Below are 230686 nucleotides of genomic sequence, written 5' to 3' on the forward strand. Positions count from 1 at the left end.
CCAGGCGGCCGAGACGGTAGGCGCGGCGGCCGAGGCGGCGGCCACCGCCGCCGAACTGCTGGCCGCGTACGAGCCGGCGTTGCGCCGGGCCGCACCGATGGCCACCCACTTCATCGAGCAGCTCAGCCACGAGGAGGTGGCTGCGGCGGTACGGCTGGTCGACGAGTTGCCGAAGCTGCGCCAGCACCTCACCGCCGACGTGATGCCGATCCTGGCCACCCTGGACCGGGTCGGCCCCGACCTGCACGACCTGCTCGACGTCACCCGGGACCTCAAGCTCGCCGTGGCGGGCATCCCTGGCCTGGCGATGCTGCGCCGACGCGGCGAGAAGCTCAACGACGACGTGGGCTGACCGCGGGCGGAGCCGTTGGTCAGCAGTCGCAGCCGACGGCCACGCGGGGCGCGGTCAGGTCGTCCACCGGTCGACGGATCGACCCGGTCGCGGTGACCACCGGCAGGCCCTCGCGGACCCAGTACTCGTAGCCGCCGCGCATCCGCTTGACCGGGTAGCCGAGCCGGGCGAAGGCCAACGCGGCCCGGGTGGCGCCGTCGCAGCCGGGACCCCAGCAGTAGGTGACCACCCGGGTGCCGGCCGGCACCACCCGTGCGGCCTGCTCGGCGATCCGGGCGGTGGGCAGGTGCACCGCGTCGGGCAGGTGACCCTGGGCCCAGGCGGCCTCGCCCCGGGAATCCACCACGACCAGGTCGGGCACCCCGGCGGTGAGGTCGGCGTGCACGTCGGCGACGTCGGTGGTGACGCTCAACTCGGCCAGGAAGTGGGCGATGGCGGTGGCGGGCTCGGCGGCCGGTACGGCGAAAGCGCGGGTCATGGGAACGATCCTGGCCGCCGCCCGGGCACGCGGACGAGTGGCAGGGACGACGTACTGCGCTAACATCCCGCCATGGCTCCGGTCGCCCGCACCGTCGCCGTGCTCGCGTACCCGGGAATGTCGGTCTTCGAGACCGGCATCGTCACCGAGGTCTTCGGACTCCCCCGCCCCGAACTCGGCGTGCCCTGGTACGACCTGCGGCTGTGCGCCGAGCGGCCCGGCCCGGTGCCGGTGATCGGTGGCGCCACCCTGCACAGCCCGTACGGCCTGGACGTGCTGGCCGAGGCCGCAACGGTGATCGTGCCCGGGGTCTGCGACGTGCACACGACACCGTCTGCGCAACTGGTGGCGGCGCTGCGTCACGCGCACCGGGCCGGCGCCCGGCTCATGTCCATCTGCTCGGGCGCGTTCGCGCTGGCCGCCGCCGGTCTGCTCGACGGCCGCCGGGCCACCACCCACTGGCGGTACGCCGATCTGCTGGCCCGCCGTTACCCGGCGGTGACGGTGGATCCCGACGTGCTCTACGTGGACGACGGTGACGTGCTGACCAGCGCCGGCAGCGCGGCCGGTCTGGACCTGTGCGTGCACGTGGTGCGGCGCGACCACGGCGCGGCCGTGGCCAACGCGGTGGCCCGCCGGTTGGTGACCGCACCGCACCGCGACGGCGGGCAGGCACAGTTCATCGAGGCGCCGGTGCCGGCGGGGGCGGACGACGACCGGGTCGCCGGCAGCATCGCCTGGGCGCTGGCGCACCTCGCCGAACCGGTGACGGTGGCCCGGCTGGCCCGGCAGGCGCACATGTCACCGCGCACCTACCTGCGGCACTTCGCCCGGGCCACCGGCACCAGCCCGATCCGTTGGCTGGTCGACCAGCGGATCCGGGCCAGCCTGGCGCTGCTGGAGACGACGGATGCGCCGGTCGCGCAGATCGCCGCGGCGGTCGGGTTCGAGACCGCGGTGACGTACCGCCACCACTTCACCCGGGCGATGCGGACCTCACCCTCGGCGTACCGGCGGGCCTTCCGCGCCCACGACCAGGCGGCGACGGCCTCCGTCGACCGGTGAACCTCGGGTCAGGTGGCGGGGAGGTAGAGCTGGTCGATCTCGGCGCGCTGGGGCAGTGACACGCTCGCGCCGAGCCGGCGTACGCAGGCCGCGCCGGCCGCCGCCGCCCAGCGGACCGCGTCGACCAGGTCGCGGCCCTCACCCCAGGCCACCGCGACCGCGCCGGTGAACGCGTCCCCGGCGGCGGTCGAGTCGACGGTGTCCACCGTGGTCGCGGGCACGTGCACGGCGGTGCCGTCCCGGTCGCCGTACCAGGCGCCCTGCGCGCCGAGGGTCAGCACCGCCCGGGGCACCAGGTCGAGCAGGGCCTGCGGCGCCTCCCGACCCCGACCGGTGTACGCCTGCGCCTCGTTCTCGTTGACCACCAGCAGGTCCACCACGGCCAGCAGCTCGGGCGGGAGCGGCAGCGCCGGTGCGGCGTTGAGCACCACCCGGGTCCCGGCGGCCCGGGCGGCGACCGCCGCCTCGGTCACCGTCTCGACCGGAATCTCCAGCTGCGCGACAAGCACGTCGGCATCGCGTACGGCGGCGAGTTCGCCCTCGGTGAGCGCCCTCAGCGAGTCGTTGGCTCCCGGCGTGACCAGGATGGCGTTCTCACCCTCGGCGTTGACCATGACCAGGGCCACCCCGGAGGCGCCGTACGTGGTGCGCAGCTGGCTGGTGTCCACCCCGGCGGCGGTGATCCGGGCCCGCAGGGTCACCCCGAACGAGTCGGAGCCGATCGCGCCGAGGAAGGTGCAGGCGGCACCGGCGCGGGCGGCGGCGATGGCCTGGTTGGCGCCCTTGCCGCCGGGCACGGTGACGAAGTCGGTGCCGAGGATGGTCTCCCCCGGGCGGGGCAGGGTCGGCGCGGTGGCGACCAGGTCCATGTTCGCGCTGCCCACCACGACGACTCGGGTCTGTCGCACGGGAGCCTCCTGCGTTGTTAACAAGGGGCCCCTGCTCTACCGGAGACGTTAAGCGGGGGCCCTTCCTTGCACCTCAGGCGGCGCGGGCGGTGAAGCGGTCGCTGATGCGCTCGACGAGCAGCGGCAGACCGAAGGTCTTGGTGAGGTTGTCGGCGGTGAGGGTCGTGTCCAGCGGGCCCTGCGCCATCACCGCGCCGTCGCGCAGCAGCATCGCGTGGGTGAAGCCGGGCGGGATCTCCTCGACGTGGTGGGTGACCAGCACCAGCGCGGGGGCGTCCGGATCCTGCGCCAGCGTGGCCAGGCGGGCCACCAGGTCCTCCCGGCCGCCCAGGTCGAGCCCGGCCGCCGGTTCGTCGAGCAGCAGCAGCTCCGGGTCGGTCATCAGGGCCCGGGCGATCTGCACCCGCTTGCGCTCCCCGTCGGACAGGGTGCCGTAGTCGCGGTCGGCCAGCGCGCCGGCACCGAGTTGGTCGAGCAGGGCCAGGGCGCGGGCCTCGTCGGCCGGGTCGTACTCCTCCCGCCAGCGGCCGACCACCGACCAGGCGGCGGTCATCACCACGTCGCGGACCTTCTCGTCGGCGGGCAGCCGCTCGGCCAGCGCCGCCGTGGTCAACCCGATGCGGGTACGCAGCTCGTTGAGGTCGGTACGGCCGATTCTCTCGCCCAGCACGTGCGCGACGCCGGTGGTCGGGTGCAGCCGGCCGGCGGCGAGGTTGAGCAGGGTGGTCTTGCCGGCGCCGTTGGGGCCAAGCACCACCCAGCGTTCGTCCGCTTCCACCCGCCAGTCGACGTCGTGCAGCAGGGCGGTGCCGGACCGGCGTACGCCGACGCCGTCGAGGCTGACCACCAGATCCGCGTCCATGGATGCAGGGGCGGGCGTGGCGCCACCGGCGCCAGCGATCAGGTCACCAGTCACCCGCCCATCCAACCACGCATCGCGTGCCGCCCCCACGGGCGGGCGCTGTCGCCGTAGGGTGAGCGCCGTGTCGTTGCTCACCTGATCCGGAGGGGCCGTTCATGCCCAGTCGTCGTCGGGGCCCCTCCGCGTGAGCGGGGTCATCGAGATCGAGGGTCTGCGGAAGACTTTCCGCAGCGTACGCAAGGGCCACCGGGTCGCCGTCGCCGGCTTCGACCTGCTGGTCGAGGCCGGTCAGGTGCACGGCTTCCTGGGCCCCAACGGGTCGGGCAAGACGACCACCCTGCGGGCGTTGCTCGGGCTGGTCCGCGCCGATGCGGGACAGATGCGGGTGTTCGGTGCCGACGCACCGGAGTCGCTGCCCCAGGTGGCCCACCGGGTGGGCGCGATCGTGGAGAGCCCGCAGTTCTTCGGCAACTTCACCGGCCACCGCACCCTGCGGCTGCTCGCCGTGGCGGGTGGCGTACCGGTCAGCCGGGTCGACGAGGTGCTGGAGCAGGTCGGCCTGCGCGATCGTGGCCACGACCGGGTCAAGGGTTACTCGCTGGGCATGAAGCAGCGGCTGGCGGTGGCCTCGGCCCTGCTCAAAGGGCCCGAGCTGCTGATTCTCGACGAGCCGGCCAACGGGCTGGACCCGGCGGGCATCCGGGAGATGCGGGACCTAATGCGGACGCTGGCCGGCAACGGGGTGACCGTGCTGGTCTCCAGCCACATCCTGGCCGAGATCCAACTGATCTGCGACCACGTCACGATCATTTCGCGGGGGCGGCGGGTGACGGCCGGCCCGGTGACCGAGGTGCTGGCCGGGTTCGACCGCAACGAGTGTCTGGTCCGCGCCGACGACCTGATCCGGGCCGAGCAGCTGTTGCAGGCCGCCGGGCTGACCGTCACCGCCCACGCCGACCACCTGGTGGTCGGTGGGGTACCGGACCCGACGCTGATCAGCCGGACGTTGGGCGAGCAGGACGTCTGGGTACGCGAGCTGACCCCGGTACGGCCGGATCTGGAGAGCGTCTTCCTGGAGTTGACCGGTGCCGGGCAGCAGCCGACGCTCCCCCGGCAGACCGACGGTGGTTCCGCACCGGGACCGTCCGGCGCACCGTCGATCGACCTCGACGAGTTCCGGGGAGTGCAGGCGTGAACCTGATCCGCGCCGAGGCGGAGCGGCTGGCCGCCCGCCGATCCGTGCAGCTGATGGTGCTTCTGCTGCTGTTGGCGTTCGTGGTGACGGCGGGGACCACCCTGGCGAGTACCCGCACACCCACCAGCGCCGAAGTGGCCTCGGCCGAGCAGCAGGCCGCCGTCGAGCGCAGCGTGATGGAGCGGGAGCACGCCCGCTGCCTGGCCCGGGACCGCGGTGAGGCGTGGGCCCACGACGGCAACCACTACCTGCCCGCCGACTGCCGCGAGATCGATCCGGTAATGCAGGGTTGGTCGCCGACGGCTGCCTACTACCTCACCGACGTGTTCACCTTCACCCAGCAGGCCGAGGCGCTGCTGTACTTCCTGGTGGCCTTCCTGGTTCTGTTCGGCTTCCTGGTCGGCGCCTCCTACATCGGCGCCGACCTGAACTCCGGCGGGGTGGTCAACCTGCTGCTGTGGCGACCGCAGCGGATGACCGTGCTCGGCACCAAACTGGGCACCCTGCTCGGCGCGGTCCTGGTGTTGTCGGTGCTCGCCTCAGTGGCGTACCTGGTCACCTTCTGGGTCATCGCCCAGGTCGCCGGCTACCCGGGGCCCACCGACGCGACCTTCTGGGCCGACCTGGCCGCGCGATGGGGCCGGGGCATCGGGTTGGTGGTGTTCGCCACGGCGATCGGCTTCGCCCTCGCCACCCTGGGTCGGCACACCGCGGCGGCGGTCGGCGCGGTGCTGGCCTACCTGGTGGTGTGGGAGATGGGCGGGCGGATCGTGATGCAGATCCTGGACGTCGCCCGGCCGGACCAGCTGCTGCTCAGCAACTACGTCGGCGCGTGGCTGGCCGGCGAGCTGCGGTTCTACGACGCCCGACCCTGCGCTGACGCCTTCACCGGGTACTGCACCGGCACGTACCCGCTGACCTGGCAACTGGCGCTGGTGGTCCTGCTGCTGTGCACCGCCGGGCTCACCGCCACCGCGTTCGCCGTGTTCCGCCGTCGCGACCTGATCTGACGTCCTGCGCAGGCGCTCAGCCGACCGTGGAGCCGAAGACCTCGTCGCGGACGGCGTCGAGGGCGGTGCGCAGGGCACCGCGCAGGATCGGCTCCTCGGTCAGGCCGGTGGGCACCACCCGGGGTCGGACCAGCGTGATGGCGGCGACCTCGTGCTGCACCCGCTCGGCCAGCGCGGCCCCGCCGGCCTGGCCGACCTCTCCGGCAAGCACGACCAGCGGCGGGTCCAGCACCACGCAGGTGCTCGCCACGCCGAGGGCGAGTCGGCGGGCCACCTCGTCGAGCATCGGTCCGCCGGCCGTACCGGCGGCGATGGCGGCCTTCACCGCTTCGGCGGCGCCACCGTCGGGGTAGCCGTGCTCGCGGGCCAGGTCCCGGATCGCGTCCGCCCCGGCCACCTGCTGGAAGGCCGGCTTGGCGCGGCGGGACACGTCGCGTGGGATCGGTGCGCCGGGCACCGGCAGGTAGCCGATCTCGCCGGCCGCGCCGCTGCTGCCGTGGTGCAGCCGCCCGCCCAGCATGATCGCCAGACCGACGCCGGCACCGATCCAGACCAGCACGAAGTCGGACATGCCCTGGGCCGCGCCGGACTGCGCCTCGGCCACCGCGGCGAGGTTGACGTCGTTCTCGAAGACGACCGGGGTGTCCAGGTCGTCGCGGAGCGCGGCGAGCAGGCCGCGGTGCCAGCGGGGCAGGTTGAACGCGAAGGTGATGTCGCCGGTGCCCGGATCGACCAGGCCGGGGGTGCCGAGCACGATCCGCCGTACGCTCGACAGTTGAGCGCCGGCGCTGCTGGCCGCCTGGACCACGGCGTTGTGCACCACGCCCACCGGGTCGTCGGTGTCCTTCGTGGACTGTTCGACCCGGCCGGCGACGGTGCCGGTGATGTCGGCGCAGGCGGCCACCACCCGCTCCGGACCGACGTCCACCCCGACCACGTACGCGCTGCCCGGTCGCACGGCGTAGAGCTGGGCGTTCGGCCCGCGCCCGCCGGCCTGTTCACCGACCCGGGTGACCAGACCGCGTTCCTCCAACCGTTCCACCAGTTGGGACGCGGTGACCTTGGACAGGCCGGTCAGCTCACCGATCCGGGCCCGGGTCAGTGGCCCCTGCTCCAGCAGCAGTTCCAGCGCCGCACGGTCGTTGAGAGCCCGCAACAGCCGTGGGGTGCCGGGGAGCCGGGTCGCACTCATGCCATGTCCTCGAATTTAGTGAGCTTTGCAAACTATAACTTTGCTACGAACGGGTAGCCGTAGCGTATCGGCAGGGTGGAAACGGATCGCTCAGCCGATCCGGCACCACGACCAGCGCCGCCGGCACCGGAAGGAGAAACCGTGCGGCTGGATCCCGGACTGCGCCGGCTCGCCCTGGGCACCCTGCTGGCCGCGTACCCGGGGCCGACCCCACCCGACTGGGCGGTCGAGTTGGTCGCCGACGGACTGGCCGGGCACACCCTGTTCGGCCGCAACATCGACGAACCGGCACAGGTGGCGGCGAGCACGGCCGCGTTGCGCACCGCTCGGGCCGACGTCCTCGTGGCCATCGACGAGGAGGGCGGCGACGTCACCCGGTTGGCGCACGCCACCGGCAGCCCGTATCCGGGCAACGCGGCGCTCGGCGCGATCGACGACGAGGCGTTGACCCGGGACATCCACCAGGCCATCGGCGGGGAGTTGGCGGCGCTCGGCATCACCGTGAACCTGGCGCCCACCGTCGACGTCAACAGCACCGACGACAACCCGGTGATCGGCACCCGGTCGTTCGGCGCCGATCCGGCACGGGTCGCCGCACACTCCGCCGCTGCGGTCGCCGGACTGCAGGCCGCCGGGGTGGCCGCCTGCGCCAAGCACTTCCCCGGGCACGGCGCGACGGTGACCGACTCCCACCACGAACTACCCACCGTGGACGTGCCGCCGGAGGTGCTGCGTCGCCGAGACCTGCCGCCGTTCGCCGCGGTGATCGCGGCCGGAACCAGGGCGGTGATGACCGCCCACATCCGGGTACCGGCCCTGACCGGCGCGGCGCCGGCCACGTTCAGCCGGGCCGTCCTGGTCGACCTGCTCCGCCAGGGGTACGGCTTCACCGGGGCGGTGATCACCGACGCGTTGGAGATGAAGGGTGCCGCGCTCGCGGCCGGCGGGATCGCCCCCGGCGCGGTACGCGCCCTGGCCGCCGGCGCGGACCTGCTCTGCATCGGCGCCAAGGTGGACGCCGGCCTGGTCGAACGGGTGGCCGCCGAGATCGTCACGGCGTTGGGCGACGGCCGGCTGGGGCGGGAGCGGGTCGAGCAGGCCGCCGGACGTGCCGCGGAACTGGCCGCGTGGACCCGCGACACCGGCCCGACCACCCTCGCCGCCGCCGGCCTGGGGTACGCGGCGGCCCGCCGTGCCGTCCGGGTGGAGGGCTCACTGGCCGGGTTGGACCATCCGCTGGTGGTGCAGGTGCACGCGCGGTCGACCGTCGTGCAGGGGCGGGTGCCGTGGGGTCTCGGCCCGCACCTGCACGGCGCCGAGCTGGTCGAGGTGGTGGCCACCGAGGCCGACCCGGAGGAGCTTCGGCGGCGGGCCGGCAACCGGCCGATCGTGCTGGTCGGCCGGCGGCTGCACCAGTTGCCCGGTGGGGCGGAGCTGGTCGCCGCGCTGGCCGGTACGCATCCGGTGGTGGTGGTCGAGATGGGCTGGCCGGCCAGGTGGCGGCCGGCCGGCACGCGGGCCTTCGTCATCACCTACGGCGCCAGCCACGCCAACGGTCGAGCCGCCGCCGAAGTGCTGGGTCTGGCCGGCTGAGGCGTACGCCACTCTCGACCGTCACTCTTGAACATGTTCAAGTTCGGTCCTACGCTGGCTCGTGTCGATACTTGAACACGTTCAAATTGGAGCGCGGTGGGATGGACATCAAAGTCTGGATGTACCTGGTCTACCTGGCGGTCAGCATCGGTCTGACCGTCTGGGTGGCCCGGACGCTGGCCCGCAACGGGCTGGTCTTCCTGGAGGAGGTGTTCTCCGACGAGCGGCTCGCCCGCGCCGTGAACAACCTCTTGGTGGTCGGGTTCTACCTGCTCAACCTCGGCTACGTGACGGTGGCGATGCGCCACTCCGAACCGATCGGGTCGACGAGCGAGGCCATGGAGGAACTCTCCTGGAAGATCGGCCTGGTGCTGCTGGTGCTCGGCGCTCTGCACTTCTTCAACGTCTTCACCCTCAACCGCTACCGGAAGAGCCGGCTACGTCAACTGGCCACCGCACCGCCGCTGCCGCCGGCCGGCTTCCTGCCGATGCAGCAGCCCCACCCGGCCGCCGCGCCCGGCCAGCGCCCGGCACACCCGGCCGCATACCCACCGGCGAACCCGGCCGCACGTCCGCCGGCGAACCCACCAGCGAACCCTCCGGCGAACCCGCCCACGAACCCGCCGGCGCCGCCCCGATGAGCACCCACGGCCCGGACCGGGCTGGTGGGATGCCGGATGCCACCACGCACGGGGGTGGTGGCATCCGGTACTTCACCGTCCTCTACGACGCGCACTGCCCGATGTGCCGGGCGGCGCGTGGCTGGCTGGCGTCGCGGGCGCAACTCGTACCCCTGGAGTTCGTGCCGGCCGGCTCGGCCGAGGCCCGGCAGCGCTTCCCCGGCCTGGACCATGCCGCGACCCTGCGCGACATCACGGTGGTGGCCGACACCGGGGCGGTGTACGTCGGCGACGGCGCCTGGTTCGCCTGCCTGTGGGCGCTCGCCGAGTACCGGGCGACGGCCGAGCGCCTGGCCGCACCGCACCTGCTGCCGTTGGCGCGACGGATGGTCGCCGCCGCCTCGGCGATTCGCGAGCGTGTCCGTGAACCGGGGCCGCCGTCGCTCGACGGTCCGGCGGGATACCGTGGCCCGGATGACCGACCAGTCTGTGCCGACGACCGCTGCGGGTGAGGCGACGACCGCCCGGGGCGAGCAGACCCGGCAGTTGATCCTGGAAACCGCGATGCGGCTGTTCCGCGAGCGCGGGTACGCCCGCACCACCATGCGCGCCATCGCCCAGGAGGCCGGGGTGGCGGTCGGCAACGCCTACTACTACTTCGACTCCAAGGAACGCCTGATCCAGGAGTTCTACACCCGGACCGAGGAGGAGCACCGGGCCGCGGCACGACCGGTGTTGGAGCGGGAGACGACCTTCGCCGCCCGGCTGGCCGGGGTGCTGCACGCGGCCATCGACGTGTCGACCCCCTCGCACGACTTCGCTGCCAGCGTCTTCAAGGTCGCTGCGGAGCCCACGTCACCACTGAGCCCTTTCTCGCCCGAGTCGAGCGGCCCGCGCCAGGCTTCCATCGCACTGTTCGACGAGGTGCTGAGCGGCTCCACCACAAAGGTCGACCCGGAACTGCGTCCCCACCTGCCCGAACTGCTCTGGCTGGCGTACATGGGGATAGTGCTCTACTGGGTCTACGACCGCTCGCCGGGGCAGGCCCGTACCCGGGCGCTGATCGACGGCGCGGTGCCGTTGATCGACCGGCTGGTCTCGCTCTCCCGGCTGCGGGTGCTGCGGCCGGTCACCCGGCAGATCGTCGAACTGCTTCGCATCCTGCGCCACTGACCCGTTTGTGCTGGTCAAGTCCACTATTGGACAGCAGTGATCGACGCTGGATGCTTGCCGCGCAAGCAATCGGATACGTAGCGTGATCGGCATCGAGCCGCACGCGGACCTGGGGGGAGGCTGCGGACCGTGGATCCGGCCCGGGATCCACGGTCCGCGCCCTGCCGTCGCAGGTCAGCTGGGGTAGACCCCGTACGATCGCCAGCCCCGGTCCGGGAAGCCGGCCGCCTCGGCGACCCGCGCCGAGGCGACGTTGGCCCGGTCGTGCAGATAGGTCGGCACGGCACCCTCGTCGAGCACCCGCCGGGCCGCCTGGGCGACCAGCCGCCGTGCCAGTCCGCGCCCCCGGGCCGAGGGCACCGTGCCCACCGCCAGTTCGTGCCCGAACTGGTCGTGCCGCTTGATCCCGACACCGGCCAGGTAGCGGCCCTGGTCGTCGCGGACCACCAGCACCGGCCGGTCGAACAGCCGCAGCCAGGACGGCAGGCCGAGGGTGGTGGGGGCGACCCACTCGCCGACCTCGGGCAGCGGCGCGGGTGCCATGGTCCAGCGGAACACGTCGTCGTGCACCGCCCAGCCCGGCTCGCCGACCGCCGCCGGCAGGGCGGGCAGCAGCGCGTCGGGCCGGCGGGCCAGGTCGCGTACCACGGCGACCCGGTCGGTCGGTACGGACAGCACGGTGCTGGTGCCGGCGGTGACCGCGATCGCCGGTCGCAGCCGACCGTCCCAGGCCGGCTGACGGCGTCGCCAGGAACCGACCACGTGCAGCCCCGCAGGCGCCGGCCACCGCCCCAGCCAGGTGGCCAGGTGCAACTGGAGCCGCCGGTCACGCACCGTCCACCTCCTGCGCCGTCGCTGCCGCCCGCCCACCGTACGACGGATGAGGGCTGCGACGCCGACCGTCCGGCCGGAAGACGCGTCGGCGCGAGACCTCGGGCACGAGTGACCTCGGCGTGATCTTCGCCGGGCATCGGAACCCCGGTCAGCGGTCTACCGTCATACCCAATTCCATACATGTACAACTTTCTCTGGAACGGTGGGCTCATGCCGATGCAACCGCACGACCGTCACCAGCAGGACCTCACCCGGATCTGGCCGGACGGCCGCACCGCGCGACGCTTTCCCGACCAGCCGCCACACCGCAGTCGCCGTACCGGCCCGCTGTCCTGGGAGGCGCTGAACCGACTTCCGGTGGGCAGTTCGGCCCGCCATCTCAACACGCACTGACCCGGCGGCGACCGCCGTTTTGTCCCGCCGCAGCCCGAGTGGCCGCGCCGACTCCGACGGCGAGCCAGCACCGCCGTTCGCACACCTGTCGGGTAACGTCTGCTGGTCCTCCGACCGGGTTACGACAGGAGCTAGCGCACCCATGGGCAAGAAGACGATCCGCGTCTCCGACTTCAGCGGCACGGTGCTGGGCCCCGACGACGAGGCGGTCCGCGTCGTCGTCCTCGAGCACCCTGACCTGGTGGCCGGGCCCGTGCAGCTGGACGCGACACCGGTGGAGGTGGAGAGCCTCGACGACGCCGCGCTGGACGTGGCGGTGGTCGAGATCCATGACCGGCACGGCCACGGCGAGCCGCGCCGGGTGGTGCTGACCGCGAGCGAGTTCGACGCGATGGCCACCGACATGCCGATGGCCCAGCTGCTCAAGACCGCCGAGCGGGTACGCCCGCCCAAGGCGCGGCGGGCCACCGAGAAGATCGACTACGGCACCATCGAGCACGCGGGCAAGCCGCACCGGGGACGGGTCACCGAGGAGGAGGCCCGGCTGGTGCGCGAGCACCTCGACGAGGTGAACAAGCGCCTCGCCGACACCGGCCTGCGCCAGATCGACCCGGCCGACCCGGAGCACGCCGCCCGGTACGGCTTCCCCACCGCCGACTGATCGCCTATTCGAACACCCGGAGCTTGTCCAGGGCCGCCACGATGTTCGCCTCCGTGGCGGCCTTGGTCACCCCGAGCCCGGTCAGCACTCCGTCGCCGTCCTCCTGCTCCAGCAGCGCCAGCAGGATGTGCTCGGTGCCGATGTAGTTGTGCCCGAGCCGCAGCGCCTCCCGGAAGGTCAGCTCCAGCGCCTTCTTGCCCGCTGCGTCGTACGGGATCAGGTCGGGCGCCTCGTCGGCCGCCGGTGGCAGCGCGGCGGTGGCGGCCTCCCGTACCGCCTCGGCCGACACACCGGCGGCGGCCAGCGCCTTCGCCGCCAGGGCCTCCGGCTCGGCGAGCAGCCCGAGCACCAGGTGCGCCGGGGTGGTGTGGGCGCTGCCGGCGGCCTTCGCCTCGTTGTGCGCGGCAGCCACCACGTTGCGGGCGCGCGGGGTGAACCGCTGGAAGCCCTCCTGCGGGTCCATCGTCCCGGCGACGAAGCGCTTCTGCGCGGCCTGCTTGCTCACCCCCATGCTGCGGCCGATCTCGGTCCACGACGCGCCGGAGCGTCGGGCCTGGTCGACGAAGTGGCCGATCAGATGGTCGGCCACGTCGCCGATGTGATCGGCGACCAGGACCGCGCCGGCGAGTTGGTCGAGGGCATCGGTGTGGGTCTGCTTGATGGTCTGGATCAGGTCGTCGAGCCGGACCGTGCTGGTCATCTGGACAGGATTCGTCATGCGTCAACCGTAGGTTGACGCATCGTTCCCGTCAACCCCAGGTTGACGCTGCAAGCCCGGGCAAGATCGCTGTTAACAACCTTGACTAAATTCGTTCATATCGACAGACTGCGATAAGGAGAGCGCTCTCCCCCCCTCGCCGGGCGCCCGCTCAGTCCGTCCACCTCAAGGAGATCAGCCATGTCCGTCATCTCCCGCAGGCTCCGACGGCCGGCCGCCGTCCTGGTCGCGGCCCTCGTCGCCAGCACACTCGTCGTACCCGTGAACGCCGCACCGGCCGCCGCCGCCATCGGCGGGCTCACCTGGCAGGACGAGTTCAACGCCCCGGCCGGCACCCCGGTCGACCAGTCCAAGTGGCGCTTCGACATCGGCGGCCACGGCTGGGGCAACAACGAACGGCAGTACTACACCAACAGCACCAGCAACGCCGTGCACGACGGGCAGGGCAACCTGGTCATCACCGCCCGGCGGGAGAACCCGGCCAACTACCAGTGCCACTACGGCCGGTGCGAGTACACCTCGGCGCGGCTGCTGACCGCGGCCACCTTCAACCAGGCGTACGGCCGGTTCGAGGCCCGCATCAAGATCCCCCGGGGGCAGGGCATCTGGCCCGCGTTCTGGATGCTCGGCAGCGACTTCGGCACCGTCGGCTGGCCGGCCTCGGGCGAGATCGACATCATGGAGAACGTCGGCCGGGAGCCCAACACCGTGCACGGCACCATCCACGGGCCGGGCTACTCCGGCGGCGGCGGGATCACCGGCAGCCGCACCATCGGGCAGCCGCTGGCCGACGCCTTCCACACCTACCGGGTCGACTGGGAACCGAACATCATCCGCTGGTACCTCGACGGCCAGGAGTTCTTCCGGGTCGACCCGAGCCGCCTCGGCGGCAACCGCTGGGTCTACGACCACCCCTTCTTCATGATCCTCAACGTGGCGGTGGGCGGTAACTGGCCCGGCTACCCGGACGGCAGCACCCAGTTCCCGCAGCAGATGCTCGTCGACTACGTCCGCGTCCACGGCTACGTCCCGGACGGCAACACCGGCACCACCCGCATCCGCGGCCAGCAGAGCGGTCGCTGCATCGACATCCCCAGCGCCAACCCGTACGACGGCGCGCCGCTGCAGATCTGGGACTGCAACACCACCGCCGCCCAGGCGTGGACCTTCGCCGCCGACGGCACCATCCGCGCGATGGGCAAGTGCATGGACCCGGCCTGGGCCGGCACCGCCAACGGCACCGAGGTCAACCTGGTCACCTGCAACGGCAACCCGGCCCAACGCTTCACCCTCAACGCCGCCGGAGACCTGGTCAACCTCAACGCGAACCGCTGCGTCGACGTCCGGGACAACAACCCCGCCAACAGCGGCCGACTGCAACTGTGGGACTGCACCGGCGCCGCCAACCAGAAATGGTCGCGGGCCTGAGCAGGCACCCTCGCCGGGGGCGCATCGTCGTCGAACGATGGTGCGCCCCGGTACGTAAGCGTCGGTGACGGGCGCGGTGGGTAGTAGCCCGCAACAGTCACCGAGGTGCGGGAGGCGAGATGGACGACGCGCAGACGAGCGGCGGGCGACAGCTCTGGTGGTGGCTCGGTGGTGTGCTGGTGCTCGTGGTGGTGGTGCTGGTCGCCAGTTGGACCTGGGTGACGGTACGCGGCGACGGGCGAGCCGGGCACGTCGTCACCGGCGCCGCCGACGATCTCCAGGAGGCCACCTTCGTCCTGCTCGACGGCGCCGACGTGATCCGGGTGCGCACCGCCGACCTGGGCGAGGACGCCTACCGGGTGTCCACCCCGCGCGACGCCAGCGTCCGGCCGGCCGTCTCGCGCACCGACGACACCCTGATGACCAGCCTGCGCGGCACCGGCAAGGACGGTCCGGCGATCGTCGAGGTGGTGCTGCGCGAGTCGGTACGCTGGCACATCCGGCTCGACGGCGGGGCCAAGGAGCAGCACCTCGATCTGAGCGACGGCCGGGTGAACGGGGTCGAGTTCACCGCGGGCGCGAACCGGATCGAGTTGACGTTGCCCGCGCCCACCGGCACCCAACGCGTCGTGCTGGGCGGCGGCGCCAGCCAGGTCGTCGTACGCCTCGGCACCGATGCGCCGGTCCAGGTGCGCGCGGGCGGTGGCGCCGGCTCGGTCACCATCGACGGCACCACCCACTCCGGGGTGGCCGGCGGCAGCACGTTCACCGCCCCGCAGTGGGAGGCGGCGACCGACCGCTACGACATCGACGCAACCTCCGGGGTGTCCCACCTCTCCGTCGAACGCGCCGACGCCGGCCGCTGAGCTCGTGAGCCGGCGCATCCTCGACTTCGTCGCCTCGGTGGGTAGGCTCGCCGGCGAGTGAGGGGAGGTCGCCCGGATGCGGCTGCACGTCGGCTGTGCCATGTGGACACACAAGGCGTGGCAGGGCCGGCTGCTGGCGCATCCGCTGCCGGCCGAGGAACGGCTGCGGCACTACGCCGGCTGGTGCGACGCCGTCGAGGGCAACACCACCTTCTACGCGACCCCGGCACGGGACACCGTGGCCTCCTGGGCGCGGCAGACCGACGCGAGCTTCCGATTCGTGCCGAAGCTGCCGAAGGTGGTGACCCACGACCGTCGACTCACCGACGTCACCGAGCCGATGCGCGCCTTCCTGGACGCGATCGAGCCGCTGGGCCCCCGCGCCCACGCGCTCTGGGTGCAACTCCCCCAGTCGTTCGCGCCGACGGACGTGCCAACTCTGGCCCGCTTCCTGCGCCGGATGCCGAGCAGCCACCGGTGCGCCGTCGAGGTACGCCATCCCGAGTTCTTCACCGACGCCCGGGCGGCGCGAGGGCTGGCGGAGGTGCTCGCCCGGGCCGGTGCCGAGTGGGTGCCGTTCGACACCACCGCGTTCTTCGCCAGCCCGCCGACCAGCGACGCCGAGCGGGACGCCTGGGTGAAGAAGCCCCGCACCCCGCTGCGTACGGAGGCGCTGACCGACCGGCCGATCGTGCGCTATCTCGGCCGTGACGACCCGGACCGTACGGTCGACGGGTGGCAGCGCTGGGTCGACATCACCGTCGGCTGGCTGCGCGAGGGACGTTCACCGACCGTCTTCATCCACACCCCGGACAACGCGCAGGCGCCGACGCTCGCCCGCCGCTTCCACGACGAGGTACGCGCCCGCCTACCCGACCTGGCGCCCCTACCGAGGCCGATCCCGGTCGAGCCCACAACCCTCTTCTGAACGCTCCGTGCGCCCGCTGACCGCCGGTGGCGGCACCGGCAGCGACCGGCCACCCGGCGAAGCGTCGCCGGACCGCCCCGGACCGCCACCGGAGCGGCGGGTCACCCGGTAGGCGCGGGCGAGCTGGCCCGGCCAGCCCAGGAAGCGGTCGAACATGTCGACGGCGCTGCCGGTGACGCTGGGGCTGAGCCGGTGCAGATCGTCGATGGCGTCGCACAGGCAGCCGGCCAGGTAGAGGCGCAGGCTGACCGGGTTGCCGGCGTAGTCGGCGAGCAGGGCGAGCTTGGCCTGCGTGCACGGCCATGGTTGACCGCACCGGCGACACAACCACAGCGGGCGCATCGGTGGATGTTCCGCGGGTTCGGTGGCCGGCAGCGGCGGGGGCGGCTGCTCGATGTGCTCAGCCACGACCGCCCCACCCCCGGAGTTCGTTTCCCGGGGGACGGAACTGACACGTCCACTCCGGGACGTCCACGCGTGACCGACGACACCTCACACAGTGGGAGACTGCGTGACCGACCCGTGGATAACGGAAATCGGGTCAGGCCCAGGGATCGCGTACGACGAACGAACCGTCGGCCGCGAAGGCCGAGCTGCCGTCGGTAACGTCCAGCCAGAAACCCCCGTCGCGGTGGTGCACCACGTGCGACGGGTAGTTGTACGACCGCAGGGTCACCGATCCGCTGCCTGCTCCCGGTTCGGGGCAGAAGGTCGCGTCCTCGCGGAAAATCGTCGAGTTCTCCTCGGGGCTGAGCTGCACCTGCATCCCCCAGTGCCGCAGGTAGCGTCCGTCGGTGGCGAGCAGGGTGACGCAGTTCGGGTCGGCCAGCCCGCGTTGGACGGCGAAGGTGGCTCGCTGCCGGGCCGATTTCGGGCTGGACCCGTCGACCGTGCCGAGGGTGGCGTACTTGCCGTCGTGGCTGAGGTATCGGCCGGCCTTCCTTGCCGACTCCAGTGACCAGACGCCCACACCGATGGTGCCCGGTGCGATGGCCGGCCGGCTCGACGGCGGCGCGGCCGACGACGGCGGTGGCGCGGGTGGCGCCGGTGGTGGTGCGACCGGCGCCGACGGGACCGGGGACCGCCGGGCCAGGGACGGCTGGGCCGGGGAAGTCGTGGGCGACGGCGCGATGCTCCCCGCTGCGGGCGCCACCGGGGTGGGTGCCGCGATGGCCGGTGGGGTCGGCGTCGCCCCGGACTGCACCACGACCGCCACCGCACCGGCGAGCAGGACCGCGCCGGCGGCCAGGCCCGCCATCGGGTGGGCACCGACCACCTGGGAGATCTTGCCGAACAGCAGAGCGGGCGTACCGCCGTTGGTGGTCGTCGCGGTGGAGGCCGCCACCAGCGTCGGCGTGGCCACGGTGGTCGTGGCGGTCGTGGTCAGCAGTCCCTTGGCGGCGAGCGCGGCGACGAGCCCGGCCGGCACCGCCAGCGGCGCGATGCCCAGCAGCAACCGCTCGGTCGGCACCTGGTCCCCGGTGCACGTCGAGCAGGTCGGGCAGGCGCGGGTGTGCCGGGCGATCCGCTTGCGCCACACCGGCGTGGGCGCGCCGTCCCAGCCGTCGACGGCGCTGGCCAGCCCGGCGCAGCGCGGCTGCGCGGCGAGTGCCGCGACGATGCCACGGCTCAGTTCGAGTTGTTCGCGCATCCGTTGCAGGCGTACGCCGACGTGCGCGACCCGGGTGTCACAGGCGGCTGCCACCTCCTGGCGGGTCAACTGGCCGGCGCACTCCTGCCACCACAGGGCCAGCATCGGGCGGTGCGCGGGGTCGAGCCAGCGGCTCGCCTCGACGACCTGACGGCGCTGGTCGGTCAGGTGCAGCCGCAGAATCGCCTCGTCCGCGACGTCGCCACCGGCGGCCAGCAGGTCGGCAGGGTCGACGGCGCTGGCCCGGTGGGTGGCGGTGCGCACCCGCTGGCGGTGGCTGGCGATCTGCCGTACCGCGATCGCGACCAGCCAGGACCGGAAGCTCTCCGGGGCGCGCAACGCGGGCAGGTCACGGATCACCCGGACCAGGGTCTCCTGCACCACGTCGTCGATGTCGGCGTGACCGTGCAGGGCCCGACCGACGATGTTGTAGAGCAGCGGCAGATGCGCGGCGATGAGCTGCTCACGCGCCGATCTGTCGCCCGACCGCGCCGCGGTGACGAGTGCCACGTCATTCGCAGTGATCGTCATCCAGCACCCGCCCCAATGTGGAGTCTTCCGCCGAGCACGACGTCACACCCTAACCAGAACCGCCCCGATGATCGAGTCATCCTCGGCTTTCATTCAGTGAAAGCTGTGGTCCCGATCACGCGTGGGTCACGGGATGATCCGGCTGGTTCGTCTCAGGAGGAGGTCCCCATGGCGTTCGCACGTGACCAGTGGTACGTGGCGGCCTACGGCAGCGAGGTCGGGCGGGAGTTGCTGGCCCGTACGGTGCTGGGTGAGCCGTTGGTGCTGTACCGCACGGGTGCCGGGGAGGCGGTGGCACTGGCCGACCGGTGTGTGCACCGGCGCTACCCGTTGTCGGAGAGCCGGCTCGACGGCGACACCATCGTCTGTGGATACCACGGCTTCACCTACGACCAGACCGGCTCCTGCGTCTTCGTGCCGGGTCAGCAGCGCATTCCGCGTACCGCCCGGGTGGCGGCGTACCCGGTGGTGGAGCAGGACTCCTTCATCTGGGTGTTCATCGGCGACCGGGACCGGGCCGATCCGACCACCATCCCCCGCGCTCCCTGGCTGACCGACCCGCGCTACGCGGTGGTCCGCGGGATGGCGCCGCTGAACGCGCGGTACGGCCTGCTGGTGGACAACCTGATGGACCTGTCCCACGAGACCTACCTGCACGGCGGCTACATCGGCACGCCCGAGGTGGCGAACACCCCGATCACCACGGAGGTGGACGACGAGCGCGGCATCGTCTACGTCAGCCGGCACATGGACGACGCCGAGTGCCCGCCCTTCTACGCGCGTTCCACAGGCATCCAGGGCCGGATCACCCGCTGGCAGGACATCGAGTACCACCCGCCGTGCCTCTACCTGCTGCACAGCCGGATCGCCCCGCAGGGCGTCTACCCACCGGCGCAGGGCGAGGACACCGAGGCGTTCCACGCCGAGATCGTGTACGCCATCACCCCGTCGACCGAGCACACCACGTACGACTTCTGGGCGGTGGCGCGGGACTTCGCCATCGACGACGAGTCGGTGAGTGAGTACCTGCACCAGAGCAACCACACGGTGGTCATGCAGGACGTGACCGCGCTCAACATCCTGGAGCAGGTGATCGCCGCCGAGCCGGAGAAGTACCAGGAGCTGAGCATCAACATCGACACCGGCGGCCTGGCCGCCCGGCGGCTGCTGGCCCGCCTGGTCGATGCGGGGAGGGTGGAGGCGACCCGGTGAGCGGGTCGGTCGGCATGCTCACCGGTGACCGGGTCTACCGGATCCACTGGATGCCGGGCACCGACATCCTGCGCGGAGTCTGCCACTGCGGGGCCGAGCGGGTCGCCGAGGAACCGGTGGAGCTGTGGGAGTGGCTGCTCGCCCACCCGCAGGGCCACCGCTCCCCCGCCCCGCCCGCGCCCGAGGTGCCGACCCGGACGGCGGTGCCGGCGTGACCGAGTTCGACCTGGTGGTGACCGCCCGGGAGCAGGTGGCCCGCGACGTCGTCGCGCTCACCCTGGGCCGCCCCGACGGCGGTGACGTTCCGCAGTGGACTCCGGGCGCACACCTGGATCTGCTGCTCGGCCCGGACCTGGTCCGCCAGTACTCGCTCTGCGGCGACCCGGCGGACCGGTCCGGGCTGCGGATCGCGGTGCAGCGCGAGCCGGACGGGCGCGGCGGCTCGCGGCAGGTGCACGACCGGCTGACGCCCGGCGCCACCGTCACGGTGCGCGGTCCCCGGAACAACTTCGCGCTGGTCGCGGCAGCGCGGTACCTCTTCATCGCCGGGGGCGTCGGCATCACCCCGATCAGCCCGATGGTCGCCGCCGCCGACGCCGCCGGCACCGACTGGCGACTGGTGTACGGCGGACGCAGCCGCGCCACCATGGCCTTCGCCGACGCGCTGCGGGAGAAGTACGGCGACCGGGTGACCCTGTGCCCGCAGGACGAGACCGGCCTGCTCGACCTGCCGGGACTGCTCGGCCGCCCGGAGGCCGGGATGCTGGTCTACTGCTGTGGCCCGGAGGCGCTGATCGCGGCGGTGGAGCAGCACTGTCACGGCTGGCCGCCCGGCTGCCTGCACGTCGAGCGGTTCACCCCGGTATCCGCCGACGGCGGCGTCGACACGACCGTCGAGGTGGAACTCTCCATCTCCGGCCGGACGCTGACGGTGCCGCCCGGTACGCCGATCCTCCAGGCGGTCGAGGAGGCCGGCGTGCAGGTGCTCTCGTCCTGCCGGGAGGGCACCTGCGGCACCTGCGAGACCACCGTGCTGGCCGGGGTGCCGGACCACCGGGACAGTCTGCTCACCGAGGAGGAACGGGCCGCCGGGGACACCATGATGATCTGCGTGTCCCGGGCCCGTACGCCCCGGCTCGTGCTGGAGCTGTGACGCGCCCGGCGCAGGCGGGATGATGGCGGGGTGGACGCGCAGCCCGGCCGGTCGGTCACCAGCAAGGTGCTGGCGCTGCTGGACGCGTTCACCCCCGCCACCCCGGCGTTGACCCTGACCGAGCTGGCCCGCCGCGCCGGGCTGCCGCTGCCCACCGCGCACCGCCGCGCGGCGGAGCTGGTCGCCTGGGGCGCGCTGGAGCGCGGCGACGACGGGCGGTACCGCATCGGCCTGCGGCTGTGGGAGGTGGGTTCCCTCGCGCCTCGGGGTCTGGGGTTGCGGGAGCTGGCCCTGCCGATCATGGAGGACCTCTACGAGGTGACCCACGAGAACGTCCAGCTCGCCGTCCGGCAGGGCCTGGAACTCGTCTTCATCGAGCGGATCGCCGGGCGGCACGCGGTGCCCGTGCTCACCCGGGTCGGCGGCCGGTTCGCGCTGCACGCCACCGGGGTCGGGCTGGTCCTGCTCGCCTACGCGCCGGCCGAGGTCCAGGAGCAGGTGCTGGCCGCACCGCTGGAGCGCTACACCGAGCTGACCATCACCGACCCGAGACGGTTGCGCCGGTGCCTGGCCGAGGTGCGTCGGGTCGGGTACGCGGTCAGCGACCGCCAGGTCACCATGGACGCGCTCTCGGTCGCCGCGCCCATCCGGGGATCCGACGGTGTGGTGGCCGCCATCTCGCTGGTGGTGGCCCACGACCGCGCAGACCCGCTGGCGCTGGCGCCGCTGGTGCAGGCCGCCGGCCGGGTGCTGTCCCGGGCGCTGGGCACCTCGTACCGTCGGTCACCCGGTCGGGTGCCGTCGCCGTCGCGCCCCGAGACGCAGTAATTTATCCGGATGTCCGACCTTCATCATGCGCTGGAGCCGCCCACGGACGGCGCGGCGGCGGTCGGGCGGGCGCGGGCGCAACGGCTGCTGGTGACGTTGCTCGGGGACTACTGGCGCGCCGGGCACGCGCCGCTGCCCTCCGGTGGCCTGGTCGCGGTGCTTGCCGAATTCGACATCGCGCCGGCCAACGCCCGCGCGACGCTCAGCCGGCTGACCCAGCGCGGGGTACTGGAGCGGACCAAGGAGGGCCGACGGACCAGCTACCGGTTGACCGAGTCGGCGGCCCAGATCCTGCGGCGCGGGGGCCGACGCATCTTCGCCAGCACCGACGAGAGCAGCTGGGACGGCAGGTGGACCCTGATCGCGTTCACCCTGCCGCTGGACGACGCGAACCAACGTCGGCTGCTGCGGGCCCGGCTGCGCTGGTTGACCTTCTCGCCGTTGTACGACGGCACCTGGGTCACCCCGCACGACCGCTTCGACGAGGTACGCGAGCAGTTGAGCGAACTCGACGTCAGTGATGCGGTGGTGTTGCGCGCCACCGACCTGGACCTGCTGCCCGGTGGCCGGACCCGGCTCGAGGCGGCGTGGCGGATCGACGAGCTGGCCGCCGGCTACCAGTCCTTTCTGGAGCGTCACCGGGATCTGGTCTGGCCGGCCGCCGCGGGCGAGGTGTCGCCCGCGCAGGCGCTCGTGCGGCGTACCGAGATGGTCAACGACTGGCGGGCGCTGGTGGGTGAGGACCCCGACCTGCCGGCCAGGTTCTTGCCCGCCTCCTTCCCCCGCGCCCGGGCGCGGGCGATGTTCCTGGAGATCTCCGCGGCGTTGGCCCGACCGGCGCAGCAGCGTTTCGAGGAACTCGTGCAGACTCCCGAGCACGCGGCAGACAGCGCGAAGTCGCGTCTGAAGTAGATACATTGCAGATTCGTTGACGCGCGATCAGAATTCGCATTAGGTTCCCCGTGCACATGTGACCAGGAGGTCCAGCCGCCCGTTCCCGGCTGAAAGGGGCCCTGCTATGCACTCACATCGATCCCGGGAGAAATCACCGCAACGACCCTGGAAACTCGCCCTGACCGCGATCGTCGCCAGCACACTGGTCGGCGGCCCCGCGGTGCCCGCCCTGGCCGCACCGCCGCCCCAGGCGGGCGTCGACCGCACCTTCGACGTGGAGGTCGTCTCCACCCGCGCCGACCTGGTCAGCGGCGGGGACGCCCTGGTCCGCATCGACGTGCCCCGCAACATTCCACCGCACCAGGTGAGGGTTCACCTCGACGGCCGCAACCTGACCAGCCAGTTCCGCCCGATCGGCGACGGCCGTACGCTGCTCGGCCTCGTCGACGACCTGGCGCTGGGCGACAACACCCTCCAGATCCGGTCCAACGGCAACGGGCAGGGCCGTCCCACGGCCGACGTGACGCTCGTCAACCACCCGGCGCAGGGCCCGGTCTTCTCCGGCCCACACATCCCGCTGTTCTGCACCGCCTCCGGCAGCCCCTGGAACCTCGGGCCGGTCGACGAGAACTGTCACGTGGCGGCACCCCGGGTGACGTACCAGTACCGCACCACCGCCGGCAGCTTCGCCGCCCTGCCCGACGGCCCGCTGCCCGGCAACGTGGCCACGACCACCACCATCGACGGCCGCACCGTGCCGTACGTCGTACGCATCGAGCGGGGCACCATCAACCGGGCGGTCTACGAGATCGCGCTGCTGCACCAGCCGGGCACCGCCCTGCCCGACCCGTGGACGGCCACCGACGGCTGGAACGAGCGACTGGTCTACACCTTCGGCGGCGCCTGCGGCATCGGCTACACCCAGGCCACCAGCACCGGCGGGGTGCTGGACCACGGCCTGCTCAGCCGGGGCTACGCGGTGGCCAGCTCCACGTTCAACGTGTTCGCCAACAACTGCAACGACGTGACCTCCGCCGAGACCGCGATGATGGTCAAGGAACACTTCATCGAGACGTACGGGGTGCCCGCCTTCACCATGGGCTGGGGCGGCTCGGCCGGCACCATGCAGCAGTTGCTGATCTCCAACGCGTACCCCGGCATCATCGACGGCGTGATCGGCCAGATCGGCTACCCGGACGAGCGCTCCACGACCGTCAGCGGTCACGAGTGCCGCTTCATCAGCCAGGCCGCCTCCGCCGCCGGGCTGTCCACCGCGCAGCACACCGCGGTGACCGGCTTCGCCAGCCCGAACACCTGCTTCGGCTACCAGTTCTTCGACGGTGTCGACTGGCCCGCCAACTGCCCGAGCCACGTCCCGGCGGCGCAGCGGTACCACCCGGTCACCAACCCGACCGGCCTGCGGTGCGCGATGGCCGACTTCATCTCCAACGTGTACGGCGTCGACCCGGCCACCGGCTTCGGTCGCCCGATCATCCCGGACACCGTCGGCGTGCAGTACGGCCTCCAGACGCTCCAGGCGGGCACGATCACCCCGGAGCAGTTCGTCCGGCTCAACGAGGGCATCGGCGGTCTCGACGTCCAGGGCAACCGCACCCCGCAGCGCACCTCGGCGGACGTCGACGCGATCAAGGTGGCGTACGAGACCGGCCGGGTCAACCAGTTCGACGGTGGTCTGCGCTGGACGCCGATCATCGAGACCCGGGGCTACACCGACCCGTCCGGCGACTTCCACGACCGGTTCCGGTCCTGGACGATGCGGGAGCGGATCGTCGCGGCCAACGGCAACGCCGACAACCACATCAGCATCACCGCCGCACCGGGCGCTGCCGCCAACACCGCCTCGACCCTCGCCCTGGAGGGTATGGAGACCTGGCTGACCGCCCGGACCGCGCTGGCCGCGGCGCAGCCGGAGCTGGACGACGTGACGTTGACCCGGCTGTCCCGGCCCGAGGGCCTGGCCGACGGCTGCATCGCGGCCAACGGTGACCGGATCACCGAGGCGCTGACCCTGGACCCGGCGGCCCAGTGCAACCAGCTGTTCCCGTTGCACCGCAACCCGCGTGTGGTCGCCGGTGGGCCGACCACCTCCGCCGTGCTCAAGTGTCAGCTCACGCCCCTGAACCGGGAGTCGTACGGGGTGAGCTTCACCGACGAGCAGTGGCAGCGCCTCCAGGCGGTCTTCCCCGGCGGCGTCTGTGACTGGTCGAAGCCCGGCGTGGGTCAGGTGCCGCTGGCCGACACCTGGATCCGCTGGTCCCCCGAGCCCCAGGTGCGACCGGTGCTGCCGGTGACGGTGACCGTGCAGGCCCGGTGCATCGCCGGCCGGGCGTACGTGGCGGTGCAGGCGCGCAACGACCACGTCGCGCCGGTGGACATCGCGCTGGAGACCGCGTACGGCGAGCGTTCGTTCGCGGGCGTGGCGCCGGGCGGCAACGCCTTCCAGCAGTTCGCCACGCGGGTGGTGGCCCTGCCGACGGGCACGGCGACGGTCCGCGTCACCGGGTCGCTCGACGGCGAGGCGGTGACGACCGCGGTGATCCGCGGACACGCGGCCGTCGACTGCGCCGTCTAGCGGCCGCACGGCTGAGGACCGGGACCGGGCGGTGCCATCGCAGGTGCCGCCCGGTCGCGGCGTCAGTCGGGGAAGGCCAGCAGCCGCAGCAGTTGGGCCAGCCGCTCATGGTCCTGCGGCGTGACGGCGGCCAGCAGACCCAGTTCCACGGCCCGCGCGGATTCCTGGGCCTGAGCGAACAGGGCCCGACCGGCGTCGGTGGCGACGAGGACGTTCGCGCGGCGGTCGGCGGGGTCGGTCTGCCGCTCGACGAGCTGCCGTTTCTCCAGCCCGTCGACGAGCGCCACGACCTGACTCGGATCCAGCCGCAGGAACTCGGCAAGTTCCCGCTGGGTGGGACGGACGTCGTCGGCAGCGAGCGCCAGCACGGAGTAGGAGCGGGCCTTGAGCCCGTGTTCGGCCAGCGCCGCGTTGGCCGCGGCGAGGGTGAGGGCGTTGGCGCGGGCCAGCAGGAAGCTCAGGTCCCCGGCGAGCACGCTGTCCCGCAGCCGGTCGCGTCCGGTCGGCCGGGTCTTTCCGATAGGGGACATGACGACGATGGTAGCAAGCTTCACAAATAATTGACTTTTTCAACGATTCGTGCTCAGATCGGCCTGGACGCAAAGGAGCACCTCTATGTCACCACTGGACGGCAAAGTCGCGATCGTCACCGGATCCGGTCGGGGTCTCGGTCTCGCCTACGCCAAGGAGCTGGCCCACCGGGGGGCGTCCGTCGTGGTCAACGACGTCGACGCCGCCGTCACGGCCGACGCGGTCGCGGCGATCCAGGCCTCCGGCGGGCGGGCCGTCGCGGTGACCGCACCGGTCGGCCCCACCGAGACGGCGAAGCAACTGGTCACCGCCGCGGTCGAGGAGTTCGGGCGACTCGACATCCTGGTCACCAACGCGGGCGTGCTGCGCGACACCGTGCTGTGGAAGATGAGCGACGACGACTTCGACACGGTGATCAACGTGCACCTGCGCGGCACCTTCACCACGGTGCGCGAGGCGGTGCTGCACATGCGGCAGGCCGGCGAGGGCGGCCGGATCATCTGCATCGGCTCGCCCACCGGGCAGCGGGGCACCTTCGGCCAGACCAACTACGCGGCCGCCAAGGCGGGCATCGTGGGCATGGTCCGCACCTGGGCGCTGGAGCTCAAGCGGGCCGGCATCACCGCCAACACCGTCGTACCGGTGGCGGCGACCGCGATGACCGCGACAGTGCCCTACTTCGCCGCCGCCGTGCAGGCCGAGGCGAACGGCGAGCCGATGCCCGCGTTCTTCCGCCACGACCTCGGCTTCGGCACCGCCGACGACGTGGCCGGGCTGATCGCCTTCCTCGGCTCCGACGCGGCGGCCGGGGTGACCGGCCAGGTGATCGGCGTCGGCGGCGACCGCCTGCAGATCTGGACCCACCCGGAGGCGGCGCTGACCGCCTACCACGAGGGCGGCTGGAGCTACGAGGCGCTGGTGCAGGCCTGGCCGACCGAGTTCGCCACCGCTCTGCAGAGCGTCGGCGAACGCTTCCCCGAACTCCCCGAGGAGTTCAAGCCCGCGGCCTCCTGACCTGCCTGACGCCACCCCGCCCGACGAAGGTGCCCCTCATGTACCAGCCCGCGATCGACCTCGACGCCGTCACGGCAATCGACATGCACGTCCACATCGAGGTCGACGACCACGGTCACGCCTCGCTGCCCGAGCCACTGGTGGCGGCGGTGTCGAAGTACTTCCGCACCGACGGGCCGCGACCGGCCGTCGACGCGGTGGCGCAGTACTACCGCGAGCGCAACATGGCCGCCGTCGTCTTCACCGTCGACGCCCGTACGCAGCTCAAGCACCCGCCGTTGTCCAGCGCCGACATCGCCCGCGCCGCGGCCGAGCACGCCGACGTGCTGATCCCCTTCGGCTCGGTAGATCCGCGTACCGGCGAAGCGGCCCTCGAACTCGCCGCCCGACTGATCTCCGACGAGGGCGTACGCGGTTTCAAGTTCCACCCCACGGTGCAGGGTTTCGACCCGAGCCACGAGACGTACGCGCCGCTGTGGGCGCTGATCGAGCGCGCCGGTCTGCCCGCCATCTTCCACACCGGACAGACAGGCATCGGCGCGGGCACGCCGGGCGGCTACGGTCTGCGGCTGGGGCTGTCCAACCCGATGCTGCTCGACCCGATCGCCGCCGACTTCCCGGACCTGCAGATCATCATGGCCCACCCGTCGGTGCCGTGGCAGGACGAAGCGCTGTCGGTTGCCACCCACAAGCACAACACCTGGATCGACCTGTCCGGCTGGAGCCCGAAGTACTTCCCGGCCGAGTTGGTGCGCTACGCCAACTCGATGCTCAAGCACCGGGTGCTCTTCGGCACCGACTATCCACTGATCACCCCCGACCGCTGGCTGCGCGATGTGGCGGCCACCGACCTCAAGCCCGACGTGCTTCCGGGCATCCTCAAGGACAACGCGGCCCGACTGCTGCGCCTTGCCCGGTGACGACGAGAGGAACCGCCATGACGACCACCATCGCCTACGACCAGCTCGCCGACCTCGCCGGCACCGACCTCGGATACACCGAGTACCGGACGGTCACCCAGGACCAGGTGAACCTCTTCGCCGACGCCACCGACGACCACCAGTGGATCCACGTCGACCCGGAGCGGGCGAAGAGCGGTCCGTTCGGCGCGCCGATCGCGCACGGCTTCCTCACCCTCTCGCTGGCCGTTCCCTTCTGGACCGAGCTGCTGGAGGTCAAGGGGGTGACCACGAAGGTGAATTACGGCCTGGACAAGGTGCGCTTCCCGGCACCGGTCACGGTCGGTTCGCGGGTGCGCATGCGGGCCACCATCGCCGAGGTCACCGAGGTCCGGGGCGGCTACCAGATCGCCGTCGACCAGACCATCGAGATCGACGGCGGCACCAAGCCGGCGGTCGTCGCCCGGGGGCTGTACCGCTTCTACGCCTGAGCCGGCGCTGACCGGCTTCACGCCCGAGCGGGGGGTCAGCCGGGCCGGGTGAGCACACCACCTCCACCACCAGGAGACTGATGATGCACCAGCACGGAATCGGCGTCTGGATGGCCAAGCGTCGACTCAAGTCCCCCGACAAGGTCGCCCTCGTCCACGGCGAGGGCTCGACGTTGACGTACGCCCAGCTTGCCGACGCCACCGACCGGGTCGCCGCCGTGCTGCGCGACCAGGGCGTCGGCAAGGGAGACGCGGTCGCGTACCTGGGTGAGAACAGCCCCGAGTTCCTCCAGGTGATGTTCGGCGCGGCGCAGCTGGGGGCCGTCTTCGTCCCGGTCAACACCCGGCTCGCGGCGCCGGAGATCGCCCACGTCCTGGACGACTCCGGTGCCCGGGTGCTCATCCACGACCCCGAGTTCGCGTCGCGGGTGGCCGCGGCCGTGCCGGCCGCGCGAACGCCGCGCGTGGTGGTCACCGGCGACGGCGACACGGACCGGCCGGGGCTGGCGCGACTGGCCCGCACCGCAACCGCCGAGGCCGCCGGTCCCGTCGCCACCGATCACGGGGACCCGGCGGCGATCGTCTACACCTCCGGCACCACCGGCCGGGCCAAGGGCGCGGTGCTGACGCACGGCAACCTGACCTGGGTCGCCATCAACTGCGTGGTCGACTACGACGTCGTCTCGACCGACGTAGCACTGATGATCTCGCCGCTGTTCCACGTCGCCTCGCTGGGCATGGGCGCCCTGCCGGTCATCCTCAAGGGCGCCACGATGGTGCTGGAGAAGGGCTTCGAGCCGGGGCGTGCGCTGGCCCAGATCGAACGGCACGGCGTCACCATGCTCAGCGGGGTGCCCACCACGTATCAGCTGATGGCCGACCATCCGAACTGGGGCTCGACCGACCTGTCCACGCTGGCGAAGCTGACCTGCGGGGGTTCGGCGGTGCCGCCGCGCATCCTCAACGCGTACGAGGCGCGGGGGTTGTCGTTCTCCCAGGGTTACGGGATGACCGAGGCGTCACCGGGCGCCACCTCGCTGCCGCCGCACATGACCCGCGCCAAGCAGGGCAGCGTCGGGCTGCCGCACTTCTTCACCGAGGTACGGATCACCGACGTGAGCGGGGAGCCGGCGCCCACCGGCAGCGTCGGCGAGATCGAGATCGCCGGGCCGAACGTCTTCCCCGGCTACCACGGGCTGCCTGAGGCGACCGCCGACGCGTTCACCCCGGACGGATGGTTCCGCTCCGGTGACCTCGGCTACCTGGACTCCGACGGCTACCTGCACATCTCCGGCCGCCTCAAAGACATGATCATCTCCGGTGGGGAGAACATCTACCCCGCCGAGATCGAGCAACTGCTCGGCGAGTTGGAGGGGGTGACCGCGGCGGCGGTCATCGGTGTGCCCGACGAACGGTGGGGCGAGGTGCCGTGGGCGATCGTGACGGTACGCGACGGCGCGGCGGTGGACGTCGAGGCCGTACGGGCGTACCTCGACGGTCGCCTCGCGCGCTACAAGCTGCCGAAGAACGTCATCATCGTGGACGAGTTGCCGCGGACGGCGTCGGGGAAGGTGCGGAAGGCGGACCTGCGCGCCCGTTTCGGCGTCTGACCGGGGTGCGGGCGGCGACGAGTTCGGCGAACTCCGCGGCGGACGCCTCGGCCAACTTCTCGTGCATCCGACGGTAGGTCTCCGCCGACCGGGTGGCCGGCCACTGCTCGTCCATGAACTCGGCCGGCAGCCGGGGATCGGCGCGCAGCAACGCCAGCCAGTCCGCCACCAGCATCGTGCGTACGGTCAGCGCGCTCGGTGCCAGCGCCACCGCGGCGGGGTCGTCCCACACCTCGATGAAGCCCAGATGTTCACGCCGGATCGCCTCGATGTCCCAGGCGGCGCGCACGCTCTCAGCGATCGGGAAGCCGTCCAGCTCCCGGGCATGGAACGCCATGACGGTGTGCGGTGGCAGATCCTGCCGTAACGGCTCCAACGACCCGGCGAGGTCGACCTCCCCGGGCGCGAGCCACAGCCCGTCCCGGATCGGCGCGAACCCCTCCCAGGTCAGGGTCGAGCGCAGCCGGTGCCGCAGCATCCGCTGGCCCTCGGGGATGGAGAAGGTGACAAGGGTCCACCCGTTGCCCTGCGGGTCGAACGGCCGAGGGCCACGGACCCGGTCCGTCGCCTCGCGCAGCACCGCCGCGCCGTGCTCGGTCAGCGAGAACAGCGTCTCCCGACCGTTCCTGGTGCGGGCGAGGATGCCGCTGCCGACCAGGCGGTCGAGGGTCGCGCGGGTGGCCGGCGCGGCGACGCCGGCCGGCTCCAGCACGCTGATCAGGGCACTGGCCCGGATCGGCCCGGTGGCGGCGTCGACCACATGCTCACCGAAGAAGGCGAGCAGCAGTTGCTTCGGCTGACGGCTACGCACAGCCCTCCCTTTCGGCGAATCCGTCGTGGCGGCCGCAGCGGTCACCGCGCCGGTTGCGCGTCGACAGTCTTGCCACGCTTGGCCCGCTGGATCTGGTCGTAGACGTGGGTCCGCAGCTCGGTGAACCGGGGCAGGGCGCGGGTGGTGATCTGATCACGCGCAGGCGGCAGATCGATCGCGAGATCCTCTTGAACCCAGGTCGGCGACTTGGACAATACTAGAACCCGTTCTCCCAGGTAAACCGACTCGTCGATGTCGTGGGTGACGAAGAGGATCGACATGTTGCGGCTGGTGTGCAGCTCGCGGACGAGGTCCTCCAGGTCCGCCCGGGTCTGCGCGTCGACCGCCGCGAACGGCTCATCCATGATCATGACTTCGGGCTGGTACGCGATGGCCCGTGCGATCGCCACCCGTTGCTGCATGCCCCCGGAGAGCTGCCACGGATGGCTGCGGGCGGCATGGTCCAGCCCCACCGCGACGAGCGCGTCGGTGACCAGCTTCTCCCGCTGGGCGCGGCTGAGCTTCTTGTGCCGCAACGGCAGTTCGACGTTTCCGCGTACGGTCAGCCACGGGTAGAGGCTGCGGCCGTACTCCTGGAACACCACCGCCATGGCCGGGCTCGGCCCGGTCACCGGTGCGCCGTCCATCTCCACCACGCCGCTGGTCGGGCGCAGCAGACCGGCCAGGCACTTCAGCAGCGTGGTCTTGCCACAACCGGACGGCCCGACGATGCAGACCAGTTCGCCGGCGTTCATCGTGAAGCTGATGTCCCCGATCGCCTCGACGTTGCCGGTGGCCGATTCGTAGACCTTGCGCAGATGCTCCACCCGCAGCAGGGTGCTCCGGTCAGGCACGGTTGACCTCCCTGAGTCCGTGGTACCAGCGCAGCACGCGCCGCTCGACGATTCCGAAGACGACGGCGAGGAAGACGCCGACGAGACCGAGCAGGAGGATTCCGCTCCACATCTCGGCGATGAGGTAGTTGCGCTGGAAGTAGGCGATGCGGTAGCCGAGCCCGGCGGACGAGGCGAACATCTCCGAGATCACCATCAGGATGAGCGCGACCGACAGGCCCTGCCGGACCCCGGCCATGATGCGTGGGCTGGCCGCCGGCAGCACCAGGAACCAGAGCCGCTCCCACCAGGTGACCTGGAACGAGTCGGCGGTCTCGGTCATCACGCTGTCGGTGGCCCGTACGCCCTCGATGGTGTTCAGCAGGATCGGCCAGACCGCGCCGGAGACGATGACCACGACCTTCATGGTGTCGGTGATGCCGAGCAGCAGCATCACCACCGGGATCAGCACCGGCGGTGGGATGGCCCGGAAGAACTCCAGCAGCGGTTCGAGCAGTTCGCGCAGCCACTGCACCAGGCCGATGATGGTGCCGGCGGCGATGCCGACCACGATCGAGGCGGTGATGCCGAGGCCGAGGCGGTACAGGCTGGGCAGCACGTCCTCGATGAACGCGGGCCCGACCCAGGTGTCCACGAAGGCTTCGAAGATGGTCAGCGGGTCGGGGAAGAACCGGTTCGTCGACCTCGTGGCGAGCAGTCCCCAGACCACCAGCAGCAGCATCGGCAGCCCGAGCGAGTAGCCGAGACTCGCCGCGATCCGGGAGCCGACCCCCGGCCGACGCGCGACGTCGGGCCCGGCCGTGCGCTCGGCGACGGCGATCCGGTCAGGGCGCTTGATCACCGGGTCTGCTCCCCTCGGATCGACTCGTGCCAGGACAACGTGCGCCGCTCGACGAACCGGAAGACCAGGTTGACCGCGAGGCCGAGCAGGCCGGTGACCACCACGAAGGCGTACAGGCCGACGGAGTCCCCGGCGGAGCGGGACAGCTCGATCATCCGCCCGAGGCCGGGGTTGCCGATCACCATCTCCGCGGTGATGGCCAGGATGAGGGCGACCGCCGCGGCGAGCCGTACCCCGGTCATCAGGTACGGCAGGGCCGTCGGCAACACCAGGTGGGTCAACTGTTCGCGGCGGGTCAGCCCGAAGCTGCGGGCGGTGTCCCGGGCGACCGTGTCGACGTCGGCCACCCCGTAGATCACCTGCACGAACACCTGCCAGAACGATGCGTAGATGATGATGACCAGGGCGGCCTGCATCTGGATGCCGAACATCAGCACGGCCAGCGGGATCAACGCCACCGACGGGATCGGCCGCAGGAACTCGATCATCGTGTGCGTGGCGCGTCGGAGGAACGGCACCAGGCCGACGACCGTGCCGAGGACCACGGCGGCGAGCGTGGCCACCGTCAGTCCGATCGCCCAGGACTTCATGGTGGACCCCAGCCGCCGCCAGAACGCGAGGTCGACGGACTCCTCGGCCAGCCGCGCGAACACGTCCGTCACGTACGGCAGGTACTGCGGGTTGATCAGGCCCAGCGTCGGGATCAGCTGCCAGACGACGAGGAATCCGGCCAGGCCGGTGAGGCCCAGCAGCGCCTTGCGCAACCCGCGCAGGCGTCGGGTGGATGGGACAGCCATGTCACTCCCGTGAACAAGCGGCGGCGACGCCCTCCCCGGTCTCGGGCACCGGGGAGGGCGGACGATCGCGGCTACTTCTGCTGGATGAGCCGGTCGAGGTTCGGCTGCTTGTCGAGCACGCGGTACTTCTGGGCGAGTTCCGCGAGCGTCTGCAGGCTCGTCCGGTCGAGGTCCCAGCCGAACTCGGGCAGCTTCACCGAATCCGCCACCGGCTCCGGCAGTTGCAGGTTGTCCTTGATGGCCTGCCGGACCGCCGTCTCGTTGGCGGAGTCCTGGGCCCACTGGAGCGTCTCCTTCATCGCCGCCGCGAAGTCGTCGACGAGCTTGGCGTCTTTCTCCGTACGCTCCTTGGTGGTGATCGTGGTCAGCGTGGTCAGACCCGGCACGACCGCCTGGTACGGCGCCACGATGAAGGTGTCGCCGCGGCTGCGCAGCTGCGTGACGAACGGCTCCGGCACCCAGGCCGCGTCGATGTTGCCGGCCTCCAACTGCGCCGGGGCGTCCGGGAAGGCGACCTCGACGAACTTGATGGTGGACGGGTCCCCGCCGTCCTTCTCGACCGCCGCCATGATCGTCACGTCACCCGCCGCGCCCAGGCTGTTCACCGCGACCCGGCGACCCGCCAGCTCGGCCGGCCGGGTGATGCCGGACTTCGCCGATGCCACCACGGCGTTGATGTCGTCACCCTCGGCGTACGAGGAGGCGTAGTTACCGATCATGACCACGCCGAGGTCCTGGAGGTCGGCCCGGAACGGGCCGAAGGGCTGGCCGATCGCGAAGTCGATGTCGCCGTTGAGCAGTGCCGGAATCGCCTGCGCGCCACCCTGGGCGGGCAGCACCTCCACGCTGAGGCCGCGCTTGGCGAAGATGCCCGCCTTGATGCCGCCCCAGAGCGCGGCGGTCTCGGTGATGGGCAACGCCGCAACCCGGACCTGGCGCAGGTCGCCGTCGGCCGGGTCGGACGGGGAGGACGCATCGGAATCAGTACATGCGGTGAGGGCGATCGCGGTGGCGGCGATCAGCCCGAGTGCGATGACCTTCTTCATTGACGAGGCCCTTCCTGGGCGGGGGTGGTGGGGTGCGTCAGAAATCGGCGGATGCCACGGATCGGCAGGTGACCTACCACTGTGTGAGAGGTCACGTCGCTGTGTTGGCCATGGTCAGTCACCCAGCACCGGAAGTCAAGAAATTCTGACGCCCGTCATGAATAAGTTGAACAACGACGCAGCACCACCCGGCCGCCCCGGCACCCACACCCCCTTACCGCGAGGCTCCCCGCGCCCTCGGTCAACCACGACCGTCGACAGTGGCCTCAGCGAAGCCCGACGCAACAGAGGGCCGCGGCGGACGGGCACTCCTCCCGTCCGCCGCGGCCCCCGCTGCGTTCAGAGCGACCAGCCACAGGCCTCGCCGACCCGGCCTTGCTAGCAGTTTCGGGGAAAGTGCTGTCTCGCCGACTGGCAAGGCAGCACTTTCCCCGAAGTTGTACGGACTTCGACCGCACCCTCCTGGCGGACACTGCGTCCCGCGTCAGCGGATCTTGGAAGCGGAAGGGCTTCCACACGACCAAGATGGTCTAGGGGGTGGCGGTTGGCTGTGCCTTTTCAGGCTCGCAGGTCGCGCAGGGCCTTGAGTTCCTCCTCGGTCAGCGGGCCACGGGCCTCGGCGGCGAGGCACTCGGCCAACTCGGCGCGGTTCTTCACGCCCAGCACCACGGTCGCCACGCCGGGGACGCTGAGCGCGTACCGGTGGGCCAGGGAAGCCGGCGACTCACCGAACTCGGCGGCGAGCGCACGGAACGGCTCGGCTCGGGCGAAGTCGACCGCGACCGGCGAGTCGTCGTCCACGGCCCGGTCGATGCCCTCGGTGAGCGCCCCCGCCGCCACCGCGCGGATCGCGATCACCGAGACGCCGTCGTCGACCGCGGCCTGACGGATCTCGTCGTTGCGGGGTTCGGCCGAGGAGCCGAGCAGCCACATGTCGCCGCTGAGGTCGAGGGCGTTCACCACCGCCTGGACCGCGTCCGGGCGCGGCTGCCGGTGCATCGCCTCGATCACGGTCTGTGGGTGACCGACCCCGGTCAGCCCCCAGGCCCGGATCTTCCCTTCGGCGCGCAGTCGTTCGAAGGTCGGCACCACCTGGTCGAGGTAGAGGTCCCAGCCCAGCGTCCGGGGGGTGGGGCCGGTCCAGCCGTGCGGGTGCAGTTGAGAGTGGAGCAGGAAGAGATCCAGGTGGTCGCGGCCGATGCGGTCCAGGGTCGCGTGCAGGCTGCGGATCATCTTCTCCGGAAGGTCACCACCGTCCTGCTCGGGAAGCTCGATCTTGCTGGTGACCAGGACGTCGGCGGCCGGCATGGCGCGTAACGCGGCACCGGCGACGTTCTCGGCCGCGTAGCCGTCACCGTAGGTCGGTGCCAGGTCGAGCATCGTGACCCCACCGTCGATGGCCGCCTGGACGGTCGCCACCGCCTCGGCGTGGTCGGTCGCTCCCCAGACGTTACCGATCCCGCCCCCGCCCAGGGTGAGCGCGCTGACGCTGCCGAGACGACCGAAATCCCTGCTCTGCATGCCTACCTCCGCGGCTGATTCCCGCCACACTCCGGGCGGGACGATGAATCACATCAATGCGCTGGCCCGTGCGCCCTGAGCCCGGAACAGCGTCGCATACCGGTCCAGACAGCCCTGGACGCTGAACTCCTCGATGGCCCGCTTCGCGCCCTCACGCCGGGTTGCGGCGTCCCAGCCGAGCACGTCCAGCAGCGCCGCGCGCAGCCCGACCGGGTCGCGCGGTTGGACGATCCGGCCCATCCCGGTGGCCAGCACCGGATACCGTCCGCCGGGCAGGTCGGTGGTGACCGACGGGATGCCGCACATCATCGCCTCGGCCTGCGCGATGCCGAAGGACTCCGCGATGGAGGGCAGGGCGAACGCGTCGATCGAGGCGTAGAAGTCATTGATCTGCTGGCCGCGTAGCAGACCGAGGATCCGGATCCGGGGATCGCGTTGCGCGGCGGCCCGGATCCGGTCGATCACGCTGCCGCCGGCGACGGTCAGGTAGTCGCCGCCGAGCAGCAGCCGCGCCTGCGGGTCGGTGATCTCGGCGAACGCGGCCACCAGGTAGTCCAGGCCCTTGTCCGGCACGATCCGGCCGAGGAAGCCGATGTGCGGGCCGTCGGTCTCCCGGAAGGTCGGCTCGCCGCCACGGCGGTCCAGGCAGGGTGCCGGAATCGCCGAGCGCTGGCTGGACCGCAGGATCGGCCAGAGTTCGGAGTACTGCGCCTGGTCGTCGCTGTTGACGACGACGGCGTCCGAACGGCGCAGGGTGATCCGCGACGACACCCGTACGGCCGCCATCGCCGCCCGGGTCACCAGGGTGGGCGGCAACCAGAGATCGATGTGGTACGTGCTGACCACCGGCACCCCCAGCGGCAGGGCGGTGATCAGCGCCCCCTCCAGCATCGGCAGGTGCAGGTTGACCACCTGCGAGCGGCGGGCGATCCGGCGTACCAGGGTGGGGAAGCCGGGGCTGACCGGGCCTCGGCTGATGGAGGCGACCACCGGGCTGCGGTAGACGTCGACGCCGTTGCGGCTCTCCCGCAGCGGCAGCGCCGGGTCGTGCCGGACGGCGACCACCGCCACCCGCCAGCCCCGTTCGACGAGGCCCTCGGCGAGCACCCTGGCCACCTCGGTCAGCCCGCTGACGTACGGCGAGTAGTAGTTGACCGCGACACAGAGGTCGTATTCACGGGAGTTCTTGCTGCTCACGGGATTCTCCAGGGTGTCGTTCGGTTACCAGAGCTGCCAGATGCTGGTCAGCATCGCCTGGGCCAGCACCGCGGCCCAGAGACCGACGTTCACCAACATGGCGCGGTCCCGGAAGAGGTCCTCGACCGGATCGCCACCGGAGCCACCCATGGCGATCATCTGCAGGTAGCGGTGCACCGCGAAGGCGGCGAACGGGAAGGTCAGCCCGGCGGTGACCGGCCCGTACGGCGGCGTCTGCGCCCAGATGAACGCGACGTAGCCGACCAGCGCCGCCACCAGGTTCACCAGCACGACCTGATCCAGGAACGGGACCGAGTACGCCCGCAACGCCGGCCGGTGCTCCCCCGCTTCGCCACCGGCGGCCGACAGGGCGGCGAGTTCGTGGCGGCGCTTGCCGAGGGAGAGCGCGAGGCAGGCGCAGTAGACCCCGATCAGCAGCGCCGGTTGGACGGCGATGCCGACGGCGATCGTGCCGGCCAGCACCCGCAGGACGAAGCCGACGGAGACGACCGACACGTCGACCAGCGGCTGGTGCTTGAGCGCCAGGCAGTACCAGAGGTTGATGGCCAGATAGCCGGCGACGATGACGCCGACCAGGACGGGCAGCAGCATCAGCAGGGCGGCGGTGCCGGCGAGCAGGACGACCAGCAGCGTCACCGCGGCACTGGCGCTCACCCGCCCGCTCGCCAGGGGACGGTTGCGCTTGACCGGGTGCAGCCGGTCGCGCTCACGGTCGTGCAGGTCGTTGAAGATGTAGACGGCCGAGGAGGCGGCCAGGAAGCTCAGCAGGGTGCCGAGCAGCGGCACGACCTGGGTCACCGCGGTGGCCGGGGAGGCCACGAGCGGTGCCAGCAACACCAGGCTGCCCTTGATCCACTGGCGAGGTCGGAGCAGGATGAACAGCCCGCCGACGCGGGCCAGGGGTCTCAGCGCCTGTACCGCGACCACCGGGTCGACGGAGACCACAGGCAACTCGGGTGACGAGGGGCTCGGCGCTTCCAGGGCGTGCTTCATGGCGGACCTCTCCTTGCTCCGTGGAGTGTCAGAACAGCGCCTTCGCCAGGCTCAGGGCGCCCTGCTTCCAGGGGTCGCGGTGGGTGCGTCCGGCGCTGCGCCGCGTCCCGGCGGCGTTCGCCCGCCACCAGTCGTACGTCTTCAGCAGGGCCTGTTCGTTGCTGAACCGGGGACTGAATCCGAGCTGCTGCACGGCCCGGTCGATCGAGACGTACGAGTCGCGGGTCAGCTTGTGCACGAGTCGCTTGTAGACCGGGGACAGCCGCGTGGCCGCGAGAACACGCAGCACGGCGACGGCCGGCCCCACCGGCATGGCCAGCACCCGCTTGCCGTGGCCGGCGGCGTCGAGCACCGCCTGGAAGTCCTCCCGCAGGGTGCGGAACTCCCGTGCGCCGATGTTGAATGTGTCGTTCGCCCTGTCGTCGGGTGCCTCGCAGATCAACTGGATCGCCGCGCAGAGATCCTCGACGTCGAGCATCTGGGTGGCGACGTCGCCACCACCGATCAGCGGAAAGTGGCGGCCCTCGTCGGCCCACTCGAAGAGCATGGCGAACAGGCCGAGACGCTCCTCGCCGAGGAAGGTCTTGGGTCGCACGATCGGTGCGCAGAGCCCTTGTGCACGATGCCGGAGCACGGCGTTCTCGGCGCCGAGCTTGGCGGCCGAGTACGGGTCGACCGGCTCGCAGGGGTAGTCCTCCGGAGTGGGGCAGTCCCGGGGAAGTCCGTAGACCGCCGTGGAGGAGATGTGCACGAAGCGGTCCACACCTGCCCGTCGGGCCGCCTCCAACGCCGACACGGTGCCGTCCACGTCGACGGATCGGATGTCCGCGGAGCGGTGGCTCGGCAGGGCGGCGGCGGAGTGGATGACCACGTCGGCACGGCGGAAGGCGCGGGCCATGGCGTCGGTGTCGCGCACGTCGGCCTGGATGAAGCCGGCCCGATCCCGCACCCTCGGTGCGAGAGGTCGGATGTCCACTCCGGTCCAGGTCACACCCGGCCAGTCCCTGGCCAACAACGCGGTGCCCAACATGCCCGCGGCCCCGGTCACCACTGCGTGCACTTCCACCTCCCGTGTCGAGAAAATGCCGTTTTCTTGACGGCGACGTCACGTCACAACGACGGCCGTGTTTCCGGCATTCGTCGCTATCAACTATTTACCTGCGGATCATCCACGGCGGGCTTCCCCGACCGATCCGACCGGCTCACCGGATACCGCGCAATTCGCACACCGACCGGCCGGTAGCACGTCTTCGACGCCCCACCCAGTGAGCGCCGATAAGCTGCATGTACGCCCATCACCGCTCCTTCCAGGTCGACAGAATCCGGTATTGGCACTCGTGACGCTAGCGACCGACGATTGCCCCCTCCTTGGCATGCGGAACAAGCTTCGAACAAGGTTCCGGTCGATACCTTTTCCGAGGCCGGTACCGGCAGGAACCGGGGTGACGTAAAGGAGTTGCCATGGCGGAAGCGGCGGCAAGGACGACCACAATAATGGACGAAAAGGAACCAGCGCCGTCGCCGGAACCCCGTACCCCAACGCGTCGCCGACGGTGGGGAGTGCGCCTCGCGGCGGTGGCCTGCCTCGGCTGGCTGGCCGTCGTCGTGCTGCACCACCTGCTCAGCGCCAGGACGTACGTGTGGGGGCCGATCGACCTGCTCCCGCCGATCACCTGGGCGGCGGTCCCGGTGCTGCTGCTGCCCGTGGCCTGGCTGGCCCGCTCGATGCGTTGGCAGCTGGTCGGGGCGTCACTGCTGGCCCTGGTGCTCGGGGTCGGCTACAGCGGGATCAACTTCGCGACGATCTTCCACACTCCGCCGCCGGCGCCCGCCGACGCCGTCAAGGTGGTGACCTGGAATACCGAATACTGGGACCAGGATCGGCGTAACGGTGGTGAGCAGCGCACCACCACCGAAGAGTTCTACGACTTCCTGCGGGACATGGACGCCGACGTCTACATGCTGCACGAGTACGCCAACGTCGACGACTCGCTCGTCGACATCTTCGCGCAGGCGTACGAGATCGACCAGACGGCGGAACTTCAGGCGGCCTTCCCCGGCTACACCGTGGTCCGCGAGGGCCGGAACATGACGATCACCCGGTTGCCGGTGGTTGGGCATTCCTGGCTGGACTCGACGCCGTACCTGCCGGACGACCTGAAGCCCGTGCCGCCGGCCCTCGTCGACCGGCCGCTCTTCTACACCTCCCAGGCGCTGCGCACCGACATCCAGGTCAACGGCCAGGTCGTCTCGTTCTACAACACGCACATCTTCCAGCCGCCGGTGCGGATCCTGCTGCTGCGCAACGACGACGACCGGAACATGTTCGAGATCGACCGGTTCAACTTCGAGATCCGCCAGGCCAGCTACCAGGCTGTCGCGGAGGATCTGGCGACCAACCCGAACCGGGCGGTGATGGCCGGCGACCTCAACACCTCACCGTCGATGAACCTTCTCGACATGGTCTCCGACCGGCTGGTCGACCAGACCAAGGTGCTCTCCTCGCTCTACCCGGTCACCTGGCCGGTGGGCGACAAGCCACGGATGTGGCGAATCGACTGGCTCTTCACCACCCCGGACATCACGGTGCACAGCTACGACCTGACCATGCCCCGGGGCCTGTCCGACCACAAGGCACAGCAGTTCGTCATCTCGGCACCCTCATCGAGATGAGCGTCACATTGACACCGAGCAGGCGAACGGGACCAATCCCGGCCTTTTAACGCCCACCAGCTTGATCAACGAGTGTCTACGGATGTCGGACGTGTACTAGGGTGGTCGACGGATCTTCTCGACGATGAGAAAACCGATGAGCGGACGCGTCGTCCACCTCCCAGCGCAGCCGAAATCCTGCCCGAGGAGCATCAATGAAGCCCGAAAAAACGCCGCTGGTCTCGGTGGTTATACCCTGCCACAACAGCGCGAAGACCATCACTCTGAGCGTGCTCTCCGCATTGCATCAGACCTATCCCTCGGTCGAGGTCATAGTCGTTGACGACGCAAGCACCGACGACACCCCGGAGATTGTCAGAAAACTCGATTGCACCCTCATCGAACTGACCGAGAATGTGGGTGCCGGCCCGGCTCGCAACCGCGGCATAGCGGCAAGCCGGGGCGACATCCTCTTCTTCCTCGACTCCGACGTCGCTCTCGCACCCGAGGCGGTCGCCAACGCCGTGCAGATCTTCGAGGAGAACCCCTCCTACGGCGCCGTCTGGGGGGTGTACGGCGACCGTCCCCTGGTCGACGACGGCGTGGTGGAGTGGGTGCAGGTGCTCTACGGCCACTACCGCGCCACCCGCAAGCTGGGGGCGGCGCGTACCGGCCACTTCGCCAGCGGTGCCATCCCGCGCGCGGTCATCGACAAGATCGGAGCTTTCGACGAGCGACTGCTGGGCCAGTACGCCAACGAGGACCACGAGTTCAGTCTCCGCATCGCGGAGCACTATCCCGTCATCCGCACCCTGTCCGTGGTCGGGTACCACGACGACGACGATCAACTTTCATCGATCCTGCGTAAGCTCTACCGGCGGTCCGGTTCGCTGGTCCCGCTCGTACTCAAGCAACGTGAGTTGAAACCCGAGCGGGAGGCCACCCACCGGCCCGCAGAGGTGGCAGCCGCCGCCCTGACCACCGCCAGCCTCCCCCTGGTGTTGGTCTCGCCCTACCTGGCGGTCGTACCCGTCCTCTTCCTGGCCTGGTTCATCAGCGTCGACCTGCCGCTCTTCAACTACGTGCGACGCACTGCGGGCTGGCGGATGGTTCCGCCCAGCGTGTTTCTCAGTTTTCTGTACAGTCTCGCGATTTCCGCGGGCGCGTTGAGTGGTGGCCTGCGCTACGTGCTCGACGCGCGCTTTCGACAGAGGTACCGGACGCCGGCCGGAGTCCATTGAGGACTCCGGCCGGGTCCGACGTGATCAGGGGGAGAGCGTGTGAGGATCCGACTACTGGGGCCTGTCGAGGTGGAGTCGGCTGACGGCCCGCTGGACGTGGGACCACGTCAGCGACGGGCGGTCCTGGCGGCCCTGGCCGTGGACGCCGGTACGCCGGTGTCGATCGACACTCTGACCGAGCGAGTGTGGGGCCCGGCGGCTCCGGAGGCGCCCCGTAGCGCTCTCTACGCGCACGTCGCGCGGCTCCGCCGGGCCCTGGCGCAGGTCGACGACGACTCGGGCACGCCGATCAGCCTGAGCCGCCACGGGGACGGATACGTTCTCAACGTCGACCGTCAGCAGGTCGACCTGCATCGACTGAACCAGCTCATCGACACCGGCCGCGCCGGGACGCAGACCAGCGACGTCGAGCGGATCGCCGCCCTGCGGGAGGCGATGGAGCTGTGGCGGGGGGACCCACTGGCCACGCTCGCCGGTGACTGGGCCAACCGGGTCCGGCGCAGTGTGGCATCACAGTTGATCAGCCTGGCCGGCGCCTGGAGCAACGAGGAGCTGCGACTGGGCAACCCGGAGGCGGTGGCCGATCGGCTGGCGCGGATCCTCGGCTCGTACCCGCTCGCCGAGCCGCTGGTGGCGCTACAGATGCGGGCGCTCTGCTCGATGGGGCGTACGCCCGAGGCGTTGCAGTACTACGTCGACACCCGGGCGCAGATCGTCGAGCAGTTCGGCGCCGAGCCCGGGCCCGAGCTGCGGAACCTGCACGTGGCCATCCTCCGCGGCGAACTCGACGAGCCGTACGCGGTCAACGTCGGCCCGGTGGCCGCGCCGGTCCGGCATGTGCCGCGGCAACTGCCCGCCGACATCGCCCGGTTCTCCGGCCGACACGACGACCTCGCGCCGCTGCTGAAATTGCTGAACCCCGCCGGCACGGCGGACTCGGCCCCGGTCGTGTCGATCTACGGGGCGGCCGGGGTGGGCAAGTCGGCCCTGGCCATCCACGCCGCGCACCGGCTCGCCGGTCGGTACCCGGACGGCCAGCTGTACATCGATCTGCGCGGCACCAGCGTGGACGCCGAGCCGCTGACCCCGGTCGACGCGCTCGCCCGGCTGCTGCGCACGCTCGGGGTCAGCAGCATGAGTTCCGACCCGGAGCAGGTCGACGAGGCCGCCGCCCTGTTCCGGTCGGTCGTCGCCGGGCGACGGCTGCTGCTGGTGCTGGACAACGCCGTCGACGCCGCCCAGGTGCGACCGCTGCTGCCCAGCGGCGCGGGCTGCGGGACGCTGGTGACCAGCCGGCAGCCGCTGGCGGGGCTCGGCGATGTCAGCCAGTTGCGGGTCGGGCCGCTCACCGTCGCCGACGCCATCGCGTTGCTCAGTCACTGGGTCGGCGCGGAACGGGTGGCCGCGGAGCCGGAGGCCGCGACCGCGATCGCCGAGTGGTGCGAATGCCTGCCACTGGCGCTGCGCATCGTCGGTGCCCGGCTCGTGGCCCGTCCCGGGTGGCCGCTGGCCGAGCTGCGCGACCGGCTCGCCGACGAGCGCCGCCGGCTGGACAACCTGGAGTTCGACGGTGTCGGGCTGCGCGCCAGCATGGCCGGTTCCTACGACCGTCTCTCCGGCAGCCCGGATATCTCCGAGCGGGCCATCGCCGAGGCCTTCAAGCTGCTGGGCACGTCGCCGATGACGGAACTCAGTCGGTCCACCGCCGCCCGGCTGCTCGCCCGATCGGAGGCACACACCGAACGCATCCTGGAGCGTCTCGTCGACGTGCAACTGCTGGAAACCTCGACACCGGGCAGTTACCGGATGGGCGAACTCCTGCGACTGTACGCCCGGGAGCGCTTCGCCGGCCTTCCGGAGAAATGACCAGCAGCCGGTCGGACAAGGAAGAAGCAAGCGGTTCACCGTTAGCGTTGGTCACCCAGGTCGAATCCTTTCCATGATCGGAGAAGGTGGCCAGTGTCGACAAAAGAACTGGACGCAGAGCGGGCCTTCCCGGAAATCGCCGAAACAATCACCGCGGCACCCCGGAAGCGGTGGCGGGCGGTTGCCCGGAAGGTCGTCATGGGCCTTCTGCTGGCGGTGACCGCGATCTTCATAGTGATCACGCTGCGTGGTCAGGACTGGTCCACGGTCGCTGCCACGTTGCGCGGTCAACGGCCCGGTTTCGTCGCGACGATGGTGGTGTTGGCCGTGCTGGCCAACGCCGCCGGGCTGGTCGCGACGATGATCTCCTGGCGGGCCATGCTCGCCGGCGTCGGCGAACGGGTCGCCGCCGTGGACGCGGCCCGGATCTTCTACTTCGGCCAGTTCGTCAAGTACGTGCCCGGCAAGGTGATGGGCTTCCTGGTCAGCGTCGAGATGGGCCGACGCATCGGCGTACCGGCGGCGCGGATGGGTACGGCCTGGCTGCTGGCCCTCGTGGTCAGCCTGCTCACCGGCGCCACCGTGGGGCTGGCGGCCGGCCCGGAGGTCTTCGGCGCGTCCGCCGCCTGGCTTCTGCTGGCCGTCGCGCCGGTGGCGGTGGTCCTGGTCCGCCCCGAACTCGTCGGCCGGGCCGCGACCCTCGTCGCCCGGGTGCGCCGTCGCCCGGAACCGTCGACGGCGATGTCCGGCCCCGGCATCCGGCAGGCGGTCGTCGCGCAACTGCTGGCCTGGCTGATCGGCGGCGCCCACCTGTGGCTGCTGGCCGTGGCGATGGGCGCGCCGCCGCTGCGCGCGCTGCCGCTCTGTCTCGGCGCCTTCGGCCTCGGCGCGGTGGCGGGCGTGATCGCTGTCTTCGCCCCGGACGGCATCGGCGTACGGGAGGTGGTGGTGACCGCCGCGCTCAGCGTCATCCTGCCGGTGCCGGTGGCTTCGGTGGTGGCGTTGGTGAGTCGAGTAGTCGTCACGGTGAGTGAGCTTGCTACCGCCGGCATCGGCCTGGGTGTCACCGAGGCGATCCTGCGTCGCCGCGCCCGGACGTCGCCCGCCGCAGCGGCCGAGGCGGTGCGCGTGAATGTCGCCGCACCGGCTTCCAAGAAATCGCCAAGCTGCCTGCCACAGGCAGACCGCTAATGTGCTCAGGGATCAGGGAATTCTGCCGTAGACCTATCTCAGAGAATGCGGTACTGATGCCGGACAGGAATTACGATCTGACGATTGCGTCGCCCTTCTACGAGCCGTACGTCAGTGGCTTGACGCAGACGGCGCGCAGCATCGCCGAGGGCATGGCCAATCGGGGTTGGCGGGTCGCGGTGGTCACCGCCCAGCACGAAGCCGGGCTGCCCCTGCGCGACGCCGTCGGCGGCGTGGACGTCTACCGCTCGCCGATGCTGACACGGTCGAGCCGGACCGCCATCGTCCCCCGCTACCCGATGCTGGTCGGGCAGTTGGCGCGCCAGTCGTCGGTGCTGCACCTCAACCTGCCGATGCCGGCAGCGGCGCTGCTGATGCCGCTGGCCCCTCGCGTACCGGTGGTGAGCATGCTGCACAGTGATCCGCACCTGCCGCCGAGCTGGTTCGGCCGGGCCGTCGCGTACGCCTCGGACGCCGCCGCCCGATCGGCCATCCGCCGTTCCGCCGCCGTCGTGGCGGCCAGCCGCGACCAGGCGTACGCCTCGCGGTTCTGGCCGGTCATCCGGGACCGCACCTTCACCCCGATCGCGCCGCCCTGTCTGGACCGGCGGGGCGGCGAGCCGAGGTACCGGGAAACCCGCGGCCTGCACGTCGGATTCCTCGGCCGGATCGTCGCGGACAAGGGCATCGCCTACCTGGTACGGGCCTTCCACCGGATCGCCGACCCGGACGCCCGGCTGCTGATCGCCGGCAACTACCACACCGTCGCCGGGGGCAGCAATCTCGCCGCCGTCCAGGCGGAGATCGACCGGGACAGCCGGGTCCGGATCCTCGGCGAGCTACGCGGCCGCGAGGTCAACGACTTCTACGCCTCGGTGGACGTGTTCGCGCTACCGGCGGTCGCCGGATCGTTCGGCACCGTGCTGGCCGAGGCGATGATGAGCGGCATTCCGTCGGTGACCACCGATCTGCCCGGCAACCGGTACCCGGTCACCGCGACCGGATTCGGCCGGGTGGTGCCCCCTCGGGATCCACGAGCCCTGGAACAGGCCATCTCCGAGCTCGCGACCGTGCCGCGGGACTGGAAGGAACGCAAGGCCCGGGCGGCCCGGGCGCGCTTCTCCGTGGCCACCTCGTTGGACGCGCACGAGGTTCTCTTCAGCACCCTTCGCGGACGCACCGCGGCACGGCAACACCGATGAAACAAGGGAAAGGTTGGAGTCCGATGAACGAGCAACCGCTGGTCTCAGTGATCATTCCGAACTACAACTACGCCAGCACCATCGGCGAGTGCATCAAGGCGGCGAAGAACCAGACCTACCCGGCCGTCGAGGTCATCGTGGCCGACGACGCGAGCACGGACGACTCGGTGGCGATCGCCCGCGCGCTCGACGTCACGGTCCTTCAGGTGCCGGTCAACAGCGGCGTCTCCACCGCCCGGAACCTGGGTGCCCGGCACGCCAACGGTGAGGTGCTCTTCTTCGTCGACTCCGACGTCGCGCTCGACCCGGACGCGGTCGAGCGGGCGGTCGAATACCTGCGGACCGAGCCGGGGCTCGGCGCGATCTGCGGCATGTACCGGGCCGAGCCGATGTTCCCCGACAGCCTGGTCAAGCGCTACCGCGCGATCCAGCAGTACGTCTGGTTCTGCGAGGTCGAGGGCGCCATCCCGGGTCTGCACTCGGCGCTGTTCGCGATGAAGAAGGAGACCTTCCTGGAGGTCGGCGAGTTCAACGACCGGCTCCGGTGGACCGAGGAGCAGGACTACGGCTTCCGGCTCAACGCCCGCTACGAGGTCAAGGCCGTCCCGACCATCCGGGGGCGTCACGACCACGACGGCACCCTGCGGGTGATGCTGACCAAGGTCTTCAACCGCACCCGGCTGGGCGCACCGAACTGGCTGCGGCTGAACAAGCTGCCCGGCGGCGCCGGCACCGGCTACCGGGCGTTGGGCAGCGCCTTCATCCTCGCCGCGGTGTTCGCCCTGATCTCGGCGGTGCTGCTTGGCCCGTGGGCGCTGCTGGCCGCCGGGGTGCTGACCGCGGTCGGCATGCTCCTCGACAAGCGCACCTACGCGTACGCCTTCCGTCACCACGGAGTCACCTTTGGACTACAATTCACGGTGCTCCATCTCTTGGTGACGCTCACGTCGGCGGTGGCAGCCAGCATCGGCATCCTGCAGGGCCTGCTGTATCCGAGCATGACCCAGCGGCTCTACCGCGTCGAGACGCCCGCCTGACCCCCCTTCGCGCCAGCAACAGTGGTGCCCGACCGGAAAGTGGAAAATGACTGTTTCTGACCAGCATGACGACCTGAGCTTCGGTATCGACAGCACCGCGACAGAGGTGCTCGCCGGCATCGACCTCTCCGGCAAGGTCGCCATCGTCACCGGCGGCTATTCGGGCCTGGGTCTGGCAACCACCCGTGCGCTCACCGCCGCCGGCGCCCGGGTCATCGTCCCGGCCCGGCGTACGGACGTCGCGCGGGAGGCGGTCGCGGGGATCGACGGGGTCGAGGTCGACGAGCTCGACCTGGCCGATCTGGACAGTGTGCGGGCGTTCGCCGAGCGGTTCCTCGCCTCGGGCCGCAGCATCGACATCCTGATCAACAACGCGGGGATCATGGCCACCCCGCTGACCCGGGTCGGTCCAGGCTGGGAGGCCCAGTTCGCCACCAATCACCTGGGGCACTACGCCCTGGTCAACCGGCTCTGGCCGGCCCTGGCCGCCGACGGTGGGGCGCGGGTCGTCGTGCTCTCCTCCGGCGCCGGGGAGAACCCCCGCATCAACTGGGACGACGTGCACTTCGCCGACGGCTACGACAAGTGGGCGGCGTACAGCCAGTCGAAGTCGGCGAACATCCTCTTCGCCGCCGAGCTGGACCGGCTGGGTCGGGCCGCCGGTGTCCAGGCGTTCTCGGTGAACCCCGGCTACATCCTCACGCCGTTGCAGCGCCACCTCGCCAAGGAGGAGATGGTCGGTGCCGGCTGGATCGACGAGGAGGGCAACGCCCTGCTGCCCGAGTTCCGGGCCCCCGAGCAGGGTGCCGCGACCCAGGTCTGGGCCGCCACGTCACCGGCGCTGGCGGGTGACGGCGGCGCCTACCTGCAGGCGTGCAAGGTCGCCAAGACCTTCGACGGCCCCGAGGACCGCGAGGCGGCCGAACGGCTCTGGGCGCTCTCGGCCGAGTTGACGGGCGTCGACGCCTTCGGCAAGTCGGAGTGACCCGATCCGGTCCGGTGCGGCGCACCGGACCGGTTGGGCAAGGGCCCGGGGGCCAGGCATCCTGCCTGGCCCCCGGGTCGGTTCTCAGCTACGTCGGCTCCACTGCTGGTTCGTGCCGCCGTTGCACGACCAAAGAATGATCTTCGTGCCGTTGGCGGTGGCGGCACCGTTGGCATCGATACAGAGTCCGGACTGGACGCTGGTGATGGTGCCGTTGGCGTTGACGTTCCACTGCTGGTTGAGCCCGCCGTGGCAGTCCCAGATGATGACTGCCGTGCCGTTGGTCGTGCCGTTGCCGAAGGCGTCCAGGCACTTGTTGCCGTACACGGTCAACTGCTTGCCCGCGGTGTAGGTCCACCGTTGGTGGGTGCCGGCGCCGCAGTCCCAGAGTTGCACCTGGGTGCCGTTGGCGGTGGCCGCGCCGGGCACCTCGATGCACCGGCCCGACTGGCCGCCCACGAGCTGGACGCTCTGCCCGCTGCTGGTGCCCTGCCGCCGCGCGATCGACACGGATTCGGCCGACCGGTTGCCCTGGGCGTCGACGACGTAGAGCCGGTAATCACCCGATGTGGTGGGCACGGCGATGCTTGTGGCGTTGCCGTCCGCCCTGGTCATCGTCGGGCCGGCCGCGAAGCTGGTGGTGCCGGAGGGGGCCAGCCAGAGGGACCTGGCCGGGTCCCCGGTGCTGCGGATCGGAATCGAGGTCACGCCGCCGGCGGCGGTCGTGCCGGCCGGCAGGACGTAGTCCTGCATCGGCACCCCACGGGCCTGGACGATGTCGCGGAACGCGTCCTCCGGCCCGGAGTTCACCGCGATCTGGTACGCCGCCGCCGGCCACACGTAGTCGGAGGAGACGATGATGTCGTCGATGGTGCTGTTGGGCAGGTTCTTCTCGGAGACCTTGTTGATCGGGCCGTACGTCCGGGTGATGGTCAGGTCGTGCTTGCGCCCGAAGTTGTCCGAGTTGATCATCCAGGTGATGTTCTTGTCGACGCTCAGGACGTTGTCCCGGAAGGTCATGTACGCCGAGCCCTCGTCCGGGTGGAGCCCGTACTTGTGGCCGGCGGGAACGCCCTGGAGGTAGTTGTTGCTGACGACGGTGCCCGGCTGGCTGCCCAACGTGTAGATCGGGGCCGTGTCGCTGAGCCGCTGCACGGTGTCGATGATGTGGTTGTGGCTGATGGTGTTGTTCTTCGCCGTCGTGGTGGGCCGGTTCGGCACGATCGATCCGGATGAGCCGTCGAAGTTCCACCAGCCCCAGCCCATGGTGATGCCGGCCCAGGGTGCCTTCTCGATGCGGTTGTACTGCACGGTGAGGGCATCGACGAAGTAGGCCGCGACCGCGCCGTGCCCGTTGAACAACACCGCGCTGTCATGGATGTAGTTGTTCTTGATCTCGATGTTCCGCGGTGCCCCCTCGACCTGGGGCGAGTACTTCTCCCGGTTGCTCGACGTGTGGTCCCCGATGTAGACGTGCTGCGGATGGCCCACGCTGACCGCGGTCCCCGCGACGTCGTTCGTGTAGTTCCCGATCAACCGGGTGTTGATCACGTCGTTGACCATGTTGATCCCGTCGGCACCGGTGTGCTGGACGCGGTTGCGTTCCAACAGGATCCCGTCGGCGTTATGCAGGTGGACGATGCCGGGCGTGAGGTCGACGTTGCGGTAGTGGTAGACGTGGAAGTTGCCCCGGGCGTACGCGAAGGCGCTGAGGTTGCCCTGCTGCGCCTGCTTGAACACCGAACCGGCGACGTTCACCAGGTTCCAGTCGGAGTGCTCCACGGTGAGCCCGGAGAAGGTGATGTTCCGCGCCCGGTTGCTGGTCGACGTGCCGGCGATCCGCAGCACGGTGGCCACGTTGTTCGGCGCGAAGACCGAGGCGGTCGCCATGTTCTCGCTGCTGGCCTTGTAGTAGTAGACCGTCCGGCTGGACTTGTCGAAATAGAACTCCCCCGGCGCGTCCAGGAACTCGTAGGCGTTCATGACCTTGTGCGTGCCACCGGTCTGGGCGTTGCCGTTGAACGCGCCCTGGGCGATGGCGGCACCGGGTTGCTGGAACAACGCCACCCGGTTCCCGCCGTCGGTGATCACCTGTTGGACGCCCACGATGGCGGTGGTCCAGGTCGTCGCCGTTTCGATCTCGATGTCTTCCTGGTTCCGGGCCACCGCGGGGAAGTCCGCCTGGCTGTATCGCGCGCCCGCGCACTGCGAGCCGGATTCCCAGGCCCAGTCGGCCTGTCCCGCGGTGATGGCGTACGACCCGTGGCAGCCGGCCGAGTTGATGGTCTTGGCCGCCATGAAGGCCCGCTTGTCGTTGACGTAGAGCGACCGCAGCTTGTTGGCCCGGTCGAGCGGGGCCTTCCAGATGTTGCCGCTGTGCTGGGTCCAGCCGGAGACCTGCACACCGCCCTGGAGCACCGGCGTCTCGCCCGGGTAGGCGGCATAGCTGATCCGGTAGCCGTTGGTGCCGGAGTCGCTCGCCCCGAACTCGATCGTGCTGCTGACCGGATACGTTCCGCCCCGCAGGTAGACCTGGATGTCGCCGGTCATGTTCGCATTTATCGTCCGTACGACGTCCCGCGCCCGCTGCACGGTTCTGAACGGTGCGGCGATCGTGCCCGGGTTGTTGTCGTTGCCCCCCGGAGCGACGTAGTACGTCGCCTGGGTCGCCGCCGAAGCTGGAGCTTGATCGGCGACCACGGCAGGCAGTACCGCGGAGACGAGAACTCCCACCGCCAGCAACAGACTTCTTCCGGCCCGAACGAATGATCTCATTGCTGCCCTTCCCACCTTCGTCGACCGGCCGCCGCCTGAGCCATCAGGCGAACCGGGCCTGCTGGTCAGATGTTCACTACCTGCCACTTCTGGTTGTCGCCGCCCCAACACGTCCAGAGCTGGACCTTCAGGGTGGTGGTGTTCACGTCCAGGCAGAGGCCGGACTGTGCGCTGCGGATCGAGCCGTCGCCGCCGATCGTCCATCGTTGGTTGTCGCCGCCGTTGCACACGTACGTGCCGACGACGGTGCCGTTCGCCGTCCCCCGGTTGTACGCGTCCAGGCACCGCTGGCCGGCGAGCGCCGTGAGTTGTCCACCGCCCGTCACGGTCCATTGCTGGGCCGTGCTGTTGTTGCAGGCGTACACCTGGACCTGGATGTTGGCGGTGGTGGCGCCGGGGATGTCCAGGCACTGCCCGGTGCCGACGTTGCGTAGCCGGCTCACCCGGTCCGGGACGCCGCCGTCGGTCAGGCCCCAGGCGTACCGAAGGCGATCGAGGCCGCTGGCGTTGGGGGTGCTCAGGGTGAGGTTGGTGCCGGTGCCGTGCAGCTTCTGCATGGCGTACCAGTCGTCGCCCTGGCCGGCGGTCACCTTGCCGCCCAGGCCCGGCCAGTAGATCGAGCCGATCCGCAACTCCCGCAGCACGTCCGTGGTGGCACGGAAGTAGCGCACGAGGTTGTCGCTGCTGGCGGCGTCGTGGTAGTTGAGCCCGGTGTCCATGGGCGCGCCGAACTCGTCCATGACGGTACGCCCGGCGCAGGGACCGATCGCGTCCCGCAGGAACGCCACCCACTGGTCATAGTTCTTCGCGCCGCTGAAGAAGGTGTAGTGGTGCAGCGACACGATCGTCCCGTCGAGCCGGCGGTCGGCACACATCGACTTGATGTCGGTGTTCAGGCCGGCGCCGCTGACGAAGACGCGGTCACGGGGAATTGACGGGCGGGCGTTGAGCCAGTTGACGACCACGTTGGCCCAGTCCGCGGCGGTGTGCCCGCCCGGCTCGTTCATCGGCTCGAAGTAGACCAGGTCGTTGCTGCCGTACCTGGCGACCACGGTGTTCCACATGGTGTTGAAGGCGCTCGTGTTGACGATCCGACCGCCGCTGGCGGCCACCCCGTCGTCCCAGTAGGAGAGGACGACCTTGAAACCCTTCGCTGTCGCGGCGTCGATCGCACCGGTGTACGAGTTCCACCAGCTCGTACCGACGGTGTAGGTGTTGATCGGAAGCCGGACCGTGTTGGCACCCAGGTTGTTCTGGAATCCGGTATAGATGGCGTTGGCCTTGGCCTGGACCGTGGCATAGCTGTCGGAGCTGCTCAGCCCGTGCAGGACCAGCGGTCCGCCGTGGAAGTTGTCTCCCAGCCGGGCCCAGTTGACGCCGCGGAACGCGGTGGTGTCCGCGACGGCAGGCGAGGCGCCGGCGAGCACGGCGGTCGGCACCGCGCCGAGCGCGACCATGGCGCAGGCGAGCAGCCGGGTCAGGTAGCGACTCGAACAGGATCTGGGCATTGTCGTCCCTTCTCTACGGTGCCGACCGTCGTGCCTGCTGGTCAGCTCAGGCCCGGGACCAGCGTTGGTTGCCGCCGCCGTGGCAGCTCCACACGATCACCGCGCTGCCGTTGGCGGTGGCGGCGCCGTTGACGTCGAGACACAACCCGGTCTGCGCGTTGCTGATCGTGCCGTTGCTGTTGAGCACCCACTGCTGGTTCACCGCGCCGCTGCAGTCCCAGATCTGCACCCGGGTCCCGGTGCCGGCGTTGTTCGGCACGTCCAGGCACCTGCCCATCACCTGCAACGCCCGCCCGTTCTGGGTGAACTGCTGGTTGGCGTTGTTGTGGCAGTCCCAGATGATCATTTGTGACCCGTTGGCCGAGCTTGCCCCGTTGACGTCCAGGCATCGGCCGGAAGCCTCGTTGCGCAGCCGGTTGCCGGTCGGGTTCGGATTCGGGTTCGAGCCGCTGTTGAGGGCGTCGAGGACCGCGTTGTACGCGGCCTTCTTGTTTCCGGCGCAGTCGAAGAGCAGGGCGTTGTCGCCGCCACGCCAGGAGTCGCAGTCCCGTACGCCCCACACGGTGATGCCGGTGCAGCGCGAGATCGCCAGGCAGGCGCGGGTGACGGTGGCGTAGATGTTGGCCTGGTTGCCGCCCTGGGTGACGTCGAGTTCGGTGATCTCCACGTCCACGCCCAGATCCGCGAAGCGCTGGAGGTTGGCCTGGTAGTCACCGGGGATGGTGGTGCCCAGGTGGGACTGGAAGCCGACGCAGTCGATCGGCACGCCACGGGACTTGAAGTCGCGCACCATGTTGTAGATGCCGGTCGACTTCGCGTTGATCCCGTCGGTGTTGTAGTCGTTGTAGCAGAGCTTGGCGTTCGGGTCGGCCGCCCGGGCGGCACGGAACGCCGCCTCGATCCAGTCGTTGCCGGTGCGCTGCAGGTTCGAGTCACGTCGGGCGCCACTGCCACCGTCGGCGAACGCCTCGTTCACCACGTCCCAGGAGTAGATCTGCCCCCGGAAGTGGCTGGCCACCTGGGTGACGTGGTTGATGGCGGCGTTGCGCAGGTCGCCGCCGGACAGGCCCTGGGCCCAGCCGGGCTGCTGGGCGTGCCACAACAGGGTGTGCCCGCGTACCTTCATGCCCCGCGACCGGGCGTGGTTGACGATGCGGTCACCGGCGCTGTAGTTGAACACCCCGCGCTGCGGCTCGGTCGCGTCCCACTTCATCTCGTTCTCGGCGACCAGGCTGTTGAACTCGCGGTTCAGCACGGTCATGTACGTGTTGTCGTTGAACTTGTACGTCCCCACCGCCGCGCCGAAGTAGCGGCCGCCCTTCTCGGCTGCCGAGGCGCCCAGTGTGGAGGCCGCGCTGGCGGCCGTGACCGGCGCCAGGACCATGCCGCCCGCAAGTGCGGCGGCAGCCAGCGTGCGCAGCGTCGCGGTGATGAACCGCTTGCGTCGTGGAGAACCACTCGGTTGTACGAGATTCATGTGCCAGCACCCTCTCGGAGTCGACTACTTCCGACGGGTTAGCGCTAACATCACCAGCCGGCTGGGGCCGTCCACCGGGGCGACACAGGAGACGAGAGAACGCTAAGCGTCGATGAAGCTGAGATTGCCACAAAGTTTCGGCGCGCTCAAGAAGCCCTGCATGTTCGACTCAACTTAATCATGATCATCGACATCTGCTGAATCTTGTCGAGCCCTCTCGACACCCCACGAGCACGACCACGCCAGCCGAGGTGAGCGATAACGCAACGATTTCGATCAACGCCTCGACCAGGAACGCTGCGCATGATCTACGACACTTCCGCGTCGGCCGATGAGATCCCGACCGGACCGGTCGTCGTCCAGGGTGGAACGACGATCTCCAGGAGGAAAAGCGTGGAGAACAACCTTCAGCGGCGTACCGTGCTCGCCGCTCTGGCGGGCGGGACCGTCGGCCTCGCCGGCACCGCCGCGACGGCATCGCCGGCTTCGGCAGCCGTCACCGACCCCGAACGACTCAAGGGCTACACCCTGCCGCTCAGCGCGCGCGGAGTGGCCAACCTGGCCGGTAAACCGCCGTGGCACTACGTCGGGGACGCCGTCGGCGCGGAGTTCTGGACCAGCCCGGAGGCAGCCGCCGCGTCGCTGCCCACCGGCCTCGACCCCGACCCCGACAACCCCGGCCACGGGTACGGCGTCTTCATCGACTGGCAGTTCAACGGGGACACCGACGACTACCTGGACCCGCCCTACAGCCAGTACTCCGAGTTCCTGGTGCTGCTCGACGCGCACTGGCGGGGCACGCCGGTGGCCTGGTGCCCGTTCATCTGGGTGGACAACGACTCGTCGCTGGCCCGGGGCTGGGTCCAGGGCTTCCCGAAGAAGCTGGGGGCGATCAAGCAGACCCGGGCGTTCGCGGTCGAGAGCCTGGCCGGTCCGGTCGTCGGCAAGGGTGGACGCTTCGCTGCGGTGCTCTCCGCGGGCGGCCACCGGCTGGCGGAAACCACTGTCACCCTGGACCGGACCGCCGAGCGGCTGCCGGCCCTGACCCGGCCGATCGTCAACCTGCGGCACTTCCCGCAGCTCGCGGCCGGGCAGCACCACCGGCCACCGGTCCACGAGCTGACCATGTCGGTGCTCGACAGCCTGCGGATGGCGAACACCTGGGTCGGCACCGGCGACCTGCGGTTCCTGCCGTCACCGCGCGAGGAACTCGCCGACCTGGCACCGCAGCGGGTGGGGGTCGGCTTCCGCGGCTCGCTCTCGTACACCGTCAAGGACCTGCGGATCCTCTGACCCGCACGCCGGCCGGGGTCACGGGGCTCCGGCCGGCGTCCGGCCTCGCGGTTGAGGTGCTTTCCGGTGCTACCCGGTATCGGCCGGCGGGTCTGCGGCTGTCGACGCCGCCGCTGTGGGCTCGTTGAACTGGATCAGGAAGTCGGGCACGCCGACGAGTTCGATCACCTCGGTGCTGGGCTTGCCCTGGCCGCTGATGACCACCGTCCCGTAGTCCCCCGGCGTGAACGGCCGACGGGAGTCGAGCGCCGCCCTGACATCCTCGATCTGCTGCTCCGATACCCGCAGATAGCTGTAGACCCCCTCGCCGGCCATGTTCCGACCCAGGACCAGCAGCAGCGACGATTTCGGCATTCCGCTGCTCTCGGCCGCGGCTTTCGCCAGGCGTCCCTGACCCTGCTCGCCGGCCGCTCGCGGCGAGCCGGATCCGCGACCCGGGCCATCGGCAGCCGACGGCACCAGGGCGACCAGCGGCACCTTGGCACCGGCGGCGGCAGCGGTGACCGCACCGAGTCGCTGGGTCAGCGCGGCCGGCAGCTCGATGCTCTCGGTCTGCTGGAGATAGTCGATCTGGTAGCGGACCGGCTCGTCGATCGGCACCTCGCCGGTGAGCCGCAGCGTGACGGGCTCCCCGTTGACACCCTCGGCCGGAAGCACCACACCGGCGTGGACCGCCTCCGACTCACGCAACCGCCGGTCCGACTCGATCCAGCCGATGGCCTGCCGGCAGGCATCCGCCAAGGTGCCCAGGCTGCTGATCCGGCCGTCGCGTTCGAGCAGGACGTGCCGGGTGGCGTCCGGACGACGGATCGCGCCGGCCACCGCGGCCAACGCCGTCCGCTGCTCGTCCGGCCCGAACACACCCTGCCTCGCGAGCGCGGCGAGCATCTGCACGGCGAAGTAGGCCCGGGCGACGAACGGGTCGGCGGTGGCCCGGACGAGTTCCGCCAGGCCCTGCTCGGTGACCCGGTCCAGCCACCGGAACGACCCGAGCACCCGTTCCCCGACCGCGTCGGTGTCCCAGGCCATGTCCAGCAGCGTCCGCAGCGACGGCGCGTCACCGTCGCCGAGGATGGCCAGCAACGCGCCGGCGACACTACGGGTCGCCCACCCGGGCTCGTGCCCCAGCAACGTCAGCAGCAGGGCGGGCAGGTCACGGGGTTCACCGGCGACCGCCTCCCGCAGCGCCGCCGGTTGTTGCACGGCCACGGCGTACAGCACGGACAGGTAGTCGGCACCGGCATTCCAGCGAGGCCTGTCGGGCGCCTCGGCCTGCTCCACGAGCTGCGCGACGACCTGCTCCAGCAGCAGCGCGAGCAACGGGTTCGGGTCGGCGCCCTCCCCCACCGGGGCACCGTGCAACACGAAACGCGCGGCCCGCCGCAGATCGGCCAGCCACTGGTCACCGACCACGAACGGGTCCACCGCCCCGACAAGGCCGCGCAGGACGAGGTCCGGCGCGATGGAGACGTCGTCCTCGATGGTCACCCCGGCGCGGGCCAACGCGGTCAACGCGGCGACCGCGATCGGCTCGTGCGGATCACGGGCGAGCAGCCACAGCTCCGTGACCGCCTCCGCGGCATCCAGCTCCGGCGCCTCCCAGCGGGCCCGGTGCAACAGGAACCCGAGGCCGTCGCAGGCGGCTTCGGCCAGCCCGTCACCGGAGAGCGCCTCGCCGAGCAGCGCGTCGACGGAGAGGCCGGTCACCGGCAGGATCAGCCCGAGCAGGCGCAACGCCTGTGCCGCCGGCCCGTCGCCGCTCTCGTTGACGCACCGTCGGGCCGCGCCGGCCGCCCGACGCAGCCGGGTGGCCTCCATCCCGAAGCGGCTCGGCGTCCAGGCCACGGTCTGCAACGCCCACAGGAGCTCCATCTGCTCCTCGTCGGGCAGCCGCGGCAACTCGGCGAGCAGCATGTCCAGGACCGGCAGGCGAAGGTGATGGAGCGCGACGAGGAGCCGCCGCCGGGCAGCCGGTTCCCCGGCGAGCAGGTCCAGCGCCGACCGCAGCACGCCGGGTGCGTCGTGCACGATGTCGGCCAGCGCCCACGACAGGTCGCCGTGCAGGTGCGGGTGACGATCGCGTGCCGCGCAGACCAGCCGTACGAGTGCGACGATCGACTCCGCGCCGAGCGCGCTGGCCCGCAGCCTCGGTGGCCCCTGCCCGCCTCGGGACACCGAGGCGATGGCGGTTCGGGCGCGCAGCCGGATCCGGTCGTCTTCGCTGCGGAGCAGGTCCGCCAGGCGGGCCACGGCAGGTGGATCCAGTTCGCCGGACTCGATCGCCAGCAGCGTCGCCACCCCCGCCAGGTCCGCCCGGGGATGCTCGCGCCACCGACGCAGGCGCGACACCGCAGTGGTGGCCCGGCCGGCGGCCAACAGCTCCACGGCGTCGTCGACCTGCTCCGCGGCGAGCAGCGCGTCGATGCCGGCCACCGCCTCCTTCTCCAGTCGAAGGGCGGTCACACCGGCTGCTGCCCGCGCCCGGAGGGCGGCGAGCGCGGCGGGTCGTCGTTCGAGGTCGGACAGGGCGGACCAGGCGGCGCGTTCCGAGGTGAACCAGCCCGTCGTGTCCCGGAGCAGGTCCAGGCCGCGTCGGCACAGCATCGCCGTGGTGAGCGCGGCCCAGGCCTGCACCGTGTCCGCGTCCCGGTCGAGCCGGTCGTGGCTGAGCAGCGCACCCGCCGCGTCGCCGCGGGCGATGCTGCGTTGGCGACGGAAGGTCAGCACCGCCTCGCACCGTCGGCGCAGGGCCCGCGTCTCGTCGCTCGTCGGCGGCGGCAGGGCCGACAGCACGCGGGCAACCTCGTCGGGCGGCGCACCCCGCAGCGCGACGAGCGCCTCGCGCAACAGTCCCTCTTCGGTGTCCAGGTCGGTCCACCGGGCGGTCCGGGCCAGGGCACTGGCGCGGGCGGCGGGGTCGTCGACCTGCCGGGCCGCGGCCACCGCCCGCTCCAGAAGCTCGGGTCCCGGTGCGACCAGCCGCTCGCCCACCGCGAGTTCGATGGCCCGCAGCCGTTGATGTGCGTCGGTCAGACCGCCGAGCGCCTCGTCAAGGACCCGCACGGTCCACCGGTCGCCGAGCAACGCCGCGAGCCGGATCCGCCCGCGAAGCTCGGCGTACGCGGATCCGGACCGTCCGCTCGACCGGTCGAGGCGGGACAGCGCCACCGGGTCACCCGGCAGCCCGCTGCCGGCGAACGGTGCGTCGCCCGGCTGCGCTTCGACGTCACCGGTCTCCTCGTGCTTGTCGCTGTGCTCCGCCGTCGACCCGCCGGCGGCCGTGCCGAGGCGTTCGAGGGTGCGCCGGGCGCTGGGCGGGTCGGTGACCAGCACCTCCAAGGCCAGGCAGGCCGCCTCGGTGCGGAATCCTTCCGCGATGATCTGCTCGGCGAGCCGATCCAGACACCAGCACCGCAGGAAGCCCCAGCGGGGATGCAGACCCGCGAGCACCGTCAGCGCCTCGGCGAGATCACCGGCGGGCGGCGAGAGCGGGTCGAGCCGCCAGTCGTCGGTGCCGGCAGCGGCGACGGACTCGGTCCGCGCCACGTCGGCCAGCGCCGAGGCCAGGCCGCCCGCGACGTTGACCATGTCCCGCCCCTTGACGTCGAGGGTGACGGCGAGGGCGTACTCCTTGTCGTCGTTCGCCCCGCAGACCGCCAGCGCCAACTCCTCCGACAAGGGCCGACTCGTCGAGTCGCCGTCGGGCCGAGGAGTTCCGATCATCCACAGTGCACGGACCACGTCGCTGAACGTGTCCGGGAACAGGCCGGTGAAGGGTTCCCCGAACACGTCGCCGGAGGCGTCACCGGTGAACCCGGCACCGGCCGCCAGCGGGTTCAGACCGGCGAGCGCGTCGCTGAGCAGCATGTCCGTACGACCCAGCCGCCACCGGGCCCGCCGCCGAACCGCCTCCACGGTGGCGATGTCTTCCTCGCTCACCGGCTCGACGAACGGCGCCGTGGCGCCGACCTGAGCCTCACCGGTGTCCAGCACCAGCCAGGCGGCCAGGGCGTCCCCGCGTACCTGCGGATCTGCTCGACGATCGGTGAGGATGCCGGCGAGCAGATCCGGCAGGTCGTGACCGGGCACGCCTGCACGCAGCCAGGTCAGCAGGTGATCCGTCAGTGGGCTGTCGATCGCGATCTGTTCCGGGCGGAACGCCACCGGACGCGGGCCACGGGCTGCGATCGCCGGTCGGATGAGGGTGTCGAGCAGGACCGCCGCCCGGTAGCGTTCCGCCGGCTCGCTGGTGGGCGCGGCGAACACCGACACCGCCTCGTCCTGGCGACGCAGCCAGTGGATCATGTCAAGGAAGGGGATGCCGCCGTAGAGGCAGAGCAGCACCCGCAGCCAACCGAGGTCACTGCCGACCCGCTCGCGCAACACCGCTTCGGTCGTCAGGGCCGTCCGCATCTGGTTGCGTACGCCGATCGTGGTGGCGGCACGGATGCCGGCCCGGCGTCGGCCGCTGCCCGCGGCGATCGTCGGCGGCGCGACCCTGACCATCGTGTCGACAAGCGCTCGTTGTTCCGCATCCAGCCCGGCCCGGACGGTCTCAGGGTCACCGCCGCCGATCGCGGCCATTCGCCGATGCAGGACGGTGAGCAGTGCCCGGGTCACCTGCCAGCCGTGGTCCGCGCTGTCGCGGTACTGCGCCTCCAGCAGCGCCTGCACCACCGATCGGTTGTCGAGGCGCAACGCGTCGATCAGCCGGGCGGCGGCGGCCGCCATCGCCGGGGCCGGGTCGCGCAGGTGCTCGCAGAGAGCTTCGCAGATCAGTCGAGGTGCGGTGTCGCCCTGCACGCTGACGGTCCAGCGCAGCAGCGGCGCCAACATCCGGGCACCATCCGGGTGCAGCGTGACGACGGTGCCGGTCAGCTCGGCCTCGGTCTGCACCGCCACCTGGACCAGTGCCCGCAGGTGCTGCCGGCGCAGCCCGGCGATGTCGGACAGGCTGTGGCTGAGCATCTCGGCGGCCAGCCGTCTGCCGGGCCCAGCGAGCAGCCTGTCGACCACCGACGCGAAGACGCTCTCGGAGACCCGACTGAGCTGCCCGAGGGCGAGCCGGACCGCTTCCAGCCAACGCGGATCGCCGAGGCGGTCGCCGATGGCGGTGACGATCGCGTCCACCGTCCCGGCATCGATCAGCCACCGGCCCGCGAAGTACTCCTGCACGGTCAGGTGCCGAAACCCGTACAGCTCCTGCCCGCGGGCGGTGAGCAGGTCGATGCCGGCGATCACCGGATCCACCTGCTCGGCCGCGACCGGCGGCGCCGGTTCACCGAGCAGTTCCAACGCCCGCCGGCACAGCTGGGTGAGCCTGGCTCGGTCGATGAGCCCACTTCGCGACACGTCGTGCATCTGGTACGCGACCGCAGCCTGAAGCCGGATCAGCGTGTCGACCGGCACGTCGGGAAAACGCAGCCCGCCCCGTCGCACCGCATGCTCGACCATCGCGGTGTAGAGATCCACCCGCAACCACCGGTCGCCGCGCACACCGGGACGCCCGGAAAGCCCGGACAACACCACCGAAACCAACGACACCAGCAGGTACGGGTTGGCAGCGAGCTGCCGCACGGCGGCACCCCCGCCGGTGATCAGCTGTTCGATCTCGGTCCGACGCTGCACCTGGGTCAGCTCGGGCACCCGGGCCAGGGCGAAGTAACCGCCGAGCCAGTAGTCGACGACAGCGGCGGCCCCGTCACCGTCGAGCGGGCCGATCAGGAACTGCTCGAACCGGTCGCCGAGCGCGGCGGCGTAGTAGCCCGCGATCCGGCTGGTGATGATCGTCTGATTGCCGGGGGCCCGGGCGGGATGGTCCAGCCGGACACCCCCGGAGGCGGCGAAGACGTCCAGCGCGGCGGCGACGGACCGACGATCGGCCAGCGAGGGCACTTCGTCGAGACCGTCGACGATCAGGACCAGTCGTCGGCCACGCAACGCGACCCGGGCGAGCCTGGCCAGCTCGTCAGGCGGCAACCGGTCGCCGCTGGCCGGGTCGGTCGGGAGCGCACCGGCCCAGCCGAGCTGGATGGCGAGGGCGGCCAGTCCCTCCGCCGACTCCTCGGCACCGGCCAGCCCGACGGCGAGGTCGGCGGCCCGGCAGAGCACCGGCAACCGCCGTACCTCGTCGCGCTCACCGTCGTCGGCGAGCTGCCGGGCGGCGGTGTCGTACGCGAGCCGACGCACCATGCTGCTCTTGCCGCTGCCGGGCTCACCGAGCACGATCGCCCGCCACACGGTGCCGGCCAGTCGGCCCGGGGACAGTTCCGGCAGCCCGGAAAGGTCGAGCCGGTCGATCGACCGGGTCGGTGACAGGTACGTCGGCAGCGGCCGGTCGGCGAGCACCGAGAACTCGGCCCCGCTGTCCGGCGTCGTACCGCCGTCCCCGGCCACCTGACGGGCCCGGCTGCGCAGATGGTCGAGTTCGGTGCTCCGGGTCCGGCCCGACGAACCGTCGCGGACCAGCGGACCTGGTGGCGGACACTGCGCCAGCGGCATCGTCACCGACACCCCGGCGACGACGGTGTCGATGGCACCGTGCGTCCGGCACACCCACCGCAGGTACGCGTCGCGTACCGGCCCGAGCGCATCCTCGTCGACCACCCGGTCCCGGGTGGCGACCGGCTCGGCACGCGGCGTCAAACGGATGGCCCGGACCAGCCGGTCGTCGGCGGCGGCCCGGGACGCCGCGGTCACCTCGCCGACCGGCATCGCGACCATCGGCAGGCCGGCGAGCCGATGGTCGATCGCCTCAGGCCGACTGTCCGGCTGGCCGACCAGCACCACCCCACTGCGGTCCGGATGGTTGTCGAGCCAGTAGGCGACCTGGTCGCGCACCCGACGGTCACGCACCACCGAACTGTCCCGACCCACCACGATGAGCAGCGACGCCTTGTCCATGACGGCGTACACCATCTCCCAGTCATCGGGTTGACTCAGGTGACCGCCGGAGTAGAAGAGTTGCATCGGCAACGGATCGAGCGCCGCCAACAGCGACTGCTCCACCCAGTCCCGGTCGCTCTCCGGGTAACTGACGAAGGCGGTGGTCGATGGTTGCGGAGGCGCGGCCGACAACGCCACCGTGAGACGTTCGATGACACCACTGTTGGCGATGTTCGTACCGCCCGTGTTGGCCTGCCCGGTGGCGCCGGTGGTGCCGCCGGACAGGTGGCGAAGCACCCCGGCGAGAGCATCGGCGGGCGGCTGCTGCGGTTGACTCACGGGTGGCACATCATCCTGCGGCGGTGTCACCGCTTCAGAAAACCCGGCGCGCAGAGACCGCACAACCATACGTGGCGCGACCATTACTGACCGAACGGCTTACCGAGCCGGTGAAGTGACAGGCCACGATGGAGACATGTGGGGTAGTCGACGAGCCGCCGGATGGGTCACGGTCTATGTGCTGGCGGGTGCCATCCTGCTGGCCATCGGCGTGATCTTCCTGGTCGACGAAGGGCTCGAACGCGCGAGCTGGTGGGCCGGTCTGGGAGCGTTCGTGATCACCGTGGTCAGTGCCGCGGTCGCTGTGACGCGTACCCGACAGCAGACACCCACCGACGCGGAACCAACACCTCCCGCCGAACAGGATGGCTCGCCCCGCATCGACGAGTCCCCTGCGCCATTCCCGCAGACCGGCACGGTCGAACAGCGCAACACCGGCGGCATCAACATCGCGAACACCGGCACCATCGGCGAGGTCGACGTCCGAGCGGACGGAGAGTCAGCCCGGTGATTACCTTCGTGATCCAGTGCCAGTTCGGGACGGTACACGCGCCATTCACCTTCCACATCGGCGAGCCGGCAATCGGCACCAACCCGATTGAACAACAATCCGCCTGGCTACAGCGCGTACGCGGCGGATCGGTCCCGATAGAGGTGATGGACGCGTTCGAGACGCTGCTCACGAGCGCGTTGGAGAACAACGTCTCCTTCGAGGAGCTGTACACGTACGCGATGGAAGAGGCCACCAGCGACTCGGAAGCGGCGGACGAGAACGACGCCGCCCCGACCGAGACTGACAACAACTCCGCCGACACCTAAACCAAACGGGACCGGTGCACAGCAACATCGACCAACATCCCGGCGCGATCGAGCCCGACACCCCCGCTCTCTGCACACCGACAGCGTCGATGCGATTGACGATGATCCCGTTACCGCGAATCCTCAGGTTCCTCCGAGGCTGATTCGTCGGCCTCGACCGGGTGACGGGCGGCTCTCCGGGCCGGCCAACCGAGGAACCGCTCGAACAGATCCCTGACATCGCCGGTGGAGCGCGGGTCGAGGCGGTGCAGGTCATCGATTGCCTCGTGCAGAAGGCCGGCCAGGTAGATGAAAAGACTGAGCGAGCTGTTCCGGTAGCTGGCCAGGAGGTCGAGTTTCGCCCGTCCACAGGGCCAGGGTTGACCGCACGTCCGGCACAGCCAGAGCGGACGCAACGGCAGATGTCCCAAGGAATCGGGCCCAGACCGGCCGGCCTCGGCGGCAGGCATGCCGTCACCGCTCATCGGCGTCGTTCTGCCGCGCCTGCCGCTCGAACACGATCCGCCAAACGTGCGTCAGCAGTGGCGGGTCGTCCGGGTCCGGCCGGGTCGACGCCGAAAGTCCATCTTCGGCCTCTGACGTCAGCTCGCCGGTCGCGGCGTACCGCGATACATACACCGTCATGGCCGCCTCCCGGCCCGCGCTGGCTTCGGCCCGCGGTGGGCCTGCCGGCACGCCGACAAGCCCACCGCCACCGGCCAGCAGCAGGGAACAGACCGCCGGCCACCCGCCCCCGCAGCCCCGATGGCGGTACGCGAACGAGGAATCACCCGTACGGTCGACGGACCGCCCGGCGCGAGCACTTGCCGGTGCGTCGGGTCGAATTCCGACCTGCCGCCGTGAGGCGCGTCCATCTCGATCTCCCTGGCGTGACATTGCCGCTGGCCTGCCGACGCGCCGCTGGGGGTCGGCGCGTCGGCACATCCAGGTTGTCCTGAGCGGTGGAGGGACGGAATGTCCCGCCGGTGCACCGACGGTGCACCAGCCGTCACCCTATGTACGGCTACCATCACCTCCACCGGTGACTGTCCGTTCCGGAAGGACGTGTGATGGCTACGGTGACGACCTGGACCGGCCAGGACGCGAATGCGCTGCGGAATGCGTTGCGGATGAGCGTGACCGCCTTCGCCGAGCACCTCGGCGTGGCGCGGCGGACCGTCGCCAAATGGAGCAGCCGGGGTGACAAGGTCCTCCCCCGTGCGGACATGCAGGCCGCGCTGGACACCGTGCTGTCCCGAGCGACGCCTGAGGTCCGGGAACGTTTCGAGGCCCTGCGCGCGAAAGGCACCAGCGGTGCAGCCGCAGATGCAGCCGGGCCGCCTGCTGATATCCAGGCGGATACTGGCGCTGACGGTGATGGCGACTCGGGCTCGGATGGTGACGTGCGACGCAGGGATCTCCTACGCGGAGCGGCGATCGGCATCGCCGCCACCCCCAACGTCGCGCCGCTACTCGACGCGCTGTTCACGTTCACGACCTCGGACAGTGCGGCACTGTCTATCCCACACTTCACCCGAGCCGTCGCCGCAGCCAAGGTCGACTACCAGGCATGCCGATACGAGCGGGTGCTCGATCGGCTCGTGACGCTGCTGCCCAGCCTCGAACCGGTCAAGTTCGGCACGGAGGGCGAGCAGCGACAACGGGTCGAAGCTCTGGCTGCCGACCTGTACCACGTCGTCGGCAGTGTCCTGCTCAAGGTGGGCGATCGCGGGATGGCCCTGATAGCGGCCGAACGAAGTGCTCGGGCCGCTGCTCTGAGCGAGGACCCGGTGGCGATCGCTGCAAGCGCTCGGATCATGACCCATGCGCTCATGGGCAACAGCCACGACGCCCAAGCGGTGACCCTCGCCGGAAACGCGGCCCAGTCGCTCGACCGGGACACCCGTTTAGCGTCGAGCGATGCGGTGGCTGTCTACGGTGCCCTCGTCCTGCGCGGAGCCATCGCCGCCGCCCGCCGCGACGACCGGGACACTGCACACACGATGCTCGATGAGGCAACCCGCGCGGCATCCCGCCTCGGCTACGACGGCAACGACCGGTGGACCGGCTTCGGTGCCACCAACGTCCAACTGCACCGAGTCAACATCGCCCTGACCCTCGGCGACGCCGGGACAGCCATCGCGATCGCCCGCACAGTGGCGTTGGAGAAGGTGACCCTGGCCGAGCGCAAGGCGTCCCTGTTCGTCGACGTGGCACGCGCCTACACCCAGTGGGGACGTTACGAGCACGGCCTCAACGCGCTGCGCACCGCGTACGAGGTGGCACCCGAAGAGATCCGCTGCCGACCGACGGTCCAGCGCATCGCCAGCGACCTCGCCATGCGTGCCAACGGCTCGGCCCAGATCTCCGCTGTCGCTTTCGCCCAGAGCGCTGGGATCCGGCTGTGACCGGCGGTCACCTCCAGATCGTCGTCTGCGGTGCCGGCCCTGCTTCCGACGTGGCCCACCTCGTCAGGGCAGCGCAGCAGCAATCCTGGACAGCCGCGGTCACCGCCACTCCGAGCGCCATGGACTTCATCGACGTGCCCGGGATCGAGGAGCTGACCGGCGCTGCGGTGAGATCCAGCTACCGAGCATCCCCAAGCGAACGACGGTCCCTGCCCATCACAGATGCCCTGGTCATTGCCCCCGCGACGTACAACTCGATCAACAAGATCGCTCTCGGCCTTGCTGACAACTACGCCATGACCTCGGTCGCCGAACTGATCGGCAGGCAGGTGCCGACCGTCATCGTCCCGTTCGTCAACGCCGCCCTCGCCGCGCGGGCACCATTCCGGAGCGCCGTAGCCAGCCTCCGCGACGAAGGCATACGTGTCCTTTTCGGACCTGACGACCAATGGGAACCACACCCGCCCGGCAGCGGCAATGAACGGCAGCAAGCCTTCCCCTGGACGATGGCTTTCGAAACAGCGGGCCAACTCGCGCGCAGATCGTGACCGGCACTCGGGAACAAGCACCGCCCATAACCGGACTCTCGTACGCGGAAGACCCGGCGGGCGGGAACTGCGCCAAGCATTGCTAGGGGATGCGCCACCGCTGGACCCGAGCCCGATCCGGCGGATTAGGAGTGCTGTCACTCGATCCGGCCTGTTCAGGCTAGCCTCGCCATGTCCTACCCGGTGGACGTGCTCGCGATGCTCATCTTGCGGCCCGTTGGGATCGGGTAGCGGTCGGCGACCGGCCGCCCTTCTAAGCCGACTTCGCCCGCAGGCTTGGCTGTACTGATGGCTGCACGACCAACGTCTCTCTCTCGATGGGATCGCCTCTCTCCGGGCGCCGACGGTCGAAGGTCTCTGTCACCTATCCGTCACTGCTACACCGCTCGACGGAGCGGCAGGGGATCTGTGCAGGCGACCAACCCATACGGCTTCAAGTGGTTGCCAAGTGGATGCCGCCACGGCGCGACCCGCACCGGCCACCACCCCGTCTCCACCACGCCTCAGTGGCCGAGTGGGCGGTAACGGAGGTGAACGACGCCGTTGTGGAATCGGCGTTCGCCAAGCAGCGCGAAGTCGGTGCGCCCGCCGGTAGGCAGCCCCGACTTGCCGCCGCCGACGGCCTTGGGCCAGACGAACAACTGGCTCGTCAACCAGTCCGGCTCGGATGGCTTGCGCCGCCAGGTTGGCGCCGCCAATGGTGATGTCACGGTCGGCCGTGGCCTTCAACTGGCGTACGGCCGCGGGGTCGAAACGGCGCTCCAAGCTGGTGACGGCCGTTGACACTTCGGTGAGAGTCGTGGAGTAGACGACCTTGTTCGACGCTTGCCAGGCGGTTGCGAAGTCAGCCATGAGGTCGGACTGCGCGGCCAGAGCAGCGTCGGTTTCCCAGACGGCCATCATCTCGTGCAGACGCCGCCCGTATAGGAAGGTTCCCGCCGACCGCACGAGGCCGGTGATGAACGCGAACACCTCGTCGTCGGGCAGAAACCAAGCGGAAACTCCACTTTCATCCTCCATATAGCCGTCAAGCGACACGTTATTGACGTAGATCAGCTTTGCCATACCTCTACCTTCCGGCGCACGTAGGACCCACGGGATGTGACCTCTGGCCCGCTGGCTCAACGAAGCATCACGGGTCGGGCTGACGTCTTCACCTCTCGCCCGTTCTACGAACGACTCGGCCCGGATCCGACGCCCTGCCGCGAGGAAGTCCCAACCCGCGTACGCGAAAAGGCCCGACCGGTGGTAACCACCAGGTCAGGCCTTGCTCATTGCCCTGGTGATCAGCGATACGCGGCCGCCTGCAGGCTGAAGAACTCGGCGTACATCCCGTTGAGCGCCAGAAGCTCTTCGTGGCTGCCGGACTCTGCGATCCGCCCGTCCGACACGACCAGGATCAAGTCCGCCATCCGGACGGTCGAGAACCGGTGTGACACGAAGACGGTGACGCCGCCGGTACGGATCCCCACGTCACGCGCCGCGTCGGAGTACCGGTCGAACAAGGCGTGCTCGGTCAGCGGGTCCAAGGCGGCGGCGGGCTCGTCGAGCAACAGCAGCAGCGGATCGTCGCGCATCATCGACCGGCTCAACGCGATGCGCTGCCACTGCCCGCCCGACAGTTCAGCGCCGTTGTCGTAGGACTTGCCAAGGTAGGTCTCCAGGCCGATCGGCAGCCGGTCGATCACCTCCTCAGCGTCTGCACGCCGGATTGCCCGCTCCACCGCGCCCGGTGCATCGAGTCGCGGCAGGTCACCGAGGCCGATACTGCTTCTGGCCCGCAGTTCCAGCCGGAGGTAGTCCTGGAAGCTGGCGGAGATCCGCTGGCGCCATCCCAGCGGGTCGAGCCGCCGCAGGTCGGCGCCATCGATGGTGATCTCACCCGCGGTGGGCCGGTAGAACTGGCAGAGCAGCTTGACCAGGGTGGACTTGCCGGAGCCGTTGTCGCCGACGATGGCGACGATCGTGCCGGAAGGGATGCGCAGGCTGAGGCCTTGCAGCACGTCGGTATCGGTGCCCGGGTAGCGGAACGCGACGTCACGCAGCTCGATGCCGTCGGCGAGGACGGCGGGCGGCGCCTGGTCAGCCGGCGGACCGGGTTCCGACGGCGTGGCGTCGCGGATCCAGCTCAACCAGCCGATGGCGCGGGCGTTGCGTTGCAGCGCCTGGGCGAGCGCGACGGCTCCGGCGGCCTGCGCGTTGGTTTGCACGGCCAGCGTGATGGCGAGGACAACGTCGCCGACGGTGCGCTCGCCGCTGATGGCGGCGCGGACGACCAGGACGATGGAGCCGATGTATCCGAGCGCGAAGATCAGCTGACCGGTGAACCGCAGGGCCGCGCCAGCACATTCAGCCCGGCGCAATCGGCTGTCCACCTCGCGGCGGACCGTCCCATGGCGGCGGCGGAGCTCTCCGCCGAGCCCGAAGAGCCGAATCTCCTTGGCGGCGATCGAGCTGAGGGCCAGATCGAACAGGTGCCAGCTCATGCGGGCCGACTCGGCGGTCACGAGTTCGGCACGTTCCAGCCGCTTCTCGGCCAGCCGCCCGGCGATCAACGGGGGGACACCGAAGATCGGCAACAGGAGCAGCCACGGCTCGATGCGGGCGAGGAGCACGGCGGTCAGGGTGAACTGGGTGACCAGCACCCCGATCGTCAGGACGGTCTGCACGCTCTGACCCAGCGTCCACGACTGCTGTCGGAGCAGCTCGAAGCGATCCGCGGCGTCCCCCCGTTCGTGCAGCGCCAGTCCGACCGGCCCGTGCGCCAGGTCGCCGAGTTGGCGTTCGGTGTCCTGCTTGTGCAGATCACCGAGCTCGAAGAAGAAGATGTGGGCGAAGTGCTCCATCGTCAAGCTGAGCAGGATACTCACGGCGGCGGCCGTCGCCGTCCAGACCGCGACATCGGTCCGCCGGTCGAGGGCCGCATCGACCGCCACACCCAGAAAGAGCGCCAGCAGGGGTCCACTCACCGCGCCGAGCATCATCAACAGGGCGGCGGTGATCAGCCTTCCCGGGCTGAGCCGCCACGCCGACGCCAACGTCGCGCGGACACTGCGCAGGACTCTATGCACAGCCTTCCACCTCTTCCTCGGTGAACCGCGCGGCCTGCAGCCGAAACAGCTCCGCATAGCGGCCGTCGAGGGCGAGCAGCTCTTCGTGGGTGCCCTCCTCGACGACGCGACCGTGTTCCAACACGACGATCCGGTCGGCACGGCGCACCGTGGAGAACCGGTGCGAGATGACCACGCTGGTGACTCCTCGGGTGAGGTCGAGGAACCGCTCGAAGAACGCCACCTCCGACCGCACGTCCAGGTTGGCGGTCGGCTCGTCGAGGACGAGAATGCTCGCGCCACCCTCGACGGCGACCAGAGCACGGGCGATCGCGATGCGCTGCCACTGCCCACCGGACAGTTCGGCGCCGCCGGCGTATCGCCGTGACAGTGGAGTCTCCAGGCCGCGGGGGAGCTGGTTGACGAAATCCGCCGCGCCGGCCTTTTCCAGGGCGGCCCGGACCACCTTGTCGGCACGCTCCGGCTCGGCGAGCAACTCGATCGCGCCGAAAGCGACGTTGTCGCGCACCGGCAGCTCGAAGTGGGTGAAGTCCTGGAAGATGGCGGCAACCCGGCGCTGCCACGCCGTGGCCGGGAAGGTCCGAATGTCGACGCCGTCAGCGGTGATCGTCCCGGCCGTCGGTTCGTAGAGCCGGGCCAGCAGTTTCACCAGGGTCGTCTTGCCTGCGCCGTTAAGGCCGACGATCGCCAGCGACCGGCCCGCCTCGATGGTGAGGTCGAGGTCGTTCAGCACCGGTAGCCCGCCCGGGTAGGCGAAGGACACCTTGTCGAATCGCAACAGCGTCCTGGGCAGTCCCGCCGGATCGCCCCTGCCGTTCTCGGTGGTGCGGGCGTCGGCTTCGCTCATCCTCTCGATCCGCTCCACCGACCGGTAGGCATTGAGGCCCTGCTCGGTCGCCACATCGGACTCGGCGATGAAACCGCCGATCCTCATGGCGGCCAGGGACGCCTGGAATACGAGTATCAACCCGCCCAAGCCGAGCAGTCCGGACGCCGTTGCCTGAGCCGCTCCCGTCAGCAGCGCGCCCAGCAGCACGAAGGCGACAAGAACATAGAGTATGTAGGGGCCGTAGAACAGCCTGCGTCGGGCCCGCCAGACCGGGAGCACGGCGTCCATGGCGGCCGTCGTGTACTCCTGCTTCAACCAAGGTAGAAGGCCGAAGACCCGCAACTCCTTCGCCGCCGCGGGCTGGAGCAGCATGGTGCGGAGATATTCGCTGCGGCGCCGCAGCCGGGCGGTGCTGCGAAAGACCTCGGTGAACACCGACAGGCCGAGCCGGTAGCCGAAGCGGATCGTCAGGGCCGCGAGGAGCAGAGCCGGCCCCGCCCACCACACGAAGGCAACCGACGTGACCCCGGCAGCGAGAACGGTCTGCAGGTACCGCGAGATCAGCGCGATCTGACCGGCACCCGCGGCACCAGGCGACCACATCTCGGTCCGCAGCCGGTCCTTGGCGTCGGCGACGTGATCGAGCAGCTCCGGATCCTCCATCACGGCCACGCCGCCGCTCGCTTGGGAGGCCGCCATCAACCGGTCACGGACGAGATCGTCGAGGCGACGGCGGATCAGGTTGCCGAGCAGTTCCTGTACCGGCAGCAGCAGCTGCACTCCGAAGAACGCGGCCGCCGCGAGGATCAAGTTGGTCCGAAGATCGCTCCAGGCCGCCGACCCGAGCCCGCCGGCTACCGCGTCCGGCACTCGGGCGACCACGGCTGAGGTGGCGAGGATGAACGCGACCGGCAGGATCCCCGCGGCGATCTGGATCATCACGGCGGACGAAACCAGCGACCAGCCGGCGTTGGGTACCAGGTGCAGGATTCTCATTCGCCCGTCGAGGCGCGATCTGTGGCCGCGAACAAGTTCCGCCCACACAGACCTTTCGTGCGTCGTCACCACCAGGCGCCTCCCGTGCGGCCGTGAATGAGGTAGGGAGATATGGGCGTGCCGTCCCCCAACTCTGCCTACGCGGCAGGAACGGAAAATCCGCTTTCCTCAACCTCGGCAGGTGACCCAGGAGAGGCCGTGGGGGTGGACCTTGCGCACATTTCGAACTGCTCGTAAAGAGCGACCCAGTTGGCGCCGACCGCAGGGTTGAATATCGGCGCAAGCATGGCCTGCAGGATCACCTCGGGAGCTTCCTCGTGTAGCGCGATGAATAGGCTCAGGTTCTTCAGCCAGCCCTCGTAGACAGTCTTGTTGGGGCTCAGCGGCGGCCCTTGATGATAGGCGAAGCTATCTTCGTCGAAGACGAGCTGCGTGCCGGAGCGCTCCAGTCTGTACCCCAACTCGGAATCCTCCAGGCCCCATCCCCGGAATTCCTCGTTGAATCCACCGACGCGCATGAAGTCGACGCGTGGAACAGAGACGTTGCAGGTGAAGAACAGATGCCACGATGTCTTCAGATCACCGCCGATATCGCTCAGGCGACTCAGCAGGTCCAGCCTGATGTCGCTCTTGATCACGCCGCCGAGGAATTCCTCGCCGCCGTACTCCATGAAGCGGTCGTCGAACGCCTCCGGAGTCCGCAGATATTTTCTGAAGCCGATGACGGCCTTCTTCGCGGAAATGCCTTGGTAGCGCCGAAGATGCTGTTCGACAAAAGTGGGCGGAACCAGTTGATCACCATCGACGAAGATCAGGATGTCGCCGGTCGCTTCTTCTGCACCGCGATTTCTTGCGGCGCTTCTGGACGACGTTGCAGACCGAGGCAGATGCAGGTAGCGGAACCGGGAGTCCGCCATCACGTGACGCCGCACGGTCTCTGCTGTCGGGTCGGTCGATCCATCATCGACGACGAGCACTTCGAGAGAATCGGAGACAGCCAGATTCTGTGCACGGAACGTGCGAAGGCATCTGTCCAGCAACACGAACGAGTTGAATGTCGGCACAACCACTGATGCCTTCATCGACGGACGGTCTCCGTTCCAGAGCAGAAAGCGGGTTCCCGACGTGGGAAGCCCCGCATCACGTTCTTGCAAGTTCGATGTCGAACCGACAGCCGACGACCGACGCCCCACTGTCGGTTAATCTACGGTTCCGCCGCGGTCAGGTGGCCCGTCCGCATCGCCCTCTGAGGCGTGACGGGATTCCGCGCGCCAGGTGCATCCGTCGCCTGCCTGTTCGCACGACACCGTGACGTCCGATTCGACGTAGCGGGCGGCGATGGCCGTGTTGAGTTCCTGACAGTACGGGCATGGTGACGCGAAAGTCAGTTTGACGCCGGCACCGGCGGCCTGTTTGCGGTACCGCAGGATCCCGCACTCCGCGTTGCGCAGGACGGTGCCAGAAGGCTGGGGCTCGCTGGTCACCGCCGAGTCGTAAAGCAGCAGTTGGCGCTGCAGCCGATTCATGAAGTGCACGGTGGCTGACTCTCCGGCGGGTCGCTGCGACTGCAGCAGGTCCGCGGTGATGCGTGAGTTCGCCTGGATCCACGCGGACACGCCCTCATCGCCGTGCACGCCCTGAATGAACTCTTCGGCCGCCGCCTGGGCCTCGAAGAACCGCTGGCGCCAGAGATCGACCTTGACGGCGGGGTCGAGGGCAGCAGGGTCATTGGTCATGGTCGGCGTCCTTGCCGGTGGCGAGCTCGGCGAATACCTCCTGGGCGATGCGCAGCCCGTTGTTGGCGACCGGCCATCCCCCGTAGTAGGCGAGCTGGATGATGATTTCGACGATCTTCTCTTGTGACATCCCCAGGTGCAGGGCGGCGCCGATGTGGCCACGCAGCTCCCAGTCGGTCCGGGCCAGGGTGACCGCGGTCAGCGCGATCAATTCGCGCTCCTCGACGCTCAGGTGCGGGCGGGTCCAGATCTCACCGAACAAGTGGTCGATGGTGAGCTGGAGGAAATCGGGGTAGGAGCCTGGGCGGGGTTCGCGGCCGAAGACGTGCTTGAACATGGCCTCACCCCGCTCATGTCGGGCAAGCGGCTGGTTCATCGATCACTCCTTCGTGTTGCCAGGTGGCCTGTCGGACAGTGGTGAATTCCTACGACGCCACGAAGGCGGCGAGCAGCGGCGCGGGGCAGCCTGAACCAGACCCACCCCTGCGCCGGAGCTGTGCGGAGGGCCGTGTCTCGGTCAGACCTCAGAGGATGATGCTGAGCTTTCCGTGTTCGCGAAGACTCTCGTGGTCGAGCACCACGAGACGTCTCCGGACCCGGAACGACTCGCCCTCGACGGCGAGTTCGAGCCGATATTTTCCGACGTATGAGTCAGAGCGCCCGTGTCCGAACCGGTACACGACGACATTCGCCGCCACCTCGATGTGCGTGCCCCGATCAGCCAGGATCTCCACGTTGGTGATCATCCGATTCGTTCGCGACAGGGGATTCTCGCACCACACCTCACCGTTGAGGAGTTGCTCGATCCGCTGGCGCAGCCGGGCGGCGTTGTCGTCGATCAGCCCGAGCGCGGTGGCCGACTCGCCCCGGACGTCGGTGGCCGGCACCAGGTAGCGGATGTCGTCGGTCAGCATCTCGTCGTACCACTCGCGCAGGCGCCACTCGTCGAGCAGTCGCGCCTCACGGAAGAGGAACTGGCTCACCCGGTGCCACAACCGCAGCTGGGCCGTCTCGTCGACCGTCGGATCGGTGTCTATCGTGTCGGTGGTCATCGCCGTTGCGCCCCTTGCCTCTCGGCCCGCTGAGTGACGTCTTGAGCTTCCTCGTGGTCGTCGTCGCCGTCGTGCATCAGCCGGTCCCACTGCCGCCAGAACTCGCGGGCGGGGAGCTCGTCGGTGGTCTCGGGGACCTCTTTGGCCATTCCGCGTGACAGGTCCGAGAAGCGGAGCGTGCGATTGAGGTAGCCCCGTTGACAGGACTCGACGATCTCGATGTCGTCGGGGGTGGCGAAACCGGCGGGACCGAGGAAGGTCAGGTAGTGACTCTTACGCAGTTCCCGGATGTCCGGATCCTCGTCCTTGGGGGCCAGCGCGACCGAGGTGATGGACATCTGGCCGGCGCTGACCGGGTCGATCTTGCGGATGGTGATCCCGATCGCGTCGATGATCATCAGGTTGGGGAAGATCATCAACGCCCGATTGGCACCGGTGATCCGTTGGGCGCGTTCGGCGCCGAACCGTTCGACGAACCGTGCGGCCGTCGCCTCCATCCGTGACCTGACCTCGGGGGGGAACATCGGCGTCCAGTAGGCGAGCGGTCGGGCTGCCGCCGGTACCAGCTCGTTGGCGCCATGCCCCCGCCCAAGAGCGCGGGCGAAGCCGCCTCGTCGTCGCGGTGCCATTGTGCCGAGCGACTCGATGTAGCTGACGTAACGCTTGTGCAGGGCGCGGAAGTGGTAGATATCGACGCTGTTCTCCATCATGAGCTTCCAGTTGGCCCGGGCCCCGTGCAATTGCGCACCTTGGATCACCTCCATTCCCACTTCGGACTGGTCGGCGATCAGATCGAGGTACTCCGTCGCGCCCGCCAGATACTCGGTCAAGGTGCGTGGCTGCTCAGGATCGAAGGTCGCGAACACGAAACCCCGGTAACTGTCGCTGCGGTGCCGCGCCAGGCCGAAGTCGGATTTGCGGAAGCCTGGACCGTACCCGTCCGGGAGCGGAACTCCGACCAGGTCACCCTGGTTGGAGAATGTCCAGTCGTGGTACGGGCACCGGAACGATCTGGCCTGCCCGGCTGGCTGCGAGCAGATCAGGGCCCCCCGGTGCGGGCAGCTGTTGGCGAACACTCGAATCACCCCGTCGGAGCCGCGCGCCATGACCACCGGGCGCCCTCCGACGTCTCGTGACACGTAGGAGCCCGGCGCGGGCACCTCCGACTCGTGCCCGACGTACAGCCAGCAGCGATCGAAGATCTTGGTCATCTCCTGTGCGGCCACGTCCTCGTCGGTGTAGGCCCGGTGGTCGACCCGGAATGAGAAATTCTCAAGATCATCGAACACGATCCGGTCGCCCACCGGCCGCTGTAGTTCTATCGTCACTGCTCCCCCTTTCGCGGTAGCTTCTCGCCCATGCTGAGAACGATTTCCGCCGTGCGCGCGGCGGAATCGCCGCACTCGGGCTGCGCCGCGCGCAGCCGCGCCCGATAGTCCCGGCCGGGATCAAGCAGATCGGTGACCGCGTCAGCGACCGCCCGTTCTGTGACGTCGGCCGGCTCAATTGCCGTCCCGAAGCCCGCGGTTTCCACGAAGTACGCCTGGATAGGCTGATCCACCGCCAGCGGGATCACCAGCATCGGTGTCGCCGCCCGGATCGACTCCGCCACCGAGTTGTAGCCGCCATGGGTGATGAACACATCGGCGCGCGCAAGGACCTCACGTTGTGGCACGTACGGGGCGGTGAGCACGTCGGCGGGCAGCGCGAGTTCCTCAGCGAGATCTCCCACCGCGGCGATCACCTGTGCACCGGTCTTCACCGCCCCCATGATCACCGTGCGGAGGAGGTCGGGCCGCCGGAAGAAGATCGTGCCGAAGGAGACGAACACCAGCGGACGACCGGGGTCGATCTCCTCCAGGCCGGGAAAGGCGACCTCGTCGCCGCGCTTTCCGGCCGCTCCCGGCAACCCGACCAGTTGCACACCGTCGTCGGTGACCGCTTCATCCCCGACGAGCGAGGGAATCGTCGGCATCAGATTGAGAATCGGCGAACGCGCCGAATGAGTCCGGGTCGACCACAACACCCCGCGCCTGGTCAGATAGTCGCCAACCTGTTCGTCGTACAGCCAGCGACCTCGCCGACGTTCCTTTGGGCATACTCCGCCTAGGTTTGCCCAGATCATCCCGTACGGCACACCGGACGCCTGCGCCCCGGCCATCGCCGCCGCCAATACCGGCAGCGAATCGAGCAGCGCGAAGTCCGGCGCCGTCGCCCGCAGCGCATCAGCCACCTGGTCCGCCAGCGGTGACGATTCGAGCATCGGACCGATCTTTGCCGGATCGTCGCTCCACGGCGCCATCTGGACCTGCCCGACCATGTGGACCTCCGCCGGACCCAGGGCCTGGCGACGCTGTTCGCCGAGCACACCACCGTCCGCTGACAACAACAGCAGCACAACCTCATTGCCGGTGGCTTGGAGCGCATTGACCACCGGAATGTACGGGTTGAGGTGACCATGCTGAGTGGTGGTGAGAAAGACGATGCGCACTAGGTCTCCGATCCATGGGAAAACAAACAAGCCGACTCAGATCTGGGCCGGGATCGACCGCATTGGGCACGATTACGACACCCGGCCTTCGAAGACGAGTCGGCACCGCGACGTACGAGCGGCATAAATCCGCCCGCAGGCACGCGAGAACCCCGGCAGTGCGACGGAACCCCGACGTCCCAAAACTGTTACGAGGATCTACGCAATCCCCTCCATCATTGTGGGGACGCGGACCCGTCTACGTTTACTACTCGGAAACAAACTTGCAACAAGGGGTCCAACGCCTGCACGGAGGCGACTGCGGAAAGTTTGCCGGACAGCGTGATCAATGTCAATGCCTCAACGCTGTCGGCGCACCCGCAACACCGCCGCTTTGACCGAACTCCGCCTCGACCCGCAGCAGGCGGGGCAGGTTCCTCGGCAGCGAAGGCGGGAAGGCTGCGGGTTCACAACCCTTCCGGCCGAGTCGCCAGATTTCATGCAATGGTGTCAATGAAGTTTGAAATGTCACCCTGGGCGGAGCTGCGAGCCATGGTCACCGGCTATCCGTTCCGACTCACAGACGAGGCCCCTACCCGGGGTCCCCGTTGTTCGACAGGGGGCCTTTCCCTGCCTTATTCCCGATAAGGCGACGCGATCGGCCCGCAGAGCACACGCTCTGCGGGCCGATTTGGTGCTCCGCCGGACAAAGGAGGCTGACTATGAACACCACTGTCACGCGCGCAGCGCGCGCCGCCCACGATGTCGAGCCCCGGACGGCGTAGCGTCAGCTGTTGTACCAGCGCCGTAGTCGACGGCGGCGAGGATCAGGTCGTGTCGCAGCGGTCGGAGGTCTTCCACCCGACGATCCGCGCTGGTGGGGTCCCATCCGGGCCCCACTCATGATCAAGGCCGCATAGCCAGTTGGCTATGCGGCCTGATCAGAGGTGGTGCGCCGCCAGGGACTCGAACCCCGAACCCGCGGATTAAGAGTCCGCTGCTCTGCCAGTTGAGCTAGCGGCGCTCGTTGGCAACGGGGAGAACACTAGCATGGCCCGCGAACCGGGTTCCAATCCGATCCCCGGGTCGTCCCTTCGGACGACCTTGTGCGGACATTTGGCACCAAGCACGCACAAGGCTTGGGACGGGCTGATGCCGGATGGCTCTGGTACGGCACGATGTCCGCCAGGTGCGTGAGACAGGGGTGGGGATGGGCAGGTTCGCGCGGACCGGGACGTTGCTGGGTGCTCTGGGCCTGGTGGCGTCGCTGGCGTTGTCGGGTTGCAGCGGCGATTCGAGTGGTGCCCAGTTCGTGGAGGGTACGCAGCCGGCGACGACCGGTTCGGCGGCTCCGGGCACCCCTGAGGTGACCGCTGGGCCGCCGTTGACGGTGAGCCCGGCCGACGGTGCGAAGGACCGCCCGGTCAGCGCGGAGATCGGGGCCAAGCTGCCGGACGGAGGCAAGGTCACGTCGGTGACGTTGACCACCGACAACGGCAAGAAGGTCAAGGGCAAGTTGCGGACGGACGGCTCCTCGTGGGTGCCGTCGGCGCCGTTGAAGTGGTCGACGCGCTACACGGCCACGGTGACCGCGAGCCAGCCGGACGGCTCGGTCAGCGAGGGCACCAGCACGTTCACCACGATGGCCAAGCCCGCCTCGGTGATCAATTCCGGGTTGTACCTGTTCGACGACCGGACGTACGGGGTGGCGATGCCGGTGGTGGCGGAGTTCCACCCGGGCATCGCGAAGAAGGACCGGGCGAAGGTGCAGAAGCGGATGTTCGTGCAGACGGATCCGCCGCAGCCGGGTGCCTGGCACTGGGTGAGCAACGGCACCCAGGCGTACTACCGGGCGCCGGAGTTCTGGAAGGCGGGCACGAAGATCTCCGTACGCATCGCGCTGGCCGGCATTCCGCTGAGCAACGGTCGGTACGGCAACGTCGACCGGACCGCCACCGCCAAGATCGGCTCCGCCTTCGAGATGAAGGTGACGAACTCCGACAAGCAGATGCGGGTGTACGAGAACGGCAAGCTGATCAAGACGCTGCCGGTGAGCCTCGGCAAGACGAAGACTCCTTCCTCCAGCGGCACCCTGGTGGTGATGGAGAAGAAGGAGGCGACGGTCTTCGACACGATGGACGACCCCGACCCGGAGAACCGCTACGTCACGGACATCCAGTTCGCCCAGCGCATCACCTGGGGTGGCGAGTACATCCACGCCGCGCCCTGGTCGGAGCACGTGCAGGGGAGGCAGAATGTCTCCCACGGCTGCGTGAACGTCTCGATGGCGAACGCCAGGTGGCTCTTCGAGCGTACGAAGATCGGCGACCCGATCACCATCACCGGCACCGAGCGTAAGTTGGCAGCCGGGAACGGGTGGACGGCGTGGGATCTGAGCTGGGCGGAGTTCGTCAAGGGCAGCGCGCTGCCGGTGCCGGACGGTGGTGCCGGTCCGGCTTTGTGACCGGGCCGAATATGTCACTATCCGGACATCCGCTTTCAGGTGTTTCGGTTCACCCTGTGCAACGGGTACGTGAGCTGATGCGTCTGTGATGTGGATGGGCAGCGGACCACGACTGTGAGGACACCATGCGAGTTCGGGACCAGCGCAACCGGCGGCGGGGGGTGCTCGCCGCGGGGATGCTCGCCGTGGCGTTGGCGCTGACCTCCGCCTGCACGGGCGGCGGTAATGGCGGCGACAACGCGCCGGGCTGGCAGGGCGGAGCCGATCAGCCGGCCGCGAAGGCGTCGGTGACCATCAGCGAGCCGGCCGCGGACGCGACGAACGTGCCGGCGGCCACGGCCATCACCTTCGCCACCGAGCAGGCCGAGGAGACCTCGGTCGAGTTGACCGACTCCGCCGGCAAGAAGGTCAAGGGCACCCTGGCCAAGGACGGTAAGAGCTGGTTGCCGTCGAAGGCGCTGTCGTACGGCGAGTCGTACACCGCCACCGTCACCGCGACCGGGGACGACGGCCTTCCGGTGACCGCCACCAGCGCGTTCACCGTGATGAAGCAGCCGAGCAAGCAGGTCCGGATCACCAGCTTCCTCGGTGACGACCAGACCGTCGGGGTGGCCATGCCCCTGATCGTGAAGTTCGGTCGGGCCATTCCGGAGCAGTACCGGCCCGAGTTGCAGCGGCGGATGACGGTGACCTCGTCGCCGGCCCAGGAGGGCATCTGGCACTGGGTCAGCCCCACCGAGGTCCGCTACCGGCCGAAGGAGTTCTGGCAGGCCGGGAGCAAGGTGTCGTACCGGGTGCAGGCCGGTGGGCTGCCGCTGGGCGACGGCTGGTACGGCCGGGCGGACCTGACCGTCGACATCAAGATCGGCCCGAAGCTGGTCATGACTGTGGACAACAGCACCAAGCGGATGGTGGTCACCCGCGACGGCGAGACGATCAAGACGATTCCGGTGAGCCTGGGCAAGAAGAGCACCCCGTCGTCCAGCGGCACGATGGTGGTGATGGAGAAGCTGCGCAAGACGGTCTTCGACACGTTCGACGAGCTGGGCCCGGAGGACGGGTACCGCACGAAGATCGACTACGCCCAGCGGTTGACCTGGGGTGGCGAGTTCATCCACGCCGCGCCGTGGTCGGAGGGGCAGCAGGGCACCACGAACGTCTCGCACGGCTGCGTGAACGTCTCGATGGCCAACGGTGCCTGGCTGTTCAACAACACCCGGGTCGGTGACCCGATCGTGGTGAAGGGCACCGAGCGCAAGCTCCAGCTCGGCAACGGCTGGACGGACTGGAACGTCAGCTGGGAGCAGTACGTCAAGGGCAGCGCCCTGCCGTACGAGCCGGCCGACGACGAAACCGCCGACGACGAGGCCGCAGACGAGGAGACGACCGAGGACGAGGCGGCCGATCCGGACGTCACGGCCAGCGCCACCCCCTGAGCCTGCCGCGCAGAATCAGCTGCTGCGCCCCATCGAGCCGACGCCCGGGTACCGGTCAATCACCGGTACCCGGGCGTCGGGCCGTTGTCGGAGCAGCATGGTCACCGGCTGGGCTGCGGGTCCCCACCTCGGCTGAGCTTCAGGGTCAGCACGTCGGTGCGTACCGTGAAGTGCCCGTGGAAGAGGGCGGCGCCGTTGCTGCCGTACCCGATCTGGGTTGCGGTGATCAACGGATGCCCGAGCGCGACGCCGAGCCGGGCCGTCGACTCCTCGTCGGCGAGGACGGCGGCGAGTTCGATCTCGGCCCGGCACACCGGCATGCCGGTGGCGCTGGCCAGGAACTCGAACATGTCCAGGTCGATGCTGACCAGCCCGGACGGGTCGAGGTCACGGCCGTCGAAGCTCAACGGCAGGTGGTCACGGATCCAGGCGGCGGGGACGCCGTCCACGGCGAAGAGACGGTCGACCCGCCACACCGGTGCCTCCGGCGCCAACCCGAGGACCTTCGCGCAGTCAGGCGGGCAGGTGGCCCGGCTGACTGCGGCGTCCTGAAGGGTCGGCCGGTGGCCGGAAGCGGTGATCCGGTCCCGCAGCGCGGTGACGTCGCTGATCGACACCGGCACCCGCTCGGCGCCGTCGTGCACGAAGGTGCCGATCCCCCAGGTACGGGTCACCACTCCCTCGGCCGCGAGCTGGCCGAGCACCTCGCGTACGGTGGCCCGGCTGACCTCCAGCCGCTCGGCCAGGTCCCGCTCGTTGGGCAGCTTGTCGCCCGAGTGGAACTCACTGCCGATCAGCTCCCGGAGTCGGCCGTGCGCCGCTTGTAGCGCGGTTTCGCGCCGAGCCATCCGCCCTCACCTCATCGTTCCCGCCGTCGACGGCCTAGGGAGTTTAGTTCGTCGGTGCCCGCCCGGCCGATCGGCCGGAAGGTCACCAGACCTGCTCAAGCACCCTGATCGTGTTGCCGCCGATCACCTTGGCAATCTCGTCGTCGGAGTAGTCGTGCTTGACCAGCCAGCCGACGATGTTGCCGAACGCCTCGCCCGGGTTCTCCAGTCCGGACACGTACTCCACCCGCGGGTGCTCCGGCCGGTTGCCGGCATCGTGGGCGTAGTTGCCGGCGTAGGTGTTGTGCACCCCGACGTGGTCACCGAACATCGTGTCCGGACCGAACGTCACGTGGTCGATGCCGACCAGGTCGACGCAGTACGTGAAGTGGTCCATCACCGACTCGATCGAGTGGTGCTTGTGTGCCTCGGAGAGCGTGGTGTGCGGGGCGGCCTCGATGCCGATCACGCCACCGCGCTCGGCGCAGGCCCGGATCACCTCGTCCGGCTTCATCCGGGAGGTGTCCCACACCGCGCGGGCACCGGCGTGGGTGATGAACACGGGCACCCGGCTGGCCTCGATGACGTCCAGACAGGTCTGGTCGCCGGAGTGCGAGATGTCGATGGCGATACCGAGCTTGTTCATCCGGTCCACCGCGCGCCGCCCGAAGTGGGTCAACCCACCGTCGTGCTTCTCCGACAGACCACCGCCGAGCATGTTCGCCTGGCTGTAGGCGATGCCGAGCTGGCGGACACCGAAGCCGTACAGGATGTCGATGCGGTCCAGTTCGTTCTCGATCGGGCTGCTGCATTCCAGGCCGGCGACCAGGGCCAGCCGGCCGTCCCGCTTGGCCGCGTGGATGTCGGCCAGCGAGGTGGCCAGGAAGACGTGGTCCTGCTTGTAGAGGTCACTCATCCGCATCCCGAGGGCGTAGATGAGGTCGTTCCACTTCCAACCGTTCTCGCTTGTCACGCAGGAGGCGCCGGCCATGAAGTTGTCGAAGACGGCGGTCAGGCCGGAGCGGGCCAGGCCCTCGTAGCCGGTGCGCTGGCGCGCGGTCCGGTTGTAGGCGCGCAGCTCACGGACGTCCTCGGGCAGGATCACCGGGTGCTCGTGCAGCGAGATGGCGGTGTGCTCGGTGAGCAGCCGGGTCACCCGCGCACGCTGGGCGTCGGTCAGTCCGAGGTCGTGCTCCGGCACCCGACCGACTTCCTTGGCCAGCGCGAACACCCGGTAGTCCGAGTGCGGCTCCAGGTACGAGTACGACCTGTGGCCCTGGTACCGGGGGGCGGGATCTAGCAGCAAGACACCTTCTCCTTGTCAGGACGGGTAGCCGGCCGTCACGCGGCCAGCGGATAGTGGCAGGCGACCGGATGTGCTCCGGCGGCCAGCGGGGGTTCGGTCGTGGCGCAGGTGTCGGTGGCCTGCCAGCAGCGGGTCCGGAACCGGCAACCCGACGGCGGGTTGACCGGGCTGGGCGGGTCACCGGCCAGCAGGATCCGCTGCCGCTGTCGGCGGCCGGCCGGGTCGGGCACCGGCACCGCGGAGAGCAGCGCGCTGGTGTACGGGTGCTTGGGCGACTCGTACAGGTCGATCTCCGGCCCGGTCTCCACCAGCTTGCCGAGGTACATCACGGCGACCCGGTCGGAGATGTGCCGCACCACCGACAGGTCGTGGGCGATGAAGACGTACGCCACGCCCAGCTCGTCCTGGAGGCGTTCCAGCAGGTTGACCACCTGGGCCTGGACGGAGACGTCAAGTGCGGAGACCGGCTCGTCGCAGACGATCACGTCGGGGTTCAGGGCCAACGCCCGGGCGATGCCGATGCGTTGGCGCTGACCGCCGGAGAACTGGTGCGGGTAGCGGTCCAGGTGCAGGCTGGCGTCGAGGCCGACCAGGTCCAGCAGTTCCTTGATCCGCTCGACCCGGCGGCGGCGGTCCAGCACGTCCGGGTGGATCTCGAAGGGCTGGAGCAGGATCTCCCGGATCGTCCGGCGCGGGTTCAACGAGGTGTACGGGTCCTGGAGCACGATCTGGATCCGCCGGCGCAGCGCCCGCAGCTCCCGCCCCTTGGCCTGGTGCACCACCGACTTGCCGAAGCGCACCGCGCCGGAGGTGGGCTGCTCCAGCCCGACCAGCATCCGCGCGAGGGTGCTCTTGCCGCAGCCGGACTCCCCCACCACGCCGAGGGTCTCGCCGCGGCGCAGGTCGAAGGAGACCCCGTCGACGGCCTTGACGACCCCGCCGGAGACGAACGGGATGCGTCCCTTGACGGGGAAGTGCTTGACCAGGTTCTCGACCCGTAGCACCACGTCATCGCTGGGTGGCACCGAGCACCTCCTCGTGGTGGTGGCAGGCGCTGGCCCGGTGGGCCGGCAGCGCGTGCAGCGGCGGCAGGGTCACCAGGCATTCGTCGGTGGCCCGGGGGCAGCGCAGGTGGAAGGGGCATCCGGTGGGCAGCCGGGCCGGGTTCGGCGGGGCGCCGGGAATCGCGTAGAGCTGCTCGTCGCGCCGGTCCACCCGGGGCATCGAGGCGAGCAACCCTTCGGTGTACGGATGCGCCGGCCCGGCGAAGATCTGCTCGACCGTGCCGCGTTCGACGATCCGGCCGGCGTACATCACCGCCACCTCGTCGGCGACCTCGGCCACCACACCCAGGTCGTGGGTGATCAGCAGCAGGCCCATGCCGCTGTCCCGTTGGATCTCCGCGAGCAGCTCCATCACCTGGGCCTGCACGGTCACGTCCAGGGCGGTGGTGGGTTCGTCGGCGATCAGCAGGTCCGGTTCCAGGGAGATGGCCAGCGCGATCATGATGCGTTGGCGCATGCCGCCGGAGAACTGGTGCGGGTAGTCGCGCAGCCGGTCCTTGGCCGCCGGGATGCGTACCCGGTCGACGAGTTCGATGGCCCGGCGGCGGGCGTCGGCGCGGGACATGCCCCGGCGTACCCGCAGCACCTCCATGATCTGGTGGCCGATGGTGAAGACCGGGTTTAGGGCGGCCATGGCGTCCTGGAACACCATGCCGATCTCCTCGCCGCTGATCCGCTCCCGCTGCTTGCGGGGCAGACTGAGCAGCTCCCGGCCCTGCAACCGGACCGATCCGCTGACCGTGGCGGGCGGTACGTCGAGGATGCCCATCACCGCCTGCGCGGTGACGCTCTTGCCGGAGCCGGACTCGCCGAGGATGGCCAGGGTCCGTCCGGAGTCGACTTCGAGCGACACCCCGTTGACCGCGTTGACCGGCCCGCTGTGACCGGGGAACGCGACCCGCAGGTCGTCGATCTCCAACAGGCTCATCGCAGTACTCCGGCTCGGTGCAGGAAGTCCCGCACCACCTGCTGGAACAGCTCGGGCTCCTCCAACTGCGGGGAGTGGCCGGAGTTCTCGAAGACCACCAGCTCACCGTTGGGCACCAGGTCGGCGATGACCTGCGAGGCCTCCACCGGCGTACGCCAGTCGTGCCGGCCCACGGTGACCAGGGTCGGGCAGGTGATCGAGGGCAGCTTCGGCTTGAGGTCGTACCGGGGCATGTTCTGCCCGAAGGCGGCGTTGTGGGTGCGGTAGTGGAAGCGGGTGGCGGCGAGCCGCGCCTCGTCCTTGGCCGGGTCGTGCTGGTGGTCGTAGAGCGGCAGGATGGCCCGCCAGTACTCGCGCAGCTGCTCGTTGCTCTCGAACCGGCCGGTGCCGATCCGGTCGATGACCCACTCCGGGATCACCGACCGATCGGTGTTGCGGGCCCGCTCCACCGCCAGGTAGTCGTGCGAGGTGTCCGCTGCGGTGTCCCGCAGCACCAGCGCGGAGACCCGGTCGGGGTGCGCGATGGCGTACTCCATGGCGATGAAACCGCCGTACGAGCCGCCGGCCATGACGATCTTCTCGTAGCCGAAGTGCTCCCGGATCGCGTCCACGTCGGCCACCCACTGCTCGTGGGTGAAGGGCTCGTCGTCGCTGGACTCGCCGGAGCCCCGGGCGTCGAAGACGATGACCCGCAACCGGTCGGAGAAGGGACCGAAAGACCGCTTCGGTTCGCTGCGCGAGCCCAGACCCGGTGCGCCGTGGTGCACGATCATCGCCGGGCCGTCCTCGGGGCCGAACGCCTCGACGACCAGTTCCGCTCCGTTGATTTTCACCGGACCCCCTCGATGATGTTGGACGCCAGGTCGCGCGGGTAGCCGGTGAGCCGGCGCGGACCGTCCTGCTGCACCAGGACCGTGTCGGAAATGCGGTAACCGGCGTGCCCGGGCACGTAGACACCGGGTTCGCTGGAGAGCAGCATCCCGGGGGCGAGCACGGTGTGATCGCCGTCCTCGACCCACGGCGCCTCGTGGTTCTGCAGCCCGATGCCGTGCCCCTGCCGGTGCCGGATGTAGTCCCCCAGCCCCTGGTCACGCAGCACGTCCAGGCAGATCTTGTTGACCTCGGCGCAGGTCCGCCCGGCGACCATCGCCTGGGTGCCCACCTCCTGCGCCTGCCGGTCGGCCTCGTAGTAGCGCACCTGTTCGGCGGTGGGCTCACCGATGATGAAGGTCCGTTCGCTCTCCACGAAACGGCTGGCCACCGCCGCGCCGAGGGAGAGGATCAGGGTGTCGCCCGGCCGTACCCGTCGACGGGTCGGCAGGCCGTGCGGCAGCGCCGAGTTCGGGCCGGCGTAGACAAGTCCCCCGGCCAACTTGGTGGTGTAGACGACCAGGTCGTAGTGGGCGTACATCTGATCGGTGCCGTAACCGATCACGTGCCGGGCGATCTCGTCCTCGCGGGGCAGCGGGCCACCGGAGGCCAGCGCCTCCTCGATCAGAGCGCGCCCGGCGGCGAGCATCTCGTCGCAGATCCGGGCGGCGGCCTCGTGGAACGGGATCTCCTCGGGGAACTTGCACAGTCGCAGCTTCGCCACCGCGTCGGTGGTGACCAGTTCCGCACCGCCGATGGCCCCGGACAACGCCCGGAACGCGGCCACCGACACCCCGGCGCTCACCCCGATGCGGCGGCCCGCCCCACCGGGCCGCGACAGGGCGGCGGCCAGGGTCTCCTCAGCGCTGACCACACCCGGGTACTCGAAGTAGGTGACCATCGGCAGGGTCACCCCCTGCTGCGCGGCGTACTCCTCGTCGAGGCGGGGGATGACCAGCAGCGGCTCACCCTCGCGGGGCATCCACAGGTAGACCGGTCGCTCGGTGGCGATGTAGAAGAAGCCGCTGAGGAAGGCGACCTCCGGCGGCGAGGTGGCCAGGTAGCCGTCCAGGCCACGCTCGTCGAGCGCCTCGCTGAGTCGGGTACGGACGCTTGTGTAGAAGCTGTCGGGAAGTCGCACTGGTCAGCCTCCGTTGCGGCGGGGGTCACGGGAGTCGTTGAACCGCATTCCGGCGAGGGTCGCGGCGAGCACCAGCAGCAGGATCGCCAGGGACGGGAAGAGGGTCTGCCACCAGGCGATCGCGATCGTGCCGCTGCGCTGGGCGTTGAGCAGGATCCGCCCCCAGGACCAGGCGTCCGGGTCGCCGAGGCCGAGGAAGCTCAGGCCGGCCTCGGAGATCACCGCCCGGGAGGCGGTGAGCAGCACGCTGACGATCATCAGCGAGACGACGGCGGGCAGGATCTCGCGGGTGACGATCCGCCAGCCGGTGGCGCCGAGCACCCGGGCCCCGTCGATGTACGGCATCGCGCTGATCACCAGCCCCTGCGAGCGGATCAGCCGGGCCACCTCGGGCCAGGCGAAGAACCCGATGATCAGGGTCAGGGTCACCACGCTGGGGCTGACCACCGCGGCCAGCATGATCATCAGGGGCAGGGTGGGCAGCGCCAGCATCACATCGGTGATCACCGTGGCGACCGCGTCGATCGGCCGGAAGTACGCCGCCGCCAGCCCGATCGTGGTGCCCAGCACGATCGCGATCAGCGAGGCGGCCAGACCGATCACCAGGCTGGTCCGGGTGCCCCAGACCACCTGGGCGAAGACGTCCTGCCCGAGGTCGTCGGTGCCGAACCAGTGCGCGCCCGACGGCGACTGCAACACATCCGGGCCGGCGCCGCTGGGCTCGTCGGCGATCAACGGCGCGAAGACCGCCATCAGCACCATCGTCAGCAGCACCAGCACCGACAGCGCCACGGTGGGCTGCCGCAGGTAACCCAGCAAGGAGGACCGCTTGGAGGCCGTCGGCGCCGACGGCGGTGCCGGCTCGGTCAGCACAGGGGCACTCACGGCACCCTCCCTTCGTTCACGGTGGCGGGGACGCGCACGTCTGCGGCGCTCACAGGCGGATGCGGGGGTTGAGGACGGCGTAGAGCATGTCGGTCAGGGCGTTGGCGAACACCACCGTGACGGCGAGCATGATGAATGCGCCCTGGATCACCGGGTAGTCCTGCTGACCCACCGCCTCGTAGATCAGGCGGCCGACCCCGGGATAGGCGAAGACCGTCTCGGTCAGCACCGCGCCGCCGACCAGCGTGCCCAGTTGCAGGCCCATCAGGGTCAGCGCCGGCAGGATCGCGTTGCGCAGACCGTGCTTCCAGACCCGCCGGCGGGCCGACAGGCCCCGGGCCTGGGCAGCCCGGATGTAGTCCTCACCGAGGACCTCGATCATGTTGGTCCGCAGCGTCAGCGCGTACGGGCCGAGTTGCACCAGGACCAGGGAGAGCACCGGCAGCACCAGGTGGTGGGCCAGGCTCAGGTAGGCGCCCAGTCCCCGGGTGTCCGGGTCGATCGCCCCACCGATCGGGAACCAGCCGAGCTGGGCGCCGAAGAAGACCAGCAGCAGGATCGCGACGCTGGGCACGAAGAGCGCGTTGGCGCTGATGCCGAAGCCCTGTAACGCCCGGTCGAGCCACTTGCCCCGGTTGACCGCGGCGGTCACCCCGATCGGGATGCCCACCGCGACGGTCAGGACGAACGCGCTGCCGGCCAGCAGCAACGTCCAGGGCAGGCGGTCGACGATGATGTCGGTGACCGGTTGGATCTGCCGGAACGAGATGCCCAGGTTGCCCTGGACCAGCTCGCGCAGGTACGACACGTACTGCTCCCACAACGGCCGGTCCAGGCCGTACGTCTTGAGCAGTGCCGCCTGCATCTCCGGCGTCATGTCGCCCTCGACCATGAGGGTCGTGGGGTCCCCCGGCAGCAGCCGGAGCAGGAAGAACGTCGAGGTGATCGCGATCCACACGGTCAGGACGGCCTTCAATGCCCGGCTGAGCACGAAACGCACCACGGGGGACCCCTCCTTTCCCTCTGGTTGGGGGTTACTTGACCGGAGTGACCTGGGCCAGCGAGTACGCGGTCACCATGCCGAGCAAGTCCGACGGCGACGGGACGAAGCCGGTGAACTTGCTGGCGTTGTAGGCGAACTGGAAGTTCTCCACGTACAGCGGGGTCAGGTACGCCTGCTCGTGCACGACCTTGTCGATGTTCTTGATCTTGGCCTTGAACTCTTCGGGGTCGGTGGTGCCGGCCGCGTCGTTGATCAGGGCGTCCATCTCGGCCGACTCGAGCAGGTTGTAGTTGATGCCACCCGGGTTGCTGGACAGGTAGGTGCTGCGCAGCTGGTCCATCGGGTTGTCGAACACACCCCACTGGGAGGCGTCGATGTCGTACTCACCGTTCTTGGTGCGGGTGAGGAAGGTGTTGCGCTCGACGCACTCGTTCTCCAGCTTGATGCCGGCCTTGGCCGCGCTCTCCCGGAAGAGCTGCACCACGCGGGTGATGTTGGCGTTGGACTGGTCGCAGGCCACACCGAAGGAGAGCTCGTCGAAGAAGCCGTCGTTGTTGGCGTCCTTGTAGCCCGCCGCGCTCAGCTTGGCCTTCGCGCCCTCGGGGTCGAACGGGTACGGCTGGAGCTCGGTGTTGTCGTACTCCGAGAAGATCGGCGAGATCGGACCGGCCATCTGCTGGCCGTCACCCTGAAGCACCGCGGAGATGATCGCCTTGGTGTCCACCGCCATCGACAGCGCCTGCCGGACCTGCTGGTCGGCCAGGTACTTGTTCTTCATGTTGTAGGTCAGGTGCGCGAAGCCGAGCGCCCCGACCTTCTCCAGCTTGATCTTGTCGTCGCCCTCGAAGGTCTTCGCCGCCGAGATCGGCACCGGCGTACCCATCAGGTCGATGTCGCCGTTGCGCAGCGCCAGCATCATCGTGTTCACGTCCGGGTAGACCCGGTACTCGACCTGGCTGACCGCGGCCTTGCCACCCGGCGCGAGCGGGTAGTGCTCGTTGCGCTTCATCACGTAGCGCTGGCCCTTGGTCACGCTGTCCAGGACGAACGGTCCGGCGCCGACCCAGTTCGAGTCGTTGGCGAACTTGGAGAGGTCACCGGCCGGCTCGAAGATGTGCTTCGGCACGACGGACATCCAGAAGCCGACGCCCTCGGCGAACGGCGCGTACGGCTGGGAGAGCTTGAACTTGACAGTGGTCGCGTCCGGCGCCTCGATCGACTCGACCCAGGTCAGCTTGGCGGCGACGTTGCCGAGCTTGTACTCCATGATCTTCTCGGCGCTGAACTTCACGTCGTCGGCGACCACCGGCTTGCCGTCGGACCACTTGAAGTCGTCGCGCAGCACGAAAACGGCGGTCTTGCCGTCGTCCTCGTAGCGGTACTCCTTGGCCAGCTCCGGGGACTTCTTCGCGTTCTCGTCGATCCGCAGCAGGTGCGGGTACATCGCGTTGAGAATCCACGAGTCGGTCTTGCTGAGCGACTGGAGCGGGTTGAAGTTGCTCACGTCGGTGGTGGTGCCGATCCGCAGCACCGTGTCCGACGACGAGTTGCTGGACGACGAGTTGTTGTCCTCGTTAAGGCCGCAGCCAGACACACCCAGCGTGGCCACCACGCCGAGCGCGACAGCGAGCCGCCAACGACCCTTCACTGCCATTTTCACCAAACCTCCTGAAGAACCCGGATGATGTTGCCGCCGATGACCTTGGCGATCTCGTCGTCGGAGTAACCGTGCGTGACCAACCACCCGACGATGTTGCTGAAGCACTCCGCCGGGTTCTCCATGCCGCTCACGTACGGAACCCGCGGGTGGTCCACCACCCCGTGGGCCTTACCGATCGCCAGGTGCTGGGTAAAGCTGTCGTGCAGGCCGACGTGGTCACCGAAGTTGGTGTCCGGGCCGAACGCGACGTGGTCGATGCCGACCAGCTCCACGCAGTACGTGAAGTGGTCCATCACCGACTCGATCGAGTGGTGTGGGTGGTCCGCCGAGAGGGTGGTGTGCGGAGCGGCCTCGATGCCGATCACGCCACCGCGCTCGGCGCAGGCCCGGATCACCTCGTCCGGCTTCATCCGAGGGGTGTTCCAGACCGAGCGGGCACCGGCGTGGGTGATGAACACCGGCACCCGACTCGCCTCGATCACGTCCAGCGAGGTCTGGTCGCCGGAGTGCGAGATGTCGATGGCGATACCGAGCTTGTTCATCCGGTCCACCGCGCGCCGCCCGAAGTGGGTCAGCCCGCCGTCGCGGTCCTCGGAGAGGCCGGAACCGAGCATGTTCGCCTGGCTGTAGGCGATGCCCATCTGGCGTACGCCGAAGCCGTAGAGGATGTCGATCCGGTCCAGCTCGTTCTCGATCATCGTGGCCGCTTCCAGGCCCGCCACCAGGGCGATCTGGCCGTTGCGCTTGGCCTCGAAGATCTGTTCCAACGTGGTCGCCACCACCACGTGGTCCTGCTTGGCGATGTCGGCGAAGCGCAGACCGATGTCGTAGATGACGTCGTCCCACTTCCAGGCGTGCTCACTCGTCACGCAGCCGGTGCCGTTCATGAAGTTGTCGAACACCGCGGTCAGACCGGAGCGGGCCAGGCCCTCGAAGCCGAACGAGTTGCGGCCGGTGCGGTTGTAGTCGCGCAGCTGAGACACGTCGGCCGGCAGGATCTTCGGGTGCTCGTGCAGCGAGATGGCCATGTGCTCCTGAAGCAGCCGGGCCACCCGGGCGTACTGCTCGGCGTTGAGACCCAGATCGTGCTCCGGCACGCGGCCGAGCTGCGGAGCCAGCTCGAAGACCTTGTAGTCCACGTGCGGCGTCAAGTAGTCGAAGGACTGGTATCCGGCGTACCGGGGGGCGGGTTCCTGCACTCGTCAACTCACCTCGTCAGTTAAGAGGCACGAGGAATGAGGTCCGACCTCATGCCTTGCTGCAACCTACCGAGGAAAGTTCAGGTCAGGTAAGACTCCGTGATCAGTTCGTTATCCGAAACGAGCAAGGTTCCCGCAGGTCAGGACGGATATTCGGGCGGCCGATGCGGCGGACGCCGAACACCTGAGACCGGCCGACCGAACAGCGGATCGCGACCGACCGGATCACCGATGATTGGTAGGTGGTCAGACCATTGGCGCTGGAACTGGTGGCGGACAGGGCGGACCACACCGCCGAGATGGTCTGACCTTGGCGCGACGGCACCACTCGCCCTGGGCACCCACACAAAAAGCTCAGGCCCCCTGCGAGAGGGGGCCTGAGCTTGTGGATCTGATCCACTGACTGGGTGACTGATGGGAATTGAACCCACGACAACCGGGACCACAACCCGGTGCTCTGCCAACTGAGCTACAGCCACCATGCCGCCACGCCCGGTCTGCGCCCGAGCGGTGCGAAGAAATCATACCCCCACCACTGTCGAGCGCGTCCAGCGGGTTGCGGGGTGGTTCAGAGGCCGGCCGCGATGCCCTTGGCGGTGTCCACGTCCGGCCCGGGCAGCGGCACGAAGATGGTGCGCCGGTAGTACTCCAGCTCCCGGATGCTCTCCCGGATGTCGGCCAGGGCCCGGTGCGCCAGGCCCTTCTGCGGCTGACCGAAGTACACCCGGGGGTACCAGCGCCGGCACAGCTCCTTGATCGAGGACACGTCGATCATGCGGTAGTGCAGGTGGGCGTCGAGGCGGGGCATGTCCCGGGCGATGAACCCCCGGTCGGTGGCGATGGAGTTGCCACACAGCGGGGCGGTACGGGGATCCTTCACGTGCCGGCTGACGTAGTCGAGCACCATGTCCTCGGCCTCGGCCAGGGTGACCGTGGAGCGGCGTACCTCCTCGGTGAGCCCGGACTTGCCGTGCATCGTCCGGACGATCTCCGGCATGGCGTCCAGCGCCGCGTCGTCCGCGTGGATCACCACGTCCACGCCGTCACCGAGCACGTTGAGATCAGGATCGGTGACCAACGCGGCGACTTCGATCAGCTTGTCGCTGCCGAGGTCCAGCCCGGTCATCTCACAGTCGATCCAGACAAGAAGATCAGCCACCGGGACAGCCTACGCGCAGCCCAAGCCTCGTGGCTGCACGCCGCCGGGCCGAGCGACCGCTAGGGTTTTCCCGTGCCCGCCGATCCCGCCACACCCCGCACCGCCGATGTAGCGGACCCTGGTGCCCGCCGGGACCGCCGGATACTCAGCGTGTTGGTTGTCGCGGCGGCACTACCGGCCCTCTACCTGCCCGGCAGGGTGCACAACTTCTTCGATCTGAAGATCTACATGTCGGCGATGGACTGGTGGGCCGCCGGCAACCCGCTCTACGACTACGTGCAGCCCGATCGGGTGCAGGGCGAGTTGTACTTCACCTATCCCCCGTTCGCCGCCCTCCTGCTGCTGCCCTTCGGTCACCTCAAGCTCGGGATCACGGCCGCGATCTTCACCGGGTTGACCCTGTTGGGCGTACTGGTCACCACGAAATGGCTGCTCGATCCGGTGATCCGCCGACACCGGCTGCCGTACCTGTTCACCCTGGCGGTGGGGGCGCTGTTCGTCCTGGGGGTGGAGAGCACCCGGGAGACCATCACCTTCGGCCAGATCAACATGCTGCTGGTAGTGCTGATCCTGGCCGACCTGCTGTTCGCCGTACCCCGGGACAGCCGCTGGGCCGGCGTGGGCATCGGGTTGGCGGCGGCGCTCAAGCTGTTCCCCGGCATCTTCGTGGTCTACCTGCTGGCGACCCGGCGGTGGCGGGCCGCAGCGGTGGCGACCGCGACCGCCGCCGGAGCGACCCTGCTCGCCGCCGCCGTCGCGCCCGGAGACTCGTGGCGCTTCTGGACGCACGAGTTGTGGGCCACCGACCGCGTCGGCCGCACCGACTACACCGGCAATCAGTCGCTGTTCGGGCTGCTGAGTCGGCTCTCCGCCCCGGAAGATCCGAGCCGCCTGATCTGGCTGCCGCTGGTCGCGGCGACCGTCGGGTACGGACTGTGGCGCGCCGTACGCGCCTCGCAGGCCGGTGACGCGCTGACCGGCCTGACCCTGACCGGCCTGGTGGCGGCGCTGATCAGCCCGATCACCTGGACCCACCACATCTACTGGTTCATTCCGGCGGTGGTGATCCTGATCGACGCAACCCTGAGCACCAACCCACGCACCGCCGAGGGAGCACGCCGCCGCCGTCGACTGGCCGCCGTCGCCGTCGGCACCAGCGCCATCATCGTGTACGGGGTGGTCTCCTTCTACGACTGGGGAATCGCCCCGACACCGACCGACACCCCCTGGGAATTCGTCGGACGCAACGCATACGTGCTGCTCTGCCTACTCCTCCTCGCCGTCCTCCCCATCCGTACCCGCACCGGCACCAAGCCCACAAAATCCCCCCACCCCACCACCCACCCCAAAACCCCCATCCCCCGATAAGCACCCGTCGCGCCCGCTCCGTTGCACCCCGCCCGCCCCGCCTCGTCGATCTTGCACTTTCGGTCGCTCCTATACGGCTTATGCCCCCTTCGCCCCGACGAGAAGTGCATGATCGCGGAGGCAGGGATGGTGCCCGCCACGCCCCGCCCGACCAACCCCGTCGATCTTGCACTTTCAGTCACCGATGCGCGTCTTATACCGCCTTTGCCCCGACAGAAAGTGCAAGATCGCGGGGGCAAGGGGTGCCTGCGAGAGCTAGCTCGGGACGCTGCGGCGAGCGGGCGCGGCGTGGGGGCGTGGGTGTGGGTGTGGGTGTGGGGTGTGAAGGTGTGTCGGGTCGGGGGTGTTAGTGGGGTGGGGCTGGGGGGCGTAGGGGGTGGTGGGGGGCGGGGAGGTCGGCGAGGGTCTGGGGGCGGGGTACGGGGGCTATTGCTCGGGTGGCGGGCAGGGTGCTGCTGCCCACCGCGACGAGTTGTCGCTCGGCGAAACGGTTCGGGGGCGGGGCCCCGAGGCCGCTGAGCGAGCTGATTCCGAGGCGGCCGGCGAGGATCGGCACCTGGTCCGGCTCGACCACGATGATCACCTCGCGGGGGCGTACCGGGCGCAGCAGGAGCAGCGCGGCGACGATCACCAGCAGCATGCCGGCGGTCAGCGAGCCCCAGGTGGCCGGGGCCAGCCAGCCGGGGCGTACCTCGGCTCGCAGGTCCAGGGTCAGGTCGGCGCGACCGTCGGTGCGCATCAGTACCAGGCTGAGTCGCTGCCCGGCCAGCTCGTCGGGGGTCCATTCCAGGGTTCCGTTGCCGGCGCGGGTCCAGAAGGTCTGCGCGCCGGGTCCGGCCGGTACGGTCGGCCGCTCGCCGTCGGACGGGGTGACCGGTGTCAGGCGGACCGGCAGCGGGCCCCGGGCCAGCGCCATCCGCTCGACGACGGCGTACGGCGCGCCGGCCAGCCAGCGTCGTACCTCGTCGGCGGGGGCCAGGCCGACGAAGGCCGGGCCGTCATGGGTGCGGGCGTCCAGTCGCATCCGGGCCTCACCGACGCCGGCGAGCGGCACCTCCTGGCGTACCAGCTCGTCGAGGTCGGTCACCACCACCGCGTGCCCGGTGGTCTGCACGGTCTCGAAGCGAGCCGCGTAGGCACCACCCGGGTCGGCGTGACCGGTCAGCAGGCCGAGCGCGGCAGCGCCGACCAGCGCGGTGATGCCGACGGCCAGCAGCAACATTCCGGCCAGCGTCCACACGAAACGCATCCGCCATATCCCTCTCCGTAGCCAACTACCCGGCCGACCTTACCCACGACGAACGGCTGATCAGTGGATATCCGGCAGGCACGCGGAGAAGACCTGTCGGACCACCAGCCAGAGAGCCAGGGGAGACCGCAGGAGGCAGGACGGCAGCGGAGACGTGGAGACAGCGAGGAGAGCGGAGACAGCGGGAAACGAAGACGGCAGCAGAGACGGTGAGGACAGCGGGAACGAAGAGGGCGGCGGAGACGGCGAGACCCGCCGGAGGATGCCGGCGGGTCTCGTGGTGGGCGGGGTGGGGGTCAGGGGGCCGCCGTCGCCTCGCCGCCCTGGCCGGGACCGCCGACCCGTCGGGTACGCGCGAATGCCAGGCCGCCCAGCACCAGCCCGGCGAGCCCGGCCACCAGCCCGGCGACGCCAAGCCCGACCGCGAGCCCGTTGCCGTCCTCGTCGTCGTCCTCGGCTGCCTGGGCGGGTGCGCCGGGCGATGCGGTGGGCGCCTCGGTCGGGGCCGCCGTCGACGTCGCGGCGGTGAGGGTGAGCACCGGTGCCGGGGTGGCCGGCTCCTCGCCACCGGGCTGCGGCTCGTCGATCCAGCGCACCACGCCGCCGTCGGAGTAGGTCTGCAGCGCCTTGAAGACCATCTGGTCCACGTCGGGCAGCGGGCCCATGGAGACCGGGAACTCCTGGAAGGTGCCCGGGGCGATGGCCGCCGCGGCACCCTCGGCCGTCCAGGTAATCTTGGAAATCACCTCGGAGATCTCGGCGCCGTGCACCTGCACCGGCGGGTCGACCTTGCGCTTCTCCACCGCGACGGTCCAGCCCGGCACCGGCATGGTCGACACCGAGCCGACCGGGGCGTTCTCCGGCAGGAAGATCTCCAGCTTGGTGGTCGAGGCCTCGTCACTCTCGTTCGGCACCCGGAACGCGAAGCGACCGTAGCCGCCCTGTTTCGCCTCGCTCGGGCTGATCGACACGTGCGCCGACGCGGGCGCCGCGAAACCGAACACGGCCGTGGCGACGGTGCCGAGCGTCAGGGCGACGATGGCACCCACGGTACGCCGGTGACGGATCATCGATGGAACCCTCTCTATCGGATGGACACGGTGGCGGTCACCGTGGCCTGGTCGATCTCGGTGGTACGAGCGGTCACCCGCAGTTCCCACTCGCCTGCCGACGGCAGGTTGATCTCGCCGGTGGCGTGGTTGTCGGTCAGGGGCAGCAGCGGTACGTCGATCGCCTCGATACCGGCCGACGGCAGTGCGACGGTGGCCTTCCACTCCTTGATCGGCAACGGCTGGTTGTCGAGCGTGTAGGCGTAGAAGTGCACCGAGTTGTTGCCCCGTTGGGCGGGTGCCATCTCGATCTGCATCGAGTAGAGGCTGCTCTGCACGGTGGTGGTGAAGTAGCCGCTCTCGGCACCGGCCACGTCGGCGCCGGCGGTACGGGCCGGCGGGGTCTGCACCAGCACCGAGGTCACCGCGAGCACGACCGCGGTGACGGCCAACTCGACCCAGACGGCCCGGCGCATCGGTGCCGGTCGGCTGGCCGCGATCCGCTTGCGGACCAGGTGCCGGGAGTACGCGGCGACCGCGATCACCAGCGCGAAGAGCCCGACCTTGGCCAGCACCAGCCGGCCGTACGTGGTGTTCACCAGGGCCGCCGGGGTGGCCACCTCGATCAGGGCCTGGACGATGCCGGCGAGCAGCAGCGCCGACACCGCCAGGGCGGCCCACCGTGACCAGATCGGCAGGATCGCGCCCAGCTCCCGTTCGTCGGCGCGGGGCAGCAGGAACACCACGAGCATCACCAGGCCACCCAGCCAGACGGCCATGCTGCCCAGGTGCACCGCGTCGACGAGCACCGACACCGCCGGGGCGGGCGAGGCGGCCGGGTGCCCGGCCAGCGGCCAGGTGAGCAGCGCCGCCCCACCGAGCACCCCGAGGATGATCAGGTCGGTACGGCCCACCGAGCCGGCGAACAGCGGCCGGAGCAGGACCGCCGCAGCGGCCAGCAGCCCCAACCGGACCAGGTGGGCGGCACCGAACGTGCTGCCGAGCACCAGGCCCAGCCCGGCGCCGGTGATGTCGAACGGGCCGCCACCGTTGGTGTAGGGCACCTGCAACAGGGTCGTCGCGACGGTGGCCAGGGCGACCAGCCCGAGGCCGATCCAGGCCAGCCGGGCCGGCGCGGTCCGGGGCAGCCGACGCGGCCAGAGCAGGGCGAGCACCAGCGTCGCGCCGACCAGCAGGAGCAGTCCGGCGTACCCGACGAACTTGCTGACCTTGACCGCGTTGCTGACCACCGGGTCGGCCCGACTGTCGTTGCCGGCGTCCACCGGCGGCTCGGACGGCGCGCCCACGGAGAAGGTGAACGCCCCGGAGACCGGGTGGCTGTCGGCGGAGATGACCCGGTAGGTGACCAGGTAGGTGCCGTTGCCGGCGGAGTTGTCGACGGGGATGCTCACCACGCTGTCGGCGAAGGTGGGCTCACCCCGGTCGACCCGAGATCCGTCCGGCGCGATCACTCGGATCTTGTCCGGCACCTTGCGGACCGGCTCACTGAAGGTGAGCACCACCTCGGTCGGCGCGTTCGGCACCACGGACGAGGCGGCGGGGCTGCTACTGGAGAGCACGGCGTGCGCCGCGGCCGGGCTCGCCGGAGCGAGCAGCAGGGCCACGACGGTCACCAGCAGACCGGCGGCGGCGGTCAGCCGGGCGAATCGGCGGCGAGGGGCGGCAGTCATGCTGGCCATGCTCGCCGATTCAGGGCCGGGAGTCATGCTCGGGTAGTCGGACGCTGAGGTAAATAAGTTCCCGGCGTGGCGCATTGCATGGGAAGGGCCGAAGGACCCTGCTGCTCAACGCCCTGCCGCGTAACCTGGGTTGTCGTGATCCCCGCCCCACGCGACAGCGCCGCCGCGGCCTCCGACGCGGCCGACCGCCGCGCCCAGGAGTGCCCGGAGACGGCCGACATCGCCACCGTCGCCGCGCTGGCGGCACGCGACGGTGATCCGGCCGCCCAGGCCGACTTCGTCCGGGCCACTCAGGCCGAGGTGTGGCGCTTCGCGGCGGCCCTCGTCGATCCGGACAGCGCCGACGATCTGACCCAGGAGACGTACCTGCGGGCGTTTCGCGCCCTGCCGGCCTTCGAGGGACGTTCCACGGCCCGTACCTGGCTGCTCGGCATCGCCCGGCGGACCTGCGCCGACCACCTGCGCACGGTGGTCCGCCGACGCCGGCTGGCCCAGCGGCTCACCGCCGACGCGTACACCGATGTGCCGCACCCCGACCCGGCCGGGCAGTTCGGCGCGGCCGACCTGGTCCGGCGGCTGCCGACCGAGCGGCGGGGCGCCTTCGTGCTCACCCAACTGCTGGGTCTGTCGTACGCGGAGGCGGCCGCCGTGGAGGGGGTGCCGGTGGGCACGATCCGGTCCCGGGTCGCCCGCGCGCGCAGCGAACTGGTGAACGCCGTCGGTGAGGCGTTGGCCGGGTGAACAGGAAGCTGCTGCCCTGGCTCGGGCTGGTCGTCCGCCTCGGACTGGCCGCCGTCTGGCTGTACGCGGGCGCGACGAAGGTCGGTGACCTGGCCGCCTCCGGCCGGGCGGTGCACGCCTACCAGGTGCTGCCGTACGACGTGTCGGTGGTGGTCGGGGCGGTGCTGCCCTTCGTCGAGCTGGCGCTCGGCGTACTGCTGCTGCTCGGGCTGGCCACCCGACTGGTCGCCGGGGTCTCCGCGGCGCTGCTGGTGGTCTTCATCGCAGGCATCATCTCGGCCTGGTCGCGCGGGCTGGCGATCGACTGCGGCTGCTTCGGCACCGGCGGCGCGCTGCCGCCCGGACAGACCCCGAGCTATCTCCCGGAGATCCTCCGGGATCTGGGTTTCCTGGCATTGGCCGGGTTCCTGCTGATCTGGCCCCGCACGGCCGTCTCGGTGGACGGCGCGCTGACGGGCGAACCGGTGGAGGACGAGGATGAGTAGTCGCAAGGGGCGCAAGGACGCGGCCCGCGTGGTCCGGGAGCAGTTGGCCCGGGAACGGCGGCGCAAGCGGACGCTGTGGGTCTCGATCGGGGCGGTGGCGGTGCTGGTGGTCGCCGGCCTGATCGGCTGGAGCGTCTGGTCCAGTCAGAGTTCCGGAACCTTCGTCGCGCCACCGGGGGCGACCGAGGACGGCACCGGCATCGTGGTCGGCAGCGGGCCGGTGACCATCGACGTGTACGAGGACTACCTCTGCCCGGCCTGCAAGCAGTTCGAGCAGACCAGTGGCGCGACCATCGCGCAGCTGGTCAGCGATGGCAAGGCCCGGGTGGTGTACCACCCGGTGGCCTACCTGAACCGCTTCTCCAGCACCCAGTACTCGACCCGCGCGTCGGCCGCGTCCGGCTGCGCCGCCGAGGGCGGCAAGTTCACCGAGTTCAGCAAGGCGCTGTTCGACAAGCAGCCGCCGGAGAACGGTGCGCAGCTCAGCGACAACGAGCTGATCGACATCGGGGCCGAGGTCGGATTGAACCGCGACAGCTTCGGCAGTTGCGTGCGCGACGGCAAGTTCAAGCCGTGGACCTCGCACGTCAGCGAGGAGGCGACCAAGGCGAACGTCACCGGCACCCCGACCGTCCTGGTCAACGGTGAGCAGGTGCGGGAGTGGACGCCGGAGAACATCACCGCCGCGGTGGAGGCGGCCGGGCGGTGAGCCGTGCCCTGCTGACCCGGGCCGGGCTGCTGCTCGCCGGCATGGTCACCACGCTGATCGCCACCGCCGCCCCGGCGGTGGCGCACGGCGCCGACGCCCCGAACGGGACCGACTACCGGGTCGAGATCGGTGCCGTGGCCCCGGACCGCCCGCACCTTTCGGTACGGGTGATCGAGGCTGGTGCCCGGCTGGAGCTGACCAACACCGGTGACCGGCCGGTGGAGGTGATCGGCTACTCGGGTGAGCCGTACCTGCGGGTGGGACCGGACGGGGTGTACGAGAACACCCGCTCCCCCGCCACGTACCTGAACCGCACCATCGCCGGGGAGACCGTCCTGCCGCCGGAGGTGGATCCGGCCGCCGCACCGCAGTGGCGTCGGGTCGAGTCGGGTTCGACCGCCCGCTGGCACGACCAGCGGGCACTGTGGCGGGAGGCCGGACCGCCCGCCCAGGTCCGCGCCGCACCCGACCGGGAGCATCGGGTACGCGACTGGGTGGTGCCGCTGCGCGACCCGGACGGGCTGGCGGAGATCCGGGGCAGCCTGCACTGGGTGCCGCCGCCGGACGCGTACCCCTGGTGGGTGGTGGCGGTCGTCGGCGCGCTCGCGGTGGGTGCGCTCGGCCTGCTGCCGGCGGCTTCGGCCCCGGGTCGGCGGGCGCTGGTCGGCATTGGCGGTCTGCTGGCCGTCGGCGGGGTGGCGGCCGTGCTGCTCGCGGTCGGCCGGGTGCTGGACGCCGGGGCGACCGGGGTCGGCGCGGTGCTGCTCGGGTTGCTGACCGGGCCGGTGTGGACGCTGCTGTCCGGGCTCGGCGCGCTCGCCGCCGCCGGGTGGGCGGTACGCCGTCGGACCGGTGCCGATTTTCCGCTGGCGCTGGCCGGGGCCTGCCTGGCGTTGTTCGCCGGGCTGACAAACGCGGCCCTGCTCGCCCGGTCCGTCGTGCCGGTGCCGTGGCCACCGACGCTCGCCCGGGTACTGGTGGTCCTGGCCGTCGGGGCCGGGGCGGGGGCGCTGGCCGCCGCCGTCCTGCGGCTGCACGCCGCCGGCCGCGCGGCCACCAGGTCGGCCCCGGCACCCGTGGCGGCGGTCACTTCCGAGCGGGACTGAACGGGTACGGCAGTTCGAGGCGGTGCCGGGCGAGCAGGTCGGTGTCGCCGAGCAGGTCGGCGGTGGGCCCGTCGGCCACGATCCGGCCGCCGTCGAGGATCACCGACCGGTCGCAGAGTTCGAACGCGTACGGCAGGTCGTGGGTGACCATCAACAGGGTCACCGGCAGGGCACGCAGGATGGTGGCGAGTTCCCGCCGGGCCGCCGGGTCGAGGTTCGACGACGGCTCGTCGAGCACCAGGATTTCCGGGTGCATCGCCAGCACGGTGGCCACCGCCACCCGGCGTCGCTGACCGAAGGACAGGTGGTGCGGGGCCCGGTCACGATGCTCGGACATGCCCACCGCGGCCAGCGCCTCGTCCACCCGGGCGGCCAGTTCCGCCCCGCGCAGCCCCAGGTTGGCCGGCCCGAACGCCACGTCCTCGGCGACGGTGGGCAAGAAGAGCTGGTCGTCGGGGTCCTGGAAGACGATGCCGACCCGCCGCCGGATCTCGGCCAGCCGCGCCCGGTCGCTGGTCACCGGCAGCCCGCCGACGCTGACGCTGCCCTCGGTGGCGCTGAGGATGCCGTTGAGGTGCAGCACCAGGGTGGTCTTGCCGGCGCCGTTGGGCCCGAGCAGGGCCACCCGCTCGCCCCGGGCCACCGTCAGGTCCACGCCGTGCAGGGCGACATGCCCGTCCGGGTAGGCGTACCGGACGCCTCGGACGTCGAGGCTGGGTGCGGTCGATGCCACACCGTGAATCATGTCAGTACGGCGGCGGTGGCGGCGACGGTGCCGGCCAGCAGCGGCACGGTCGCCGCGACCAGCCACTGCCCCGTGGTGGCCGCCCCGGCGCCCTGCCACACCGCCGGCATCCGCCCGGTGTAGCCGCGCGACAGCATCGCCAGGTAGACCCGTTCCCCGCGTTCGAAGGCGCGCAGGAACAGCGCCCCGATACCGGCGGCGAAGCCGCGCAGCTGCCACAGGAAGCGCGGGTCGTCGCCCCGCGACATCCGCGCGACCCGCATCCGGCGGGCCTCGCCGACCAGTACGTCGAGGTAGCGCAGCATGAAGGTGGCGATCTGGGTGATAATCTGCGGGCAGCGCAGCCGGTCCAGCCCGACGATCAGGTCACGGGTGGTGGTGGTCGCGGCCAGCAGCAGCGACGCCCAGACCCCGAGCGTGCCCTTGGCGAGGATGTTCCACGCGCCGTAGAGGCCCTCGGCGGAGAGGCTGAGGCCGAGCACGTCGATCCGTTCGCCCGCGCCGATGATCGGCAACGCGAACGCGAACAGCACGAACGGCACCTCGATCGCAGACCGGGTGAGCAGCCATCGGGGGCTCACCCGGGCCAGCGCCGCCACCACCGCAACCAGCAGGGCGTACGCGCCGAAGGCCCAGAACGCCGCCCGGGGGGTGGCGACCACGGCGACGGTGAACGCCACCATCGCCGTGATCTTCACCTCCGGCGGCAGCCGGTGCACCGGCGAGTCGGCGTCCCGGTAGAGCACGTGCGCGTGCCCGGCACCCACCGGCGCTACCCCTGGCTCGACGCGGATGTGCTCGCGTCGAGCGGTTCCTGAGTCGGGCCGACGGGTTGCGGGGTCGGGTCGGTGCCGCGCCGGCGGACCAGCCAGAACGCGCCGCCGGCCAGTGCGAAGGTCAGCAGGACGCCCAGTACGCCGGACAGCCCGGTGGAGAGGACGTCGTTGTCGATGCCGGCGATGCCGTAGTCGGCAAGCGGCCCACCGATCTCGTGCTCCTTCTCCTGCTGGGCCGGGCAACTGCCGCCGGTGATCTCACCGTCGGCGTCGACGGTGCAGCCCTCACGCAGCGAGGAGTCCAGCCCGTCCGGGTGCGGCGAGGCGAAGTTGCTGACCACGCCGGCCAGCAGCAGGGCCACCAGCAGCCCGCCCGCGAGGAAACCCCAGAAACGCTTCACCGGACACCTCCGACGGCGGGGACGGACGCCGGCCCGACCGGCTTACCGGCGGCGCGCAGCGCGTACACCAGATCGGGTCGGACCTTCGCCACGGTGACCACCGTGGTGGCGGTGATCAGGCCCTCGCCGATGCCGATGAACAGGTGGGACACGGCCATCGTCCCGGCCAGCCCGGCCAGGTTGCCGCCGAGGTCGGCGGTGCCGCCGAGCCAGTACTGAAGGACGAAGCCCATCGCCGCGACCACCACGCTGACCAGCGCGGCGACGAAGGCGGTGACGGCCAACCCGGCAGGGGTACGCGGCAGCACCCGCAGCAGCAGCGCGATCAGCAGGTACGCCACCGCGACCGCGATCACCCCCATGTTGGTGATGCTGAGCCCGAGCATGGCCACCCCGCCGTCGCCGAAGACGAGGGCCTGCACCACAAGCACCACGGCTATGCAGAGCGCACCGACCCAGGGGCCGACCAGCATGGCGGCGAGCGCGCCACCGAGCAGGTGACCGCTGACCCCGGCGGTGAAGATCGGAAAATTGAGCATCTGCACGGCGAAGATGAAGGCGGCGACCAGGCCCGCCATCGGGGCCAACCGGTCGTCCAGGTCCTGCCGTCCACGGTGGACGGCGACCGCCATCGCGGCCAGGGCGATCACCGCGAAGAGCGCGGCGACAGGACCGTTGATGATGCCGTTCGAGATGTGCATGGCCAGGTTTTCCACGTGACCTCCCACGGGACGGCGGGCCCGCGCTCGCCGGCAGACCGAGCCTATTTCCCGCCCGAGCTTGTTGCCAATAGCTTGCAAAAACACAGTTGTGTTAATTCCGCTGGAATGGCGTGCGTCCACCTGACCCCGGTCGGCCCGGCGGTCGGCGTGGTCGGCTCGGGCCGGCGGTATGGTCGGGCCATGACCGCACCCGCTCGCCTCTCCCCCGGTGACCCGGCGCCCGAGTTCACCCTCCCCACCGACACCGGCGACCAGGTCACCCTGGCCGACCTGCGCGGCCGCAAAGTCATCCTGTACGCCTACCCGGCGGCGATGACCCCCGGCTGCACCAAGCAGGCCTGCGACTTCCGTGACTCGCTCGCCTCGCTCCAGGCCGCCGGCTACGAGGTGATCGGCATCTCGCCGGACAAGCCGGAGAAGCTCGCCAAGTTCCGCGAGCGCGACGCGATCACCTTCCCGCTGGTCGCCGACACCGACAAGGCGGTGCTGACCGCCTACGGGGCGTACGGCGAGAAGCAGTCGTACGGCCGTACCGTCACCGGCGTGATCCGCTCGACGTTCGTGATCGACGAGGACGGCAAGATCGAGCGGGCGCTGTACAACGTCAAGGCCACCGGCCACGTCGCCAAGTTGCGCCGCGACCTCGGCCTCGACTGAGCCGGCGTGACCGATTCCGGTATGGCGCGGTGACTGAGCTGGCGTGATCGACTCCGTTACGGCGTAGTGGTGGTATCGGCCCGGCCGGGAGACCGCCACTTCGCCGCAACGGTGTCGATCACACACTCGGAGGCCTCGACAGCGGGCCGGTGCGACGCCCTAGACTCTCCAGTGCCGGCGGGAGTGGCGTAACGGCAGCCGCGGTAGGTTTAGGTCCTATTGTCCGAAAGGACGTGGGGGTTCGAATCCCCCCTCCCGCACCAACACCCTCTGCCCTGTCGGGCGCATCACGATCACGGGCGTCGGGCCGGCGACTTGGCGAGGATGTGCAGGTGACCCTGCGTTTCGTCCTCGATCCCGAACTCACCCCGCAGCTGCGCGCCGACATCGTCGCGCTCTGGGTGGACGTCACCAACGCGGGCGGCGCGGTCGGCTTCGTGGCACCGGTCACCGCCGACAAGGTGCGGACGATCGCCGACCCCACCCTCGCGGGCATCGCCGACGGTCCGGACCGACTGCTGCTCGGCTACGACGACGACCGACTGGTCGCCATGGCGATCTTCACCGACCCACGGTTCCACCTGAAGCGGCACCTGCGGGTCCTCACCCGGGTGATGGTCCACCCGGACAGTCAGGGACGCGGCGTCGGCGAGGCGCTGATGCGTACGGCCGCGCAGATCGGGCGGGACCTCGGACTGGCGGCACTGCACGTGACGGTGCGCGACGGGCTGGGACTGGACCGGTTCTACCGGCGACTCGGCTACCGCGAGGTGGGCCGGTGGCCCGGCGCGATCCGGGTCGCCCCCGGCGACGACCGGGACGAGATCCTGATGTGGCTCGGTCTCAGCGAGGATCAACCCCAGCAGACCACCTCAGACTCGACCCGCTGACCTGGATATCCCACCCGGCCTGCAAAGATGGCCGCCCGGCCGAGGCATGACCCGCGAGGCGCTGCGCCGGCTGGACATCCCGCTGGGTCACCGACCGGCCGGGCCAGACCAAGCGGGGTGACCGCTCAGCCGGGTCCTGACCGGGGCGCGGGTAACCGTTCGGCGGGGTACTGGCTGCGCACGGCAGGCGGCCGACGGTACGAGCTGCGGTCAGGCGCAACCTCGGGGTCCCGCGTCGGGCCGTGTCGACGCGAGCGCCACCGCCTCCCCGTCCGGGGCAGCGATCACCGCCGGTGAGGCTGACGCGTCCACCGGGGCCAGAGTGGACGGGGACGGGCTCGGGCGTGCCGACGTGCGGGCGGTCGGCTTCGGGCTGGACGAGGGCGTTCTGGGAGCGGTCGTCGAGGCGGGCGCGGTGGTGGACCCGCCCGAGGTGCCGCCGTACATCCGGACCGTGCTGCGCTGGACCTGGCCGGGGGTCATCCGGATGCCGGCGGCGGTGACCCGGTGGCCTCGGGTGTCGGTGACCCGGATCTGGAACGGGCCGGGGCCGGCCCCGGAATCGATCAGCCAGTAGTTGTAGCTCTGCCGGCTGGCTGCCCGCCAGTTGCCCGAACTGCCTTGGCGTACCTCGACGGCACGCAGCGGATTGCCGTGCCCGGCGACCAGGACGGCGAACCACCACTGCGACGCACCTTCCTTGATCCGGAAGGTGAGCGGGCCGGTCAGCGGCGGGTCCACGACCAGGCGGTAGCTGACGTCGACGACGCCGCGGACCGGGTCGGCGATCCGGGTGAACGCCTCCCTGGACAGGTCGAGGTGTCCGGGCGCGCACTCCGGGCACTGGTCGGCGACCATGACCCGTACGGTGCCCTTGGGCCCGGTGACGTCGAGATATCCGCCGCAGGCCGCGCCGTCGGCGTACTCGTCGGGGCCGAGTGCGACGTAGAGCCGGCCCGCGGGGGCCGTCGGATAGGAGCAGTTGCCGTCCGTACCCGTCGAGTCGTAGAAGGTCGCCTTGCCCTTGTGGAGGGTGCCGGCAGCCGGCGGGGCGAGCAAAACAGCTGGCGGGGCCGGCAAGGCCGCGGGCGGGGCGAGCAGCGCGGCGGGCGGGGGGATCGGTGCGGCGCAGGCGGGTGCGGCACCGGAGCGCAGCGCCAGGGTGAGGCCGAGGAGCGTGGCGACGACGACCACGGCCCCGCCTGCCAGCCAGCGACCCGTACGGGGACGGTTGGCTGTTGTCCGTGCGGCGGGGCCGTCGGTTCCGTCGGTCACGTGCACCGATGCTGCCCGACGACGGCCATACCGGACAAGCGACCTAAGCGAAAGCTAAGACGGGGTCGCCGACGCTGATCCGGCCGGACTCCAGCGGCACGAGGTTCAGCCCGAACAGCAGCTGACGGTCGACGTTGCGGTGCCGCGCGAGGGTGCGTAACGGCTCCCGGCCGCGTACCCCGGTCTCCTGGTCGGTGGTGGTGACCAGGCAGCGGGCCGACGGGCCGGCGGCCCGGAACGCGACGCCGCCGATCCGCAGCTCGCGCCCTTCCCAGCCGTCCTCCGCCCAGGCGGGTGCCCCGTCGACGACCAGGTTGGGCCGGAACCGGGCCATCGGGACCGGGTCCGCGCCGGCCTCGGTGAGCCAGTCGCCCAGGGCGGCCAGCGACGCGGTGCTGGTCAGCAGCACCGGGTACGCGTCGGCGAAGCTGACCCGGTCGCCCGGGTCGTGCTTCTTGCGGCCCGGTTCGATGTGCCGGGCCGGCTCGGCCAGCCAGACCAGGCGGACCGGCCGGTCGAGCACCTGGCCGAGCCAGGCGTCGGCGGTCGGGCCGGCGGGCAACGCGTCGACCCGCAGCACCCGGCGGCGGAAGGTGCGCACCTGCACCGGGGGGACGCCGACCGGCTCCGGGACCAGCAGGTCCGGGTGACCGGCGGCGCTCAGCCGCAGGCCACCGGCTTCGGGGCGGGCGTGCACCCGGACCAGCGCGGTGGTGTCCCGCTGGGTCACTCCGACACCGTCGGCGTCGACGAGCATCCACCGCCGGTCGCCGTCGAGCCCCCACGGCCGCACCTCGGACCCGTCGTGGGTCAGGCCGCGACAACCCTTGACCGGGTACGTGTTGATCTCACTGAGCCGCACCCGGTCACCATGCCACGCCGATGCCGTCTCCGGGGTACCAGTGGTTCGCCGGGGTCTCCCGGTAGGCGAGGAACTTCCGGCCGGTGCGCTCGGCGTGCCGGGCCAGCACGTTGGTGTGGGTGACGTTGTCGGTGAGCAGCATCGCCCCGGGGGCCAGTTTCGGCTCGACGGCCTCGAACTCGCGCTTCTCGTACGCCCGGCTGTGGTCACTGTCGTGCAGGAACAGGTCGACCGGCTGCTCCAACGCGCCTATCGACTCGACCGAGTCACCGATGACCAGGTCGATCACCTCGGACCAGGGCGCGACCCGGGCGAGGTAGCCGGCCTCGGGGTTGATGTCGATGGAACTGACCCGGCCGGGGTGACCCTCGGCGGCGTTGCGCAGCAGGGCGGCGGCCAGGACGCAGCTGCCCAACCCCTTGTCCACACCGGTCTCCACGATGTGCGCGGGTCGGCGGGCGCGCACGATGGCGTACCACCCGATGCGCCGGGCGTACCGGACCTGCTTGTCGGCCAGGCCGCGGCGCGCGGCGCTGCCGATGGTGGAGGCGATGTGCTGGCGCAGCGCGTCGTCCGACTCGATCTCGTCCAGGTACCCGCGGACCTGTGCGACCGGCAGGTCACACACCACGCTCACGAACCAGGCCAGGTGGCTGCGGCTGAGCTTGGTCAGCTCGTACGTGTAGTTGTGGTGTTCGCGGGAGGCGAGCAGCCATCGGGCCGAGGTGCGCAGCACCTTGGCGTCGTGGCGGGCCACCGTGACCAGCCGCTTCGGAAAAGCGGCAACGGGGGCGAGACGGGTACGGGCGATAGCCCGACGCAGCTTGACGGCATCCACTTGTGGGTTGTACCAGACGGACCGAAACATCGGGGTAACACGATGACCGACGATCGGCAGTTGTTCCCGACCTGCCGGGGCAGCCCGGATACGTGAGGTTCAGTAGCATCGCGCCCATGTCGAGTGGAGAGCAGGCCGGGGCGGTCGTCCCGGAGCAGACGCTGCCGGCGGGGGACACCGACGGGTCGGAGAAAACGGCAGACCCCACGGCGCGGAAGCCGCGCCGACGGTGGCTGCGGATCACGCTGATCAGCGTGCTGGTGTTGGCATTGATCGGGGTCGGCGCAGTGGTGGCCACCGGTTTCTATCTCAAGTCGGTCGAGTCGGACATCGAGCGGCTCGACGCGTTCGACGGCATACCCGAGGAGACCCGGCCCGAGGTCGTCGAAGCGGGTGCCCTGAACATGCTGATCCTCGGTAGCGACTCGCGCGATCCGGAGAGCACCGGCGGTTCCCGCGCGGACACCATCATCCTGGCGCACGTGCCGAAGGACCGTTCCGGCGCGCAACTCGTCTCCATCCCCCGGGACACCTGGGTCTCGGTCCCGCGCACCAAGGAGGGGCGTGGCGGGCGCGACGCGAAGATCAACGCCGCGTACGCCTGGGGTGGCCTGCCGCTGATGGTGCAGACCGTGGAGCAGTACACCAAGGTTCGGATCGACCATGTGCTGATGGTGGACTTCGCCGGATTCACCGAGATCATCGACGCTCTGGGTGGCATCGAGGTCAACTCGGAGAAGAAGTTCACCTCGATCCACCCGCCCTTCCGCACCTTCGAGCAGGGCCGACAGCGGATGGACGGGGCAACCGCGCTGGACTTCTCCCGCCAACGCAAGCAGTTCGCCGACGGCGACTTCACCCGGATCAAGCATCAGCAGCAGGTCATCAAGGCAATTCTGGACAAAGCCGCATCAGGTGGGATTTTGACAAATCCCAGCAATCTCAATTCCTTCGTCCGCGCCACCTCCAGCGCCGTATCCGTCGACAAGGACATGTCCCTTGTCGACATGGCAATGGACCTGCGCGGCCTGCGCGGCAACGATCTGACCTTCATGACCAATCCGACAAAGGGCACCGGACGGGTCGGCAGCGAGAGCGTCGTCTTCGACGATTCGGACAAAGCGGCGGACTTCTATGACGCCGTTCGGCGGGACTCGGTCAAGGAGATTCTCAACCTAGGCAAATAGGGCATGAATTGTTCCGGCGGCTCTGGCGGCTGTCGCCGGAGCCGCCGTATCCTGCGTTCGCTCCGGTGGCCCTCTCAGGCGTCAACGGATGTCACTCCACGGGGGAGGATCCACACATGTCGAGGCAACCTGTCATGGGTTTGCCGGCCACCATCGCACCCGGCGAGGACGGGGCACCGCGCCTGAAGCACCGATCGGAGTCGACGGAGACGGACGACGCGGAGCCTGCGCAGCAGAGCACCGCCGCCGAAACGGGACCGACACCGGTGGAGAACGGCGACACCGCGCGCCCCGGCCTGGACGCGACGGCGGTACTCCCCTACCCCGGCTCCCGTACCTCGACCCGCACCCGGAGCCTGCGCGCCTGGATGTTGACCGCGCCGGTCGACGTCGCCGCGCTGTTGTCGCCGCTGCTGATCGACCAGCGGTACTGGCGCGGCACCCTGGTCATGACCGCCCTGACGGTGGCCATCTTCGCCGCCGGCGGGCTCTACCAGGCCCGCCGGCACGTGAGCATCCTCGATGAGATCCCCAGCCTCTGCGGCCGGCTGCTGGCCGCCGCGGCGATCGTCGTCATCATCGCCGCGCTGCGCCACGACTCCCCGGAATACCTCGTCGAGTTCATCCGCGGCATAGCGGTGGCCGCCGTCCTCGTGCTCGCCGGGCGCCTGCTCACCCGGGAGATCGCCACGCTGGCCCGGCGGCAACGGTGGGTGGAACACAACGCCATCGTCATCGGCAGCGGCCCAACCGCCGTGGAGCTGGCCCGCCTCCTGCGCCGCTATCCCCGGTACGGGCTGCGGTTCGTCGGCCACGTCGACAGCCCGTCGGCGACGGCCACGTCCACCACGCCCCTGATCGGCACGCTCGACCAACTCGAATACCTGGTCCGGCTGACCGAGTGCGACGTGCTGATCATCGCCGATCCGGAGTGCCCCGAACTGGTGCTGATGGAGATCCTCCGCCACCCGAAGGTCGCCACCTGCGACCTGTGGGCGGCACCCCGACTCTGGGGGTCCCGGTCGCACGGTGACCACATCGGCGCCATCCCGATCGTCAAGGTCGGTGACACGACGCTGTCGGGGCCGCACTGGGCACTCAAACGCACCTCGGACGTGATCTTCGCTGCGACGGCGTTGCTGCTGCTCAGCCCGATCCTGCTGCTCTGCGCGGGGCTGGCGTTCCTCGACGGTGGCCGGGGGATCTTCTTCCGCCAGGAACGCATCGGTCGGCACGGCAAGCCGTTCGACATCATCAAGTTCCGCACCATGCGGCCGCTCAACGAGCACGAATCCCAGACGAACTGGTCGATCGCGCACGACCGGCGGGTCTCGCCCATCGGTCGTTTCCTGCGGCGCACCTCCCTGGACGAGCTGCCGCAGCTGTGGAACATCCTCAAGGGCGACATGAGCGTCGTCGGGCCGCGACCCGAGCGGCCGTACTTCGTCGAGAAGTTCTCCGCCGAGTACCCGAGCTACGCCATGCGCCACCGGGTGCCGGTCGGGCTCACCGGGTTAGCCCAGGTCAGTGGCCTGCGCGGGGACACCCCGATCTCCGACCGGGCGCGGTTCGACAACTACTACATCGAGAATTGGTCACTGTGGCTGGACGCCAAGGTGCTGCTGCGGACCGTGGCCGAGGTGTTCCGCGGCGGTGGCCGCTGATCGACCGGTCAGCGCCCGGATTCGGGTGGGCGGTAGGCTCCGCTCCGATCGGCTCCGGGACATGCGCATCGACGGTCCTCGCCGTACGCGCCGCCACTCGGCATGGTGGCGCCCAGCCCAATTCTTGGAGAATCCGATGCCGGACGTTTCGGTGGTCATCCCGACGACGGGTCGCCCCAGTCTCGCGGAGGCGGTCGCCACGGCCCGTGCCCAGCAGGGTGTGTCCGTACATCTGGTGGTGGTCTGCGACCTGGCCGAGGTGCCGACCGGCGTGACAGACCTGCGCGACCAGATCGACGAGATCGTCTGCACCGGCGGTGGCCGGCGGGGCTCGTACGCGCGCAACCTCGGGGTCCAGCATGCCGCGCCCGGCAGCCACATCGCCTTCCTGGACGACGACGACGCCTGGCTGCCGAACAAGCTCGCGGCCCAGCTGCCGGTGCTGGAACGGCTGGCCGGCGAGGGCTGGCTGCCCGTGGTGTCCTCCCGCACGCTGCAACGCAAGGCGGGGAGCAGCCCGCTACCGACCGCCGTACCGACCACGCTGATCGCCGACGGCGCGCTGCCGGAGGACTATCTCTTCCGGCGCCGGCACCTCGGGGTCGGTCGCCAGTCGCTGCCCACCTCGACGCTGCTGACCACCGCCGACCTCGCCCGGCAGTGCCCGTGGGACGAGACGCTGCCCCGGCACCAGGACTGGGACTGGCTCGTCCGGGCCGCCCGGATCCCGCGAGCGAAGATCGTGCAGATCGAGGAGGCCACCGCCATCTACACGGTGGGCAGCCCGGGATCGATCTCGGCCAGCGCGGACTGGCGTACCTCCTGGGACTGGGCGCAACGCTGGGAGGGGGTGTGGGCGCCGGAGACGTTCTCCGACTTCATCGCCGCCCAGACGCTGCGCTACGCGGTGCAGGCCCGCGACCGCGAGGGCGTACGCGAGATGGTGCGCGCCATCCGCCGCAACCGTCCCCCGTCGGCCCGCAACGCCGTCCTCGCGGCGCTCGGGCTGGTGCCCCGGTCGGCGCTGGAGCGGGTGGCGATGCGCGGCTCGCGTACCACGGGTGGCGACCCACTCCAGGCCGACGGGACCCGTTGATGCGCGTGCACTTCGTGCTGGCCCAGCTGGAGCCGCTCTACGGCATGGAACGTGCCGCCGTGCTGCTCATGCGGGCCTTGCAGGACCAGGGTGTCGAGGTCTCGGCGACCGTGCTGTCCCGCTCGGTCCCGCCCGGCCTGGACGACCTGACGGTCGACACCCTCGGGCTGGGTACCCGGATCACCCGTCTGCTGGAGGCGGTGCCGCTGTTGCGGCGTCGGCTGCGGAACCTGCCGGCGGACGTCCGGATCGTGGCGAGCGGCCTGTGGGCAAGCCTGCCGGTCGGTGCCGCCCTGGCCGGTTCCGGTCGCCGCTTCGTCGGCTGGGAGCATTCGCTGCTGCCGGAGCGGCTGCGCTTCGATCGCCGGGTCCGCACGCTCGCCCGGATGGCCCGGACCAACGGGCTCCGGCCGCAGCTGGTGGTCGCCGTCTCCGACGGGGTGGCACGCACCGTACGGCAACTCGCCCCGGGGCAGTCGGTGCTGACCATTCCGAACGTGCTGCCGCCCAAGCCGTTCGTGCCGCCCAGCGAGGTCGCCGACCGCGGTCGGATCACGCTCGTCACCGCCGGTGCGTTCCGCCCGATCAAGAACCACGTCGGCGCGCTCGAAGCCCTGGCGCTGCTACCCGCGCACTACCACCTGACCCTCGCCGGCGACGGCGCGGAGCGTGAACTCCTGCACGAGCGGGCGAAGGCACTCGGGCTGGCCGGGCGCACCACCTTCCTGGGGCGGGTGCCGGAGGTACGCGATCTGCTCGCGGAGTCGGATGTGCTGGTGCACCCGTCCCGGGCCGAGACGTTCGGTTTCAGCCTCCTGGAGGCCGCCGAGGTCGGGCTGCCCGTCGCCGCCCTGCCGGTGCCCGCCGTTGACGAGATGATCCCGAACCTGGTGCCCGGCGTCCTGGCCGCGGACACCTCACCGGCGGCGCTCGCCGATGCGATCGTGCGCCTGACCGGTGACGGACGGCCCACCGTCGCGGACTCCGAGAAAGCGTGGCACGCGAGGTGCGCGGCACTGGGTCCGGCCGAGGTGGGCCGCCGGTGGGTGGAGGCACTGAGGTGACGGCAGTTCCCGGCGACGCGCAGCGGCCAGAGGCCGACGAGCGCGACCGGCCACCACCACCGCGTCGGTCGCCTTCCGGTGCCGGGCGGGGGGACGGTTTCCTGCGCAAGTCCGGCACCTTCTTCACCGGCACCCTGCTGCGTACCCTCGCCCAGGGGGCGCTGTTCGTGCTGCTGGCACGAGAGATGCCGATCAGCACCTACGGCCTGTTCGTCGGTGTCACCGCGCTCATCGCGGTGGTCTCGCCCTTCGCGTCGGCCGGCGCGCCGAGCCTGATCATGCAGAACTACGCGGACGCGCCGGGCGACTGGCTCAAGCACCTCGTCCGCGGCCTGTTCCTCTCCACGATCTTCGGCTGTGCCGCCACCGTACTGGTGGCCGCTGCCGGTGTCGTCATCTGGAACACCGACGTCGCTCTGGTCGACCTGCTCTGTCTCGCCTTCGCCGACCTGGTCGCCTGGCGGCTCATCGAGGCCGTGGCGGCGTCGATCCAGGTCCGTGGCCGGATCCTGCTCGCCGCGTTGATCCCCGCCCTACTGCACGTCTGCCGGTTGGCCGCCGCCGTCGTGCTGGCCACCGCGGCGGAACCGATCACCCTGCACGACTGGGCGGTGACGTCGGCGCTGCTGTCCACCCTCGTGTGCCTGCCCGTGATCGCGGGTGGTCTGCATGGTGGCGGCCGGGGCATGGTCGGCCTCGGTGGTGCGTTGCGGCAGGCACGCACCGGAATGCTCTTCGCCGTCGGACTCGCGGCCCAGTCGATCTACAACGACGTCGACAAGGTCATGCTGTCGCGCCTGGGGACCCCGGAGAGCGCCGCCATCTACGCGGCGGCGTACCGGGTGGTCGACCTCGCGTACACCCCGGCACGATCGATGAGCGCGATCGCCTACCCCCGGTTCTTCGAGGCAGGGCGCGGCGGGCCACGGGCGGCGCTGCGGATGGCCCGTGGCCTGCTCCCGCGCTTCCTGGCGTTCAGTGTGCCGGTGAGCCTGCTGCTGGCCGGCTTCGCCTGGTTGATGCCGCTGGTGTTCGGGGCCGACTTCGAGGCGGCCATTCCGGCGCTGCAAGGGCTCAGCGCGCTGCTGGTGCTCAAGTCGCTGCACTACCTTGCCGCCGACGCGCTCTCCGGGGCCCGGATGCAGGGGCGTCGGACGGTCTGCCAGATCGGTATCGGCGTACTCAACATCCTGCTCAACCTGTGGCTCATCCCGGCCTACGGCTGGCAGGGTGCCATCGCCTCCAGCCTGCTCTGCGACGCGCTGCTCGCCGTACTGCTCTGGGGTTGTCTCGCCGCCGCCGTCCGCCGCGACCGGGCCGGCGCACCTCCTTCGCCGCAATCCATGGAAAGGGTCTGAGGTGACCACACTCTTCGCCGTCCTGCTCAGCGCGGGTGGTCTCGTGGCGGCCGGTTGGCTGATCCACGCGCGTCGGGCCGTCGTGGCCGCCTTCGGCAGCGGTACGAACGCCGTCGCGTTCCTCGGGTTCGTGGTGCTGGCGAACGCCGCGCCCGCGATCGCCGGTGAGCACTCGTCGGCGCTCATCGGCCTGCTGGTGCTCGCGCTTGTCGGCTGGCTGGTGGCCGTGGGCCGGCGGCGGCTGTGGGCGCCGCCCGAGTTCTGGCGGCGGATCTGCCTGGGGCTGGCCGCGGCACTGCTCGTCTGGTGCCTGGGCGTGGATCTCCTCTCCGGTGACGGCGTGTACGGGTCGAGGATGCCGGCGTACGCCACCGCAGGTCTGCTCCTGGTCGCGGCCTGGCTGATGGCGGCCGGCACCGCGGTGAGCCTGCGCGCGATGGCGTACGCCGGGCTGGCCGTCCTGTCGGTGCTGACCATCCCGACCGCCGTCTACGGGCAGGCGTGGCGGGCCTGCACCGGCGGGCAGTTGGAGAAGTGCTCGGTCGCGGGGGCATTGTTCAAGAGCTTCTACAACTCCGAGAACTACGTCGCGCTGATCGCCTCGTTCACCGTGGTCGCCGCCGCCTGCGCGCTACGTGGGGCGGAGCGGGTGGCGGTGCTGGCGTTCGGTCTGCTGATCATCGTCGCCACCGGGTCCCGGACCAGCTATCTCGCGCTCGCCGCGGCGGGCGTGTGGGTGCTGGGTGCCGTGCTGCTGCAACGGCGGCGGCCGTACCCGCACATCAACCTCGCCCTCTGCACGGCGCTGGTCGTCGGGGCCGCCGCGACGGCGACCTACCTGACCTGGAGCGCGTCGCGCACCACCCTGAGCAACCGGGGCAACATCTGGGTCCACGTGCGGGAGTACATCGCCGGGTCGGAGGCCACCGGCGTCGGCGTCTCGAAGTGGTACTACCTGCGGGACATCGGCGAGGCGCCGTACCACTTCTTCCACTCCGGTTACGTACTGGCGATCTTCTCCGGTGGTTTCGTCGGCCTGGCGCTGTTGACCTTCCTGCTGGCCGCCCTGCTGCGCGCGCCGGTCGCCGACGGCCGGGCGTTCACCGCCAAGGCCCCGGTGGCGCTCTTCGTCGTCTACTCGTTCACCGAGGTGGTCTGGAACCCGCTCTCCGTCGACGGCCTGACCTGGATCTTCGTCCTGATGGTCCTGATCACGTCCACGTCAGGCCCGACGGATTCCGCTCCGGTCGCCGCCTCGGCGGCCGGCGGCGACCGGCCGGGACCGCTGGCCCGGCTGCGCCGGACAGCCGCTCGACCGCCCATCGGCCACGCCACGCCCGATGCGCGAGACTGACCGGCCCACGTCCTTGCGTACGGTGCCGGGCGAACCCTTCGTCGCCCGGCAACCCACCGCTGCACGTCCCCGGTTCCGTCCGGACATTCAGGGGTTACGGGCCTTCGCGGTCGTGGTGGTGATCCTCGAACACGTCCTCGGCTGGCCCGCCGGCGGGTTCGTCGGCGTCGACGTCTTCTTCGTGATCTCCGGCTTTCTGATCACCGGCCTCCTGCTCGACGAGCACGACCGCGCCGGTCGGATCTCCTTCGCGAACTTCTACCGTCGACGGGCACGCCGCATCCTGCCGCTGGCGATGCTGGTTCTCGGCGGCACCTTCCTCGCCTCGTCGCTGCTGTTCATCGGCGACCGGGTCAGGTCGACGGCCTGGGACACCATCTGGTCCGCCCTGTTCGCCGCCAACTGGCGGTTCGCCTCCACCGGCACGGACTACTGGCAGACCGACGGTCCGGTCTCGCCGCTGCGGCACTACTGGTCGCTGGCGGTCGAGGAGCAGTTCTACCTCGTCTGGCCGGTGCTGCTGGTGGTGGTGCTGGGCCTGGCCGCCCGCCGGGGCCGGTACGGCAGCAGTGCCCGCTGGGTGACGGGTCCGGTGCTCGGTGCGGTCGTACTGGGCTCGGTGCTGTTCGCGCTCTGGGAGGTCGAGCATCGCCCGACGGTGGCGTACTTCTCGACCTTCTCCCGGGCCTGGGAACTGGGCGTCGGCGCGCTGCTCGCGGTGCTGGCGCCGCTGTTGGCCCGGATACCGGCGCCGGCCCGTCCGGCGTACCAGTGGCTGGGGCTGACCGGTCTGGTCGTCTCGGTGCTCGCCATCACCGCCGAGTCGCCCTTCCCGGTGCCCGGTGCCCTGCTGGCGGTGATCTCGACCGGGCTGGTCATCGCCGGGGGTGTCGGTGGGCAGCGGCTGATGTTCCCGCTGACCAACCGGGTGGTCCGGTACGTCGGCGACATCTCCTACTCGCTCTACCTGTGGCACTTTCCGCTGCTCATCCTCATCGGCGCGGCGATCCCCGCAGGCCCGACGGCCGTCGCGGTCCTCACGCTCGGCGGCACGGTCCTGCTCTCGGTGCTCTCGTACCACTTCGTGGAGGATCCGGTTCGTCGGTCGGCCTGGCTGGAACGCCGGCAGCCGGGGACACCCACCCGGCGGACCAGGGCGACGGTGGTTCGTCGGTACGCCCCGCCGGTGGCGGCGCTCAGCTTGGTGGTCGCGGTCGTCGTGACGGCGACCCGCCCGCCTGCGCCGCAGCCGCCGGAGACCGTGGCGATCACCTCGCAGGACGAGTTGACGGCGCAGATCGCCACCGCGTTGGCCGCCGACGACTGGCCGGTGCTGACTCCTCCCCCGGGTGAACTGGGCAGCCTGCGCTTCACCGACGGGGACGGGCAGGGCTGCCGGCCGGCGATCCGGGACGGCAACGACTGTGCCGTCACGGGCCCCCGCCCGTCCAGGCTGGCCGTGGTCGTCGGCGACTCCATCGCCAGCGCCTGGCTGCCGCTGGTGCGTCGGTCCCTGGAGCCGGCGGGGTGGGTGGTCCAGGATCTGACGTACGCCGGTTGCCCGTTCCTCGCCGCGGACACCGTCTCGCCGATCGAGCGCATCACCCGAGCCTGTCCGGGGCATCGGCGGACGGTACGGACGTTCATCGAGGACCGGCGGCCGGATCTGGTGGTGGTGAGCAACGCCTACCACCAACGGTTCGCCGACGCCGGCGGCCGCCCGTCGCTGCCGGACTGGGAACGGGCCGCCCACCTCGCCCGGGAGCAGTGGCTCGCCAGCGCGGCGAAGGTCATCGCCCTGCAACCGCCACCGTCGGGCAAGGATCCGAAGAGCTGCATCACCCGGCTCTCCTCCCCCGAGGACTGCGTGTCGCGGCTCGACGCCGAATACCGGTCGTACGCCGAGGCCGACCGGCGGGTCTGGGGCAGGCCGGGCACCTGGCACATCGCCACCACGGACTGGTTCTGCCAGGCCGGGCGCTGCCCGATCTTCGTCGGTGGCGTCGTCGTGCGGCGCGACGGCAACCATGTCACTGCCGAGTACGCCCGCAAGTTGACACCGCTGTTCGACGAGGCACTGGCACCGATTCTCGGCAAACCCGACGACTAGAACGAGGCGATCGCCCGCGCCCGTACCGACCGCCGCGGGCCGACGGCCTACCGGTTCGGCCGTCGACGAGACCAGATCAGCACCCCGAGCCCGGCCAGGAAGGCGACGCCGGCGACGACGAGTACCGGCACCGCCCAACCGGGCCGCTCGGAGGTGTCGCCCCCGACGGCGACGGCCGCCTCGCGGTACGCCGCCGCCAACGCGTTGGTGGGGGTCTGCTCCGCGGCCTGGGCGAACTGCCGGGCCGCCTTCGCCTCGTCACCGCCGAAGTAGGTCTCCAGAGCGCTACGGTAGGTCTGGTCCGGCTCGCCGAGCTGGTTCTCCACACCGGCCGCGTCGAGAAGCCTGGTCATCCGCGACACCGGTACCACGAGACGGTTCGGCCGTTCGGGCGCCAGCAGGTCGTTGTCCAGCATCCCGACCACCCGCCCCTGCGTGTCGATCGCGATCCCGCCACGTGAGTACCCCCCGATGTCCGCGTTGATCCGGTAGACCGAGGACTCGATGTCCACCTCGGTCACCTCGACCGGGGCGGAACGCACGGTGTAGGTGGCGGAGCGGTATTCCGCGTCGGTGGTGGCGTAGCCGAGAACGTGCAGCGCCGTCCCCGCCGCGATGGTGGCGGAGGGGTTCAGCTCGGCGACCGGAAGGTCGGCCCGGTCGAGCTTGACCAGCGCGAGGTTGCCCTCCTCCAGGGTGAACGTCCGCACGACGGTGCCCGGAATCGCCGGGTCGTCCTTGAGGTCGCCCTGGGACACGTTCAGCTGTCCGTGCAGGATGACAGCCGGCTCGGTGCCCGCATCCGGGCCGGTGAAGGCGCTGCTCGCCTGGCGGCCCCGCACATATCCGCCGACCTCGCCGGCCTTCAGTTTGCCGTCGGCGACCAGGGTGTCGGCCAGCGAGCCGAGTGCGTGTTCGAGCAGGATGTCCACAGTGGGTGCCACGCACTGGCCGTTGGTGAGCAGATGCCCGTCGCGGTTGACCACGACGCCGGTGCAGCGACGGCTGAAGGTGAAGGGCTCGGGGTGCAGCAGGGCGTCGTCCTGCTTGTTCCGGACGTAGCCGGTGAAGATGGCCTCGAGGAACACCATGGCCGGCGCGGCGGTGGCGAGGGCGTGCTCGGCGGGGCTGCGGGGCGTGGCCTCCGCCCAGGGCTTGAGCCCGGGCTGAGGTGGGGTTTCGGTCGGCGCGGTGGCCACCGGCGGGGTGTCGGTGTCGCCCGCCGAGATGGCCCAGATGCCGGCGCCTCCGCCGATGGCGGCCACCAGCAGCAGTGCGGCGATGGCGATCCAGAGGCCGCCCTGGCGCTTGCGGGAGGTCGACGGTTGGATCCGGCGGGCCGGCGAGCTGAACGGGTCGTGCCGCAGCGGATCGTCGACGGTGGGGCCGAAGCCGGGCGAGGCCGGTGCGCCCGAGACCGGATCCGAGTAGACCGGCTGCGCCGACACCGGCCCGGCCGGCTGGGGCACCGCGAACACCGGCTGCGGCGGACCGGAGACCGACTGCGGCGGACCGGAGACCGACTGCGGCGGACCGGACGGGTACTGCGGCGGACCGGACGGGTACTGCGGCGGGCCGGGCGCGGGCTGCGCAGCACCGGAGACGGGCTGCGGCACACCGGATGCCGGCTGCGGAACGCCGGAGACGGGTTGCGGGACGCCGGAAACCGGGTGGGGAGCGCCGGAGACGGGCGGGGACACCGCCGGCGGGGCGGAGGGGGGCACGGGTTGGTACGCGACACCGAGCGCCTGGAACAGCTTCTCCGCCGCCGGGCCGGCCTCCGGGCCGTACGCGACCCACGGGGCGGCCGCCGAGAAGTCGGCGTACACGAAGGGGGTTCCGCCGGGTGTCTGGGCGAGGTGGTTGACGATCCCGGCGAACGCCTCCCGCCAGCCGGGGGCGGCGGCCACAGTGGCGTCCAGGACGGCGACGGTCACGAACCGGCCCTGCTGGTCGAGGGCCGCCCAGGCTTTGCCGACCGGCGATCCACCCAGCAGATGGGTGTATCGGTAGGGGCCGTCCGGCTGCATGGCAACTCCTCTGCTCAACCGCCGTGCGGATCCTACCGAGCCACCGCACGTCAGCCGCCCCGCCGGTGACCGCACGCCGGGCCATCGCCGCGAAGTCGCAGCTCAGCGACAGGCCATGAGGTCGACCACTTGCCCGGTGAAAGTTTTTATGCATACAGTCTCGGAATGAATGAAGGGACTGCCATCGCGCCGACCGAACGGGTCGTCGGCCTGTTCGACGGCGTCCGACTCACCCCGACCCAGCGACGCATCGCGCACTGCCTGGTGCAGCACGCCCCCGCCGTCGGCTACCTCTCCGCCGCCGAGGTCGCCGAGCTGGCCGGCGTCAGCCAGCCGTCGGTCACCCGCTTCGCCGTCGCGCTGGGCCACGACGGCTATCCCGCGCTGCGTCGGCGGCTGCGCGAACTCACCGCCGCCGCGCCCGGCCCGGCCACCGCCGGCAACGAACTCCAACAGGCGGTACGCGCCGAGATCGGCAACCTGGACCGGCTCGCCGAGCAGCTCACCGACCGGGAACGGCTGGCCGAGACCGGCCGACTCCTGGCCGCCAGTCGGCCCCTGCCGGTGCTGGGGCTGCGGGCCGCCGCCCCGCTGGCCGCGTACTTCGCGTACTTCGCCGCGAAGGTGCACCCGGACGTGCGGGTGCTCGACGACGGGGGCAGCCTGCTCACCGACCGCATCGAACAGGCCGCCGAGGCCGGGGCGAGCGCCCTGCTGGCCCTCGTGCTGCCCCGCTACCCCCGGGAGGCCCTGGACGCGCTGCGCGAGGCGCGCGCCGCCGGGCTCACCGTGGTCGCGATCACCGACTCGCCGGTCAGCCCGGCGTCCGAGCTCGCCGATGTGGTGCTGCCCGCCGCGGTCGGCACCCAGCTCGTGTTCGACCTGCACACCGCCCCGATGACCCTGGCCATGGTGCTGCTCCAGGCGATCTGCGACGCCGCCCCGGCCGAGACCCAGCGGCGGTTGGAGGCGTTCGAAGCCTCCGCCGCCCGTCGTCAGTTGTTCCTCGGTTAGGAGGAGACACACCATGACCCACGCAGCCCCCGGCCCCATCCGGGCCGCCCGAGGCCCGGAACGCACCGCCCGTGGTTGGCCGCAGGAGGCGGCCCTGCGGATGCTGATGAACAACCTCGACCCGCAGGTCGCCGAGCGCCCCGACGACCTGGTCGTCTACGGCGGCACCGGGAAGGCAGCGCGGGACTGGCCGTCGTACCACGCCCTGGTGCGTACGCTGACCGACCTGCGGGACGACGAGACCATGCTGGTGCAGTCGGGCCGGCCGGTCGGGGTGATGCGGACCCACGAGTGGGCGCCCCGGGTGCTGCTGGCCAACTCCAACCTGGTCGGTGACTGGGCCACCTGGCCGGAGTTCCGCCGACTGGAGCAGCTCGGGCTGACCATGTACGGCCAGATGACCGCCGGATCGTGGATCTACATCGGCACCCAGGGCATCCTCCAGGGCACCTACGAGACCTTCGCGGCGGTGGCCGCCAAGCGCTTCAACGACACCCTGGCCGGCACGCTGACCCTGACCGGCGGCTGCGGCGGGATGGGCGGCGCGCAGCCGCTGGCGGTGACCATGAACGGCGGCGTGTGCCTGATCGTCGACGTCGACCGCAGCCGGCTGGACCGCCGGGTGCACGACCGCTACCTGGACGAGGTCGCCGACGGCCTGGACGACGCGGTGCAGCGGGTGCTCGCGGCGAAACGGGACCGTCGGGCGCTCAGCGTCGGCGTGGTCGGCAACGCCGCCACCGTCTTCCCCGAACTGCTGCGTCGGGGCGTACCGATCGACATCGTCACCGACCAGACCAGCGCCCACGACCCGCTGTCGTACCTGCCGGTGGGGGTGGAGCTGGACGACGCGCGGGACTACGCGGCGGCCAAGCCGGCCGAGTTCACCGACCGGGCCCGCGAGTCGATGGCCCGGCACGTCGAGGCGATGGTGGGCTTCCTCGACGCCGGTGCGGAGGTCTTCGACTACGGCAACTCCATCCGGGGCGAGGCACAGCTCGGCGGGTACGACCGGGCCTTCGACTTCCCCGGCTTCGTGCCGGCGTACATCCGGCCGTTGTTCTGCGAGGGCAAGGGCCCGTTCCGGTGGGCGGCGCTCTCCGGCGACCCGGCCGACATCGCCGCCACCGACCGGGCCATCCTCGACCTGTTCCCGGAGAACGAGTCCCTCGCGCGGTGGATCCGGTTGGCCGGCGAGCGGGTGGCCTTCCAGGGCCTGCCGGCCCGGATCTGCTGGCTCGGCTACGGCGAACGCGACAAGGCGGGCGTACGGTTCAACGAGATGGTCGCCTCGGGTGAGCTGAGCGCACCGGTGGTGATCGGCCGGGACCACCTGGACTGCGGCAGCGTCGCCAGCCCCTACCGGGAGACCGAGGCGATGGCCGACGGCTCCGACGCGATCGCCGACTGGCCGCTGCTCAACGCGCTGGTCAACACCGCCAGCGGCGCGTCCTGGGTGTCCATCCACCACGGTGGTGGGGTGGGTATCGGCCGGTCCATCCACGCCGGTCAGGTCTGCGTCGCCGACGGCAGCGCGCTGGCCGGGCAGAAGATCGAGCGGGTGCTCACCAACGACCCGGCGATGGGCGTGATCCGGCACGTCGACGCCGGCTACCCCACCCCCCACACCGACGTGCGCATCCCGATGGCGGAGCAAGGAGGGGCCCCTTGTTAACGCATACGGTAGAGGAAGGGCCCCTTCTTAACAGGTTCCGCAGGCTGTGGGACGAGATCGCGCCGATCGGCCGTGACGCGCGCAGCGGCGGCTACCTGCGCTACGCCCTCACCGAGCCGGAACTGCGCTTGCGGGAGTGGTTCCGGACGCAGGCCGACGAGCGGGGCATGCCGGTCACCGAGGACGGCAACGGCAACCTGTTCGCCTGGTGGGGTGACCCGGACGCCGGTGACGCCGTGTTGACCGGCAGCCACTTCGACTCGGTGCCGCACGGCGGGGCGTACGACGGGCCGCTCGGCATCGTCAGCGCCTGGCTGGCCGTGGACGAACTGCGCGCGGCCGGAGTCACCCCGACCCGTCCACTTGTCGTCGCCGCGTTCGTCGAGGAGGAGGGGGCCCGCTTCGGCGTACCCTGCCTGGGGTCGCGGCTGCTCACCGGGCAGATCGACGTCGAGCGGGCGGGCGCGTTGCGCGACGCGGCCGGGGTGAGCTTCGCCGAGGCGTTGGGCGCTCTGCCGGCGGGCGGCGACCCGACGCTGCTGGGCCGCTTCGGCGCCTTCGTGGAACTGCATGTGGAGCAGGGCCGCGCGCTTGTCGAGCAGGACGCGCCGGTCGCGGTGGCCACCGCGATCTGGCCGCACGGCCGCTGGCGCTTCGACGTCACCGGCGAGGGCAACCACGCCGGTACGACCCGGATGGCCGACCGCCGCGACCCCATGCTCACGTACGCCTTCACGGTGCTCGCCGCCAACAAGGAGGCCCGGCTGCGCGACGCCCACGCCACCGTCGGCCGGGTGAGAGTCGAACCGAACGCCACGAACGCCATCCCGTCGCGGGTGACCGGCTGGCTGGACGCCCGCGCCGCCGAACCGGAGACGCTCACCGGCCTGGTCGAGGCGGTCCGCACCAAGGCCGTCGAGCGGGCCCGCCGCGACGGCACCGAGATCACCCTGACCGAGGAGTCGGTGACCCCGCTGGTGGCCTTCGACAACGGGCTGACCGACCGGCTGGCCCGGCTGCTGGACGCCCCGGTGCTGCCCACCGGCGCGGGCCACGACGCGGGGGTGCTGGCGGCGCACGTACCGACGGCGATGCTCTTCGTCCGTAACCCGACGGGGGTGTCGCACTCCCCCGCCGAGTCGGCCGACGACGTCGACTGCGCCGCCGGGGTGATCGCCCTGGCCCGGGTGCTGGAGGAGCTGGCATGTCGCTGAACACGGTGGGCGAACCGGCACCGGCGACCGTCCCGCCGGGTCATGATCGGCTGATGGCGCAGACCGTTCCGCTCGACAGGGGGCAGACCCGATGACGTCGACCCGCTGGCTCGCCGAGTACGCCTGGTTGCCCGAACGGGCCGCGCCGACCCCGGAGGTGCTGATCGAGACGGTCAACGGCCGGATCACCGCAGTCACGCCGCTGTCGCCGGGCGGCCCACCGGACGCCGGGGTCGACGTGCTGGCCGACGCGGTCCGGCTGCCGGGGCTGACCCTGCCCGGCCTGGCCAACGCCCACTCGCACGCCTTCCATCGGGCGCTGCGCGGACACACGCACGGTGGGCGCGGTGACTTCTGGAGCTGGCGCGACCAGATGTACGCGGTGACCGCCCGCCTGAACCCCGACTCCTACCTGGCGTTGGCGCGGGCGGTCTACGCCGAGATGGCCCTGGCCGGGATCACCTGCGTGGGCGAGTTCCACTACCTGCACCACGGTGCCGGCGGCACCCCGTACGACGACCCGAACGCGATGAGCGCGGCGCTGGTCGAGGCGGCGGCGCACGCCGGGATCCGGCTGACCCTGCTGGACACCTGCTATCTGACCGCCACCGTGGACGGTCAGCCGTTGACCGGTTCGCAGTTGCGCTTCGGTGACGGTGACGCGCTGCGCTGGGCCGACCGGGTCTCCGCGTTCACCCCCGACGGCAGGCACGCCCGGCTCGGCGCGGCGATCCACTCGGTGCGCGCGGTGCCCGCCGAGCAACTCGCCACGGTCGCCGGCTGGGCGCATCGGCGGGACGCGCCACTGCACGTGCACCTGTCGGAGCAGCCGGCCGAGAACGACGCCTGCCGGGCGGTGCACGGGCGTACCCCGACCGGGCTGCTGGCCGACCACGGCGTGCTCGGCCCGGCCACCACCGCGGTGCACGCCACCCATCCGACAAGCGGTGACGTCGGCCTGCTCGGGGAGAGCCGGACCGGGGTCTGCCTCTGCCCCACCACCGAACGGGACCTCGCCGACGGCATCGGCCCGGCCCGCCGGATGGCCGACGCCGGCATCCCGCTCAGCCTGGGCAGCGACAGTCACGCCGTGATCGACCCGTTCGAGGAGGCCCGCGCGGTCGAGCTGGACGAACGGCTGCGTACCCGCAAGCGCGGGCATTTCGCCCCGGCGGAGCTGTTGCACGCGGCGAGTGCGGCCGGACATGCCGCGCTGGGCTGGACCGACGCCGGGCGGATCGCCGTCGGTGGCCGCGCCGACCTGGTCACCGTGCGGCTGGACAGCGTACGAACCGCCGGGGTCGCCCCGGCCGGCGTCTGGTTCGCCGCCGGTGCCGCCGACGTCACCCAGGTGGTGGTGGACGGCCGGGTCCTGGTCCGCGACGGCCACCACCTCACCGTCGATGTCCCGCAGGAACTCGCCGACGCCATCGCGGAGGTGGCACCGTGAGCGCGAGGAGTGAGCTTGCGAGCCCCGCAGTCGCGAACAGAGGCAAGCACAGCGTCGGTAGCGTTCTGGTGCACAACATCGGTGAGTTGGTCACCAATGTGGCGGGCACGGGTGAGGGCGGGCCGCTGGGCATCCGGCGACGCGCGGCGGTGCTCGTCGAGCAGGGCGAGGTGGTCTGGGTCGGTCCGACCGGCGACGCCCCGGCCGCCGACCGGCGCATCGACGCCGAGGGCGCGGCGGTGCTGCCCGGCTTCGTGGACAGCCACGCCCACCTGGTCTTCGCCGGGGACCGGGCCGCCGAGTTCGCCGCCCGGATGGCCGGGCAGCCGTACACCGGCGGCGGCATCCGCACCACGGTCGGCGCCACCCGCGCCGCCTCCGACGACGAACTGCGCGCCACCGTGCGCCGGCTGCACGCCGAGGCGTTGCGGCAGGGCACCACCACGATCGAGATCAAGAGTGGGTACGGCCTGACTGTCGCCGACGAGGCCCGCTCGCTGCGCATCGCCGCCGAGGTCAGCGGGGAGACCACATTCCTCGGCGCGCACGTGGTCCCCGCCGAGTACGCCGACCGCCCCGACGAGTACGTCGGACTGGTGTGCGGGCCGATGCTGGCCGCCGCCGCGCCGTACGCCCGCTGGATCGACGTGTTCTGCGAACGGGGCGCCTTCGACGCCGACCACGCCCGCGCGATCCTCGCCTGTGGCCAGGCGATGGGGCTCGGCGTACGGGTGCACGCCAACCAACTCGGCCCCGGCCCGGGGGTGCAGCTCGGGGTGGAGTTGGACGCGGCCAGCGTGGACCACTGCACCCACCTGACCGACGCCGACATCGAGGCGCTGGCCTCGACGGCCGTCGACACACCGGCCGGGCCGCAGACGACGACCGTGGCCACCCTGCTGCCCGGGGCCGAGTTCTCCACCAGGTCGCCCTACCCGGACGCCCGTCGACTGCTCGACGCCGGTGTCACCGTGGCGCTGGCCACCGACTGCAACCCCGGTTCGTCGTACACCTCGTCGATGCCGTTCTGCATCGCGCTCGCCGTACGCGAGATGGGGATGACCCCGGCGGAGGCGGTGTGGGCGGCGACCGCCGGTGGCGCGCGGGCGTTGCGCCGCGACGACATCGGGGTGCTGCGGCCCGGTGCCCGGGCCGACCTGATCATCCTCGACGCCCCGTCCCACCTGCACCTGGCCTACCGGCCGGGGGTACCGCTGATCCGCCATGTCCTGCACAACGGAGTACCGCGATGACCGTGACCATCCAGCCCACCGGGATCTGTCCCGCCGACGTGCTCGCCGTGGCCCGGGGCACCGCCAAGGTCGTCCTCGATCCGGCCACCCTGGACGCCATGGCGACCAGTCGGTCCATCGTGGACCGCATCGAGGCTGCCGGCCGCCCGGTGTACGGCGTCTCCACCGGTTTCGGGGCGCTGGCCAACACCTTCGTGGCCCCCGAGCGCCGCGCCGAGTTGCAGCACGCGCTGATCCGCTCGCACGCCGCCGGGGTCGGTGCGCCGATGCCCCGCGAGGTGGTCCGGGCGATGATGCTGCTGCGGGTCCGCTCGCTGGCGCTGGGCCACTCGGGCGTCCGCCCGCTGGTCGCCTCGGCGCTGGTGGACCTGCTCAACCACGACGTCACCCCGTGGGTGCCCGAGCACGGTTCGCTGGGCGCCTCGGGTGACCTGGCGCCGCTGGCGCACTGCGCGCTGGTGCTGCTCGGCGAGGGTTGGGTGCTCGGTCCCGACGGTCAGCGGCTGCCCGCCGCCGACGTGCTGCGCCAGGCCGGGCTCGCCCCGATCGAGTTGGCCGCCAAGGAGGGGCTGGCGCTGATCAACGGCACCGACGGCATGCTCGGCATGCTGCTGCTGGCCATCGACGACGCGGCGCACCTGTTCACCATGGCCGATGTGACCGCCGCACTGGCCATCGAGGCGATGCTCGGCTCGGACCGGCCCTTCCTGCCGGAGTTGCACGCCATCCGCCCGCACCCCGGGCAGGGCCGCTCGGCGGCCAACATCCACCGGCTGCTGCAGGACTCGGCGGTGATGGACTCGCACCGCGACGACGTGGACCACGCCGTGCAGGACGCGTACTCGATGCGGTGCGCCCCGCAGGTGGCCGGCGCGGCCCGGGACACCCTGGACTTCGTGCGTACGGTGGCCGGGCGGGAACTGCTGTCGGTGGTGGACAACCCGGTGGTGCTGCCGGACGGCCGGGTCGAGTCGACAGGCAACTTCCACGGCGCCCCGCTCGGCTTCGCCGCGGACTTCCTGGCCATCGCCGCCGCCGAGGTCGGCGCGATCGCCGAGCGCCGGGTGGACCGGCTGCTCGACGTGACCCGCTCCCGTGACCTGCCGGCGTTCCTGTCCCCCGACGCCGGGGTGAACTCCGGGCTGATGATCGCCCAGTACACGGCGGCCGGGATCGTCGCGGAGAACCGTCGGCTGGCCGCGCCCGCCTCGGTGGACTCGCTGCCCACCAGCGGGATGCAGGAGGACCACGTCTCGATGGGCTGGGCGGCGGCCAAGAAGCTGCGTACCGTGCTGGACAACCTGACCAGCCTGCTCGCGGTGGAACTGCTGGCCGCCGTACGCGGACTGCAACTGCGGGCCCCGCTGACCCCGTCACCCGCCGGCCGGGCCGCCATCGCCGCCCTCGGCGGGATCGCCGGCCCGCCCGGCCCCGACGTCTTCCTCGCCCCCCTCATGGAAGCCGCCCGCGAGGTGGTCGCCACCCCCGCCCTCCGCACCGCCATCGAACGCGAGATCGGCACCCTCGACTAGCTCCCTGAATCTCGGCACCGTCGGGATCTTGGTACGAAAGCGCCCCCGGAAGGGCAGTTTCGTACCAAGATCCCGATGCTCAGCGGGACTTCGCGGGGCGGCGGGGCTGGGCGGAGCGGCGGGGCTGGGCGGCGGCGGGGCTGGCGGTTGTCAGAGGACTTTGGCGACCAGGGCGGCCAGTTCGCGTAGGGCCTTGCCGCGGTGGCTGATGGCGTCCTTCTCCTGCGGGGTCAGCTCGGCGTTGGTGCGGTCCTGACCGTCGCCGAGGAAGATCGGGTCGTAGCCGAAACCGCCGTCGCCGCGCGGCGCGCGCAGCAGCCGACCCTGCTGCCGGCCGTCCACCAGATGCTCCTTGCCACCGGGCAGCACCAGCGCCACCGTGCACACGAAGGAGGCGCCCCGGTGCTCGTCCGGCACGTCACCGATCTGGTCGAGCACCAGTTGCAGGTTGGCCTCGTCGTCACCGTGCCGACCGGCCCAGCGGGCGCTGAACACCCCCGGCATACCGTTGAGCGCGTCCACCGCCAGCCCCGAGTCGTCCGCGATCGTCGGCAGCCCGGTGCGCCGGCAGCCCTCCCGCGCCTTGATCAGCGCGTTCTCCCCGAAGGTGAGCCCGGTCTCCGGCAACTCCGGGTACGCCTCGACGTCGTCGAGCCCGACCAGGGCGATCCGATGCGCGCCGAGCGCCCCGTCGAGGATGCGCTGCAACTCGATGAGCTTCTTCCGGTTACGGGTGGCGAGCAGCACCTTGTTCATACTCAGCAACCTTTCGTTCGCGACTGCGGGGCTCGCAAGCTCACTCCTCGCGCTTCACAAGCGCTACCTTTCGTTCGCGACTGCGGGGCTCGCAAGCTCACTCCTCGCGCTTCACAGGAGAGACAGAGCCTTTCGCTGGGCTTCGGCCAGGTCCAGACAGCCGACGACGGCCAGGTCGAGCAGGGCGTCCAACTGGTCGCGGGCGAACACGCCGGCCTCACCGGTGCCCTGCACCTCGACGAAGTCACCGGCACCGGTGCAGACGACGTTCATGTCCACCTCGGCGGCCACGTCCTCGTCGTAGCACAGATCCAGGCGCGGCTCGCCTGCGACGACGCCGACGCTGATCGCGGCGACCGACCGGTGCATCACCTTCTCCGGGGTGCCGGTCAGGGCCTTGCGGGCGGCGAGCCAGCTGACCGCGTCGTGCAGCGCCACGTACGCCCCGGTGATCGCGGCGGTCCGGGTGCCGCCGTCGGCCTGGAGCACGTCGCAGTCGAGCACGATCGAGTTCTCGCCGAGCGCCTTGAGGTCGATGGCCGCGCGCAGGCTGCGCCCGATCAACCGGGAGATCTCGTGGGTACGCCCACCGACCCGGCCCTTGACGCTCTCCCGGTCCGAGCGGGTGTTGGTGGCCCGGGGCAGCATCGCGTACTCGGCGGTGACCCAGCCGAGCCCGGAGCCACGACGCCAGCGGGGCACCCCCTCGGTGACGCTCGCCGTGCAGAGCACCCGGGTCGCGCCGAACTCCACCAGCACCGATCCCTCGGGATGGGTACTCCAGCCTCGGGTGAGGGTCACCGGACGGAGTTGGTCGGGCTGCCGCCCGTCAGGTCGCGCCATGCCTGCACCCTATGCGGTGCCGTGATCGAACCGTCCCCCGGTGCCCGTCCGGCGGCTCAGATGTCGTACGTGGAGCCGGGGCGGACCACTTCCAGCGGCCCGGTGTACGCGGCGGCGGCGGCGGCGACGGTGTGCGCCTCGCTGCCCCAGGCGGCCACCAGATGGGTCAGCAGCAGCCGACCGACGCCCGCCTTGGCCGCCGCCTCGCCCGCCTCCCGGCCGGTGAGGTGCAGATCCGGTGGGTTGTCGACGCCGTCGAGGTAGCTCGCCTCGCAGAGGAACGTGTCCGCGTTCTGGGCCAGCCGGATCAACGCCTCGCAGGGCGCGGTGTCCCCGGAGTAGCAGAGCACCCGGCCGTCGTGCTCCAGCCGCACCCCGTACGTCTCGATGGGGTGCAGCACCCGGTCGACGGTGACGGTGAACGGGCCGATCGGGAAGGTGCCGGGCTCCAGTGCATAGAACTGGTAGACGTCCTCGACGCTGGCGCCCTCCTGCCCGTACGCGGTGGCGAGCCGTTCCGGGGCGCCGACCGGGGCGTAGACCGGCAACGGCGGATACGGGCCGTCCGGGGCGTACCGGCGCACCACCACGTACGACGTGGCGTCGAGGATGTGGTCGCAGTGCAGGTGGGTCAGGAGGATGGCGTCGGGGGCGTGCAGCCCGGCGTAACGCTGCAGGGTGGACAGCGAGCCAGGGCCGAAATCGATCAGAAGCCGGAAGTCCTCGGCCTCGATCAGATAGGCCGAACAGGGGGACTCGGGTCCGGGGAAGCTGCCCGCACAGCCCAGGACGGTCAATCGCATCGAGTTGTCTCGCTGTCACGGTAGGTGGTGATCTTCCGGGCCACCGCTCCGGCGGTGATCACTACCGACGCGTACGCCACGCTGCGCAGCCTACGCCCGCCGATGCGAAGGCAAGAATGATCCGCTGGAAGTTGTCACCAACGTGACACCCACCCCGGCCGTCCGATCGAGTCGACGTTGGCTGAGTGGCCAGTCAGTCCAGGCCGACGGAGGAGGGCCACCGGCGGTACGCCGGTGGCCCTCGGAGTCGTCACTTTCCGCACAGGGTCAGGCCCAGAGCTGCCCCTCCAGGGCCTCCTCCGCGTCGGCGAGGGTGCCGCCGTACGCCCCGGTGCTGAGGTACTTCCAGCCGCCGTCACTGACCACGAACGCCACGTCGGCGCGACGGCCGTCACGGACCGCCTCGTGCGCCACGGCCAACGCCGCGTGCAGGATCGCCCCGGTGGAGAAGCCGACGAACAACCCCTCGACCTCGACCAGCTGCCGGGTCCGCAACACCGCGTCCCGGGTGCCCACGGAGAACCGCCGGTTGAGCACGGTGGCGTCGTAGAGCTCCGGGACGTACCCCTCGTCGATGTTGCGCAGGCCGTAGACCAGCTCGCCGTAGCGCGGCTCGGCCGCGACGATCTGGATGCCTTCGACCTTCTCCCGCAGGTAGCGGCCGGTCCCCATCAGGGTGCCGGTGGTGCCCAGCCCGGCCACGAAGTGCGTGATCGTCGGCAGGTCGTGCAGCAACTCCGGGCCGGTCGTCTCGTAGTGCGCCCGGGCGTTCGCCTCGTTGCCGTACTGGAAGAGCATCACCCAGTCCGGATGCTCGCTGGCGATCTGCTTGGCGGTGGCGACCGCCTGGTTCGAGCCACCGGCGGCGGGCGAGAAGATGATCTCCGCGCCGTACATCCGGAGCAACTGCACCCGCTCGGTGGAGACGTTCTCCGGCATCACGCAGACCAGCCGGTAACCGCGCAGCTTGGCCACCATGGCCAGGGAGATGCCGGTGTTGCCGCTGGTCGGCTCCAGGATCGTGTCGCCCGGGCGAAGCCTGCCGGCCTCCTCGGCGGCCCGGACCATGAACAACGCCGCCCGGTCCTTGATGCTGCCGGTCGGGTTGCGGTCCTCAAGCTTGGCCCACAGCCGCACCGGCGGCGCCCCCTCGGGCACCGTCGGCGACAGTCGGGGCAGACCCACCAGAGGTGTGCCGCCGCAGGCGTCCAGCAGGCTCTCGTACCGCGCCATCGAGCTCGCCTCAGCCGGCGGTGACGGGCGTACGGCCGTGCTGCGCGATCGCCGCAGCGGCGGCGAAGCCGAACGCGCCGCCGGCCACGGCCGGCAGGATGGTGACGCTGTCGCCGTCGGAGAGCTTGGCGTCCAGCGCGCCGAGGAAGCGTACGTCCTCGTCGTTGACGTAGACGTTGACGAAGCGGTGCAGCGCGCCCGCGTCGGTGACCAGCCGCGCCCGCAGCCCGGCGTGCCGGGAGTCAAGGTCGGCGAGCAGGTCGTTCAGGGTGTCGCCACTGCCCTCGACGACCTTCGCGCCGCCGGTGTAGCTGCGCAGGATGGTGGGGATGCGAACCTCGATGGCCATGATGTCTTACTCCTTGATCAGGTGTGCTCGGTGACGTGCCGGAAAGGGTGTGCGGGGCTGGGATCAGCTGCCCGAACACTCGTAGTCGACCGTCGCCGGGCTCTGCCCGAACATGTAGGACTGCACGGCGTGCGGATCCACCCCGGCGTCGAGAATCCGCACCGGCTCCTCGGTCACCACCCCGTCCACGATCCGGAAGGAGCGAATCTCCTCGGTGTCCGGTTCCCGGGTGGAAACGAGCAGGTAGTGTGCGCCCGGCTCGCCGGCGAAGGCGATGTCCGTACGTGACGGGTACGCCTCCGTAGCGGTGTGCGAGTGGTAGATGACGACGGGCTCCTCGTCCCGGTCGTCCATCTCCCGCCAGACCCGCAACTGCTCCATCGAGTCGAACTCGTAGAACGTCATCGAGCGGGCGGCGTTCTCCATCGGGATGTGCCGGGTGGGCTTGTCGCTGCCGACCGGGCCGGCGACCACGCCACAGGCCTCGTCAGGGTGGTCCCGACGGGCGTGGGCGACGATCGCGTCAACGATCGACCGGTCGATGGTCAGCACGTCGCCAAGCCTAGCGCCCGCCGCTGGCGATCCGCGAGGCGGCGCGGGTCACACTCACTCGATCAAGGCGTTGAGCAGGGATTCCTGGAGGTAGCCCAGGTATGCGTAGACCGAAAGTTGGAACACCCGGCTGGAAGAGGGATCTTCGGCCACCGCGTCGTCGAGCTCGGCGCCCAGGTCCGTCCCGTCCTTGATCTCCAGCCGTACGCCCATCGCCAGGCGGGCGTCGTTGAGCGCCCGCAGCCACGCCTCGGCCGCCTCGGCGTCCAGGAGCACCTCGCCGCCGCCCTCGCCGGGCAGCGCCGCCAGGATCGCCCCGGCCTGGTCGATTTTCGCGGTCTTCAGGTCACCTTCGGTGTACCTGCGGAACTCCGCGGTCCCCGCCGCGTCGTCCGGATACACCTCGGGGAACAGCCGGCACACCACCGGATCGGTGTGGTCGAACCCGTCGGTGAGCAGGCCGACCACCTCGGAGGCGACCTTGCGCAGCACGCGTACCTCGTCGACGGCCAAGCTGGCGACGTACCGGTCGCCCTGACGGCGGAACATGCTCACGACCGGTCCACCGTCGCCCAGAGCCCGTACGCGTGCAGCTGCGAGGCGTCGTGTTCCATACGTTCCCGGGCGCCGCTGGAGACCACGGCCTTGCCCTTGTGGTGCACGTCCAACATCAACTGCTCGGCCTTCTCCCGGCTGTACCCGAAGAGCTTCTGGAACACCCAGGTCACATAGCTCATCAGGTTGACCGGGTCGTCCCACACGATCGTCACCCACGGCCGGTCCGACGCCGGCACCTCGTCGGTGGCCGGAGTCTCGACCGGTGCAACCTGTGGAGCCGCCATGCCCCCCATCGTGCCACCGGATCGGCGGAACCGAGGAACCGGAACGCCGGACCGCCTTCCGGGAGCACCCGCAGGCACCCCGTCGGGGCCGCCGACGGGGTGCGCCGACGGGCGGTCAGGCGAGCAGGATGCCGTGTTCGGCAGCATCGGAGAGCACCGTGCCGAGCGAAATGCGGATCGCCTCGAAACGGCGGGCAACCTCTCGGGACAGTTCCAGTTCGATCTCGCGCAGGGCGCGCTGAGCCCAGGCCCGGGCCGCGTCCGGGTCGTTGTTCGCCGGGGTACGCCAGTGCTGCCAGCAGCCACCCGACAGCGCCACCGCCACCGGCGGAAGCACCTCGTTGCGGGCCGGCCCGGGATACGTCGACAGCGCGTCGATCGCTGCGGCGCCGCTCAGCCCCGCGACACCCGCGGTACTGGTGATCAGCAGCACCCGCTCGAGCTCCGGCCCGGGACTGTGCTCGGGCATGCTCCAGGCGACGGCCTGGTAGATCCGCTGCCGGACGCCGGCCGCCAACGGCCCGCCGAAGAGCCGGCCGGCGATGTCGTCGACGAGCACCCGTACGGCGTGGTCGCACTGCGCGGTGGCCAGCAGCGACAACGCCTCCACCTCACGGTCGACCAGTTGCGGCAGGCCGGCGCAGCCGCCGCCGAAGAGGACGTCCTGCACCACGCGCAGGTGCACCCTGGCCAGCTCCAGCGCCAGACACTGACGGATCCGTTGGGCGGCCGCACGCGATTGCCGGTCGAGTTGTTCGGACCAGGCCCCCGGGTCGGCCACCACGGGCACCCGACCGTGCGTACCGGGCAGCTCGGGCGGCTCGCCGCTGGCGCGGCACAGCCCTTCGTCGGCGGCCCAGGCGACCATGGCCCGCTTCAGGTCGGCCGCGTCGCCGTTGATGATCGGGAACCAGCGGGCGTCGGCCAGTCCCGGCACGGCGGCGAGCAGCGCGGCCCGGCACGCGTCGACGGCGGCCGGATCGATCGTGGGGCTGTCGGGGTGCCCGGCCGACTCACCGGTGCCCGGCGTGACCGCGAAGAAGACCCGCACCGGGGTTCCCGCGATCTCGGCGAGCAGGTTCAACTCGGCGGAGCTGAAGGACTGGTCCGCCGCGATCACGAAGAGCAGGGCACCGGCCCGGCCGACCGCGTCCAGCAGGATCTGTCCGCCGGCCGGGCCCATCGTCGCGGTGTCCGGCGTGTCGGCCAGAGCGAAGTGCTTCAGCAACGGCTCGGGAAGGTTCAACTCGACCCGGCGCGGCGGCCGGGCCAGGGCTGGCCCCACCGTGGGCAGGTCCACCCGGTACGAGTGCGGCTGCCGGTAGCCGGGCACGAAGGCGGCCCGGGAAGGCTGTAGGGCATGGCGTACCACCAGCCAGCTACCGGCCAGGGTGGTGAGCATGCCGGCGTCGAGTTCCAGCAGTGCGGCGAGCACCTCGGTGCGGCCGGCACCGGCCGGGCCGGCGGCGATCACCGCGAGCGGCTCGCGCGGGCTGGTGGCGCTGACCCCGAGCCGTTCCGGAAACGGACCGGCGCCCGATGGGCGGGCCGTGCCGTCGGTCGTACCCAGGTGATGGAGAGGGCCCGGCTTCATCAGGCGGCGGCCTCCGTGGCAAGGCGACCGGCAGCGCCGGCCGCGTGAACATCCGGTGGCGACATCCGGATGCCGGAAGAGTACGGCCGCCGGCGTCGCGTACGAGACAAATCGAGTACTCAGCGGTAACTGTGGCACTACTCAACTTCGCCCGCTCGGGCTACCGCCCGGCGCGCAGTAACGTCGATATGCTGCGCGGATGACTCCGTGGAGGTTCGTGGGCCGCACGATGGAACTCGACCGCCTACATGCGGCGGTGACCGGCCCTCAGGGACGGGGGATGTTCTTCACCGGCAGCGCCGGCATCGGCAAGAGTCGCCTGCTGCGGGAGGGCATGGCCGCCCTGCCCGCCGAGAACTACGCGGTCTGGTGGATCGCGGCCAGCGCCACCACCGCGGCGATGCCCTTCGGCGGCCTGGTGCAGGTCCTTCCTGTCGAGCAGCCGCAAGGGCTCTCGCCCGCCGGCATCCTGCGGTGGGCGGTCGACGTGTTGCAACAGCAGGCCGCCGGTCGACGGATCGTGCTCGCGGTCGACGACGCGCATCTGTTGGATCCGCCGTCGGCGGCCCTGGTGCACCTGGTGGCCCGTTCCGAGAACGCCTGCGTGGTGGGCACGCTGCGCGACGGTGAGCAGATCCCGCTGCCGATCAGGGCACTGTGGACGGACGGGTTGGTCGAGCACGCCGAGCTGAGTCCGCTGGCGCCGACCGAGACCGCCGGACTGCTCGCCGCCATCCTCGGTGGCCCGGTCGACGGCGGCTCGTCGGACCGGCTGGGCCGGCTCAGCTCCGGCAATCCGCTGCTGTTGCGCGAGCTGGTGCACGCCGCCCAGGGCAGCGAGGAGCTCACCAGGCGGTACGGCATCTGGACCTGGACCGGTCGGCTGGAACTCGCCCCCAGCCTGACGGATCTGATCGACATCCGGATCGGGCAGCTCAGCCCCGGGGTGTGCACGGTGGTCGAGTTGGTCGCCTTCGGCGAGCCGCTCGGGCTCCAACTGCTCTACAAGGCCGCCAGTCAGACCGATGTGGAGACCGCCGAGGAACGTGGGCTGATCACGATGGTCAAGTCCGACCGGCGGCTCGACGTCCGGCTGGCCCATCCGCTCTACGGCGAGGTGGTACGCCGGCAGTGCCCGGTCAGCCGGACCCGCCGGTTGCAGGCGGACCTGGCCGAACTGCTGGAGGGGGTCGGTAAACGGCGGCGGGAGGATCTGCTGCGGGTGGCGGTCTGGCGACTGGACTCCGGCACCGCACAGGATCCGTCGATGCTCGTCGCCGCCGCCGGGCAGGCGTTCGCCCGGTACGACGTACCGCTGGCGACCCGGCTGGCGCGGGCGGCGCTCGACGCCGACGGCGGCTTCAACGCGGCGGAGCTGCTGGCCACCATCCTGATGTTCGCCGACCGGCCGGCCGAGGCGCTCGGTGTGCTCGACGCCGTCGCCCCCGACGGCGACGACGAGGATCGGCTCAGCCGGTGGCTGACCGCCCGCGGCATGGTCAGCTACTGGGGGCTCAGTCAGGAGTCGACGGTCGAGGAGATCGCCGAGCGTGGCGCCAGCCTGACCGATCTCGCCGCGCAGGCCCGGATCCGCGCCTTCGAGGGGATCATGCGTCTGCACCGGCTGGACGCGCCGGCCGCACTGCGGCTCGCGCAGGGCGTCCTGGACCGGCCGGCGGCCAGCACCGCCGCGCGTGAGCTGGCCCGGTGCACCATCGCCCACCTTCAGGCCGTGCAGGGTCAGCTGTGCCGCAGCGCCACGGCGGTGGACCTGGTGCAGGCGAAGGCGGCCAGTTGGCGGGCGGACATGCCGTACCTGCAACTCGCCGTGGAGCTGGCTCGGGGCACCCGGCTGGCGCTCTCCGGCGACCTGGCCGGCATCGACCGGCTGGTCGCGGACGAGTTCGCCGACCTGGCCGACGCGGGTGACTTCCGGCTCGGCAGCGGCTACCTGGCGATCCTGCGGGCGTACGCGGCACGGCTGCGCGGGCGCAGCGACACCGCGCTGCAGGCCGCGCTCGGCGCCTGCGCGATCCTGGCGACCAGCCGGGTGTACGCCGGACTGGCCCAGGCCGAGCGGGCGCAGGCCGCCGCCCTGCGCGGCGACGCCCGGCAGGCGGCCGAGGCGATGGCCGAGGCCGACCGGATCCACGCGCCGAACATGGCGGTGCTGTACCCGTGGCTGGAGCAGGCCCGGGCGGCGGCGCTCGCCGTCGGTGGTGACCTGCCCGCAGCCGTGGCACACCTGCACGACCTGGTCGGTCGGTTGCGTGCCGACGGTTTCACCGGGCACGAGGTGCTGGCCCTGCACGACCTGGTACGCCTCGGCGAGGCCGGGGCGGCGACCGGCCCGACCTGTTCCGACGACAACCGGCGTACCGTCGCCCAGCGGTTGGCCGAGCTGTCGGAACGGGTCGACGGGGATCTGCCCCCGCTGCTGGCCCGGCATGCGCGGGCGGCCGTCGAGGGCTCACCCGAGCAGTTGCTCTCGGTCGCCGACAACTTCATGGATCTGGGCCTGGCCCTGCCGGCCGCGGAGGCCGCCGCAGCGGCCGTGCACCTGCTGCGGCAGCGCCGCTCGCCGGACATCGCCGTGGCCAGCGAGCGGCTCGCCGTCCTGCTCGGCTGCTGCGACCTGGTGCAGACCCCGGCCCTGCGGGCGGCCACGCCGGCGCTGACCGAGCGGGAGTGGCAGGTGGCCCGGCTGGCGGCGGACGGCGAAACCAGCCGCGCCATCGCCGAACAACTCTTCCTCTCCGCCCGGACGGTGGAGAACCACCTGCAACGGGTGTACACCAAGCTCGGGCTCAACGGCCGTGCGGAGTTGAAGGCGGCATTGCGGACGATCCCGGGGCACGACGGCACGACGAGCACCTGAACTCTAGGCTGAGGGCGTGCACACCCTTCGTCCCGCGCTGTTGACCGACCACTACGAGCTGACCATGGTCAGTGCCGCCCTGCGGGACGGCACAGCGCACCGCCACTGCGTCTTCGAGGTGTTCAGTCGCCGGTTGCCCGCCGGGCGTCGCTACGGCGTGGTCGCCGGCACCGCGCGGCTGATCGAGCTGATCCGCCAGTTCCGCTTCGACCCGGCCGAGATCGACTTCCTGCGGCGTACCGGCGTGGTGGACGAGCCGGCCGCCGCGTGGCTGGCCGACTACCGGTTCACCGGCGACATCGACGGGTACGCCGAGGGTGAGTTGTTCTTCCCCGGGTCGCCCATCCTCACCGTCTCCGGCACCTTCGCCGAGTGCGTGGTGTTGGAGACGGTGGTGCTGTCGGTGCTCAACCACGACTGCGCGGTGGCCGCCGCGGCGGCCCGGATGGTGACCGCGGCCCGAGGTCGCGCCCTGATCGAGATGGGGTCCCGCCGGGCGCATGAGGAGGCAGCGGTGGCAGCGGCCCGGGCGGCGTACCTGGCCGGGTTCCAGTTCACCTCCAACCTGGCCGCCGGGCAGCGGTACGGCATCCCCACCGCCGGCACCGCCGCGCACGCGTTCACCCTGCTGCACGACGACGAGCGGACCGCGTTCGCCTCGCAGGTCGCCACGCTGGGCAGCCAGACCACGCTGCTGGTCGACACGTACGACATCAGCCAGGGCATCCGCAACGCGATCGAGGTGGCCGGCCCGGAGTTGCGGGCGGTCCGGATCGACTCCGGTGACCTGGCGGTGATCGCCCAGCAGTCCCGGGAGTTGCTGGACTCGCTCGGCGCCACCGAAACCAAGATCATCGTCTCGGGTGACCTCGACGAGTACGCCATCGCCGCGCTGGCCGCCGAGCCGGTCGACATGTACGGCGCCGGCACCTCAGTGGTGACCGGCTCCGGCGCGCCCACCGCCGGCCTGGTCTACAAGCTGGTCGAGGTCGAGGGACGTCCGGTGGTGAAGCGCTCCGAGCAGAAGGCCACCATCGGCGGGCGCAAGGTCGCCGTGCGCCGGCACAAGCCGACCGGCACCGCCACCGAGGAGGTCATCGTCCCGCAGGGCGTGCCGGACCGGCACCCGAACGACCGGCTGCTGCAACGGTCGTACCTGACCGGCGGCGAGGCGCTGGCCCTGCCGACGCTTGACGAGTCGCGGGATCACCTGCGGCAGTGCCTGATCTCCATCCCGTGGGAGGGCCTCAAGCTTTCCGCGGGTGACCCGGCCATTCCGGTCACCGTGGTACCGACCGAGTAAGAGGAGCAAGTCCATGGCCAACGCCCTGATCATCGTTGACGTGCAGAAGGACTTCTGCGAGGGCGGCTCGCTCGCCGTCGCCGGCGGCGCGGGGGTGGCCGCCGGGATCTCCCGGTTGCTGGCCAGCGAGCCGCACCGCTGGGATCACGTGGTGGCGACGAAGGATTACCACGTCGATCCCGGCGCGCACTTCGGCGATCCGCCGGACTTCGTGAGCACCTGGCCACAGCACTGCGTGGTGGGCACCCCCGGTTCGGAGTTCCACCCCGAGTTGGCCACCGACCGGGTGGAGGCCATCTTTCACAAGGGCGAGTACGCCGCCGCCTACTCCGGTTTCGAGGGCCATGCCGGAGACGGCGAGGGTCTGGCCGACTGGTTGCGCCGGCACCAGGTCGACTCGGTCGACCTGGTCGGCATCGCCACCGACCACTGCGTACGCGCCACCGCCCTGGACGCCGCGCAGGAGGGCTTCGCCACCACCGTGCTGCTCGACCTGACCGCCGCCGTCGCTCCGGACACCCTCGACGTCGCGCTGCGGGCGTTCGAGGGGGCCGGGATCACCACGCACGGCACCGCTGTGATCAGGGCCGCATGACACGCTAATTCGTTGGCGGTCGCCGCCGCGCAGGTCGAGGATGACCGGCGGAGGTACGGACCGACGTGAACATGAAGCCTTACCGGGAGGCGCTCGCCCTGCCCGGTCTGCGGTCGTTGCTGCTGGTGGCGATCCTGGCCCGGGTGCCGTTGACCGCGACCGGGATCACGCTGACGTTCTACGTCGTACAGGATCTGGGGCGCGGCTACGGCGCGGCCGGGCTGGTCGGCGCGGCGATCACGGTCGGCGCGGCGATCGGTGCTCCGCTGCTCGGCCGCCTGGTGGACCGCCGTGGCTTGCGGCCCGTCCTGGTCCTCACCGTGGTGGCCGAGGCGATCTTCTGGTCCACCGCGCCGATGCTCTCGTACGCCCTGCTGCTGCCCGCCGCGTTCCTGGCCGGCCTGCTGGCACTGCCGATCTTCTCGGTGATCCGGCAGTCCATCGCCGCGCTGGTGCCGGTGGCGAAACGACGCCCGGCGTACGCGCTGGACTCCATGTCGGTCGAACTGTCCTTCATGATCGGCCCGGCGCTCGCCACGGTCGGCGTCACCACCATCTCGGCCCGTCTCACGCTCTACCTGGTCGGTGCCGGCATCGTCGTCTCCGGTGCCGCGCTGTGGCTGCTCAACCCACCGGTACGCAGCGCAAGCGAGGCGACCAGCGGGCCGCAGCCGAGGCTGGCCCGCCGGCAGTGGCTCACCTCCCGGATGATCGCCGTCTTCGCGGTGAGCGCCGCAGCCACCCTGGTCCTCGGCGGCACCGACGTGGCGGTCATCGCCGCACTGCGGGAGAACGACGACACCGCCTTCACCGGCCTGGTGCTCGCGGTCTGGGCAATCGCCTCACTGGTGGGCGGCTTCGCCTACGGCGCCGCCCGCCGCTCCTTCTCACCGGTCGCGCTGATCGGCCTGCTGGGCCTGCTCACCATCCCGGTCGGGCTGGGCGGTGCACACTGGTGGCTGCTCGCCCTGGCACTGATCCCCGCCGGCGTACTCTGCGCACCGACCCTCGCCTCCACCTCCGACGCGGTCAGCCGACTCGCTCCGGCAAGCGTCCGCGGCGAGGCGATGGGCCTGCACGGCTCCGCGGTCACCCTCGGCATGGCCGTGGGCGCCCCACTGTCCGGCGCGGTCATCGACGCCTCCAACCCGCTGTGGGGCTTCGCCGTCATCGGCGCGATCGGCACCCTGGTGACCCTCGCCGTACTCCCCGTCGAACTACGCCACCGCCGCGCCGACGCCGCCGCGCTCACCACCGCCACCACCGACAAGAACACCCCGCAGCCCCTCACCCACACCCCCGCCTGACCACCCACCCCCGCCCCCGCCCCTCCGCCTGACCACCCGCCCGCCCAGCCGCCGGCGTCAGGCCGCCGGTGTCAGGCAGAACCCTCAGCCGCCACCCGGCTCCCAAACGATTCGGCGAACCTGGGGGTACGAGCTGAGCTGGTACGGCGTCCGGGCAGTGACGTAAGCCCACGATCGCGGCGAGAGCAACGACCAGCGACCTGGCGCCCACACATCCTCACCTTCCGTGACCACCCCCTCCCACCCCCACAACCCTGCTCGCCTCCTTTGCTCTGCTTCAACCCACGCACAACTTCGCTCTCCGTGACGACCGGCATGCCAACCACCCTGGCCACCAATCACAGAAGCCCAGGTGAGGAGCTATTGCGTGGGTTGAAGCAGAGCAAAGGGCTTGCAGGTGATGGAGGGCGGCGCAAGAAGAAAATCACGCTCTGCAACCGGACGGAACCCCTCCGCAATTACTCGCGGTGATGTTCGAAGCAGGTCTCCGCACCCAGGTGACGCGATACAGCTGCGGGATCAAACGGCCTGGAGACCTCGGCCGCTGGCGGTGCGGGCCGCGTCGGAGGGGCTGATGCGCCGGGGGCGAGGCGTGCGGAGGGCGAGGTGCCGGGAGCGAGCGTCCGGAGGGGCGAGGTGCGGGAGCCAGGTGTCCCCGGAGGGCGAGCGTCCGGAGAGGGCGAGGCGTCCGGCGAGGTGTCGGGGTGAGGGCGGGCAAACAGGAACGGGCGCCGCGCCCTGGTGGGGGCGGCGCCCGTTCTGCGGGGTACGGAGGGTCAGCGGCGGTCGATGTCGCTGGCTACGTCCTCCTGGTAGCTGGCGCCACCGTCGGACTCGCTGGTCAGGGGCTTGGAGCCGCCTTCGGGAGGGCCGGCGATGGTCTGGCCGGCCGCCAGCTCGGGGAACTTCGCGTCGAAGGCGGGGCGCTCGGAGCGGATCCGCGGCATCCGGTCGAAGTTGCGCAGCGGGGGCGGGGAGCTGGTCGCCCACTCCAGCGAGTTGCCGTGGCCCCACGGGTCGTCGACCTCGACCACCGGGCCGGCCTTGTAGGCCTTCCAGCAGTTGTAGAGGAACGGCAGCGTGGAGATACCGGTGATGAACGCGCCGATCGTGGAGACCATGTTCAGCGTCGTCCAGCCGTCGATGGCCTGGTAGTCGGCGTAGCGGCGGGGCATGCCCTCGTTGCCCAGCCAGTGTTGCACCAGGAACGTGGTATGGAAGCCGATCATGGTCAGCCAGAAGTGAATCTTGGCGAGGCGCTCGTCGAGCATCCGGCCGAACATCTTCGGGAACCAGAAGTAGATGCCGGCGAAGACCGCGAACACGATCGTGCCGAAGAGCACGTAGTGGAAGTGCGCCACCACGAAGTACGAGTCGTGCAGGTGGAAGTCCAGCGGCGGGGCGGCCAGCAGAACGCCGGTCAGACCACCGAAGAGGAACGTCACCAGGAAGCCGATGGACCAGAGCATCGGCGACTCGAAGCTGATCTGGCCCCGCCACATGGTGCCGATCCAGTTGAAGAACTTCATACCGGTCGGCACGGCGATCAGGTAGCTCAGGAAGCTGAAGAACGGCAGCAGCACCTGGCCGGTGGCGAACATGTGGTGCGCCCACACGCTCATCGACAGACCGGCGATGGCGATGGTCGCGGCGACCAGGCCCTTGTAGCCGAAGATCGGCTTGCGGGAGAAGACCGGGATGATCTCGCTGATGATGCCGAAGAACGGCAGCGCGATGATGTAGACCTCGGGGTGCCCGAAGAACCAGAACAGGTGCTGCCAGAGCATCGGCCCACCGGTGTCCGGGCTGTAGACCTGGGCACCGAGCAGACGGTCGGCGGCGAGCGCGAACAGCGCGGCGGCCAGCAGCGGGAAGACCAGGATCACCAGGAGGCTGGTGACCAGCATGTTCCAGGTGAAGATCGGCATCCGGAACATGGTCATGCCGGGGGCGCGCAGGGTCAGGATCGTGGTGATCAGGTTGACCGCGCCGAGGATGGTGCCCAGACCGGAGATGGCCAGACCCATCACCCACATGTTCCCGCCGACGCCCGGGGCGTGCTCGGTGGTGCTCAGCGGGGTGTACGCGGTCCAGCCGAAGTCGGCCGCTCCGCCCGGGGTGAGGAAGCCGGCGGTGGCCATGGTCCCGCCGAACAGGTACAGCCAGTACGCGAAGCTGTTCAGCCGCGGGAACGACACGTCCGGCGCGCCGATCTGGATCGGCACGATGTAGTTACCGAACGCGAACACGATGGGCGTCGCGAAGAACAGCAACATGATCGTGCCGTGCATGGTGAACAGCTGGTTGTACTGCTCGGGCGACAGGAACTGCAGCCCGGGCCGGGCCAACTCGGCCCGCATGATCAGGGCCATCAGACCACCGATCATGAAGAACACGAACGCGGTGACCATGTACATGATCCCGATTTGCTTCGCGTCCGTGGTCCGCAGCATCCGCGCGATGGCCGACCCCTTGACCGGCTCCCGGACCGGCCAGGGCCGGGTCACGACCGGCTTGGGTGCGACGGTGGTCACGAGTGGCCTCCGGTTCTGGGTTGTCCCGCTCGGCACGCTGTCGGGGCGGCCGTCATCCGCAAGGAGGATAGTCCCCGGCAGGTGGCAGCGCCGCGTGGGGTCACCGGGCGTGGATCACAGGGGGCCGAGTAGCAACCGATAGTGCTCGCCGAAGATGCGGTCGCCGCGTCCGCGCAGCAGCGGATCGCGCAGCGCGGGCGGTACGTCGCGGGTCCGGTTGCGGTCGCGGGTCCGGTCCCGCACCCATCGGGTACGCGGCCGACGGCGACTCTCGTACGCGGTGAGCGCGGCCTCCACGCTGTTCGCGGCGTGCAGCGACTCGGCGAGCACCACCGCGTCCTCCAACGCCATCGCCGCCCCCTGGGACAGGGTCGGTGCGGTGGCGTGGGCAGCATCACCCACCAGCAGCACCCGGCCCCGGTACCAGCGCCCGAGTTCGACCTCGTCGGTGGTCGAGACGTGCACCTGGTCGAGTGCGTCGAGCACCTCCGGCACCGGCCCGCCGTAGTCACCGAACAGCTCCACCAGCCGAGCCCGGGGGTCCGCCGGCACCTCGGTGCCGGCCTCGTCGGCGTAGCAGTGCAGTCGGCCGGCGCCGATCGGCACCACGAGGAAGCCGCTGCGCTGCCCGAGCAGCGCCGTCCACTCGTCGACCGCCGGGCCGTCGCGCACGATGCTGCGGTACACCACCTGCCCGGCGGGTCGGGGCGGGCCACCGAGGGCCGCCAGAGCGCGGATCGAGGACCGTGGCCCGTCCGCGCCGATCACCAGGTCGTATTCCGACCAGGTGCCGTCGACGAAGGTGACGCCGACGCTGGTGGGCAGCAGGTCGATGCTGCACACCTCGGCGCCGTGCCGGACCGCGCCGCCGGCTCCGCTGAGCAACACCCGGTGCAGGTCGCAGCGGGACAGTGCCCGGCACTCGCCGACCCCGGCCCAGAGGGCGTCGAGATCAACCTCACAGAGCGGCAGCCCGGCCGCGTCGAGGAAGCGTTGCCGGTGGATGACCTGACCGAAGGGGCGGACCGGACCGTCGAGATCCAGCCGCTGCAGCGCCCGGGCGGCGTTGCCGGGAAGGTAGAGACCGCCGTCGTCGAGCTCGTTCGATGGCGCCTTGTCGGTGACATCCGGGCGGAAACCGGCCAGGCGCAAGGCCCGGGCCACGGAGAGACCGGCGATGCCTGCGCCGACGACAAGGATGCGCAGGGGGGAGCCACGCATGGGGGTGTACGCCTCCCGGAGGGGGTTCGGAACGCGTCGGAGGCAAGACACTACTCGGCGCAATCGCCGCACACCAGAGGCAATCGGATTCACCCCCGGCGCTCACCGATGTACCACGCCGCCCTTCAGACCCCTCCCGGTCCGACCAAGGGACAGTGCCGACACACCACTCGGGCGACGCCTGACACACCTCACTTTCCACCTCATTCTCCCTCGTCGGTTGCGCCAATTGGTCGAGAGATGTAAATGTGACGATGAACATGGGAGCGCTCCCGGTCCCCACCACCCGTCCGCGTTCCCCCACCACTTCCGTCCGCACCTCCCGTCCCGGCGTCCCTGCGACGCCGCAGCGCAAGGAGTACTCATGAGACGTACCCTGCGAGCCCTCGCGGCCGCCGGCCTGCTCGCCGCGAGTTCGGTCGTCGCCGTGGCCCTCGGCGGCACCGCCGCCGCCGACACGGTGATCTGCGAGCAGTACGGCAGCACCGTGATCCAGAACCGCTACGTGGTGCAGAACAACAAGTGGGGCACCACCGCCCAGCAGTGCATCAACGTCACCAGCAGCGGCTTCGAGATCACCACCCAGAACGGCAGCAACCCGACCAACGGCGCCCCGACGGCGTACCCGTCGGTCTTCCTCGGCTGCCACTACACGAACTGCTCCCCCGGCACCAACCTGCCGATCCAGGTCAGCCAGATCAGCAGCGCGACCAGCAGCATCAACTACCGGTACGTGAGCAACGCCATCTACAACGCCTCGTACGACATCTGGCTGGACCCGTCGCCCAAGCGGGACGGGGTGAACCAGATGGAGATCATGATCTGGCTCAACCGGCAGGGCTCGATCCAGCCCATCGGCTCCCCGGTCGGCAACGCCAACATCGACGGGCGCAACTGGGAGGTCTGGCGGGGCAACAACGGCGGCAACAACGTCATCTCCTACGTGGCCCCGTCGGCGATCAGCAGCGCGAACCTCAACCTGCTGGCCTTCATCAACGACACCCGTAACCGCGGTGCGATCACCAACTCGTGGTACCTGACCAGCATCCAGGCCGGCTTCGAGCCGTGGCAGGGTGGCGCCGGTCTGGCGGTGACCAACTTCTCGGCCGCGGTCAACGGCGGTGGCAACAACCCGCCGCCCACCACCACGCCCCCGCCGTCGGGTTCGGGCGCCTGCGCGGTGAAGTACACGGCCAACTCGTGGAACAACGGCTTCACCGCCGACGTGCAGATCACCAACACCGGGTCGAGCACCATCAACGGCTGGACGCTGGCGTACTCGCTGCCGTCCGGTCAGCAGGTGACCAACTCCTGGAACGCCACGGTGAGCCAGAGCGGCTCGTCGGTGACCGCCCGCAACGTCGGCCACAACGGCACGATCGCGCCCGGCGGTACGGCCAGCTTCGGCTACCAGGGCACCCTGAACGGGGCGTACGCCAACCCCACCAGCTTCACCCTCAACGGCACCGCCTGCTCGCGCTCCTGACCTGTCCGGCCGGGGGTACGGCGGACGCCGCACCCCCGGCACGGCTCAGACCGCGGCGTCTCCACCCGGTGCTGACGGCACACACAGTCCGCTCTCGTAGGCCACCACCACCGCCTGTGCCCGGCTGTTCAGGCCCAGCTTCGCCATCAGCCGCTTGACGTGGGTCTTCACCGTCGCCTCGCTGAGCACCAGATGATCGGCGATCTCGGTGTTGCTCCGCCCGGTACCGACCAGCCGCAGCACCTCGGTCTCCCGGGCGGTCAACTCACGCAGACGCTTCCCGCCGATGCCGGCCGCCCGGCGTCGACTGGCGTACGCCTCGATCAGCCGACGCGTGATCTGCGGCGCGACCAGGATGTCGCCCCCGGCGATGGTGTGCACGGCCGTGATGATCCGCTGCGGCGGCATGTCCTTGAGCAGGAACCCGGACGCCCCCGCCTGCAGCGCCGTGTAGACGTACTCGTCGAGGTCGAACGTGGTGAGCACGACGATCCGCGGTCGGTGTTCCCCGACGGCGTCGAGGATCCGTCGGGTGGCGGCGATCCCGTCGAGGACCGGCATGCGGATGTCCATCAGTACGATGTCCGGCCGGGTCTGGGCGGCCAGCGCCACGGCCTCGGCCCCGTCGGCCGCCTCCCCCACGACCTCCGTTCCCGGTGTCACCTGGAGCAGCGACACGAGTCCGGCCCGGATCAGCGCCTGGTCGTCGGCGACGAGCACCCGGATCGCCCCGCTCACCGGGGCGTTCCTACGGGAAGGCGCAGCAGTACGGTGAAGCCGCCGTCCTCGGCGTGTTCGGTGGTGAGCACACCCCCGTACCGCTCGGCGCGCTCGCGCATGCCCTGGATCCCGTAGGACGTCGGCGACAGTTGACGGGGCCGGTCGCCCCGCGCGCCGTTGTCGCTTATCCGGACGGTCAGCGCACGCGCTCCGTATTCGAGGTCGACCTTCGCGACGGCCGGACCGGCGTGCTTGAGGACGTTCGTCAGCGACTCCTGCACCACCCGGTAGGCGCAGAGGTCGGGACCGGGGGGCAGCGGAAACACGCTTCCCGCCACCGAGAGGTCGACCGGCAGGCCGGCGCTGCGGGTGCTGGTGACCAGTTCCTCCAGTTGCGCGAGGCCGGGCTGGGAACGGTTCTCGGGATCGGAGTCGGCTTCGTTCCGGAGCACGTCGAGCAGGCGGCGCAGTTCGGACAGGGCCTGACGGCTCGCCTCACCGGCCGTGGTGATCGCCGTGTGCGCGGTGTCCGGGTCCGTGTGAAGAACACATTCGGCGAGTCCCGCCTGGAGTGAGACGACGGACATGTGGTGCGAGACGATGTCGTGCATCTCCCGGGCGATACGCATCCGTTCGTCGGACGCGGCCCGAGCCGCCTGCGCGGCGAGCCGCTCGGCACGTCGCGACCACATCTTCGTGCTCTCACCGAGGGCCCACGCCCCGAGCACGATGAGTGTCACCTGTGCCACCTGTGACCAGTAGACCGGCTCGGTGAAGTAAACACAGTAGACGAACGCCGTCACCGCCACCGATGCCAGGAACACCAGGCCCGCGACCCGCCGCGAACGCAGGGTGGCGACCGTGAACATCCCGATCAGGATCCCGAGCCCGCCGTTGGGGAAGTCGTCGTAGCTGAACAGACTCAACCCGGTGAGCGCGGCCAGAATCACGACCATCGTGAGCACGGGGGCGCGCTGGCGCAGCGCGATCGGCGCGACGGTGAGAGCCGCCAGCGCGACCGCCATCCAGTGCGGTGCGCCGTCGCGCTGCCCGATCATCGTCGCGACCGTCAAGCCGGTGAGCGTCACCGCCAGCAGCACGTCCACCGGGACGGAACGAAGGAGCATCCGCACGGCCAGACGATAGCGGCCGGGCGACGGGCATCGATGGGTCACTACCCCCATGGGGGTAGTCGGACGTACCACCCCGACGGGACGACGGCGATCGATCACCGCCATAGCGTCGAAGCGTCCCGAGGAAAGCAGGGGTGACCGATGGGTGATACGACGACGATCGTTGTTCCGTTCCACGGCTGTGTCGGCGGCGAGGTGGACCTGACCTGGGGTCAGGCCAACATGTGGCGTGCGGTGGAGCGCTTCGGCGGCGCGGCCGAGCGGTTCAACCTGCCACGCTGGCGGCTGTTGTCCCGCCCGGTGCCGCTGGCCCGCGCCGTGAAGGCGATCCGAGTGCTCGTCGAGCGGCGGCAGGTGTTGCGTACCCGGTTCGTCGCCGGTGCGGACGGTCCTCGCCAGCACGTCGCCACCGACGGAACGCACCGGGTCACCGTCGTCCCGGTACGCCGTTCACAGGCCCACCGCATCGCGGTACGCACGACGGCCGAGCTGTCCACCGGCCGGATCGACCTGGCCCGGGAATGGCCGGTCCGGTTCTGCCTGCTTGTCGAACGGCACGCGGTGATCGGGGTCGTGTTCGTCGCCTCGCACGTCGCGTTGGACGGCTGGGCGACCGATCGGCTCCTCGCCGACCTGCTGCACTGCCTCAACGACCGGCACCGGATGCGACCGGAGCGGTACGGGCCGATCGAGCACGCTCGGCACGAGGCCGTCGGCATCAGGTCCAGCACCCGGGCGTACCTGGAGAAGTGTCTTCGGTCGGTGCGGCCGTCGGTGTTCGTTCCCCTCGTCGGCGAGGCCGACCTGCCGCGCTTTCACGCGCACACCCTGCGGTCGACCGCGATCGTCTCCGCCGCACGGACCATCGCCACGCGGTGCGCAACCTCGACCGCGGCGGTCTTCCTCGCGGCCGCCGCCGCGGCGCTCGCCGCCTCCTGCGCCGACCGGCAGGTGCCGATGAAGATCATCACCTCCAACCGGTTCACCCCGCGCTACCGGTCGCTCGCCGCCGCGATGGCGCAGGACGCGCTCGCGGTGGTGCCGCTGGGCGACACCGATTTCGACGAGACCGTACGGCTGGCGTACCGGTCGGCGACCATCGCGTGCTGCCACTCGCGCTATCCGCCGGCCGAGTTCGACCGTCTCCGTGCCCGTATCGAGGCGGCCTCGGGCACCACCTTCGACCTCAGCGCCTACTTCAACGACGCCCGGACCATGCACCCGGACGGGCGGGCGGTCGAACCACCGTTACGCCGGGACCGGTCGACCGATGCCGGCAGCACGCTCAGTCGGCTCGACGGGTTCGACGACAACGACATGCGGTTCTACGTCCGGATCACCTCGGCCGGCAGCGCGTACGACGTGCTGCTCGTGACGGACTCACACCTGTTCTCCGCGACCGGAAGTGAACGGCTGCTGCTCGGCATCGAGAACCTGCTGCTCGCCGCCGCGACCGGGTCCGTCCCGGTCGCCCGGATACCCGCCCTGACCGGTGCCACACCGCTGTAGACCATCGCGGGACGGCTCCGCGAGACAGTCCTTGGAGGATTGCCATGACATCGGCGAACGTCACCCTGCTCTGCCAGATCTGGAGTCGCCTGCTCGCCACACCCATCGGTCCCGACGACGACTTCTTCGACAACGGTGGATACTCACTGCTGCTCATCGAGATGGTGATCCAGGCCGAGGCGGCGGGGCTGGCCTTCGGGCCCGAGCAGGTCTTCGACCACCGCACTCCGGCGGCGCTGACCGCCGCTCTCGAGGCCGAGATGGAGGCGAGCCGGTGACCGGCTCGCTCGCCCGCCGCTTCGACGACGTCGCCCGCCGGCACCCGGACAGAACGGCCGTGGTGGACAGCGCCGTGACCATGACGTACGGACAGTTGCGCCGGGCCAGTGCAGCGATCGCGGATGATCTCGGAGCCGCCGGAGCCGGGGCCGGCCAGCTGGTCGGCATCAGGGTGGGTCGCAACGCCCAGACCGTCGCGGCGATCATCGGTGTGCTGCGGACCGGGGCCGCCTACGTTGCCCTGGATCCGTCCTGTCCGGCCGACCGGTTCGAGTTCATCCGGGCGGACGCCGGGATCGGCCTGATCGTCGACAGCTCCGGCGATACGGACCGGCCGACGGTCACCGGGGCAGCCGTGGCCCGCCGCGATCCACTGCCCGCCGACCTGGCCTACCTCGCCTACACCTCCGGCTCCACCGGGCGGCCCAAGGGTTGCCTCATCACCCAACACAACGTCCTGGCCTTCCTCGACGCGACAGTGCCGTTGTTCGACCTGACCCCCGACGACCGCTGGACCGTCTTCCACTCGCTGGCCTTCGACGCCTCGGTCTGGGAACTCTGGGGAGCGCTGGCCACCGGCGCAACCGCCGTGATGGTGCCGACACCGGCGCTGCGCAACCCGGCGGTCTTCGCCCGGCTGCTGGCCGACCGCGCCGTGACCGTCGTGTCGCAGGTCCCGTCGGCACTCCAGTATCTGCTCCCGGCGCTCGCCCGACGCGGCTGCACCGGACCGGAAACGGCACCGCTGAACCTGCGATACCTGTTCTCGGTCGGGGAGGCGATCCGGCTGGACCTGGTGGCCGAGCTGCGCCGGATCGTGAGCGGCCCGGAACCGGTGGTGGTGAACATGTACGGCCCGACCGAGACGACGGTCTTCGCGACCATGAAGGAGATCACCGAGGCCGATCTGCGATCCGGGATCCGCTCACCGATCGGCCACCCGCTGCCGAGGACCGATGTCGTCGTGGTGGGTCCCGACGGCAGCGTGTTGCCGCCCGGGGAGATCGGGGAGCTCTGGATCATCGGCGAGACGGTGGGCCTGGGTTACCTGAACCGGCCGGAGCTGACGGCCGAGCGCTTCGTGTCGTGGGACGGCGCGCCCGCGTACCGGACCGGCGACCTCGGCCGGTGGCTGCCCGACGGGTCACTCGCACACCTCGGCCGCCTCGATCAGCAACTCAAGGTACGCGGCTACCGGATCGAGCCGGAGGAGATCGAGGAGGTCCTGCGTCGTACCGGACTGGTCGCCGACGCCGGGGTGTGCCTCGGCGAGGTGGGCCCCGCGAGGTTCCTGACCGCATGCGTCACCACTGCGACCGGGCTGCTGGACCCGCACGGGATCAGGGCGCTGCGCGACGCCGTCGCGACGACCCTGCCGGAGGCCATGTGTCCCGACCGGTACGTCCTGCTCGACCGGCTGCCACAGAACGCGTCAGGCAAGATCGACCGCGCTGCGCTGGTCGAGATCGTCCGAAACCGACTCGCCGCCGTCACGACGGCGTTCCCGCCTGCTGGGAGGCGAGATGTCGACGCCAGGTGACCCGGTGGACCGGGTCGGCCAGGTCGTCGATGCCGTGCTCGGCGCGGCGGTGGCGGCGGAGGACTCGCTGAGCCGACTGGGGGTGACCTCCCTCGACCGGCTCAGGGTCTGCGCCGAACTGGAGCGCAGGACCGGCGTCACGCTCTCCCTGGCCGACGTGATGACGGCACCGACCGTCACCGCGCTGGCCGAGCACTGGCGCAGCGGCGGTGTGCCGTTGCTCCCCCACGGGACGGGTGCCGGGATTCCGCTGACGTCACTGGCTCGCAGCTGCCTGCTCCGCCAGCTCGTCTCCCCGGCCGACATCGCCGGCAACTGCATCCTGCTGTGGACCCTTGACGGCACGGTCGACGCCGGCCTGCTCGCGGAAGCGATCATGGAGGTGCAGCAGCGTCACGAACTGCTGCGGTGCGCGTACACCCTGCGCGGCGGTGCGGTGCCCGCAGGTCCGCCGGTCGCCCCGGCCCGGATGGTCGCGGAGACCACCGCCGAGGCGCTGGCCCGGTGCTGGCCCCTGCTCACCGTCGCGCTGCGGCCCGCAGCAGGTGACGTCTTCCGCTCGGTGGTCGTGAGCACGCCGACCGGCGCGGTCATCGGCCTGGTCGCGCATCACGTCGCGTTCGACGGCTACAGCGAGAGCGTCGTCGCCGCCGATCTCGGTCGGGCGTACCGGGCCCGCCTCGACGGGCGCCAGGTCGACTGGCCGGCGGCCCCGGACGCCCGCACGGCGAACGAGTCCTACCGGCGGCAACGCGCCGCCGGGGACCTGGATCGGCAGGGTGCACGGGTACGCGCCGCCCTGTCCGGTGCCGCCGAACTCCGCTTTCCCGGTGCCACCGGCACCCGTACCGGGCCGGAGGCAACCACGACACCGGCCGTGCTCACCACCGCGCTGGCCCCGGTCCCGGACGTCTGCGTCGCCCTGACGGCCTACGCCCGCGCCGTCGGGACGATCACCGGCCAGCGGGACATCTCGTTCGTGGTGCCGGTGAACCGTCGGGGTGCCGCCGGGCTCGACGTGGTGGTCGGCAACTTCGTCGAGATGCTGCCGGTACGGATCATGCTGCCGACCGGCGCCGATCCGGCCGGGGACGTCACGGCGGCCACGGCCGCCTGGACCACCGCGCTGTCCCGCCAGGACCTGGATTTCGAGGAGGTGGTGCGTGCGGCGGGCTCGGCCCGGCACGTCCACCACCACGTCTTCGCGCTACAGAACAATCCGGCACCGCGGATCGAGCTACCCGGGATACAGGCCCGATTCGTCCGAACCCCTTACCCGGCCCTGGCGAACCGGACCATGACCGAGGTGTGGCCGACCGGCAGCGGATACTCCGACACCACCGACATCGCGATGCTCAGTCACGGACGGGACTGGATCGGCGCGGCCGAGGCCGCCGCGCTGCTGAGCGGCTTCCGGGACAACCTCTCCCGGTACGCGTCCCGGCAACCGGCGCGAGTCGATTCCCTGCCGGTGATCGGCCGATGACCGCGACCGACGCCGGTCGGAGCCGGATCCGCACGGCTGTGCTCTTCTGCGTCAACGGGGTGCTGATGGGCAGCTTCGCGACGCGGCTGCCCGACCTGAAACACGGTCTGGACGCCACGGACGGGCCGTTCGGCCTGGCCCTGCTCGGTGCCACTGTCGGGGCCGTCGCCTTCGCGAAACCCGCCGGGGCGGCCATCGCGCGCTACGGCGAGGGACCGGTGGCCCGGCTTGCGATGCTCGTGACACCGGCCTCGATGTTCCTGTTGTCGTTCGCCGGTGGACTTGTGGCGTTCGGTGGGCTCCTCGTCGCCTTCGGTGTCGCGGCCGTCGCGCTCAACACAGCGGTGAACAGCATGGCGGCCGCCGTGGAGCGGCTGCTGGCCCGGTCCGTCATGTCCGGCATGCACGCCCTGTACAGCGGCGGCGGGCTGCTCGGCGCGGTGACCGGTGGCCTGGCGGCGGGCGCCGGCGCGACGGTGGCCGAGCACTTCGCCGTGCTCGCGGTCCTGTGCCTGGTGACCGGCGTCGTCCTGGGCGGTGGCCCACCGCGCACCGCCGGCGCCGGGGACGAGCCGGCAGCGGACCGATCCGGTGCGGGTGGACCACGGGTGACGCTGCTCCTGGGTGCGATGGCGTTCTGCTTCTACATCGCCGAGGCGGCGATCGACGACTGGAGCGCCATCTATCTGCACGACGCGCTGGCCGCCCCGGCCGCGATGGTCGGTGCGGGATACGCGGCGTTCTGCGTCGCCATGGCGGTCGGCCGCCTGTTCGGCGACCGGATCGTCGACCGGATCGGCGCGGTGTGGGCGGTCCGGGCCGGTTCGCTGCTCGCCGGGGTCGCGCTGACGCTCGGGGTGACCGCGCGGTCGCTACCCGCCGCGCTGGCCGGGTTCACCCTGTTCGGACTCGGCATGTGCGTGGTGGCACCGGCCTGCTACAGCGCGGCCGGACGGCACGGCGGCCGGATGATCGGGACGGTCACGGCCGCCGGGCACGTCGGCCTGCTGGCCGGTCCCGCGATCATCGGCGGCACATCCCACCTGTTCGGCATCCAGACGGCCATGCTGGTGCCGGTCGTGCTGGCAGTGCTGGTCGCCGCTCTGGCCGCTGCGGTAAAGCCCGCACCACGTGTCGCCGCCGACACCGGGCCGCCGGCCCTTCCCAGCACGGTCACGACGAGCGGCGGGCCACCGCCGGCCACCGCCTGATGCCGATCGCCGACGGGTCAGGTGTTGCCGAGGGCATCGATGTCGCGCATCTCCTCGGCGGTCAGCGAGAAACCGAAGACGTCCGCGTTGGCCCGGATCCGCTCCGGGGTCACCGACTTCGGGATGGCCACGATCTCGTGGTCGAGGTGCCAACGCAGCACCACCTGGGCCGGCGAGACGTCGTGCGCCGCGGCGATCCGGACCAGCACCGGGTCGGACAGGTCGCTGGTCTTGAACGGGCTGTATCCCTCCAGCACCACCCCACGGTCCCGGTGCTCGATGTGCCGCTGCCGGTCGTACAGGAACGGACTCCACTTGATCTGGTTGACCGCCGGGTTCTCCTCGGTGGCCTGGATCAGCTCGTCGATCTGCCCGGTGCTGAAGTTGCTCACGCCCACCGCGCGGGCCAGCCCTTCGTCGCGCGCGGCCAGCATCTCCCGCCAGACCGGGATCAGCGCTCCCGGCTCACTCGGCGGCCAGTGCACCAGCCAGAGGTCGACGTGGTCGACGCCGAGGGCGCGCAGGCTCTCCTCGATGGTCCGCCGTTCCTGGCCGACCCGCTCGGGCGGCAGTTTGGTGGTGAGGAAGACGTCCTCCCGACGCAGGCCGCTCTCCCGGACGGCCCTGCCGACCTCCTCCTCGTTGCCGTACATGGTGGCGGTGTCGATGTGCCGGTAACCGGCGTCGAGCGCGGCGAGGACGGCCTTGAAGGCGGTTTCGCCGGTCGCCTGCCAGGTGCCGAAGCCGAGCAGGGGGATCCGGACGTCGCCGGGGAGAAGTGCGGTGGGATGGTGAGCATGCTCCATACCGCCCGTTTTACCCCTGATTTTGCATACTTCGCGCGGGAACGGAGACGCCAGCCGGATCGGGACGGCAACTGGCACCCCATCGGGGTGGGGACGGGCCGAACCGGGCACAACTGGCCGGCTTGGCGGAGAATGCGGGTGTGGCTGACCGGCTGGAGGAGTACCGGCGCAAGCGCGACGCGACACGTACCCCGGAACCGGTTCCGTCGGAGCGACGGCGCCGTCGGGCCGGCGGCGACCGGAGCCGGTTCGTGATCCAGCAGCACCACGCGCGCAGCCTGCACTGGGACCTTCGGCTGGAGCACGACGGGGTGCTCGCCTCCTGGGCGGTGCCGCGCGGCCTGCCCCGCGAACCCGGCCGCAACCACCTTGCCGTGCACACCGAGGACCACCCGATGGAGTACCTCGACTTCGCCGGTGAGATCCCGGCCGGCGAGTACGGCGGCGGACAGATGATCATTCACGACCGGGGCACCTACCACTGCGAGAAGTGGCAGGAGCGCGAGGTGGTCGTGGACCTGCGCGGCGATCGGACGGCCGGCCGGTACGTGCTGTTCGCCACCGGCGGCCGGGACGGCCGGGACTGGATGGTGCGGCGTACCGATCCGGCGCCGCCGGGCTGGACCTCCATGCCCGACCTGGTCGCGCCGATGCACACCACGTCCGCCACCCGGCTCCCGAACGACCCGGCGGACTGGGGGTACGAGCTGAGCTGGGACGGTGTCCGGGCGGTGGCGTACGTCTCGGGAGGCCGGTTGCGGCTGCTCTCCGCGACGGGTGCGGACATCACCGGCGAGCACTCCTGGCTGCGGCCGATGGCCGAGACGCTGGCGCCCACCGAGGCCGTACTCGACGGTGTGCTGGTGCGCATCGACCGGGCCGGGCGGGTCCGGCCGGCCCGCGGCGGACGTGGCACCACCGACGCCCAGTACCTCCTGGTCGACCTGCTCTGGCTGGAGGGGTCGACAAGCACGGACCTGCCGTACCGGCAGCGCCGGGAACTGCTCGAGGCGCTGGCCCTGACCGGCCCGCACTGGCAGACTCCGCCATGGTTCCCCGGCAGCGGCGCCGAGGCCCGGCACGCCGCCCGCGAACAGGGCCTGCCCGGGGTGATCGCGAAACGGTTGGACTCGGTCTACGAGCCGGGTCGGCGCAGCCGGGCGTGGCGTCGCATCGAGGCGAGCTGAGACGGCGAGGAGCATCGTGTACCTGACCCATCTCGAATGCCCGGGCTGCGGCCGGGAACACGACGCCGACGTACCGCAGAACCTGTGCGACTGCGGTTCGCCGCTGTTGGCCCGCTACGACCTGGCCACGGTCGGCGGGGTGCTGCAACCGGAGCGGTTCGGGTTGCGCCCGGCCACCCTGTGGCGTTACCGGGAGTTGCTGCCGGTGGCCGACCCCGCCCACGTCACCACCCTCGGTGAGGGGTGGACGCCGATGCTGCGCGCCCCGACGTACGGCGCCCGGATCGGCGTGGACGAACTGCTGGTCAAGGACGAAGGGCTGACCCCGACCGGCTCGTTCAAGGCACGCGGCGCGGCCGTGGGCGTCAGTCGCGCCCGCGAGCTGGGCATCCGCCGGATCGCCATGCCGACCAACGGCAACGCCGGTGCCGCCTGGGCCACCTACGCGGCCCGAGCCGGGCTGGGCGCGATCATCGCCATGCCGGTGGACGCGCCGAGCATCTGCCGCCGCGAGTGCGTGGCCGCCGGCGCGGACCTGCGCCTGGTCGACGGGCTGATCGGCGACGCCGGGCGGCAGATCGCCGCGCTGGTCGCGGCCTCCGCCGGCACCATCTTCGACGCCGGTACGCTGCGCGAGCCGTACCGGCTCGAAGGCAAGAAGACGATGGGGTACGAGATCGTCGAACAGCTCGGCTGGCAGGTGCCCGACGTGATCATCTACCCGACCGGCGGTGGGGTGGGGCTGATCGGCATCCACAAGGCACTCGGCGAGCTGCGCGAACTGGGCTGGATCGAGGACCGCCTGCCCCGCCTGGTGGCGGTGCAGTCCACCGGCTGCGCGCCGATCGTCCGGGCCTTCGCCGCCGGTGAGGACCGGGCCCGCCCCTGGCCGGACGCGCACACCGTGGCGTTCGGCATCACCGTGCCCGCGCCGCTGGGCGATCAGCTGATCCTGGCCGCGCTGCGGGCGAGCGCCGGCACCGCGATCGCGGTCGACGACGCCGAGATCCTGGCCGACCTGCGGGACTTCGCCGCCCGGGAGGGCCTGCTGCTCTGCCCGGAGGGGGCCGCCTGCCTGACCGCCGCCCGCAAGCTACGGGCCGGCGGCTGGATCCGGGCCGGGGAACGGGTGGTGGTGCTCAACACCGGAGCGGGCGTGAAGTACCCGGACACGGTGGACGTCACCGACGTGCCGGTGCTGCCCAGTTGAGGGCAGCTCACTGCCCGTCCGACTCGGTCAACCGCCACGCGGCGTTGATCAGGCCGATGTGCGACAGCGCCTGAGGCGTGTTGCCCAGGTGCGCCCCGCTGTCCAGGTCGATCTGCTCGCTGAGCAGCCCCAGGTCGTTGGCGTGGCCGGAGATCTGCTCGAACAGCGACGCCGCCCGCTCCCGCTCACCGGCCATCACCAGGCACTCCACCAGCCAGAACGAGCAGAGCAGGAAGCCGCCGGGTTCGTCCTGCCAACGGCGGATCAGTCCACCGGGGCCGCCCAACTCCCGCTCCACGGCCGCGATGGTGGCCCGCATTCTCGGATCGTCGGCCGGCAGGAAACCCATCACCGGCAGGTACAGCGCCGAGGCGTCCAGTTCCGACGAGCCAAAGGCACCGGTGTACGCCCCTCTGCGTTCGTCGAAGCCCTCACGCAGCACCGTGGCCCGGATCTCGTCCCGGATGGCCACCCACCGTGGCACGTCGGCCCGTTCCCCGAGGTGCGGGGCGAGTCGCACCGCCCGGTCCATCGCCACCCAGCAGAGCACCTTCGACGACAGGTAGTGCCGCTCCTGGTCGCGCGGCTCCCAGATGCCCCGGTCCGGCAGCCGCCAGGTGGCCGCGACCTGCTCGGTCAGGCCGAGCACCATCTCCAGCATCTCGTCGTCGAACTCGTCACCGAGGTAGTCACGCAGCAGCCAGGCCGCCGAGACGATCTCGCCGGGCACGTCCGACTGCCGTTGCTGCCAGGCATCGTTGCCGACGCGTACCGGTGTGCTGCCCGCATAGCCGGCGAGGCGGGGACATTCGTGTTCGTAGGCGTCGCGTTCGCCTTCCAACCCGAACAGCACCGGGATCGGCTCGGCGCCGATGCGACCGATCGAACGGGTCGCCCAGGCGAACAGCCGCGACGACTCGGACGGGCAGGCCGCCACCCACAGCGCGCGCAGCGTCATGGCGAAGTCCCGCAACCAGGCGAAGCGGTAGTCGTAGTTGCGGTCACCGCCGATCACTTCCGGCAGCGAGGTGGTCGCCGCCGCGGTGACCGCGCCGCTGCGGGCGTACGTCAGGCCGGTGAGCACCGTCGCACTGCGGCGGACCAGATCCTGGTAGCGGCCCTCGTACCCGTGCAGCTCGCGGAACGCCTGCCAGGCCTGCCCGGTGTCGGCCACGGCGGCGACCGGGTCCAGCTCGGCCGGAGGATCGCCGTAGGCGGCGCCGTACGCCAGGTCGAAGCCGAGCACCTGCCCCTCGGCGATCTCGAAGGTCTGTCGTACCCGGTCGTCATCGACGCGCAGCCGCAGGCCGTGGCAGCGCAGCACCAGGTCGACCGGGCCGGAACGGACCAGCACCGCGCCGTCGGCCCGTTCCTTCAGGTACGGCGCGGTCAGGCTGTACTGCGGTCGCGGCCGGAACTCCACGGTCATCGGCACCCGACCGGACAGCCCTGCGACCACGCGCACCAGCACCGCCGGCGAGTTCATGCCGAGTTCGTGAGCCCGCGCCCCCGGTTCACCGGCCAGCGCGTCGGTGACCGCGACACTGCCCTCCGGGGTGTGGTGCACGGTGCGAAGGACCAGCGTGTCCGGCAGGTACGACCGGTGCACCCGGTGCCCGGCGGACCCGGCGGCGGCCGGTGCGAGACGCCAGTGGCCGCCGCCGGGGTCGAGCAGTCGCGCGAAGACCGACGGGGAGTCGAACCGCTGCGGGCACCACCAGTCGACCGATCCGTCCTTGCTCACCAACGCGCTCGAACGGAGGTCGGAGAGGAACCCGTAGTCGGAGATCGGCGGCTGCATCCGGTCTGCGTACCCGGTCTCCGGGACGCCTCACGTCGGGGCCGGACCGCGTCGCGAACCGGTGCCGGCCGATGCCGAAGTACCCCTGCCTCCGGTCAGGAGGTCGGCGGTTCGTCCTTCCCGGCAGCCTCGGCCGCGTCGGCCTCCTCCTTGGTCCGGTGCACCGCCTGGTCGGCATGCTCCGGCGGACCGTAGACGGTGTAGAGCACCAGCGGGTTCGGGCCGGTGTTGACGAAGTTGTGTTTGGTGCCTGCTGGTACGACCACCAGGTCGCCCTGCACGACCTCACGCTTCTCGCCGGCGACCCGGGCTTCACCGGTGCCGCTGACGAAGGTGAGGATCTGGTCGATGCCCTCGTGGACCTCCTCGCCGATCTCACCACCGGCGGGGATAGTCATGATCACCAGCTGGGTGTTCTTCCCGGTCCACAGCACGCGGCGGAAATCCGGGCTCTTCTCGGCGACGGTCGCGATAGTGAAGTGCTCCATGCCTGGGCACATACCCCGTTACCGGCCCCGCCACGCCGGGACTGGCACATGGTGGAAATGACCACGGATCGAGGGTTTGCCACGCCATCGAACGGGGATCGACACCACGGCCGGCAAGCTCCGGCGATGCCAGGTCCCCGCTGACGTACCGCCGTCGGGCTGCGGTGGCGGGAGACGGCCGAGCGCGGCGACGTTTCGATCTCGGGTCGAACGGCGCCGCGCGCTCGTGCGTGCCTGCCGGGTTTCAGGAGAGTACGGCCAGGTGGAACGGCCGGTCGGCGGAAACGCCGGCGCTGTCGTGGGTGGTCACAAAGACCGCGTTCGGGATGCCGGTGCGGCCGGCGACGGTGATCTGTCCGGTCGGGGCGAGGCCGATGCTGCCGGACAGGCCGACCGTGCCGACGCAACTGGCCCCGGTCACATCCTGGTCGAACACCACCTGGTACATGCCGGTACCGAGGCGGTTGGCGGTGGCCGCTCCCAGCCCGCGAACCAGCACACCCTGGGCGTTGACGACCGCGAACAGCACCCGGGCGGTCAGTGGCATGCCCGCACCGGCGCAGGTGGTGTGTTCGGCATCAGCACGGTCCGTCGCGCCCTCCTTGGGCACGGGTTGCACCCATGACCTGCTTCTTGCTTTCGCGCTGGACATCAGACTCCTTTCCGGCCGGCCGCCGCCTTGGCGGGATGTGTGGTCTGAACGGAAACCAGTTGTTCCTCCCAGCCGTCCGGCCGGGAGGTTCACCGCTGAATAGAGGGTCAGGCGTGCCCCGACACGCCTCGCCTTTCCGGGCGACCAGGGACAATCGCACCGTTTCCGTCTCCGAAGGTATGTCGCTCCACCGGCCCGCAGCCACGCGAGGAGCTGTCCGATCAAGGACACCAAAACGACATGATCATGCCCTTGACCTGGGCGTGAGACCTAGTCGTCGGTTTCCAGGACCGGCACGCCGCCCTGGCAGCGCAGCGACAACTCGTGCTCTCCGCTCGGGCCGACGAACGTCACCTCGGCGTCGTCGTCGGGCCCCCGGTCGTAGTCGTCGACCCGGTAGCCCTGCCGCGGCGTCCAGGACACCAGGTACACGCCGCCCGGCACGCACTCGGCGACCACGCTGCCACCGGGGCTGGTGAAGCTGCGCCGGCTACCCGCCTCGACGCTCGGGCTCGCCGTGCCGGGCACGCTCGTCGTACCGCTCGGGTTCGACGGCGTGCCGCTCGGGTTCGACGGGGCGGCGGTCGGGTTGGCGGACGGGACGACCGGCGGCGGCTCGGCCAGGGCGCGGGCAACTTCCTGTTGGCTGCGCACGCCGCCCGGCGTACCGGTGAGGCTCTCCCCCACCAGTTGGATCGCGGCGACCCCGATCAGCGTGGCGAGCACCGCGGTGGCCAGCCATCCGGCGGCGGCGAGAAAGGTACGACGGCCCATGACCCGACTATCCCCGATCACCGGTTCAGATGAGCTTCAGGCAACCCTAAGAGTGGGTTAACGCGACCCACCGAGCGGCGTGGGCAGGGATACTCTGCCTGCTGTGGCCCGCCTGCTGCTGATCGAGGACGACCTGACCATCCGTACGCCACTGGTGCGGGCACTGCGTGAGCGGGGCCACGCCGTGGCGGCCGCGTCGACCGCGATGACCGGTCTGCGCGACGCCCTCGACGACCGACCGGACCTGGTCGTCCTCGACCTCGGCCTGCCCGACCTGGACGGCCGGGAACTGCTGCGGATGCTGCGCGCGGTCAGCGCGGTGCCGGTCATCGTGGCCACCGCCCGCGACGACGAACGGGAGATCGTCCGGGTCCTCGACGCGGGCGCCGACGACTACGTGGTCAAACCGTTCACCGCCGCCCAACTCGACGCACGGGTACGGGCGGTGTTGCGCCGTGGACCCGGCGGACCGGCCGACGAGGACCCGACCCTGGTCGTCGGGGGTCTGCGGATCGACCCCCGCTCCCGGCAGGTCAGCCTGGACGGCACGCCGATCGAGCTGACCCCCCGCGAGTTCGACCTGCTGCGGCACCTGGCCACCAAGGTCGGTGAGGTGGTGACCAAGCGGGAACTGCTGACCGAGGTGTGGCAGATCCCCTACGGCGGGGCGGACAAGACGGTCGACGTGCACCTGTCCTGGCTGCGCCGCAAGCTCGGTGAGAACGCCCAGCAGCCGCGCTACCTGCACACCGTACGTGGAGTCGGGGTGCGCCTGGTCGTCCCGGAGGTGGGCGGATGAGGGCGCGCCTGGCGCTGCTGGTCGCGGCGGTGAGCGTCCTCATCGTGATCGCCTTCCTGGTGCCGCTGGCGCTGCTGCTGCGTACCGCCGCCGAGGACCGGGCCACCGTACGCGCCACCGGGGACGCGCAGAGCCTCGCCACGGTGGTCGGCACCGCCGACCCGGACACCATCCGGCTGACCGTCGACCAACTCGTCGCCGAGTCCGGTCGCCCGGTCAGCGTGTTCCTGCCCGACGGCACGGTGCTGGGCTCACCCGCCGAGCCCACACCGGCGGTGCAGCTGGCCGGGCGAGGTCAGAGCCTCACCGCCGAGACGTCCGACGGCCGGGAGGTGGTGATCGCGGTGCAGGGCCGAGCGGACGGCACGGCGGTCATCCGCACTGTCGTGCCGTACGCCGAGATGACCGCCGGGGTGGGTCGGGCCTGGCTGGTGCTGGCCCTGCTCGGGGTGGTGCTGGTGCTGATCGGCCTGGCCGTGGCCGACCGGCTGGCCCGGACCCTGGTCCGGCCGATCGGTGAGCTGTCGGCGGTGTCCCACCGACTGGCCAACGCCGAGTTGGACGCCCGGGTCCAGCCGGCCGGGCCGGCGGAGCTACGCGAGGTGGGCGGCGCGCTCAACCACCTGGCCGGCCGGATCCAGGAGTTGCTGGTGCAGGAGCGCGAACAGGTGGCCGACCTGTCCCACCGGCTGCGAACCCCACTGACCGCGCTGCGGCTGGAAGCGGAGTCGCTGCGCGACCCGCAGGACGCGGCCCGGATCACCGAGGCGGTCGACGGGCTGGAACGGGCCGTCACCGGGTTGATCCGGCAGGCCCGCTGGCGTACCCCGGCCGACGGTGCGGTCGCCACCGACGCCGTGGCGACGGTGGCCGAGCGGGTCGCCTTCTGGTCGGTACTCGCCGAGGACACCGGCCGCGCGGTCGACCTGGACCTGGCACCCGGTCCGCTGCCCGTCGGGGTCCCCGCCGACGAGTTGGCGGCGGCGGTCGACGCGCTGCTGGGCAACGTCTTCGCGCACACCCCGGACGGCACCGCCTTCGCGGTACGGCTCGCCCCCACCGGCCACCACGTCGCGCTGACCGTCGCCGACGAGGGCCCCGGCATCGCCGCCGACTCCGTCCGCCGAGGTGCCAGCCAGGCCGGGTCGACCGGCCTCGGCCTGGACATCGCCCGTCGGGCCGCCCAGGCCAGCGGCGGTCGCCTGGAACTGGGCGAACGCCCCGGCGGCGGCGCCGAGGTGACCCTCCTCCTCGGCTCCCCCAGGCCCTGACCTCGCGGCTGGTGCGTGATCGACTCCGTTTCGCCGAAACGGCGGTATCCCAGCGCCTCGGACACCGCAGTTTCGGCGATACGGCGTGCGCAGACCCCCCGACGGCGGTCCTTAACCCGGCCTTAGCGTTCGGACAGCGCGCGGCTATCCCGCCGGCACCGATCCTCTATGCAAGAACCGAGGAAGGGTGAAGACGATGAAGCGCAACCCCCTGATGTTGGCGTCGGTCGGCGGCGCGGCGGCGGTGCTCGCCGCGGCCGGAGTGTTCCTGGGTGTCACCGCCGCCGACAGCGACCGGACCCAGCAGACGACGCTGACCGCCGCGACCAGCGCCCCGACGACCGCAGGGGTTCCGGACGACGACGCCAGCAGCGCCGCGCCCGCCGTGCCCGCCACGCCGAGCGACCCGACTGTCACCGGCACCCCGGTGGCGCCGCAGTCCCCGGCGACGCCGACCGAGGGCGCGACGTCGGGCAGCCAGGACGCGGTGAGCGCCGAGCGGGCCGGTGAACTCGCGCTGGCCAAGGCGGGCGGCGGTCGGATCACCGAGATCGACCGGGACCGGGAGGACGGCCGACCGGTCTGGGAGGTCGAGATCGTCAACGGCGACGTCGAACACGAGATCGAGATCGACCGGGAGACCGGTGCCGTGCTCAAGGCCGAGCAGGAGCCGGTCGACGACGACGATGACGACCGGGACGACGATGACGACGATGACCGGGACGACGACTGACCGGACCATCTGATCGGGCCCTCCGATCGGGCCTCCGATCGGGCCTCTGATCGGGTCTTCTGAACCTACTGACGCCTCGGCACGGCACCCGCCGCGCCGAGGCGTCTTTTCGTCGGTCGGTCCCACCGGGCCGCGTCCAGCCCCAGACAAATCCCTGCGGGGCGCGGTCGCGTCGGAACCGTCCCCGGTCGACGACCGCGACCCAGGTGAACGTTGAGTGAGCCAGCGCCACGCCCTCGCGTAGCACGCTCCCGGCCAACGACCGCAGTACAGCGCAGTGAGCAGACCGAGCAGGGCCAGCGCGTGGTCCGCCCAGCCAGCGACCGCACCGAAGCCAGGTGAGCATGCCGAGCGGGGCCAGCGTGGGAGAGCACGCGCGTGGCGCCGGCACGGTCAGCGGCCTTGGTGCAGCCAGGCGAGGAGGTCGGGTGGGGCCAGTGCGGCGGCCCGCGCGTGGTAGCGGGCTCGGTCGGCGGCGCTGAGCAGGGCGCTGCCCTGGCCGGAGCGGCCGGTGCGGAAGAACGCCTGCCGGTCCTTCAACACGCCGGCCGGGTCCGGGGCGAGCCGGTCGGCGCGACTGCGCATCCGGTCGAAGGTGGCGGCCTCCACCAGATCCGGGCCGGGCGGTTCGAGATCCAGCGTCTCGGCGAGGCGACGCATCTGTCCGGCCAGGTCGGCGCGGAGGTCGTCGTAGTGGATGAGGTGGACGTTGGGCTGGTCGCGTCGTGCCCAGGCGTCGCGCAGGTGCCACAGGACGCCGGGCAGCGAGTCCAACTCCTCGCGCGGGTCGGGGTCGGCGTCGATCCAGCGTACGAGCGCCTCCTCGACCGACGGGCGGCGTCGGTCCGGGTCCGGCGGCCCGGGGTGGCCGGTGAGTTCGGCCAGGCGGGCCCGATCGAGGTTTCCGCTCTGGTGGTGCAGGGAGACGGCCATGTCCAGCGGATGGCGGGCCACCACGAGATAGTGCACCCGCGGGTCGGCCGGTACGCCGTCGAGTGGGGTGTGGGTCTTGATGAACCGGCGGTGGCGCTGGGCGGCCAGCCGCGCGTACACCTGATCTGCCGGCTCGACCAGCCAGTCCAGCCAGGGTGAGAGCGTGGTCAGCGGCGCCGGCAGATCGGGGGTACGCAACACCAGCAGGGCACAGATCATCTGCATCCAGGTCGTACCGCTCTTGGACCGCGTACTGATCACGATGTCGCCGGGGCGCAGCGGGAAGTCGCGCCAGCGGATGCTGTCCTCGTCGGCGGACCGGTAGCGGGTCAACGGATCGGGCACCCGGTGACGATAGTCCGACAGCTGACACCGGTCCGGGTATTTCCCCGCCGTTTACCCTGTGAGCTGGGAAATTGGCTGGCTACATTGAATTATGATGCCCGCCCGCGGAGGCCGGGTGACAGAGCCGGTCTACCGCCCGGTGCTCGCCGCCCGGCGCGGTGAGTTGGAGGCACTCGGTCACCTCGACGGCGTCCACGTCCCGCTCGTCGCTCCGATTTTCCAATTGTCCACAGCAGATGTGTCGACGGTGGACTCGCTCGGTCGACTACCGGCGGGGTTGCTGCCGGCCGTCGACGTCAGCGCCCTGCCCGACGGGGCCGAAGCCGAACTGGCCCGCTGGGGCGTACCGCTGATGCCGGTGATCTGCCTGACCGACGGTGAGCGACGGCTGGTCGCACACGGGATCACGGCTCGGGCCTACGCCGGGCGGGCCGTGGTGCGGCTGCGCATCGGCCAGGACCGGGCCGGCCCGCACGCCACCAACGCGGTCGTGGAACGGATCTGGCGGTACGCGCGCCTGGCCCCCGAGCAGTGCGATCTGCTTGTCGACTGCGGGGAGGTGGGCTGTCCCGCCGACGTACGGGCGGTCGAGCCCCGGGCCCGCCGGGCGCTGGAGTGGGCGCGTCGGCACGCCTGGTGCTCGGTGAGTGTGGTGGCCGGGGGCATGCCACCGGCGCTGTCCCGGCTGCCCACCGACGAGCCGGTGCGGTTGTGCCGCTGGGACTGGCTGCTCTGGCAGCGGTTGGCCGACCTCGGCGTCGGTTTCGGCGACTACGGCGTGGCGTCGGCGGTACCCGACGTGGATTCCTCCGCCGATCGGCTGCCGACGGTCCGCTACACCGGCGACGACGCCTGGTGGATCTACCGCTGGTCGCGGCGGGGTGGGCGGGGCGACCAGCGGGTGGCTGACCTGTGCCGTGCGCTGGTGTCGGCACCGCACTGGCCGCCGGCCGGGGCGACCTTCTCCTGGGGCGACCACGAGATCTTCCGGCGGGCCCGACGGGTGGCCGGGGCCGGGTCGACGGCGAACTGGCTGGCCTGGAGCACCTCGCACCATCTCGCTCAGGTGCTGACGGCGCTGCATCAGCCGGCCCGGGGTGGGGAGCCACGATCCGGCCCGCCACCACCGCGCAGCCGCGCACCGCGCGGCGGGCAGCCCCGCCGCGTCGGTTGAGCTGCGGGCCTACTGCTTCTCGGTGAACCCGAACTGCACGATGCCCTCGTCGTCGACCGAGGCGTCGACGGAGGCGTCGCCGAGCAGGTCGGCGGCGTCGGAGTCGAGGAAGATCCGGGCACCCTGCGTGTCGACCACCTGGTCACCCTCGACGGGTTCGGCGACCAGCTCGACGGTGAGCGATCCGGCCTGGGTGTCGGCGGCGATGCGCACCCCGCCGCCCTCACCCACGTCCTGCTGGGCGGCGAGGTCACGGATCACCAGGACTGCGTTGTCGGTCATCGTGAGCATGGTGGGACTCCTCGTTGGCTTTCACTCGGCTCCGGCGCGGACGCGGGCTGCGTCGCCTCGCGGGCGGATCACACCACCACCCGCACGCCGGAGGTACGTCGGCGGCCGGGGCTGACCACTGCCGGCACGGTCGCCGGACGGCAACCAACCACCGTCGCATCGGGGCAGCTCAGGGCCCCCTCCACTGCCCACGTTGCCCCTCCCCGGGACATCCGTCAAATAGGCAGCCGCCGATAGATTTGCCGAGTTTGAACCCGCCGCGAGCGGGTACCACAACGGGTTCGATTCAGGCCTGGAGTGCTCAGGCCTGGGAGTGTTCAGGCCGGCGTCGAGGGTGGCAGCGGGGCAGCGGGGTCGCCGCGCTCGATCAGCGCGGCGATGTCGGCGTCGTGCAGGCCGCGCAGCGCCAGCACCCGGGTGCCCCACCGGTGCAGGCGGCACGGGTGCGGGCTGGCGTCGTTGCGGCAGACCGTCCCCCCGGACCATCTCCTGGGCGCGTGCACCACGACGGCCCGTACGGCGAACTGTGCATCCTCGGCGGTCACGTACGGCGGCAGCGGGATCTCCCGCATGGCCGCTCCGGCCGGCTCGCCGGTGGGCGCGGTCGGACGGAGGGTACTGCTGCTCGGCATCGGCCAAACCTCCACTCAGGACGGTGTATCCCGGACAGCAGCACGGTACGAGCCGTTCACCGTGCCGCGACGGACAAACTGTCCCGGTAGCCGATCAACTCAAGCGCGCTCCAGCACCACCACCGGAATGTCCCGCTCCGTCTTCGCCTGGTAGTCGTCGTACGCGGGCCAGATGTCGGTCATCATCGGCCAGAGCCGGGCCTTCTCCTCCGGTGTCGCGGTCCGCGCCCGGGCGGTGAACCGGTCCGCGCCCACCTGCACCTGGGCGGTCGGGTCGGCTTCGAGGTTGAGATACCACGCCGGGTGCCGGGGGTCTCCGCCCTGGGAAGCGACGATCACGTACGCCTCACCGTCGCGCCCGTAGATCAACGCGGTACGGCGCAGCTTCCCGCTGCGTCGGCCCCGCGTGGTCAGCAGCAGCGTGAAGACACCCGGTTGCCACTCGTGCCCCTCGTCGCCGTCGGTGGCGACGTACCGGTTGATGTGCTCGGCAACCCAGCCCGACGGGCTGTCCAGCACCTGCTCACTCGTGCTCATCGGTCCCCCTGGATGTTGGTCGTCATCCCGCACACGCTACTGGGGATTCGACGAGTCGACCGCCGGACCCGGCGTTCACCGCAACGCCATCGCCTGGAGCCCGACGTTGCCGCAGTGCGGAGTAAAGGTCTCCTCCACCGTCCACGTGAACGCCAGACGGGTCCCCCTCGGCGCCTGGAACCGGACCGTGACCTGGGTGGACGCGCTGGTGTGCCGTTCCTCCAGTCGCACCGTCCGACTCGGCCCGCCACCGGACATCCGCACATCCAGTCGACCCCGGGCCATCCACACCCCGAGATAGGCGGTGACGGTACGCGGCTGCCCGTCGGCGACGACTGCCAACTCGAAGCCGTTGCCCCGGCCGCAGACGTAGACCCCGTCGGGTGTGGGGTCGGCGGACCTCACCGGCGCGCCGTCGCGCCACCGGAATAGTTCCTGATTGCCGTCCCAGCCGCTGCGGTCACCCTTGCCACCCAGGTCACGCAGCTCGCCGGAACCGTCGCGCTTGCGCACCGCGACGTCGGCACCGCCCCACCCCCAGTGCAGCCAGTCGCGCCGGCCCGAGGAGGTCAGGTCCACCGTGTCGGGGATGTCTGCCTGGCTGACCGCCAGGGTCATCGGCGCGGCCGCCGGGGTCGGGCTGTCGCTCGGACTCGGGCTCGGACTCGGGCTCGGTGACCGTTCGCGGGGTTGCAGCCCGGGCACCGCCATGGCGGTGGGCACCGGACTGGGCAGGGTCGGTCGACCGACCACCGCCGGCAGGCCGTCAGGCTCCGCCGGATCCTCCACGGCGGGCTCCGACCACCTGTCGACGAACGCGACCAGGGCCAGCAGCCCGGCGAAGGCGGCGAGGACCTCCACCGCGTACCGCCGCCGTCGACGGGCCCGCGCCATCCGGCGAGCGACCCGGGTGGCACCGTCCGGCCTGGGTTCCTCGGCCACCGACTCTCCACTTCTGCCGGACCGGAATCCCACCGGCATCCGCGACCCGGATGCGGGGCCGACTCACGTAGACATTACGGACACCTTTCACGCGAGTCGATAGGAAGCGCCCGATACGTCAGGCCCGGACGTCGAACCCGAGCGCCTGCGCCAGCGCCATGGCCTGCCCGAGGTCCACGATGGTGCCGGTGCGCTGCACGGTCGTCGGGTCGAGCCCGGTCAGGTCGCTGCCGCGAAGATCCGCCCGGGTCAACCGGGTGCCGCGCCACTGCGCGCCGGACAGGTCACTGCCGCTGACCGTCGCCCCGGTCAGGTCGGCACCGGCCAGATCCGTCTCGCGCATCCGGACGCCTGTGAAACGGGCGCCGCGCAGGTCGGCCCCGGCGAGCGTGACGAAGGACCAGTCGCCGCCGGTCACGGTCAGCGGACGCAGGTCGCAGCGGTCGAAGGTGCTGCCGATGAACTTGCAGCCGGTGAACTCGGCCTCGAACAGGTTGCACCGGACGAACGTGCAGCGGGTGAAGGCCGAGTCGGTGTGCCGGGACACGTTGAACCGCACGTCGCCGAAGGTGCAGCCGGCGAAGGAGGCACCCCGGCTGGTCGCCTCGGTCAGGTCGACCCGGTGGAAGTCGCAGTCGACGTAGTGCCGGTCGCCCAGGTCCTCGGCATACCAGTCCTCGTCGTGAAAGGTGACACCCTCGATCGGCTCCGGCATTCCCGCAGGCTAACCACACCCACCGACAGACACCTTCCCGACGCGGGGACCGGTCGGTAGGTTCGACCGGGTGAGTATCGCGCGCAGCATCGACCCGGCACAGGTCGGCTTCGACCCGGCACGGTTGGCCCGGATCGACGAACACTTCGGCAGGTACGTCGACGACGGCCGGTTGGCCGGCTGGCAGGTGGTGGTCACCCGCCGCGGCGAGGTCGCGCACTGCTCGACGTACGGGCTGCGCGACCGGGAGTCCGGCGCGGCGGTGCAGGCCGACACCCTGTGGCGGATCTACTCGATGACCAAGCCGATCACCTCGGTGGCCGCGATGATCCTCTGGGAGGAGGGTCGGTTCGAGCTGACCGACGAGATCGGGCGGTGGCTGCCCGAGTTCGCCGACATGCGGGTCTACTCGAAGGGGTCGACGCTCAAGCCGTACACCGTTGCGGCGGTCGAACCGATCCGGGTCTGGCACCTGCTCACCCACACCGCCGGTCTGACGTACGGCTTCATGCAGACCTCGGTGGTCGACGGCCTGTACCGCGCCGCCGGCTACGACCTGTACCCACCGTCGGACGTCGACCTGGCCGGGGCCTGCCGGGCCTTCGGCGAGCTGCCGCTGCTGTTCCAGCCCGGCACCGCCTGGGGTTACTCGGTCGCCACCGACGTGCTGGGCCGGTTGATCGAGGTGGTCTCCGGGCAGAGCCTGGACTCCTTCCTCACCGAGCGCATCCTGCGCCCGCTGGGCATGGAGGACACCCGGTGGTACGTCGACGGCGCGGACGCGGCCCGCCTCGCCGCGCTGTACGCCGCGGATCCGAAGACCGGCCGGGCGGTACGCCACGACGCGCTCGGCGCGCTGGCGTACGAGAAGCCCGCGCTGCTCTCCGGCGGTGGTGGCCTGATCTCGTCGGCCGCCGACTACCACCGCTTCACCCAGATGCTGCTGCGCGGCGGCGAGCTGGACGGCGCCCGGCTGCTCGCGCCCCGCACGGTGCGCTTCATGACCCGCAACCATCTGCCGGGCGGCCGGGATCTGGGCACCCTGTCCACCGGCGGGTTCGCCGAGACGACCCTGGACGGGATCGGTTTCGGTCTCGGCTTCGCGGTGGTGGAGGACCCGATCCCGAGCCGGGTGCCGAGCAGCGTCGGTGAGTACTACTGGGGCGGCGTGGCCAGCACCGCGTTCTGGGTCGACCCGGTGGAGCAGATCACCGCCATGTTCTTCACCCAGCTGATGCCGTCGAGCACCTGGCCGATCCGTCCCCAACTGCGGCAACTGGTCTACTCGGCGCTGGTCGGCTGAGCAGCCACCCGGGTCACCGGGATCGGGCGTTCCGCCGACGGTGACCCGGCCCGCTCCCTAGCCTGGGATCGTGAGCGACATCGTCGTGTTCGGGGCGGGTGGCACCGCGGGTTCGCGGATCGTCACCGAGGCGTTCAACCGGGGTCACCGGGTGGTGGCCGCGGTACGCCGACCGGAGGCCACCAGCTACCTGCCGGCCGGGGTACGGGTGGTCACCGGCGACGCCACCAGCGAGCGCAGCGTACGGGAGTTGGCGCCGGCAGCGGACGCGCTCGTGGTGGCGATCGGCGGCGGCGACCGTACGCTCTGGCCGGACGCCGCCCGTGCCCTGCTCGCCGGGCTGCGGCAGATGCCGGCCGCGCCCCGGATCATCCACGTTGGCGGCGGGGCGACCCTGCTGTCCCCGTCGGGACGCCGACTGCTGGACGAGCCCGACTTTCCCGCTCAGTACCGTGACTCGGCGCTCGGCCAGGCGGAGGCGCTGGACATTTACCGTTCAGATGCCGACGGCGTGAGCTGGACGTACGTCTCACCACCGCCGCTGGAGTTCCATCCGGGTGAACGTACCGGGCGATATCGGATCGGAACCGACCACCCGGTTACCGACGCGGCCGGGCGATGTGCACTCAGCTATGAGGATCTCGCTGTCGCCGTCATTGACGAAATCGAAAATTCGCAATTCCGGAACTCTCGTTTCACCGTTGCCTACTGACCCCTGATCTTGAGTAACGGCAGCTCGCGCGTTAGATTCAAGCCTCCTTGGTCCGGGTTGCATACCCCCTGCGCCCGGTTCCGACCTCAATTCAGGAGGCGCAGTCTTGTCTTCATTCGACGACACCGTGACACCCTCGCACGAATCGTCCAACCCCATCGGGTCCGGGTTCCTCAATCGTCGCCGGGTGCTGACCGTCGCCCTCGGTGGCGCCGCCACCGTGGCGCTGCCCGTGCCGGCGTGGGCCGCCGACGGCCAGCGCCCCGGCTCGCACCAGGCGCCGAAGCTGACGTCGGACGACCGGAAGGTCATCGCGCAGATCTCGTCGCGTCGGGCCCTGGAGCACCTGGTCCAGCTGTCCGAGGGCATCGGGCCGCGCATCGGTGGCACCGAGTCCGAGCGGCGTGCCGCCGACTACATCGCCGCCCACTTCGACAAGCTGGGCTACGACACCACCCTGCAGCCGTTCACCGTGGCCGACAAGTTCACCGGCCAGATCAGCGCGCAGGGCCGTAGCCTGCCGACGGACCTGAACTGGCAGACCGGTGCGAGCGCCCACGCGGCGCTGAACACCAGCGCCACCGGTGCCGTGGTCGACGTCCGCGCGGGCGCGGCGAGCGACTACCCGGCCGACGTACGCGGCAAGATCGTGCTGGTGGACTACGTCGCGGCCCGGCGTGAGCAGGTCGTCGCCACCGCCGTCGCGGCCGGTGCCGCCGGCGTGATCCTCCTCGCCGCCGACGCGGCGCCGCCGCGTCTGGCCGGGACCTTCTCGCCCACCCTGCCCGGCTCGGCCAACTCGCCGGTGCCGATCCCGGTGCTCGGCGTTGCGCAGTCCCAGAAGCACCGGCTGCGTGAGCTGCTGGCCGCCGGTCCGCTCACCCTCACCGTCGCCACCACCGCGCACCGCAACCTGACCTCGAACAACGTGCTGGCCGAGCGGCAGGGCCGGTCGGGTGCGAACGGTCCGATCGTCATGATCAGCGCGCACTACGACACCGTCATCGGTGCCCCGGGCGCCAACGACGACGGTTCCGGCACCGCGCTCTGCATGGAGCTGGGTCGGGTCCTGAAGGCGATCCCGACCAACGCCACCATCCGCTTCGGCCTGTGGGGCTCGGAGGAGCAGGGCCTGATCGGCTCGCGCTACTACGTCCGCCAGATGCCGCAGGCCGAGCGGGACCGGATCCTCGCCGTCTACCAGAACGACATGGTCGCCACCAGCTGGGACCCGGCGACGAAGTACTGGCTGCTCTCCTTCGACGGCCAGGACAACCGGGCCACCTCCGAGGTCGCCGCTGCGGCCCGCCGCCTCGGCTACGAGCCGCAGATCTCCCCGGTGACCCAGCGCGGCTCCAGCGACCACCAGTCCTTCCAGGAGGTCGGCATCGCCAGCGCCAACTTCTCCTGGCGTGGCGAGGAGTCCCCGGCGCTGCTGGAGCCTCCGTACCACACCCCGGAGGACACCATCGCCAAGAACATCAGCCTGGAGCGTCTCCAGGTGTCGATGGAGCTGATCGGCACCGCCGCGTACGCGACCGCGCGGGCCTGATCTGTTCGTGAACGGGGGTGCGGCCACCCGGCCGCACCCCCGTTTCGCGTCTGCCGCTCGACACCGGACGCGAGGACGCCGTCCTCAGTCGGCCAGTCGTGCCGGGAATCCACCGGTGGCCACCGGCCCCCACGAGGTGATGGTGACCCGGATCAGCGACTTGCCCTGCCGGATCATCGCCTGCCGGTACTCGTCCCAGTCGGGGTGCTCACCGGAGATGCTGCGGAAGTACTCCACCAGCGGTTCGAGGGCGTCGGGCAGGTCGAGCACCTCGGCGGTGCCGTCGACCTGCATCCAGGGGCCGTTCCAGTCGTCGGACAGCACGCACGCCGACACCCGCGGGTCACGACGGATGTTGGCGACCTTGGCGCGTTCCGGATAGGTGGAGATGACCAGGCGGCCGGCGTCGTCCACCCCGGCGGCGACCGGCGAGGACTGTGGTCGGCCGTCGGCGCGGGTGGTCATCAGCAGCACCCGGTGCCGGGGGCGGAGAAATTCGACGAGGCCGTCCCGGTCGACCCGGGTATTGCGGGCGATCATGCGTGCCATCGCTCGTTTCTACCAGCCCGGACCAGCGGCCCGGCGATACGGCGTGCGCAGCGCGGTCGCGTGCCGGGGTTCAGCCGGCCCGGCCGGCCGTCGACTGGCTGGGCACCCTCGGTCGCACCGACGGCCGCCAGGCCCGGCCGTTGGCGTAGATGATCCGGAAGCCGAGGTACGACGCCAACGGCGCCCAGTGCGCCGACCCCATCCGCAACTCGGCGGCGTTGTGCCGCTGACCGTTGGCGAGCACGTCGAGCAGGACGGTCTCGAACGCGGCGGACTCGACCCAGTCCACCTCGCGGGTGAAGCCGCAGATCAACGCCGCACCGGTGACGGCGAGGAACTCGCGCAGCGCCGACTCGGGGGCGCGCAGCACCGAGCAGCTGCCGAAGTAGAGCCGCCGTCCCTCGCAGCGCCCGGCCATCCGCTCGGCCACCTCGGTGAGCTCGACGGAGTGCCAGTCGGTCAGGCAGAGCCGGTTCGGCTCGCCGTGCATGGCGAAGAAACCCAACCGGTGGTCGGCGTACTGCTTGAGCAGCCAACGGTCGACGAAGTAGAACAACTCGTCGCGGGTGGCGGCGTCCTTGTGGATGAAGCGGATCTTGCCGAGCCGTTCGAGCAGTTCGAGGGTGGGCAGCACCGAGCCACGTTCGTTGAGATCCCGGTGCCACTGACCCTCGACGCAGAAGATGCCACCGCGCGCCACGCCGCCTCCCCGTCGTAACCCGCGCTGACGTTACCGGGATCACTGCGGTCAGGGAACCTCGCCAACCCCGGTGGCCAGCTGCGATGTTCCGCCCTCGGAGAGCCTTCTGGGTCGTACTGGGGGTCAATGCCCGGTTGCGAAAAGCGACCAATTCTCAGCAAGTCCCCAGGCAAGCCGATTCGTGAGGACATTTCTCATTAATAGCCACGAACACCCACGATCGGTGCGAGGGTGGATCTGCGGGACCACCCTGACCAAACGCCCGCACGCCACCCCAATCGCTCTTATCGGGAGGACTTCTGTGCGCGTACACAGCTTGAAACGGGTTCTGGTCGCCCTCGCCCTGGCTCTGCCGGGTGCCGCGATCGCCTCCGTGGTCGCCGCGCCAGCGGCCCATGCCGACGCCTGTTACACCTGGGAGCGCACCCTCTCCCAGGGGCGTTCCGGCAGCGACGTGCGTGAGCTGCAACTACGGGTGGCCGGCTGGGCGGGCAACCGCGACATCGTGGAACTCGACGGCCGGTACGGCCCGAAGACCGCCGCCGCGGTACGCCGGTTCCAGTCGGCGTACGGTCTCACCGCCGACGGGATCGCCGGCCCGCAGACCTTCGCGAAGCTGTACCAGCTCCAGGACAACAACTGCACGCCCCGACACTTCAACTGGGCCGAGATGGACGACGGCTGCGGCCGGGGCGGCTGGACCGGTGGCCCGCTGACGACGGCGCAGACCCGACAGAACGCGCTGCGCACGATGTGGAAGCTGGAGGCGCTGCGCAAGAGCCTCGGCGACAAGCCGCTCATCGTCACCAGCGGCTTCCGCAGCCGCACCTGCAACAACCAGGTGGGCGGCGCGTCGAACAGCCAGCACCTCTACGGCAACGCGGCCGACCTGATCTCACGGGACGGTTCGCTGTGCGACATCGCCCGCGCCGCCCGCAACCACGGGTTCAGCGGCATCATCGGGCCCGGCGTGTCGGGCCACAACACCCACGTCCACGTCGACTCGCGGCGGGAGAACAACCGCGACGGCGTCACGAACAACACCTACTGGGCCGCCCCCAACTGCGGAATCCCCGCCGGTAACCGCTGAGGGGAGCGACGCCGGCCCGGGGTCAGGCGGGGGAAACCAACCCGCACCCCGGGCCGGCGTCGTACCGCCGGCGGGCGAGCCCTCTCAACTCGCCCGTGGCCAGCGCGGCGCGGTGGCGGGGGGTGCCACCGGCCGGCCGGTACCGGCGGTGCGGGCGCCGGCCCGCACCGGGGGAGCCGCCACCCGGGGAACCGGACCCCGCGCCGGATAACCGGCGGCGAGGCCCTGGCGTGGCGGATACCCGGCGGCCCGGTCGGCGGTCCGCCCTGGGTGGGAGGCGGCCCGGTCGCCGCCCGGCGGACGCGCCGCCGGGGTACGTCCCGGGTTGGGTCCGTTCACCAGGAACGGGAACGGCACGTGTACGAACGGGTTGCCGTGCCGGATGAGGGCGTCGAGCTGTCGCTCGTTGAGCCCGTGGTTCAGCAGCACCTGCCGACCCCAGCGGTGCAGACGGCAGGGGAACCGGGATCCGTCGTTGCGGCACAGCGCCCCGGAGGGCCACTCCTCGGCCGCGTGTACCACCACCGCCCGGACCGCCAGCCGGACATCCTCGGGGGTCAGCGGCGTCGGCACCGGCAACTCACCCAGAATCTGATCGATGGGATCCGTCGACTGCTCATCAACTCGCACGGCAGGCCTCCCGCAACTGAGGTGGCGGTGCGCTTGAGCAGCGCACCTCAACCATTGGTACGGCCCTCGGGGCGGGATAGTTCAACGCCGTGCACCGGCCTTGGCCGAATTCGACTCAGACCAGTCCGGCGTCGTGCACGAGCAGCGCGACCTGCACCCGGTTGTTCAGGTCGAGGCGGGTCAACAGCCGGGAGACGTACGCCTTGACGGTGGCGACGCTCATGAACAGCTCGGCGGCGATCTCCGCGTTGGTACACCCACGCCCGAGGGCCACCGCGACGGCGCGCTCCCGTTCGGTGAGCCCGGCGAGCAGGTGGGCCGCCCGGTCCCGGCGCGGATCGGCGGCGGTGCCCGCCGTGACGTGCGCGATCAGGGTGCGGGTGACCGTCGGGGACAGGGTCGCCTCCCCCGCCGCCACCCGGCGTACCGCCCGGACGATCTCCGCGGGCGGCGTGTCCTTGAGCAGGAAGCCACCGGCGCCGGCCCGCAGTGCCCGCAGCACGTGCTCGTCCGCGTCGAAGGTGGTCAGCACGAGCACCTCGGGCGGCTTGGGCAGCGCCCGCAGCAACTCGGTGGCGGCCAGCCCGTCCAGCCGGGGCATCCGGATGTCCATCAGCACCACGTCCGGCCGGCAGGCCGCGGTCGCGGCCATCACCTCGCTGCCGTCGGCCGCCTCCCCGACGACCGTCAGGTCGGGCGTACCGCCGAGGATCATCGACAGCCCGGCCCGGACCAGGGCGTCGTCGTCCACGATCAGGATCCGCACCGGCCGCAGCGCCGCGTCGGGCGACTCCGACCGGGCCTGCTCGCCCACCGGTCCGCCGCTCACGTCGCCGGCCAGGGCAGCCAGGCGGCCAGGCGGAAGTCGCCGCTGCCGTCGCGGCCGTGTTCCAGCCGCCCGCCGGCCAGGTGCACCCGCTCGGCGATGCCGATCAGTCCGGTGCCGGCACCGGGGATGGCGTCGGTGTCCGGCTCGCCCACCGGCCACCGGTTACGGATCTCCACGCTCAACCCCTCGGCCGGTGCGCCGCGCAGCCCCACGGTGACCGCCGCGCCCCGGGCGTGCTTGCGGGCGTTGGTCAGCCCTTCCTGCACGATCCGGTAGGCGGTCCGGCCGGTGGCGGCGGGCAGTTCGTCGGCGGCGGACACCTCGTCGTGCAGATCGACCCGGACCCCGGCGGCCCGGGATTCGGCGACCAGGGTGGGCAGGTCCGCGATGGTGGGCTGGGGACGTTCCGGCTCCGTGGCGAGCGAACCCTCGGCCCGCAGCACGCCGATCACCTCGCGCAGGTCCTGCAACGCGGCGTGGGCGCTGGTGCGGATCACCCCGGCGGCCCGGGCCACCTCCTCGGCGGGCGCGTCGGGGCGGAACTCCAGCGCACCGGCGTGCAGGCTGAGCAGTGAGATCCGGTGGGCCAGCACGTCGTGCATCTCCCGGGCGATGCGGGTGCGCTCCACCTGCTGGGCCTGGGCCACCCGCAGTTGCTGCTCGGCCTCGGCCCGCTCGGCGCGCTCCCGCAGCGACAGCACCAACTGGCGGCGGGCCCGGACGAACATCCCCCAGGCCAGCACCAGCAGAGTGATCACCACGCCCCAGATGGTGGTCGGCCAGTACGTCAGCTCGGGATCGGGACGCAACAGCGCGAAGAACATGTTCGCGACCAGGCCACCCGCGGTGACCGCCAGCGCCACCGCGGTACGCCGGTGCACCACGACCGTGAAGTAGATGACCAGCAGCGAGACCACGGAGGTCATCGAGAACGCCGACATCGGCAGCGTGACCACGGCCAGCCCGACCGGCCAGCGGCGACGGAACCAGAGCGCCACCGCGAAGGCCACCCCGATCACCGCGTCCGCGAGGATCATCCACGGGTACGGCAGCCGCTCGGCGTAGCCCGGTACCGGGGAGGCGGCATCCAGGGTCGCCACCACCACCCAGCCGAGGGCGGCCACGAAGCAGAGGCTGTCGACCAGCCAGTCCCGGGCCGTACGGCGGGCGTGCGGGCGCGTCGGGTCCAGCGCCCCGGGCAGCAACCCGGGGTGTTCGAGGACGGCGGCGCTGGTCACAGGCGCAATGGTAGGCAGCCGTCCGGGGGCGAACCAGCTACCAAAGTCGAGACCTCGGCGTCGACCTTGGTCGACGCGACGGCAGACCGTCGGCCGCTGCGCTCGACCGGGTGGCCTGGGCAGGCTGACCGGCATGATCGCGGTACAGCAGCTCACCAAACGGTACGGACGGCACACCGCCGTCGACGATGTGTCGTTCCACTGCGAGCCGGGCACGGTGACCGGTTTCCTCGGCCCCAACGGAGCCGGCAAGTCCACCACGATGCGGATGATCTGCGGGCTCACCCCACCGACCTCCGGCACCGCCACGGTGGCCGGGCACCCGTACCGCCACCTGCCCAACCCCGGCCGTACGGTCGGCGTCCTGCTGGACGCCTCCGCGCAGCACGCCGGGCGGACCGGGCGGGAGGCGCTGGCCCTGTCCGCCGCCACGATGGGCGTGGACCGGCGGGCGGTCGGCGAGTTGCTCGACCGGGTCGGCCTCAACGGGGCGGCGGCCCGGCGCCGGGTGCGGGCGTACTCCCTGGGCATGCGCCAGCGGCTCGGCCTGGCGCACGCGCTGCTCGGCGATCCTCAGGTGCTGGTGCTGGACGAGCCGGCCAACGGGCTGGACCCGGAGGGCATCTTCTGGATGCGCGGGCTGCTGCGCGACTTCGCCGACCGGGGTGGCACCGTGCTGCTCTCCTCTCACCTGCTGCGCGAGGTGGAGGCGGTCGCGGACCGGCTGGTGGTGATCGGGGGTGGCCGGGTCGTGGCGCAGGGCAGCAAGGAGGAACTGCTCGCCGGCAGCGGCACCCTGGTGCGCGCCCGCGACCGTGCGGCGCTGCGCGACGCGCTGGAGCGAGCCGGTCTGCCGGTCGGCGACAGCACCGACGGGCTGCTGGTGAGCGCCGACAGCGAGGCGGTCGGGCTGGCCGCCGCCGCGGCCGGGGTCGCCTTGACCGAGTTGCGGCCGGCCGGCGCGGGCGGTCTGGAGCAGCTCTTCCTCACCCTCACCGCCGAGGCCGCCACCGGCCCGACGTCGACCCGGTCCGTCGAGACCGCCACCGGCCCGGCCTCGGCCCGGTCCGCCGCCGTCCTGCCCACCGAGGAGATCGTCCGATGACCGCCACCATCGCCCCCGCCGTGGGCCGGGATGTCGCCGCCGCACAGCCCCGGCCGCCCATGAGCCGGCTGACCGTGGTCGAGCTGCGCAAGCTCGTCGACACCCGGGCCGGCCGCTGGCTGCTGATCGCCATCGGGGTGGTCGCCGCCGGCATCATCGCCCTGCAACTGGCGTACGCGCCGGACGACGAGCAGACCTTCGCCAACTTCTTCGTCCCGTCGCTGTTCCCGGTCGGGGTGCTGCTGCCGGTGCTGGGCATCCTGTCGATCACCACCGAGTGGTCGCAGCGCACCGCGCTGACCACCTTCGCGCTGGTCCCCCGTCGGGAGCGGGTGATCATCGCCAAGCTCGCCGCGGTGGTGCTGGCGGCGCTGGCCTCGGTGCTGGTCAGCCTGGCCGTCGCGGCCGTCGCGACACTGATCGCCGAGGCGACCGGCGGGGCGGGCACCTGGCGTCTCGACGGGATGCTGATCGTGCACGCCGTCGTGCTCCAGGTGTCCACCGCCCTGATCGGGGCGGGCTTCGGCCTGCTGTTGCTGCACACCCCACTGGCCATCGTGGCCTACCTGGTGCTGCCGATCGCGTGGTCCATCCTGGGCGCTCTGGTCCAGCCGCTGTACCGCGCCGGCGAGTGGCTGGACACCAACCGGACGATGGAACCGCTGTTCACCCCCGACATGACCAGCGGCCAGTGGCAGCGGCTCGCGGTGTCGTTGCTGGTGTGGCTGGTCGTACCCTTGGTCGCCGGGCTGGTCCGCACGATGCGCCAGGAGGTGACGTGACGGCGTACGGGGAACCGACGGTGGTCGGCGACGGTGTCGGGGAACTGGTGGTGCTCTGGGGCGGATTCCCGATCGTCGGTGCCGCGGCGGGTGGACTGCTGGCCGCCGGGGCGGGCTGGGTGACGGGTCTGGCCTGGGCCCCCGCCCAGGGTCTGTTCCGGCTGGTCGACGGCCTGCCCGACGGGTACGCGATGGCCGGCGGTGTGGGGCTGGGAGTGCTGGCCGGGCTGGTGATCGCCGCGCTGGGCACCGCCGACCGGGTGCTTGTCACAGTGGACGGCACCCGGATCCGGCTGCGGCACGGCGACACCGAGCAGGAGGTCGCCCGGTCGCGTACCCGGGTGGCGTTCGTCGACGGCAAGGATCTGGTGCTGCTCGACGGCGACGCCGGTGAACTGGTCCGGCAACGGTCCGACCTGCCGGCCGACCGACTGGCCACGGCGTTGAAGGAGCACGGCTGGCCGTGGGCGGACGCCGATCCGCACCGGGACGAGTACCGACGCTGGGTGCCCGACCTGCCCGGCCTGCCGACCGGCGCGGACGCGCTGCTGCGGGCCCGGCAGGAGGCGTTGGAGCGGGACCGGCGCGACGAGGCGCGGGAGTTGCGCGCGGAACTCGGCCGCTACGGCGTGGTGGTCCGCGACGACGCCAAGCGCCAGTACTGGCGGTTGACCCGATCGGGCCGGCCGCCCATCGACGGCACCTGACGATGGAACAACCGGGCCGGGCCCCCTGGCGGGGACCCGGCCCGGTCACGGGCGAGCCGGCCTACTTCCAGTGGTGCTTGTGGCCGTGCTTGTGGTGGTGCTTGTGCCCCTTGCCCTTGCCCTTACCCTTGCCCTTTCCAGGTGCCTTGCCCGGCACGCCGTTGACGGCCGAGGTGTCGAAGGCAAAGGTGATCACCGAGGCGGCGACCGCGTCGGAGTTGACGTCGAGCGCGAACACGTTGACGTTGCCGTGGAGCTTGTACTTCTTGCCCAGCGACTTGTACACCGCCGCGTCGGCCCCGTCCTTCACCGGCGTACGGCTGTCGCAGGCCAGGTGGTAGCAGGGGTCGTAGGCGACTCCCGCCACACCCCCGAAGAGGGCGGCTTCCTCGGCCGTCTTGACGCCTTCCGCCCCGGTGAACAGACCACCGGCGGGGATGTTGACGTCGATGAACGCGCCGTAGTCCGAGCGACCGGTGAAGTCGGAGGCCACCGTGGGCAGCTTCCGGGAGGCGAAGAACTTCTCGAAGACCTTCTCGATCTGCGCCGAACCCTCCGGCCCCGGGCCGGAACCCTCCTGCGCCGAGTCGTCACCGTCGTACACGCCGAACGTGTAGTTCGGCGAGCCGATCATGTCGAAGTTGAGGTAGAGGGCGATGTCGGCGACCTGCTGCTCGCTGAGGCTGTCCACGTAGTACTGCGAGCCGATCAGACCCGCCTCCTCCGCACCCCACCAGGCGAAACGGACCGCGTTGTACGGCTTGACCTTCGCCATCTGCAGCGCGACCTCCAGCAGCGCGGCGCTGCCGGTGGCGTTGTCGTTGAAGCCCGGGCCGGCCGGGTCCGAGTCGAGGTGCGCCCCGGCCATGACGACGTTGTCGGTGCGGCCGTGCTTGCTCTGGGCGATGACGTTCTCGGTGCTGCGGATCTCCGAGGTCGTGTCGGCCTCGATCCGCACGGTCAGGCCCGGCGTGGTCGCGAACTGCGCACCGGTGTTGTAGGAGACCGAGACCGCCGGGATGCCGACCGGGGCGCCGAGGGTGCCGGCGAACAGGTCGTAGCGGTCGGCGTTGGCCTCCGGCGTACCGTTGCCCTGGTTCATCATGATCGCGCCGATCGCGCCGGCGGCCTCCGCGTTGGCGACCTTGTCGCCGAAGGCGCAGGTGCCACGCTGCACCAGAGCGATCTTGCCGACGACGTCCACGCCGGCGAAGTCACTGGCCTCGCAGCCCGACGTCGACGCGCGCGGCGGTTCGAGGGCGAGGTCCACCGGGACGACGAGAGCCTGCGCGACCCCCGCACCGGAGTAGTCCATCAACTGGTAGTCGACCCCGTCGACGTACGTGGTGGCGGTCGGCGCCACCTGCGCGAACGACGAGCCGAACTCCTCGTAGAACGCGAAGTCGAACTGCTGCCGGCTGACCTGGTAGCCGGCCTTCTTCAGCAGCCCGACCACATAGTCGGCGCTCGCGTCGTAACCCGGAGTCCCGGAAGCGCGGGTGCCGTTGTTGGCGTTGGCGATGTCCTGGAACTTGTCGAGGTGCTTGAGTACCCCCTTGACCGTCACCGCCTTGGTCAGCTTGGCGACGGTGTTGTTGTTCGGGCTGGCCTGCGCCGGGCCGGCCAGCGCCATCGTGCCCAGGAGCGTGCTGGCCGCGATAGCGGCGACCACCCTCCTACCTGAGAAAGGCACCACGATGTGCCACGTCCTTCCTCTGTGGATATCCGGCTCCCCGCACCCCCGTGCGCCGGATTGTTCGTCAATCCTGCTGCACCGGGGCGGCACCGCAAAGCACCTGTTCAGCCGAGTCACATAGACGTTCGTCCCAGGAGCTCATCTGCCCCGATGATTGCTCCGGAGTGACGGTATCCGATGTCGCCGATCGGCGCAGGTCAGCGCGATCTCAGCGGTGCGAGGTCCGCAGACCCGCCAGCAGCTCGTCGAGGGCGTCCGGGTCGGCCCACCCGTTCACCGCGACCCGTCCGGCCGGGTCCACGGTGATCTCGACCCGGTCGGGGTTCGCCGGCAGCTCGTCCAACAGATCCGGAAACCGGTCGCTGAGCACCACGAACTCCTGATTCGTGGAGCCCACCCACGGGCGGCGGGTGTCGATCCGGTCCGCCTGGAACGGGCCGGCCACCAGCAGGTCGGTCGCCGCGAGCAGCGCGGTCACATCGGTACGTCCGGCATCCACCGCCGCATCCAACTGCGACCGGGTGTAGCCGGTGAAGGTCATCACCTAGCGTCCGGCCCTTCAGCGCACACACCAGACGGTCCCGCAGCCGGGCGTACTCGTGCGGGGCCAGCCCGGCGGCGGCGAACTCCGACAGGCTGCCGAATCCCCCGCGTCGATCCCGCTCGGCCAGCACCTCCCGGGCGCGCTGCGAATCGAAGCCGGGCAGCGCCGCGAGGTCGCTCAGCCCGGCGGCGTTCACCTCCGCCCGGTGTTCGCCGCCTGCTCACCTGTGCCGATGCTCGGGAGCAAGCGCGCGAGCGGCACCGACAGCGGCGGGTCGACGTGCAGAATCCGACGTCAACGGGTATGCCGATGCGATGGCGAACAGCATTCCGACCGTCACGTTGAACGACGGCAACACCATCCCGCAGCTCGGCTTCGGGGTGTTCCAGATCTCCCCGGCCGACACCACCGAGGCGGTACGCCGCGCGCTGGACATCGGCTACCGGCACATCGACACCGCGCAGGGTTACGGCAACGAGGCCGAGGTCGGTCAGGGCGTACGCACCGCCGGGCTGGCCCGCGAGGAGGTCTACCTCACCAGCAAGCTGAACAACAATGTCCACCGACCGGCGGACGCCCGCGCGGCGTTCCAGGCGTCGCTGGACGCGCTGCGCACCGACTACCTCGACCTGTTCCTGATCCACTGGCCGGTGCCGACCCGCTACGACGGTGACTTCGTCTCCACCTGGAAGGTGCTGGAGGAGTTCAAGGCCGACGGCCGGGCCCGGTCCATCGGGGTGTCCAACTTCCAGGTGCCGCACCTGGAGCGGCTGGCCGCCGAGACGGACGTGGTGCCCGCCGTCAACCAGATCGAGGCGCACCCCTATCTCCTCAACGACGAGGTGCGGGCGTACGGCGCGAAGAACGGCATCGTCACCGAGGCGTGGTCGCCCATCGCCCAGGGTGCGGTGCTCGACGACCCGACCATCACCGACATCGCCGCGCAGCTCGGCCGTACGCCGGCCCAGGTGGTGCTGCGCTGGCACATCCAGCGCGGCGACGTGGTCTTTCCGAAGTCGGTCACGCCGACGCGGATGGCGGAGAACTTCCAGATCTTCGACTTCGCGCTGGACGAGGCGACCATGGAACGGATCACCCGGCTGGACCGGGGTGAGGACGGACGGACCGGCCCGCACCCGGACACCTTCGCCTGATCTCAAGGTTGTTCGCCGGCCGCCGCTAGATCGGATCTAGCGGTGGCCGGTCGCCGTCTCGCGCCAGTAAGGCGAAGCTGGCTACAACCACCGCCGGCCGCCATCGTTGTAGGAGTGGTCGGCCACGCTGCGAATTGTCGTAGGCGTGCGCTGTGGTGGGGCAGCATGCGAGTCGAGCGTACGGGCGTACCGCCGGTGCCCTGGCGACCCGCAGAAGTCCCGGACGGAAGGAAGAACAAGATCATGAGTAGACGCGCCACCGGCCTCGCCATCGAGGCCGCGGGGCTGACCAAGTCGTTCGGCGAGACCCATGCGCTCGCCGGACTGGACCTGGCGGTGCCCGCCGGTGCCGTGTACGGGCTGCTCGGCCCGAACGGCGCCGGCAAGACGACGGCGGTGCGGGTGCTGGCCACGCTGCTGCGCCCGGACGGCGGGCAGGCCCGGGTGTTCGGCCACGACGTGGTCGGCGAGGCCGACGCGGTCCGCGCCCGGGTCAGTCTGACCGGCCAGTACGCCTCCGTCGACGAGGACCTGACCGGCACGGAGAACCTGGTCCTGCTGGGTCGTCTGCTCGGTCTGGGCAAGGCGGCCGCCCGCGCGCGGGCCGAGCAGTTGCTGGCCGCGTTCGGGCTGACCGAGGCCGCCGGTCGGCAGGTCAAGAAGTACTCCGGCGGCATGCGACGGCGCATCGACATCGCGGCGAGCATCCTCAGCACACCCGACCTGCTGTTCCTCGACGAACCGACGACCGGGCTCGACCCGCGCAGCCGCAACCAGGTGTGGGAGATCGTCCGGGCGGTGGTGGCGCACGGCACCACCGTCCTGCTGACCACTCAGTACCTCGACGAAGCCGACAAGCTGGCCAGCCGGATCGCGGTGGTCGACCACGGCCGGGTGATCGCGGAGGGCACCCCGGGCGAGTTGAAGTCGTCGGTCGGCTCCGGCACCATCCACCTGCGCCTGCGGGACGCGGCGAAGCGGCCGGACGCCGAGCAGCTGCTGCGGACCACCCTCAACGTGCCGGTGCAGCTGGATCCGGATCCGGTGGCGATCACCGCTCGGGTCGGCGGCGACGGCAGTGACCTCGACGCCAGCGCCCAGGCGGCCCGGGCGCTGGGCGAGTTGTCCCGCGCCGGGATCGTGGTGGACGACTTCTCCCTCGGTCAGCCCAGCCTGGACGAGGTCTTCCTGGCCCTGACCGACCGTCCCGCCGTGCCGGCCGAAGCCGAGCCGGAAGCCTTGGAGGCAGCCCGATGAGCAGCGACACCGCCACCTCAAGCGGCCGGGCGCCGTCGGTCTACGTGCCGTCGACCGAGGCGTTGGCGACGATTCTCGCGCCGGGGCAGCGACCGCCGCGGCCCAGCCCGCTGGCGGCGTCACTGGCCTTCAGCTGGCGCGCCCTACTCAAGATCAAGCATGTGCCGGAGCAGCTGTTCGACGTGACGGCGTTCCCGATCATCATGGTGCTGATGTTCACGTACCTGTTCGGTGGGGCGCTCGCCGACAGCCCGCGTGACTACCTCCAGTTCTTCCTGCCGGGCATCATGGTGACAAGCGTCGTGATGATCACCATGTACACCGGGGTCGGGCTGAACACCGACATCGAGAAGGGCGTCTTCGACCGGTTCCGGACGCTGCCGGTGTGGCGGCCCGCCGCGCTGGTCGGCATGATCGTCGGGGACGTGCTGCGCTACATCCTGGCGGCGATGGTGATCCTGACCGTCGGGCTGGTGCTCGGCTTCCGCCCGGACGGCGGGGTGCTCGGCGTACTCGCCGGGATCGGCCTGCTCGTGATCTTCTCGTTCGCATTCTCCTGGGTGTGGACGTTCTTCGGGCTCATCCTGCGCAGCGAGAAGTCCGTGATGGGGGTCAGCATGATGGTGCTGTTCCCGCTGACCTTCCTCAGCAACGTCTTCGTCGACCCGTCGACCATGCCGGGCTGGCTCCAGGCGTTCGTCAAGGCCAACCCGATCACGCACCTGGTGTCGTCGGTACGGGCCGCGATGGGCGGTACGACGGACGCGTCGAGCATGACCTGGATGGTGGTGTGGAGCGCCCTGTTCATCGTGGTCTTCGGCACCCTGACCATGTACCGCTACAACCGCCGCTGATCAGTACGCAGCGCCCGTGCCGTGGCGGGGACCGGCAGACCGGTCACCGTCACGGCCCGGCCACCACGGCCACGACCCGGTCGGTCACCGTCGCCACGGCACGGGTTCGGTGGGCTGGTAGCGGCAGGCGGTGCCGGTGGAGATGGTCTGACGCAGGTGCGCGGCGAGCGGCGGGTGTTGCTGGTCGAGCCGGCGCAGCGTGTCCCGGATCCGGGCGGTGACGGTCTTGCGGGCCCGTTCCGCCTCGTCGCCGAGGCGGCGGTGGCGCCCGGCCAGGCCGGCAGCCGAACGCAGTTGGCCGATCAGGGCCCGCCGCTCGTCGTCGAGGGTCGCCACGCGCGCCATGTCGTCCCGCAGGGCCGCCCGGTCGATCTCGTCGTCGAGCAACGCCAGGTGCCGCCGGTAGCGGTTCCTGGCCTCCTCGTCGAGGATCTCGTCACCGCCGAGCCGTCGAGCGGCGACGAGTTCCGGCCCGGCGGCCGGGTCGAGCAGCCCGACCGCCGGCACGTCGACACCGGGGCAGCCGAGCAGCAGATGCAGATCGTTGAGCCCTTTGGTGTCCGGCAGGTACGCGGTGGTGCCGCCGTACGTGAGTCGCCAGACCGCCCCGTCCCGGCAGAACTCGTACGCCGGGGTGGTTGTCGCCGCACCCGACCCGGACTCGGACGGTGGCCCATCGGCCGGTGCCGGAGACGAGCCGACGGGTGTGGGGTCGGCCAGCCGGGCGAGCACCTGCCGCATGTCCAGGCTGCGCGCCTCGCGCTCGGCTTCACGGCGCAGACCGGCGGCGACCGCCGAGTCGCCGGGGCCGTCGCGGGCGATGAGCGCGTCGGCCAGTGCGGTGCTGGCGATCAGCGACCAGGGCCGTGAACCCATCCGGTCGGCGTTGTCGCGGGCGGCGGTGAAGCCGGCCACGGCGTCGTCCCAGCGCTTGTCGGCGGCGTCGACCACGGCCAGCCAGTGGTCGACGGGGCCGCTGATGTCACAGCCGTACACGGCGACCAGCCACTGCCCCCGGTACGGCAGCAGGGCCTGCCGGGCGGCCTCGCAGCGACCGGGGTCGGTCACCGTGACCTGGGCCTGCAACCGCAGCCACAACGGCAGGATCACCGACGGGTACGCGCCACCGGCCGCTGCCAACCGGGCGGTGATCCGGGCGGCGTGGCGGTGGTCGCCCCGCTCGGCAGCGGTGACCCCGTGGAGCAGGTCGAGGAACTGATGCTCGGCCGGATCAAGCCCGTCGAGCAACGCCTGGGCCTCGTCGAGGCGCCCACGCAGCAACAACAGCGACCAGATCAGGTGACGATCGATGAACAGGTGTTTGTCGTCCTCCCAGCCCTCCCACCACAGGCCCGACGACGGTTCCGCGTCGGGGCTGCGCAGTTCGGCGTAGCAGGCTTCGGCGGCCGCGAAGTCGCCCCGGAAGGCGCTGACGATTCCGCTGTCGATGTTGGCGGCCATCCGGTGCCGGACCTTGCCGGCCTGCCGGCCGGCGGTCACGAAGGCGGTGAGCTCGTCCAGGTAGCGCGGATCACCGAGTTCCAGTAGCGCGACCCAGCGCAGCGACGTGGCCCAGAGCGGGGTTTCCCGGTCACCGGAGCGGCGGGCCACCTCGCGGATCTCGGCGGTCAGCGCGGCCCGGTCGGCCGCCGTCCCCGGCCCCCATGCGGCGTCGTGGCGGGCCCAGAGGCTGACGCTGAGCGCCTCGTCGTCCTGGTTGCGGCGGGCAAGCTCCTCGGTGGCGTTGATCAGGCCGACCTCCAGGGTTTCGACCGGCACGTCGGACCCCGGCTCCCCGACGAGCCGCCGGTACGCCTCCCGCACCAGCGCCTCCGTGTCGATCGCCGGCCGCGAGGTGAGCTGACAGTGTCGGTAGACGCTGAGCGCGAAGCGGGCCAGCAGCGCCGGTTCGTCGACCGCCAGCGCCTGCACGGTGGTCTCGGCGAGCAGTCGACTCGCCTCGGCCTGGTCGCCGGTGTGGAAGAGGCGATCGGCCAACTCGATCATGATGCGTACCCGTTGCACCTCGTCCCGGCTGATCACCAGCGCCCGACGCAGGTGCACCGTCGACTCCTCCAACGCGAGCCGGCAACTGGCGTCCCGGGCGGCGGCGATCAGCAGGTCGGCGCAGCGGTACGGGTCGAGCCGGTCACCGGCCAGCCAGGCGTGCCGGGCCAGGTCGGCGGGGACCAGCCGCTCGGCGAGCGCGGCGTGCTCGTCGACGGCACGGACCACGGCCGCGTGGTGATCATTGCGATCGTCGTCGGTGAGCCCCTCGTAGAGCGTCTCCCGGACCAGGTCGTGGGCGAAGGCGTACCCGCCGTCGGGCTGGGCGAGCACGAGGCGCGCGCTCACCGCGACGTCGAGCAGCTGGTCGAGGCGGGTCGGCGGCAGCCCGGCGCTGGCGGCGAGGACCGCGCGGTGGAACTCCCGGCCCAGCACCGCGGCGACCACGAGCGCGTGGACCACCGCCTCCGGCAGATGATCCAACCGTCTGCGCACCACCTCCCGGACACCGGGCGCGATGCCGCTCGCCGCGCCGTCGACGTGCCAGAGCCGAGCGGTCTGCTCGACGAAGAACGGGTTGCCACCGGTGCGCCGGTAGACGTCGTCGACGCAGTCGGCGGTGGGTTCCTGCCCGGTGACGCGGGCGATCAGCACCCCGACCTCGTCGCGGGACAGGCCGGTGAGGGTGATCGGGGTGGCCTTGGCGGTCAGCGACATCAACAGCGGGCGCAGCGGATGATCACCCGCTTCGACCTCGGCGTCCCGGTACGTGCCGACGAACAGCAGACGCTCGAACCAGGTGTGCTGGGCGGCGAACTGCAACAGCCGCATGGACGCCGCGTCGGCCCAGTGCAGATCGTCCAGGACCACCACGACCGGCCGATGCTGGGAGACCGCGACCAGGGCGGTGGTGACCGCGTCGTAGAGGGCGAACGCCTCCTGCTCGACCGCGTCACCCTCGCCGTGCGACCCACCGACCATGCGGTGGCCGGCCGGCTCGCCGTGCAGCAGGGCGAGGGCCGGCTCGGCGGACTCCCGGGCCACCGCCCAGTCGGCGGCCGACCGGCGCAACCCACGCAGCACCTGCAACCAGGGCCAGTAACCGGGGGCGCTCGCCGAATCCCAGCAGGCGGCACCGAGGACCAGCGCGCCCTGCCGGCGGGCCTCGTCGGCGACGGCGGTCACCAGGGTCGTCTTGCCGATGCCCGGCTCACCGCCGACCAGCACGAGGCCGCCGTGGCTGGCGGTGGCGCGGTCCAGCTCCGCCCGGAGCAGGCCGGCCGGATGTTCTCGCCCGATCAGCGCCGCGCCGGCCTGCGTCCCCATGAACCGACGGTAACCGACACCACCGACACCACGGGCAGGCCCGGGGCGGCACTGCGACGAGCCGATCAGCCTGCTCGCTGGTGCGGAACCGCCGTCGCGGCCAGGTGGGCCAGGATGGCCTGGTTGGCCTCCCAGCCGTCGGGGAACTTCACCGGCACGTCCAGTTGCGGCACGTCGGTCGACGGGTGGGCGTCGAGCAGTTCACCGATGCCGGCCCGGGCCACCACCACGCAGGCCTGCCGGTGCCGGGAGGCGAGCACGCAGAGCCGCCCCGACTCCAGGTGGAAGGCGGTCGCGTCGCGTCGGCCGGAGAGCGGGTGCAGCACGATCGTCACGTCGTACTCCCGGCCCTGGAGGCGGTTGGCGGTGTCGACGGTGATGCCCGCTCCCGCCTCGCCCAGCTGGGCCCGGATGGCCGCGACCTGGTCGCGGTGCGCGGCCCCCACGGCGATCCGGTCCGCGGTGACCGGCGCGCCGTCGGGCGCCTGCTCACAGACCGCGACCGCGCCGCGCGCCAGCACCCGCAGCGCGAGCGCGGCGCACGCGGCGGCGGCCTCGGCATCGGTACGCAAAGTGTGCCGCGCCGGCAGCTCGTAGAGCGCCCAGCCGGTGTCGGTCGCCAACTCCACCGCCCGGTCCACCGCGTCACCGCGCCCGGCCCCGGTCAACCGCAGGGCCCGGTCGGCGGAGCCGGTGCCGGCCCGGAAGCCGCTGAACGGGTAGAACGCCGTCGACACCACCGGGGCCGCCGAGGCGGGCAGCCGCCACGAGACCGGCAGCCGATGCACCGGCAGCTGCGGGTTGTGCCGCAGCAGCACCGCCACCGCCGACTGCATCGGATCCCAGGTCAGCCCCGCCCACCGACCGACCTCCACCGTGGAGAACGGGTCGAGCTGCCCCGGATCCCCCACGAACAGGGCCCGTTCGAACCTGCCGGCCACTCGCAGCAGGGCGTCCGAGCGCATCTGGTACGCCTCGTCCACGATCGCCCACGGCCAGCGGCCCTCGGTGACCGTGGCCCACTTGGCGGCCGTACCGATGATGACGGCCGAAGCCGCGAGGTCGGTGACCTTCGCGGCGACCCGGACCTGCTCGTGCGCCCGCACCCGGGCCGACGGCCGGTAGTCACCCGCGGAGAGCCGCCCGACCCGCAGCTCGGGTGCCTTGCGGGCGAGCCGGTCGATCAGGTCGTCCACCTGCTCGTTGGTCTGCGCGATGACCATGAGCGGCTCGCCGGCGCCGGCCAGCTCCACGGCGGCCCGCACCACAAGTGTCGACTTGCCCGCCCCGGGCGGCGAGTCGACCACCACACCCCGATGCTCCCCGGAGCGCAGGTCGGCCAGCACGGCGGTGATCACCCGCTCCGCTTCGACACCCGGCGGCACGTCCCACTCGGCCCGCATCCTCGCCCACCTTCCGACCGACTCCTGCCCGCACCATAGTCAGCGGCACCGACATGACCGGGTCCGCCAGCGCCTGAATAACCGCCGGCGCAGCGGGTAGGCGCGTCGCCGAACCAGGCGGAAGGCGGTGCCGGGATGGCGAAGTTCCTGCTCACGACGAACTACACGGGCGGCGGGCTGGAAGGGCTGACCGCAGACGGCGGGACGGTACGCGTCGAGGTCGTCCGGGCGCTCGTCGAGAACGCGGGTGGCCGCCTGGAGGCCCTGTACTTCTCGTTCGGCCAGTACGACACGTACGTCATCTGCGACCTGCCCGACGAGGTCACCGCCACCGCCGTGGCGATCGCGGTGCGGGCGGGCGGCCTGGTGAACGCGCGCCTCATCCCGCTGCTCACCCCGGAACAGGTCGACGCCGTCGTCAACCTGCCCGTCGCATACCGACAACCCGGACACTGAACCCGCTGCAGATCCTGGTACGCGGCCCTGCGGGGGCGGTCGTACCAGGATCTGCGCGTCAGGTGTGCAGCCCTCTGATCAGGATGGCGACCAGGGGGCGGGGGTCGTATCGGGGGTCGGCGCCGATGCAGAGGTTGCCGATGCCGCGTAGCAGGGCGAACGGCTCGATCGGGGTGATCTGACCGGCGTCGACGGCGGCGTCCAGCAGCAGCGTCACCGCGGGGATCAGATGCTCCAGGAAGTAGGCGTGCAGGGGCTCGAAGGCGGCCGCGTCGGAGCGCATCGCCTCGGCGAGGCCGTGCTTGGTGATCAGGAAGTCGACGAACAGGTCGACCCAGGCGGCGAGCGCGTCGTGCGGGGTCGGGCCGGTCACCAGCAGGGTGGGGGCGGCCTCGGCGCAGGCCTGCACCTGGTGCCGGTAGACGGCCACGATCAGATCGGCACGGGCCGGGAAGTGGCGGTAGATCGTACCCACGCCGACACCTGCCCGGGCGGCGATGTCACGGACCGGGGCATTGACCCCGGCGTCGACGAAGGCGGCGGCGGCAGCCTCCAGGAGCGCCTGCTTGTTGCGCTCGGCGTCCGCCCGTTTGCGCGGGGGCGATGAGTCGGTGTTGCGGGCCGGCACGGTCCTGTGGCCTCCGTCACGATGACTGAGCAAACGGAACATGGTTCCGTATCGTCTAAACGGAACGCCGATCCGCTTACCTCTCTGCTGAGGAGCAACAGTAATGAGCATCCCCCAGCACCTGCCCAGCCCGGTGGTCTCGGTACGCCCCGTGGTGCTGCCGGCGCCGGCCCGGGGCACCGACCTCCAGGTCCGCATCACCGCCCCGATCTCCGGGAGCGGGCTGCCGATCATCGTCTTCGCCCACGGCTTCGGCGCCGACATGGACAGGTACGCACCGCTCGTCGACCACTGGGCGGGCCACGGCTTCGCCGTCATCCAGCCCACCCACCTCGACGCGCGGACCCTCGCCATCGGCCCGGACGACCCGCGGTACCCGGAGATCTGGCGCATCCGGGTCACCGACCTCACGCAGGTCATCGACTCGCTGAAAACGATCGAGGCAGCCGTCCCCGGCCTGGACGGACGACTCGATCACCAGCGCATCGCGGTCGCCGGCCACTCCTGGGGCGGCCAGACCGCAAGCATGCTGCTGGGCGCCCGGGTTGTCGACGCCGACGGCCTACCCGGCGAGGACATGACCGACCCACGGGTCACCGTCGGCGTCCTGCTCGCCACCACCGGCACCGGCGGCACCGACCTGTCCCCGTTCGCCGCCGAACACTTCCCCTTCATGAGCCCCGACTTCGCGGGCATGACCACGCCCGCCCTGATCGTCGCCGGCGACCAGGACGACTCACCGCTGTCGGTACGCGGACCCGACTGGTTCACCGACCCGTACCACCTCAGCCCGGCACCGAAGAGCCTGCTCACCGTGGTCGGCGGCGAACACTCGCTGGGTGGCGTCTCCGGCTACGGCGTCACCGAGACCACCGACGAGAGCCCGGAACGGGTCGCCCTGATCCAGCGGGCCACCACGGCGTACCTGCACAGCGCCTTCAACCCGCAGGACCCGGCCTGGTCGACAGTCGATCCCGGCCCGCTGGGCCAGATCGAATCCCGCTGACCCGTCGCCGCGTCGCTGGTGATCTCGGCTGTTCCGCCGATGAGATTCCCCAGCGACGCGGCGACGATCAACCGATGCGACCAGAGCACCCGCAGCACGTACCCGATCGCGCCGGCCCGTCCGGCGTCGAGGGCAGGTGGCAGGTCGTCCGCTGGCGGCACGCCCTGGCGGTTCCCGCACCGCTGATCGCGATGGTTCTCGGCGCCGCGATGGCCACCCAATGGGAGGTCGGCGGCGGCCGAGCCATCTGGTCCCTACCCGCTCCGGCGCGATGGATGGCCGAGAACCTCCCGTTGTTCGCGGGGTCGGAGCCGGCGTGGATCTGGCGCGGGCCCTTCTTCGTCTCGATGCTGCTGACGCTGCCGCTCGTCTGGACGGTGACCCGCCACGCCACCGCGACACCTCGACGCCTCACCAGGTACGGGCTCCTCGCCGCGACCATCGCGATCGGCCTCGAATACAACAGCCCCGGGTACGGGTGGGTGTTCGACCTCGTGGCCCTGTTGACGGCGCTGGTGGGCACCGTCTGGTGCGGGGTGCAGGGGCTGCGTCGCGGGGTGCTGCCACGCCGGGTCGCGTGGGCGCTCGTCGCCGCACTGCCGCTGACGCCACCGGCCGGCTTCCTCACGTTCTGGTACCTGCCGCCCGGCCTGACCATGGGCATCCTGCTCGCCTGGGCGGCTGCCGCCATCGCCGCCGGTCGCGACGAGCGCGACACCCCTAACCATTGATAAACATGCATGTAACTCTCTAGCATTCTCACCATGCGTGCTCGTCGCTTCACCCTCGTCGCGTTCCTCGCCGCCACGCTGGGGCTCACCGGCACGGCCATCGCGTACGCGGCCGACGACCCGGTCATCCTCACCACCCCCGGCGCACCGGTGGTGGTGACCAACGAGTCGCACCTGCTCACCCTGAGCTGGGCACCATCGACCTGGATCGGCGAGCCCGGCGCGACGCCCATCCGGCACGAGGTCCGGGCGTGGCTCGGCCCCAACACCTACCGCAGCCTCGGCACCACCACCGGCACCGAGCTCACGCTCACCGACCTGGCACCCGGCACCGAATACCGGCTCACCGTCTGGGCCTCCACCAACGGCGGATACTCCCTCGACTCACCGCAGATCCCGGTGCGCACCGCGTACGGGAAGGCCAGAGTGAGCTACCACAACATGGACTGGTCACCCACCGACAACCAGATCCAGCACGCCCTCCAGATCGTCAACACGGGCACCACCCCGCTGGACCTGACCGAGGTGCGGGTGCGTTACCACGTGACGTTCGAGGGCGGGAACACCTCACTTGTCACCAACTGCGACTGGGCCGCGATCGGCTGCGCCAACGTACAACGCCACGTCCAGTTCTTCCCGCTGCCCCAACCGCCACCGCCGCCCACCCGCACCCCGACCCCGACTCCGACTCGGACGGTCCTGCCGCCGCACGGTACGTCGATCCCCGGCTGGATCGAGCTGACCTTCGCCAGCGGGACACTGGCCCCCGGCGCCTCGACCGGCCCCATCCAGCTACGCCACCACCGCCAAAACTGGACGGCCATCGACGAGCGCGACGACCCCAGCTGGCAGCAGGCCACCGGCGGCTGGACCGAGAACAGCCGCATCACCCTCGACGTCAACGGCACCCGCGAATACGGCGACACCAACGCGTGAGCCGCCCACCGCGGCGAACCCACTTCGCTGTAAATCCTGGCAGGAAGCTGCCCTTCCGGCACTCTCGTACCAAGATCTGAGTTGCGGGCTGCCGAGGGCGCGGGCAATGACGTTGCTTCGGGGCGCTCCGCGTCGGTCGTCGGGATCGGCCTGACCCCATCCAGCGGATGCAAAGTTGTTGCACGGTCGGCGGCGGTGTTCCCCGGTTCGAGCAGCACGCCCTGGCAGCGGATGGGGGCCGGGGAAGTCAGTTCAGCGTGAACAGGTCCTCGGCCGGCCCCCACTCCAGCCTTTTGCCCGGCGCGAGCGCAGCCTCACCCCAAGAGACGGCGAGCAATCCCTCGTCGGAGTTGCAGGCGAAGCCGATGAGCAGAACCTTCGGTCGAGGTGCCAGCTGCTCGATCGCCTGTCGAAGGAGGGTCCGGTCTCGCGCCTCGTCCGGGCTGAGCGGCATGTCCGGCAAGGTAGGTTCTTCGTAGTCCGGCTTCGGCCCGAAGAGGATCAGCAGGTCGCGGATCAGTTGGCCTTTCACCCGCCCACCGACCTTGCACATGTCGACGCCGCGACGCTTGGCGTACAGCCAAGGCAGCAGCAGGTGGTCACGGCAGATGGTGACGCGCACCTGTGCGCCGGGCGGGTGCACGTCCGTTACGCCGGGCAGGTCCCGCAGGTTCTCGTGCAGGGACTCGTACTGCTGCTTCCAGCGGACCGGGCCGAACGCGTGGTCGGTGTCCAAAGCCGACGCTTCTCGAGCCTGCTGCGCAAGCTCAACGGCACGGTATAGGGCCTTCGGAATCCGCGACCGGAGGTCGCGCGCCAACTGCGGCCCGAACTTCTCGATCGACCATTGCGACGGCTCGCCAACAACCCCCATGCCGCTCACCTCACGTGTCAAAGCGATCACGCACCGGCACAACGGTCTCATACATCTCGATGTCAGCACAGGCCCCCAACCGTGGGCCCTGCCAGTTGATCCGCCCGAACTCTCGCCGACGGACGGGTCAGGGGCTGAGTCTTCGTGCCGTCTCGGCCGACTGCCAGCTCCGCAGCGCGTTCTTGATCCGCCGGTTCTCGGCGCGTACCTCGGCGAGCTGGCGCGACCGCTCCCCCAGCTCGTAGGCGAGCCGGTGCAGCAGGGCGTCGACCTCGTCGACCTGGTAGCCGCGGCGGGCCAGCCGGGTGCGGGGCAGGGCGAGTTCGGTGATCCCGTCCGGGGTCAACGGGCCGCAAAGGGCGTTGCGGCTGCGGTAGACCGTCATTGCCACGGAATCCGTTCCGGCAGGTGGATCCGCTCGCCCGGCACTCCGGCAGCGAGCAGCCGCAACCGCGACCCGGCCAGCATCGCCGGCGGTCCGCACACGTACACCTCGTGCTCGGGACACAAATGGTCGAGGGCGACGGTGAGCGCGTCGCCCCGCTCCCCCGGCTCGGCCAACTCGTCGTGGGAGAAGGTCGGCACGATCGTCAGCCAGTCGTGGCGCAGCTTGTCGAGGGTGATGGCGTCGTACAACGCCTCCACCGAGCGGGCTCCGACGACCAGGGTCACCCGCCGGCCGTCCGGGTCGGCGGCGACCTGCTCGACCAAGGCCCGCAGCGGCGCCAGCCCGGTGCCGCCGGCCACCAGCAGCAGGTCACGCCCGTCGCCCAGGGTCAGCCCGGTATCCGTGGGCGGGCCGAGGTGGAGCAGCTCTCCGGGGCGTACCTCATGGACCAGACCGGCGGAGACGGCGCCGCCGGGGACCGCGCGGACGTGCAACTCGACGGTGCCGTCCGGGCGCGGTGCGTTCGCCGGGCAGAGCCAGCGCCACCGGCCGGGCCGACGCGGCGTGCACACCGGCACCGCCTGGCCACACTGGTACGGCAGCCACAGCCACGGCCGTACCGTCAGGACGGCGACCCCGTCGCAGGGCCGGTCGTGCCCGATCACCTCGGCCGGCCACCAGGCCGGGCCGTCGCCCGCCCGCGCGGCGGCCCGCTCGACCTCCGACCAGGGCACAACGGTCTGTAACGCACCATCGATGACCGCGGCGTGCGCCGGGTGCAGGCCGTAGCGACGGTACGCACGGCCGAGCACCGCCAGCAGAGCCGACCCGTTCGGGCCGTCGCCGCTGATCGTCAGCTGGCGCAACGCGGCGTACAGCAGCGGGGCCGCCCGCTCCGGCAGCAGGCCCGGACAGCGATCCTCCACCGCCTCCCAGAAGCTCGCGACACTCAGATCCCGGCGCGTTCTCAGGACCCCCATGAGGTAGTCGACCGCCCGCCGATGCTGCGCCTCCGACCAGCCCAGGCCCGGAACCTCGGGCTCGCCGCCGGTCCCGCTGGTCAACGACCGCGCCAGGTGCGCCTTCAGCCGATCCCAGTCCACCCCGATCAGGTACGCGGACAACTCCGCGTCCGCCGCCACCAGACTGAGCCAGCGGCCGACCGCCTCGCGTGCCTCCGCCTCGGTCATCGTGCCTGGACCTCGGCCATGCTCTGGTCATCGGCTTGGCGCTGGTCCCCGTTGATCTGCTCGGCGGTGAGGCCGGCGGCTTCGAGAGTGGTGTGGCCCCAACGAGCCAGGCGGCACGGGTACGGGACACGTTCGCTGCGGCAGAGCAAGCCCTGCGGCCAAGGCTCGGGTGCGTGAACGCGAACCGCCAGCGCGGCGAGGGCCAGGTCCTCGTCGGTGACCGGGATGAGGACGGGAAAGTCGGCGAGTACGGCGGACATCGGCGGGCGCCTCCGGTGGTGTGCTGCGTGGAGCGGCACCGGGGCGGGCGGGGGCAGCGAATCCGCGATCGGGGGACGCGGTACGCAGGAGCCAGCACCCGCCCCTGGCCATGCGCCCAATCTCGCTGTGGTTCACGTGTGCTGGTATGCCGAGATGATCGTGACCAGCATGCAAGATCCGTATAGGAGTGGTGACGCTGGTTAGACGGCGGTGGGCCGGCGGCTCAGCCGATGAGCGTGCCACTGGCGGGCGGCGTCGAGAAGGGGCCCGCGGTGCGAGGCCGGGGCGGTACGTTGCATCCGGCCCCAGAGGCGGACCAGGGCATCGGTGAAGGCGGTGACCGCCTCGGCATCAGCGTCGGCGAAGGCGGGAATGCGGGCAGCCCAACGCTCGGCAGCGGCCGGGCTGTGGCCGGCGCGGATGAGCCGGACCAGCATGAACGCCGTGTCGATCCAGGCGGCTCCTCGGCAGGGAGCAGACCAGTCGACCAGCCGGAGCCGGTCGCCGAGCAGGAAGTTCCGGGGCGTCATGTCGGTGTGCAGCAGGGTGTCGCCGTCGACCAGCTCGGGGTTGACGAGCCCGCGCCAGCGCTCGGTGAACGGCTGCACGTCGACCGGCGGGCAGGGTGTCAGCTCCCGAGCGAGCACAGCGAGTAGATCCGCGACCGCATCCAGATCCGGGGAACCGGGTTCCAGGCTGGGGTACAGGCCGGACGCGTGCTCGAAGCCGAGCAGCAGCCACCCGTCCCGCTCGACGGTCCAGCGGAGCCGAGGTGCCGCATCGGGAAGCCATGGATTGATTCGGGCTTCCTTGCGGTAGAGCCAGGCGCCTGGGCCGTCCGCCGGTCCGCCCTTGCAGAAGACGCGCCCGGCGGAGCTGTGAAGGGTTACGGCAAATTCGCAGTTTGCGCCGTCGGGCAGCGACTCGACGTGGCTGACTTTGCCGGTGTGCCGCTCGACCCCGCGTCGCACCCCGGCGGGGAGATCGTGCCAGTGCTGGCGGCGCGGCATCGGTAGGCCCTTCCGAACGGCGGTCCCAGACAGCGTATGCCTGGAACCGCCGTTCGGGAGGCGTCAACGGGTCGGACTGTCGTGGCAGCCGGCGTGGCACTGGTTGCACTTCGACTGACAATCGGCGGCCCCGACCCAAAGCTCCTGGTCGACGGCGAGGCCGGCGGCACGGATCGCGGCGACTGCCCGGGAAATCGGCACCCCGAGCGGTTCCGGGGCCGACGGGCCGGTTTCCTCAGCTGGCGGATCGGGCTGATGGTGAATGAAACGTCCGGCGATGCGTTGGCAGAAGTCGACGTAGTCGCGGGTGTGCAGGATGAACGTGTGCCAGCCGATGTCCACCAGGTCGCTCGGACCGAGTGGTTCGGTGGTGATGGCGCAGGCCGCGAGGAAGGCGAGCGCCTGGTCCATGATCCTGGCCGGTAGGTCGGCGACCAACTCGGGATTGTCGCGGGCGATGCGGGCGGTCAGCACGGCGAACAGCTCGTCGGAGACGAGCTCCCGGCCGGTGCCGACCCGGTCGATGGTGAGCATCCTGCTCCTTCCGTCGGTTGTTCCTCTGCTGCCAGGCTGCCCAGGGCCGGTCGCGCCGCACATGACGTCATGAGAATCGTCGATATGCGCGGCACGTATACCGCGAGCCCGCAGAACGGTTTGAATGGATAGGCTCGACTGAGCACCATCGACACAGCCACACGCGAATGGCGAGGTTGCCGGTGACACGTGCGAACTGCCCCCGCTGCGGCGGACGCCTGGCCCGCGACAACGACAGCGGACGCTGCGCACCCTGCCAGGCCGCCGAACGCGACCGCCTGAGCATGCCACCGGAGGTCCCGGCGTCGTTCTGGTCGCATCCGCCGATGCGGGCAGCACTGGTCGAGCGGCATCTCGGGCGAGTAATCCGGGCGTACCGGCACCACCCGTACCACGGGCGGGCCGCATTGCCGCAGGCCGTCGTGGCCGGCTGGTTGGGGGTCACGCAGGCGCAACTCAGCCGGATCGAGAACGGCCCTCCGCTGGCTCACCTTGACCGGCTTTCGCACTGGGCAACACTGCTGAAGGTTCCTGCAGAGCACCTGTGGTTCGATCTGGCAGGTGGACGAGGCGGTTCTAAAAGGAAATCAACTCCTCAGCCCATCCCAGCGGTCGAAGGTCCTGATGAGAACCGGCGAATGCTGTTGGCCGGCATCGCCGCCGTCGCTGCGGGTGCGGGGCTGCTCTGCGGCAGCACCGTCTCGCAATCCCGACGAATCGGCACTGCCGATGTCGCGCGCCTGCACGCCATACTGGATCTATATCGCTCCGTCGACTACGAGTGCGGCGGCGGGGCGCTGTACCGAGAGGTAGCGCGATTCGCGGAGTCGGTCTACCGGATGCTCGACTGGTCGCATTCGGCCAGCCTGACACCGCAGCTTGTCGCCGCCGTGGCAGCAGCTCGCCAACTGGCCGGGTGGACGGCCCTGGACGCGGGCCGGCACGCGGACGCTCAGCGGCACTTCGTCGCCGGTGAACGGGCCGCAGTCGCTGCTAACGATGCGCCTCTGACCGCCATGATCCGGTATTCGCAAGCCAAGCAGCTACAACACCTACGGCACAACCGCGATGCCCTGGCCGCGCTACAGCTCGCCCACGGGCAGCTCGGATCGCAGGCTACCCCAGCGGTCAAAGCCCTTCTGCTGGGCGCGGAAGCGGCCTCGCACGCGGCTCTTGGCGACCACCAAACCGCAGAGCGTTCACTCGGCGAGGCAAGCATTCAGTTCGAGCGGATCGACGCAGAGCGAGAGCCGAGGTGGATGGCGTTCTACGACCGTGGGGAACTGCTGGCCCAGTACGGCCGCGTCTACCGCGACAAGGCCCGACAGGACAAGAAATACGGGTCGGCGGCCGTGCGCTTCGTGACCGACGCGATCGATACCTTCGGCCCCGGGAACCTACGGAGCAGCGTGCTCAACGAGGTCGGGCTGTGCAGCGCGTTCTTTCTCGCCGATGAACCCGAGCAGGCGCTGAACGTCGGACGCCGGGTCCTGCACCAAGCCCAGAGCGTCAGCTCATCGCGGGTCATCGACCGGGTCGCCAACCTACGCCGCGATCTGGCCCGGCACCGGGAACTTCCAGAAGTTGGCGCGTTCGCCCATGACCTCACCATACTCGGGGTCGGTAGGTAACCGTGGGAGCCACGGGTCGGTTCACCGAGGCCGCGATGACAGCAGCGATGCGGCAGATCGCCGCCGAACTTGCCGTACCGTCCGACGATGCCCGGCTGCTACAGCTCACCAACAACGCCGTCTTCGCTCTACCCACGGCGAAGCTGGTCATCCGGGTTGCGCGGACCCATCGTCTCCACGACCGAGTAGCGAAGGTGACCGACCTCGCGCTCTGGTTCGCGGCCATCGACGCACCCACGATACGGCTAGCCCCGGCCGTTCAGGGACCGATGGCTCTGGGTAGCCTGCTCGCCTCCGTGTGGACCTATGTCCCGAACATGCCCCCGGCTCCCACCGTTGACGATCTCGGGCAGGTCCTGCGGGAGTTCCACTCCCTTCGCGCTTCCCCGGTCGACCTCCCCGAGTGGGATCCGATCGGCGACGCGCGTCGCCGACTCGCCGACGCCGAAGGGCTTAGCCGAAACGAGCACGACTTCCTCTCTCGGTGGTGTGACCGCCTGGAACCACAGGTGACAGCTCTGATGCAACGGACGACCCCGCGACTCGTCCATGGAGATGCCCATGTTGGCAACCTGCTCAGAGCCCCGTCCGGCCGGGTGGTCCTGTGTGACTTCGATGCCACCTGCCTCGGCCCCTGGCAAGTCGACCTCGCCGCTGTGGCCGTCGGCGAAGCCCGCTTCGGCGGAGTCGGCAACCACGCCAGACTGGCCGCCGCCTATGGCTTCGATGTCACCACGGACCCGGGCTGGCCACTGCTCCGCGAGGCCCGCGAGTTGAAAATGATCGCCGCCGCAGTGCCACTCCTGGCAAGCTCGTCGGCCGTCGCGACAGAGTTCCGGTGCCGTATCAGGTCGGTACAGAGCAATGATCACGCTGCGCGCTGGACGCCTTTCACCGACCTCGGAACGTCGGCCACAAAGTAGCCAACCAGCCGCCGAGGATCTGGCCCCTGGCGGAACGATCACGTTCGCTGGCAGTTGCCTGGTTGGCCATGTGCACGATTAGGACGACTTTGGACACCGCCACCGACAAATTACGGAGACTGTCCGGCACACGACAGAGCATGCCCCGATCACTTGGTATGAACGGATCTTTCACGCGGGAGACGTGGCTGCCGGCCGAATGGTTACCGCTTTCCTAACTGCTTTCCAAGGTGCGACTTTGCACCCACCTACCCCTGAAGGACAAACGTGGGCATCCTCAAGGAGTTGCAGCGGGCGCACGCACGTCAGGTGCGCGCTCAACGGCAGGCTCAAGCTGCGGCCTACCGGCAACACCAGCAGTTGCGGCGGGAGGCGGAGCGGGCTATGAAGAAAGCCCAGCGTGCTGCCGCAGTGGATGAACGCGAACGCAAGCGGCTCTATGCCGAAGCGCGTTTCGCAGAGGTAGCAGCCATGAACGCGGACCTCCAGCTTCGCCTCGACGCGCTGGAGAACCTCCTAGCCGCGACGCTCGAAGTTGATGATCATATCGACTTCAGCCAGCTTAAAAAGAACGTGATCCATCAGCCGTTTGACCCCGGAAGGCTCGGGGCACCTCTGCCGCCGCCGGATTGGCGCCGCTTCGAACCGTCACCGCCGGCGGGCTTGACCAAGATGTTCGGGGGGCAGACCAGGTACCAGCAGCAGCTGGCCGTCGCGCGGCATGCCTTTGCCCATGCTCAAGCGGAGCACACAACCGCCGAAGCCGAGCGCCAGCGAAAACTCGCCGCAATGCACCAGGCCTACCAGCGCCGCTGTGCCAAGGCTGACGCGGACGCTGCCGCGCACAACGCCGAGATCGATCGCTTCGCCGCCGCGTTTGTCGGCGGGGAGCCTGCGGTGGTTGTCGAATATTTCAGCATGGTGCTCGGCAACTCGGTCTACCCCGACGACTTCCCGCAGCAATACCGTCTGGCGTACGTCCCCGAGTCCAGTCAGGTGGTCGTGGAGTATCACCTGCCGACGCTTGATGTCGTCCCACCGGTTCGGGAGTACCGCTACGTCAAGGTCCGCGACGAGATCGCGTCGGCCGCCCGGCCCCCAAAGGAAATCAAGGAACGGTACGCGAACCTCGTCGCTCAGGTCACGCTGCGTACCGTGCACGAGATCTTCGAAGCCGACCGTTCTGGGCTTGTTGACACGATCGTCTTCAACGGCATCGTCGACACCACCGATCCACGCACTGGGGCGTCCGTGCAACCCTGCCTGGTGACGCTCCGGACCACCCGCACGGCGTTCGGCGGGCTGAACCTCGGCATGGTCGATCCCAACTCCTGCCTGCAGCACCTCAACGCCTCGGTGTCGAAGCGCCCGGCTGAGCTGGCACCCGTCCGCCCAGTGCTGGAGTTCGACATGGTCGACAAGCGCTTCGTCGACGAGGTGGACGTGCTGGCCGAGCTCGACCAGCGACCGAACCTGCTCAAGTTGAGCCCCACCGAGTTCGAGAGCCTAGTTCAGAACCTGTTCGCGAAGATGGGGCTGGACACCAAGCAGACCCGGCCCTCCCGCGATGGCGGAGTCGACTGCGTCGCCTTCGACCCTCGGCCCATCTTCGGTGGGAAGGTGGTCATCCAGGCCAAACGCTACCGCAGCACCGTCGATGTCTCGTCGGTCCGAGACCTCTTCGGCACAGTGCAGAACGAGGGTGCGTCCAAGGGGATCCTGGTGACCACCAGTGGTTTCGGACCGGCGTCGTACGAGTTCGCCTCCGGCAAGCCGCTGGAACTCATCGACGGCTCCAATCTGCTCTATCTGCTCGCCGAGCACGCGGAGGTGAAGGCCCGCATCGATCAGAGCGAGCTGGACTGATCGATGGCAAACGATGCCGGCCGACCGAAGCCCACCCTGATCAAGCATTTCACCCATATCGACAACCTGCCAGCCATTCTGGCCGCCGGTCGACTCTTTGCGGACAACGCCGTAGGAGGGCGGCTCGCCATGAACGTCGGTGCCACCGACATCAAGGCGAGCCGACGCGAGCGCATCGTCACGTGCCGACCGGGTGGTGTCGTGGCTGACTACGTGCCCTTCTACTTCGCGGAACGCTCGCCAATGATGTATCGGATCGCATGCGAGCACCGAGACGGCAAGGCCGGATGCTACCCGGACGGGGATGACCCCCTGGTCTACCTCGTCAGCTCCGTGGAGCGAGTGGGCTTGACCCGTTTCGACGGACAGGGTCGATGAGTTGATCTTCAGGCTACCTTGAGCGCCGGCACCAAGCTGATGTCGGTGCCGTCTTCGTAGGCGGCGGGGCTGAGGTAGCCGAGGCTGGAGTGCCGGCGGCGGGTGTTGTACCAGCCTTCGATGTACTCAAATGTGGCCTGGTGGGCGGCTTTGCGGGTGGGCCAGGCCTGCCGGTGGATCAGTTCCGTTTTCAGGGTCGAGAAGAACGACTCGGCGACCGCGTTGTCCCAGCACTGCCCGCGCCGGCCCACGCTCAGCCGTACACCGTGGCGTTTCGCGAGGCGGGCGTGCTGAGCGCTCGTATATTGACAGCCGCGGTCGGAGTGGAAGACCAGGCCGTCGGCGGGACGGCGCCGGGCGAGGGCGTCGGACAGAGCGGCGTCGACCAGATCGGTCTTGAGATGGTCAGCCGTGGCCCAGCCCACGACCCGGCGCGAGGCCAGGTCGATGACGGTGGCCAGGTAGAGCCAACCTTCCCACGTGTTGATGTAGGTGATGTCGCCGCACCAGCGGGTGTCGACCGCCGCCGGGTCGGCGGTGAAGTCCCGCTCGACGAGGTCCGGCCGGTTCCCGGCGTTCGGGTCCGGGATCGTGGTCGCCTTCCAGCGGCGTGGGCTCTTGCCGCGCACGCCGGCCTCGCGCATCCGGGCGGCGATGCGTTTACGGCCGTGGCGCCGTCCGGCCGCAGCGAGTTCGGCGTGGATGCGCGGCGCCCCGTAGGTGCCGTTCGATGCCGCGTGCACGGCGATGATCTGCTCGGTGAGTTCGGCATCGACGCGGTCGCGGGCGGACTGCTCGCCGCGGGCGTGCTGGTAAAAGGCGGACCGGGAGACCTTCAGCAGCTCGCACGCACGCTTGACGTTGTGCTTGCCGGCCTGCTCCGCCTCGATGAACGGGTACACGTTCACCGGGTCTCCCTCGCGAAGAAAGCCGTGGCCCGTTTCAGGATGTCGACGTCCTGCTGCAACCGGCGGTTCTCCGCCCGCAGCCGGGCCAGTTCCGCCCGCTCGTCGGAGGCGAGCCCGTCCGTGCGGGCCCCGGCGTCGATCTCGGCCTGTTTGACCCAGGCTCGCACAGCCGTCTCGGTCAGGTCGAAGTCCCTGGCCACCTGCCCGACGGTGCGGTCACCACGCTGACACAGCTCGACGATCTCGGCCTTGAACTCGGGCGTGAACGCCCGCCTCGGCCGCGATCGCTTCTTTCCCACGCTCTCCATGATGCTGGACATCCTCCCGGAGACTCCAGGTCCCCTGATCTTGGATGTCCGTCAAAACGGGGTAGGCCCAGAGTGCATGAGGCTGGGCTGAGCTGGGTCGCGAGTGATGGAAACTGCGCACACCACTTGTCCAACTTCTGTCGATCACTGGACGAGCTTGAGGAGTTCGTGGACTGGCCACTGATGCGGGAGCGGATCTGGAGGAACCTCCCCGAGGATGCCGATCGAGTCAGACGACGCATGGCGGAGTTCCTGGTCCACCGCGAGCTTCCAGTCGACCTACTCCTCGGCTACGCCGTACGGACACCACAACGGGAGACACAGCTGAAGCGCGCCCTGCAGGCGGCTGGCATCATCGACGCGTACGTTCGTGTCATACCAGACTGGTACTACGGGTACAGACGGGAGGAGGTGGGATGATGATCACTATTTGCCACGGTAACCTTCTAACTGCTGAGGCCCAAGCGCTAGTAAATACGGTTAACACTGTCGGAGTGATGGGCAAGGGAATTGCCCTCCAGTTCAAACGAGCTTACCCGGCTAACTACGCGGCTTACCGGGCAGCATGCGCCGCCAGTGAAGTCAAGCTAGGCAAGATGTTCGTTTTCGATTCAGCTCGCCTCGGCCCCCGCAGATACGTAATCAACTTTCCTACGAAGGGGCACTGGCGGGCCGGCTCAAAGCTGTCCGACATCCAGGCAGGGCTCGCTGATCTCGTCCGTGTGGTGCGCGAACGCCAGATCACCTCCATAGCTGTACCCGCTCTGGGCTGCGGCAACGGCGGGCTCAACTGGGACGAGGTCAGGCAGGCAATCGAGCATGCCTTCGCCGCGCTACCCGACGTGCAAGTGCTGCTATTTCCTCCGGAAGGGGCACCGCGCCCGGCTGACATGCCGGTAGCCACTGAGAAGCCCCGACTGACCGAAGGCCGCGCCACTCTGCTGCGGGCTATCGAGCGTTATTTACAACGAGCACAGACACTCGAACCGCGCGATGGTGTAACCGTGCTGGAAATTCAGAAGATCGCCTACTTCCTTCAAGCTCTGGGGCAGCCGCTACGTCTGCAATTCGTTCGCGGCCGGTACGGTCCATACGCCGAAAACCTGAACCATGTCCTCGACCGCTTGGAAGGGCACTACCTCACTGGCTTCGGCGACCGGTCCGCGCGCGTCGAAGAGCTTCAGCCAATTAGGCTCACTGACGGCACGTCCGATGCCATTGCGACCTGGTTCGAGGCGCACGGCTCCCCGTCGCCCGACACGTTGGACCAGTTAGCCCGTCTGGTTAACGGATTCGAGGCGCCATACAGTCTTGAGCTACTGGCCACTGTGCATTACGCCGCCGCGTTGCACCCACCGACCAACGATCTCGCCGAGTTGACCGAGCGGGTTCGTAGTTGGAGTGGTCGCAAGGCACGCCTCTTCACACGCCCGCACATCAAGCTGGCCTACGACCGGCTGCAGTCCGCCGGCCTCCTGCCCTGCACTGGTTCCGGCGTGATCGCTGGCGGTGCCGAGCAATCCCCGCAAAATCGTGAAGATCAGCAGAATGACGAGAAGTTGGTTGGGTTCCCGAGTGACGAGTCTTGAGCGGGGTGTCTACGAGCACATCGTCACGCGCGACCTGGCCGACCGGCTCCAGCACATCGATCCTGCGCTGATCCAGCACGCGAACCTCGACACGGCTGACGCCCCCGATGCCCTCGCCCGGCACATCGCCACCCTGGTTCACCGCGCCCTGCACGCTGTCGCCAGAGACGACCAACTGCACCGCCAAGTCGATTTGGCCAACCGCATTGCCGAGGCGATCGCCGTCCTCAGCCCACAGGCCGCCACCATCGATGACCAGGTCGCGGACGCAAATCGACTCCTGCACGCCATCGCCGCACCGCCCACCCAACCGGCCGCGACCACCTTCCCACCGCGCCCCACCACTCCGCTCTCTACCGGCGCGCTGCTAGTCAACGGTCGGCACCAGCCGCGCATCGGCCACGAGGTCACACACGAGATGGCGTCGGCTGACCAGGTGGACCTGCTCTGCGCGTTCATCAAGTGGCACGGCCTGCGCCTCATCGAGCCCGCCATCCAAGAGCTGACCGCTCGCGGCGGCCGCCTCCGCGTCATCACCACCACCTACTTGGGTGCCACCGACCAACGGGCCCTCGACCGGCTCGCCGAGTTGGGCGCCGACATCAAGGTCTCCTACGAGACCAGGACCACCCGCCTGCACGCCAAGGCATGGCTGTTCCGCCGCAACAACGGCATGACCACTGCCTACGTCGGTTCCTCGAACCTGTCGAAGTCCGCGCTGGTCGATGGCGTCGAGTGGAACGTCCGGATCTCGAACGTCGAGCAGCCGCACGTCATCGACACGTTCACCGCCACGTTCGAGGACTACTGGAACGACCCGGCGTTCGAGGCGTACGACCCGGCGAAGGATGGCGAGCGGCTGGGGTATGCGCTGCGGGGCGAGCGCGCCGACGAGGCCCCGACCGAAATCACCAACCTGGACGTACGGCCGTACCCGTATCAGGCGGAGGTCTTGGCCGACCTGGATGCCGAGCGGCGCGTGCACGGCCGCTGGCGCAACCTCGTCGTCATGGCCACCGGCACCGGCAAGACCGTAGTGGCCGCGCTGGACTATCGCCGGCTCCACAAGGCCGGGGACGTCGACTCGCTGCTGTTTGTTGCGCACCAGGAGCAGATTCTGAGGCAGAGCCGGTCGACCTTCCGGCAGGTCATGGGGGACGGCAGCTTCGGCGAGACGTTGGTCGCCGGGGACAAGCCGAAGCAGTGGCAGCATGTGTTCGCCTCGATCCAGTCGCTGCACCGGCAGGAGATCGACCCCGAGCAGTTCGACATGGTGATCGTGGACGAGTTCCACCACGCCGAGGCCAAGACGTACGCCCGGCTGTTGGAGCGGCTGCGGCCACGCGTACTCCTCGGCTTGACGGCGACCCCCGACCGAGCCGACGGCCGCGACGTGCGGCGGTGGTTCGACGGGCATGCGGCCGTAGAGCTGCACCTACGGGAGGCGCTTGACCGGCAGTTGTTGGCGCCCTTCCACTACTTCGGCCTGCACGATGACGTGGACCTGTCACATCTTCAGTGGAAGCGCGGGCAGGGTTACGACCGATCGGAGTTGGAGAACCTCTACACCGGCAACCAGGCGCGGGCGCGGCTGGTGCTACGGGCTGCCCAGAGGCTCGTTGACGTGGGGCGGATGCGGGCGCTTGGGTTCTGCGTGAGCATCGGGCACGCCGAGTTCATGGCCGACTGGTTCACCCAGCGGGGCGTATCGGCGGCGGCCGTGACGTCGGAGGTCGGCCGACCGGAGCAACGCGACCTGATCCGGGACTTCAAGGCCGGCAAGCTGCGGGTGCTCTTCACCGTCGACCTGTTCAACGAGGGCGTCGACCTGCCGATGGTCGACACGATCTTCCTGCTCCGGCCCACCGAGAGCGCCACGATCTTCCTTCAGCAGCTCGGCCGTGGCCTGCGCCTGGACGACGACAAGCCCTGCCTGACCGTGCTCGACTTCATCGGCGCGCAGCACGCCAACTTCCGGTTCGACCTCCGCTGGCGGGCGCTGACCGGGGTCAGCCGCCGCCAGGTGCACGGCGCGGTGCAGCAGGACTTCCCGATGCTGCCGAGTGGGTGCCACATCGAGCTGGACCGGGTCGCCAAGGAGGTGGTGCTCCGCAATCTGGAGCGGGCGGTCCCGTCCTCGAAGAACAGCATGGTGGCTGAGCTGCGGCAACTCGGTGACGTGACGCTGGCCGAATTCCTGCGGGACACCGGCCTGGAGGTGGGCGACGTGTACCGGTCGGCGACGCTGGGCGGCTGGACCGGACTACGTCGGCTCGCCGGGGTGGAAACCACGAAACCGGGGGCGTACGACCGGGAGTTGGGGCGGGCGATCGCCCGGATGCTGCACACCGACGACCTTGACAGGTTGGCGTTGTGGGAGCAGGTGGTGGCCGGGGAACCCGTGTCCGATGGGCGATTGCTGGACATGCTGCACTTCAGCCTGTGGGGGCCAAACGTGCCGCTTTCGCAGCGAGACAAACGGCTGGCGCGGCTGCGGGCTGAGCCAGCTCGGTGCGTCGAACTGCGCCAAGTCGCGGAGGTGCTACGAGAGCAGATCCACCGGGTTACCGAGCTGGTCGGGCTTAATCAGGTGCCGCTGCGGGTGCACGCTCGGTACAGCCGCAACGAAGCCTGCGCGGCTTTCGGCATGCCGAACCCTGGGTCGCTGCGAGAGGGCGTGAAGTGGTTGGAGTCCGAGCAGGCAGACATCTTCTTCGTCACCCTGGTCAAGTCCGAGCAGCACTACTCCCCCACGACCATGTACGCCGACCGGGCGATCACCGACACGCTGTTCCAGTGGGAGTCACAGAGCACCACCTCGTCGGCATCGGCGACCGGACAGCGGTACATCCACCACGTCGAACGTGGCTCGACGGTGCATCTCTTCGTCCGCGAAACCAGGGTCGCCGACCGTGACCTGGGCGCGCCGGCCTACTTGTACGCCGGACCGATGACCTATCAGGAGCACACCGGTGACCGCCCGATGCGCATCATCTGGCGGCTACACCATCCGCTCCCCGCCGACATGTACGCCGCCGCCCGCGCCATCGCCGCCTGAACGTTCCACCACACCTCCACGGTCGCGCCCGCTGCAACGACCGAGGCGCACCTTCCGTTGCAGATGAGGGCAGATCAGCACCGTGGCGACTAGCCGGATCAAACCCCTGCCATCCCAACATCAATAGACGATCGTTGCCATATCGGGCTATGAGTGGCACACTCAGCGGAAGCGCTCCCATCGACGTCCATGGATGTCTAGAATGGAGGATGCAAGTGCGATCACTCGAATCCGAACAGTCCGGCCAGCGATCCCGGTCCGCTGCCCGCCGGCCCGCACGAGCGCTCGTCCTGCTGCTCGCCCTGGTGGTGGGCATGCTGCCCTGGGCCGGTACGGCCCAGGCGCACGGCACCATCGTCAACCCGGCCTCTCGTGCGTACCAGTGTTGGAAGACCTGGGGCAACAACCACATGAGCCCGCAGATGCAGCAGCAGGACCCGATGTGTTGGCAGGCGTTCCAGGCCAACCCGGACACCATGTGGAACTGGATGAGCGCGTTGCGCGACGGCCTCGGTGGGCAGTTCCAGGCCCGTACGCCGGACGGCCAGTTGTGCAGCAACGCCCTGTCCCGCAACAACAGCCTGAACCGTCCCGGGGCGTGGAAGACCACGAACATCAGCCGTAACTTCACCGTCCAACTGCACGACCAGGCGAGTCACGGTGCTGACTACTTCCGGGTCTACGTGAGCAAGCAGGGCTTCAACCCCGCTACCCAGCAACTCGGGTGGGGAAACCTCGACTTCATCACGCAGACCGGGCGCTACGCACCGGCGCAGAACATCTCGTTCAACGTCTCGACCTCCGGCTACACCGGACACCACATTCTCTTCGTCATCTGGCAGGCATCTCACCTCGACCAGGCGTACATGTGGTGCAGTGACGTGAACTTCGTCTGATCCAAAAATGCCGATGCATTCGGCGCGCCGCCGGCCCAGGACCTTGGCCTCCTGGGCCGGCGGCGTTTTCTGCGGCAGCCGATTCCGATTGACCCGGGCGAGGCCCTCTTGCCTGATCGATGTGCATGTGTTGAGGTCACGGAGACGCTCAATCAGCGTGCGTAGATCCACTTAATGCCTGGTCGACTGTGACAGGACCTGGGCGGATCTTCCATCGATGAGGAGGTTCCATGGCACGTCGCCGCTTTGCGGGGATAGCAGCAAGCGCCATTGTCCTACCGTTTATCTATGTCGTCGCCGCACCGGCGACCGCGTCAGCCGCTCCCGGGCCGGCGGCGACACCGACCGTTGCCGCTCCGGCCACCGATCTCGCCACCGACATCCGCGAGTTGACCCGCAAGGACTTCACCTTCAACGGCAAGAAGGTCGAAGTGCCGACCCAGTACCAGCCGAAGGCACAGTCGCGCCGGACGCAGGCCGCGGCCGAAACCCCGCCGGTCGGGACCGTACGCAACTGGCTGGCCCTGGACGACTACGAGGGTGTCATCTACCTGAAGCCGTACACCCTGCGTGGGGTGGGCGACAATATCGAGGTGTGGGTAGCCAACGACACCGAGTTCCCGGAGGGCGACTGCCGTCAGCAGATCCCCAACTCGACGGTGATCACCGATGCCCAGGTCAACCGCCTGATCAGCGAGTTCGACACGAACATGTACCCGAAGTCGATCGCGGCGTTCAGCACCCCGCCGGAGCGCGACGGCACCAACGCGGAGCTGGCCGGTGACTTCACCGGGGCCGGCAACCGTACGGTCACCCTCATCGACAACGTCCGGGACGACAACTTCTATGACTTCCCGGCCGCCCCCAGCTACATCGCCGGGTTCCACTTCTCGCTCTTCGACGAGCTGCTCGACCGCAACATCATGACGGTGGACGCCTTCGACTGGGCGCACCGCACCGGCGAGAACCCGCCGAACGAGCCCACGGATGATCTGTGCACCTCCCGGCCGGCCCGGCCGAACCTCTACGAGGGCGTCTTCATCCACGAGTGGCAGCACCTGGCGCACTACCACGCCGACCCCTTCGAGTCGGTCTGGCTGAACGAGGGACTGGCGGACTTCGCCCAGACGCTCGCCGGCTATGTGGACGCCCGAGCCCGGATCGACCAGCCCGGCACGGACAGCCACATCTACTGCTTCCAGGGCTTCGGTACGGTCCAGACGCCGTACAACACCAACCCACGTGACTGTGGTGGCCCGGAGAACTCGATCAACCTGTGGAACGAGGGCAGCAGCGGCAGTGGGGTGCTGGCCGACTACGGCAACGCGTACTCCTTGATGCTCTTCCTCTACGACCGCTACGGCCTGGACTTCATCTCCCGGCTGCACCAGGACGGCGACCTCCAGGGGTTGGCCAGCCTGAAGGCGGCGCTCGCCGACGAGGGCGTCAAGGACATGTACAAGGTGCTGCACGACTACCAGACGATGAACCTGGTCGACCGGATCGTGGGCAACTCGAAGCTCGGCATCATGCTCGGTGTCGACAAGCGGCGGGTCACCACGGCCAGCCTGAACGCCACGGTCAACCTGGACAACCCGGCGTCGTACGCGACTCCGGGCGCGGCGCCCAACGGTGCCGACTACGTCCAGTTGCGCAAGGCGAACGGCAAGCCGCTGGGTCGGGGCGACCTGCGTTCGATCAAGTTCCAGGGCGCGAAGTCGCTGCCGGCGATCCCGCTGGCCTGGACGACGGTGAGCAACGACCCGGATCGTCCGGGCAACTCGGTGATCTGGTCCGGCAACGGCAACAGCACCGACGCCGCCGCCGTCATCCCGGCGACCGTACCGGCCGCCAACCCGACGCTGACCTTCCTCGCGAAGTACGGCGCCGAGGTCGGCTACGACTACGGCTACGTCAGCGTCTCCACCGACGGCGGCAAGTCGTACACGCCGATCGCCGGTGACAAGACCGTAAGCGGTCCGCTGGGCCCGGCGCTCAACGGCACCACAAGCGGGTTCGAGCCGCACTCGTTCGACCTGTCGGCGTACGCCGGTCAGCAGATCCTGCTCAGCTTCCGGTACGTCAGCGATGGTGGGGTCAACGAGGGTGGCCTGCTGATCGACGACATCACCGTGGGCGGCACGCTGGTCAGCGACGGGTCGAGCCTGGCGCCGTTCGACTCGCCGTCGGAGATCTACCCGACGCCGGTGGCGAACTGGAACGTCCGGTTCGTCGGCCTCGACGAGAAGAACAAGATCGCCTACCAGTACGAGGTGAACGGCAAGTCGAGCTTCACCCTCGGTGTGGTGCCGACGCTGGCCCTGCTGACCTTCCCGAAGGTGGTCGCGATCGTCGCGTACGACGAGCCGACCGGGCAGGTCACCCAGTACGCGCCGTACAAGCTGACGGTGAACAACGTGGTCCAGCCCGGCGGTGCCCCGCTGAGCTGATCCATCCGACAAGGAACGCCCGGTACCGCGACCAGCGGTGCCGGGCGTTTCCTTTCCGGGGACCGGGGCCTGAACCGGCGGCGCGCACCTCGCACGCTGCCTACCCTGACGGGCGAGGGCATCGTCGGGGGCAAGCTGCCGGAGGACACCATGACCAACGCGATCGGTGAGGCACTGTCGGGCGTAGAAGAGGTCGAGTTGACCGTGACCGGCCGCAAGAGCGGACGGCAGATCGCCCGCCCGGTGTGGTTCGTGCAGGACGACGACAACGTCTTCCTGATGCCGGTGACCGGCTCGGACAGCCAGTGGTACAAGAACGTCCAGCAGACCCCGATGGTGCAGTTGGCGGTCGACGGCACCTCGTTGAGTTCCAGCGCCACCCCGATCACCGACACCCGGCAGGTCGAGAACATCGTGGCCATGTTCCGCGACAAGTACGGCCCCGACCAGGTCGAGTCCTACTACCCCAGGCACGACGTGGCGGTGCAGGTCCCCCTCGGCTGATCAGGGTCCCGCTCGACCGCCGCAGAGATGGGATGCTGTGGTCCGTGCTGACCGGTGATCGGAGGCTGCGGTGGACGTGAGACAGAAGCGGGCCTGGCTGGTGCTGGCCGTCGGATTCTTCCTTTTCGGCCTGTCGATGCTGGTGCTGACGGATGAGCCGGGCGTGCTCACGGTGGTCGGCGGCGTGCTGCTGGTGACGTTCTACGGGTGGCGGTTGGTCACCGCCGTGGTCCGGCCGTTCCGGTTCCGGATCGACGCCGACGGGCTGGACGTACGCATCGCCGGGCTGCGCCGCACGCTCGCCTGGCACGAGATCGACGCGATCGTCCTGTGCCGGCCGGTGTCCACCGGCCCGGCACCGTGGTTGCTGCTGGTGCCGGCGGCCGGTGTCCTCGATCGCCCGCTCACCGAGCCCAGCCCCGTCGACGGCCGCAAGGGCCTGCTCCTGCTCGACCTGGGCACCGTACGGCAGTCCGTCGACGAGGTCACGGCTGCCCTGACCCGCTTCGGCGGTGGCCGGTTCGTCGACGGCCGCCAGCACCGCCGACCGGCGTCCGAGGCGCCGTCGTTCACCACCGCGCTGCGCGGCTACGACCAGCGTCAGATCGACGAGTTGGTCGGGCAGGGCCTGGATGCGTTCGCCTCCGGCGTGCCCACGCAACGCGCTGCGGTCCGGGCGCGGATCGACTCGGCCCGCACGGACCTTGCCATCAGTCTGCGCGGATACGACACCGCCGAGGTCGACGCCTATCTGGATCGCCTGTCGGCCGAACTGGCCGACGAGCCGGGACCGCGAGCCGGCTGAGCCGGACCGACGGATCCAGCGGCGGCGGATTCAGCGGCGGCGGGCCAGGCTGAGCACCACCAGCAGTGATCCGGCGGCCGCACCGGCGATCACCAGGGCCATCGGCAGGGCGCTGCCCTCCCCGCCGATGCCGACCAACGGCGCGGCACCGGCGGCGACCACCGCCTGGATGCCGCCGAGCAGTGCGGCGGCCGTGCCGGCGTGGGCCCCGTGCCGGTCCAGGGCCAGGGCGGTGCCGTTGGGCATCACCATGCCGAGCGAGCCGAGGAAGACCAGCATCGCGACGATGACCAGGGGCAGGGCCTCCAGCAGCGCCCCGGCGATCAGGCCGAGCGCGGCGAGCAGCCCGAGACCGAGAGCGGTGATCAACAGCTGGCGGGGGCCGTACCGGTCGAGCAGTCGGGCGTTGAGTTGGCCGACGGCGACGAAGGCCAGGGAGTTGACGCCGAAGATGAGGCTGTACATCCCGACGGAGAGACCGAAGACGTCCTGCAGGACGAACGAGGAGCCGGAGAGGTAGCCGAGCAGTCCGGCGAAGGCGAGGCCCTGGGTCAGCGTGTAGCCGAGGTAGATCCGGTCGGTGATCAGCACGCGGGCGATGCGGGCGATCGAGAGCAGGCCGCCGGTGTTGCGCCGCGCGACGGGCAACGTCTCGGGCAGCCGCCAGGCGACGATGCTCGCGAGCAGGGCACCGATGACGGTGAGGGCGACGAAGATGACCCGCCAGTCGCCGAAGTTGAGCAGCAGACTGCCGAACGCGGGGGCGATCATCGGGGCGAGGCCGAAGATCAGCGTGAGTCGGGAGAAGTACTTCGCCGCGGCGCGACCGGCGTAGAGGTCACGCACGATGGCGCGGGCGACGACCGTGCCCATGCCGCCCGCGAAACCCTGGAAGAAGCGGGCTGCGGCGAAGGTCTCCGCCGACGGTGCGAGCGTGCAGAGCAGCGACAACAGGGTGTACGCGGCCAGCCCGACGATCACCGGCCGGCGTCGTCCCCAGCGGTCGCTGAGCGGCCCGGTGACGAGTTGGCCGACGGCCACGCCGATCAGGCAGGTGGTCAGGGAGAGCTGGATGCGCGCCTGGCTGGCGGACAGGTCGCGGGTCATGTCGGGCAGCGCCGGCAGGTAGGTGTCCAGCGACAGCGGCCCGATCGCGGTGAGGCTGCCGAGCAGCACCAGCAGCCCGATGGCGGCCCGGCCGGTCGGTACGGCGACTCGGTCCGGCGCGGTGGAGGGCGTGGCGGTCTGCGGCATGGCGGCTACGATAGCTCTGCCTACAGAGGCATCTGATCCGGACGGGGGCGCACTGTGACGGAGGAGACCCTCGCCGAGCTCGGCGCGGCCCTGGGTGACCTGCACCGGGTGCTGCGCCGTACGGCCAGCCAACGGACGGGTCGGGTGGCCCTGCCCGACGCTCAGGTGGAGGTGCTGCGTCTGGTGCAGCGGCAGCCCGGCATCAGCGTCCGGGAGGCCGCCGAGCGCCTCGGCACCGCACCGAACACGGTGAGCACCCTGGTCGGTGAGCTGACCTCGGCGGGCCTGCTGAGCCGGGAGCGGGACCCGGGCGACCGGCGTACCGTCCGGTTGGAGTTGACCGATGCGGCGCGGGACCGGACGGCCGCCTACGGCCAGCACCGCAGTGAACTGCTCGCCGCCGCCCTGGCCCAGTTGGACGCCGAGGACCGGGAGCGGCTGCTCGCCGCCACACCGGCCCTGTCCCGGCTGGCCGACCAGGTCGCCCACCAACGCTGACCGATGTCGCGGCGGCCGACGAGCGGGACCGGCCCGGCCGATGCGCGGCCGAGCCGGTCCGGTCCCACGGCGGTCAGGCCGGCGGGGCCAGGTCCTCCCACTCGGTGACCCGGCGGACGTCCACCTCGACGTCCGCGCCGGCGGCGATGAAGATGTCGGTGAACTTCTGCGCCCACTGCATCGCCTCGGCCTTGTCCCGGACCTGCAGCAGCGCGAACCCGGCGATCAGCTCCTTGGTCTCGGCGAACGGCCCGTCGGTCACCGTCGTCTTGCCCCCGGTGACGGTGATCCGCCCGGCGTCCACACTGCTCGGCCGCAGCCCTTCGCCGGCGAGCAGCACACCGGCCTGGTTCGCTTCGCCCATGAACGCGCCCATCCGGGCGATGAAGGCCTCGTCGGGCTGCCACAGCTCGGGTTTGTTCTCGTCGAGCTTGTGCATGACCATGAAACGCATCTATCTGCTCCTCTCCTGTTGTGTGACGAAATCAGCGGGACGTGACAGCCAGCAGACGGGCGCAGACGACCGAGAGCCAGCCGAAGAGAACAGCGGAGCCCAGCGCCATCCGTACGCTGATGCTGTCCTGGTGCGGCCAGGCCATCACGAGCACCACCACGGCGGCACCGGCCACCGAGAGCACGGCGACACCGGGCCGACCCAGGCGGGCCTCCCGGCGGGCGAAGACCAGGCAGGCCACGGTGAGTGAGCAGAACGCGAGCATCGCACCGACCCCGTGACCGACGGCATGCCAGCTCATCGTCTCCGCCGGTCCCTGCGGCGCACCCGCCGGCCATCCCATGCTCGGGTCGGCCACCAGCACGCCGCCGATGATCAACCCGAGGCCGAAGACGGCCACCAGCCGAGGCACCCAGACACCGCCGGGTCGGCCGGGCGGCAGCACCCGACGCATCCCGGCCGCGCCGGCGAACGCCAGCAGTCCGCTCACCACGAACGTGGCGATCTGGATCCACCCGTGCTCGCCGAGCGCGAGCAGGCTCAGTGGCTGCCGGCTCAGGTCGAACCCGTCACGGGTCAGCACCTGCGCGGTGACCGACACCGCGAACACCGGCCCCGCGGCGACACCGCCGGCCAGCAACACCCCCGTCGTACGCTGCTTGCCGGTGCCCGCCACCTCGGGCCGTGCCATCGTCGCGGTCGCCATGTTCGCCTCCTCGTCCTGCCGGCCGGTCGCCGGTGTGCCGGGCCGGTGGTCAGACCGGCTGTCACTGACGCGTCGGGCGACCCGACGGGGATTCGACATCGCGGCGGAATTTTTTCCAGATGGATTTCTCAGCGCCTCAGCGCCTCGGCGGCACCCCGGCGGCGCAGTCGGCGGCCCGGTCGCGCAGCAGCGCCTGTTCCCGGGCGTTGCCGGTGAGTTCGGCCGCGCGGGTGAATTCGGCGGCGGCCTCGTCGTAGCGGCCGAGCTTGGCCAGCAGGTCACCGAGCACTGCGGGCAGCAGGTGGTAGCGGGCCAACGCCGGTTCGTCGGCGAGCGGACGGGCCACCGCCAGGCCGGCGGCCGGCCCGTCGGCGAAGGAGACCGCCACCGCCCGGTTCAGCTCCACCACCGGCGACGGCGCGACCCGTGCCAGCTCGGTGTAGCTGGCCGCGATCCGCGCCCAGTCCGTCTCCTCGGCGGTACGCGCCCGCGCGTGACAGGCCGCGATCTCCGCCTGGAGGGTGTACGGACCGGCCTGCTCACTGCTGGTCCGGGCCCGCTCCAGCGCCGCCAACCCTCGACGGATGAGCAGGTGGTCCCAGCGCCGCCGATCCTGCTCCAACAGCAGTACCGGTTCCCCGGCCGCGTCGGTGCGCGCCGCGGTCCGGGACGCCTGGATCTCCAGCAGCGCGGCCAACCCGTGCACCTCGGCTTCGTCCGGCATCAGGGTCTGGAGCATCCGGGCCAGACGCAGCGCGTCCTCGCAGAGCGCCGGGCGCATCCAGTCCTGCCCGGCGGTCGCCGCGTACCCCTCGTTGAAGATGAGGTAGGTGACCTCCAGGACGCTGGCCAGCCGCTGCGGGCGTTCGGCCGCACCGGGCACCTCGAACGGCACCCCGGCCTCGGCGAGCGTCTTCTTCGCCCGGGTGATCCGCTGCGCCATGGTGGATTCCGGCACCAGGAACGCCCGGGCGATCTCCTCGGTCTTCAGGCCGCCGACCATTCGCAGGGTCAGCGCGGCGCGGGCCTGCGGGGTCAGCACCGGATGGCAGGCAGTGAAGATCAACCGGAGCAGGTCGTCGTCGATGGTGTCCTCGAAGGCCGCGTCGAAATCCGGGGTGAACGCCTCCGCGCCGAGGTCACGGCCGAGTTCGGCGACCTTGCGGTCGCGTACCTGCCGGTGGCGCAGGCCGTCGATGGCCCGCCGCTTGCCCACCGCGGTCAGCCACGCCCCCGGATTTGTCGGTACGCCGTCACGCGGCCACTGCTCCAGTGCGGCGACCAGCGCGTCCTGGGCCAGTTCCTCGGCCCAGGAGACGTCGCGTACCAGCCCTGCCAGGGCGGCGATCACCCGTCCCGACTCGATCCGCCACACCGCGTCGATGGTGCGGTTGACCTCGGCAACTCCCATGGGCGCATCAGACCAAACCGGTCCGCCCCGGGCAACCACCCGCCGCCTGTCGACGCCCGGCGTCGCGTCACGGGGTCAGTGCCACACGGTGCGGCGTACGCCGCCGTGCAGTCCGCACGCCCGCGGGCTGCCACCGGCCAGGCTGATCTTGCCGTTCGCACACTGCACCAAGTAGCCGCGGCCCTCCCAGAACCCCGGCACACAGTCGAAGTGCTCGCACACCTGCGGGTCGGGTTCACGGATCCGCTCACCGGAGCAGAAGTCGTACCCCATCGGGTTGGCCGGGGCACCGCACCGTCGCTGCGGGCTGCTCCGATCCGCCGTCGGCGAGCCGCTGGCGCGGGGTGTCTTCGGGCCGGTGCCCCGCAGTGCCTTCGGGGAGCCGGTGGCCCGGGGTGTCTTGGGCGCGACGGTGGCGGCGACCGGTGCCGGGGTGGCGGCGACCGCCGTCTCCCGGCCGGTCGGATCCGACGGCCCGGAGTTCGCCAACGCCAACGGCACCAGTACGGCCAGGGCAGCCGCGACCACCGCGGTCCGCCGGCCGCCGGGCAGCAGCGCCACCAGCCGGGCCTGTGCCGGCGTGGCGATACCGGGCCGGGACGGGCGCGCCTTGGTGTGCTCGGCGATCAGCTCGTCGAGTTGGGCGATGACCGCGTCACGCTGCTCGATGGCGTCGGCGAAGGCCAGGGTGAGCAGGAACCGGAACTCGGCCGCCGCGTCGGCGGGCACCAGCACCCCGGAGGTACGCCGCCGGTCGAGCACCTGGATCAGGGAGACGGACGCCCGCGGGTCGTGGGCCAGGCCGCTGATCCGCCCGTACGCCCAGTCCCGTCGGCCGCGTCCACCGAGCAGCACGAGCCGCCGGTTGGTGATCACCGCCATGCCGGCGTCGGTGACCCGTACGCCGTCGGGCAGGCGACGGTGCAGCCGGCCGTGCTCCACGCCGACGGTCAACTCGGGGGCGGGCAGCACGGCGGTGTGCCGTACCTCCACCAACTGGGCCGCCGGCACCACCCGGAGCACGATCTCGTCGGGGCCCAGTTCGAGCAGCAGACCCTCGCCGGCCGCGGCGGAGCCGTGGCACTGCTCGGCGAGCGTACGCAGTCGGCGCAGTTCGTCGTCGCGTCGCCGCCAGGCCCCCTCGGCGCTGCGGAACAGCCGCAGCCGGCGCTCGTTCTGCCGGCGCGCCCACCGGTACCGCCATGTCGAACCCGTCGAATCAGTCCTCGCCACGCCGACTCCTTCGCCGCGCATGCCACCAACCGCAGGCCATTCAGAGGGGTGTCACAGTGATTAACGGCACAAGGCGGCACGATGGACACGGCCGACACCGGGCGAACTACCCGATCGGTGGACCAATAAGGACGAGTTGGTGGTTTTGCTGCGCCCGTCCCGCGTGCCGACACCACCTCACCGGAGCGCTCAGCCACTGTCAGGTGTGACGCATCCAGCAGCGCTGACGCCAATCAATCGGACGAGTTGACAGGAACGACATCGAGGCTGACGGGATGATGACGAACGGCGCCACGAGATGAGCAGCCCGACCCGCCAGATCGATCGGGACACCGCCGACCTGCTCCTCGACGGCGACCCGGTCGCCCTCAGCCGGGTCGGACGGCTCGCCGCCACGCTGCGTGCGCTGCGCGGGCCGGCCCGCCCCGGCGAACTGGCCGGGGAACCAGCGGCGGTGGCCGCGTTCCTGGCCCGACTGGCCCGACGCCCGCCGTAACCTCGTCGTACGGCAGGCGTCGGGTGGGTCGGCCGCGACCGGCGCTGGACCGCCGGGGCGGGGTCAGGGGGACTCGACCGCGCTGATCCGGAACTTGTGCACCTCGGCGCCGACCAGAGCCACCTGCTGTTCCGGCTCGGGGCCGGAACCGCGGAAGTCCAACAGCTGCTCGTCGGACTCCCACCGCTCGTAGACGTTGATCCGGCCCGGCTCGACCAGGTCGGCGCTGATGGCGAAGTCCACACAGCCGGGCGCCGACCTGGCCTGCCGGACGATCTCGGCACAGGTGGCCAGGTAGTCGTCCCGTTCGGCCGGGTCCACATAGAGCGTGCCGGCGACTATCAACACGAATGACCTCCGCAGATCAGGACATGACCCCGTCAGTCATACTCCCCCGCACCGACAGTTCCCGCCCGTCGAACCACCGACGCGCGGCTCCGGTCACGCCCGGGTGATCGCGTTGGCGTGGATCGCCTCGTGCAGGTACTGGCCCAGCCCCGGCGCCATCGCCTCGTAGTGGGCCAGGAACCGCTCGTCGGCCAGGTACATGTCGGCCAGCCCGGTGTGGACCTCGTACGAGCACTCGTAGAACCACCGGCTGATGTGCTGCCGGTGTTCCTCGGCCAACTCCATCGCCGCCGGCCCGTCCGCCGGGGCACCTGAGGCCATCAGTGCGACGATCCGCCGCCCCCATTCCTCGGTCTCGCCCTTGATCCGCAGCCAGTCGTCCTTCGAGTAGCTCGATGCCCGCCGATTCGACTCCCGGTACGCGTCGGTGCCGCCCCAGCGCTGCTCCGCCTCCTCGGCGTACGCCTCGGGCTCGAAGTCGCCGAACACCTCGAAGCGCTCCTGCGGGGTGAGTGGGATGTTCAACTTGTTCGCCTCCATCGCAAACTCGATCGCCGTGACCATCTCCTGCAACCGCTTGATCCGTACCGTGAGCAGTTCGTGCTGACGGCGCAGATGCGCGTCCCGGTCACCGGCCGGGTCGTCGAGGATCTCGGCGATCTGCTCCAGCGGGAACCCCAGCTCGCGGTAGTACCGGACCAGTTGCAGCCGCTCCAGGTCCGCGTCGCTGTAGCGGCGGTAGCCGGCGCCGGTGCGCCCGCTGGGCGACAGCAGCCCGATCTGGTCGTAGTGGTGCAGCGCCCGCACGGTCACCCCGGCGAGCCTGGCCACCTGGCCGACGGTGTACGCCATGGTTCCCTCCCTTCCTGAGAACCACGGTCCCGCCTGCCGTTACGTGAGGGTCAAGCCCGATTCTGCGACATCGGACACCTTCGCGGGCGCGGAGCCGGCCAGCACGGTACGCAACTCGTCGAGGGCGGCGGGCCGCCCGTACCGGTAGCCCTGCCCCTGCACACAGCCGATCGCGGCGACCGCGTCGTGCTGCCGCTCGGTCTCCACCCCCTCGGCCACCACCCCCAGGCCGTACGCCCCGGCCAGCCGGGTCACCATCTCCACCGTCGCGTACGCCCGGGTGTCCTCGGAGAGCCGGGCCACGAACGACCTGTCGATCTTCAACTCGGTGGCCGGGATCCGGTGCAGATAACTCAGCGAGGAATAGCCGGTGCCGAAGTCGTCGATGGCGATCCGGATGCCCAGCTCGCGGAGTTGACCCAGCCGGTCGAGCACCGCGTCGCTGCCCTCGATCAACGCCGACTCGGTGAGCTCCAGGGTCAGCGCCCGCGGCGCCAGTCCGGCCCCGGCGGTGGCCTCGGTGACCGTGGCGATCAGATCCGGCCGGCGCAGGTGCGCCGCCGCGATGTTCACCGCGACCGTGGCCGACGGGACCTGGGTCTGCCAGGTGGCCGCCGCCCGACACGCCTCGTGGATCACCCACCGGTCGATCGACAGGATCAGCCCGGTCTCCTCGGCCAGCGGCAGGAAGCGCGCCGGGCTGAGCATGCCCAGCCGGGGATGCCGCCACCGCACCAGCGCCTCGGCACTGCGTACCGTGCCGGTGGACAGGTCCACGATCGGCTGGAACTCCAGGTGCAGCTGCTGCTCGTCGACCGCCCGCCGCAGGTCGGCGATCAGCTCCGCCCGGCTGACCGCGGACTCCCGCAGGGCCGGCGTGCAGCGCCGGTACGCCGACTTGCCGGCCGCCTTGGCCGCGTACATCGCGATGTCGGCGTCGCGCAGCAGATCCGTGTAGGTGATGTGCTGCGGTCCGTACTCGGCGATGCCGATGCTCGCCGACGGGTGGACGCCGACGACCTCCTCGCCGGCCGACGGGTGCAGCGACGCCAGCAGCCGTTCCGCCAGCCGCTCCGGCGCGGCGGTGCGACCGGTGACCAGCACGGCGAACTCGTCGCCACCGATCCGGGCGATCATGCCGTCGTCGGCGACCGCGCGCCGCATCCGACGCGACAGGCCGGTCAGCAGGGTGTCACCGGTGCTGTGCCCGAACCGGTCGTTGACCTGCTTGAAGCCGTCCAGGTCGAGCAGCAGGACGGCGACCGGCTGTGCCCCGCCCAGGGCGCTGCGCAGCCTGCGGGTGAACGCCAGCCGGTTGGGCAGCCCGGTGAGCTGGTCGACGTAGGCGAGTTGCCGCAGCCGCGCCACCAGGCGCAGGTTCTCGTTGGCCGCCAGGATCTGCCGCAACGCCAGCGCCGCCAGCAAGCCCAGCAACGCCAGGAAGACCGGCAGCGGGCTGTGGCCGGAGGGCTCCCGGGCCACCAGCGCCGCCGCGATCACCCCGCCCACCGGCAGGTACGGCAGCGCCACCCGCCACCACGGCGGCAGCGGCACCTCACCGTCGTCGTCGCCGCGCTGACAGTGCTGCGGTGGAGCGAGCCGGGTCGCCACGCCGATCAGCAGGTAGCTCAGCGGCCACAGCACGTCGATCAGGGTGCCGGTCTGGTAGGTGCCGGCAGCCGTCAGCGACACGTACATCGAGTCGGCCACCGCACGAATGGTCAGGCTCGCTCCGAGCAACGTCAGCGGACGCCACACCGGCCGACCCGGCCCGATCACCACGACCAGGACGGTCAGCTGCATCAGGTCGAACAGCGGGTAGAGCAGGCCGGCGTAGCGCAGCGGCTCGTTCAGGTCCGTCAGCGCGACGTTACGGAACAGCAGCAGCCAGCCGATCGGCATCAACGCCAGCGCGACGATCACCCCGTCGAGCAGGGCCCGGGCGCGTCCCAGCGAGGTGCGGGGCGCGGTCAGCGCGCACAGCAACGCGCCGGTCCCGGTGAGCAGGCTGGCCGTGAAGATCAGCCCGATCGGCAGGGTGTGCGGCAGTTCGTGCTCGACGAGCCGCTGCGACGTCCACATCGCCCGGCCGGCGAGGGAGAGCAGCATGGTGGTGGCGAGCAGGAGCCAGAACCGGCGCAGCGGTCGGGGGTGCCGGCGGGCGGCACCCACGCAGACCAGCGCCGCCCAGCAGGCCACGGTGATCGCGCCGAGGTCGCTGACCAGAGCCGTCTGCGGCAGTTCGAGGGCCAACCAGACGGTCTCGACGGCCACGACCGCGCCGGCGGCGTACACACCTGCCGGGCCGACCCGGGTTTGCCCGGCCGGCCGCACGGTGGCCTGTTCGATGTCCTTTCGCGACACAGCGATCGCTCTGGCTTTCTCTCGTTCGCGCACCCTCGACGGCGAAAACCGGTCCCGGCAAACCCGGAAAGACTAGCCACGCGATCGACCGCACCGCCAGATCCAGCCGGACGGAGTCCGCAACCCGACGACCCGACCACGCCATCCACGTCCATCAGCAGCAGTCGGCCGGCACCACCAGGGCCACACAGGACACCCTGCGCGACGATCACGCGACCCAGTGTCTACGCCCACTCCTCGTCGGGCACCGGTGCCGCACCTTCGCCAGTCGGCACCGGGTCGACGGACGCGCCGGCGGCGGGCGGGCCGCCGTGGGTCCACGGGGTTTCCTCCACCGTGGGGAAGCTTCCCGCCGGCACGTACGCCTCACTGAGCGTGGTGTAGCACAGCCGCTCCCCCACCTCGGGCACGCTGCCCGGTGCGGCGGTCATTCCTCGGCCCATCCCCCCGGAAAGCTCCACCACCACCTCGGTCTTACCGTCGGCCACCCGAGTCACGAAGACCACCCGCGCCTTCTGCGCCGGCCGGGCCGGAGTGGACAGCACCGCGCCGACCGGCACCAGCACCGGGTCGGTGGTCACCAGCTGGATCCGTGGACGCAGCACCGGCCGCCGGCCACTGTCGTCGATGCGTGCCGCATCGACCAACACCACCTCACCGACGAACGCCTCGCCGGTCAGCCGGTACTCGGCCATCACCAGCGGATCGTCGTAGGCGCGTTGCACCGCGTACAGGTCCGCGGCCCGCTCCAGCCGATGCAGCCGGGCGGCGGCGGCCACCGCACCGTCGCGGCGCGGCTGGGGCGCACCGTCGGCGTCGACATGATCGGCGTACGCGGTGAAGGCGTCCCGGTCACCGTCCCAGCGGGCCGCCACCCGGGCGCCGGGCGGCAGCGCCCGCAACAACCCCACCCCGCGCCACATCAGCTCCCAGGTGGGCGTCAGCTGATCGCGCAGCAACTTCTCCAGCTCCGCGTACGCCTCACCCCGGGCCACCTCGTCCGCCTCTGCGGCAGCGTACGCCTCGATCGCCGGGGCCAGCCGCTCGTTGTCGAAGCCCGGATCGGTCGCCGGGCCGGCGGGCGGGCACCTCGCCGGATCCTCGGCCCAGGCCGCCGCCTCGGCGCCGCTGCGCCCGGTCGGCGGGGCGATCCAGCCGAGCAGTGCCGGCAGATGCAGATCCTCCACCGCGCTCTGCCCGGTCGCCCAGTGCAGACTCAACGCCTGCGTCATCGCCACCAACGCCGACGAGCCCGGATGCTCGGCCCGCTCGGCGAAGAACGTCAGCCACCGGCCCAGCAACGGCACCTGCGGCGGCACCGGATGATCGCCGTCGACCCGCCGGAACCGGGTGGCCCGGCCCAACATGCGCAGGAACGTCACCCCGGCCGGATTCGGCACCAGCAGCTGCGGTGCATCGAGGTAGCGATACCGCACGTCCCGCCCCCGGTCGACCGGCACCGCCTCATTGGCCCCCCGATGCGCGTCCACATAGGGCAGCACAGTTTCCGCCAGTTCGGCGACGAACGCGAACCGCTGGTCCCGGTTACGTGGCTGCGGCACGATCAGCAGCCGCGCCTCGCCCGGTGCCGCGCCGACCATCGCCGCCAACGGCGCGTTCGCCTCACCCGCCATGGCCAACGGCACCAGCACCAACGGCCGCCGGGACAGGTGCAGGTGCCGGACGGTGGCCACCGGTTGGGCCACCCCGGCGGCCATCGCCTGCGCTGCTGCCAGCGCCCGCAGCGTACTCACGCCGCCCCGCTGAGGGCGTCGGCGCGCAGCCGGGCAGCGGTACGCAACAACGCCGCGGCCTCGGCCCGCTGCGGATCGGCGACCGGCTCACCGGCGGCGAGCGCCAGCACCTCGGCCACGCTGTCGATCCCGCCCAGCGCCTCACGGACCGGGCGACCCAGCGCGGCCGTGTGCCCGCGCGCCTCCTGCCGACAGAAGTACGCCAACTCGCAGCTGGCCAGACAGTCCGGGGCGTAGCGGGCCGGCACCTGCGACAGGGACGTCACCAACGTCGCCGGGTCCCCGGCCGGATCGGCGGTGAAATCGGCAGGTACGCCGGCCAGCAACTCGTCGAGCTGCGCCATCCGGTCCAGTTGCCGGCGCACCACCAACAACTGCTTGCGTACGTCCAGCAGGTGAGCCACCGGCTGGTTGGTGAAATCGCGCGGGCAGATCAGCACCACCTCGTGCGACACCAGACCCGGATCGAGTCCTCGCGTGACGAGCAGATCCCGCAGCGCCAACACGTACACCGCCGACTGGACCGCCGCGGCGGCCAGCTTGGCCGCGTCGGCCTGCCCGTCGACCACCGGAAACGACTTGATCTCGACCACGTGGAACCGGCCACCCAACCGCGCAGCCACCAGATCCGGTTCCAGATGCACCCGCCGCCCGGCGACCTCCAGCCCGAGCAGCGGATGATCGAACAACGCCGCCCCCCGATCCACCTGGCCAGGACTCCCTGCGTGGTCAAGGCTTTCCGCGTGGTCAGGGCTCGCTGCTTGGCGTGGGTCCGCCGCCTGGTCCGGCTCCAGCTCGTGGTCGAGGCTCGCCGCAGGGCGGTGGTCAGCCGCGTGGTCGGGGTCGGCCGGCTCGCGGGGCGTGACTGCGGCGGTGAGCAGCGCGGCCGAGCGTTCCACCCGACCGGCCAACTCGTCCCCGTCACCCAGGTCGGTCCAGCTCGCCGCCGCCGGCACCGGGACACCCAGCCGCTCGGCCACCAGGCGCAGCAGTTCGGCACCGCCGTCCGCCTTCACCTGCGCCTCGAACGTGTTGCCCCGGGTGATCGCGAATCGGGACTGCCCGAACCTGGCGGGAAACCCGACCCGTTCGGCCAGCGACGGCTTGTCCACCCCCGCACCATCGAGGACGGCTCGGCGGGTGCAACCCGGGTTACCGGTCAACGCCGCGATCGTCCGCGCATTGTGCCGCCGCGGCGGCAGCCCACCCCGAATCTCCGCCAGCCGCTGCTCGCTACTCGTCACGACACGCCACCATAGCCCCCACCCCCACCCCCACCCCCCCACCAACACCCTGCCCTGCCCTGCCCTGCACCCGCACCCGCACCCGCACCCGCACCCGCACCCGCGATCTTGCACTTGTGGTCGCCGATCCGCACCTTTCACCCCTTATTCCCCGACCGAAAGTGCAAGATCGCGGGCACAGGGCGGGGCGGCGCGGGCAGGGCGGCGCGGGGCAGGGCAGGAAGGTGCGGGGGCAGGGCAAGGCGCGGGGCGGGCTCGGCGGGGCGAGGGAGGTGCGGAAGGCAGCGGGAGGGTGGGGTGGGTTCGGGTGGGGTTAGTTTGTGGGGATCCAGATGGGTTGCCAGTTGGGGATCTCGTGGTAGCGGCGTAGTTCGGCGAAGCCGGAGACGAAGCCGGCCCAGGCGGCGTACGGCGGGTTCTGCTCGTCGAAGCCGCTCTGTACGAAGGTGAGCCTGGTCTTCCCGTCGGACTCGGCCAGTTCCCAGGTCGTCACGCCGGGCGCCTCCCAGTCGACGGACATCCGCCGACCCGGCTCCAAGTCAACGATCTTGGCGGCGTGGCCCTGATCGAGGCCACCCATGGCGTACCGGCCGCCGACCCAGGGCTCGATGCCGATCGGGTAGCCGAACCAGGCGCTGACCTGCTCCGAGTCGGTAAGCGACTCCCAGACCTTGTCGGCGGGGGCATTTATGAACATTTCCAGGCGGAAGTCGGTGCTGGTGAAGTCCGTCTTCGGCAGCAGTGGGCTGCCTTCCAGGTAGGCGCCCAGGTTGGCGGTGGCCAGCGCCCAGTAGGTCTGGAGCACGCCCCGGATGCTGGTGCCGTTGATGACGTCGTTGAAGTCGAAGTGGGTCTGCGACAGGTGCAGCACGGTGGCGTCCGGCCCGTCTGGGCGCAGGGTGATCTCGGTGGTGGTCTCCTCTCCGTCGAGTAACCAGGTGAAGCTCAGCCCGTCGTCGTCGACGTGCAGCAGTCGCTGGTGTGGGGCGTCGCCCTCGGGCGTGTAGCGGCCCCAGAACTCGTACCGCTTCGGCAGGTCGACCTCAACATGCTCGGCCAGCCAGATCCGCAGCTCGGTCGGATCGGTCAGGGCCTGGTGCACCCGCGCGACCGGTGCGGCGAGGCGTACGGCGATGGTCATCGGTTCAGTCACGGTCGGTCTCCTTTGGATAGCAGGCCACGGCGAGCTTGAAGGCGTCACCTTCGGCGCCGCCGTAGCGGGTGAACAACTCCTGTAACGCGGACTGGAGGTCGTGCAGGAATTCCTGCCGGCGCTCGGCCGGCACCCGGATCTCGCCGGAGACGCCGATCGAGGGCAGTTCGGGTGCGCTGCGGTCGAGGGCGGCGACGTCGGCCTGGACCTCCTCCATCAGGTCCAGCAGGTAGCCCAGGCTCAACTCGTCGCGGGTGCGACGCAGCCCGATCCGCCCCACCACCCGGGGCGAGAGCCAGTACGACCGGGCGGCGGCCTGGTAGATGCCCTCGGTGATGCCTCGGACCTTGCGTTGGTCGACCTGCTCGACCAGCCCGGCCGCGACCAGTTGCTTGACGTGGTAGTAGACGCGCTGCGGCGTCTGCTCCAGTCGGGCGGCCACCTCGGTGCAGGTGCGCGGCTCGGCCAACTGCCGCAGCACCTCGACACGCTGCGGCTTGAGCAGGACCTCGGCCTGCTCGATGTGCTCCAGGTACAGGACGTCTCTCATCGCAAAAACCAGCTTGTACGTACAAAACTTGTTTGTCAATCGATCCGACGAAGGCCGCGCCGGGCAATTCCGGCGCGGCCTCCGTCGATCAGCAGGTCAGCAGGTCAGTGGGTCAGGAGGTCGGAGGAGGTCAGGCCAGCCAGTCCGGGCGCAGCGGATAGCCGTTCACCCCGTCGGGGCCGTTGCGGGTCGCCACCACCTGGTGCAGTTGGATGCCGTTGCGTTCGAACGCCAACCGCGAACCGGCCATGTAGAGCCCCCACACCCGGGCCGTGCCGGCGCCCACCTCGCCGACGCAGAAGTCCCAGTGCTCCACCAGGTTGCGGCACCAGGCAGCCAGCGTCAGCGCGTAGTGCTGGCGCAGGTTCTCCTCGTGGTGCACCTCCAGCCCGGCGTCGTGGATCTCGCTGATCACCCGCCCCGGCCCGGCCAGCTCACCGTCAGGGAAGACGTACCTGTCGATGAACGCCCCGGAGCGGTGCGGCGCACGGTTGTCCGCCCGGGTGATGCAGTGGTTGAGCAGGCGACCCTCGGGCCGCAGCCGGTCGGCGAGGAACCCAAAGTACGCCGGGTAGTTGCGCACCCCGATGTGCTCGGTCAGGCCGATCGAGGAGACCGCGTCGAACTGCTCGTGCGGGGCGTCCCGGTAGTCCAGGTGGCGCACCTCGGCCAACCCGGTCAGCCCTTCGCGCTCGATCGCCGCCTGCGCCCACTGCGCCTGCGCCCGGGACAGCGTCACCCCGAGCGCCTTCACGCCGTACTCGCGGGCCGCGTGCCGGACCATGCCGCCCCAGCCGCAACCCACGTCCAGCAGCCGCATCCCCGGACGCAGCGCCAGCTTGCCGGCGACCAGGTCGTACTTGCTGGCCTGGGCCTCTTCCAGGGTGTCGTCGGGACTGCGGTAGACGGCGCAGGTGTAGGTCATCGACGGCCCGAGCACCTTCTCGTAGAAGGCGTTCGACACGTCGTAGTGGTGCGAGATGGCGCTGCTGTCGCGGGTCCGCGAGTGCCGTAACCCGCCCACCACCCGCTTCCAGCGGGGCAACGCCTCCTGCGGCGGGGCCGGCGGCGGCAGCAGCCGCTCCCAGCCCAGCCCGCGCACCAACGCCAGCCCCTCGGCCAGCGCCGGTGGGCGCACCCGCAACTCGTCCTTGAACACCCGCAACGCCTCGTACGGGTCGCCCGGGTGCACACCCTCCAGGGCCAGATCCCCGCTGACGTACGCCCGCGCCATGCCCAGATCGCCCGGGGCGGTGAGCAGGTACGACAGCCCTCGCTCGGTGCGGATCGCCAGGGTGATGCCGGAGTCGGCCGGCCCGATGGCGCTGCCGTCGTAGCCGGTGACCCGTACCGGCAGAGGGCCTGCGGTCACCGCCCGGATGACGTCCGCCACGGTCGGCCCACGCCGCCCGGACCCCGGGGGCGGCGTAGCGGGAGCGCCGGCCGCTCCCCGATCTCGGTCAGTCAAGCTCATGCCGGCACTCCGCTTCGCTCCGCGCCACCATGAGGCACATCCGCGCTGAGCCTGATGATTCGCTCACTCCGCTCGCTCATGCTCGTGCTACCGCCTTTTCGTACAGTCCGGTGAGGCGATGCTCCGGGTCGTACCGGTCCCGCACGGCACGCCACGTGTCGCCGCCGTAGAGCCGGTCGAACGAATCCCGGTCGTAGTACGCGTCGGAGTAGAGCGACTTGTGCCCACCCACCTCCGACACCGCGCGCTCGATCTCACGGTTGACGTCGCCGTCGGCGGCGCCCTCGGCGATCGGCACAGTTCCCCAGAACCCGATGTTGACGTAGTCCTGGGCCGGCCGTAGCGGATACAGCGGCCAGGACCGGGCCGATCCGGCGCCCGTCGGCTCACGCAGTCGCAGCGGACATAACCACACCGGGCTCATCCGCACCCGGTCGGCGAACCAGTGCAGGAATTCCGCCGTACGCTCCAGCGGAATCTCCACGTCCTGCACGACCCGCTCCCGGGGTGGCTGGCCGCGCCAGCGGTCGATCCGGGCGGCTACCTGGTGCCGGTGCTCCAGGCGCACGATGCGGTGGTAGACGTCGCTGCGCCGCCAGCGCGTCGGCCACAGCCGCCGCACCACCGGATGCTGCACCCCGAACGCCGCCGAGCACCAGAACCAGTCGGTGTCCCACCGCCACAGGTAGTCGTAGGTGGTCAGGGCGTCGCGCTGACGTCGGCGCAGCGAGCGGTAGTAGATGTCCTGACCGGTGTAGTCGGAGACCGCCGGCACGTCGTCGGTGAAGCTCCCCAGCACCAGGTACGCCTCGTCGGGGCTGAACATCACCCCGTCCAACGCGTCGACCGGCTCGCCGTCCCACCTGCGGCTGGCGGTGATCTGGCCGATCGCGGCGGTCAACTCGGACAGGTCGGTGAACCGCACGTTGCGCAGCGCGACGTGACGGCGCACCGGTTGCAGCTCGATGCGCAGTCGGGTGGCGTAACCGAGGCTGCCCAGCGAGTTGGGGAACGCCGCGAACAG

General features: G+C 70.5%; 210 protein-coding genes, 3 tRNA genes and 2 pseudogenes (2 of these 215 only partly in view). 101 read left to right on the plus strand and 114 right to left on the minus strand.

Annotation, left to right across the window (positions count from 1 at the left end; translation table 11 throughout):
- Positions 1 to 352, plus strand: partial view of a hypothetical protein gene (locus JMF97_RS02380; protein ID WP_203220000.1) — the 3' portion only. It extends 320 nt beyond the left edge of the window; 352 of the gene's 672 nt are visible here — the last part of the coding sequence; its start codon lies off the left edge, out of view; it ends in the stop codon at positions 350 to 352.
- A 19-nt stretch (positions 353 to 371) separates the two neighbouring features.
- Here JMF97_RS02380 and JMF97_RS02385 read toward each other — a convergent pair whose 3' ends face one another.
- A complete protein-coding gene (locus JMF97_RS02385; protein WP_203220001.1) occupies positions 372 to 830 on the minus strand; it encodes a rhodanese-like domain-containing protein in 459 nt (152 codons plus the stop codon).
- Positions 831 to 902: 72 nt separating this feature from the next.
- Between JMF97_RS02385 and ftrA the strand changes: the two genes are divergently transcribed.
- On the plus strand, positions 903 to 1895 hold the full coding sequence (ftrA, locus tag JMF97_RS02390; RefSeq protein ID WP_203220002.1) for a transcriptional regulator FtrA: 993 nt from the start codon (positions 903 to 905) through the stop codon (positions 1893 to 1895).
- A gap of 8 nt (positions 1896 to 1903) precedes the next feature.
- On the opposite strand, the gene JMF97_RS02395 is transcribed toward ftrA, so the two are convergent.
- Together JMF97_RS02395 and JMF97_RS02400 are read right to left on the minus strand one after the other, a co-directional pair.
- Positions 1904 to 2803: a ribokinase gene (locus tag JMF97_RS02395; RefSeq protein WP_203220003.1), complete on the minus strand. Its 900-nt coding sequence runs from the start codon at positions 2801 to 2803 to the stop codon at positions 1904 to 1906.
- A 73-nt stretch (positions 2804 to 2876) separates the two neighbouring features.
- Positions 2877 to 3719: an ABC transporter ATP-binding protein gene (locus tag JMF97_RS02400; RefSeq protein ID WP_307816736.1), complete on the minus strand. Its 843-nt coding sequence runs from the start codon at positions 3717 to 3719 to the stop codon at positions 2877 to 2879.
- A 130-nt stretch (positions 3720 to 3849) separates the two neighbouring features.
- Between JMF97_RS02400 and JMF97_RS02405 the strand changes: the two genes are divergently transcribed.
- Both JMF97_RS02405 and JMF97_RS02410 read left to right on the plus strand, forming a co-directional pair.
- Complete coding sequence (locus JMF97_RS02405) at positions 3850 to 4860, plus strand: ABC transporter ATP-binding protein (protein ID WP_203220004.1); 1011 nt, start codon at positions 3850 to 3852, stop codon at positions 4858 to 4860.
- Positions 4857 to 5870, plus strand: a complete 1014-nt coding sequence (locus JMF97_RS02410; protein ID WP_203220005.1) for an ABC transporter permease subunit — start codon at positions 4857 to 4859, stop codon at positions 5868 to 5870. The genes JMF97_RS02405 and JMF97_RS02410 overlap by 4 nt, the downstream gene beginning before the upstream one ends.
- A 16-nt stretch (positions 5871 to 5886) precedes the next feature.
- Here the strand turns inward: JMF97_RS02410 and JMF97_RS02415 are convergent, their stop codons facing one another.
- On the minus strand, positions 5887 to 7062 hold the full coding sequence (locus JMF97_RS02415) for an ROK family transcriptional regulator (protein ID WP_203220006.1): 1176 nt from the start codon (positions 7060 to 7062) through the stop codon (positions 5887 to 5889).
- 141 nt (positions 7063 to 7203) lie between these two features.
- Here JMF97_RS02415 and JMF97_RS02420 point away from each other — a divergent pair, with 141 nt between their 5' ends.
- From JMF97_RS02420 to JMF97_RS02435, 4 genes are all read left to right on the plus strand, one after another.
- Positions 7204 to 8655 carry a glycoside hydrolase family 3 N-terminal domain-containing protein gene (locus JMF97_RS02420; protein WP_203220007.1) on the plus strand — a complete coding sequence of 484 codons (1452 nt, stop codon included), beginning with the start codon at positions 7204 to 7206 and terminating at the stop codon, positions 8653 to 8655.
- Positions 8656 to 8756: 101 nt separating this feature from the next.
- Positions 8757 to 9296 carry a hypothetical protein gene (locus JMF97_RS02425; RefSeq protein WP_203220008.1) on the plus strand — a complete coding sequence of 180 codons (540 nt, stop codon included), beginning with the start codon at positions 8757 to 8759 and terminating at the stop codon, positions 9294 to 9296.
- Positions 9293 to 9787 (plus strand): thiol-disulfide oxidoreductase DCC family protein, encoded by a 495-nt coding sequence (locus tag JMF97_RS02430; RefSeq protein ID WP_203220009.1) that lies wholly within the window; start codon positions 9293 to 9295, stop codon positions 9785 to 9787. Before JMF97_RS02425 ends, JMF97_RS02430 begins: the two co-directional genes overlap by 4 nt.
- A complete protein-coding gene (locus JMF97_RS02435; RefSeq protein ID WP_203220010.1) occupies positions 9750 to 10448 on the plus strand; it encodes a TetR/AcrR family transcriptional regulator in 699 nt (232 codons plus the stop codon). The genes JMF97_RS02430 and JMF97_RS02435 overlap by 38 nt, the downstream gene beginning before the upstream one ends.
- Positions 10449 to 10622: 174 nt before the next feature.
- Here JMF97_RS02435 and JMF97_RS02440 read toward each other — a convergent pair whose 3' ends face one another.
- Positions 10623 to 11282: a GNAT family N-acetyltransferase gene (locus tag JMF97_RS02440; RefSeq protein ID WP_203220011.1), complete on the minus strand. Its 660-nt coding sequence runs from the start codon at positions 11280 to 11282 to the stop codon at positions 10623 to 10625.
- Between the two features lie 210 nt (positions 11283 to 11492).
- On the opposite strand from JMF97_RS02440, the gene JMF97_RS02445 reads away from it, so the two are divergent.
- The gene (locus JMF97_RS02445) at positions 11493 to 11675 is read left to right on the plus strand and encodes a hypothetical protein (protein WP_203220012.1); all 183 of its coding nucleotides are present in this window, start codon (positions 11493 to 11495) and stop codon (positions 11673 to 11675) included.
- Between the two features lie 142 nt (positions 11676 to 11817).
- Positions 11818 to 12336, plus strand: coding sequence for a hypothetical protein (locus JMF97_RS02450; RefSeq protein ID WP_203220013.1), 519 nt, complete (start codon positions 11818 to 11820; stop codon positions 12334 to 12336).
- Positions 12337 to 12340: 4 nt separating this feature from the next.
- Here the strand turns inward: JMF97_RS02450 and JMF97_RS02455 are convergent, their stop codons facing one another.
- On the minus strand, positions 12341 to 13054 hold the full coding sequence (locus tag JMF97_RS02455; protein WP_203220014.1) for a Clp protease N-terminal domain-containing protein: 714 nt from the start codon (positions 13052 to 13054) through the stop codon (positions 12341 to 12343).
- Between the two features lie 180 nt (positions 13055 to 13234).
- On the opposite strand from JMF97_RS02455, the gene JMF97_RS02460 reads away from it, so the two are divergent.
- The 3 genes from JMF97_RS02460 (at position 13235) to JMF97_RS02470 (ending at position 16276) form a co-directional block, all read left to right on the plus strand.
- Positions 13235 to 14482 (plus strand): glycoside hydrolase family 16 protein, encoded by a 1248-nt coding sequence (locus tag JMF97_RS02460; protein WP_203220015.1) that lies wholly within the window; start codon positions 13235 to 13237, stop codon positions 14480 to 14482.
- A gap of 119 nt (positions 14483 to 14601) precedes the next feature.
- Positions 14602 to 15348, plus strand: coding sequence for a hypothetical protein (locus JMF97_RS02465; RefSeq protein WP_203220016.1), 747 nt, complete (start codon positions 14602 to 14604; stop codon positions 15346 to 15348).
- 100 nt (positions 15349 to 15448) lie between these two features.
- Positions 15449 to 16276, plus strand: coding sequence for a DUF72 domain-containing protein (locus tag JMF97_RS02470; RefSeq protein WP_203220299.1), 828 nt, complete (start codon positions 15449 to 15451; stop codon positions 16274 to 16276).
- On the opposite strand, the gene JMF97_RS32295 is transcribed toward JMF97_RS02470, so the two are convergent.
- Positions 16235 to 16618 carry a hypothetical protein gene (locus tag JMF97_RS32295; protein ID WP_412101322.1) on the minus strand — a complete coding sequence of 128 codons (384 nt, stop codon included), beginning with the start codon at positions 16616 to 16618 and terminating at the stop codon, positions 16235 to 16237. The two genes, JMF97_RS02470 and JMF97_RS32295, sit on opposite strands and share 42 nt — an antisense overlap.
- Positions 16619 to 16817: 199 nt before the next feature.
- Positions 16818 to 18458, minus strand: coding sequence for a sigma-70 family RNA polymerase sigma factor (locus JMF97_RS02480; protein WP_238358502.1), 1641 nt, complete (start codon positions 18456 to 18458; stop codon positions 16818 to 16820).
- A gap of 168 nt (positions 18459 to 18626) precedes the next feature.
- On the opposite strand from JMF97_RS02480, the gene JMF97_RS02485 reads away from it, so the two are divergent.
- The 6 genes from JMF97_RS02485 (at position 18627) to JMF97_RS02510 (ending at position 25138) form a co-directional block, all read left to right on the plus strand.
- Positions 18627 to 19670, plus strand: coding sequence for a Rieske 2Fe-2S domain-containing protein (locus JMF97_RS02485; RefSeq protein WP_203220017.1), 1044 nt, complete (start codon positions 18627 to 18629; stop codon positions 19668 to 19670).
- On the plus strand, positions 19667 to 19885 hold the full coding sequence (locus JMF97_RS02490) for a hypothetical protein (RefSeq protein ID WP_203220018.1): 219 nt from the start codon (positions 19667 to 19669) through the stop codon (positions 19883 to 19885). Before JMF97_RS02485 ends, JMF97_RS02490 begins: the two co-directional genes overlap by 4 nt.
- The gene (locus JMF97_RS02495) at positions 19882 to 20823 is read left to right on the plus strand and encodes a PDR/VanB family oxidoreductase (protein ID WP_203220019.1); all 942 of its coding nucleotides are present in this window, start codon (positions 19882 to 19884) and stop codon (positions 20821 to 20823) included. Before JMF97_RS02490 ends, JMF97_RS02495 begins: the two co-directional genes overlap by 4 nt.
- A gap of 30 nt (positions 20824 to 20853) precedes the next feature.
- On the plus strand, positions 20854 to 21651 hold the full coding sequence (locus JMF97_RS02500) for an IclR family transcriptional regulator (protein ID WP_203220020.1): 798 nt from the start codon (positions 20854 to 20856) through the stop codon (positions 21649 to 21651).
- Between the two features lie 9 nt (positions 21652 to 21660).
- Entirely contained in the window at positions 21661 to 22563 is a 903-nt protein-coding gene (locus tag JMF97_RS02505; RefSeq protein ID WP_203220021.1) for a PaaX family transcriptional regulator, read from the plus strand.
- A gap of 106 nt (positions 22564 to 22669) precedes the next feature.
- Entirely contained in the window at positions 22670 to 25138 is a 2469-nt protein-coding gene (locus tag JMF97_RS02510; protein WP_203220022.1) for a DUF6351 family protein, read from the plus strand.
- Positions 25139 to 25200: 62 nt separating this feature from the next.
- Here JMF97_RS02510 and JMF97_RS02515 read toward each other — a convergent pair whose 3' ends face one another.
- Positions 25201 to 25668, minus strand: a complete 468-nt coding sequence (locus tag JMF97_RS02515) for a MarR family winged helix-turn-helix transcriptional regulator (protein WP_013731954.1) — start codon at positions 25666 to 25668, stop codon at positions 25201 to 25203.
- A gap of 85 nt (positions 25669 to 25753) precedes the next feature.
- Between JMF97_RS02515 and JMF97_RS02520 the strand changes: the two genes are divergently transcribed.
- The 4 genes from JMF97_RS02520 (at position 25754) to JMF97_RS02535 (ending at position 29683) form a co-directional block, all read left to right on the plus strand.
- Positions 25754 to 26683, plus strand: coding sequence for an SDR family oxidoreductase (locus JMF97_RS02520; protein WP_203220023.1), 930 nt, complete (start codon positions 25754 to 25756; stop codon positions 26681 to 26683).
- A 38-nt stretch (positions 26684 to 26721) separates the two neighbouring features.
- Positions 26722 to 27603, plus strand: a complete 882-nt coding sequence (locus JMF97_RS02525; protein ID WP_203220024.1) for an amidohydrolase family protein — start codon at positions 26722 to 26724, stop codon at positions 27601 to 27603.
- A gap of 17 nt (positions 27604 to 27620) precedes the next feature.
- On the plus strand, positions 27621 to 28073 hold the full coding sequence (locus JMF97_RS02530; protein WP_203220025.1) for a MaoC family dehydratase: 453 nt from the start codon (positions 27621 to 27623) through the stop codon (positions 28071 to 28073).
- Between the two features lie 83 nt (positions 28074 to 28156).
- On the plus strand, positions 28157 to 29683 hold the full coding sequence (locus tag JMF97_RS02535) for an acyl-CoA synthetase (protein WP_238358503.1): 1527 nt from the start codon (positions 28157 to 28159) through the stop codon (positions 29681 to 29683).
- Here the strand turns inward: JMF97_RS02535 and JMF97_RS02540 are convergent.
- The 9 genes from JMF97_RS02540 to JMF97_RS02580 all read right to left on the minus strand — a co-directional run bounded on the left by JMF97_RS02540 (position 29607) and on the right by JMF97_RS02580 (position 38824).
- Positions 29607 to 30494: a PaaX family transcriptional regulator gene (locus JMF97_RS02540; RefSeq protein WP_203220027.1), complete on the minus strand. Its 888-nt coding sequence runs from the start codon at positions 30492 to 30494 to the stop codon at positions 29607 to 29609. The two genes, JMF97_RS02535 and JMF97_RS02540, sit on opposite strands and share 77 nt — an antisense overlap.
- Before the next feature lie 41 nt (positions 30495 to 30535).
- On the minus strand, positions 30536 to 31348 hold the full coding sequence (locus tag JMF97_RS02545; RefSeq protein WP_203220028.1) for an ABC transporter ATP-binding protein: 813 nt from the start codon (positions 31346 to 31348) through the stop codon (positions 30536 to 30538).
- Complete coding sequence (locus JMF97_RS02550; protein WP_203220029.1) at positions 31341 to 32189, minus strand: ABC transporter permease; 849 nt, start codon at positions 32187 to 32189, stop codon at positions 31341 to 31343. Before JMF97_RS02550 ends, JMF97_RS02545 begins: the two co-directional genes overlap by 8 nt.
- On the minus strand, positions 32186 to 32986 hold the full coding sequence (locus tag JMF97_RS02555; RefSeq protein ID WP_238358504.1) for an ABC transporter permease: 801 nt from the start codon (positions 32984 to 32986) through the stop codon (positions 32186 to 32188). Before JMF97_RS02555 ends, JMF97_RS02550 begins: the two co-directional genes overlap by 4 nt.
- Before the next feature lie 71 nt (positions 32987 to 33057).
- Positions 33058 to 34032: an ABC transporter substrate-binding protein gene (locus tag JMF97_RS02560; protein WP_013731945.1), complete on the minus strand. Its 975-nt coding sequence runs from the start codon at positions 34030 to 34032 to the stop codon at positions 33058 to 33060.
- 558 nt (positions 34033 to 34590) lie between these two features.
- A complete protein-coding gene (locus tag JMF97_RS02565; RefSeq protein ID WP_203220030.1) occupies positions 34591 to 35553 on the minus strand; it encodes an aldo/keto reductase in 963 nt (320 codons plus the stop codon).
- A 48-nt stretch (positions 35554 to 35601) separates the two neighbouring features.
- A complete protein-coding gene (locus tag JMF97_RS02570) occupies positions 35602 to 36750 on the minus strand; it encodes a glycosyltransferase family 4 protein (protein ID WP_203220031.1) in 1149 nt (382 codons plus the stop codon).
- A 24-nt stretch (positions 36751 to 36774) separates the two neighbouring features.
- Positions 36775 to 37764: a UbiA prenyltransferase family protein gene (locus JMF97_RS02575; protein WP_203220032.1), complete on the minus strand. Its 990-nt coding sequence runs from the start codon at positions 37762 to 37764 to the stop codon at positions 36775 to 36777.
- Between the two features lie 28 nt (positions 37765 to 37792).
- Positions 37793 to 38824, minus strand: coding sequence for an NAD-dependent epimerase/dehydratase family protein (locus JMF97_RS02580; RefSeq protein WP_203220033.1), 1032 nt, complete (start codon positions 38822 to 38824; stop codon positions 37793 to 37795).
- Positions 38825 to 39324: 500 nt separating this feature from the next.
- Here JMF97_RS02580 and JMF97_RS02585 point away from each other — a divergent pair, with 500 nt between their 5' ends.
- From JMF97_RS02585 to JMF97_RS02615, 7 genes are all read left to right on the plus strand, one after another.
- A complete protein-coding gene (locus JMF97_RS02585) occupies positions 39325 to 40437 on the plus strand; it encodes an endonuclease/exonuclease/phosphatase family protein (RefSeq protein WP_203220034.1) in 1113 nt (370 codons plus the stop codon).
- Positions 40438 to 40631: 194 nt separating this feature from the next.
- Positions 40632 to 41657 (plus strand): glycosyltransferase family 2 protein, encoded by a 1026-nt coding sequence (locus JMF97_RS02590; protein WP_203220035.1) that lies wholly within the window; start codon positions 40632 to 40634, stop codon positions 41655 to 41657.
- 39 nt (positions 41658 to 41696) lie between these two features.
- Positions 41697 to 43523: an AfsR/SARP family transcriptional regulator gene (locus JMF97_RS02595; protein ID WP_203220036.1), complete on the plus strand. Its 1827-nt coding sequence runs from the start codon at positions 41697 to 41699 to the stop codon at positions 43521 to 43523.
- Positions 43524 to 43721: 198 nt separating this feature from the next.
- Positions 43722 to 44714: a lysylphosphatidylglycerol synthase domain-containing protein gene (locus JMF97_RS02600; RefSeq protein WP_203220037.1), complete on the plus strand. Its 993-nt coding sequence runs from the start codon at positions 43722 to 43724 to the stop codon at positions 44712 to 44714.
- 56 nt (positions 44715 to 44770) lie between these two features.
- Positions 44771 to 45916, plus strand: a complete 1146-nt coding sequence (locus JMF97_RS02605; protein WP_203220038.1) for a glycosyltransferase family 4 protein — start codon at positions 44771 to 44773, stop codon at positions 45914 to 45916.
- Between the two features lie 23 nt (positions 45917 to 45939).
- A complete protein-coding gene (locus JMF97_RS02610) occupies positions 45940 to 46953 on the plus strand; it encodes a glycosyltransferase family 2 protein (RefSeq protein WP_203220039.1) in 1014 nt (337 codons plus the stop codon).
- A gap of 46 nt (positions 46954 to 46999) precedes the next feature.
- Positions 47000 to 47938 (plus strand): SDR family NAD(P)-dependent oxidoreductase, encoded by a 939-nt coding sequence (locus tag JMF97_RS02615; RefSeq protein ID WP_203220040.1) that lies wholly within the window; start codon positions 47000 to 47002, stop codon positions 47936 to 47938.
- A gap of 84 nt (positions 47939 to 48022) precedes the next feature.
- On the opposite strand, the gene JMF97_RS02620 is transcribed toward JMF97_RS02615, so the two are convergent.
- From JMF97_RS02620 to JMF97_RS02630, 3 genes are all read right to left on the minus strand, one after another.
- Entirely contained in the window at positions 48023 to 50713 is a 2691-nt protein-coding gene (locus tag JMF97_RS02620; protein WP_203220041.1) for an RICIN domain-containing protein, read from the minus strand.
- 65 nt (positions 50714 to 50778) lie between these two features.
- Positions 50779 to 52221 (minus strand): RICIN domain-containing protein, encoded by a 1443-nt coding sequence (locus JMF97_RS02625; RefSeq protein WP_203220042.1) that lies wholly within the window; start codon positions 52219 to 52221, stop codon positions 50779 to 50781.
- Positions 52222 to 52267: 46 nt separating this feature from the next.
- A complete protein-coding gene (locus tag JMF97_RS02630; protein WP_203220043.1) occupies positions 52268 to 53698 on the minus strand; it encodes an endo-1,4-beta-xylanase in 1431 nt (476 codons plus the stop codon).
- 393 nt (positions 53699 to 54091) lie between these two features.
- Between JMF97_RS02630 and JMF97_RS02635 the strand changes: the two genes are divergently transcribed.
- Positions 54092 to 54991, plus strand: a complete 900-nt coding sequence (locus JMF97_RS02635) for an acetoacetate decarboxylase family protein (RefSeq protein WP_203220044.1) — start codon at positions 54092 to 54094, stop codon at positions 54989 to 54991.
- Between the two features lie 69 nt (positions 54992 to 55060).
- On the opposite strand, the gene JMF97_RS02640 is transcribed toward JMF97_RS02635, so the two are convergent.
- Positions 55061 to 62215 carry an NACHT domain-containing protein gene (locus JMF97_RS02640; protein WP_203220045.1) on the minus strand — a complete coding sequence of 2385 codons (7155 nt, stop codon included), beginning with the start codon at positions 62213 to 62215 and terminating at the stop codon, positions 55061 to 55063.
- Between the two features lie 136 nt (positions 62216 to 62351).
- On the opposite strand from JMF97_RS02640, the gene JMF97_RS02645 reads away from it, so the two are divergent.
- Complete coding sequence (locus JMF97_RS02645) at positions 62352 to 62726, plus strand: hypothetical protein (RefSeq protein WP_203220046.1); 375 nt, start codon at positions 62352 to 62354, stop codon at positions 62724 to 62726.
- The gene (locus tag JMF97_RS02650) at positions 62723 to 63034 is read left to right on the plus strand and encodes a DUF2610 domain-containing protein (RefSeq protein WP_203220047.1); all 312 of its coding nucleotides are present in this window, start codon (positions 62723 to 62725) and stop codon (positions 63032 to 63034) included. Before JMF97_RS02645 ends, JMF97_RS02650 begins: the two co-directional genes overlap by 4 nt.
- Before the next feature lie 110 nt (positions 63035 to 63144).
- Here the strand turns inward: JMF97_RS02650 and JMF97_RS02655 are convergent, their stop codons facing one another.
- Positions 63145 to 63498: a hypothetical protein gene (locus JMF97_RS02655; RefSeq protein WP_307816737.1), complete on the minus strand. Its 354-nt coding sequence runs from the start codon at positions 63496 to 63498 to the stop codon at positions 63145 to 63147.
- The gene (gene amcA / locus JMF97_RS02660; RefSeq protein WP_203220048.1) at positions 63488 to 63658 is read right to left on the minus strand and encodes a multiple cyclophane-containing RiPP AmcA; all 171 of its coding nucleotides are present in this window, start codon (positions 63656 to 63658) and stop codon (positions 63488 to 63490) included. The genes JMF97_RS02655 and amcA overlap by 11 nt, the downstream gene beginning before the upstream one ends.
- 425 nt (positions 63659 to 64083) lie before the next feature.
- On the opposite strand from amcA, the gene JMF97_RS02665 reads away from it, so the two are divergent.
- Both JMF97_RS02665 and JMF97_RS02670 read left to right on the plus strand, forming a co-directional pair.
- Positions 64084 to 65421 carry a helix-turn-helix domain-containing protein gene (locus tag JMF97_RS02665; protein ID WP_203220049.1) on the plus strand — a complete coding sequence of 446 codons (1338 nt, stop codon included), beginning with the start codon at positions 64084 to 64086 and terminating at the stop codon, positions 65419 to 65421.
- A complete protein-coding gene (locus JMF97_RS02670) occupies positions 65418 to 65969 on the plus strand; it encodes a flavoprotein (protein WP_203220050.1) in 552 nt (183 codons plus the stop codon). The genes JMF97_RS02665 and JMF97_RS02670 overlap by 4 nt, the downstream gene beginning before the upstream one ends.
- Positions 65970 to 66329: 360 nt before the next feature.
- Here JMF97_RS02670 and JMF97_RS02675 read toward each other — a convergent pair whose 3' ends face one another.
- From JMF97_RS02675 to JMF97_RS02720, 10 genes are all read right to left on the minus strand, one after another.
- A complete protein-coding gene (locus JMF97_RS02675; RefSeq protein WP_238358506.1) occupies positions 66330 to 67034 on the minus strand; it encodes a dihydrofolate reductase family protein in 705 nt (234 codons plus the stop codon).
- A 221-nt stretch (positions 67035 to 67255) separates the two neighbouring features.
- A complete protein-coding gene (locus JMF97_RS02680) occupies positions 67256 to 69040 on the minus strand; it encodes an ABC transporter ATP-binding protein (protein ID WP_203220051.1) in 1785 nt (594 codons plus the stop codon).
- On the minus strand, positions 69033 to 70808 hold the full coding sequence (locus JMF97_RS02685; RefSeq protein WP_203220052.1) for an ABC transporter ATP-binding protein: 1776 nt from the start codon (positions 70806 to 70808) through the stop codon (positions 69033 to 69035). The genes JMF97_RS02680 and JMF97_RS02685 overlap by 8 nt, the downstream gene beginning before the upstream one ends.
- A 194-nt stretch (positions 70809 to 71002) precedes the next feature.
- Entirely contained in the window at positions 71003 to 71947 is a 945-nt protein-coding gene (locus JMF97_RS02690) for a glycosyltransferase family 2 protein (protein WP_203220053.1), read from the minus strand.
- 117 nt (positions 71948 to 72064) lie between these two features.
- Entirely contained in the window at positions 72065 to 72601 is a 537-nt protein-coding gene (locus JMF97_RS02695) for a hypothetical protein (RefSeq protein WP_203220054.1), read from the minus strand.
- Complete coding sequence (locus tag JMF97_RS02700; RefSeq protein ID WP_013731917.1) at positions 72591 to 72977, minus strand: carboxymuconolactone decarboxylase family protein; 387 nt, start codon at positions 72975 to 72977, stop codon at positions 72591 to 72593. Before JMF97_RS02700 ends, JMF97_RS02695 begins: the two co-directional genes overlap by 11 nt.
- A gap of 148 nt (positions 72978 to 73125) precedes the next feature.
- Complete coding sequence (locus tag JMF97_RS02705) at positions 73126 to 73653, minus strand: aromatic-ring-hydroxylating dioxygenase subunit beta (protein ID WP_203220055.1); 528 nt, start codon at positions 73651 to 73653, stop codon at positions 73126 to 73128.
- Positions 73650 to 75056, minus strand: coding sequence for an aromatic ring-hydroxylating oxygenase subunit alpha (locus JMF97_RS02710; RefSeq protein WP_203220056.1), 1407 nt, complete (start codon positions 75054 to 75056; stop codon positions 73650 to 73652). Before JMF97_RS02710 ends, JMF97_RS02705 begins: the two co-directional genes overlap by 4 nt.
- Positions 74978 to 76144 (minus strand): nucleotide disphospho-sugar-binding domain-containing protein, encoded by a 1167-nt coding sequence (locus tag JMF97_RS31905; RefSeq protein ID WP_203220057.1) that lies wholly within the window; start codon positions 76142 to 76144, stop codon positions 74978 to 74980. The genes JMF97_RS02710 and JMF97_RS31905 overlap by 79 nt, the downstream gene beginning before the upstream one ends.
- Positions 76145 to 77071: 927 nt before the next feature.
- Positions 77072 to 77147, minus strand: a tRNA-Lys gene (locus tag JMF97_RS02720).
- 186 nt (positions 77148 to 77333) lie between these two features.
- Here JMF97_RS02720 and JMF97_RS02725 point away from each other — a divergent pair.
- Entirely contained in the window at positions 77334 to 78587 is a 1254-nt protein-coding gene (locus JMF97_RS02725; protein WP_203220058.1) for a L,D-transpeptidase, read from the plus strand.
- A 125-nt stretch (positions 78588 to 78712) separates the two neighbouring features.
- Positions 78713 to 80023 carry a L,D-transpeptidase gene (locus tag JMF97_RS02730; protein WP_203220059.1) on the plus strand — a complete coding sequence of 437 codons (1311 nt, stop codon included), beginning with the start codon at positions 78713 to 78715 and terminating at the stop codon, positions 80021 to 80023.
- A 101-nt stretch (positions 80024 to 80124) separates the two neighbouring features.
- On the opposite strand, the gene JMF97_RS02735 is transcribed toward JMF97_RS02730, so the two are convergent.
- The 12 genes from JMF97_RS02735 to orn all read right to left on the minus strand — a co-directional run bounded on the left by JMF97_RS02735 (position 80125) and on the right by orn (position 92065).
- Complete coding sequence (locus tag JMF97_RS02735; protein ID WP_203220060.1) at positions 80125 to 80871, minus strand: GntR family transcriptional regulator; 747 nt, start codon at positions 80869 to 80871, stop codon at positions 80125 to 80127.
- An 82-nt stretch (positions 80872 to 80953) separates the two neighbouring features.
- Positions 80954 to 82156 (minus strand): dipeptidase, encoded by a 1203-nt coding sequence (locus tag JMF97_RS02740; protein WP_203220061.1) that lies wholly within the window; start codon positions 82154 to 82156, stop codon positions 80954 to 80956.
- Between the two features lie 35 nt (positions 82157 to 82191).
- Entirely contained in the window at positions 82192 to 83181 is a 990-nt protein-coding gene (locus tag JMF97_RS02745; protein WP_013731909.1) for an ABC transporter ATP-binding protein, read from the minus strand.
- Positions 83165 to 84148, minus strand: a complete 984-nt coding sequence (locus JMF97_RS02750) for an ABC transporter ATP-binding protein (RefSeq protein WP_203220062.1) — start codon at positions 84146 to 84148, stop codon at positions 83165 to 83167. The genes JMF97_RS02745 and JMF97_RS02750 overlap by 17 nt, the downstream gene beginning before the upstream one ends.
- Entirely contained in the window at positions 84145 to 84981 is an 837-nt protein-coding gene (locus JMF97_RS02755; protein ID WP_203220063.1) for an alpha/beta fold hydrolase, read from the minus strand. The genes JMF97_RS02750 and JMF97_RS02755 overlap by 4 nt, the downstream gene beginning before the upstream one ends.
- Positions 84978 to 86159 carry a M24 family metallopeptidase gene (locus JMF97_RS02760; protein WP_203220064.1) on the minus strand — a complete coding sequence of 394 codons (1182 nt, stop codon included), beginning with the start codon at positions 86157 to 86159 and terminating at the stop codon, positions 84978 to 84980. Before JMF97_RS02760 ends, JMF97_RS02755 begins: the two co-directional genes overlap by 4 nt.
- Before the next feature lie 3 nt (positions 86160 to 86162).
- Entirely contained in the window at positions 86163 to 87044 is an 882-nt protein-coding gene (locus tag JMF97_RS02765; protein ID WP_307816738.1) for an ABC transporter permease, read from the minus strand.
- 49 nt (positions 87045 to 87093) lie between these two features.
- Positions 87094 to 88047 (minus strand): ABC transporter permease, encoded by a 954-nt coding sequence (locus JMF97_RS02770; protein ID WP_203220065.1) that lies wholly within the window; start codon positions 88045 to 88047, stop codon positions 87094 to 87096.
- Between the two features lie 31 nt (positions 88048 to 88078).
- A complete protein-coding gene (locus JMF97_RS02775) occupies positions 88079 to 89701 on the minus strand; it encodes an ABC transporter substrate-binding protein (protein ID WP_238358695.1) in 1623 nt (540 codons plus the stop codon).
- A gap of 2 nt (positions 89702 to 89703) precedes the next feature.
- On the minus strand, positions 89704 to 90906 hold the full coding sequence (locus JMF97_RS02780; protein ID WP_203220066.1) for a dipeptidase: 1203 nt from the start codon (positions 90904 to 90906) through the stop codon (positions 89704 to 89706).
- A 406-nt stretch (positions 90907 to 91312) separates the two neighbouring features.
- Positions 91313 to 91385, minus strand: a tRNA-His gene (locus JMF97_RS02785).
- 89 nt (positions 91386 to 91474) lie between these two features.
- Entirely contained in the window at positions 91475 to 92065 is a 591-nt protein-coding gene (gene orn, locus JMF97_RS02790; protein ID WP_081476034.1) for an oligoribonuclease, read from the minus strand.
- 72 nt (positions 92066 to 92137) lie between these two features.
- On the opposite strand from orn, the gene JMF97_RS02795 reads away from it, so the two are divergent.
- Entirely contained in the window at positions 92138 to 93433 is a 1296-nt protein-coding gene (locus JMF97_RS02795; RefSeq protein WP_412101291.1) for a glycosyltransferase 87 family protein, read from the plus strand.
- A 346-nt stretch (positions 93434 to 93779) separates the two neighbouring features.
- Here JMF97_RS02795 and JMF97_RS32300 read toward each other — a convergent pair.
- The 3 genes and pseudogenes from JMF97_RS32300 to JMF97_RS02810 form a co-directional block, all read right to left on the minus strand.
- Positions 93780 to 94154, minus strand: a pseudogene (locus JMF97_RS32300) (hypothetical protein); the annotation flags it as partial.
- An 824-nt stretch (positions 94155 to 94978) separates the two neighbouring features.
- Positions 94979 to 95752 carry a YcnI family copper-binding membrane protein gene (locus tag JMF97_RS02805; RefSeq protein ID WP_203220068.1) on the minus strand — a complete coding sequence of 258 codons (774 nt, stop codon included), beginning with the start codon at positions 95750 to 95752 and terminating at the stop codon, positions 94979 to 94981.
- 14 nt (positions 95753 to 95766) lie between these two features.
- Entirely contained in the window at positions 95767 to 97431 is a 1665-nt protein-coding gene (locus JMF97_RS02810; RefSeq protein WP_203220069.1) for a copper resistance CopC/CopD family protein, read from the minus strand.
- 135 nt (positions 97432 to 97566) lie between these two features.
- Between JMF97_RS02810 and JMF97_RS02815 the strand changes: the two genes are divergently transcribed.
- Genes JMF97_RS02815 through JMF97_RS02830 form a run of 4 tightly spaced genes read left to right on the plus strand, consistent with a single transcriptional unit; the run spans position 97567 to position 100472 of the window.
- The gene (locus JMF97_RS02815) at positions 97567 to 98172 is read left to right on the plus strand and encodes a sigma-70 family RNA polymerase sigma factor (protein WP_307816739.1); all 606 of its coding nucleotides are present in this window, start codon (positions 97567 to 97569) and stop codon (positions 98170 to 98172) included.
- Positions 98169 to 98657, plus strand: a complete 489-nt coding sequence (locus JMF97_RS02820; protein ID WP_013731895.1) for a MauE/DoxX family redox-associated membrane protein — start codon at positions 98169 to 98171, stop codon at positions 98655 to 98657. Before JMF97_RS02815 ends, JMF97_RS02820 begins: the two co-directional genes overlap by 4 nt.
- On the plus strand, positions 98650 to 99366 hold the full coding sequence (locus JMF97_RS02825; RefSeq protein WP_203220070.1) for a DsbA family protein: 717 nt from the start codon (positions 98650 to 98652) through the stop codon (positions 99364 to 99366). Before JMF97_RS02820 ends, JMF97_RS02825 begins: the two co-directional genes overlap by 8 nt.
- The gene (locus JMF97_RS02830) at positions 99363 to 100472 is read left to right on the plus strand and encodes a hypothetical protein (protein WP_307816740.1); all 1110 of its coding nucleotides are present in this window, start codon (positions 99363 to 99365) and stop codon (positions 100470 to 100472) included. The genes JMF97_RS02825 and JMF97_RS02830 overlap by 4 nt, the downstream gene beginning before the upstream one ends.
- Here JMF97_RS02830 and JMF97_RS02835 read toward each other — a convergent pair.
- From JMF97_RS02835 to JMF97_RS02850, 4 genes are read right to left on the minus strand one after another with little or no spacing between them, the layout of a single operon-like run.
- Positions 100453 to 101217 (minus strand): energy-coupling factor ABC transporter ATP-binding protein, encoded by a 765-nt coding sequence (locus JMF97_RS02835; RefSeq protein ID WP_203220072.1) that lies wholly within the window; start codon positions 101215 to 101217, stop codon positions 100453 to 100455. The two genes, JMF97_RS02830 and JMF97_RS02835, sit on opposite strands and share 20 nt — an antisense overlap.
- Positions 101214 to 101984: a cobalt ECF transporter T component CbiQ gene (cbiQ, locus tag JMF97_RS02840; protein WP_203220073.1), complete on the minus strand. Its 771-nt coding sequence runs from the start codon at positions 101982 to 101984 to the stop codon at positions 101214 to 101216. Before cbiQ ends, JMF97_RS02835 begins: the two co-directional genes overlap by 4 nt.
- A gap of 5 nt (positions 101985 to 101989) precedes the next feature.
- The gene (locus tag JMF97_RS02845; protein ID WP_203220074.1) at positions 101990 to 102394 is read right to left on the minus strand and encodes a PDGLE domain-containing protein; all 405 of its coding nucleotides are present in this window, start codon (positions 102392 to 102394) and stop codon (positions 101990 to 101992) included.
- Complete coding sequence (locus JMF97_RS02850; RefSeq protein WP_203220075.1) at positions 102391 to 103110, minus strand: energy-coupling factor ABC transporter permease; 720 nt, start codon at positions 103108 to 103110, stop codon at positions 102391 to 102393. Before JMF97_RS02850 ends, JMF97_RS02845 begins: the two co-directional genes overlap by 4 nt.
- Positions 103111 to 103296: 186 nt before the next feature.
- Between JMF97_RS02850 and bcp the strand changes: the two genes are divergently transcribed.
- From bcp to JMF97_RS02865, 3 genes are all read left to right on the plus strand, one after another.
- Positions 103297 to 103773 carry a thioredoxin-dependent thiol peroxidase gene (bcp, locus tag JMF97_RS02855; protein ID WP_203220076.1) on the plus strand — a complete coding sequence of 159 codons (477 nt, stop codon included), beginning with the start codon at positions 103297 to 103299 and terminating at the stop codon, positions 103771 to 103773.
- 177 nt (positions 103774 to 103950) lie between these two features.
- Positions 103951 to 104036: transfer RNA gene (locus JMF97_RS02860), tRNA-Leu, on the plus strand.
- Positions 104037 to 104105: 69 nt separating this feature from the next.
- Entirely contained in the window at positions 104106 to 104663 is a 558-nt protein-coding gene (locus JMF97_RS02865) for a GNAT family N-acetyltransferase (RefSeq protein ID WP_203220077.1), read from the plus strand.
- A gap of 210 nt (positions 104664 to 104873) precedes the next feature.
- Here the strand turns inward: JMF97_RS02865 and JMF97_RS02870 are convergent, their stop codons facing one another.
- From JMF97_RS02870 to JMF97_RS02880, 3 genes are read right to left on the minus strand one after another with little or no spacing between them, the layout of a single operon-like run.
- Positions 104874 to 105938, minus strand: a complete 1065-nt coding sequence (locus tag JMF97_RS02870) for an expansin EXLX1 family cellulose-binding protein (protein WP_307816741.1) — start codon at positions 105936 to 105938, stop codon at positions 104874 to 104876.
- A 43-nt stretch (positions 105939 to 105981) separates the two neighbouring features.
- The gene (locus JMF97_RS02875) at positions 105982 to 106800 is read right to left on the minus strand and encodes an MOSC domain-containing protein (RefSeq protein WP_203220078.1); all 819 of its coding nucleotides are present in this window, start codon (positions 106798 to 106800) and stop codon (positions 105982 to 105984) included.
- A gap of 4 nt (positions 106801 to 106804) precedes the next feature.
- On the minus strand, positions 106805 to 107638 hold the full coding sequence (locus JMF97_RS02880; RefSeq protein ID WP_203220079.1) for an O-methyltransferase: 834 nt from the start codon (positions 107636 to 107638) through the stop codon (positions 106805 to 106807).
- A 116-nt stretch (positions 107639 to 107754) separates the two neighbouring features.
- Here JMF97_RS02880 and JMF97_RS02885 point away from each other — a divergent pair, with 116 nt between their 5' ends.
- From JMF97_RS02885 to JMF97_RS02915, 7 genes are all read left to right on the plus strand, one after another.
- Positions 107755 to 108825 carry an LCP family protein gene (locus tag JMF97_RS02885; protein WP_238358507.1) on the plus strand — a complete coding sequence of 357 codons (1071 nt, stop codon included), beginning with the start codon at positions 107755 to 107757 and terminating at the stop codon, positions 108823 to 108825.
- A 116-nt stretch (positions 108826 to 108941) separates the two neighbouring features.
- Complete coding sequence (locus JMF97_RS02890; protein WP_238358508.1) at positions 108942 to 110489, plus strand: sugar transferase; 1548 nt, start codon at positions 108942 to 108944, stop codon at positions 110487 to 110489.
- Positions 110490 to 110625: 136 nt separating this feature from the next.
- The gene (locus JMF97_RS02895; RefSeq protein ID WP_203220080.1) at positions 110626 to 111585 is read left to right on the plus strand and encodes a glycosyltransferase family 2 protein; all 960 of its coding nucleotides are present in this window, start codon (positions 110626 to 110628) and stop codon (positions 111583 to 111585) included.
- Positions 111585 to 112649: a glycosyltransferase gene (locus JMF97_RS02900; RefSeq protein ID WP_203220081.1), complete on the plus strand. Its 1065-nt coding sequence runs from the start codon at positions 111585 to 111587 to the stop codon at positions 112647 to 112649. Before JMF97_RS02895 ends, JMF97_RS02900 begins: the two co-directional genes overlap by 1 nt.
- Positions 112646 to 114007, plus strand: coding sequence for a lipopolysaccharide biosynthesis protein (locus JMF97_RS02905; RefSeq protein WP_203220082.1), 1362 nt, complete (start codon positions 112646 to 112648; stop codon positions 114005 to 114007). The genes JMF97_RS02900 and JMF97_RS02905 overlap by 4 nt, the downstream gene beginning before the upstream one ends.
- Position 114008: 1 nt before the next feature.
- Positions 114009 to 115361: an O-antigen ligase family protein gene (locus JMF97_RS02910; RefSeq protein ID WP_203220083.1), complete on the plus strand. Its 1353-nt coding sequence runs from the start codon at positions 114009 to 114011 to the stop codon at positions 115359 to 115361.
- Positions 115348 to 117471 carry an acyltransferase family protein gene (locus JMF97_RS02915; protein ID WP_203220084.1) on the plus strand — a complete coding sequence of 708 codons (2124 nt, stop codon included), beginning with the start codon at positions 115348 to 115350 and terminating at the stop codon, positions 117469 to 117471. The genes JMF97_RS02910 and JMF97_RS02915 overlap by 14 nt, the downstream gene beginning before the upstream one ends.
- A 47-nt stretch (positions 117472 to 117518) precedes the next feature.
- On the opposite strand, the gene JMF97_RS02920 is transcribed toward JMF97_RS02915, so the two are convergent.
- Positions 117519 to 119501, minus strand: coding sequence for a S1 family peptidase (locus JMF97_RS02920; protein ID WP_203220085.1), 1983 nt, complete (start codon positions 119499 to 119501; stop codon positions 117519 to 117521).
- Between the two features lie 165 nt (positions 119502 to 119666).
- Between JMF97_RS02920 and JMF97_RS02925 the strand changes: the two genes are divergently transcribed.
- From JMF97_RS02925 to hutH, 6 genes are all read left to right on the plus strand, one after another.
- A complete protein-coding gene (locus JMF97_RS02925) occupies positions 119667 to 120515 on the plus strand; it encodes a MurR/RpiR family transcriptional regulator (RefSeq protein WP_203220086.1) in 849 nt (282 codons plus the stop codon).
- A 13-nt stretch (positions 120516 to 120528) separates the two neighbouring features.
- Positions 120529 to 122190, plus strand: a complete 1662-nt coding sequence (hutU, locus tag JMF97_RS02930; protein ID WP_203220087.1) for a urocanate hydratase — start codon at positions 120529 to 120531, stop codon at positions 122188 to 122190.
- On the plus strand, positions 122184 to 123404 hold the full coding sequence (locus JMF97_RS02935) for an allantoate amidohydrolase (RefSeq protein WP_203220088.1): 1221 nt from the start codon (positions 122184 to 122186) through the stop codon (positions 123402 to 123404). Before hutU ends, JMF97_RS02935 begins: the two co-directional genes overlap by 7 nt.
- 91 nt (positions 123405 to 123495) lie before the next feature.
- Positions 123496 to 124854: a formimidoylglutamate deiminase gene (locus tag JMF97_RS02940; RefSeq protein ID WP_203220089.1), complete on the plus strand. Its 1359-nt coding sequence runs from the start codon at positions 123496 to 123498 to the stop codon at positions 124852 to 124854.
- Between the two features lie 65 nt (positions 124855 to 124919).
- Complete coding sequence (gene hutI / locus JMF97_RS02945; RefSeq protein WP_203220310.1) at positions 124920 to 126107, plus strand: imidazolonepropionase; 1188 nt, start codon at positions 124920 to 124922, stop codon at positions 126105 to 126107.
- Positions 126104 to 127639 carry a histidine ammonia-lyase gene (gene hutH, locus JMF97_RS02950; protein ID WP_203220090.1) on the plus strand — a complete coding sequence of 512 codons (1536 nt, stop codon included), beginning with the start codon at positions 126104 to 126106 and terminating at the stop codon, positions 127637 to 127639. The genes hutI and hutH overlap by 4 nt, the downstream gene beginning before the upstream one ends.
- 150 nt (positions 127640 to 127789) lie before the next feature.
- Here the strand turns inward: hutH and rdgB are convergent, their stop codons facing one another.
- The 9 genes from rdgB to JMF97_RS02995 form a co-directional block, all read right to left on the minus strand.
- Entirely contained in the window at positions 127790 to 128395 is a 606-nt protein-coding gene (rdgB, locus tag JMF97_RS02955) for an RdgB/HAM1 family non-canonical purine NTP pyrophosphatase (protein WP_013731868.1), read from the minus strand.
- 111 nt (positions 128396 to 128506) lie between these two features.
- Positions 128507 to 129238, minus strand: coding sequence for a ribonuclease PH (gene rph, locus JMF97_RS02960; RefSeq protein ID WP_203220091.1), 732 nt, complete (start codon positions 129236 to 129238; stop codon positions 128507 to 128509).
- 56 nt (positions 129239 to 129294) lie between these two features.
- The gene (locus JMF97_RS02965) at positions 129295 to 130041 is read right to left on the minus strand and encodes an MBL fold metallo-hydrolase (RefSeq protein ID WP_203220092.1); all 747 of its coding nucleotides are present in this window, start codon (positions 130039 to 130041) and stop codon (positions 129295 to 129297) included.
- Positions 130042 to 130308: 267 nt separating this feature from the next.
- Complete coding sequence (locus tag JMF97_RS02970) at positions 130309 to 131274, minus strand: PLP-dependent cysteine synthase family protein (RefSeq protein ID WP_203220093.1); 966 nt, start codon at positions 131272 to 131274, stop codon at positions 130309 to 130311.
- 10 nt (positions 131275 to 131284) lie between these two features.
- Complete coding sequence (locus JMF97_RS02975; protein WP_013731864.1) at positions 131285 to 131623, minus strand: MoaD family protein; 339 nt, start codon at positions 131621 to 131623, stop codon at positions 131285 to 131287.
- Between the two features lie 63 nt (positions 131624 to 131686).
- Positions 131687 to 132175 carry a M67 family metallopeptidase gene (locus JMF97_RS02980; protein WP_203220094.1) on the minus strand — a complete coding sequence of 163 codons (489 nt, stop codon included), beginning with the start codon at positions 132173 to 132175 and terminating at the stop codon, positions 131687 to 131689.
- Between the two features lie 54 nt (positions 132176 to 132229).
- The gene (locus tag JMF97_RS02985; protein ID WP_193386308.1) at positions 132230 to 132724 is read right to left on the minus strand and encodes a DUF2017 domain-containing protein; all 495 of its coding nucleotides are present in this window, start codon (positions 132722 to 132724) and stop codon (positions 132230 to 132232) included.
- A 2-nt stretch (positions 132725 to 132726) separates the two neighbouring features.
- Entirely contained in the window at positions 132727 to 133017 is a 291-nt protein-coding gene (clpS, locus tag JMF97_RS02990) for an ATP-dependent Clp protease adapter ClpS (RefSeq protein WP_102659399.1), read from the minus strand.
- A 115-nt stretch (positions 133018 to 133132) separates the two neighbouring features.
- On the minus strand, positions 133133 to 134611 hold the full coding sequence (locus JMF97_RS02995) for a P-loop NTPase family protein (protein ID WP_203220095.1): 1479 nt from the start codon (positions 134609 to 134611) through the stop codon (positions 133133 to 133135).
- Between the two features lie 199 nt (positions 134612 to 134810).
- On the opposite strand from JMF97_RS02995, the gene JMF97_RS03000 reads away from it, so the two are divergent.
- The 4 genes from JMF97_RS03000 (at position 134811) to JMF97_RS03015 (ending at position 140694) form a co-directional block, all read left to right on the plus strand.
- Positions 134811 to 137489 carry a LuxR C-terminal-related transcriptional regulator gene (locus JMF97_RS03000; RefSeq protein WP_203220096.1) on the plus strand — a complete coding sequence of 893 codons (2679 nt, stop codon included), beginning with the start codon at positions 134811 to 134813 and terminating at the stop codon, positions 137487 to 137489.
- Between the two features lie 16 nt (positions 137490 to 137505).
- Positions 137506 to 138792 (plus strand): nicotinate phosphoribosyltransferase, encoded by a 1287-nt coding sequence (locus tag JMF97_RS03005; protein ID WP_203220097.1) that lies wholly within the window; start codon positions 137506 to 137508, stop codon positions 138790 to 138792.
- A 13-nt stretch (positions 138793 to 138805) separates the two neighbouring features.
- Positions 138806 to 139387 carry an isochorismatase family protein gene (locus JMF97_RS03010; protein ID WP_203220098.1) on the plus strand — a complete coding sequence of 194 codons (582 nt, stop codon included), beginning with the start codon at positions 138806 to 138808 and terminating at the stop codon, positions 139385 to 139387.
- A gap of 71 nt (positions 139388 to 139458) precedes the next feature.
- Positions 139459 to 140694 carry an MFS transporter gene (locus JMF97_RS03015; RefSeq protein WP_203220311.1) on the plus strand — a complete coding sequence of 412 codons (1236 nt, stop codon included), beginning with the start codon at positions 139459 to 139461 and terminating at the stop codon, positions 140692 to 140694.
- Positions 140695 to 141470: 776 nt separating this feature from the next.
- On the opposite strand, the gene ctaD is transcribed toward JMF97_RS03015, so the two are convergent.
- Both ctaD and JMF97_RS03025 read right to left on the minus strand, forming a co-directional pair.
- Positions 141471 to 143228, minus strand: a complete 1758-nt coding sequence (gene ctaD / locus JMF97_RS03020; protein ID WP_203220099.1) for an aa3-type cytochrome oxidase subunit I — start codon at positions 143226 to 143228, stop codon at positions 141471 to 141473.
- A 114-nt stretch (positions 143229 to 143342) separates the two neighbouring features.
- Complete coding sequence (locus JMF97_RS03025) at positions 143343 to 144449, minus strand: FAD-dependent monooxygenase (RefSeq protein WP_203220100.1); 1107 nt, start codon at positions 144447 to 144449, stop codon at positions 143343 to 143345.
- Between the two features lie 364 nt (positions 144450 to 144813).
- Between JMF97_RS03025 and JMF97_RS03030 the strand changes: the two genes are divergently transcribed.
- Positions 144814 to 145935 (plus strand): glycoside hydrolase family 12 protein, encoded by a 1122-nt coding sequence (locus JMF97_RS03030; RefSeq protein ID WP_203220101.1) that lies wholly within the window; start codon positions 144814 to 144816, stop codon positions 145933 to 145935.
- A 45-nt stretch (positions 145936 to 145980) separates the two neighbouring features.
- Here the strand turns inward: JMF97_RS03030 and JMF97_RS03035 are convergent, their stop codons facing one another.
- Both JMF97_RS03035 and JMF97_RS03040 read right to left on the minus strand, forming a co-directional pair.
- The gene (locus JMF97_RS03035) at positions 145981 to 146673 is read right to left on the minus strand and encodes a response regulator (protein WP_203220102.1); all 693 of its coding nucleotides are present in this window, start codon (positions 146671 to 146673) and stop codon (positions 145981 to 145983) included.
- Positions 146670 to 147782, minus strand: coding sequence for a sensor histidine kinase (locus JMF97_RS03040; protein ID WP_203220312.1), 1113 nt, complete (start codon positions 147780 to 147782; stop codon positions 146670 to 146672). Before JMF97_RS03040 ends, JMF97_RS03035 begins: the two co-directional genes overlap by 4 nt.
- A gap of 147 nt (positions 147783 to 147929) precedes the next feature.
- On the opposite strand from JMF97_RS03040, the gene JMF97_RS03045 reads away from it, so the two are divergent.
- Genes JMF97_RS03045 through JMF97_RS03065 form a run of 5 tightly spaced genes read left to right on the plus strand, consistent with a single transcriptional unit; the run spans position 147930 to position 153813 of the window.
- Positions 147930 to 149297, plus strand: coding sequence for a condensation domain-containing protein (locus JMF97_RS03045; RefSeq protein WP_203220103.1), 1368 nt, complete (start codon positions 147930 to 147932; stop codon positions 149295 to 149297).
- A 44-nt stretch (positions 149298 to 149341) separates the two neighbouring features.
- A complete protein-coding gene (locus JMF97_RS03050; protein WP_203220104.1) occupies positions 149342 to 149575 on the plus strand; it encodes a phosphopantetheine-binding protein in 234 nt (77 codons plus the stop codon).
- Positions 149572 to 151116 carry an amino acid adenylation domain-containing protein gene (locus JMF97_RS03055; RefSeq protein WP_203220105.1) on the plus strand — a complete coding sequence of 515 codons (1545 nt, stop codon included), beginning with the start codon at positions 149572 to 149574 and terminating at the stop codon, positions 151114 to 151116. Before JMF97_RS03050 ends, JMF97_RS03055 begins: the two co-directional genes overlap by 4 nt.
- Positions 151100 to 152602, plus strand: coding sequence for a condensation domain-containing protein (locus JMF97_RS03060; protein ID WP_203220106.1), 1503 nt, complete (start codon positions 151100 to 151102; stop codon positions 152600 to 152602). Before JMF97_RS03055 ends, JMF97_RS03060 begins: the two co-directional genes overlap by 17 nt.
- Positions 152599 to 153813, plus strand: a complete 1215-nt coding sequence (locus JMF97_RS03065; protein WP_203220107.1) for an MFS transporter — start codon at positions 152599 to 152601, stop codon at positions 153811 to 153813. Before JMF97_RS03060 ends, JMF97_RS03065 begins: the two co-directional genes overlap by 4 nt.
- 17 nt (positions 153814 to 153830) lie before the next feature.
- Here JMF97_RS03065 and JMF97_RS03070 read toward each other — a convergent pair whose 3' ends face one another.
- A complete protein-coding gene (locus JMF97_RS03070) occupies positions 153831 to 154619 on the minus strand; it encodes an aldo/keto reductase (RefSeq protein WP_203220108.1) in 789 nt (262 codons plus the stop codon).
- 140 nt (positions 154620 to 154759) lie between these two features.
- Here JMF97_RS03070 and JMF97_RS03075 point away from each other — a divergent pair, with 140 nt between their 5' ends.
- Both JMF97_RS03075 and JMF97_RS03080 read left to right on the plus strand, forming a co-directional pair.
- On the plus strand, positions 154760 to 155806 hold the full coding sequence (locus JMF97_RS03075) for a DNA polymerase ligase N-terminal domain-containing protein (RefSeq protein ID WP_203220109.1): 1047 nt from the start codon (positions 154760 to 154762) through the stop codon (positions 155804 to 155806).
- 16 nt (positions 155807 to 155822) lie between these two features.
- Entirely contained in the window at positions 155823 to 157016 is a 1194-nt protein-coding gene (locus JMF97_RS03080; RefSeq protein ID WP_203220110.1) for a threonine synthase, read from the plus strand.
- Between the two features lie 7 nt (positions 157017 to 157023).
- On the opposite strand, the gene JMF97_RS03085 is transcribed toward JMF97_RS03080, so the two are convergent.
- From JMF97_RS03085 to JMF97_RS03100, 4 genes are all read right to left on the minus strand, one after another.
- Complete coding sequence (locus JMF97_RS03085) at positions 157024 to 158817, minus strand: glycoside hydrolase family 15 protein (RefSeq protein WP_203220111.1); 1794 nt, start codon at positions 158815 to 158817, stop codon at positions 157024 to 157026.
- A gap of 95 nt (positions 158818 to 158912) precedes the next feature.
- Positions 158913 to 159305, minus strand: a complete 393-nt coding sequence (locus tag JMF97_RS03090; protein ID WP_102657767.1) for a cupin domain-containing protein — start codon at positions 159303 to 159305, stop codon at positions 158913 to 158915.
- A gap of 244 nt (positions 159306 to 159549) precedes the next feature.
- Entirely contained in the window at positions 159550 to 159924 is a 375-nt protein-coding gene (locus tag JMF97_RS03095; RefSeq protein ID WP_013731847.1) for a hypothetical protein, read from the minus strand.
- Positions 159925 to 160227: 303 nt separating this feature from the next.
- Complete coding sequence (locus tag JMF97_RS03100; RefSeq protein WP_203220112.1) at positions 160228 to 160731, minus strand: septum formation initiator; 504 nt, start codon at positions 160729 to 160731, stop codon at positions 160228 to 160230.
- Between the two features lie 103 nt (positions 160732 to 160834).
- Here JMF97_RS03100 and JMF97_RS03105 point away from each other — a divergent pair, with 103 nt between their 5' ends.
- The 3 genes from JMF97_RS03105 (at position 160835) to JMF97_RS03115 (ending at position 163534) form a co-directional block, all read left to right on the plus strand.
- A complete protein-coding gene (locus JMF97_RS03105) occupies positions 160835 to 161530 on the plus strand; it encodes a response regulator transcription factor (protein WP_013731845.1) in 696 nt (231 codons plus the stop codon).
- Positions 161527 to 162801: a sensor histidine kinase gene (locus JMF97_RS03110; protein WP_203220113.1), complete on the plus strand. Its 1275-nt coding sequence runs from the start codon at positions 161527 to 161529 to the stop codon at positions 162799 to 162801. The genes JMF97_RS03105 and JMF97_RS03110 overlap by 4 nt, the downstream gene beginning before the upstream one ends.
- A gap of 196 nt (positions 162802 to 162997) precedes the next feature.
- Entirely contained in the window at positions 162998 to 163534 is a 537-nt protein-coding gene (locus JMF97_RS03115; RefSeq protein ID WP_203220114.1) for a PepSY domain-containing protein, read from the plus strand.
- A gap of 393 nt (positions 163535 to 163927) precedes the next feature.
- Here the strand turns inward: JMF97_RS03115 and JMF97_RS03120 are convergent, their stop codons facing one another.
- On the minus strand, positions 163928 to 164812 hold the full coding sequence (locus JMF97_RS03120; protein ID WP_203220115.1) for a sulfotransferase domain-containing protein: 885 nt from the start codon (positions 164810 to 164812) through the stop codon (positions 163928 to 163930).
- Between the two features lie 115 nt (positions 164813 to 164927).
- Between JMF97_RS03120 and JMF97_RS03125 the strand changes: the two genes are divergently transcribed.
- The gene (locus JMF97_RS03125; protein WP_412101290.1) at positions 164928 to 165986 is read left to right on the plus strand and encodes a beta family protein; all 1059 of its coding nucleotides are present in this window, start codon (positions 164928 to 164930) and stop codon (positions 165984 to 165986) included.
- Between the two features lie 9 nt (positions 165987 to 165995).
- On the opposite strand, the gene JMF97_RS03130 is transcribed toward JMF97_RS03125, so the two are convergent.
- The 5 genes from JMF97_RS03130 to JMF97_RS03150 all read right to left on the minus strand — a co-directional run bounded on the left by JMF97_RS03130 (position 165996) and on the right by JMF97_RS03150 (position 169103).
- Entirely contained in the window at positions 165996 to 166277 is a 282-nt protein-coding gene (locus JMF97_RS03130; protein ID WP_203220117.1) for an adhesin, read from the minus strand.
- Between the two features lie 317 nt (positions 166278 to 166594).
- A complete protein-coding gene (locus JMF97_RS03135; protein ID WP_013731839.1) occupies positions 166595 to 166909 on the minus strand; it encodes a hypothetical protein in 315 nt (104 codons plus the stop codon).
- Between the two features lie 99 nt (positions 166910 to 167008).
- Positions 167009 to 167446: a nitroreductase family deazaflavin-dependent oxidoreductase gene (locus tag JMF97_RS03140; RefSeq protein ID WP_203220118.1), complete on the minus strand. Its 438-nt coding sequence runs from the start codon at positions 167444 to 167446 to the stop codon at positions 167009 to 167011.
- 75 nt (positions 167447 to 167521) lie between these two features.
- Positions 167522 to 168388, minus strand: coding sequence for a hypothetical protein (locus JMF97_RS03145; RefSeq protein WP_203220119.1), 867 nt, complete (start codon positions 168386 to 168388; stop codon positions 167522 to 167524).
- Between the two features lie 118 nt (positions 168389 to 168506).
- Positions 168507 to 169103, minus strand: a complete 597-nt coding sequence (locus JMF97_RS03150) for a pentapeptide repeat-containing protein (protein WP_203220120.1) — start codon at positions 169101 to 169103, stop codon at positions 168507 to 168509.
- Positions 169104 to 169173: 70 nt separating this feature from the next.
- Here JMF97_RS03150 and JMF97_RS03155 point away from each other — a divergent pair, with 70 nt between their 5' ends.
- From JMF97_RS03155 to JMF97_RS03165, 3 genes are all read left to right on the plus strand, one after another.
- Positions 169174 to 170406: a serine hydrolase domain-containing protein gene (locus JMF97_RS03155; protein WP_203220121.1), complete on the plus strand. Its 1233-nt coding sequence runs from the start codon at positions 169174 to 169176 to the stop codon at positions 170404 to 170406.
- A 70-nt stretch (positions 170407 to 170476) separates the two neighbouring features.
- Positions 170477 to 171118 (plus strand): NAD(P)-dependent oxidoreductase, encoded by a 642-nt coding sequence (locus JMF97_RS03160; RefSeq protein WP_203220122.1) that lies wholly within the window; start codon positions 170477 to 170479, stop codon positions 171116 to 171118.
- A 106-nt stretch (positions 171119 to 171224) separates the two neighbouring features.
- Positions 171225 to 172670 (plus strand): M28 family peptidase, encoded by a 1446-nt coding sequence (locus tag JMF97_RS03165; RefSeq protein ID WP_238358510.1) that lies wholly within the window; start codon positions 171225 to 171227, stop codon positions 172668 to 172670.
- Between the two features lie 84 nt (positions 172671 to 172754).
- Here the strand turns inward: JMF97_RS03165 and JMF97_RS03170 are convergent, their stop codons facing one another.
- Positions 172755 to 173219 (minus strand): PPOX class F420-dependent oxidoreductase, encoded by a 465-nt coding sequence (locus tag JMF97_RS03170; protein WP_203220123.1) that lies wholly within the window; start codon positions 173217 to 173219, stop codon positions 172755 to 172757.
- Positions 173220 to 173289: 70 nt separating this feature from the next.
- On the minus strand, positions 173290 to 173919 hold the full coding sequence (locus JMF97_RS03175) for a DUF6642 family protein (RefSeq protein ID WP_013731830.1): 630 nt from the start codon (positions 173917 to 173919) through the stop codon (positions 173290 to 173292).
- Positions 173920 to 174220: 301 nt separating this feature from the next.
- Between JMF97_RS03175 and JMF97_RS03180 the strand changes: the two genes are divergently transcribed.
- Complete coding sequence (locus JMF97_RS03180) at positions 174221 to 175009, plus strand: D-Ala-D-Ala carboxypeptidase family metallohydrolase (protein WP_203220124.1); 789 nt, start codon at positions 174221 to 174223, stop codon at positions 175007 to 175009.
- Between the two features lie 84 nt (positions 175010 to 175093).
- Here JMF97_RS03180 and JMF97_RS03185 read toward each other — a convergent pair whose 3' ends face one another.
- The 3 genes from JMF97_RS03185 to JMF97_RS03195 form a co-directional block, all read right to left on the minus strand.
- Positions 175094 to 175639 carry a hypothetical protein gene (locus JMF97_RS03185; protein ID WP_203220125.1) on the minus strand — a complete coding sequence of 182 codons (546 nt, stop codon included), beginning with the start codon at positions 175637 to 175639 and terminating at the stop codon, positions 175094 to 175096.
- A gap of 115 nt (positions 175640 to 175754) precedes the next feature.
- Positions 175755 to 176489: a response regulator gene (locus tag JMF97_RS03190; RefSeq protein ID WP_412101321.1), complete on the minus strand. Its 735-nt coding sequence runs from the start codon at positions 176487 to 176489 to the stop codon at positions 175755 to 175757.
- Positions 176465 to 177706: a sensor histidine kinase gene (locus tag JMF97_RS03195; RefSeq protein ID WP_203220126.1), complete on the minus strand. Its 1242-nt coding sequence runs from the start codon at positions 177704 to 177706 to the stop codon at positions 176465 to 176467. Before JMF97_RS03195 ends, JMF97_RS03190 begins: the two co-directional genes overlap by 25 nt.
- A 133-nt stretch (positions 177707 to 177839) precedes the next feature.
- Here JMF97_RS03195 and JMF97_RS03200 point away from each other — a divergent pair, with 133 nt between their 5' ends.
- The 3 genes from JMF97_RS03200 to JMF97_RS03210 are packed head-to-tail and all read left to right on the plus strand — an operon-like array spanning position 177840 to position 180300.
- Positions 177840 to 178811, plus strand: a complete 972-nt coding sequence (locus tag JMF97_RS03200) for an ABC transporter ATP-binding protein (RefSeq protein WP_203220127.1) — start codon at positions 177840 to 177842, stop codon at positions 178809 to 178811.
- Positions 178808 to 179593 (plus strand): ABC transporter permease, encoded by a 786-nt coding sequence (locus tag JMF97_RS03205; protein WP_203220128.1) that lies wholly within the window; start codon positions 178808 to 178810, stop codon positions 179591 to 179593. The genes JMF97_RS03200 and JMF97_RS03205 overlap by 4 nt, the downstream gene beginning before the upstream one ends.
- The gene (locus JMF97_RS03210; protein ID WP_203220129.1) at positions 179590 to 180300 is read left to right on the plus strand and encodes a YqeB family protein; all 711 of its coding nucleotides are present in this window, start codon (positions 179590 to 179592) and stop codon (positions 180298 to 180300) included. Before JMF97_RS03205 ends, JMF97_RS03210 begins: the two co-directional genes overlap by 4 nt.
- 61 nt (positions 180301 to 180361) lie before the next feature.
- Here JMF97_RS03210 and JMF97_RS03215 read toward each other — a convergent pair whose 3' ends face one another.
- The 3 genes and pseudogenes from JMF97_RS03215 to JMF97_RS32190 all read right to left on the minus strand — a co-directional run.
- On the minus strand, positions 180362 to 181972 hold the full coding sequence (locus JMF97_RS03215) for a M28 family metallopeptidase (protein WP_203220130.1): 1611 nt from the start codon (positions 181970 to 181972) through the stop codon (positions 180362 to 180364).
- A 232-nt stretch (positions 181973 to 182204) separates the two neighbouring features.
- The gene (locus JMF97_RS03220) at positions 182205 to 182537 is read right to left on the minus strand and encodes a 4Fe-4S cluster-binding domain-containing protein (protein ID WP_307816759.1); all 333 of its coding nucleotides are present in this window, start codon (positions 182535 to 182537) and stop codon (positions 182205 to 182207) included.
- A 43-nt stretch (positions 182538 to 182580) separates the two neighbouring features.
- Positions 182581 to 182736: pseudogene (locus tag JMF97_RS32190) on the minus strand (type II secretion system protein GspK); the annotation flags it as partial.
- Between the two features lie 118 nt (positions 182737 to 182854).
- Between JMF97_RS32190 and JMF97_RS03225 the strand changes: the two are divergent.
- The 3 genes from JMF97_RS03225 (at position 182855) to JMF97_RS03235 (ending at position 185805) form a co-directional block, all read left to right on the plus strand.
- Entirely contained in the window at positions 182855 to 183694 is an 840-nt protein-coding gene (locus JMF97_RS03225) for an aldo/keto reductase (RefSeq protein ID WP_203220131.1), read from the plus strand.
- A gap of 243 nt (positions 183695 to 183937) precedes the next feature.
- Positions 183938 to 184951, plus strand: a complete 1014-nt coding sequence (locus JMF97_RS03230) for an ATP-binding cassette domain-containing protein (protein ID WP_203220132.1) — start codon at positions 183938 to 183940, stop codon at positions 184949 to 184951.
- The gene (locus JMF97_RS03235; RefSeq protein WP_203220133.1) at positions 184948 to 185805 is read left to right on the plus strand and encodes an ABC transporter permease; all 858 of its coding nucleotides are present in this window, start codon (positions 184948 to 184950) and stop codon (positions 185803 to 185805) included. The genes JMF97_RS03230 and JMF97_RS03235 overlap by 4 nt, the downstream gene beginning before the upstream one ends.
- Positions 185806 to 185889: 84 nt before the next feature.
- Here the strand turns inward: JMF97_RS03235 and JMF97_RS03240 are convergent, their stop codons facing one another.
- Positions 185890 to 189138, minus strand: coding sequence for an ATP-binding protein (locus tag JMF97_RS03240; RefSeq protein ID WP_203220134.1), 3249 nt, complete (start codon positions 189136 to 189138; stop codon positions 185890 to 185892).
- Between the two features lie 65 nt (positions 189139 to 189203).
- Positions 189204 to 190541 carry an AAA domain-containing protein gene (locus tag JMF97_RS03245; RefSeq protein ID WP_203220135.1) on the minus strand — a complete coding sequence of 446 codons (1338 nt, stop codon included), beginning with the start codon at positions 190539 to 190541 and terminating at the stop codon, positions 189204 to 189206.
- 135 nt (positions 190542 to 190676) lie between these two features.
- On the opposite strand from JMF97_RS03245, the gene JMF97_RS03250 reads away from it, so the two are divergent.
- Positions 190677 to 190997, plus strand: a complete 321-nt coding sequence (locus tag JMF97_RS03250; protein ID WP_013731801.1) for a GYD domain-containing protein — start codon at positions 190677 to 190679, stop codon at positions 190995 to 190997.
- Positions 190998 to 191055: 58 nt separating this feature from the next.
- Here JMF97_RS03250 and JMF97_RS03255 read toward each other — a convergent pair whose 3' ends face one another.
- Complete coding sequence (locus JMF97_RS03255) at positions 191056 to 191667, minus strand: TetR/AcrR family transcriptional regulator (RefSeq protein ID WP_238358512.1); 612 nt, start codon at positions 191665 to 191667, stop codon at positions 191056 to 191058.
- A 61-nt stretch (positions 191668 to 191728) separates the two neighbouring features.
- Between JMF97_RS03255 and JMF97_RS03260 the strand changes: the two genes are divergently transcribed.
- The 3 genes from JMF97_RS03260 (at position 191729) to JMF97_RS03270 (ending at position 194298) form a co-directional block, all read left to right on the plus strand.
- Complete coding sequence (locus JMF97_RS03260) at positions 191729 to 192631, plus strand: alpha/beta hydrolase family protein (RefSeq protein WP_203220137.1); 903 nt, start codon at positions 191729 to 191731, stop codon at positions 192629 to 192631.
- Between the two features lie 74 nt (positions 192632 to 192705).
- Positions 192706 to 193362, plus strand: coding sequence for a hypothetical protein (locus JMF97_RS03265; RefSeq protein ID WP_126711645.1), 657 nt, complete (start codon positions 192706 to 192708; stop codon positions 193360 to 193362).
- A gap of 33 nt (positions 193363 to 193395) precedes the next feature.
- Positions 193396 to 194298, plus strand: coding sequence for a cellulose binding domain-containing protein (locus JMF97_RS03270; protein ID WP_203220138.1), 903 nt, complete (start codon positions 193396 to 193398; stop codon positions 194296 to 194298).
- Between the two features lie 247 nt (positions 194299 to 194545).
- Here the strand turns inward: JMF97_RS03270 and JMF97_RS03275 are convergent, their stop codons facing one another.
- The 6 genes from JMF97_RS03275 to JMF97_RS03300 form a co-directional block, all read right to left on the minus strand.
- On the minus strand, positions 194546 to 195172 hold the full coding sequence (locus JMF97_RS03275) for a hypothetical protein (RefSeq protein WP_203220139.1): 627 nt from the start codon (positions 195170 to 195172) through the stop codon (positions 194546 to 194548).
- A 127-nt stretch (positions 195173 to 195299) separates the two neighbouring features.
- Entirely contained in the window at positions 195300 to 195557 is a 258-nt protein-coding gene (locus JMF97_RS03280) for a DivIVA domain-containing protein (protein WP_238358513.1), read from the minus strand.
- Positions 195554 to 196750, minus strand: coding sequence for an FAD-binding oxidoreductase (locus JMF97_RS03285; protein WP_203220141.1), 1197 nt, complete (start codon positions 196748 to 196750; stop codon positions 195554 to 195556). Before JMF97_RS03285 ends, JMF97_RS03280 begins: the two co-directional genes overlap by 4 nt.
- Complete coding sequence (locus JMF97_RS03290) at positions 196747 to 197010, minus strand: hypothetical protein (RefSeq protein WP_203220142.1); 264 nt, start codon at positions 197008 to 197010, stop codon at positions 196747 to 196749. Before JMF97_RS03290 ends, JMF97_RS03285 begins: the two co-directional genes overlap by 4 nt.
- A 201-nt stretch (positions 197011 to 197211) precedes the next feature.
- Positions 197212 to 198021, minus strand: coding sequence for a hypothetical protein (locus JMF97_RS03295; protein WP_203220143.1), 810 nt, complete (start codon positions 198019 to 198021; stop codon positions 197212 to 197214).
- A gap of 63 nt (positions 198022 to 198084) precedes the next feature.
- Positions 198085 to 198555, minus strand: coding sequence for a glycine-rich domain-containing protein (locus JMF97_RS03300; RefSeq protein WP_203220144.1), 471 nt, complete (start codon positions 198553 to 198555; stop codon positions 198085 to 198087).
- A gap of 326 nt (positions 198556 to 198881) precedes the next feature.
- Between JMF97_RS03300 and JMF97_RS03305 the strand changes: the two genes are divergently transcribed.
- From JMF97_RS03305 to JMF97_RS03320, 4 genes are all read left to right on the plus strand, one after another.
- Positions 198882 to 200186 (plus strand): helix-turn-helix domain-containing protein, encoded by a 1305-nt coding sequence (locus tag JMF97_RS03305; protein WP_238358514.1) that lies wholly within the window; start codon positions 198882 to 198884, stop codon positions 200184 to 200186.
- A 35-nt stretch (positions 200187 to 200221) separates the two neighbouring features.
- Complete coding sequence (locus JMF97_RS03310; RefSeq protein ID WP_238358515.1) at positions 200222 to 201109, plus strand: phosphotransferase; 888 nt, start codon at positions 200222 to 200224, stop codon at positions 201107 to 201109.
- Between the two features lie 267 nt (positions 201110 to 201376).
- The gene (locus JMF97_RS03315) at positions 201377 to 202975 is read left to right on the plus strand and encodes a restriction endonuclease (RefSeq protein ID WP_203220146.1); all 1599 of its coding nucleotides are present in this window, start codon (positions 201377 to 201379) and stop codon (positions 202973 to 202975) included.
- A 3-nt stretch (positions 202976 to 202978) separates the two neighbouring features.
- Positions 202979 to 203353, plus strand: a complete 375-nt coding sequence (locus tag JMF97_RS03320; protein WP_203220147.1) for a DUF4433 domain-containing protein — start codon at positions 202979 to 202981, stop codon at positions 203351 to 203353.
- 8 nt (positions 203354 to 203361) lie between these two features.
- On the opposite strand, the gene JMF97_RS03325 is transcribed toward JMF97_RS03320, so the two are convergent.
- Both JMF97_RS03325 and JMF97_RS03330 read right to left on the minus strand, forming a co-directional pair.
- Positions 203362 to 204261 (minus strand): IS3 family transposase, encoded by a 900-nt coding sequence (locus JMF97_RS03325; RefSeq protein ID WP_203220148.1) that lies wholly within the window; start codon positions 204259 to 204261, stop codon positions 203362 to 203364.
- Complete coding sequence (locus JMF97_RS03330; protein ID WP_158244936.1) at positions 204258 to 204560, minus strand: transposase; 303 nt, start codon at positions 204558 to 204560, stop codon at positions 204258 to 204260. Before JMF97_RS03330 ends, JMF97_RS03325 begins: the two co-directional genes overlap by 4 nt.
- Before the next feature lie 81 nt (positions 204561 to 204641).
- On the opposite strand from JMF97_RS03330, the gene JMF97_RS31720 reads away from it, so the two are divergent.
- The 7 genes from JMF97_RS31720 to JMF97_RS03365 all read left to right on the plus strand — a co-directional run bounded on the left by JMF97_RS31720 (position 204642) and on the right by JMF97_RS03365 (position 213871).
- Positions 204642 to 204989 carry a DarT ssDNA thymidine ADP-ribosyltransferase family protein gene (locus JMF97_RS31720; protein ID WP_203220149.1) on the plus strand — a complete coding sequence of 116 codons (348 nt, stop codon included), beginning with the start codon at positions 204642 to 204644 and terminating at the stop codon, positions 204987 to 204989.
- On the plus strand, positions 204989 to 206158 hold the full coding sequence (gene darG, locus JMF97_RS03340) for a type II toxin-antitoxin system antitoxin DNA ADP-ribosyl glycohydrolase DarG (protein ID WP_273543805.1): 1170 nt from the start codon (positions 204989 to 204991) through the stop codon (positions 206156 to 206158). The genes JMF97_RS31720 and darG overlap by 1 nt, the downstream gene beginning before the upstream one ends.
- Entirely contained in the window at positions 206118 to 209216 is a 3099-nt protein-coding gene (locus JMF97_RS03345; RefSeq protein WP_238358517.1) for a DEAD/DEAH box helicase, read from the plus strand. Before darG ends, JMF97_RS03345 begins: the two co-directional genes overlap by 41 nt.
- Positions 209217 to 209425: 209 nt before the next feature.
- Positions 209426 to 210112, plus strand: coding sequence for a lytic polysaccharide monooxygenase auxiliary activity family 9 protein (locus tag JMF97_RS03350; protein ID WP_043719779.1), 687 nt, complete (start codon positions 209426 to 209428; stop codon positions 210110 to 210112).
- A gap of 230 nt (positions 210113 to 210342) precedes the next feature.
- Positions 210343 to 212562, plus strand: coding sequence for a choice-of-anchor J domain-containing protein (locus tag JMF97_RS03355; protein WP_238358518.1), 2220 nt, complete (start codon positions 210343 to 210345; stop codon positions 212560 to 212562).
- Between the two features lie 150 nt (positions 212563 to 212712).
- Positions 212713 to 213066: a nitroreductase/quinone reductase family protein gene (locus tag JMF97_RS03360; RefSeq protein WP_203220152.1), complete on the plus strand. Its 354-nt coding sequence runs from the start codon at positions 212713 to 212715 to the stop codon at positions 213064 to 213066.
- A 70-nt stretch (positions 213067 to 213136) separates the two neighbouring features.
- Complete coding sequence (locus tag JMF97_RS03365; RefSeq protein WP_203220153.1) at positions 213137 to 213871, plus strand: DivIVA domain-containing protein; 735 nt, start codon at positions 213137 to 213139, stop codon at positions 213869 to 213871.
- Positions 213872 to 213901: 30 nt separating this feature from the next.
- On the opposite strand, the gene JMF97_RS03370 is transcribed toward JMF97_RS03365, so the two are convergent.
- The gene (locus tag JMF97_RS03370; protein WP_203220154.1) at positions 213902 to 215125 is read right to left on the minus strand and encodes a multidrug effflux MFS transporter; all 1224 of its coding nucleotides are present in this window, start codon (positions 215123 to 215125) and stop codon (positions 213902 to 213904) included.
- A 54-nt stretch (positions 215126 to 215179) separates the two neighbouring features.
- Here JMF97_RS03370 and JMF97_RS03375 point away from each other — a divergent pair, with 54 nt between their 5' ends.
- A complete protein-coding gene (locus JMF97_RS03375) occupies positions 215180 to 215623 on the plus strand; it encodes a MarR family winged helix-turn-helix transcriptional regulator (protein WP_203220155.1) in 444 nt (147 codons plus the stop codon).
- A gap of 73 nt (positions 215624 to 215696) precedes the next feature.
- Here the strand turns inward: JMF97_RS03375 and JMF97_RS03380 are convergent, their stop codons facing one another.
- The 4 genes from JMF97_RS03380 to JMF97_RS03395 form a co-directional block, all read right to left on the minus strand.
- Entirely contained in the window at positions 215697 to 216077 is a 381-nt protein-coding gene (locus JMF97_RS03380) for a YciI family protein (RefSeq protein WP_203220156.1), read from the minus strand.
- A gap of 31 nt (positions 216078 to 216108) precedes the next feature.
- Positions 216109 to 216783 (minus strand): DUF998 domain-containing protein, encoded by a 675-nt coding sequence (locus tag JMF97_RS03385; RefSeq protein WP_238358519.1) that lies wholly within the window; start codon positions 216781 to 216783, stop codon positions 216109 to 216111.
- Between the two features lie 136 nt (positions 216784 to 216919).
- Entirely contained in the window at positions 216920 to 218194 is a 1275-nt protein-coding gene (locus JMF97_RS03390) for an RNA polymerase sigma factor (protein WP_203220158.1), read from the minus strand.
- A gap of 75 nt (positions 218195 to 218269) precedes the next feature.
- Complete coding sequence (locus JMF97_RS03395; protein WP_203220159.1) at positions 218270 to 219427, minus strand: hypothetical protein; 1158 nt, start codon at positions 219425 to 219427, stop codon at positions 218270 to 218272.
- A gap of 298 nt (positions 219428 to 219725) precedes the next feature.
- Between JMF97_RS03395 and JMF97_RS03400 the strand changes: the two genes are divergently transcribed.
- The gene (locus tag JMF97_RS03400) at positions 219726 to 219923 is read left to right on the plus strand and encodes a hypothetical protein (RefSeq protein WP_013731775.1); all 198 of its coding nucleotides are present in this window, start codon (positions 219726 to 219728) and stop codon (positions 219921 to 219923) included.
- 63 nt (positions 219924 to 219986) lie between these two features.
- On the opposite strand, the gene JMF97_RS03405 is transcribed toward JMF97_RS03400, so the two are convergent.
- From JMF97_RS03405 to JMF97_RS03445, 9 genes are all read right to left on the minus strand, one after another.
- Positions 219987 to 220271, minus strand: a complete 285-nt coding sequence (locus JMF97_RS03405) for a putative quinol monooxygenase (protein ID WP_043719777.1) — start codon at positions 220269 to 220271, stop codon at positions 219987 to 219989.
- A 93-nt stretch (positions 220272 to 220364) separates the two neighbouring features.
- Positions 220365 to 221123 (minus strand): MerR family transcriptional regulator, encoded by a 759-nt coding sequence (locus JMF97_RS03410; RefSeq protein WP_203220160.1) that lies wholly within the window; start codon positions 221121 to 221123, stop codon positions 220365 to 220367.
- A 39-nt stretch (positions 221124 to 221162) separates the two neighbouring features.
- A complete protein-coding gene (locus tag JMF97_RS03415; protein WP_203220161.1) occupies positions 221163 to 223487 on the minus strand; it encodes a putative bifunctional diguanylate cyclase/phosphodiesterase in 2325 nt (774 codons plus the stop codon).
- 224 nt (positions 223488 to 223711) lie between these two features.
- A complete protein-coding gene (locus JMF97_RS03420; protein WP_203220162.1) occupies positions 223712 to 225241 on the minus strand; it encodes a hypothetical protein in 1530 nt (509 codons plus the stop codon).
- Entirely contained in the window at positions 225238 to 226485 is a 1248-nt protein-coding gene (locus JMF97_RS03425; RefSeq protein WP_203220163.1) for a hypothetical protein, read from the minus strand. The genes JMF97_RS03420 and JMF97_RS03425 overlap by 4 nt, the downstream gene beginning before the upstream one ends.
- A gap of 313 nt (positions 226486 to 226798) precedes the next feature.
- Complete coding sequence (locus JMF97_RS03430; protein ID WP_203220164.1) at positions 226799 to 227638, minus strand: SRPBCC domain-containing protein; 840 nt, start codon at positions 227636 to 227638, stop codon at positions 226799 to 226801.
- Positions 227631 to 228188, minus strand: coding sequence for a winged helix-turn-helix domain-containing protein (locus JMF97_RS03435; protein WP_203220165.1), 558 nt, complete (start codon positions 228186 to 228188; stop codon positions 227631 to 227633). The genes JMF97_RS03430 and JMF97_RS03435 overlap by 8 nt, the downstream gene beginning before the upstream one ends.
- A 130-nt stretch (positions 228189 to 228318) precedes the next feature.
- Positions 228319 to 229662: a class I SAM-dependent methyltransferase gene (locus JMF97_RS03440; protein WP_203220166.1), complete on the minus strand. Its 1344-nt coding sequence runs from the start codon at positions 229660 to 229662 to the stop codon at positions 228319 to 228321.
- Positions 229663 to 229738: 76 nt separating this feature from the next.
- Positions 229739 to 230686: the 3' portion of an FAD-binding oxidoreductase gene (locus tag JMF97_RS03445; protein WP_203220167.1), read on the minus strand. The gene runs 435 nt beyond the window's last position; only the last 948 of its 1383 coding nucleotides appear in the window; the start codon falls outside the window, past its right edge — the gene reads right to left on this strand; the stop codon is at positions 229739 to 229741.

It is taken from the genome of Micromonospora fiedleri (assembly GCF_016774385.1).
GTDB classification, from domain to species: Bacteria; Actinomycetota; Actinomycetes; order Mycobacteriales; family Micromonosporaceae; genus Micromonospora; species Micromonospora gifhornensis.

Bases quoted from the DNA above. Each gene is read 5' to 3' on its own strand.
- JMF97_RS02385 (WP_203220001.1), bottom strand. From the start codon at position 830: ATGACCCGCGCTTTCGCCGTACCGGCCGCCGAGCCCGCCACCGCCATC.
- ftrA (WP_203220002.1), top strand. From the start codon at position 903: ATGGCTCCGGTCGCCCGCACCGTCGCCGTGCTCGCGTACCCGGGAATG.
- JMF97_RS02415 (WP_203220006.1), bottom strand. From the start codon at position 7,062: ATGAGTGCGACCCGGCTCCCCGGCACCCCACGGCTGTTGCGGGCTCTC.
- JMF97_RS02425 (WP_203220008.1), top strand. From the start codon at position 8,757: ATGGACATCAAAGTCTGGATGTACCTGGTCTACCTGGCGGTCAGCATC.
- JMF97_RS02430 (WP_203220009.1), top strand. From the start codon at position 9,293: ATGAGCACCCACGGCCCGGACCGGGCTGGTGGGATGCCGGATGCCACC.
- JMF97_RS02435 (WP_203220010.1), top strand. From the start codon at position 9,750: ATGACCGACCAGTCTGTGCCGACGACCGCTGCGGGTGAGGCGACGACC.
- JMF97_RS02445 (WP_203220012.1), top strand. From the start codon at position 11,493: ATGCCGATGCAACCGCACGACCGTCACCAGCAGGACCTCACCCGGATC.
- JMF97_RS02450 (WP_203220013.1), top strand. From the start codon at position 11,818: ATGGGCAAGAAGACGATCCGCGTCTCCGACTTCAGCGGCACGGTGCTG.
- JMF97_RS02455 (WP_203220014.1), bottom strand. From the start codon at position 13,054: ATGACGAATCCTGTCCAGATGACCAGCACGGTCCGGCTCGACGACCTG.
- JMF97_RS02460 (WP_203220015.1), top strand. From the start codon at position 13,235: ATGTCCGTCATCTCCCGCAGGCTCCGACGGCCGGCCGCCGTCCTGGTC.
- JMF97_RS02465 (WP_203220016.1), top strand. From the start codon at position 14,602: ATGGACGACGCGCAGACGAGCGGCGGGCGACAGCTCTGGTGGTGGCTC.
- JMF97_RS02470 (WP_203220299.1), top strand. From the start codon at position 15,449: ATGTGGACACACAAGGCGTGGCAGGGCCGGCTGCTGGCGCATCCGCTG.
- JMF97_RS32295 (WP_412101322.1), bottom strand. From the start codon at position 16,618: ATGCGCCCGCTGTGGTTGTGTCGCCGGTGCGGTCAACCATGGCCGTGC.
- JMF97_RS02480 (WP_238358502.1), bottom strand. From the start codon at position 18,458: ATGACGATCACTGCGAATGACGTGGCACTCGTCACCGCGGCGCGGTCG.
- JMF97_RS02485 (WP_203220017.1), top strand. From the start codon at position 18,627: ATGGCGTTCGCACGTGACCAGTGGTACGTGGCGGCCTACGGCAGCGAG.
- JMF97_RS02505 (WP_203220021.1), top strand. From the start codon at position 21,661: ATGTCCGACCTTCATCATGCGCTGGAGCCGCCCACGGACGGCGCGGCG.
- JMF97_RS02510 (WP_203220022.1), top strand. From the start codon at position 22,670: ATGCACTCACATCGATCCCGGGAGAAATCACCGCAACGACCCTGGAAA.
- JMF97_RS02515 (WP_013731954.1), bottom strand. From the start codon at position 25,668: ATGTCCCCTATCGGAAAGACCCGGCCGACCGGACGCGACCGGCTGCGG.
- JMF97_RS02520 (WP_203220023.1), top strand. From the start codon at position 25,754: ATGTCACCACTGGACGGCAAAGTCGCGATCGTCACCGGATCCGGTCGG.
- JMF97_RS02525 (WP_203220024.1), top strand. From the start codon at position 26,722: ATGTACCAGCCCGCGATCGACCTCGACGCCGTCACGGCAATCGACATG.
- JMF97_RS02530 (WP_203220025.1), top strand. From the start codon at position 27,621: ATGACGACCACCATCGCCTACGACCAGCTCGCCGACCTCGCCGGCACC.
- JMF97_RS02535 (WP_238358503.1), top strand. From the start codon at position 28,157: ATGCACCAGCACGGAATCGGCGTCTGGATGGCCAAGCGTCGACTCAAG.
- JMF97_RS02555 (WP_238358504.1), bottom strand. From the start codon at position 32,986: ATGGCTGTCCCATCCACCCGACGCCTGCGCGGGTTGCGCAAGGCGCTG.
- JMF97_RS02560 (WP_013731945.1), bottom strand. From the start codon at position 34,032: ATGAAGAAGGTCATCGCACTCGGGCTGATCGCCGCCACCGCGATCGCC.
- JMF97_RS02565 (WP_203220030.1), bottom strand. From the start codon at position 35,553: ATGCAGAGCAGGGATTTCGGTCGTCTCGGCAGCGTCAGCGCGCTCACC.
- JMF97_RS02575 (WP_203220032.1), bottom strand. From the start codon at position 37,764: ATGAAGCACGCCCTGGAAGCGCCGAGCCCCTCGTCACCCGAGTTGCCT.
- JMF97_RS02590 (WP_203220035.1), top strand. From the start codon at position 40,632: ATGAAGCCCGAAAAAACGCCGCTGGTCTCGGTGGTTATACCCTGCCAC.
- JMF97_RS02600 (WP_203220037.1), top strand. From the start codon at position 43,722: ATGGGCCTTCTGCTGGCGGTGACCGCGATCTTCATAGTGATCACGCTG.
- JMF97_RS02605 (WP_203220038.1), top strand. From the start codon at position 44,771: ATGCCGGACAGGAATTACGATCTGACGATTGCGTCGCCCTTCTACGAG.
- JMF97_RS02610 (WP_203220039.1), top strand. From the start codon at position 45,940: ATGAACGAGCAACCGCTGGTCTCAGTGATCATTCCGAACTACAACTAC.
- JMF97_RS02615 (WP_203220040.1), top strand. From the start codon at position 47,000: ATGACTGTTTCTGACCAGCATGACGACCTGAGCTTCGGTATCGACAGC.
- JMF97_RS02620 (WP_203220041.1), bottom strand. From the start codon at position 50,713: ATGAGATCATTCGTTCGGGCCGGAAGAAGTCTGTTGCTGGCGGTGGGA.
- JMF97_RS02625 (WP_203220042.1), bottom strand. From the start codon at position 52,221: ATGCCCAGATCCTGTTCGAGTCGCTACCTGACCCGGCTGCTCGCCTGC.
- JMF97_RS02630 (WP_203220043.1), bottom strand. From the start codon at position 53,698: ATGAATCTCGTACAACCGAGTGGTTCTCCACGACGCAAGCGGTTCATC.
- JMF97_RS02645 (WP_203220046.1), top strand. From the start codon at position 62,352: ATGTGGGGTAGTCGACGAGCCGCCGGATGGGTCACGGTCTATGTGCTG.
- JMF97_RS02655 (WP_307816737.1), bottom strand. From the start codon at position 63,498: ATGAGCGGTGACGGCATGCCTGCCGCCGAGGCCGGCCGGTCTGGGCCC.
- amcA (WP_203220048.1), bottom strand. From the start codon at position 63,658: ATGACGGTGTATGTATCGCGGTACGCCGCGACCGGCGAGCTGACGTCA.
- JMF97_RS02665 (WP_203220049.1), top strand. From the start codon at position 64,084: ATGGCTACGGTGACGACCTGGACCGGCCAGGACGCGAATGCGCTGCGG.
- JMF97_RS02675 (WP_238358506.1), bottom strand. From the start codon at position 67,034: ATGGCAAAGCTGATCTACGTCAATAACGTGTCGCTTGACGGCTATATG.
- JMF97_RS02685 (WP_203220052.1), bottom strand. From the start codon at position 70,808: ATGATCCAGATCGCCGCGGGGATCCTGCCGGTCGCGTTCATCCTCGCC.
- JMF97_RS02690 (WP_203220053.1), bottom strand. From the start codon at position 71,947: ATGAAGGCATCAGTGGTTGTGCCGACATTCAACTCGTTCGTGTTGCTG.
- JMF97_RS02695 (WP_203220054.1), bottom strand. From the start codon at position 72,601: ATGACCAATGACCCTGCTGCCCTCGACCCCGCCGTCAAGGTCGATCTC.
- JMF97_RS02700 (WP_013731917.1), bottom strand. From the start codon at position 72,977: ATGAACCAGCCGCTTGCCCGACATGAGCGGGGTGAGGCCATGTTCAAG.
- JMF97_RS02705 (WP_203220055.1), bottom strand. From the start codon at position 73,653: ATGACCACCGACACGATAGACACCGATCCGACGGTCGACGAGACGGCC.
- JMF97_RS02725 (WP_203220058.1), top strand. From the start codon at position 77,334: ATGGGCAGGTTCGCGCGGACCGGGACGTTGCTGGGTGCTCTGGGCCTG.
- JMF97_RS02730 (WP_203220059.1), top strand. From the start codon at position 78,713: ATGCGAGTTCGGGACCAGCGCAACCGGCGGCGGGGGGTGCTCGCCGCG.
- JMF97_RS02735 (WP_203220060.1), bottom strand. From the start codon at position 80,871: ATGGCTCGGCGCGAAACCGCGCTACAAGCGGCGCACGGCCGACTCCGG.
- JMF97_RS02750 (WP_203220062.1), bottom strand. From the start codon at position 84,148: ATGAGCCTGTTGGAGATCGACGACCTGCGGGTCGCGTTCCCCGGTCAC.
- JMF97_RS02775 (WP_238358695.1), bottom strand. From the start codon at position 89,701: ATGGCAGTGAAGGGTCGTTGGCGGCTCGCTGTCGCGCTCGGCGTGGTG.
- JMF97_RS02805 (WP_203220068.1), bottom strand. From the start codon at position 95,752: ATGATCCGTCACCGGCGTACCGTGGGTGCCATCGTCGCCCTGACGCTC.
- JMF97_RS02810 (WP_203220069.1), bottom strand. From the start codon at position 97,431: ATGGCCAGCATGACTGCCGCCCCTCGCCGCCGATTCGCCCGGCTGACC.
- JMF97_RS02825 (WP_203220070.1), top strand. From the start codon at position 98,650: ATGAGTAGTCGCAAGGGGCGCAAGGACGCGGCCCGCGTGGTCCGGGAG.
- JMF97_RS02835 (WP_203220072.1), bottom strand. From the start codon at position 101,217: ATGATTCACGGTGTGGCATCGACCGCACCCAGCCTCGACGTCCGAGGC.
- bcp (WP_203220076.1), top strand. From the start codon at position 103,297: ATGACCGCACCCGCTCGCCTCTCCCCCGGTGACCCGGCGCCCGAGTTC.
- JMF97_RS02885 (WP_238358507.1), top strand. From the start codon at position 107,755: ATGTCGAGTGGAGAGCAGGCCGGGGCGGTCGTCCCGGAGCAGACGCTG.
- JMF97_RS02890 (WP_238358508.1), top strand. From the start codon at position 108,942: ATGTCGAGGCAACCTGTCATGGGTTTGCCGGCCACCATCGCACCCGGC.
- JMF97_RS02895 (WP_203220080.1), top strand. From the start codon at position 110,626: ATGCCGGACGTTTCGGTGGTCATCCCGACGACGGGTCGCCCCAGTCTC.
- JMF97_RS02900 (WP_203220081.1), top strand. From the start codon at position 111,585: ATGCGCGTGCACTTCGTGCTGGCCCAGCTGGAGCCGCTCTACGGCATG.
- JMF97_RS02915 (WP_203220084.1), top strand. From the start codon at position 115,348: ATGCGCGAGACTGACCGGCCCACGTCCTTGCGTACGGTGCCGGGCGAA.
- JMF97_RS02920 (WP_203220085.1), bottom strand. From the start codon at position 119,501: ATGCAGCCGGACGGCCCCTACCGATACACCCATCTGCTGGGTGGATCG.
- JMF97_RS02925 (WP_203220086.1), top strand. From the start codon at position 119,667: ATGAATGAAGGGACTGCCATCGCGCCGACCGAACGGGTCGTCGGCCTG.
- hutU (WP_203220087.1), top strand. From the start codon at position 120,529: ATGACCCACGCAGCCCCCGGCCCCATCCGGGCCGCCCGAGGCCCGGAA.
- JMF97_RS02940 (WP_203220089.1), top strand. From the start codon at position 123,496: ATGACGTCGACCCGCTGGCTCGCCGAGTACGCCTGGTTGCCCGAACGG.
- hutH (WP_203220090.1), top strand. From the start codon at position 126,104: ATGACCGTGACCATCCAGCCCACCGGGATCTGTCCCGCCGACGTGCTC.
- rdgB (WP_013731868.1), bottom strand. From the start codon at position 128,395: ATGAACAAGGTGCTGCTCGCCACCCGTAACCGGAAGAAGCTCATCGAG.
- rph (WP_203220091.1), bottom strand. From the start codon at position 129,238: ATGGCGCGACCTGACGGGCGGCAGCCCGACCAACTCCGTCCGGTGACC.
- JMF97_RS02965 (WP_203220092.1), bottom strand. From the start codon at position 130,041: ATGCGATTGACCGTCCTGGGCTGTGCGGGCAGCTTCCCCGGACCCGAG.
- JMF97_RS02970 (WP_203220093.1), bottom strand. From the start codon at position 131,274: ATGGCGCGGTACGAGAGCCTGCTGGACGCCTGCGGCGGCACACCTCTG.
- JMF97_RS02975 (WP_013731864.1), bottom strand. From the start codon at position 131,623: ATGGCCATCGAGGTTCGCATCCCCACCATCCTGCGCAGCTACACCGGC.
- JMF97_RS02985 (WP_193386308.1), bottom strand. From the start codon at position 132,724: ATGTTCCGCCGTCAGGGCGACCGGTACGTCGCCAGCTTGGCCGTCGAC.
- clpS (WP_102659399.1), bottom strand. From the start codon at position 133,017: ATGGCGGCTCCACAGGTTGCACCGGTCGAGACTCCGGCCACCGACGAG.
- JMF97_RS02995 (WP_203220095.1), bottom strand. From the start codon at position 134,611: ATGAAGCCGGGCCCTCTCCATCACCTGGGTACGACCGACGGCACGGCC.
- JMF97_RS03000 (WP_203220096.1), top strand. From the start codon at position 134,811: ATGACTCCGTGGAGGTTCGTGGGCCGCACGATGGAACTCGACCGCCTA.
- JMF97_RS03010 (WP_203220098.1), top strand. From the start codon at position 138,806: ATGGCCAACGCCCTGATCATCGTTGACGTGCAGAAGGACTTCTGCGAG.
- JMF97_RS03015 (WP_203220311.1), top strand. From the start codon at position 139,459: ATGAAGCCTTACCGGGAGGCGCTCGCCCTGCCCGGTCTGCGGTCGTTG.
- JMF97_RS03025 (WP_203220100.1), bottom strand. From the start codon at position 144,449: ATGCGTGGCTCCCCCCTGCGCATCCTTGTCGTCGGCGCAGGCATCGCC.
- JMF97_RS03030 (WP_203220101.1), top strand. From the start codon at position 144,814: ATGAGACGTACCCTGCGAGCCCTCGCGGCCGCCGGCCTGCTCGCCGCG.
- JMF97_RS03040 (WP_203220312.1), bottom strand. From the start codon at position 147,782: ATGCTCCTTCGTTCCGTCCCGGTGGACGTGCTGCTGGCGGTGACGCTC.
- JMF97_RS03045 (WP_203220103.1), top strand. From the start codon at position 147,930: ATGGGTGATACGACGACGATCGTTGTTCCGTTCCACGGCTGTGTCGGC.
- JMF97_RS03050 (WP_203220104.1), top strand. From the start codon at position 149,342: ATGACATCGGCGAACGTCACCCTGCTCTGCCAGATCTGGAGTCGCCTG.
- JMF97_RS03060 (WP_203220106.1), top strand. From the start codon at position 151,100: ATGTCGACGCCAGGTGACCCGGTGGACCGGGTCGGCCAGGTCGTCGAT.
- JMF97_RS03065 (WP_203220107.1), top strand. From the start codon at position 152,599: ATGACCGCGACCGACGCCGGTCGGAGCCGGATCCGCACGGCTGTGCTC.
- JMF97_RS03070 (WP_203220108.1), bottom strand. From the start codon at position 154,619: ATGGAGCATGCTCACCATCCCACCGCACTTCTCCCCGGCGACGTCCGG.
- JMF97_RS03085 (WP_203220111.1), bottom strand. From the start codon at position 158,817: ATGCAGCCGCCGATCTCCGACTACGGGTTCCTCTCCGACCTCCGTTCG.
- JMF97_RS03090 (WP_102657767.1), bottom strand. From the start codon at position 159,305: ATGGAGCACTTCACTATCGCGACCGTCGCCGAGAAGAGCCCGGATTTC.
- JMF97_RS03100 (WP_203220112.1), bottom strand. From the start codon at position 160,731: ATGGGCCGTCGTACCTTTCTCGCCGCCGCCGGATGGCTGGCCACCGCG.
- JMF97_RS03110 (WP_203220113.1), top strand. From the start codon at position 161,527: ATGAGGGCGCGCCTGGCGCTGCTGGTCGCGGCGGTGAGCGTCCTCATC.
- JMF97_RS03115 (WP_203220114.1), top strand. From the start codon at position 162,998: ATGAAGCGCAACCCCCTGATGTTGGCGTCGGTCGGCGGCGCGGCGGCG.
- JMF97_RS03130 (WP_203220117.1), bottom strand. From the start codon at position 166,277: ATGCTCACGATGACCGACAACGCAGTCCTGGTGATCCGTGACCTCGCC.
- JMF97_RS03135 (WP_013731839.1), bottom strand. From the start codon at position 166,909: ATGCCGAGCAGCAGTACCCTCCGTCCGACCGCGCCCACCGGCGAGCCG.
- JMF97_RS03140 (WP_203220118.1), bottom strand. From the start codon at position 167,446: ATGAGCACGAGTGAGCAGGTGCTGGACAGCCCGTCGGGCTGGGTTGCC.
- JMF97_RS03150 (WP_203220120.1), bottom strand. From the start codon at position 169,103: ATGCCGGAGCCGATCGAGGGTGTCACCTTTCACGACGAGGACTGGTAT.
- JMF97_RS03170 (WP_203220123.1), bottom strand. From the start codon at position 173,219: ATGGCACGCATGATCGCCCGCAATACCCGGGTCGACCGGGACGGCCTC.
- JMF97_RS03200 (WP_203220127.1), top strand. From the start codon at position 177,840: ATGATCGCGGTACAGCAGCTCACCAAACGGTACGGACGGCACACCGCC.
- JMF97_RS03205 (WP_203220128.1), top strand. From the start codon at position 178,808: ATGACCGCCACCATCGCCCCCGCCGTGGGCCGGGATGTCGCCGCCGCA.
- JMF97_RS03220 (WP_307816759.1), bottom strand. From the start codon at position 182,537: ATGACCTTCACCGGCTACACCCGGTCGCAGTTGGATGCGGCGGTGGAT.
- JMF97_RS03225 (WP_203220131.1), top strand. From the start codon at position 182,855: ATGGCGAACAGCATTCCGACCGTCACGTTGAACGACGGCAACACCATC.
- JMF97_RS03230 (WP_203220132.1), top strand. From the start codon at position 183,938: ATGAGTAGACGCGCCACCGGCCTCGCCATCGAGGCCGCGGGGCTGACC.
- JMF97_RS03235 (WP_203220133.1), top strand. From the start codon at position 184,948: ATGAGCAGCGACACCGCCACCTCAAGCGGCCGGGCGCCGTCGGTCTAC.
- JMF97_RS03240 (WP_203220134.1), bottom strand. From the start codon at position 189,138: ATGGGGACGCAGGCCGGCGCGGCGCTGATCGGGCGAGAACATCCGGCC.
- JMF97_RS03245 (WP_203220135.1), bottom strand. From the start codon at position 190,541: ATGCGGGCCGAGTGGGACGTGCCGCCGGGTGTCGAAGCGGAGCGGGTG.
- JMF97_RS03250 (WP_013731801.1), top strand. From the start codon at position 190,677: ATGGCGAAGTTCCTGCTCACGACGAACTACACGGGCGGCGGGCTGGAA.
- JMF97_RS03255 (WP_238358512.1), bottom strand. From the start codon at position 191,667: ATGTTCCGTTTGCTCAGTCATCGTGACGGAGGCCACAGGACCGTGCCG.
- JMF97_RS03260 (WP_203220137.1), top strand. From the start codon at position 191,729: ATGAGCATCCCCCAGCACCTGCCCAGCCCGGTGGTCTCGGTACGCCCC.
- JMF97_RS03265 (WP_126711645.1), top strand. From the start codon at position 192,706: ATGCGACCAGAGCACCCGCAGCACGTACCCGATCGCGCCGGCCCGTCC.
- JMF97_RS03270 (WP_203220138.1), top strand. From the start codon at position 193,396: ATGCGTGCTCGTCGCTTCACCCTCGTCGCGTTCCTCGCCGCCACGCTG.
- JMF97_RS03275 (WP_203220139.1), bottom strand. From the start codon at position 195,172: ATGGGGGTTGTTGGCGAGCCGTCGCAATGGTCGATCGAGAAGTTCGGG.
- JMF97_RS03280 (WP_238358513.1), bottom strand. From the start codon at position 195,557: ATGACGGTCTACCGCAGCCGCAACGCCCTTTGCGGCCCGTTGACCCCG.
- JMF97_RS03285 (WP_203220141.1), bottom strand. From the start codon at position 196,750: ATGACCGAGGCGGAGGCACGCGAGGCGGTCGGCCGCTGGCTCAGTCTG.
- JMF97_RS03290 (WP_203220142.1), bottom strand. From the start codon at position 197,010: ATGTCCGCCGTACTCGCCGACTTTCCCGTCCTCATCCCGGTCACCGAC.
- JMF97_RS03295 (WP_203220143.1), bottom strand. From the start codon at position 198,021: ATGCCGCGCCGCCAGCACTGGCACGATCTCCCCGCCGGGGTGCGACGC.
- JMF97_RS03300 (WP_203220144.1), bottom strand. From the start codon at position 198,555: ATGCTCACCATCGACCGGGTCGGCACCGGCCGGGAGCTCGTCTCCGAC.
- JMF97_RS03305 (WP_238358514.1), top strand. From the start codon at position 198,882: ATGCGGGCAGCACTGGTCGAGCGGCATCTCGGGCGAGTAATCCGGGCG.
- JMF97_RS03310 (WP_238358515.1), top strand. From the start codon at position 200,222: ATGACAGCAGCGATGCGGCAGATCGCCGCCGAACTTGCCGTACCGTCC.
- JMF97_RS03320 (WP_203220147.1), top strand. From the start codon at position 202,979: ATGGCAAACGATGCCGGCCGACCGAAGCCCACCCTGATCAAGCATTTC.
- darG (WP_273543805.1), top strand. From the start codon at position 204,989: ATGATCACTATTTGCCACGGTAACCTTCTAACTGCTGAGGCCCAAGCG.
- JMF97_RS03345 (WP_238358517.1), top strand. From the start codon at position 206,118: ATGACGAGAAGTTGGTTGGGTTCCCGAGTGACGAGTCTTGAGCGGGGT.
- JMF97_RS03350 (WP_043719779.1), top strand. From the start codon at position 209,426: ATGCAAGTGCGATCACTCGAATCCGAACAGTCCGGCCAGCGATCCCGG.
- JMF97_RS03355 (WP_238358518.1), top strand. From the start codon at position 210,343: ATGGCACGTCGCCGCTTTGCGGGGATAGCAGCAAGCGCCATTGTCCTA.
- JMF97_RS03360 (WP_203220152.1), top strand. From the start codon at position 212,713: ATGACCAACGCGATCGGTGAGGCACTGTCGGGCGTAGAAGAGGTCGAG.
- JMF97_RS03370 (WP_203220154.1), bottom strand. From the start codon at position 215,125: ATGCCGCAGACCGCCACGCCCTCCACCGCGCCGGACCGAGTCGCCGTA.
- JMF97_RS03380 (WP_203220156.1), bottom strand. From the start codon at position 216,077: ATGCGTTTCATGGTCATGCACAAGCTCGACGAGAACAAACCCGAGCTG.
- JMF97_RS03385 (WP_238358519.1), bottom strand. From the start codon at position 216,783: ATGGCGACCGCGACGATGGCACGGCCCGAGGTGGCGGGCACCGGCAAG.
- JMF97_RS03390 (WP_203220158.1), bottom strand. From the start codon at position 218,194: ATGGGAGTTGCCGAGGTCAACCGCACCATCGACGCGGTGTGGCGGATC.
- JMF97_RS03400 (WP_013731775.1), top strand. From the start codon at position 219,726: ATGAGCAGCCCGACCCGCCAGATCGATCGGGACACCGCCGACCTGCTC.
- JMF97_RS03410 (WP_203220160.1), bottom strand. From the start codon at position 221,123: ATGGCGTACACCGTCGGCCAGGTGGCCAGGCTCGCCGGGGTGACCGTG.
- JMF97_RS03435 (WP_203220165.1), bottom strand. From the start codon at position 228,188: ATGAGAGACGTCCTGTACCTGGAGCACATCGAGCAGGCCGAGGTCCTG.
- JMF97_RS03440 (WP_203220166.1), bottom strand. From the start codon at position 229,662: ATGAGCTTGACTGACCGAGATCGGGGAGCGGCCGGCGCTCCCGCTACG.